Consider the following 225,269-nt stretch of genomic DNA (forward strand, 5'->3'; position numbering starts at 1 on the left):
GCTGCGCGCTGGTGTCCTGTTTCATCCGAGAGCCAGAGTTCGTCGGCCAGACCAAGGACCGCCTTGCCACTGTTGACGCGCAACGCATGGTGGACGCTGCCGTGCGCGACCACTTTGACAACTGGCTGGCGGCTGACACGAAATCCGCCGGCGCCATCCTGGATTTCCTGATCCTGCGCGCCGAAGAACGGATGCGCCGCAAGCAGGAAAAGGAAACCGCCCGCAAGACGGCGACCAAAAAACTGCGCCTGCCCGGCAAGCTAACCGATTGCACCAACAAGACCCGCGAAGGCACAGAGCTGTTCATCGTAGAGGGCGACTCGGCCGGCGGGTCCGGCAAGGGCGCGCGCGATCGCAAGACACAGGCGCTGCTGCCGCTGAAGGGCAAGATCCTGAACGTGCTGGGTGCGGCATCAGGCAAGCTGACCACCAACGCCGAAATTTCCGATCTGTGCGAAGCGCTGGGCGTCGGCATGGGCACGCGGTTCAATCTGGACGATCTGCGCTATGATAAGGTCATCATCATGACCGACGCCGACGTCGACGGCGCGCATATCGCATCCTTGCTGATGACGTTCTTCTTTACCCAGATGCGCCCGCTGATCGACAACGGCCACCTGTATCTGGCCTGCCCGCCGCTGTATCGCCTGACCCAAGGGGCGAAGCGCGTCTATGTCTCTGACGATGCAGAAAAAGACCGCGTGCTGGAAAAGGGCCTGGGCGGCAAAGGCAAGATCGACCTGCAACGCTTTAAGGGTCTGGGCGAAATGGACGCCGCCGACCTGAAATCCACCACCATGGACCCCGCCACCCGCAAACTGATCCGCGTCACCGTCGCCGACGAAGAACCGGGCGAGACCAGCGATCTGGTCGAGCGCCTGATGGGCAAAAAGCCCGAGTTGCGCTTTGCCTATATTCAGGAGAATGCGCGGTTTGTGGAGGAGTTGGATGTTTGAGGTATTTTAGTTTAAGAAGGCTCGTGCTTTGAGCAGATCACTCGCTAGCGATCTAGCATCTATATTCGTATTGGAAATCAATACGGGCCTACAATCATGTTTTCGATGCATCCGCCAGATCAATTACGAACTGACAGTTGCTACCAAACCGGATGCAGAGAGCCTTTTCTTCTGGACTCACACGCTATTGATGCACTCAGCGCAGATATCTTCAATTTTCTGGCCGACTGAATCGAAATATGAAAAAAGAGGAGCTGAATTACGATTACTAATAGACGAAGATTCGGCTAACGTCCTGAAAAACAGATCAATAAGAAATGATATCGTACATAAAGACGAACGACTTCATAAATGGTATGAAAAATCAGAATACGGTAATGTAGCTGACAAAAACATCGGTCCGCGAGCAGGGCTATCTGCATTTACAGGCTTTGATATGATCGAGTACTTTATAACCGATGAAACAGTTTTTTTATTTCGAGGTAGAGAGTATGATTTGCAGAAACTTGCTTATGCTCTCGACAAAATCAATAGAGCATTAAACCTTCCAAAAACCAAATAACTTAATTTGCAAATACCGTCACTTGGTCCTTAGTCATTGAGCTAAAGCAAACTGCTAACCCTACCTCTGCACACTCGCCAAATACGCCAGCAAATCGACAATCGGCAGGCTGGTCATAATTGGCTGGCCGGTCTCGGATTTCACGGCCACGTCCCACCCTTCAAAGAAATCGCCGTAGACGGGCATCGGTGATCCGTGGCTGGTCAGGGGGTCGCGGCCGTCGATGCGCATCACGATGCGGGTGATCGGCAAGGTCCCGCCAAAGCGGAACTGCATACGCGTCAGGTCGGGCGGGCGGATCAGGATCATGTTCGCCATCGGCCCGTCGCCCTGCGCCCCAGCCCCGTGGCAGGTGGCGCAGTGCTTGGTGAATAGCTTCTCTCCGACCTCGGCGTTTTGCGCGTGCAGCGGCAGGCCAAGGCAGATCAGCAGGGCGGCAAGGGTGTGGCGCATGGGATCACTCCAATTTCGGTTTGATCCCAGCGTGGTCCCCCTGCCCGCCTTTTGCGTTGATTTAGATCAAAATCAGTTCAGGCTTAGCCCGCTGACCGTGGCGGCGATGCTGGTTTTCGTGTCGTCGCTGTCACCCGACACGGCCAGCCCGATCAGTGCGCCCGGCGCGCCGCCGAAGGCGCGGGTGTAGTCGGCGGCAAGGTTCACGCTTTCGCTGAATGCACCGGTGCCGGCCTGGCGCAGCGGAATCGTCACGCCGGTGCCGGCGGTGCCATAGGGCGAGGGCAGCACCGATCCGATCGCATTGTTGCCGCCATAGGCGTATTGCAGCACGCGCACATCGCTGCGGCCAAGCAGCGCGCGGATATCGGCGTTTGCCAGCTCTGCCGCAACGGCCTGCGGAACAAAGACGAAGTAGACAGCGATATTGCGGTCATCCCCGCCTTTGCGGCTCAGGTCCGTGGCGGGCACGCTTTGCGTGACGTTCCACGACCAGCTGGCCGATGTCGCGCCCCAGTCCGCCTGCGGCGCGCGGCCCCATGCGATGCTGACGGTCCCGTTCGACGCCAGCGACAGGGACTGTCCAAAGCTGTAATCGTTAGAGCCGAACAGCGACAGGCGCTGCTCTTGCCAATTGGCAAAGCTGACGGGGCCAGCAGTGGCGGCTGATGCGGCAACGATCAGGGCAGCGGCGAGGGGCAGTTTCATGCAGGTATCCTTTAACTGATTTGGTCAAAAGATAGCCGAAGCCGCAGGCAAATCACCCCGTGACACCGTTTGTCACGCCATTGTCAGGCGCGCGCGGCGCTTTGCAACATCCCGCTCAGGGCTGCTGGATCAGTTCCAGATAGTTGGACAGGGCCAGCAGCTCTGCCGGGACCGGTACGGGATTGCCATCCTCTGCGGTCATCACCAGCGGGCCAAGGTCGCCATCGCCGAAACGCGGCATCGGGTCTGCACCGCCGTGGCTGCCCCGGTTGAAGCCGTCGATCTGGCTCATCACGCGGTCCTGCGGAAAGGTGCCGCCATTGCGGGCGCTGATCAGGGTCAGGTCAGGCGGCGTCACGGCAAGGCTGGCCGCCATTGCTGCATTGCCGCGCCCGTCGCGGCCGTGACAGGCAGAACATTGCGCCACAAAGGCAGCTTCGCCGTCGATGACCTGCTGCTCTGGAGCGCAGGCGGCCAAAGCCAGAATTCCTGTCAGGATGATGATACGCATGTGGGGGCCTCGTGCTGCTTGTGCGCGCCGTTGGTCCGGCGCATGTTGCCGCCAATCATGGGCGCTAAGGCCCGGTCTGGCAAGTGAGGGCGCGATGTCTGTGCAAGTGTGGATCATGTTGGCAACGGGCATCGGTATTCCCGTGCTGGCGGCAATGAACGGCGCATTGGGGCGCCATATCGGATCGCCCGCCGTCGCGGCCTGCGTGCTGTTTGCCGTGGCTTTCAGCATCGCGCTGGTGGCGGCGCTGGTCACGAACCCGGGCGCGGTGGCCAAGCTGCCGACAGCACCGAAGCAGTGGTTCATCGCGGGCAGCTTTGTCGCGTTCTATGTCTTGGCGATCACATGGATCGGCCCTGACATGGGGATCGGCAAGGCCGTATTCTATGTCCTGCTGGGCCAGCTGATCGCGGCGGCGGTCATTGACCATTTCGGCCTTTTCAACGCCCGCGTTGCGGCCATCACCTGGACCCGGCTGGCGGGTATCGCGCTGATGGCGGCGGGTGTCTACGTCGCCCAGCGCGCCTAGGCCGCGCCGTCCACAAGCCGTCCGTCCACAAGGCGCACTGCGCGGTCCATCCGGGCGGCAAGGTCCAGGTTATGCGTGGCAATCACCGCCGCCAGTCCCGTGCTGCGCACAAGTCCCATCAGCGCGTCGAACACCTTGTCAGAGGTTGCGGGATCAAGGTTGCCTGTCGGCTCGTCCGCCAGCAGCAGCACCGGATCATTGGCCAGCGCGCGGCAGAAGGCGACGCGCTGCTGCTCTCCGCCTGACAGCTCTGCCGGGCGATGGGCAGCGCGGTGGGCGACACCGACGGTTTCCAGCAGCATCATGGCGCGGTCGCGCGCATCCTGGTCGCGCACACCATTGGCCATCTGCGGCAAAGTGATGTTTTCCAGCGCCGAAAACTCCGGCAGCAGGTGGTGGAACTGATAGATAAAGCCGACATCATTGCGGCGGATCGCGGTGCGGCGGCGGTCGTTCAGATTGGTCATATCCTCGCCCCGGATCGCAACTGTGCCAGTGTCGGCCGTATCCAGCAGACCCGCGATATGCAGCAGCGTCGACTTGCCCGCGCCAGAGGGCGCGACAAGGGCCACGACCTCTCCGGCCTGCACGGACAATGTCGCGCCTTGCAGCACGCGCACTTCGTTCGGCTTGCCGTGATTGTAGCCCTTTTTCAGGTCAGTCAGGGTCAGGATCGGATTATTCATAGCGCAACGCCTCGACCGGGTTCATGCGGGCCGCACGGCGGGCCGGAAAGATGGTGACAATCCACGACAGACCCAGCGACAGCGCCACGGATGACAGCACATCGCCCAAGTTCAACTGCGCTGGCAGCGCATAGATGCCGCGGATTTCAGGATCCCAAACACCGCCGCCCGCAACATAGTTCACGAAGGAAAAGATCGGATCGATATAAAGTGCAAACAGGCACCCGAGGATCAGGCCAAGCACCGTGCCGACCGTCCCGATCCCTGCCCCGCAGATAAAGAAAATGCGCAAGACCGACCCTTCGGTCAGGCCCATGGTGCGCAGGATACCGATATCGCGGCCCTTGTTTTTGACCAGCATGATCAGGCCGGAAATGATGTTCATGGATGCAATCAACACAAGGATCGAAAGAAGGACGAACATTACGTTATCCTCGACCGTCAGGGCCCGCAGGAAAGCGCCTGCGCTATCACGCCATGACCACAGGTAGGCATAATCGCCAGCAGCGTTCAAGATCGCCGGCATGACGCTGTCAACAGCGTCCGGATCGGCGACCATGACTTCAATCTCGTCCGCGACGCCTTCGCGGTTGAAAAAGGTCTGCGCCTGATCCAGCGGCATGTAAACGCGAGTTTTATCAATATCATAGCGGCCAGCTGTAAAGATATAGACTACCGAATAGACATTCACACGCGGGCTGGTGCCCATCGCGGTACGCACGCCGTTGGGGGAAATCAGCTTGATCCGGTCGCCAACAGCAACGCCCAACTCGCGCGCAACGCCGGACCCGATGGCGATGCCGCTGGCGAAATCATCAAGGCTGCCGGTGGAATCCTCTGGTGTGACGATGCGCGGGACGGTGCGCAGGTCAGCCTCGGTGATGCCGTAAACTTCGACGCCGGCGTTTTGCGTGCCGCGGTTCGCCATGACTTGCTGGCGCACCAAGGGCGCGGCGCGGGTGACGCCGGGGACCTGCGAAATACGGTCCGTCAGCGCGGCATAGTCCGAAATGATCCGCGTGAACTGATCCGTGCCTGAAATCGGCGTTTGTTCATAGACGGTGACATGGGCGTTGGAGCCAAGGATGGTATCCACGAACTCTGCCCGGAAGCCGGAGCGGATCGCCAGCGTCGCAATCAGGGCGAAGACGGCCAGCGTGATGCCGATCAAGCTGATCCAGGTCATCGTCGACACGCCGCCCTCTGCCCGTTTGGCGCGGATGTAGCGCCAGGCAATGAGCCATTCGAAGCGCGCGAAAGGAGGGGTCTGGGCCATGGCAGGTTCCGGTTCTTGGGTCGGGCGGACCTTGACCGCAAATCAAGGGGCGCGTCAATGCAAGGGGGTGTGAGGTGGGCGCTTGTCGCTTGCGGGGCCTGATCTGGGAAGGGTTGAGGGGGCGCTGCCCCCCGTCGCGGTGCGACGTCCCCCGGAGTTTAACTGGCCAGATGAAGCCTAGCCGTGGTTGCCGCTGTTTTGCAGGTGGGCAATGGACTGGCCTGCGGCGGCGGCCTTGCCTTTGGCCGCCCAGATAAGGCCGCGGCGAATCATTTCATGGGGCGGGCCGCTGGCGATAACGTCGGCCTGGTGCCCCAGCGCGTTGTAGTAGACCCGGCCGAGGCCCCATTTGCGTGTCCATGCAACAGGCATATCTACCGCGCCGTTCGGGCTGTGGTACCATGTCACCACGTCCGTGCGGGTGATGGCGAGGACGTGGTTGGCGGGATCGGTGTGCAGGTAGTATTGCTCTGTCCTGATATCGAAATCCGGGATGCCATTGGTCAGGGGATCGTCTGCGGTCATCGTCACGCGGTGTTTGACGCCGTCGCCGCCGGGGTGGGCAACCCAGTTTGCGCCGGTGATGAATTGCCACAGCGGATTGCCGCGAAAGGCGTCGCACATGCCCCCGTGGCACCCGGCAAGACCGGTGCCGCGGGCGACAGCCTCTGACACGTTCGTTGCGGCCGCGCGGCTGAGGTCGGACATGGTCCAAACCGGCACGATCAGGTCGAGCCTTTGCAGCAATTCGGGATCATCGAAAGGTGCGAGGCTGTCCGTGAGGGTGACGTCTGCACCAGTCGCGGTCAGCATATCGCGAAAGAGGTGGGCGATGCGTTCAGGCTGATGGCCGTCCCAGCCGCCCCATGTGATCAAGGCTTTCATATGGCGCAACCTTTCAACGGCTAACCCCGGCGCACGCCGGACAGGCGCGGGGTTGTGGTGGCGGTTTGATGGGGACGCAGGGCGGGTTCCTGGCGCAAGGCTGATGCGCTGCGGCCCGGGCTTCGGCCCAGGCTGCGGCTGCGGTTACGCAAGGTGCCCATGACCATCGCCAGCACGATACGCAGCGCAGCCCAGCTAAGGATAAATCCTGTGCCTGCTGCAGCTACACCGGCCACAGAAAGAGGCACGGCTGGCGTGAAGTCGGACCATGTTGCGGCAAAGGTAGCGGGATCGCCAAGGCGCTGCGGCATGGTCATGCGCGCAAGGGGGGAGGCACCGCGCAGCGTAGCAAGATTATCGGTCAGCTCGGCATGGCGGCGAAAGGTGCGGCGCATATCCGCCTGTCGGTCCTGCAGGAACGGGGTGCCGGTCAGTTCCTCTAGCGCCTGGGTCCGGGTCAGGCCCGCGCGCATGGCAGAGTTTTCAAAATCCGCGACGACGATATTCAGCGCATCCACCTGCCCTGCCAGCCGCTGCAGGTATTGCTGCGAAAATTCGGGGTATTGCGATAGTGCGGCACCGCCTGCCAAACCGCCGATCAAGGCCAGGGCGCGGATCATGCGTTCACCGGGTGATCGAGCCATGCGATGACGCGGGCGGCATCCTCGTCCGGGGGAAAGACGGGGTAGTTTACATGCTGGATCAGGCCGTCCTGCAGGATCAGGGTGCAGCGTTTCAGCAGGGTCAGCCCATCTGCGGTAAAGCGCGGCAGATTAAGCGCCCCCATCAGCGCACCCTGTGCATCGGACAGCAGCGGATAGGGCAGATGCAACCGGTTTGCTGCCTCTTGCTGATCGGTCGTGTCCTGAGAGGACAGGCCAAAAAGGTGCTGCACGCCGCGTGCGCGCAGAGCGGCGGCATGATCGCGGTAGGCGCAGCTTTGCGGCGTGCAGCCGCGCGCACCGGGGATTGTGTCCCAATCTGCGGGCAGATCGCGGTCCGGCCGGCCTGTCATGGGATAAATGTAGACAACGCAGCGCCCCGCAAGTCGGGACAGATCCACAACCTGCCCGTCAGTGGCTGGCAGCGGGACAGACGGCATAGCAAGCCCCGGAAGATGGGCCGCGCCGCCGTCATCGCGCGGTGCGGGCAATTGCGTCCAGTCGACATGCGTAGGGGGTGTCGCGGTCGGGGGCATTGGAAGGGCCTGTCTGCTGCGTTCTGTTTTGCGCACACTGTGCCGCAAGTCGCGCTGCAGGTCTACCGGGTGATGAACCAGCGGCAGTAACGGGCAGGTGACACGCAAACGGCGGTGCAGGTTGTCCCGCACCGCCGTTCCGTCAGGCCTGACGTATCTGGGCCCGGTTAAAGGTCGGCGTAGATCGCGATCAGCTTGGCGACGGCATCGCCGGGGGACAGTTCCTGGCTTTCGCCAGTACGGCGGCTGGTTAGTTCGACCACGCCATCCTTGAGCCCCCGCGGGCCAACCGTGATACGCCATGGCAGGCCGATCATGTCCATCGTGCCGAACTTGGCCCCTGCCCGTTCGTCCCGGTCATCATACAGCGGATCAAGGCCAGCGGCGCGCAGGCTGTCGTAAAGGTCTTCGCAAGCCGCATCTGTCGCTGCGTCACCCTGGCGCAGGTTCACGATGCCGGCGTGGAAGGGGGTTACGCCTTCGGGCCAGATGATGCCTTTGTCGTCGTGGCTTGCCTCGATGATGGCACCCAGAAGGCGGGACACGCCGATGCCGTGCGATCCCATGTGGACCGCGACAGGCTTGCCGTCGGGGCCTTGCACGGTTGCGCCCATGGCGTCGGAATACTTGGTGCCAAAGTAGAAGATCTGGCCGACCTCGATCCCGCGTGCGGTGCGGCGGCGCTCTTCTGGCACTTGGGCAAACAAAGCCTCGTCGTGGGTTTCGTCGGTGCGGGCATAGCGCGACGTGAACTCTTCGAGCACGGCGGCGCAGGCGGCCTTGTCGTCGAAGTCGATCTGGCGATCGCCAAATGTCAGATCGGTAATCTCGCTGTCATAGAACACCTCTGATTTGCCGGTTTCCGCCAGCACGAGGAATTCGTGCGTATCGTCGCCGCCGATGGGGCCGGAATCGGCGCGCATCGGAATCGCCTGCAGGCCCATGCGTTCATAGGTGCGCAGATAGCTGACCAAGTGGCGGTTGTAGGCATGCAGCGCATCCTCTTGTGTCAGATCGAAGTTATAGCCGTCCTTCATCAGGAATTCGCGGCCACGCATCACGCCAAAGCGGGGACGCGTTTCATCGCGGAATTTCCACTGGATTTGATAGAGTGTCAGCGGCAGGTCCTTGTAGCTGCTGACATGAGAGCGAAAGATGTCGGTGACCAACTCTTCTGCTGTGGGGGTAAACAGCATCTCGCGGCCGCCGCGATCCTTGATCCGCAGCATTTCATCGCCGTAGGCGTCATAGCGGCCGCTTTCGCGCCACAGATCGGCGGACTGGATTGTCGGCATCAGCATGGCCAAATGGCCGGCCTTGGCTTGTTCCTCGTGAACGATCTGTTCGATGCGCTTGAGGATTTTGTATCCCATCGGCAGCCAGGAATAGATCCCGGCGCTGGCCTGCTTGATCAGGCCCGCCTGCAGCATCAAGCGGTGGCTGACAATCTGCGCCTCGCGCGGGGTTTCCTTGAGGACGGGGAGGAAGTAGCGCGACATACGCATGGGGTGTGTGACCTTATGACGAAAAGTGTTGCCGAACTGTCTAGTCGTCCCCCTGCCCGCCCGCAAGCATGGCTTGCACGGCTGTCGCTGCTGCGGCATTGAAAGAGAAGTGATCGAGAAGGAAATCCGATGCCGATGTCAACGCGCCAGCAAACTGTCTATTGGGGCATCGCAAGTGCGGTATTTCTGCTGGTGCTTTATGCGCTTGGCAATGTGATCATGCCTTTCGTGCTGGGCGGTGCAATCGCCTATATCCTTGATCCGGTGGCCGACCGTCTGGAACGGCTGGGCCTGTCACGCACGCTGGCCGTCGCGATCATCGCGCTTGTCGCGTTGCTGGTGTTTGTCCTGCTGATCCTGCTGGTGATCCCGACACTGGTGACACAGGCCACGCAACTGGTCGAAATGGCACCCCAATTGATCGATACGTTGCAAAGCTGGCTGACGACCCGCTTTCCCGAATTGCTGGTCGAAGGGTCCACAATCCGCACCCAGCTGGACAACATCGGCAATATGATTCAATCGCGCGGCGGTGAGGTGCTAAATACGCTTCTGTCATCGGCGATGGGGCTTGTGAACATGGTTGTGCTGCTGGTCGTGGTGCCTGTGGTTGCCATCTATTTGCTGGTTGACTGGGACAACATGACGGCGCGGATCGACGCGCTGCTGCCCCGCGATCACGTTAATACCGTGCGCGATCTGGCGCGCCAGATCGACCGCACGCTGGCCAGCTTCATCCGGGGGCAAGGCCTTGTCTGTCTGATCCTTGGCACATTTTACGCGGTTGCGCTGGCCCTTGTCGGTTTGAATTTCGGCCTCGTGGTGGGCGCGGTGGCCGGGGCGCTGACATTTATTCCCTATGTCGGGGCTATCGTTGGCGGCGGTCTGGCGCTGGGCCTTGCGTTGTTCCAGTTCTGGGGCGAATGGCCCTGGCTGATTGCTGTCTATGCGATCTTTCAATCCGGCCAGTTCGTCGAAGGCAACATCCTGACGCCAAAACTGGTCGGCAATTCGGTGGGCTTGCACCCGGTCTGGCTGCTGTTTGCCTTGTCGGTATTCGGCTCTCTTTTCGGTTTTGTCGGTTTGCTCGTTGCCGTGCCCGTTGCGGCTGTCATCGGTGTTCTGGCGCGGTTTGCGCTGGACCGTTATCGCGCCAGCCCCCTTTACCGCGGCACGCTGGGCGACTGACCGTGGCCATGCAACTGACCTTCGACTGGCCAACGGGTGTTGCGCTGGGGGCAGAGGATTTCTTTGTCACCGATGCCAATCGCGCCGCCTATACCATGATCGCCGCACCGGAAATCTGGCCTCAGGGCAAGCTGGTGCTGATCGGGCCAGAGGGCGCGGGCAAAAGCCATCTGGCCCGCGTGTTCGCAGCCCGCCACAGTGCCCAGATTGTCAGCGCCGCAGACCTGCCTGATGGTCTGAACCCCGCCTCGGCGGTCGTCGTCGAAGACATGGACCGCCTGCCCCGCAGGTCAGAAGAAGTGATGTTCCACCTGCACAACAACCTTGCAGCGCACCGTTTGCCGCTGCTTATGACCGCCCGCAGCCACCCTGCGCGCTGGCCCGTCACCCTGCCCGATCTGGCCAGCCGGATGCAGGCAACAACCCCCGCCACGATCACCGGCCCCGACGATGCGCTGTTGCAGGCGGTGTTGATGAAGCTTTTTGCCGACCGCCAGATTCTGCCATCACCCGAAGTGGCGACCTATCTGACGCCGCGGATTGAACGGTCATTTGCAAGTGCGCAACGTATCGTAGCGGCGCTGGATTCCGCCGCTTTGACACAAAAGCGGGCAATCACCGTTAAACTGGCCGCACAGGTTCTGGACAAGCAAGACGGCTTGCTGTGAACTCTGTCATACGCCTGCCATATCGGCGAGGCATAAGGCGCTATGATGAACGCTGATTTTTTAAATAGTGACCGCCCTGATCCGGTGACACTCGACCTTGACCTGACCACCGCAGACCGTTTTGTGAACCGGGAACTGTCGTGGATCGGCTTCAACATGCGTGTGCTGGAAGAAGCGGAAAACCCCCGCGTGCCCCTGTTGGAACGGCTGCGCTTTTTGTCGATTTCCGCCACCAATCTGGATGAATTCTATACCGTGCGCGTTGCCGGCCTGCGCGAGCTGGCCCATGCGGGCAACACCACGCCGGGCCTAGACGGGCTGACCCCAGCGGAACAGCTGCGCCTGATTGACGTGGCAGCGCGTCTTTTGATGGATCGCCAGCAGACGGTTTATCGGACTCTTGTGTCCGAAATGGCGCAAACCGGCATTCACATCCTGACCCGCGATGATCTGGGAACGGACGACATCACATTTTTGGGTGACTTTTTTCTGGAACAGGTCTTTCCCGTCCTGTCCCCCATGGCGATTGATCCCGCCCACCCTTTCCCGTTCCTGCCGAACGAAGGCTTTGCCCTTGCCCTGCAACTGGAACGCAGCAGCGACAAGCGGCTCTTGCGCGCCTTGCTGCCGGTCCCTGCGCAGATCAAACGCTTTGTGCGCCTGCCCGGCGATGATTTCCGCTTTATCCCGCTGGAAGAATTGCTGCTGCACTTCGTCGGCCGCCTTTACCCCGGCTATAAGGTACGCGGGCAATGCGCGTTCAAGGTGCTGCGCGATAGCGACCTGGAGCTGGAGGACGAAGCCGAGGATCTGGTGCGCGAGTTCGAGACCGCCTTGAAACGCCGCCGCCGCGGCGAAGTGGTGCGGCTAAAGATTTCCGACAATGCCCCCACCGCGCTGCGCGATCTGATCATGCACGAATTGCATGTCACCGAAGAAGAAGTCGTGAACGTCGACGGTCTGATCGGTATCAGCGATCTAAGCGAGCTTGTGCTAGACGAACGCCCTGACCTGCTGTGGCCCACCTTTAGCCCCCGCGTGCCCGAACGCGTGCAGGATCACGATGGCGATATGTTCGCTGCGATCCGGCAAAAGGACATGCTGCTGCACCACCCGTACGAAACATTCGATATGGTGGTGCGGTTCCTTGCGCAGGCTGCCCGCGATCCCGATGTCGTGGCCATCAAGCAGACGCTGTATCGCACATCGAAAAAGTCCCCCATCGTCGAGGCGCTTTGCGAAGCTGCCGAAGACGGCAAATCGGTTACGGCATTGGTAGAGCTGAAGGCCCGTTTTGACGAGGCTGCCAATATCCGCCAATCGCGGCGGCTGGAACGGTCCGGCGCGCATGTCGTCTATGGCTTCTTGAACTACAAAACCCACGCCAAGATCAGCACCGTTGTGCGCCGCGAAGGCGACAAACTGGTAACCTACACCCACTTTGGCACCGGCAATTACCATCCGATCACTGCGCGCATCTATACGGATGTGTCGCTATTCACCTGCGACGCAGCCCTAGGCCGGGATGCGACCAAGGTGTTCAATTACCTGTCCGGCTACGCCCAACCCGAAGGGCTGGAAAACCTTGCGATTTCTCCCATCTGCCTCAAGACAGAATTGATCCAGATGATCGAGGCAGAGGCCGATAACGCCCGGGCCGGCAAGCCTGCAGTTATCTGGGCCAAAATGAACAGCCTGATTGAAAAGGACGTGATCGACGCACTTTATGCCGCCAGTCAGGCGGGTGTGCGGATTGATCTGGTTGTGCGCGGCATCTGCGGTTTGCGCCCGAATGTGGCGGGCCTGTCGGAAAATATCCGCGTCAAATCCATCGTTGGTCGGTTTCTGGAACACAGCCGTATCGTTTGTTTCGGCGCAGGCCATGCTCTGCCCAGCAAAAAGGCGCGGGTCTTTATCAGCTCTGCCGACTGGATGAGCCGGAACCTGAACCGCCGGGTCGAAACGCTGGTTGAAATCACGAACAACACCGTCAAGGCGCAGATTGTCAGCCAGATTATGGCGGCCAATATGGCCGATGTGGCGCAAAGCTGGGTGATGCAGGCTGACGGCAGCTTTATCCGCGCGACCTGGCCGGATGGCGAATTTGCGTTCAACTGCCACCGGTTCTTTATGGAAAACCCGTCCCTGTCCGGCCGCGGCTCTGCCGGTGCGTCCGATGTGCCGCAGTTGACCCATACTGACGACTGATCACAGGTTGCGGGGCGTTGACTCTGCGGCGCAGCGCGTCACATGTTGGTCATCTGAATTGACCGGGACGATCATACGATGACGGACGATACCGCCACCGAAACTATCGACTGGGGCCCGTTTGGCCGTCCGCTGTTCGATGATGCGGCATCCCAGAACCTAAGCCGGGTTGGCGTGGTCGACGTGGGATCGAACTCTGTCCGTCTGGTGGTCTTTGACGGGGCCGCCCGTAGCCCCGCGTATTTCTATAACGAAAAGATCATGTGCGCCCTGGGGGCTGGCCTGTCCGACACTGGCCGCCTGAACCCCGAAGGCCGCGTCCGCGCCTTGTCTGCAATCCGCCGCTTTGCCGCTCTGGCGCAGGGCATGGGCATCGCCCCCCTGACCGCTGTTGCCACCGCCGCCGTCCGCGAAGCCAGCGACGGCCCTGATTTCCGCGCCGAGGTCGAACGTGAAACCGGCATCAAGCTGTGGGTCATCGACGGCGAGGAAGAAGCCCGCCTGTCCGCGCAAGGTGTCCTGCTGGGCTGGCCCGGCAGTTTCGGGACGGTCTGCGACATTGGCGGGTCCAGCATGGAACTGGCCGATCTGTCGGATGGTCGCGTGGGCCGGCGCGTGACATCGCCGCTGGGCCCGCTGAAACTGCGCGAGGTGAAGGGCGGCAAGAAAGCCCTGAAGGCGCATATCAAATCCGTCATCGCCGATCTGCATGAAAAGATGGATCATGAAACCGGCATGCGCCTATTTCTGGTTGGCGGATCGTGGCGTGCCATTGCCCGCGTTGATATGGAACGGCGCGGATATCCCCTGACTGTTCTGCACGAATACCGCATGACGGCCCGCCGGATCGGAGAGACGGCGCAGTATATCGCCGATGCAGACCTGCAAGACCTGCGCAGCCGCTGCGGAATTTCCGACAGCCGTATGTCGCTGGTCCCTCTTGCCGTGCTGGTCCTGAAGGAACTGGTGCGCGTGTTTAAACCCAAGGATGTCGCCGTATCGTCCTATGGCATCCGCGAGGGCATGCTTTACGAACAGATGCCCCGCGCCCTGCGCGAACGCGATCCCCTGATCGAAGCCTGCCGTTTTGCCGAGGCGAAAGACGCCCGCCTGCCCGGCTTTGGGCGGTTGCTGTATGATTTCGTCAAACCGCTATTCCCACGCGCCAACTGGCAACGTCAGCGCATCATCAAAGCTGCCTGCCTGCTGCACGATGTCAGCTGGCGCGCGCACCCCGACTACCGGGCCGAGATTACGTTCGACAATGCGACCCGCGCCAACCTTGGCGGGCTGAAACACAGCGAAAGGGTGCAGCTGGGCCTGGCGCTGATGAAGCGCTATTCCAGCAAAACGCCAGACGGCCGCTTTGCCCCGCTGTTTGCGATGCTGACGCCCGAACAAATGAAAGAGGCCGATATCCTTGGCCGCGCCCTGCGCTTTGGCGCGATGCTTTGGCTGGAAGGCGACACACCGCCAGGCACGATCAAGTGGAGCGCGAAGTCTAAGCACCTGACCCTGATGCTTGCCGCCGGGGCCCGCCCGCTTTACGGCGAGGTGGCAGAGGCACGGCTGACCGCGCTGGCACAGGCCCTCGACGCCACATTCGACGTCAAATTTAAAGGCTAAAGCTCGATTTCCTGCGGGGGGTCCGATGGCACGAACGTCGGGGCGTCCGGTGCCCGGCGGATGATGATATCACCGTTGGGCAGCAATTCAGGCGCGCTGTAATTCTTGATGTCGTCGATCATCGCCATGATATCGGCCAGCGCCGGACCCATCTGATCCGTCAGCGATTTCATCGCCGGACCCATTTGATCCGCGAACTCTTGCAGATCGCGCATCGCAGGTTCAGCCTCGCTCAGCAGACCACGCAGCAGCAGCTTTGCGCCTTCTTCCATCAGACTGCGACCGGGGCGCTGGTCTTCAACCGCGTCCAGCGTTTGGGTGGGCGCTTCGGTCGGCGGATCGGACATTTGCGCCATGGCTGCGACAGCACTCAGCGCAAGGACGGATGCAAGGATGAGCTTTTTCATCCCTATCAGGTAGGGCCGCTGCCACCGCTTGCCAAGGGGACCGGCAAATCCAGCGTCACGGGAAAGTGGTCCGATGCCAAAAGCAAGGCATTGCGCAATGCTTCATTCGCATAACAGGCCGGCGTGTCAAAAGGATGCCAGATGGTCCACTGCGGGCCGCGCGCGGCGACATCGGGGCTGACCATAATGTAATCCAGCAGAACCGACAAAAACGCCCCGTCATGTTCAAACCGGGCAGTGGCAGGCTGCGCTGCGATGCGACCCGACAGCGCCTGCCGTGCGTGAGGATCAAACAAGGGCACAGCGCCAACCTCGCCCAAAACCACTTCAACCCCGGAGCGCCCGAACAGTGCCTCAAATTCATCAAGGCCTGGACCATCATTGAAATCGCCCAGCACGACAACAGGCTGCCCTTTTTGCAAAAGCTGGTCCACCCGCGCGCGCAACCACAAACACTGCGCCAGCTGCTTGCGGCGGTTTTCAATGTTGATCCGCAGCATATGGGCCGCGTCGCCAGCGCCATGCGGAGCCTTGGATTTGGCATGAACTCCGATCAGGCAGATGGGTTTTGCGCCCTGCGGGGTCAGGATCACTTCAAGCGGCGGTTTTGACCAGCGGACAGGCTCTGGCCGGCCGTCGTGGTCCAGATCGACGGAAAAACTGCCATCGAATTGCGGTGCCTGTGGCGCAGCAAACGGCGTATGAACGGCGTCCATTTTGTGCGGATCATACATCAGCGCGATTTCTTGCTGCGTGTCGTTCACAAAACCTGTCAGCACCCGGTTTGTGCGCAGATCGAACCGTTTAGCGAATTTTTCCAAGGCGCGCTGCGTGCTGCGCCTGCGAGAGGTATCAGGCGCTTCGATCACCATGACCGCGTCGGCATCCATGGCTGCAAAAACCGCGCCAAGCGCCGCGATCTGGTCGCGCCGCGTGACGTTCCAGCGACCCGACCATTGTTCATCGTCCAGCAGATCGCCCGCGTCATTGAACAGGTTATTGAACCATTCGACGTTATACGTGGCCAGCCGCAGCGGGCCCGTCACTGCCGCAGATCCGCAATGTCTTCCCATGCGCGGTTGATCGCAACCAGCCGCTTTTCCGCCAGCTTGACCGCCTCTTCCGGCACGCCGCGCGCCAGCATCCGGTCGGGGTGGGTTTCGCGCACCTGCGCGCGCCAGGCGGCGCGGATGGTGTCCATGTCGGCATCCGGCGCAACCCCCAGAACGTCATATGGGTCACGGGCGGCATCAGGCACGAACTGCGCCCGGATGCGGGCAAACCGCCGTTCGTCAAAACCAAAGATATCGGCCACGCGCGACAGAAAGGCATCTTCGCCTGGATGATAGTTGCCGTCGGCAATGGCGATGTGAAACAGCCCTTCCATCAGATCGCACAGCGGGGCGTCGTTGTCGCCAAACATGCGCTTGATGCCCGCGGCATAGTCCTCGAACCCAGCGATATCGGTGCGGGCCATATTGAACAGGCGGGCGGCGTGCGCCTCTTCTTGTGGGGGAATGTGAAAGACTTCGCGAAAGGCGGCGACCTCGGACCGTGTCACGGTGCCATCTGCCTTTGCCATCTTTGCACCCAGCGCGATGACGGCAATGGTAAATGCGACAGAGCGGTCCGGCGGCGTGCGCAGGCGCTCGAACACGGCGAACAGGCTTTCACCTGCGCGCAGGGCGGCAATGGCATCGGCAATGCGGGTCCAGATCGACATGGAACTTAGTCTAAAGCATCTTTTGCAAAAGGATAAGGTCGATCCAGCGATCAAACTTGCGCCCGACCTGCGGCAGATGCGCCACCTGCACAAATCCTATGCGTTCGTGAAAGCGGACCGCGCCCGGATTATCGCCGCTGCACCCGGCCCACATGCTGTGCATCCCCTGCCCCGCGGCGTGATCACAAAGCGCCGCCAACAGGGCACGCCCGGTCCCCAGCCCGCGGGCGGCGGGGGCCAGATGGACCGTGTGTTCGACCGTATGGCGATAGCCGTCGCCGCCCCGAAACGCGCCATAGGTGGCAAATCCGGTGATGTCACCGCCTGCCGTGCTGACCCAGAACGGATGGAGTTTTTCAGCTTTTTCGGCCAGCAGCGCAGCAATACCTGCGGGGGTCTTTTCAATCGCCGTAAAGGTCGCTGTGGTATCGCGGATAACCGGGTTCCAGATGCCGCAGATCGCGGCTGCATCATTACCCGTGGCGGGCCGGATCATAGCGTCACAATTCCGCGGGGTGTTTGTAATGTTAGCGAAAAGCGGACCGGACCCGTGATGAACTGCACGCGGTGATCCACCAGTGGCAGCGTATTTTGTAGCATCTGCGCTTGCGGATGGTGCACCGTCCAATGCTGCAGGCGGCAGGCGCTGTCAGGCAGCCGGTCCACCGGGTGACGTGTACCCGCCGCCCAGCGGATCAATGTCGGCACGCCGCCGTCCAGCGGCAGGCTCCCATCGTCCGGCACGGTAATGTCCCACGCCAGATCGCCGCGAGTTAAAGGCACGGCCGGGCCTGGATCGACGGGCATTTTTGCATGCGCGGCCGACAAATCATCGGTGCGGCAAATCCAGTTGGCGGGGCGCATCGGTCCGGTGAAATCATCAAGCGCGAACCAGGTGGGCCGTCCGGTCGCTGCGGCGTCCGGATCCCGGGCGATAAGTTCCAGATAAATATCCCCCATGCCCAGCAGCATGTTATGGGTGCCGTAGCGTGGATGTTGGCCGCCCGCTTGCAGCGGCGCGCTGATCATATGCGACAGCAGATCGGCAGATGCGGCCAGATCGGTGCAGGCCAGTGCGATGTGGTCAAGGGTCAGCATGTTCGGCTCCGCCAATTGCCTTATTAGAAACACCGGCGCGGCGGATGATGCAAGAGGGGCCGCTCTCTGCGTTGCAAAGAGCGGTGCCTCCGGCGGGAGTTTATCTGGCCAGATGAAGTCTAGTCGCGGGTTGCGCGGATTAAGGTCAAGATATCGGCGGCGGCTTTCGGAATGTTGGTACCCGGGCCAAAAATGGCTTTGACGCCCGCATCGGTCAGGAACTTGTAGTCCTGCTGGGGAATCACACCGCCGCAGATTACAAGGATATCGCCTGCGCCTGCGTCTTCGAGGGCGCGGATCAGTTTGGGGGCAAGGGTTTTATGCCCCGCCGCCTGAGAGCTGATACCGATAACATGGACGTCGTTGTCGATTGCATCCTGTGCTGCCTCTTGCGGAGTCTGGAACAGGGGGCCCACATCGACGTCAAATCCGATGTCGGCAAAGGCGGTGGCGATGACCTTTGCCCCCCGGTCGTGCCCGTCCTGGCCCATTTTGACGACCAGCATGCGCGGGCGGCGGCCCTCTTGTGCGGCGAAGTCTTCGACGTCTTTCTGGATTGCGGCAAAGCCGGCATCGCCGTCATAAGCCGCGCCGTAAACACCGGCGAGTGTTTTAACCTCGGCCCGGTGGCGGCCAAAGACGTTTTCCATCGCGGTCGAGATTTCGCCGACGGTGGCGCGCTGGCGTGCCGCTTCAACGGCGGCTTCTAGCAGATTGCCGCCTTCGCGGGCACGGCGGGTCACTTCGGCAAGGGCCGCATCGCAGGCAGGCTGATCGCGACCATCGCGGGTTACCTTCAGGCGCGCGATCTGGCTGTCACGCACGCCTGCATTGTCGATGTCGCGAATGTCGATCGGGTCCTCTTTGTCCTTGCGGTATTTGTTGACGCCGACGATGACTTCGGTGCCGCGGTCAATATCGGCCTGACGCTTCGCTGCGGTTTCCTCGATCCGCAGTTTGGGCATGCCGGAGGCAACGGCTTTGGTCATGCCGCCCATTTCCTCTACTTCCTCCATCAGCGCCCAGGCGGCCTCGGCCAGATCGTGGGTCAGCTTTTCGACGTAGTAGCTGCCAGCCAGCGGGTCGACGACGTTGGTGACACCGGTTTCCTCTTGCAGGATCAGCTGCGTATTGCGGGCGATGCGGGCGGCGAAGTCGGACGGGAGGGCGATCGCCTCGTCCAGGGCATTGGTATGCAGGGATTGTGTGCCGCCGAGCACGGCGCTCATCGCCTCGTAGGCCGTGCGTACGACGTTGTTGTAGGGGTCCTGTTCCTGCAGGCTGACGCCGCTGGTCTGGCAGTGGGTCCGCAGCATCGACGACTTGGGGTCTTTGGGCTTGAATTCTTCCATGACGCGGGACCACAGCAGGCGGGCGGCGCGCAGCTTTGATGCCTCCATAAAAAAATTCATGCCGATGGCGAAAAAGAACGACAGACGGCCGGCAAAGCTGTCAACGTCCATCCCGGCTGCAATCGCGGCGCGCACATATTCGCGCCCGTCAGCCAGGGTATAGGCCAGCTCCTGCACTAGGTTCGCCCCGGCCTCTTGCATATGGTAGCCAGAGATCGAGATCGAATTGAATTTCGGCATCTCTTTCGCCGTATATTCAATGATATCCGAGATGATCCTCATGCTGGGTTCGGGCGGATAGACATAGGTGTTGCGCACCATGAATTCCTTGAGGATATCATTCTGGATGGTGCCTGACAGCACACGGCGGTCATGGCCCTGCTCTTCTCCGGTGACGATAAAGTTGGCCAGGATCGGGATCACCGCGCCGTTCATGGTCATCGACACGCTGACCTTGTCCAGCGGGATGCCGTCAAAGAGGATTTTCATATCCTCGACGGAATCGATGGCCACACCGGCCTTGCCAACGTCGCCTTCGACGCGGGGATGATCGCTGTCATAGCCGCGGTGCGTCGCCAGATCAAAGGCGACCGAAACCCCCTGCTGGCCGCCCGTAAGGGCTGCCTTGTAAAACGCGTTGGATTCTTCGGCTGTCGAAAACCCCGCGTATTGCCGGATCGTCCAGGGGCGCCCGGCATACATCGTGGCTTTGACGCCGCGCGTATAGGGGGCTGCGCCGGGGATGCCGCCCATGTGGGGCAGATCAGCGATATCATCCGCTGTATAAAGTGGCTGGACATCAATTCCTTCCAGCGTGTGCCAGGTCAGATCGTCAAGGCTGCGGCCACGCAGCTCTTTGGCTGCGATCTTTTCCCATGTAGATTTGTCAGTCATTGGTATCCCCCCAAATGATGTCGTGCGGGCCAGCGGTCGGACGAGGCCCTGCCCTGCGGCCGGCTGTTGTATCATTGATGGCAGCGGCGCGGGCAAAGGTCAAAAACTGCGGCACCGCGCTGCGCGATAACGTCAGATCACTTGCGCAGTGCAGGTCAATCATCGGGCACAGGCCACGCTGTTTGCCGGCGCTGCGCCAAAGCAGGCAATTTGGCGCATCGCAAATCTGCGCGTCGTTGCTATATGGTAGGGTATGATGAAAACTATTTTTACAATGGCTTGCCTTGCCACCCTGTGCGCCGCGCCCGGTCTGGCGCAAACAACGTCTGCGCCTGCCGATTCCGCCAGCGCCCCTGACCAAGATCCCGTTGCCGCGTGGAACGCGGATCGCACCGTGTTTGTCGATGCGGCGGGGCTGGATCTGGACGCTTTCAAATGGATCGCACGCCCTGTGCTGGTCTTTGCAGATTCGCCCAACGACCCGCAATTCGTGCAACAGATAGAGCTGCTAGAAGCCCGCGCGGAAGAGTTGGCCCTGCGGGATGTGGTGGTGATATTCGACACGGACCCCGCCGCCCGCAGCGAAACCCGCCTGCGGCTTAGGCCGCGCGGGTTTATGCTGGCCTTGATGGGCAAAGACGGGGTCGTGAAGGCGCGCAAACCGCGCCCCTGGGATGTGCGAGAATTGTCGCGATCCATCGACAAGATGCCAATGCGCCAGCAGGAAATGCAGGACCGGCGCGGCGTGAACCAGTAACACTGCACCGGCAAAGCAAAGCCTGTCATCGCCGGGCCCGTGCCGCCAGCTTCATCCACCACCACGCCAGTGCCATTAATGCGGTCAGGTTTACCACCAGCACCAAGGGCGGGCTGATCCCCGTGACGGCAAGGATACGGCCGACAAGATACAGCATTCCGTAGACCGCAAGCGCCCCGAAGACATAGGTTTTCATCGGATCAAGCGGCACACCGCAGGCGCGCACAATCCCCCAGAACACGATGACGGCGATCATCGGGGCCGTTACCGCACTGCGCGGCATTTCTGTCGCGTAACTGACGGTGCCAGAGGGGATCATCACCACCAGCGCGCCAAAGGCCACGAGCACTGCAGCAATGCAGGCCACAGCCCAGATCAGAACAAGAGGCGGCTTGCGGGTCATTCAAACTCCATAATGACATCGTCCACGGCAAGGCTGTCACCCGCGCTGGCATTGACCTTGGACACGACACCGCGCCGTTCCGCGCGCAGGATGTTTTCCATCTTCATGGCCTCGACCGTGCACAGGGTCTGCCCCTCTTGCACTTCGTCGCCTGGTGCCACGTCGATTTTGACGATCAGGCCGGGCATGGGGCAAAGCAGCAGCTTGGACGTATCGGCCGGCACCTTTTCCAGCATCAAGGCTGCCAGCTTTGCCTGTCGCGGGCTGCGCACATGTACTTTCAGGTCGGCACCCCGGTGACGCACGCGGTAACCGCCCGGAATACGGGCCGCCTTCAGTACCAGCGGCGTGCCATCGACAGACAACCGCACGAGCGGTTGCCCCGGCAGCCAGTCGCTTTCGACGCGCAGCGTCTGCACCCCGATGGTTACGTCAGCGCCGGCGCGGTCCGCCTTGACCACCGTGTCAAACGACTGGCCCTGCACCGCAACATTCCAGTCGGTTCCGACCATGCGTTCGTGGTTATCCATACGCCCCGTGATGCGCGTGCGGCGGATTTCACTGATGCGATGCATAGCCGTGACGGCCGCCGCGATACGCAACAAGGTATCGTCCCCCAGCGCCACACCGCCGAAGCCGTCGGGAAACTCTTCGGCAATGAATGCCGTTGTCATGTCGCCACTGGTAAACTTGGGGTGGTCCATCACCGCCGCCAGAAATGGAAGGTTATGCCCGATGCCTTCCAGTTCAAACCCGTCCAGCGCAAGGCGCATATGGTCGATCGCCTCGGGCCGGGTCGGGGCCCAGGTACAGAGCTTGGCAATCATCGGGTCGTAGAACATGCTGATCTCGCCGCCTTCGAATACGCCGGTGTCGTTGCGCACGGCATAGGTATCCGTCGCCTCCTCGACCGGGGGGCGATAGCGGGTCAGACGGCCAATGGAAGGCAGAAAGCCACGATAAGGATCCTCTGCATAAAGGCGCGATTCGATGGCCCAACCGTTAATTTTCAAATCGCTTTGCCCAAAGGCTAACTTTTCACCAGCGGCGACCCGGATCATCTGTTCGACCAGATCGATGCCGGTGATCAGTTCCGTGACCGGATGTTCCACCTGCAACCGCGTATTCATCTCAAGGAAATAGAAATTGCGATCCCCGTCCACGATGAACTCCACCGTGCCTGCACTGGTATAGCCGACCGCCTGCGCCAATGCGACGGATTGCGCCCCCATGGCGGCGCGCGTTTCTTCATCAAGGAACGGGCTTGGTGCCTCTTCGATGACCTTCTGGTTCCGGCGCTGGATACTGCATTCGCGTTCATGCAGATAAACCGCATTGCCGTGACCATCGGCCAGAACCTGAATTTCGATGTGCCGCGGCTGGGTCACAAACTTTTCGATAAAGATGCGGTCATCGCCAAAGCTGTTGGCCGCCTCGTTCTTGGATGACTGGAAACCTTCGCGGACTTCGTCTTCTTTCCAGGCGATGCGCATGCCCTTGCCACCGCCGCCAGCGCTGGCCTTGATCATCACCGGATAGCCGATTTCGCCGGCGATCCTGATCGCCTCTTCTGCATCGGCAATCAGGCCCATGTGACCCGGCACCGTGCTGACACCCGCCTCTTGCGCCAGCTTCTTGGACGTAATCTTGTCGCCCATCGCCTCGATCGCGCCGACGGGCGGCCCGATAAAGGCGACACCCGCTGCCTCCAGCGCCTGAGCGAACTTGGGATTTTCCGACAGAAAGCCATAGCCCGGATGCACGGCCTCTGCCCCGGTTTGCCTGATGGCGTCCATGATCTTGTCGATCACGATGTAGGACTGGTTGGCCGGGCTGGGGCCGATATGCACCGCCTCATCCGCCATTTTCACATGCAAGGCATTGCGGTCCGCATCGGAATAGACCGCGACAGTGGCGATCCCCATGCGGCGGGCGGTCTTGATGACGCGGCAAGCAATCTCGCCGCGGTTGGCGATCAGAATTTTCTTAAACATGCGGTTCAGTCCTCCAAACGCAAAACCGCCGCCGAGGCAGAAACCCCGACGGCGGAAATGATCGTCCTTTGCGCCGAAATGGCGCGAAAGAATTTAGCGGGTCGAGCGGCAGATGCCTGCGTCGTCGCACAGCAGGCCAGCAGCCACACCGGCAACAGCCGTTGCAGTCGGGTCAGTGCCCAGAACTTCTGCTGCAACAAGACCGCCGCCAGCGCCGATAACGCCGCGCTCCAGGTCAGTGTCGCCGATGCCGGAACCGGCACATGCGGACAGGCCCAGGGCTGCGATAGGGGCGAGGAGCCAGGATGCTTTGAACATAGTGTGTAGCCTTCAGTTAAGTTTTGAATAAGCGCAAAATCACGCGAGTCAGCGGGCGACTCAAGCCCGATTAGAGACAAAAGGCGCTTTGCCGCCGATTTGTTCCCATAAAAACGATTGCTATGCGATAGCAAACCGAAAAAGCCTGCCGCATCTCGGTGCATATCCGAATAATGATGCGGCAAAGCCATCATGCAAAGATCTCAGGAAAGCTGATGCGCGCACGCGCCACGTCGATGCGCAGCAGCGCATCATAGCTTTCGGGATCAAAGGGGTCATCAACGGCGACAACCTCGCGACCCAACAGCCAGCTTAACCGGCCAGCGTCCAGATTACCGCGGACAAAAGGCTCCTCACCGAAATGGTGCCACAGCGCTTCCATAAAACCCGCGTCTGCCCTCTTGTCGGGCGGCCGGCGGTCGGCATATCGCTCGCGCGCAATCAGCTTGGTTGCGCCGTCCTTGTGCCCGCGGCGGATGACGAATTGATAATCAGTGCCCGGCAGGCGACCCGGAAAACCGCGATGCTTTTCCATTACGCCGCCCCCCACATGGGGTTACTGGTTCGTCGTGACCGCCCCCGGGACAACGCGGGCCTGACCTTTTGATCCGCTGACAGCGACAACGGCCATAAGAGCCATGACGCAAAAAAGTTTAAATCCGTTCGACATTTGCCTGATCTACCTGACTGCCGCAGCCAGCGTTGATCGCCGGTCTGCCATTGTTTCAGGGGCGACTCTGTTGCGCCCCTCGAAACAGTCCTAGCAGGCCATGCGATCCGGCATAGTGTTTTATGCGCAAGATCACGCAACAGTGGCAGGAAAACACCGCTTAAGCGGCGATTAACGGCCATCGCATCCATTGGCATCAAAAATCCTCCCAGATGCAGGTTTGGTCCTTCAACCGAAACGGCTGAAAAAATTGGGTGATTGCAGGATCATAGGTCCCGAAATCGGATGGCGCGTCCGAAACGGACAACACGATTTCGGCCTCGCTCCAGCCATTGCTCTGCAGCGCAGGCACAATCACGCTGTCGCAGACAAATTGCAGATCTTCAATAATATCCGCAAATTCCAGATGTGCGCCTGCCGGGGCTATCGCCGGCACGACAAAGCGAAATCGCGCAATTCCCGCGGCTTCCTCTAGAATCACATCATACAGCGCAAACTCGGTGCCAGACGGCACCGCAATCTGCTGCGCCGTGACGGCCCCGCCCGAAAACAGCGCAGCTGTCAAAGCAACCGCAGGACAAAATCGCGCAAATTGCATCCCGGCAACACACGCCGCATTCATCTGGCCAGAAATACTCCGGGGGGCGGCCGCCACAGGCGGACGGGGGGCTGGCCCCCCTTCCCTGTTGCCGGATCTAAAGCGGAATGTTGTCATGCTTCTTCCACGGGTTCTGCAAAGACTTGCCGCGCAGGGATGCAAAGGCCCGGCACACCCGCTTGCGGGTGGAACGCGGCATGATCACCTCGTCGATGAACCCCTTGCTGGCCGCAACGAACGGATTGGCAAAGCGGTCCTCGTATTCCTTCGTCCGCTCTGCGATTTCTTCGACGCTTTTGCCGCGATGAATGATTTCGGTCGCGCCCTTCGCGCCCATCACCGCAATCTCTGCCGTGGGCCAAGCATAGTTGAAGTCGCCGCGCAAATGCTTTGACGCCATCACGTCATAGGCCCCGCCATAGGCTTTGCGGGTGATGACCGTAACCTTGGGCACCGTCGCCTCGCCATAGGCGAACAGCAGCTTGGCACCGTGCTTGATGACGCCGCCGTATTCCTGTGATGTGCCCGGCAGGAACCCCGGCACATCCACAAGCGTCAGGATCGGAATTTCGAAGGCATCGCAAAACCGCACGAACCGCGCAGCTTTGCGAGAGCTGTCAATATCCAGACATCCCGCCAGCACCATCGGCTGGTTGGCCACGACACCCACGGTGGACCCTTCGAGCCGGATGAAACCGGTCAGGATATTCTTGGCAAAATCCGGCTGAATTTCATAAAAATCGCCTTCATCCGCCAGTTTGTGGATCAGCTCTTTCATGTCATAGGGCGTGTTGGCGTTGTCCGGAATCAGCGTATCAAGGCTGTCTTCAATCCGGTTCACATCGTCAAAGAACGGCCGCGTCGGCACGGTCTTTCGATTGTTCAGCGGCAAAAAGTCGAACAGACGGCGGCATTCGGCAATCGCCTCTACGTCGTTTTCAAACGCGCCATCAGCGACAGAGGATTTTTTGGTATGCGTGCCTGCGCCGCCCAGTTCTTCTGCAGTGACGACCTCGTTCGTGACCGTTTTCACAACGTCGGGGCCGGTCACGAACATGTAGGACGTGTCGCGCACCATAAAGATAAAGTCGGTCATGGCTGGCGAATAGACCGCGCCGCCCGCACAGGGTCCCATGATCAGGCTGATCTGCGGTACAACGCCAGACGCCATCACGTTGCGCTGGAACACCTCGGCGTAGCCGGCAAGCGATGCCACACCTTCCTGAATACGCGCGCCGCCGGAATCATTGATCCCGATCACTGGCGCGCCGTTTTGCATCGCCATATCCATGATCTTGCAAATCTTCAGCGCATGGGTTTCCGACAGCGATCCGCCAAAAACGGTGAAGTCCTGAGAGAACACATAGACCATGCGGCCATTGATCGTGCCCCATCCTGTCACAACTCCGTCGCCCATCGGCGTGCTGTCCTGCATACCAAAATCGGTGGCCCGGTGCGTCACAAAGGCGTCGAATTCCTCGAAGCTGTCTGCGTCCAGCAGCAAATCGATCCGTTCACGCGCAGTGAGTTTGCCTTTGGCGTGTTGGGCCGCAATGCGTTTTTCGCCCCCGCCCAGTTGCGATTCCGCACGCCGCGCCGCCAGCGCGTCCAAGTGATCTTTCATGATATCCCCCCGCAGCCTTCGCCTTGCTTTGACGGGGATCATAGGTTCGCTGCACGCGCAGGTGAAGCCACAAAGCGCGATGAGGTGGCGGAGTTTGTCAAGAAATTTTCCTTTACCGACGTAGGGATGGCGCAGACCGATGGCGTGCAAGGCGTGTTAGCGCTATCCGCAGGCTGGCCTTTTGCGTTCGTTTTTGCACAGCGTGCTGCGCCGTGACGGTCAATGGACAACCTTTGCGTGAATAGTACCTTACCGCGATGCAAACGCCCCCGCACATCCGGTTCTTTGACAACCGCACCCCGCCGCATATTTCCACGCTGATCCTGCTGGCAGGTATTTCCGCCCTGAATATGTCGATCTTTTTGCCCTCTTTGACGCGGATGGCGGAATTTTTTCAAACGGACTATGCCACGATGCAACTGGCCGTTTCGGGATATCTGGCGGCAACGGCTGTGCTTCAGATATTCGTCGGGCCGCTGTCGGACCGGTTCGGGCGGCGCAAGCTGATGTTGGGATCACTGCTGGTCTATGTTGCCGCAACAGTTGGTGCGCTGGTGTCCACGTCCATCACGGCGTTTTTGTGCTTTCGCATCCTGCAAGCGGCTGTCGCCACGGGCATCGTGCTGTCGCGGGCCATCGTGCGCGATATTTATCCTGCGAATGTCAGCGCGTCCAAAATTGGCTATGTCACAATGGGCATGGCCGTCATTCCAATGATCGGGCCGACCATCGGCGGCGTGCTGGATCAGGCCTTTGGGTGGCAGTCGTCGTTTGTATTTCTGTCGCTCGCCGGAATCCTTGTGTTTGCGTTCTGCTATTTCGATCAGGGCGAAACCGTCCGCGCCGGCGGCACAAGCTTTGCCCAGCAATTGCGCAGCTACCCCGACCTTTTGACCGCACCGCGGTTCTGGGGCTATGCTTTGTGCAGCGCGTTCGGCTCCGGCTCTTTCTTTGCCTTCCTAGGAGGAGCGGCGTTTGTTGCAGACCATTTGTACGGTCTATCAGCAATGATGACAGGGGCCGCACTTGGGGCACCGGCGATCGGCTATGCCATCGGCAACTTTCTGACAGGCCGCTATGCAACCCGGTTCGGAATTGATGCCATGGCGGTATCCGGCTGCATCGTCAGCATCATCGGACTGGGTATATCCTTGCTGGTGTCGCTGGCCGGGTTCAACACCGCAGCGCTGTTCTTTGGCTTTTGTACGCTGCTTGGTCTGGGCAATGGTCTGATGCTACCCAATGCCACTGCTGGCCTGCTGTCAGTGCGCCCGCTTTTGGCAGGTACCGCATCGGGCCTTGGCGGTGCGTTGATGATCGGAGGCGGCGCAGCATTATCGCAATTTGCAGGCAGCTTGCTGAACGATACATCTGGCACCATCCCGCTGCAGGTTCTGATGCTGGTCAGCGCGATTTTGTCGCTGGTGTCGATCGGCGTTGTAATCTGGCGCACCCGGGTTCTGGCCGCTCGCCAGCCAGCCTAGCGGCGTGCCGCGCGCCAGCCTGCGGCGCGGGCCTCGCTTTGCGTACAAAACCACCGTTCGCCTTTTGCCACGTTGATTTGCGTCGCGCCGTAATGTTCCTGCCCCGGCATATGATAGATCATACCAGAGCCGCTGATGTTGCCCTTGATCACGCAGCCATCCGGCGCGGCACCTTGGCCTGACTGCGCGGCGCGATACTCTGCCGGGTTCTGCATGGCAACGCCCCAGACGCCCAAGCCTTCGGCGCGGGCGGCTTGTTCGAAGGGAACGTAATCCATGCTATATTGGCGATAGGCCGTCGCAAGGCCCGCTGCGACCATGTCCTGCCCCAGATCGCGGCCCGCCGCAGTGCATTTGGCCACAGTGCGCCCATAGCGGTCGGTATCGCGCGGCGCACAGGACACGGTGTCGTTGCCGATTAACACCTGCATCGCACGCGTGGCAGCCAGACCGCAGGCTGCAGATACTCCGCCCTTGTCCAGACAAGTCTGGCTCGCCTCTGGCGCATCAATGCCGTGCAGGCGGATGCGGGTCTGCCCGATTTGCAACGTGTCGCCATCAATCACCCGCGCCCGGCCAGAGATATCGGCGGCGGCGGCAGGCAATGCACAAAGTAGTAAACAAATGATTAATGATTCTCGCATAGCCCCAAGGTGGGTGCGAAAAGTGGCAGGGTAAAGGCAACTCGGGCTGCCTTTACCGTCAGTTTAATTCAAAATCAGCGCTGCTGTGCCTGCCAGTCCGGGTGGATCCAAGGCACCTCGTTCGCGCGGGCCAAGGGGTCCAGACCAAGGATATGGTCCGACGCCTTCTCTCCCACCATGATCGAGGGTGCGTTCAGGTTTCCATTGGTGATTCGTGGAAAGATCGAACTGTCGGCAACGCGCAGCCCCCGCACGCCGATGACCCGACATTCGGGGTCCACAACTGCCAAAGGATCATCCGCCGCCCCCATCCGGCAAGTGCCGCAGGGGTGATAGGCGCTTTCAGCATGTTCGCGGATGAATTCATCAAGGGCCTCGTCCGAGTCCACCGCCGCGCCGGGCTGGATTTCATGCCCCCTGAATGGCGCAAAGGCCTCTTGACCGAAAATCTCTCGGGTCAGGCGGATACAGGTGCGGAAATCCTCCCAATCCTGCGGATCGGACATATAGTTGAACCGGATTTCCGGCGCGATATCCGGATCCCCGCTTTTCAATGTCACTGCCCCCCGCGACGCGGACCGCATTGGCCCGACGTGCGCTTGAAAGCCATGCCCTTCTGCCGCGACCTTGCCGTCATAGCGGATCGCGATAGGCAGAAAATGGAACTGGATGTCAGGATATTCAACACCCGCTTTGGACCGCACGAATGCCGCGCTTTCAAAGTGGTTCGACGTGCCAAGCCCCCGCTTGCCAAACAGCCACTGCGCACCGATCAGTGCCTTCCAGAACAATTTCCAATAGGTGTACAGCGTCACCGGCTTGGTGGCTGCTTGCTGGATATAAAGCTCCAGATGATCCTGCAGGTTCTGCCCCACACCGGGGCGGTCAGCCACGACAGGAATGCCATGCTGTGCCAGATGGGCCGCATCGCCAATGCCGGACAACATTAGCAGCTTGGGCGAGTTGATGGCAGAAGCCGCGATGATCACCTCTTTGCTGGCCGTAATCACCTCTGTCACGCCGCGACGGCTGACTTCGACTCCGGTGGCACGGCCATCCTCGATAATCACGCGGCGGGCAAAGGCGCGGGTGACGCGGCAGTTACCCGTTTTCTGCGCAGGCCGCAGATAGGCGTTGGCGGCGGACCAGCGGCGCCCCAGATAGATGGTTGCATCGAAGGGGCCAAAGCCTTCTTGCTGCGCACCGTTGTAGTCGTCCGTAGCCTGATAGCCGGCTTGCTTGCCTGCCTCGACAAAGGCCTTGACCAGCGGATTGCGGCGCGGGCCGCGGGTGACATGCAGCGGGCCATCTTTGCCACGCCATGCCGGATCGCCGCCGTGCAGACCGGCGTGCCAGTGTTCCATCCGCTTGTAGTATGGCAGCACATCAGCATAGGACCAGCCCTGCGCACCCATCTCGGCCCAGTGGTCAAAGTCCTTGGCGTGGCCGCGCACATAGACCATGCCGTTGATCGAGGACGACCCGCCGATCACCTTGCCGCGCGGCGTCGCAAGCTTCCGGTTGCCCAGATGCGGTTCCGGCTCTGTCTGAAACCCCCAGTCGTAGGTTTTCATATTCATCGGATAGGACAGCGCGGCAGGCATCTGGATAAAGGGGCCAGCATCGGTGCCGCCGTGTTCGATCACCAGCACATCCTTGCCCGCCTTTGCAAGGCGGTAGGCGATCGCGCAGCCGGCGCTGCCCGCGCCAATGATGACATATTCAGCGTTCATTCGATGACCTCTCGCAACTGCAACTGTCCGAATTTTCGCGAAAATTCGGCGCGGGACACGGCAAGGCGGCGCATCAGAACGGGGCCTCGACCGGGTTCATCGCGACATAGATACCTTTGGTCTGGGTGTAGTTCATCACGGCTTCTTTCGAATTTTCGCGCCCCACGCCCGACAGCTTTGAGCCGCCAAAGGGCGCTTCGACCGGGGCAAGGTTATGGGTGTTGATATAGCAGGTCCCGGCCTCGAACCCGGCGGCCATGCGGTGCGCGCGGGTCAGATCGGCGGTAAAGACGCTGGCGGCCAGGCCGTAGGGCGTGGCGTTGGCGCGGCGCAGAACTTCTTCTTCGGTATCGAAGGTCAGGACCGACATCACGGGGCCAAAGATCTCGTCCGTGGCGATGGTCATCTCGTCCGTGACATCGGCAAAGACGGTGGGGTCCAGAAAAAACCCACCCCGGTCAGGGCGCGTGCCGCCACACACCAGCCGCGCACCTTCAGCGACGCCTTTGGCGATGAAACCTTCGACGATCTCGCGCTGACGGGCGCTGACCATGGGGCCAAAGTTGGTGGTTATGTCCTGCGGATCGCCCATGACAACAGCGCCGAGGCGTTCGGTCAGACGCGCAAGGAAGGCATCAACCATGCCGCGCTGCACGAAGACGCGGGTGCCGTTGGAACAGACCTGCCCGGTGGAATAGAAGTTCCCTAGGATCGCGCCAGACACGGCGTCATCCAGATTGGCGTCGTCAAACACGACCTGCGGCGACTTGCCCCCCAGTTCCATTGTGACATGCCGCAGGCCGGCAGCGGCGGCGGCATAAACCTTTTGCCCCGTGGCGACAGAGCCGGTCAGCGACACCTTGGCCACACGGGGGTCGGTGATCAGCGCAGAGCCGACAGCCCCCATACCCTGCACCACGTTGTAAACGCCCGCTGGCGCGCCGGCCTCGTGCAGGATTTCTGCAACCTTCAGCGCGCAAAGCGGCGTGGTTTCCGAAGGCTTAAAGATCATTGTATTGCCGCAGGCCAGCGCGGGGGCCCCTTTCCAGCTGGCGATTTGGGTGGGGTAATTCCATGCGCCGATGCCGACGCAGACGCCCAGCGGCTCGCGCCGGGTATAGACGAAATCGCCACCCGCAAGCGGGATATGCTCTCCTGTGATCGTGGCCGCCATGCCGCCGAAGTATTCAAAGGCATCCGCGCCCGATGTCGCATCGGCCACGGTGGTTTCCTGCAGCGGTTTGCCGGTGTCGAAGGTTTCGAGGACGGACAGATCGTGATTGCGTTCGCGCATGATATCGGCGGCGCGGCGCAGGATGCGGCCCCGCTCTGTTCCGGTCATCGCAGCCCAAGCGGCCTTTGCCTGCGTTGCGGCCTGCAAGGCGCGTTCAATGATGGCGGGGGTCGCGGCGTGGACGCGGGCGATAACCTCGCCCGTGTAAGGGTATATGACCTCAATCACCTCGCCTGCGGTATCTTCGACGTATTTACCACCGATAAAGTGGCTGGCGTTGGGCTGTGTAGGGTAAGACATGGATGCCTCCGGCGGGAGTTTAAGGGGCCAGATGAATGGGATCATCGGCGCGTGAAAGGGCGGTCAACGTGCGGTTCTGAGCGTGGTCAGCAGGTTCAGCACCTGCGCGGCGGCGTCTGTATCGGGCGCGGCCAGGGCGCGGCGGATGTAAATGCCATCAATGAGGGCCGCCAGAATATCCGCCACCTCGGCGGGGTCAGTGACCTGTCCGCGCAGGGCATGGGTCAGGTTGGAACGCAGGCGGCGCTGATACAGCGACAGCAAACGGCGCGCGGCGGGATTGGTCTGCGCCTGGACATAAAAGGCCATCCAGGCAGCCACGGTACCCGGATCAAAATGGGATTTGGCAAAGCTGGCGCGGATGATCGCTTCTGCCCTGTCAGGCGTGGATTTGTAGCCGCGCAGCACCTCTTGACGAAACTCGCGCAGCAGGTGTTGCATGGCAGCAAGGAAAATCTGGTCTTTGCCACCAAAGTAATGGTGTGCCAGTGCCGATGACATGCCGGCACGCTTTGCAATTTGGCTGACGCTGACATTCAGCGAGCCATGGATGCCGACCTCTGTGATTGTTGCTTTGATCAAAGCGTCGCGGCGTATAGGTTCCATCCCAATCTTGGGCATTGCAGTATTCCTTGTTGCAATATCTGTCTAAACCGTTTTTGATTGACTCATCAATCAATAAAAACCGCAACTGGTAAAACCGACTGGGAGATTACGATGACTTTCAAGACCACCCTATCCGTTCTGGCGCTGATCGCCGCGACACCTGCGCTGGCACAGGACGACTGCAGCAGCGTTACCTTTGCTGATGTGGGTTGGACCGACATCACTGCGACCACGGCGGCCACTTCGGTCGTGCTGGATGCGCTTGGGTATGACACCGAAACCAAGCTGCTGAGTGTGCCTGTTACCTATATTTCACTGGCAGCCGGCGACATCGATGTGTTCCTTGGCAACTGGATGCCTACGATGGAGGCTGACATTGCCCCCTACCGCGAGGACGGCACGGTCGACACCGTTCGCGCCAACCTTGAGGGTGCCAAATACACGCTGGCGGTGAACAAGGCCGCCGCTGACATGGGCATTAAGACATTTGCCGATATTGCCGCCAACCGTGACGCGCTGGACGGCGAAATCTATGGCATTGAGCCGGGCAATGACGGCAACCGCCTGATCCTGGACATGATCGCGGCAAATGCCTTTGACCTCGAAGGCTTTGAGGTTGTCGAATTGTCCGAACAGGGCATGCTGGCGCAGGTCGAACGGGCCGATAGCCGCGAGACTCCGATCGTGTTCCTGGGCTGGGAGCCGCATCCGATGAATGCCAAGTTCGATATGACCTATCTGGAAGGTGGCGATGACTGGTTCGGCCCCGATCTGGGCGGCGCGACGGTCTACACCAACACCTCTGCCGGTTATGTCGCAGCCTGCCCGAATGTAGGCAAGCTGCTAGAAAATCTGTCTTTTACGCTTCCGATGGAAAATGAGATCATGGGCGCGATCCTGAATGACAACGCCGATCCGGCAGATGCAGCCACGGCGTGGCTGTCTGCGAACCCGGACGCATGGACCGGCTGGTTGGACGGCGTCACCACGCTGGACGGCGGCGATGCTGTTGCAGCTGTAACGGCCAAACTGGAAGGCTAAGCCCCGCGGCTTAGTCATATATCGGCGCGGGCCACGGCGGCCCGCGCCACCCTGACCGAAGGCACCTGATGAACTGGCTGACTGATACAAAAATTCCTGTGGGCCTTTGGGCACGCGATATCTTTGACTGGATCAACCGCGCCTTTGGCGGCGTAATCGATACCTTTGCCGATGCCTTGAAGGACGGCTTTGACGGTATCGTCGACGGCTTGCTGGCTGTGCCGCCGCTTGTGATGGTCGCCATCTTTGTCGCGATTGCCTGGGGTATCCAGCGCCGCTGGCAGACGCCGCTGCTGGTGCTGTTGGGCTTTTTGTTCATTCTGAACCAAGGCTACTGGGAAGAGACAATCCAGTCCCTGACCCTTGTCATCATGGCCTGCACCGCTTGCATGGGAATTGGTGTGCCGATCGGGATCGCGGGGGCGCATAACCCGCGTTTTTACCGCGCCATCGTGCCGGTGCTGGACCTGATGCAGACCCTGCCGACCTTTGTTTACCTGATCCCGACTGTTGTGCTGTTCGGCATCGGCATCGTGCCGGGATTGATTGCCACCGTCATCTTTGTGCTGCCTGCGCCGATCCGCCTGACCTATCTTGGCATTTCGTCCACCCCCACCGCGTTGGTCGAAGCTGCGCAGGCCTTTGGCGCGACGAAACGGCAATTGCTGTGGAAGGTCGAACTGCCGTCGGCCCTGCCGCAGATTATGGCGGGCCTGAATCAGGCCATCATGTTGTCGCTGTCGATGGTCGTGATTGCAGGATTAGTCGGCGCGAATGGCCTTGGCGTGCCGGTCGTACGAGCGTTGAATACGGTCAATACCGCCCTTGGTTTTGAATCCGGTTTCGTCATCGTCATCGTCGCCATCATGCTGGACCGGACATTGCGGGTGCGTAAGAAATGAGTGCTGTAGAATTCGACAACGTCTCTATCGTGTTTGGCGACACGCCAGAAGTTGCGCTGCCCCTGATGGATCAGGGCATGACCCGCCCCGAGATCCGCAAAGCCTGCGATCAGGTGCTGGGCGTTCACAACTGTTCGCTGACCGTCGAAGACGGAGAGATCCTTGTTCTGATGGGCCTGTCAGGGTCCGGCAAATCGACGCTGCTGCGGGCGGTCAACGGGTTGAACCCGGTTGTGCGCGGGGATGTGCGCGTCAAGACGCGGCACGGGATGCAGTCGGTCACCGGCGCCGATGCCAAGACCCTGCGCGATCTACGCCTGCATGACATCGCGATGGTGTTTCAGCAGTTCGGCCTGCTGCCGTGGCGCAGCGTGCGCGACAACGTTGGCCTGGGGCTGGAACTGGGCGGGCAGACTGCAGCGCAGCGCCGTGCACGGGTGGACGAGGAACTAAAGTTGGTCGGTCTGGCGGATCGCGGCGATGCGCTGGTCGAGGAACTGTCAGGGGGTATGCAGCAGCGTGTCGGACTTGCCCGCGCTTTTGCCACGGACGCTGCAATCTTGCTGATGGACGAACCGTTCAGTGCGCTTGACCCGCTGATCCGCACCCGTCTGCAGGACGAGCTGCTGGACCTGCAAAAGCAGCGTGGCCGCACGATAATCTTTGTCAGCCATGATCTGGACGAAGCGTTCAAGATCGGCAATCGCATCGCGATCATGGAGGGCGGGCGCATTGTGCAGGTCGGCACCCCGCGCGAGATTTTCACAAATCCTGCCAATGGCTATGTTGCTGAATTTGTCGCCCACATGAACCCGCTGGGGGTTCTGACTGCGCGCGATGTGATGATCGAAGGGGTGTCTGGCGGCGATCAGGTCGCGGCTGAAACACCGGTCAAAGACATTATCGACAAGGTGCAATCGGGCGCGGCGCTGGACGTTGTGGAAGCTGGTCAGCCGATCGGACAGATCACACCATCGTCCTTGCTTACAAGGCTGGCGCAGCGCGGCTGACAAAAGGCCCGGACCCTGGGGCGACCAAGGTCCGGACGATGTGTTCGTTTCGAAATTAGCTTCCTGCGTAGGCGGCCATGACTTCGTCGCTGGCTTCGACGTTCGTGGTCACGGACTGGACGTCGTCGTCATCTTCCAGCGTTTCGACCAGACGCATCAGCTTGGTCAGCCCTTCCAGATCCAGTTCGGTCTGCATGTTTGGCAGCCAGATCAGTTTGGTGCTTTCGGCTTCGCCCAGCGCTGCTTCAAGCGCGGTTGAAACCTCGTTCAGGTCTGTCGGTGCGCAGTAAACGACGTGGTTTTCCTCGTCCGATTGCACATCCTCTGCGCCCGCTTCGATCGCGGCCATCATTACGGTGTCTTCGTCGCCGACAGCGGCGGGATAGACGATCTGGCCCTTGCGGTCGAACATGAAACCAACGCTGCCCGTCTCGCCCAGATTGCCGCCGTTCTTGGTAAAGGTTGAACGAACAGAGGACGCGGTGCGATTGCGGTTGTCGGTCATCGCCTCGACGATGACAGCGACGCCGTTCGGGCCGTAGCCTTCGTAACGGATTTCGTCATAGCTTTCAGCGTCGCCGCCGACAGCCTTATTGATCGCGCGCTCGATCACTTCCTTTGGGACAGAGGACTGCTTGGCCTCTTTTACCGCAAGCCGCAGGCGCGGGTTCTTGTCGGGATCGGGGTCGCCCATCTTGGCTGCGACGGTGATTTCCTTGCTCATCTTGGAGAACAGCTTGGCGCGCAGTTTGTCCTGACGCCCCTTGCGGTGCTGGATGTTCGCCCATTTGGAATGCCCGGCCATGGCGTGAACCCTCTTTTGGTCTGTCGGTGATTGCGGCTCGCTATAGCGCAGAGGACCCTGCCCCCGCAAGCCTGCGCCTTACAACGGGTAAAGCCAGGGGATTGCAGCAGAGCAGATGACCGCCAGCGACAGGTTCAGCGGCACGCCAATCCGCAAAAAATCGCTGAATTTGTAGCCGCCCGGGCCATAGACCAGCGTATTGGTCTGGTAACCGATAGGCGTCGAAAAACTGGCAGAGGCGGCCATCATCACGGCGATGACCAAAGGGCGGGCATCGACACCCAGCGCAGCGGCCAGACCAATTGCGATGGGTGTCATGACAACAGCCACGGCGTTGTTAGACACCAGCTCTGTCAGGATCATCGACAAGGTATAGACCGCAAAAACGACAACGAACGGAGGCAGCACAGCCATATAGGGGGCCAGCGAGCCTGCAATCGCCTCGACCGCGCCAGAGGCTTCGAGGGCCGCGCCAACGGCGAGCATGGCAAAGATCAGTGCAAGCAGATGGCCGTCAATCGACTCGAACGCTTCGTCCGCGTCGATGCAACCGGTGACCAGCACAATGACCGCCCCCAGAAACGACAGCTGCAGGATCGGCGCGACGTTGAATGCAGCCAGCACGACAACGGCCAGCATGACACCGATCGCAATCGGCGCATGGCTACGGCGATAGGCCCGTGCCGATGGTTTGGAGACATCTGCAAGGTTCATATCCGCCGCAAGGCGCTGGATATCCTCTGGCGCGCCTTCCAGCAGCAGGGTGTCGCCAACCTTGACGACCAGTTCGTCCAGCTGGCGGCCGATGTTGCGGTCACGGCGATGGACGGCCAGCGTATAAACGCCGTAGCGGCGGCGCAGTCGCAGCGCCCCCAGGGTGCGGCCGACCATGCGGCATTCCGGCGAAATCAGCACCTCGACCGTGGATGTTTCCACCGCCGACACCTGATCGACGCGGCGCAGTTCCTTGGTCGCCTGCAGCGACAAAAGCTCTGTCATCGCGGTGCGCAGAACGATACGGTCGCCGACTTCCAGCTTTACGCTTTCCAGATCGCGGCGCAGCGATGCGTCGCCGCGGATCACGTCGATCAGGCGCACGCCTTCACGTTTGAACAGCTGAACACTAAGAACCTCTCGGCCGATCAGGTTGCTGTCGGGGGGAATCACGGCTTCGGTGAAAAAGCGCATCTTGGACCGGTCCGACAACATGGTTGCCATGCTGGTGCGGTCCGGCAGCAGGCGGTTTCCGAACAGGATCAGATACCCCATGGTCCAGACTGCAATGACGATGCCAATGGGCGTGACTTCGAAAATGCCGAAAGGTTCCATCCCGGACTGGCGCGCCACACCGTCAACCACAAGGTTCGTGGATGTGCCGATCAGCGTCAGCGTTCCGCCTACGATAGAGCCATAAGACAGCGGAATGAGCAGCTTGGACGCCGAAACCTTCAGCGTCCGTGCCATCTGAACAAAGACAGGCAGCATTACCACAACCACTGGCGTGTTGTTCACAAAGGCAGAGGCGGAGATGACAAAGCCCATCACGCCGCCGACGGCCTGCCGTGCGTTCCGCTTGGCCGCGCGTTCGGCCATCTGCGTGACGTAATCAAGCGCCCCGGTGCGCACCAGGGCTCCCATGATGATGAACATCATGGCAATGGTCCAGGGGGCCGCGTTCGACAGCACCTTGACCGCTTCATCATAGGGCAAAATTCCGGTGAACAGCAGAAAAGCTGCCCCGATCATGGCCACAACTTCGGTCGGGAAGTTTTCACGCATGAAAAGGGTGAACATCACGGCAAGGACTGCAAGGGTCGCAATGGCCTGATGCTGATCCAGAAAGGCGAGATTAATCATGTTGGGCTTTCGTCAGATTGATCCACGCATTGTCGCCTTTTGCCACGCCTTGCGCAATGTCCCATCAGCACGCGGAACAGCTTGTTGCGCAAGGTCAAAGTCCGCAAAGCGTTCGGTCAGCAGATTAAAGAGCGGGGCCCGATTGTGACAGTGCACCGCCCTGCCGGACCATCACACAGGTCTTGGCTTTTCCGGTGGCATCATCGGTTTCGACGTATAAGCCAGACAGCGTTGCCTCGCCTTCGGCGGGGGTAAATCGAGCCTTGGGCATACCGGTGATAAAACGGCGCAGCGGCTCTGTCTTTTCCATGCCGATGACAGAGTTGTAGTCCCCGCACATGCCCGCGTCGGATTGGAACGCCGTCCCGCCCGGAAGCACCATCGCGTCGGCTGTAGGCACGTGGGTATGGGTGCCGACCACAACGCTGGCGCGGCCATCGCAATAATGACCGACAGCCATTTTTTCAGAGGTCGCCTCGCAGTGGATATCAACCAGTGTGGCCTGCACCTGCCCGCCCATGGGATATTGCCTTAGCACCGCATCCAGCGCGGAAAACGGGTCGTCAAAGGGGCGCTTCATAAACACCTGACCCAGCGCCTGCACGACCAGCACCTTGCGCCCGCGCGCGTCGGAAAACACCCGCGCGCCCGCACCGGGGGATGCTTTGGAAAAATTCAGCGGACGGATGATGCGCGGCTCTTTGTCGATAAAGGACAGCATATCCTTTTGATCGAAGGCGTGATCGCCCAACGTGACGACGTCTGCGCCCGCATCAAGGATTGCTTTGGCATGATCGGGCGACAGGCCCGCGCCATTTGTCGCGTTTTCGCCGTTGACCACAACGAAATCGAGCTTCCATTCCTTGCGCAGTCGCGGCAGGTGATCGGTGATGGCACTACGGCCGGCGCGTCCCATGACGTCGCCCAAGAACATAATTTTCATGCCCCCCTGTTAGGGGCTGGGGCAAAAATCTTCTAGAAGATTTTTCGGCTTCCGATTTTTCGACGAAAAATCGACCCCTACGGCACGGTCAAGACGCCGCCTTCTGTCACGATCAGATCCAGAGGCTGATCTGTCGGCTCCAGCGGCAAATCCGCTGTGTGCTGTGCGGCGAAGGCAAAACCGATTGCCAGAACGGGACCCTGCGCCCGCAGTGCCTGCAAGGTGCGGTCGTAAAACCCGCCGCCATAGCCCAGCCGACCTCCGCGCAGATCAAAAGCGACAAGCGGCACGATCAGGATTTGCGGGATCATCCAACCGCCCGCCGCTGGTACCGGCGCACCAAAGGTGCCGGGCACCGTGGCGCAATCCGGCGTCCAGGTGCGAAACTGCAGCGGCTGGTCCTTGGCTATGATGACCGGCACGCCGACGGTGCCGTAAGCTGCGGCCTCTGCCATGGCTGGCAGCGGGTCGATTTCTGTGCGCATCGGCAAATAGCCGGCTAGCGGTACGCCCCGGTGACCGGCCAGCACCTCTGACAAATACCCCGCCTGCGCGCCGCCCTGCGCATGTGCGCCTGCGCGGCGGGCCAGCGCCGCCTGCCGCGCGGCGGCCTTGTCCTGCATTACAGCAGCCATACGGCCGCCAGCCCGAGGAAGGCGAAAAATCCGACGATATCCGTCACCGTCGTCACAAAGGCACCGGACGCCAGCGCTGGGTCGACGCCGATGCGTTCCAGAACTATCGGCACACCCGTGCCGGCAAGCCCTGCCACGACAAGGTTGATCACCATCGCGCAGCCGATCACGGCACCCAGCATGGGCGAACCGAACCAGACGATACCGACAACCCCCATGACCACAGCAAACAGAATGCCGTTGATCAGACCAACCAGCACCTCGCGCCGGATAACGCGCCAAACGTTCGCTCCGGTCAGATCGCGCGTTGCCAGTGCACGCACGGCAACGGTCAGCGATTGCGTGCCTGCGTTGCCACCCATTGATGCCACAATCGGCATCAGCACCGCCAGCGCGACCAGCGATTGCAGGGTGCCTTCGAACAGGGAAATGACCATGGACGCCAGAATCGCGGTGAACAGGTTGACCGCCAGCCAGGGCGCGCGCTGCTTTGTCGTTTCGATCACGCGGTCGGACAGGCTGCCTTCGCCCACACCGGCCAGACGCAAAAGGTCTTCCTCTGCCTCTTCTTCCAGAAATGCCATGGCGTCGTCGATGGTGATGACACCGACAATCCGGTCGTCGTCGTCCACCACGGGGGCGGTGATCATGTGATAGTGATTGATGGCCTGCGCGACCTCTTCCACGTCCTGTTCGACGTGAAAGGTGCGAAAGGTATCCTCCATAATGTCCTGAAGCCGCGTTGCACGCGGATTGCTCAGCACCCGGCCCAGCGTGACATAGCCTGTCGCCTTTAGCCGGGGATCAACTAGGATGATGTGATAGAACTGGTCGGGCAGCACCACATCGGATCGCAGAAAGTCGATGGCATCCCCGACGGTCCAGTGATCGGGCGCGCGCACCAGTTCCACCTGCATGTGGCGACCGGCGGATTCCTCTGGGTAGGACAGCGACTGCTCCACCGCGACACGGTCGCCCGGTTCGAGGGCGTCCAGCACCGCCTCTTGCTGTTCTTCGTCCAGATATTCGACAAGGTCCACGACATCGTCACTGTCCAGATCGCGCACGGCGTCGGCCAGTTCGGTCGGGGAAAACGCAGCGATAATCTCTTCCCGGATCCGCTCGTCCAATTCGGACAGGATGTCACCATCCATCCCGCCCTTCCACAGGGTCAGCAAGTCGCGGCGCTGGCGCGCGTCGATCAGTTCGATCAGGTGGGCGATGTCGGCGGGGTGCAGCGGGTCAAGCAGCGCGTCAATATCTTCGACATTGCGCGCCTCGATCGCCTCAAGGACATCGGCGACCACACGGTCGTTGATGCCAAAGACCTCTTCGTCATCGTCTTCAAGGTCCGGGAGCGTATCAGATTCGGTCATGGCAGTCCCCCTTGTTGGCCTGCCCCGCAACATAGACAAGCTTTGCCGCGCCACAACAGTGATACTGCCGATTGTAGCCCCCCGCGGCGCGCTTTAGGATAGCCGCATGACAAAACATCTTCTTTTAGGACAGACCCTCGAGTTTGACGGCGATGCCCTTGCGGACTGGCAAGGCGCAACGCGTTACGACAGCGCCGGCGGCGTTGTGATCGCGGCCGGCAAGATCGTGGCAACCGGCAGCGGGGCTGCGCTGCGTGCCGCACACCCCGATGCCGCCGTGACCGATTATGGCGATGCGCTAATCAGCGCAGGCTTTGTCGATGCCCATATGCATTACCCCCAGACACCGATTATCGCCAGCTGGGGCAAGCAGCTGATTGACTGGCTTAACACCTATACCTTTCCGCAGGAAATGCGGCTGGCGGATGCCGGTTACGCACGGCAGGTTGCAGATACGACGCTTGATCTGGCGCTGGCGCACGGGACGACGACCCAGGTCAGTTTCTGCACGATCCATCCCACCAGCGTCGACGCCTGGTTCGCGGCAGCCGAAGCCCGCGGCATGGCCGTTGTGGGCGGCAAGACCTGCATGGACCGCAACGCACCGGACGGGCTACGCGACACAGCGCAAAGCGCCTATGACGACAGCAAAACCCTGCTGGACCGCTGGCACGGCAAGGGCCGCGCGACCTATGCGATCACCCCGCGGTTTTCGCCGACCTCTACCCCCGATCAGCTGGCGGCGCTGGGCGCGCTTTGGGCTGAACGACCCGAAGTGCTGATGCAGACGCATCTGTCGGAACAACTGCCGGAAATCGCGTGGGTCCGCGATCTGTTCCCGCAATCGCGCGACTATCTGGACACCTACGAGGCATTTGGCCTGCTGGGTCCGAATGGCCTTTATGGTCATGCGATCCATCTGGAACCGCGCGAAATCGACCGCCTGGCCGAGGTTGATGCCGCCGTCGTGCATTGCCCGACATCGAATACCTTTATCGGTTCTGGCCTGTTCGACATGGCGGGGCTTGCCGCACGCGGGCTGCGCATCGGGCTTGCGACGGATACGGGCGGCGGGTCCAACTTTTCAATGCTGCGCACCATGGCGGCGGCCTATGAAATTGGGCAGCTGCGCGGCACCCCGCTGCATCCGGCGCAGCTGATGTGGCTGGCAACCGAAGGATCGGCACGCAGCTTGCATATGGGCGGACAGATCGGTCATCTGGGCGAAGGGTCGGCTGCCGATATCACCGTGCTGGACCTGTCATCGACCCCCGCCATTGCCCAACGCGCAAACCAGGCAACCGACATCTGGGAGGCATTTTTTCCCACCATCATGATGGGCGACGATCGCGCCGTGCGCGACGTCTGGGTCGGCGGCGCGCGTGTGTCCGCCTAAGCGGCGCAGGGCATCAAAAGCACGATCACCCAAACATCGGCCCCGCGCCCGGCCAGATCCGCCGCGTGGCCGAACCCGTAGTTCGCATAGCGCGCATCCAGCAGGATCTTGGATTGCTGCGGATTGGACAGCCATGCACCCAGCGCAGCTTCTGCGGTGGGAAAGCCTTGGGAAATGACCTCTCCGGCGGTGCAGCCCGACACACCTGCCGCCTTGACCCGCGCGTTTGCCCGTGCGCCGATATCCAAGCCCATCATCAGTTTGTCGCCTTGCGCCAGATCCGCGGCATATTGCGCGGCAACAGCATCAAGCTTGCTGTTGGATGCCAGCAGGGTGCGGCCGGCATCGCTGCGCGCCTTGTTCAGCGCGGCATCGACAGAGGCGGACTTGGGCGCGGTCTGCCCCAAGGCAAGCACCGGTTGATCCGTCACAGGCGCGCCAGAGGCGCTAAGCGGGACGACCATCGGGATTGGCACCGGCACACAGGCCATCAGGGCAAGCGCTGCAGCAGCAAAGAGGGCAGACAGACGGATCGACATGAAGCGGCACCAACGGCTGGAAAAGGTCGCCCTATAGGGACAGCCCCGCGCGGGCCGTGTCAATCCATCAGGGCGCGGGCCAGCAGGTTCTGGCGCAGGATCAGGGCGGCGGTGTCCACGGTCAGCATCCGGCCCTCGCCCACAATCTGCCGCCCTTCGACGAACAGATCGCGCACGCGCGTCGGCCCTGCCAGCACAAGCGCGGCGGCGTCCCAGCTTCCGGCGCTTTCGATACCGGACACATCCCAGACTACCAGATCGGCGCGTTTGCCAACCGCGATCTGGCCCAAATCGTCCCGTCCCAGCACGGCAGCCCCGCCGCGCGTGGCAAGGCGTAGGGCTTCGCGCGCGCTCATCTTGTCGGCACCGTTTTGTACGCGTTGTAGCAGCATTGCCTGACGCGCCTCGCCGATCAGGTTGCCGCTGTCGTTGCTGGCCGACCCATCGACGCCAAGGCCCACATTCACCCCCGCATCCCGCATCGCCCGCACGGGCGCGATGCCGGACCCAAGGCGGCAGTTCGAACAAGGGCAGTGCGCGACGCCAGTGCCCGATCTGGCAAAAAGGTCGATTTCGCCGGCGTCCAGCTTGACACAATGGGCATGCCAGACGTCGGGGCCGGTCCAACCAAGGTCTTCTGCATATTGGCCGGGGCGGCAGCCGAAGCGTTCCAGCGAATAGGCCACATCTTCGTCATTTTCCGCCAGATGCGTATGCAGCATCACGCCTTTATCGCGCGCCAGCAGGGCGGCATCGCGCATAAGGCAAGTGCTGACAGAAAACGGCGAACAGGGTGCCACGCCGACGCGCACCATCGCCCCCGGGCGCGGGTCGTGGAAGGCGTCGATGACGCGGATACAGTCCTTCAAAATCGCGTCTTCGCGTTCGACAAGCGTATCCGGCGGCAGGCCGCCGTCGCTTTCCCCGATGCTCATCGCGCCGCGCGTGGGGTGAAAGCGCAGGCCGACCTGTGCCGCCGCCGCAATCGTGTCGTCCAACCGCGCGCCATTGGGATAAAGGTACAGATGATCCGACGACAGGGTGCAGCCCGACAGCGCAAGTTCAACTAAGCCCGCTTGGGCCGATATGAACATCTCCTCTGGTCCGAATTTGGCCCAGATCGGATAGAGAGTCCGCAGCCAGCCGAACAACAAGGCATCCTGCCCCCCTGGCACGGCGCGGGTCAGGGTTTGATACAGGTGGTGGTGGGTATTGATCAGGCCCGGGGTGATGACGCATCCTGCGGCACTGTGCACCGCGCCTGTCGTCGTCAGCCCCTGCCCCACCGCAGCAATCACGCCGTCCCGGATCAGGACGTCGGCGTCTGCAAGCTCTGTACTGTCATCGTCCATCATGACGACGACAGTGGCCCCGCGCAGAAGGGTTTCAGACATCCATCGCGTCCTGCAGGATCTGTAGTGCGACAGTATGTATATCGCGGTTTGCCGCAGCGATGATCTGGCCCCCGTGATGGGCCGCGCCGCCTTGCCAGTTCGACACAATACCGCCGGCGGCCTGAATGACGCAGATCGGCGCGTGCACGTCATAGGGCTTTAACCCCGCCTCGATCACCAGATCGACCTGTCCTGCCGCAAGCAGCGCATAGCCGTAGCAGTCCATACCATAGCGGGTCAGTCGCGTCTGGCTGGCCACAGCATGAAAGGCCCGGCCTTCAGCCTTGGTGCCGACCTCTGGAAAGGTGGTGAGGATGATAGCATCCTTCAGCGGACGGCTGGGGCGCGTCGCCAGCATATACGTGCCATGCGGGCCGCTCACTTCGGACTGGCCAAAGCCGCCGACAAAGCGTTCCTGAATAAATGGCTGGTCGATCAGGCCAAACAGTGGCCCGGTTGCGTCAGCCACCGAAATCAAGACACCCCAAGTGGGTGTGCCGCAAAGATAACCGCGCGTGCCATCAATGGGGTCCAGCACCCAAGTCAGCCCGCTGGTGCCGCTTTGTACGCCCAGCTCTTCCCCCAGAATACCGTCGTTTTGGGCGTTCGCGCGCGATGACGGCGCGCATCGCGACCTCTGCCGCGCGGTCAGCCGCGGTGACGGGATCAAACCCCCCATCGGCCTTGTTGTCGGCCATCAATTCTGGCGAACGAAACAGCCGCAGCGTTTCGGGCCGGGCCGCGTCAGCGATCAGATGGGCGACACGGATCAGGTCGGCTTTCGTTGCGTCATCCAAGGTAAGACATTCCCGAAATTATGATTATCCAGACGACACAGGCTAACCGGGCGTCAACCCGATTAGCCTAACTGACGTGTAGCACTTTGAAAACGCCCAACCGGGCAACGGGCGGCAGTTATGCTGCCGCTTCGCTTAGCACGCGGGCCAGATCGAACAGGCGGCGGCGCTGGTTTTCTGGGATGGCATAATAGGACCGCAGCAGATCCAGCGCCTCTTTGTCGGTCATGATGTCACCCGGCAGATCGCCTGCCTTTGGCGCGGCCTGCGCATCACCGTCCAGACCATCAAAGAAAAACGACACCGGCACGCCCAGCACACGGGCGATATCCCACAACCGAGAGGCACTGACGCGGTTCATCCCCGTCTCGTATTTCTGAATCTGTTGAAACTTGATGCCCACGGCTTCGGCCAGTTGTTGCTGGGTCGTGCCATTCATCCACCGCCGGTGGCGAATACGTTTACCAACATGGACATCTACATCATGCTTCATCGTAATTGATCCTGTTCAAACGGACACTTGCCCGATTACTCATCGTAAAAAAACAGCCCGAAAATAGCTCTTGCCGTTGCTGTCTGACTGCCTAATTCACCGCAACACAAACACGCAACGGTTGCATGTGATGTGCTTACCTAAAGGACAGGCAGGCCGTCGTGAACCTAACCTAAAGGCTAGAATTGACCTTGCGTGACCCTATCCGATTGCGCCCTTGACTTTTTTCGCGCGACAGTTGCGCCATGTCAGCAAGCCACCCGAGGAAAGGTCCGTCCGATGCGCGCATTTCAAGTCACCAGCTTTGATGAACCGCCCCGCGTTACCGAAATACCGCAGCCTGAGCCGGCTTTGGGGGAAGTTCTGCTGCGGATTACGGCCTGCGGCGTCAACTTTGCCGATACGCTGATGGTCAAAGGCAAATATCAGGATACCCCGCCCTTGCCCTTCACCCTCGGGATGGAGGTGTGCGGCGTCGTGATCGCCCATGGACCCGGCAGCGACCAGCCCACCATCGGCACGCGTGTTGCGGTCTTTGGCGGTCAGGGTGGGATGGCCGAATATGGCACTTTCCCCGCCGATAAGTGCCGCGCCTTGCCTGATACGATGGGCGACACCGTGGCTGCCGGTTTTCAGGTTGCCTATGGCACGTCGCATCTGGCGCTGACCCGCCGCGCGCATCTGCGCAAGGGACAGAACCTGTTGGTTTTGGGTGCCGCAGGAGGTGTCGGTCTGACAGCGGTGGAAATCGGCAAGGCACTTGGGGCCACCGTAATCGCCGTGGCGCGGGGCGCGGACAAGCTGGCAGTCGCGCAGGCCGCAGGCGCGGATCACCTTATCGATACGGACGCGGGCGATCTGAAAACCGCACTTAAGGCGCTGGCCAAGCAGATTGGCGGCATGGATGTCGTCTATGATCCCGTGGGCGGTGATTTATTCAAGGCCGCCCTGTCATCCTGCAATCCAGAGGCCCGCGTGATCGTCATCGGCTTCGCCAGCGGCGACGTGCCACAAATTCCGGCGAACATTCTGCTGGTCAAGAATATTGATGTCATCGGCTTTTACTGGGGCAACTACCAAAAGTTCGCCCCTACCGCCATGAACGACAGCCTTGCAGAGCTGATGGAGATGTTCGCCCAAGGCCGCCTGAAGCCGCATATCAGCGACACCCTGCCCCTGGACCGCGCAGCAGAAGGGCTGGACCTGCTGTCGCGACGCAAATCGACAGGCAAGGTTGTGATAGCGCCCTGACCATCGAACGGCATTAAGTGCCTGTTAATCATAAGCGAAAACAATGTATGACGCAGGCCAGCGAACCCGGCGGCAACACACTGTGTCAACCTGCCGCGACACGGCATCAGGTCTTGAAACGTGGGCCTGCTATGCCAATATGATACCCGAGCGCAGTACAAGTTGCGCAAGGCATTCAACAGGAGGTCTTGATGGCTGAATATCAAACGATCAGGACCGCGGGCACCGTCCGCGGCGCCGTAATCGACGAAGGGCTTCGCGCCCATATGAACAAGGTCTACGGCATCATGTCCGTAGGCATGCTGATCACGGCGGCTGCCGCCTGGGCCATTTCCGGCCTTGCGCTGTCGTCCGTGCCGACCGGCGCGCAGATTGGTGCCAACACCTATCTGACCGATCTGGGCGTGCTGCTGTACACCAGCCCACTGAAGTGGGTGATCATGTTCGCACCGCTGGCCATGGTTTTCGCCATGGGCGCGATGATTAACAAGCTGTCGGTTGCTGGCGCGCAGACGTTCTTTTACGCCTTCGCGGCGTTGATGGGTCTGTCGCTGTCATGGATCTTTGCGGTCTATACCGGCTTCTCGATCATTCAGGTCTTCCTGTTCACCGCTGTCGGCTTCGCCGGTCTGTCGCTGTATGGTTATACGACCAAGAAAGACATCAGCGGCTGGGGCAGCTTCCTGATCATGGGCGTTATCGGCCTGATCGTGGCGTCGATCGTGAACATCTTCCTTGGCTCCGGCGTCGTGCAACTGGCAATCTCTGCCATAGGCGTGCTGATCTTTGCAGGTCTGACCGCTTACGACACCCAGAAGATCAAGACTGACTACATCGCGCACGCCCAGCAGGGCGATGCAGAATGGTTGGGCAAGTCCGCCATCATGGGCGCGCTGAACCTCTATCTCGACTTCATCAACATGTTCATGTTCATGTTGCAGCTGTTCGGCAACCGCGAGTAATCGCCCAGGCCTGATACGATCAGGGGCCGGTCCGCAGGGACCGGCCCTTTTTCGTTGCGGGCGGCGCGTGTTCAGCGTTCAGTGCCGCGAACGCCGAACTGCAGGACGCCCACCATGATCGACACAGCCATCGCCCGAAAAGCCGACCTGATCGGCAGCGCCTTTATGGTGTTGGCCATGGCCCTGTTCGCGATCGAGGATGCCTTTATCAAGACCGCTGCCCTGACCATGCCCATCGGACAGGTGCTGATCCTGTTTGGACTGGGCGGGGCTTGCGTCTTTGCCGCGCTGCTGCGCTTGAACGGCATGGCACTGTTCGTGCCGGACGTTCTGTCCCGCCCCATGCGAATCCGCGCGGTGTTCGAAGTGACAGGCCGTCTGTTCTATGTCCTTGCCATCGCGATGATTCCCCTGTCGGCCGCCACGGTCATCTTGCAAGCGACGCCGCTGGTAGTTGTGGCGGGGGCTGCGATTGTTTTTGGCGAAACCGTCGGCTGGCGGCGCTGGACGGCAATCGTTGTCGGGCTGATCGGGGTAATCATCATTATCCAGCCGGGCACCGACAGCTTTTCAGTGCTATCGCTTCTGGCGATCATCGGCATGTTTGGATTTGCGGGCCGCGATCTGGCCAGCCGCGCGGCACCCGCCAGCATCGGCACGTTGCGGCTTGGGTTTTACGGCTTTTGCGCGGTCATTGTCGCAGGTGCCCTTTATACGCTGTGGCAGGGGGCAGGTCTGGTCCGCCCTGCCCCGCTTGCCACCTTGTCGCTGCTTGGCGCGGTAGCTGCCGGTGTGGCCGCCTATGCCAGCCTGATGAAGGCGATGCGCACCGGCGACGTATCTGCTGTGACGCCCTTCCGCTATACCCGCTTGCTGTTTGGCATCGGGATGGGGACGCTACTGTTCGGCGAACGCCTGACAGCGGCCACCTGGGCCGGGTCGGCGCTGATCGTGCTGTCAGGTCTGTTCATCATGTGGCGCGGCAAACAGGTCGCTGCATAAATCCGCCCCCCCAAACGCAAAAGGCCCCGCATATGCGAGGCCCAGCGTAGCAAAGGTAGCAGATCTTACTTGATCTTGCCTTCCTTGTACTCGACGTGCTTGCGCACGACGGGGTCGTACTTTTTGCAGACCATTTTTTCGGTCATGGTGCGGGCGTTCTTCTTGGTGACATAGAAGTGCCCGGTGCCCGCGCTGGAGTTCAGGCGGATCTTGATGGTGGTTGGCTTCGCCATGTGTCTTCTCCTGTTCGCGGCGCGGAATGCGTGCTGCGCATCAAATCTCTTGAGGATTGCCTTCTAACCGGCGCTGGCCCCGAGTCAACCACAAAAGGGGCTTTTGGTGACGGGGAAGCTGCGCAAGCGGCAATTGGCGCAAGGGCCGTGTATGTGCGGATGGCCTGTAAGCCGGATTTTGTCCCCCGCCTTGCGGCAGTTGGACGATCATTCATCTAAAATCGCCGTTACCGACGATCCTCTAGCTGCCAACCCGGGCCTTTTGGGTCAGGCGTCCCTGCCGGGATATCCATTGCTGGATCACACCGGCGCAAGGCCCCTATTTGGCATTGCTCCCGGTGGGGCTTGCCGTGCCGCTTCTGTTGCCAGTCGCGCGGTGGGCTCTTACCCCACCGTTTCACCGTGACCTTGGCGTCTGCAATGCCGCACGCATGGTGCGACCAAGGCTGTCTCTTCTCTGTGGCGCTTTCCCTAGGGTTGCCCCCGCCGGGTGTTACCCGGCACCGTTGCCGTCATGGAGTCCGGACTTTCCTCGGACATTGCTGCCCGCGACCGTCCAGCCATCCGCACGCTAGATCGCCTAAGCGGTGACGATGCCATCGTCAACGGGAAAGCGATGGGCCAGATCAGCGATCAGCGCCATGTCAGCAGCACACAGCGGCCCCGTTGCGCGGGGGCGAAAGCGCAGGCGAAACGCAGATAACAGCACATCGTCCGGCACATCGGCGGTATATCCAAAGCGCTGCATCAATGGGCGAAAACCTGCGGCATCAGGCGCATCCCCATGCGGCGCAGGCCAGATCGATAGGCCCAGCCGGGCAAGCCGCTGCCAGTCGAACCGCGCGCCGGGGTCAATCTTGCGCCCGGGTGCCATGTCGGAATGACCGATGATCCGCGCGGGCCGGATTGACCAGCGATCCATAATTCCGGCCAGCAGATCGCACAGCGCATCCATCTGCGCGGCAGCAAAGGGGCAGTTGCCGGGGTTTGCCAGCTCGATCCCGATGGACCGGCTGTTTACATCCGTCACCGCGCCCCAACGCCCTGCCCCGGCATGCCAGGCGCGCATATCTTCCGGCACAAGGCGGTGCACTGTGCCGCCTTCTTCGATCAGGTAATGTGCCGACACTTCGGTGTCAGGATTGCACAGGGTATCGCAGGCCGCAGCGGCGCTGGTCATCGCCGTATAGTGGATTACCACCATATCAGGCAGATGCCCGTCCCGCCGCGGCCCATAGTTTGGCGATATGCGATCTGTCTGGATCAGTTGCCAGCCTCGGCCAACAGGAACGGTGCCGGATCCCAGCCACAGGCAAAGCCGTCGCCGTCAGGGTCAAGTCCGCGCGGGTCCTTGTCAGGGCCGCCCCGTGCCAAGAAATCGCGCTGCGCAGCGTCGGGCGAATTATAGGTCGCGCAGTTACGCTGGAACTTGCCCTTGCTCGCAAAGATCGAGCGGGAATACCATTCCTGCCCTTTGCGATTCGGCGCACTTAGCGCATATTCGACAATGTTCGGTCCCGTATCGCTGGGGCGCTCTGGCAAGGCGCTTGGCATGACGACCTGACGCTGCGCGATTTGCTGCGCGCGGCGCTGGGCGTCGCTTTCGATGGTTTCGCGGCTGGACACAGCTGTAAAGGACTGCTCGTCCGACAGGCCGGGGTTACTGGCCAGCGCCGGCTGCGGGTTTGTCGGCGACGCCTCCAGCGGCACCTGTTGGGCCTGCGCTTGCGCCAGACCGACCGGCGCACCGCTGCCGATACCCAGCGCGGCAAGCTCTGTCGGGTTCACCGCTGTGGCCGGGCTGGCAAGCCCGCCGGACAACGGCGTGGCTGCCACCTGCGCTGGCGCATCAAACGTTGACGTCTGGCTTTGCGCCTGCGCCTGTGCCGCGACCCGCCCGCTGTCGGGAACCTGCGGAGAGCAGGCAGCAAGGGTCGCAGCGACACCAAAAAGTGCAAAAGAACGGATCACGGCAAAGGCCTTTTCAAGTCAAGGATCGCACTGATGTTACCACCAATGGTTCGGTTTCGCGACAAAACCTGCCGCACGTTCCAGTGAATACGCAACATTCAGCAGATCGCCCTCTTCCCATGGGCGGCCGATCAGTTGCAGACCAAGCGGCAGGCCGCTGGCATCCGTGCCGGTCGGCACAGCGATACCGGGCAAACCTGCAAGGTTGACGGTCACGGTAAAGACGTCGTTCAGATACATCTTGATCGGGTCCGCATCTGCCATTTCGCCTAGGCCAAATGCAGCCGACGGCGTTGCTGGCGTCAGAATTGCATCGACGCCTGCGGCAAAGACGTTGTCGAAGTCCTGCTTGATCAACGCGCGCACCTTGCGGGCGCGGTTATAATAGGCGTCGTAAAAGCCCGCAGACAGCACATAGGTGCCAACCATGACGCGGCGCTGCACCTCTGCGCCGAAGCCTTCGGCGCGGGTCTTTTCATACATTTCGGTAATACCGTCGCCCTTTTCCAACTTGGCGCGGTGACCAAAGCGGACACCGTCATAGCGGGCCAGGTTCGACGATGCCTCTGCCGGGGCGATGACATAATAGGCAGGCAGCGCGTATTTGGTGTGCGGCAGGGTAATGTCGCGAATTTCAGCGCCAGCGTCGCGCAGCATGGCGGTGCCGTCTTCCCACAGCTTCGCAATCTCGGCGGGCATGCCGTCCATACGGTATTCCTTGGGGATACCGATGACTTTGCCGCGAATGTCGCCGGTCAGGGCGGCTTCGAAATCAGGGACAGGGACGTTCGCGCTGGTGCTATCCTTGGGATCGAAGCCGGACATGGCACGCAGCATAATTGCCGAATCGCGCACAGTCTTGGTCATCGGGCCCGCTTGGTCCAGCGAGGATGCAAAGGCGACAACGCCCCAGCGGCTGACGCGGCCATAGGTCGGCTTGATCCCAGTAATGCCGGTAAAGGCAGCAGGCTGGCGGATCGATCCGCCGGTATCGGTGCCGGTCGCACCAAGGCAAAGATCAGCCGCGACAGCAGATGCAGACCCACCCGACGATCCGCCCGGTGTCAGTTTGCGATCGTCTACCTTCCAAGGATTTACCGCGTCGCCGTAAACCGAGGTTTCGTTCGACGAGCCCATGGCGAATTCGTCCATATTCAGCTTGCCCAACATGACCGCGCCAGCATCGAACAGCTGGCTGGTGACGGTGGATTCATATTCAGGCTTGAACCCCGCCAGAATGCCACTGGCGGCCTGACTTGGCACGCCTTTGGTGCAGAACAGGTCTTTGATACCTAGCGGGATACCGCACAAATCAGGCGTATCACCTGCCTTTAGGCGGGCATCTGCGGCTTCGGCTTGGCTTTTTGCAACTTCGGGCGTTTTGTGCACGAAAGCATTCAGCGCATCGGCGGCGTCGATGGCGGTCAGGCAGGCCTGTGTCAGCTCTGCACTGGTAATGTCGCCCTTGCGCAGGGCGTCGCGGGCATCGGCGATGGTCAGTTTAGTCAGATCGGTCATTATTCCACCACCTTCGGCACGGCAAAGAACCCTTCACGGGCATCGGGGGCATTGGCCAGCACGGCGGTCTGCTGATCACCGTCGGTGACGACGTCTTCACGGCGAAACAGGCGCTGCGGCGTGACGCTGGTCATCGGCTCGACACCGTCGACATCGACTTCGTTCAGTTGTTCGATAAAGCCAAGAATGGCGCTGAACTCTTGGGCCAGCGCTGGCAAGGCGTCATCCTCGACCTTGATCCGGGCGAGTTTCGCTACGCGGCGTGCGGTATCTGTATCAATGGCCATGCGGACTCCGAAACATCGTTGCAGGGTATGTTGGCCCCGCATTTACCCCGCCCCCGCGTCCGCTACAACCGCTTGCCGCAACGCCGTGTCACATGACAACTTGTCGCACGGGGCGCACCGTCCTAGGTTCAGCACCAGAACGTACCCCGGCACGGGGCCGCGCAATGACTTGAGGATACGATTATGGGACTTTGGAACTTTGTAAAGAATGCCGGCAAGAAACTGACCGGCAACGACGATGAGGCTCCTTCAGCTGAGGCGCTGAGCAAGGAAGTTTCCGATCTGGGTCTTGATGCCAAGGATGTGGACATTAAGGTTGACGGCGACAAGGTGACCGTGTCGTCCAAGGGCAAGGCCCTGACGCAGGAAGCAAAAGAAAAGCTGATCCTGGCTGTTGGCAATGTTGACGGCGTGGCCGCTGTCGAAGATGCCGTCGAAGCCGAGGACGCAGCAGAGCCCGTGTTTTATACCGTTAAAAAGGGCGACACCCTGTCCGCGATTGCGCAGAACACCATGGGCAAAGCCAGCGCCTACACCGCCATTTTCGAGGCCAACAAGCCGATGCTGACGCACCCCGACAAGATCTATCCGGGTCAGGTGCTGCGGATACCGCAAAACGCCTGATCCGATCAAGGTCGCAAACGGGCGATCATCAGGGGGCGGGCCATGCAGGCCTGCCCTTTTTGTTTTCCATCAGCTGTTATTGCCTGCCCATTGCAGCAATCACGCCAATCAACGGCGCAATACCGTCAGCGCCGGTCGGCAAAGAACGCTTTCAGCAGCGCCTCTGACGCGGTGGCGTGAATGTTGTCATAGACTTGCGGGGCATGGTGGCATTGCGGATGCGCAAAAATACGCGGCCCCTGAGCCACGCCGCCCGATTTGGGATCGGACGCGCCGTAATACAGCCGCGCAATACGGGCGTTGGAAATGGCGGCTGCGCACATCGGGCAAGGTTCCAGCGTGACGTAAAGGTCATAGCCTGTCAGCCTTTCCTGTCCCAAAGCCGCGCAGGCAGTGCGAATAGCCAGCATTTCCGCGTGCGCGGTCGGATCGAACAACTCTCTTGTGCGGTTGCCAGCCTGCGCCAGCACCCCGTCCGGTCCGGCGATCACGGCCCCGACCGGCACTTCACCGCGGTCGGCGGCGGCCCGCGCCTCTTCCAGGGCAATCTGCATGTAACTGCGAAATGTCATGACATCGTCATGCCCGCCCCTGCCCCGCTCTGGCAAGACCCCGCGAAAGGCGCTATGCGTCAAGGATGAGCAATACCCCCCCTGAAGGCGATCGAATCGCCAAAGTTTTGTCCCGCGCCGGCATCGCCTCGCGCCGGGATGCGGAACGCATGATTACCGAAGGTCGCGTGTCGGTGAATGGCAAGACCATCACCAGCCCCGCGCTGAACGTCACCGACCGGGACCGCATCGTCGTCGACGGCAAGCCCGTGGGTCAGCCAGAGGCGGCCCGCCTGTGGCTGTATCACAAGCCTGCCGGGCTGGTGACATCCGCCAGGGACGAAAAGGACCGTGCGACGGTCTTTGACAATTTGCCGGGTGATATGCCCCGCGTGATGTCCGTCGGACGGCTTGATATCAATTCCGAAGGGTTGCTGCTGTTGACCAATGATGGCGGGATCAAGCGGCGGCTGGAACTGCCCAGCACCGGTTGGCTGCGCCGTTACCGCGTGCGGATCAACGGATCGGTGTCAGAGGCGCGTCTGGACGAGTTGCGCAAGGGGATCACCGTCGACGGCGTCGATTACCAGCCAATGCTTGTCACCTTTGACCGTCAGCAGGGCGCAAACGCCTGGCTGACGATCAGTATCCGCGAAGGCAAGAACCGAGAGATCCGCCGCGCGATGGAAGCCGTCAACGCCACCGTCAACCGGCTGATCCGGGTCAGTTATGGCCCGTTCCAGCTGGGCAAGCTGGCAGAAGGTGCCGTGGAAGAAGTCAAAGGCCGCGTCCTGCGCGAACAGCTGGGCCTGGAAGCGCCCGAGCCGCAAAAAGCGCGTGTGCGCAAACCGCTGACCCGCGTGATGAAACCCGGCGCTGGCCCCGCAAAGGATGCACCCGCCAAAGGCGCAGCAGGCAGGCCCGGCGCGCCCCGCACGGGCGGTCCACGCCCTGCCGCGCCAAAGCGTGGATTGCGTAAAGACTGATATTTTGGGCGAAAACACCTCGCAAATCGGGGTGCGTCTGATTACCTATCGGCTGTAACTGACTGCGCGAGTGTTCCGCCATGGCCCGATTGATCCTGTTCCTGACGCTGGTTTGCGGCCTTGCGATTGTCGCGATGGCGGCCATCGCGGCCCTGCGCACGGCCTCTACACAAGAGGGTGCCGGAACGGCGCAGGGTTTGCCCGGTCCGGTGCGGATGATCGCCTTTGTCTTTCTGTTTGCCCTGACCACCGGGGTCAGCACCGGACTGTTGGGGGCAGACTAATGGCGAAACCTTACGGCGGTAAATTCAGCCCCGGCGCAAAGCCGGCGGGCCAGGTGCAGCAGCGGCCGACGGTTGATCCGGTCGGCGCACGGGCGAACCTGATGCTGGTGCCGCCGGTGATCTTGTTGTTCACATCCCTTGGCAGCGATCCGGCCGGGCTGGCAACGGGGATTGCGGGGGCCGCGTCCCTTGGCCTTGGCGCATGGCTTTTGCGTGGCGGCCTGCGGGCGACAGCGGCGTGGCAGGCCCGCAGCGTCGCCCGGCGCCCTGCCCTGCCGCGCAAGATTTTGGCGGCCCTTCTGACCGGACTTGGCGTCGCGCTTGCCACGGCGACGGGCAGCGATGGCCTTTTGGGCAGCGCTGTTTACGGCATCGTCGCGACCGCCGCGCATCTGGCTGCCTTTGGCATTGATCCGCTGCAGAATAAACGCCTGGCGGGCGTCGACAGTTTTCAGCAGGACCGCGTCGCCCGCGTTGTCGAAGAGGCAGAGGCGCATCTGTCGGCCATGATGGCACAGATCACGGCGCTGAATGATCGTCCGTTGCAGACCCGCGTCGCTGCCTTTCAATCCACCGCGCGCACCATGATTCGCACGGTCGAGGAAGACCCCCGCGATCTGACATCTGCCCGTAAGTTTCTGGGCGTCTATCTGCAGGGTGCCACGGATGCGACCAGCAAATACGCCGATCTGACCCGCCGCAAACCAACGACAGAGGCAAGAGAAGCCTATGTCGCGCTGCTGGATGATCTGGACCGAAACTTTAATGCCCGCACCGCGCGTTTGTTAGATGACGACCGCAGTGATATGGATATCGAAATCAAGGTGCTGCGCGACCGTCTGGCGCGCGAAGGCATCGCAGACAGACAGGACTGATAGATGGCTGACACGACCCGCGACCGCGCACAGGCAACCCTTGCCGATGTAGAAAAGATGACAGCCGTCGTATTACCCGAACCGCCCGCCGAAATGGTCACGCTGGATACCGCTGACAAACCCACGTCAGAGGCAATCACCCGCCGCATGAACGAAATCGATCTGACGGACACAAACTCTATCGTGACCTTTGGCACGGCCGCGCAAGCCGGATTGCAGCAGATTTCCCAGGATATGCTGTCGGGCGTGCGCAACAAGGATGTGGGCCCGGCGGGTGAAAGCCTGCGCAGCATTGTCAGCACGATCCGCGGTTTTTCCGTGGCCGAACTGGACCCGAACCGCAAGCAAGGCTGGTTTGACAAGCTGCTGGGCCGGGCGACGCCGCTGTCGAAATTCGTCGCCAAGTATGAAGACGTGCAAACCCAGATCGACAAGATCACCGACGATCTGCTGGGCCATGAAACCATGCTGATGAAGGATATCGAGTCCCTCGACCGGCTGTATACCAAGACGCTGGCGTTCTATGATGAACTCGGCCTTTATATCGTGGCCGGCGAGGCGCGTCTGGCCCGCATCGACGCCGAAGAAGTCCCCGCCAAAGAGGCGGCTGTCGCCGCTGCGCCTGAAGCAGACAGCGTCATGGAAGCGCAGCAATTGCGCGACCTGCGCTCTGCCCGGGATGATCTGGAACGCCGGGTGTATGATCTGAAGCTGACCCGCCAAGTGACGATGCAGTCGCTGCCGTCGATCCGGCTGGTGCAGGAAAACGACAAGAGCCTTGTGACCAAGATTAATTCGACTTTGCTGAACACCGTGCCCCTTTGGGAAACGCAGCTGGCGCAGGCGGTGACAATCCAACGCTCTGCCCAGGCGGCGGGCGCGGTGCGCGAGGCGAATGATCTGACGAATGACCTGCTCAAGGCCAACGCCAAGAATTTGCGCGATGCAAATACCGCGATCCGCACGGAAATTGAACGCGGCGTGTTTGATATCGAGGCCGTGAAGGCCGCGAACGCCGATCTGATCGCAACGATCGACGAAAGCCTGTCCATCGCCGACGAAGGCAAGCGCAAGCGCGCCGCGGCAGAGGCCGAACTGCAAAAAATGGAACAGGATCTTAAAACCACGCTGGCATCAGCCAAATCGCGCAATACGCCAGCGAAAGGCGCTTAAGGCATGGTAAAACGGGCGGCAGTGCGGATTGGCGTAACGGCAGCAGGGCTTGCCGCGCTGTCCGCCTGCGCACCGCCTGCGGATACGGCTGTTACGCCAGTGATCCCCCAGCAGGTCGCCCGCCCTATCGTGCGCGCACCGCAGCCCGCACCCCAGCCTGAAACAGCCGCGCCCGCCCCCAGCGCCGAAAGCGCCGCGCTTAAGGTCTATTACCAGCGGTTGCAGAACGATTTGATTGCCCAGGGTTTGCTGCGCAGCGACGGGGGCGGCACAGACACTCCCTTTACCGATACCATGCTGGCCCGCAATTTTGTGCGCATCGCGCTGTTTGACGAATATGTCGCTGACGGCGATTTCCTGCGCGCGCAGGCGACGGAATCGCGCCTGCGACGCTGGGATCAGCCGATCCGCATGTCGGTCGAATTCGGCCCCTCTGTCACTGCAGACCGGCGCAGCAAGGACCGCGCCAGCGTTGCGGCCTATGCCGCGCGGCTGTCGCGGGTTTCGGGTGTGCCGATCAGCATGACCGACGACAACGCCAACTATCACGTGCTGTTTCTGTCCGAAGATGACCGCGCCGGATATGAAACGCGCCTGCGCGAACTGGTGCCCGGTATTGGCGGCAGCAGCTTGCGCGCGATCATGAACCTGCCCCGCGATCAACTATGCATTGTTGTCGCTTTCTCCGAAGGCGGCTCTGCCAGCTATGCCAAGGCCGTTGCGGTGATCCGGGCCGAACACCCGACCCTGCTGACAACGTCCTGCATCCACGAGGAACTGTCTCAGGGCCTTGGCCTTGCCAACGACAGCCCGCAGGCGCGGCCTTCTATCTTTAACGACGACGAAGAATTCGGCCTGCTGACCCGTCACGACGAACTGCTGCTAAAGATGCTGTATGACAAACGGTTCAAGACAGGCATGTCCGTCGAAGAGGCTGCCCCGATTGCGCGGGTTATCGCAAAAGAATTGCTGGGCACGGACAGGGCCAGCTGACCAGACCGACCAACACAGGAGCCTGACATGGGTATTCTCGACTTCCTATCCGGCCAGTTCATCGACGTTATCGCATGGACCGACGACACCCGCGACACGATGGTCTGGCGCTTTGAACGCCACGGCCACGAGATCAAGTATGGTGCAAAGCTGACGGTGCGCGAAGGTCAAGCCGCTGTTTTTGTCCACGAAGGCCAGCTGGCTGACGTGTTCACCCCCGGCATGTATATGCTGGAAACCAACAACATGCCGATCATGACGTCCCTGCAGCATTGGGATCACGGCTTTCAAAGCCCGTTCAAATCGGAAATCTATTTCATCAATACGACCCGCTTTACCGATCTGAAGTGGGGCACCAAGAATCCGATCATGCTGCGCGATCCCGAATTCGGCCCGATCCGCCTGCGCGCCTATGGCACCTATGCGATCAAGGTCAGCGATCCGGCTGTCTTTATGCGCGAAATTGTCGGCACGGACGGCGAATTCACGGCCGACGAGATCAGCTATCAAATCCGCAATGTCATCGTGCAGGAATTCAGCCGTGCGCTGGCCGCGTCCGGTATCCCTGCGCTTGATATGGCCGCAAATACCAAAGACATGGGCGATCTGGTCGCCAAGGCGATTGACGCCACCATGACCGCCTACGGCATCACCATCCCAGAGCTTTATATCGAAAACATCAGCCTGCCAGAGGCTGTCGAAAACGCGCTGGACGCCCGCACCAGCCGCGGTATTGCCGGCAATCTGGACGAGCATATGAAATGGAAGGCGGCAGAGGCGATGACCCAGCCCGGAAGCGCGGCAGGTCAGGCGATGGGCATGGGCATGGGCGCGGGTCTGGGCATGCAAATGGGAAACATGGTGCAGTCCGGCCCTTGGGGCCAAGTCCCGCAGCAAACTGCCGCCGCCGCCCCGCCGCCTCCTCCACCTCCGGTAGAGCATGTTTGGCATATCGCCGTCGCCGGTCAGACGACCGGGCCATTTTCCAAGGCCGCGATGGGCCGCAAGGTGACCGAAGGCACGCTGGGCCGGGACTCGTTGGTCTGGACCCAAGGCCAGGACGGCTGGAAGCCTGCCTTGGACACGGAACTGGCACAGCTTTTCACCGTCATGCCGCCGCCGCCGCCCGCAGGTTGACGGCCCCCGGATCAAGGCAAGCCGGCCCGCCGCAGGGCCGGACGCATCCTTCCTAGACAATCTGCCGAGTGCCTGATGACCGCCGACACCCCCCTACCCGCGCCCGAAAACGATCACCGGTTTCCGTGCCACACCTGTGGGTCGGACCTGCGTTATGATCCGGCCAGCGCGCAACTGGTCTGCGATTACTGCGGCAATACCGAAACCATCGGCGGCGGTGCCAGCCCGTTTGGTAGCATTGTCGAACTCGATTTCCGCCAGGCCCTAGACAATGCCCTGCCCGGTGCCGAAATGGAAGAAACCCGCGTCCAGTCTTGCCCCAACTGCGGTGCGCAGTTCGAACTGGCGGGCGACACACACGCCGCCGAATGCCCGTTCTGCGCAACGCCCGTCGTTACCGATACCGGCACCCATCGCCATATCAAACCGCGCGGCCTGCTTCCCTTCGCGCTGGATCAGGCGCGCGCGCGTGATGCGATGACCGACTGGCTGGGCAGCCTGTGGTTCGCCCCCGGCGGTTTGACTGAATACGCCCGCAAGGGCCGCGCAATGGACGGCATCTATGTGCCCTACTGGACCTTTGATGCGCAGACCGCCAGCAACTACACCGGGCAGCGCGGCACCCATTATTACACCAGCCGCACCGTCACGCGGGACGGCAAACGCCACACCATCCGCGAAAGACACACCCGCTGGCGCAGCGCCGCTGGCCGTGTGCAGCGGTTCTTTGACGATGTGCTGGTGCTGGCCTCTACCAGTTTGCCCAAGCAATACACCGACGCGTTGGAACCCTGGGACCTGTCAGAGCTGGAACCCTATCAGCCGCAATACCTCGCCGGTTTCCGGGCCGAAGGCTATCAGGTTGCGCTGCAGGACGGCTTTGTTCAGGCCCGCGGTTACATGGACCGAATGATCCTGCGCGATGTCAAATTCGACATCGGCGGGGACGAACAAAGGGTGACAAATGTGCAGACCCAGGTGTCTGCCGTGACGTTCAAACATATCCTGCTGCCGGTCTGGATGGCGGCCTACAAATACAACGGCCAGACCTACCGCTTTGTGGTCAATGGCCGCACCGGACGCGTTCAGGGCGAACGGCCCTATTCAAAATGGAAGATCGCTTTTGCCGTTTTGCTCGGGCTGGTGTTTGCGCTAACGGTCGGTTATTTCTACGCGATGAACCAATAGGGGGAACCGTCCGATGATCATCTGCTGCGGCGAAGCGCTTATCGACATGCTGCCACGCGAAACGCCCGCGGGCGAAGCTGCCTTTGCCCCCTATGCCGGCGGTGCTGTGTTCAATACCGCAATCGCGCTGGGCCGTCTTGGCACTGGCGTGCAGTTTTTCTCTGGCCTGTCCTCTGACCTCTTCGGAGAGCAGCTGCGGTCGGTACTGGCCGACAGCAAGGTCGATAGCAGCCCTGCCCATATTTCGGACCGGCCAACAACGCTGGCCTTCGTGCGACTGCTGAACGGCCACGCCACCTATGCGTTTTACGATGAAAATACCGCAGGCCGGATGCTGACCGCTGCCGACCTGCCCGATATCACCGCCGATGCGCTGTTCTTTGGCGGCATTTCACTGGTCGTCGAACCTTGCGGCGAGGCGTACAAAGCCTTGATGCTGCGCGAGGCACCGACAAAGCTGACGATGATCGACCCCAATATCCGCCCCGGCTTCATCAAGGACGAAGCCGCCTATCGCGCCCGTCTGAACGCCATGCTGGCCGTTGCCGATATCGTCAAGATCTCGGACGAGGATCTGACCTGGCTGACGGGCAGCGATGACGGCGCAGCGCTGCTGGGCGATAGCGCAACGCAGGTCGTGCTAATGACCAAAGGGGCCGAGGGCGCGACGATCATCACCCGTCGCGGCCAGTTCGACGTGCCCGCCGTCAAGGCAACTGTCGTCGATACGGTCGGTGCAGGTGATACATTCAACGCAGGCTTTCTGGCCGGGCTTGACCAGGCGGGGCTGTTGTCCAAGGCTGGCGTCGCAAGTGCGACCGACGACCAACTGCAAGCGGCCGCCGCCCTTGGCGCAAAGACTGCGGCAATCACCGTCTCTCGCGCCGGGGCGAACCCGCCTTGGGCACACGAGCTTTAATATGCGCGCCCTGATCCAGCGGGTCAGTCAGGCCAATGTCGCCATTGACGGTGAAATTGTCGGCGCCATCGGTCCGGGCTTGCTGATCTTTATATGCGCCATGGTGGGCGATACCCCCGACGCACCAACCAAAATGGCTGCGAAAATTGCAAAGCTGCGCATCTTTAAGGATGACGCGGACAAGATGAACCTATCCTTGATGGACACGCACCGCACCGCACTGATCGTGTCGCAGTTCACACTGGCGGGCGACACCAGCCGCGGCAACCGCCCCGGCTTTTCCAGCGCCGCCCGCCCCGACGATGGCCGCGCTGCGTACGAAGCGTTCATCGCAGAGGTCGAAAAACTGGGGATCACCACACAAACCGGGCAGTTTGGGGCAGATATGGCCGTAAATCTGACCAATGACGGCCCAATTACCCTGTGGATCGATGTTTAGCAGGCATTGCCAGGCCACCCCGAAATTGGCAAGGTAAGCTGACCAATTTGCGAAGGTAGCGCCCATGCCCGTCATCACCACCATCGACGACCTGAAACAGATGCACCGCCGCCGGGCGCCAAAGATGTTCTTTGACTACTGCGAAAGCGGCAGCTGGACAGAACAGACCTTTCGCGAAAACACGTCAGACTTCGACAAGCTGCGCCTGCGGCAGCGCATCGCCGTTGATATGTCAAACCGCACCCTTGCCAGCACCATGATCGGGCGTGACGTGACCATGCCCGTCGCCCTCGCCCCTGTTGGGATGACCGGGATGCAATGCGCCGATGGCGAAATCAAAGCCGCCCGCGCTGCCCTGAAATTCGGCGTGCCCTATACACTCTCCACAATGTCGATCTGCTCGATCGAAGATGTCGCCAAGGCCACCAAGGCCCCCTTCTGGTTCCAGCTTTACGTCATGCGCGATGAAGAATTCGTTGATAACATCATCAACCGCGCTAAACACGCCGGTTGTGATGCGCTGGTTCTGACACTGGATCTGCAACTGCTTGGCCAGCGGCACAAGGACCTGAAAAACGGCCTGTCTGCCCCGCCGAAACTGACGCCTAAAACGATCCTGAACCTTGCGACCAAATGGTCCTGGGGGCTTGGGATGTTGCAAACGAAAAACCGCAGCTTTGGCAATATCGTCGGCCACGCAAAATCTGCGACCGATATGTCGTCCCTGTCGTCTTGGACTGCCGAACAATTCGAACCCAAGCTTGATTGGGGCATGATCGCGCGTCTCAAGGAAAAATGGGGCGGTAAGCTCATTCTTAAGGGTATCCTTGACGTCGAGGACGCGAAAAAAGCCGTCGCGGTCGGCTGCGATGCCATTGTCGTCTCCAACCACGGCGGCCGCCAACTCGACGGTGCGCTATCTGCAATCCGCATGCTGCCCGCCATCGCCGCAGCCGTCGGCACCCAAACCGAAGTGCTCATGGATAGCGGTATCCGCTCCGGTCAGGACATCCTTAAGGCCCGCGCGCTGGGGGCGCAGGGTGTCATGATCGGCCGCGCCTACATTTACGGCCTTGGCGCGATGGGCGAAGCCGGCGTGACAAAATCGCTCGAAATTCTGGCCCGCGAAATGGATCTGACCATGGCCCTTTGCGGCAAGCGCGACATCGCCGATGTCGACCGCGACGTTCTGCTGGTTCCAAAGGACTTCGAAGGCAACTGGGCCTAACTGAAGCCAGACAGAGCGCAGCGCGCCCCGCGTTCCCTTTCATCTGGCAAGATAAACTCCCGCCGGAGGCTCCCGCACGCCTGCGCTTTAAAATAAACCTGTGTAATTCATACATCCCGTGCAAAATCCGCCCCTGCCCCCTTTCAAAATACCCCAAGGACCGCTATAGGCGCGGCTTCATCGGACCGCACACCCTTGGAGGGCGGTCCCACTACATCTGGAGAATACCAATGGCTGACAAGATCCCTGATCTGCACGCCGAGGTCCGCGCGGGGACAGGCAAGGGGGCCGCCCGCACAGCCCGTCGTAACGGAATGGTTCCTGGCGTTGTTTATGGTGGCGGTGTTGACCCCGTTGCCGTGCAACTGGACTTCAACAAGCTGCTGACGCGCCTGCGTAAGGGCCGCTTCATGTCCACGCTGTTCAACCTGAAGGTTGAAGGCCACGACGACGTCCGCGTGATCTGCCGCGGCGTCCAGCGCCACGTTGTCAAGGACCTGCCGACGCACATCGACTTTATGCGCCTCAAGCGGACAAGCCGCGTCAACATCTTCATCCCCGTTGAGTTCATCAACGAGGAAGAGTGCAAGGCACTGAAATCCGGCGGCGGCACCCTGACAGTCGTGCGCAACGAAGTCGAAATGAACGTTCTGGCCGGTGACATCCCCGACCACCTGACGATCGATCTGGCTGGCCGCGCGATGGGTGACACCATCCACTTCAGCGATGTGCAGCTTCCCGAAGGCGCAAAGCCGGTCATTTCCGACCGTGACTTCGTCATCGCCAACATCGCAGCGCCAAAGACCATTGCCGCCGATGATGAAGATGACGTCGCAGCCGATGAAGTGCCCGCGACCGAAGTCGAGGGCGAATAAGACGACCGAACGGGGGCCCTGCGGGGCCCCTTTTCACATCTGGCCCCTTTTCCATGCGCTGCGCGCGGGTTAACGATGGGTCATGAAAATACTTGTAGGTCTTGGTAATCCCGGTGCCCAATATGCGGGCCACCGTCATAACATCGGGTTTATGGCGCTGGACAGGGTCGCGTCCGATCACGGCTTTGGCCCGTGGCGCGCGAAATTCAACGGCGATGTCTCCGAAGGCCGGCTTGGCGCGGACAAGGTGCTGCTGCTAAAGCCTGCGACATTCATGAACGAATCGGGCCGCGCCGTGCAGGCCGCCTGCGCCTTTCATAAGGTCGCGCCCGCCGATGTGATCGTCTTTCACGACGAACTAGACCTTGCGCCCGGCAAGGTGCGATTGAAAACCGGCGGCGGTCACGCGGGGCATAACGGTCTGCGGTCAATTCATGCGCACCTGGGGCCGGATTACGACCGTGTGCGCCTTGGCATCGGCCATCCAGGGCACAAGGACCGGGTTGCAGGCTATGTGCTGCATGATTTTGCCAAGGCGGATCAGGACTGGCTGGACGACGTTCTGCGCGGCATATCGGACGGCATCGGGCAGCTGATCGACGGACATGGCGACAGGTTCCTCAATGCCATTGCCCTGCGGGCTGCGCCTCCCCGATCATCGACGACGAAGCCCGCCAAGCCCCCCGCCCCTTCCCCGGCCAAACCCGCCGCTGCGGCTGCCCCGGAACCGGATACACGCAGCGCGCTGGAACGGCTGAAGGATCGGTTCAGATGACCACCGCCGGTGTCAGCGCTGCTTTTCTTGATCAGGCGACGCATTGCGCGAACATGCAGTCAGCTTTCATGGCGCGGCTTTGCACATTGCTGGCGGGACGAACCTGGCCCGAAGGCCGGATCAAAGACCGCGTCATGCTTTGGACAGGCGACATCGGTCCAAAAGGGCAAAGCGTCCCCCTGCGCCTGTGCGGGGCCTTGCATGCCCTGCGGCTGAATGGCGACGACCAGCTCGCTTTGGCCTATCCGCCCCACGACGTCAGCGATAATACCCTGTGGCAAGCGGTCAGCGCGGCGCTGGTCCAGCACGCGGATTTCATTGACAGCTTTATCGATAGCGCACCTCAAACCAATGAAGTGCGCCGCGCTGCAGGGATTATCGCGGCGATGCACTGGCTGCACATACGCTGCCCGCTCCCCTTTCGTCTGACCGAACTGGGGGCCAGCGGCGGATTAAATCTGATGTGCGACCACTTTGCGTTGTCGTTGCCGCAGACCCACCTTGGCCCCGCGGATGCCGTCCTGACCCTGTCGCCAACATGGACCGGCCCTGTCCCGCCGCGCGCGGCACCCGTCGTCATTGACCGCTATGGCGTTGACCTCAATCCACTGAACCCGCGGGACCCGGACAATGCCCTGCGCCTGCAAGCCTATCTGTGGGCGGACCAACCGCAGCGGCTGGATATGACCCGCGCCGCGATGAAGATCGCGGAAGCGCCGGTCGCGCGTGCCGACGCCATCGACGGGCTGATACCTCGCCTGCCCCATATCAGCGGCCAATTGCACCTGATTTACCACACAATTGCCTGGCAGTATTTTCCGACTGATCGCCAAACCCTTGGCCGCAGCCTGATCGAGGCGGCAGGCGCAAACGCGACCGACGACAGCCCATTGGCTTGGCTGGGGCTAGAGGCGGACGGCACCGACGCGCCTGGCGCGGCGCTGACCTTGCGCCTGTGGCCAAGGGATGTGACCGTGCAACTGGCACGCATGGATTTTCATGGCCGCTGGGTCGACTGGATTGCACCAGACTGACACCGCCCGCCATAACGTTAGGATACCTGATGGAAAAAGACCCTTCGTTCAACGTTTTGGGCAGCAGTCTTCAGACCTGCTCTACCGCGCCCATGACCGGATTTTTTCGCAACGGCGCGTGCGATACCTGCGCTGCCGATCAAGGAAGCCATACAGTCTGCGCGGTCATGACGGCAGAGTTTCTGGCCTACTCGAAATATGTTGGAAATGACCTGACCACACCGCGGCCAGAGTTCGGCTTTGCGGGCTTGAATCCGGGCGACGGGTGGTGTCTGTGCGCCAGCCGGTTCCTGCAGGCGCACGACGAAGGATGCGCACCGCAGGTGAACCTTTACGCCACCCACGTACGCGCATTGGAAATCGTGCCGATTGATGTGCTGCGGCGCTATGCGGTGTCATTGTGATCCGCGCAGTCGTCATTGCTTTGTTGCTTCCGACCTGCGCGCTTGCGCAGGATGAACCGCTTGTTCGCGCGGCGGATCAGGACCGACTGGATGCTTTTGACGCCACCGCCGGTGCGGCCCTGCTGCAGGCGCTGGCAGGTGGCCGCCTTGGCGATGTCGATCTGCTGCAAGAGGTGCTGTCCGGCATCGCGCTTGCGCCGCTTGCGACGAGCCTGCCCGGCGAATGGGCCTGCCGGACGTTAAAACTGGGTGGTGATAGCGGCGCGCTTGTCGCCTATGCGCCTTTTGACTGCACGATTACGGCGGACGGTGCGTCATTCGTCATTGAAAAGGCAAGTGGATCGCAGCGGTTGTCCGGTCGGATTTCACTGATTGACGGCCAGATGATCCTGACGGGCACCGGCTATGTCGCGGACACGCCGCCTGTGCCCTATGCCGATCTGCCTGCCGAAAATACCAGCGACGGCACCCTATGGCCTGTCGTCGGGATCGTCACCCAGCCAGAGCCGGACCGTATCCGCATCCTGATGCCCAAGCCGGTGCTGGAATCCGATCTGGATATTCTGGACCTGCGCCGTAAACCCGCGCCAGAGGCAGCAGAAGAGGTTGCCGCGTCCGAAGAGGAAGAGGTGGACGCCGCCCTGATGCCGGACGACGCCCCTGTGGAATAACCTGGAAAGGTCAGGTTTTCATGTCAAAGCCAAGGTGCTTGGCGACGGTAAAGATATCCTTGTCGCCGCGCCCACACATGTTCATCACCAGCAGGTGATCCTTTGGCAGGGTCGGTGCGATCTTCATCACATGGGCCAGCGCATGCGACGGTTCCAGCGCGGGAATGATGCCTTCGAGTGCGCAGGACAATTGGAACGCCTCCAGCGCCTCTACATCCGTGATAGAGACGTATTGCGCGCGGCCAATGTCGTGCAGCCAAGCGTGTTCCGGTCCGATGCCTGGATAATCCAGACCGGCCGAGATGCTGAACCCTTCAAGGATCTGGCCGTCATCGTCTTGCAGCAGATAGGTGCGGTTGCCATGCAGCACGCCCGGGCGGCCGCCGGTCAGGGATGCACAATGCTCCATCTTGGCATTCACGCCCTTGCCACCCGCCTCGACCCCGATGATGTTCACCGATTTATCGTCTAGGAAAGGGTAAAACAGGCCCATTGCGTTCGATCCGCCGCCGATAGCTGCAATTAGCGTGTCGGGCAGACGCCCTTCTGCCGCCTCCATCTGGTCGCGGACTTCTTTGCCAATGATCGACTGGAAATCGCGGACCATCGCCGGATAGGGGTGCGGGCCGGCCACAGTGCCGATGCAATAGAAGGTGTCGCGCACATTGGTCACCCAGTCACGCAGCGCATCGTTCATTGCATCTTTCAGCGTGCCACGGCCAGAGGTGACGGCCACAACCTCTGCCCCCAACAGGCGCATACGGAACACGTTCGGAGCCTGACGTTCAACATCATGCGCACCCATGTAGACAACGCATTTGAGGCCGAATTTTGCACAGACTGTCGCAGTGGCGACGCCGTGCTGGCCTGCCCCGGTTTCAGCGATGATGCGGGTCTTGCCCATGCGGCGTGCCAGAATGATCTGGCCCAGCACGTTGTTGATCTTGTGCGCACCGGTGTGGTTCAGCTCGTCGCGCTTCATATAGATTTTGGCACCGCCCAGATGGTCGGTCAGCCGTTCGGCAAAGTATAGCGGGCTGGGACGGCCAACATAGTGGGTCCACAGATCGTTCATTTCGGCCCAGAAGCTGTCGTCAGTCTTGGCCTTTTCGTATTCTTCCTCAAGGCTCAGGATCAGTGGCATCAGCGTTTCCGACACGAAACGCCCGCCGAAATCGCCAAAGCGACCCTTTTCGTCGGGCCCGTTCATGAAACTGTTAAAAAGATCTTCTGGCATGGCCCATCCCCCGTAAAATTGTTCAGCTAGCAGTAAACCCGTGCGCGCCAAGGGTAAAGCGGGCAGCACGCCGCAGGTTTACGCGCTGCGCACCGCCGCGCAGAAATCGCGGATCATGTCCGCATCCTTGACGCCCGGGCTGCTTTCGACGCCGGACGACACATCGACCTGCGGCGCGCCGGTCAGGCGTATCGCCTCTGCCACGTTGGACGGGCGCAAACCGCCTGCCAACATCCACGGCACGGACCAGCGCCGCCCCTGCAGCAAACGCCAGTCAAAAGTCAGGCCATTGCCGCCAGGCAGTACGGCTGTCTTTGGCGGCTTGGCATCGACCAGAATTTCCTCGCAAACGGCCATATAAGCGTCAAGCGTATCAAGGTCTTCGGCGTCAGCAATGCCGACAGCCTTCATCACGGGCACACCTGTTCGGGCGCGAATGTCGGCGACACGGTCGGGCGATTCGTGACCGTGCAACTGCAAAAGATCCACAGGCACACGCGCCAGCAGCGCATCCAGCGCATCATCTGCGGGGTCCACGGTCAGCGCGACCTTGCGCACGCCCAGCGGCACCGTCAGCGCCAGTTCGGCAGCAGCGTCCAGCGTCAGGTGGCGCGGAGATTTTTCAAAGAAAACCAGGCCGATGTCATCAGCGCCGCAGGCCACGGCAGCGGCAACGTCCTGCGCCGTGCGCAGGCCGCAAATCTTGATCCGGGTCTTCATAGTCTAGGCAGTGTGACGCTTGGGCGCATCAAGCAGCGCCAGCACGTCGTCGCCTTTTTTCGGGCTTGCACTGACAGAACGCAGCTGGGCGACTTCGGCGCGCAAACGCGCAATCTCTCGCGCACGGGCGCGGGCTTCGACGCGTTCGGGGTATTCGCGGATCCATTCCCACACCAGCCCCAGCAGCAGGCCAGCACCGACAGCCAGAAAAATGACGATGAACAGCGGCAACGTCACCTGAGGAGAGATACCGAACAAGTCAGCAAAGGCCGTCGGCATTGCCTGCAAGGTGGTCGCGTCACGATTGGCAAGGCCAACAAGGATCAAGACAACAGCCACAATGGCCCAAAAGACGTACTTCAGCGTTTTCATCCGGTCGCGATCCTTATTACTTTCTGATGCGGCGCGTTACGCGCCGTTCAGACGGTCGCGCAGCAGTTTGCCTGTCTTGAAGAATGGCACATGCTTCTCGTCGACTTCAACCGCTTCACCAGTGCGCGGGTTCCGCCCGGTGCGGCCATCACGTTTTTTCACTGAAAAAGCGCCGAAACCACGAAGTTCAACCCGGTCGCCTTGCACAAGCGCGCCAGTGATCTCTTCGAAAATCGTGGTTACGATCCGCTCGACATCCCGTTGAAACAGATGCGGGTTCTGTTCGGCGATCTTTTGGATCAGTTCAGAGCGAATCATATGTCACCTCGCAGGCACAAACAGCAAAAAATGGCAGACCTGCCATATGCTTGACCATAGACCGGATGCCCTCGTCAAGAAATAGCCCGCATACACGCAAAGGTGTAAATTATCTGGATTCGGCGGCGGGATTTAGCTGATCAGCGGCCGAATACCTGTCTGAGCCTGCCAAAAGGCGACGTAACGTCAGCAAAGCCGACCAGCCCTGATCACCGATTCGCCCCCGCCCTGAACGAAAAAAGGCCCCGCCGGTGATACCGGCGGGGCCTTTCGTATTCATTTCGTCAAGAGGCGATCCGGGTTTAGTTGTCGCCTTTCAGCGCTGCACCCAAGATATCGCCCAGCGAAGCACCGGAGTCAGAGGAACCATACTGATCGATGGCCTCTTTCTCTTCTGCGATTTCGCGTGCCTTGATCGACAGGCCCAGCTTGCGGGTCTTGGAGTCAACATTGGTGACGCGGACGTCGATCTTGTCGCCTACACCGAAACGCTCCGGGCGCTGCTCGGCACGGTCACGGGACAGGTCAGAACGACGGATGAAGGACTTCATACCTTCGTATTCGACCTCGATGCCGCCGTCTTCGATCTTGGTGACCTCAACGGTGATGATCGAACCGCGCTTCACGCCGCCAATGGCATCGGCAAACGGGTCAGCGTCCAGAGCCTTGATCGAGAGCGAGATACGCTCTTTCTCGACGTCGACTTCGGAAACCTTGGCTTTGACGATGTCACCCTTGCGGAAGTCACCGATGATGTCTTCGCCGCGGCCGTCCCAGGACAGGTCGGACAGGTGAACCATGCCGTCGATGTCGCCTTCAAGGCCAACGAACAGACCGAATTCGGTGATGTTCTTGACTTCGCCTTCAACTTCAGTGCCCTCGGGGTGGGTTTCTGCAAACACTTCCCATGGGTTACGCTGGGTCTGCTTGAGGCCGAGGGAAACGCGACGCTTGGCAGAGTCGATTTCCAGAACCATGACTTCGACTTCCTGAGAGGTCGACACGATCTTGCCGGGGTGCACGTTCTTCTTGGTCCAGGACATTTCGGACACGTGAACCAGACCTTCGACGCCCGGCTCCAGTTCTACGAATGCGCCATAGTCCGTGATGTTGGTCACGCGGCCAGTGTGGTTGGAATCAAGGGTGTACTTGGCTTCGACGGCATCCCACGGATCGGCCTGCAGCTGCTTCATGCCAAGGCTGATACGGTGAGTTTCTTTGTTGATCTTGATGACTTGCACCTTGATCGTCTCGCCGATGGACAGGATTTCGGACGGGTGGTTGACCCGGCGCCAAGCCATATCGGTGACGTGCAGCAGGCCGTCAACGCCGCCCAGATCAACGAACGCACCGTATTCGGTGATGTTCTTGACCACGCCGTCAACTTCCTGACCTTCGGTCAGGTTGCCGATGACTTCAGCACGCTGCTCTGCACGGGATTCTTCGAGGATCGCACGGCGCGACACAACGATGTTGCCCCGGCGACGGTCCATCTTCAGGATTTGGAAAGGCTGCTTCAGACCCATCAGCGGGCCGGCGTCGCGCACGGGGCGCACGTCAACCTGAGAGCCGGGCAAGAAGGCAACAGCGCCGCCGAGGTCGACGGTAAAGCCACCCTTCACGCGGCCAAAGATCGCGCCATCGACACGCTCTTCGTCAGCATAGGCTTTTTCCAGACGGTCCCACGCTTCTTCGCGGCGGGCCATTTCACGCGAAATGACGGCTTCGCCACGGGCGTTTTCCACCTGACGCAGGAACACTTCGACTTCGTCGCCAACCTTCAGGTTGGGTTCTTCGCCGGGTTCTGCAAATTCTTTCAGATCGATGCGGCCTTCCATCTTGTAGCCGACGTCGATGATGGCCTGACCGGCTTCGATCGCGATGACCTTGCCTTTGACGACCGAGCCCTCTGCGGGCGTATCAATTTCGAAGCTTTCGTTCAAAAGGGCTTCGAATTCTTCCATGCTTGTGTTGCTTGCCATGTGGCGCTGATTTCCTAATCTTGTGTTTTATACGGGCCGTGCGGTTGTCTCCGCCGGTCTTTGGATTGCGGTTTGGCCGGTGCGGCGAGTCGGACATAAAACAACAGGGCCGGTATGATACCGACCCTGCTCGAGTCTCATGCCCGCACCTGTCTCGATGCTTCGGCCCGGACTGTATACAGCGCAGGCCGTTTTATCGCAAGCCCCAGGGCCGGACAGGACGGATCAGTCCACCTTGGTAAACAGGATCGCCGGATCACGGCGCACTTTGGCCTGCCCCTGCAACCAGTCACCTTCCTGAGCGCGATAGCCCAGCGGCAAAATGCAGACGGATTTCAGGCCCTTGGCACGCAAGCCAAGGATGTCGTCGAACTTTGCCGGCTCGAAGCCTTCCATTGGGGTCGCGTCGATTTTTTGTTCTGCTGCGGCGACCATAGCCACGCCAAGCGCGATATAGGCCTGCCGGGCGGCATGCTGAAAGTTCACTTCGGAGCCCCGGCCAACGTAGTTACCCTTTAGGTTCTTGTAGTATTCCTTGATGTTGTCGCTCACGCCGCCGCGCGCTTCGCCGGTCTCATCACGGACCATGTCGATGCGTTCTGCGGTGTAATCATCCCAGGCCGCGAAGACGAGGACATGGCTGCCGTCGACCAGCTGCTGCTGGCCATATGCGGCCTCTGCTAGTCTGGCGCGGGTGTCTTTGTTCGTGACAACAAAAACTTCGAAGGGCTGCAGACCACTGGAAGTCGGCGCCAGACGCAGGGCGTCAAGGATCGCCTGCACTTTATCGTCGGGAACGGGTTTGCCTGCGTCCATTTTTTTGGTGGCATAGCGCCAGTTCAGATCATCAATCAGCATTGAGGCTCTCTTTCGTGATGTGGCGGCGTCCACATCGGACGACCTGTCCGCGGTCAGATAGGGCATTAAAGGCGCGTCCGCAGCATCCAGTCTTGCACAGGATCTGTGCGGCGCTGCAGGCGCCGTGCAGAAGCGGTGCGTTCCCCAGACGGAAGCACAGGGTCAGAGGTGGAAAGCGGGGGCCAGCCCCCGCGCCCCCGGGATATTTATAACCAGAAGAAGGGGACGCGCGGCTAGGCGCGTTTTGCGGTAACGATAGTGATGGCCTCCGCCAGCGCCTGAGCCGCGGTCATATCGGTGGTGTCGATCAGGATTGCATCGGCAGCGGCGATCAAGGGAGCCTCTGCCCGGTTTTGGTCGCGGTCGTCGCGGGCGCGCACTTCGGCGAGGATCGCGGCAAGATCGGTTTTCACACCCTTGGCGGTCAGTTCTGCAAAACGCCGGTCGGCGCGGGTTTGCGCGCTGGCGGTGACGAAAAGTTTCACATCCGCATCCGGGCAGATCACGGTGCCGATATCGCGCCCGTCAAGTACCGCACCGCCGTCCCGGCCGGCAAAGCTGCGCTGAAATTCCACAAGCGCGGTGCGCACATCGGCAATGGCCGCAACGCGGCTGGCGGCATCGGCCACGGCCTGCGTGCGCAGGGTGTTCGGGTTCAGGTCTGACGGATCAAGCGACCTTGCCGCCGCGATTGGCTCGGCCCCTGCCAGAACGGCAGCGCCGACGGCACGATAAAGTAGTCCCGTATCAAGATAGGCGAAACCGAAGTGAGACGAAAGCGCCTGCGCCAGCGTGCCCTTTCCGGCGGCGGCAGGACCGTCGATGGCAATGACGAAGCTCATGCCGCAGACCGGGAAATCTGCGCGCCAAGCCGGGTCATCAGCGGTTCAAAGATCGGGAAGGATGTGGTGATTGGGCTGCCATCGTCAACGCTGACCGGCTTATGCGCGGCCATTCCCATGACCATAAAGGCCATGGCGATCCGGTGATCAAGGCGGCTTTCGACGGTGGCACCGCCGGGCACATTGCCGGCGCCGCGGCCTGTGACCTGCCACCAGTCATCGCCTTCGGCGACTTCGATGCCAGCGGCGCGCAGGCCTTTGGCCATCGCATCGATACGGTCGCTTTCCTTGACGCGCAGTTCCCGCACGCCCTGCATATCGGTGACGCCCGTAGCAAAACAGGCCACGACGGATAGCACCGGGTATTCGTCGATCATGCTGGCAGCGCGGGCGGGCGGAACGCTGATCCCTTTCATATCAGGGGAATAGCGGGCGCGCAGGTCGGCGACAGGCTCGCCCCCCTCAATGCGTTCGTTTTCATAGGTCAGGTCGGCACCCATTTCGCGCAGGGTCGTGAACAGGCCAGCCCGGGTGGGGTTCAGACCGATCCCGGGGACCAGCACGTCAGAGCCTGGCACGATCAGCGCGGCGCAGACCGGGAAAGCCGCGCTGCTGGGATCGCGCGGCACGGCGATTTGCTGCGGCTGCAGTTCTGGCTGGCCTTGCAGGGTGATGACGCGGCCTTCGTCTGTGTCCTCGACGTCAATCTCGGCACCGAAGCCGGCGAGCATACGTTCCGTGTGATCGCGCGTGGCTTCTTTCTCGATGACGACCGTCTGGCCGGGGGCGTTCAGGCCGGCGAGCAACACGGCGGATTTCACCTGGGCTGATGGCACAGGCACAACGTAGCGCACCGGCACCGGATTTGCTGCGCCGACAAGGGTCATTGGCAAACGCCCGCCATCGCGGCCCACGGCGCGGGTGCCGAACAAGGCTAGCGGATCGGTGACGCGGCCCATGGGTCGGCTACACAGGGACGCGTCGCCCGTAAAGGTCGCGGTGATGCCGGTGGTTGCCATCGCGCCCATGATCAGACGCACGCCGGTGCCGGAGTTTCCGCAGTCGATGACGCCCGCAGGTTCGGCAAAGGCGCCAACGCCAACGCCCTGCACCGACCATTCGCCGCCGCCGTGATCTGTGACCGTCGCGCCAAAAGCGCGCATCGCCTTTGCCGTATCCAGCACGTCGTCGCCTTCCAGAAGGCCTGTGATCCGCGTTTCGCCGACGCACATCGCACCAAGGATCAGGGATCGGTGGGAAATCGACTTGTCCCCCGGCACTTCGGCAATGCCGGTCAGCGGCCCGCAAGCGCGAGAGGTCATCGGAACGGGGGTGCCATGGCCGGACATAAGGGACTTCCTTTGCAAATTCGGCCCCTGCTTAGCCCAGCAGCCGTGCCGGGTCGAGAGGCACAAGATCAATGAACACGCAGGTTACGGACCAGGCACACGGGCCCCGACAGGACCGACAGCGCCGGACTGCGTCAGGCCGGCTTGCGGAACGTCAGGTAGTGCGGATCGCGTCCTTCGCGCAGGGCCTTCTGTTCGTACCGCGTCGAAACCCAGTCGTCCCATGGCGTGTTCATACCGTCCGGCAGCGCCGTTTCCAGAACGAAACCGGCCTTTGGCACCTCTTCCAGTGTCTGGCGCACGTAGTCGGGAATATCGGTCGCCACGCGAAATTCCGCACCGGGTTTCATCGCGCGAAACAGCGGATCCAGATGCTCTGCCGTGACAAAGCGGCGGCGGTGGTGGCGGGCTTTGGGCCAGGGGTCGGGGTAGTTCAGGAACGCCTTGGCGATGCTGGCATCCGGCATCACGTCGAACAGGTCGCGCACATCGCCCGGATGCACCTTTAGGTTTTCCACGTCAGCCTTGCGGATCTTGCCCAGCAGCATCGCCACACCGTTAATAAACGGCTCGCAGCCGATCAGGCCAATCTCGGGATAGCGCTCTGCCATGGCGACCAGATGTTCGCCCCCGCCAAAGCCGATTTCCAGCCAGATATCCTTGCCGTCAAAGATCACCGCAGGGTCCAGTTTCACCCGGTCCGGGTTGATGTCCCAATCAATTGGCCCGGGCGACAACGCGTCCAAGTCGTTTTCAAGGTAATCCTTCTGGCTCGCACGGATGGTCTTGCCCCGGAAGCGGCCATAGAAATTGCGCCACGGGGCGCCCGATGGGTGTCTATCTTCAGTCATGGCCGCAGGCTTTAGCCGAGGCCGACCGAGCCCGCAACCGCTGTCGAGATGCAAAAGGGCGGACCACTGGCCCGCCCCTTTTCGCTGTCACATCGGTCAGCGTTTAGACGGCGCGTTTTAGTGCATCGGCAAGATCGGTGCGTTCCCAGCTGAAACCGCCGTCTGCCTCTGGCGCGCGGCCAAAGTGGCCATAGGCAGCGGTACGGGCATAGATCGGGCGGTTCAGGCCCAGATGGGTGCGGATGCCCTGCGGGGTCAGGTCAATGGTAGCGCGGATCGCTTTTTCAACAGCAGCCGGATCGACCTCGCCCGTGTCATGCAGATCGACATAGACCGACAAGGGTTGCGCGATGCCGATGGCATAGGACAGTTGCAGCGTGCACTTTTCGGCCATGCCGGATGCGACTACGTTCTTGGCCAGATAGCGCGCCACATAAGCGGCAGAGCGGTCAACCTTGGTTGGATCCTTGCCAGAGAACGCGCCGCCGCCATGCGGGGCCGCACCGCCGTAGGTATCCACGATGATCTTGCGTCCGGTCAGGCCAGCGTCGCCGTCGGGGCCGCCGATGACAAAGATGCCGGTCGGATTGACCCACCATTCGGTTTTGTCAGTAATCAGACCCTCTGGCAGCACTTCGTGGAAATACGGCTCGATGATCGCGCGAATATCGGCGCTGGTCTGGCTTTCGTCGGCATGCTGGGTGGATAGCACAATCGACGTGACCTCTACCGGTTTGCCATCGACATAGCGCATCGAGATCTGGCTTTTCGCATCCGGGCGCAGGGTCGGCTGTTCACCGGATTTACGCACTTCTGCAAGGCGGCGCAGCACGGCATGAGCGTATTGGATCGGGGCTGGCATCAGCTCTGGCGTCTCGCGCGTGGCAAAACCGAACATGATGCCTTGATCGCCCGCGCCTTCGGGCTTGTCGTCCGATGCATTGACGCCCTGCGCGATATGCGCCGACTGTTCGTGCAGCAGGTTCGTAATTTCGCAGGTGGCGTGGTGGAACTTGTCCTGCTCGTAGCCGATATCCTTGATCGCAGCGCGGGCAATATCGGGCACACCTGCCAGAAACGCCTGCGTCTTCTCTGCCGTGCTCAACCCGACCTCGCCGCCGATGACGACGCGGTTGGTGGTGGCAAAGGTTTCGCAGGCAACGCGGGCCTCTGGCTCTTCTGTCAGAAAGGCATCGAGGATGCTGTCGGAAATACGGTCGCAGACCTTGTCAGGGTGTCCCTCTGACACGGATTCAGAGGTGAAAATATAATCTTGGCGTGCCATGGGACGTGCTCCATTTAAAATTACCCCGCCCCGTCAGGAAGCCGTTGTGGCAGGTCATCCGCTTGGTTAAGCAGACTACCCCGCAGGGTCAACGCAAATCGCGCCGCCCCTTGCGGTGGTGCAAGGCCGCGGCGATCAGGCCCAACAACACGAATATTATGACCGGCACATCACCCCAACGCACGTAGGGCGTTGCGCTGCGCGCAGGCGGCAGCGGTGCATCGACATAGCCGGCGGTATCCAGCGGGATCATCGCCGTGATGCGACCATATGCATCAATCATCGCGCTGATCCCGGTATTGGCAGAGCGGACCATCGGCAGGCCCTGTTCGATCGCACGCAAGCGTGCCTGCATCAGATGCTGCGTCGGCCCTGCCCCTTTGCCGAACCACGCATCATTGGTAATCATCATCAACAGGCGCGGCCGCTCTGCCGTTGCGATTTCCTCGGCAAAAATGCCTTCGTAGCAGATCAGCGCCCGCGCGTGGCCGATCCCCGGCAGATCGATCAAAGGCTGCGGCACCGGTCCACTGGCAAAGCCGCCGCCTTCTGATGTGGCAAGGCCGTGGATGCCGAAACGTTTCATAACCTCGCCAAAGGGAACGTATTCGCCAAAGGGAACCAGATGGGCCTTGTCATAGGTCTGCACCACCTGCCCCATCCGGCCCAGCACGATCAGCGCGTTATAATAAAGCCCGCCTTGACTGCGATTGATGCCGGTGACCAGCGGCACGCCCATGGCGGCCTCTGATATCGCCTCCAGCTCTGGCTGGGCATAATCCATCAGGACAGGCACGGCGGTTTCGGGCCAGACGATCAGATCAGGGCGCGGATCGGCCTGGGTGTAGCTGATCATGCGGCGCAGAAAGGTCAGGTTGCGTTCCGGATCCCACTTTTCATCCTGCGGGGCATTGGGCTGCACGATGCGAATGCTGGGGGCGTCCGGATCGATCACCGTGGCAGGCGGCAGCAATAGCGGCATAGCAGCCAGTGCGATGACGACGGGCACAGCACCAAGCCACTGCTTGCGTGCCAGCCACACGAATCCCGCCGCTACGCCTAGCGTTAGCAGCGTCAACAGATGGGGTCCGCCATAAGAGGCCAGTTGCGCCCAAGGCGTCGGGATCAGCACATGACCGATCAGCGCCCAGGGAAAGCCGGTGAACAAATAGCTGCGCACTGCCTCGATCAGTGTCAGCGACAACACGAGTGCAATGAGCCGCCCCGGCGCGATCATACGGGCAAGGCATATGCCGACCACCCAGAACAGCGCCGCCCCCAACGCCATCAAGGTGACAGCCAGCGGCGCGGCCCAGCCCCATGTGCCCGCGTCGACCAAGAATGGATCGACCAGCCAGCGCAGCGTCAGGCCGAAATAGCCAAGCCCGATGAATAGCGCACCCCGCGCTGCCGCGCGTAACGTGGGGGCTGCGTTCAGCACGGCCAATACGGCCGCCCAGCCCGGCACGGCAACGAACCACCAGTCCAGCGGGGCCATCCCCAGCGCGACCACCAGACCAAGCGCAATCAAGGCAGCAATGCGCGGCCAGCGGCCAAGCTGCCACAACCGGTCTGTCACTGTGGTCACATCAGCCCCGCATCAATCCTGCGGCATGCGCACGCGCAGCCGCTTGATCCGGCGCGGGTCGGCGTCCAGCACTTCGAATTCCGGCCCGTCAGGGTGACGGATCACTTCGCCGCGCACCGGCACATGGCCGGACAGCATCATGACCAGACCGCCAAGGCTGTCGATTTCCTCTTCGTCGATGTCATCGTGATCGGTCAGGTTCATCCCGATTTCAGCCTCGAAATCCTCCAGCGCGGTCTTGGCCTGCGCGATATAGACGCCGGGGGCTTCCATGCTGAAGCTTTTCACCTCGTCCACGTCGTGTTCGTCCTCGATCGCGCCGACGACCTGTTCCAGCAGGTCCTCGATCGTGACAAGGCCGTCAGTGCCGCCATACTCGTCGATCACAAGCGCCATATGGGTGCGGTCGGCCTGCATCTTGGTCAGCAAAATGCCCAACGGCATGGACGGCGGCACGAACAGCAGCGGCCGCAGCAGATCGCGCAGATCAAAGGCGATGGCATCACCGTTAAAGCCGTATTTCAGCGCAAAATCCTTAAGGTTTACAAACCCCAGCGGCGTATCAAGTGTGCCGTCATAGACAGGCAAACGGGTCAGGCCGCTTTCGCGAAAGATAGCGACAAGGTCTTCCTTGGTCGTGGTGACGGATGTGGCGGTAATGTCGGCCTTGGGGATCGAGACATCTTCGACCCGCATCCGGCGCAGATTAAGCATCCCCGGCACGGTCAGGGTCTGTGCCGTAGACCTTGCGCCATCGGTGTCATCATCCTCGCCTTCGCCATTTGGCGAGAGGGCGTCAAACAGCCTGCTAAAGAAATTTCCGCGCTGTTCGTCGCCTTGTATATCGTCTGCCTGCTCGGGCTGCGCGCTTTGCGCTGCCTCCAAAGACCCGTCGTCGGTATCGCCCATCGTCTCCCTGCCTATCTGGTGCCTTGCGGCGTTATGCACGGTATGGATCATCTAGACCCATCTTGCCAAGTATTTGCGTCTCCAACCCTTCCATCAGGGTGGCATCCGCGTCGTCTTCGTGATCGAACCCCAGCAAATGCAGCGTGGCGTGTACGATCAAATGCGTCACATGATCGGCCATCGGCTTGCCGGCAGCCTGCGCTTCGGCTTCGCAGGTCTGATAGGCAATCGCAATATCGCCAAGCTCCGGATCAGCGGGATCGGGCGCAGCCGGCATTTCGCCGGCCAGATCCGCACCGCGTTCATCCGAAGGCCACGACAGTACGTTCGTCGGTGCCGGTTTGCCGCGAAAATCAGCGTTCAGCGCGGCGATGCGGTCATCGTCGCAACCCATCAGGCTGATGTCCCATGCCTGCGGGTCGTGGCCAAGTTCAGCCAGGGTGGCATTTGACGCGGCCAGTGCAAGGGATTCAAGGTTTATCGCATCCCAGCGCGAGTCTTCATTCAGGCAATCAATCGTCATGTATCGTGTCCCGTGACGGCAAGCTGGCCAGCGTCCCTGCCGGCCCAAAGCTGTCATCCAGCATTCCGCTCAGATCGTCACGCTCTATCTGCTGCACCATCGCGCGCAGTTGCCGCACCGCATCAAGCCGTTTGAGCACGGTATCCGCCCAAAGATTGGCGGTTTCCGCGTCCGTGCGGCGGATTTCGGCGTAGGCTTTTTGCGTATCCGCCGCCAGCTTGGCGATTTCGCCGTCCAGCTTTGCATTTTCCTTGCCCGGCTGGTCCAGCCAGGCACGCACCCGGCCCAGTGCCGACTGCGTCGCCTGGTCCAGTTCCGTCATCACGGTCGATCCGCCCGGCAGTGGCATTGCGGCAATCGCCCCCAACATCTGGCCCAGCTGTGTGCGCAGGGATTGGCGCAGTTCGGGCGCATCAGCACCGTCAAAAACGCGGCCTGCGGGCAATTCGCCTCGGCGGTACGCGACAAAGGTTTCCGCGACCGTGCGTGCCACCCGGTCTGCCGCCGCGCCGCGAAATCCCGTGACCAACATGATAAAGCCCTGTTCGGAATAGGCCCAAGGCCGGCCGCGCCGCCCGCCATGGGCACTTGAAATCACATTTTGTGATTGCAAGTTGGCCCATTCATCCGCGGTCAGCTGAAAGGCATAGTCATCCAGAAACCGCCCCGCATTGCGCTGGCGACTTTGGTTCACCGCCCCTGTCGTGCGATCAAAAATCGCAGCGACATCGGCATCCAGAATGACGGGCTGGCCGCGCAGGTGAAAGATCGCCTGCCGCACGCCAGCCACAAGGTCATGGCTCATCCGGTCTTTTCCGCGTCCGCCTCGTAGGCTTCGATGATCCGCGCGACCAGCGGGTGCCGCACCACATCCTTGGACGTGAAGTAGTTGAAGCTGATCTTGGGGATATTTTTCAACAAACGTTCTGCTTCCCACAGACCTGAATTCACACCGCGCGGCAGGTCAATCTGTGTGCGATCGCCCGTGATCGCCATGCGCGACCCTTCGCCCAATCGGGTCAGGAACATTTTCATCTGCATGGTTGTGGCGTTCTGCGCCTCGTCCAGAACGACGGCAGCATTGGCCAGCGTGCGTCCGCGCATAAAGGCAAGCGGCGCGATCTCGATCCGCTTTTCCTCGATCAGTTTGGCGACCTGCTTGGCCGGAAAAAAATCGTTCAACGCATCATACAGCGGCTGCATGTAAGGATCGACCTTGTCCTTCATGTCACCGGGCAAATAACCCAGCTTTTCCCCCGCCTCGACCGCAGGGCGCGACAGGATGATCCGGTCAACATTACCGCTGATAAAATGGTTCACCGCGACAGCAACCGCCAGATAGGTCTTGCCCGTGCCCGCAGGCCCGATACCAAAGCACAGCTCGTTTTCGAACAGCGCCCGCACATAGGCCTTTTGCGCCTCCGTCCGCGGTTCGACCAGCTTTTTGCGGGTCTTGATTTCCACCCGGTCGGCCAGCTCACCCTTGAACAGCTCTGGTTGGTCACCATTGGTGATGGACAGATCGGGGTGCATCCGCAATTCCCGGTCGATATCGCCAGGTTCCAGCGTTTTGCCGGATTCCAGCCGTTCGTACAAAGACTTGAGGATTTCCAGCGCATCCTTGCGCGGGCTTTCCCCGCCAATGACCTCCAGCCGGTTTCCGCGGCGCAGGATCTGCACGCCAAGCGCGCTTTCGATCGCTGTCAGATTGCGGTCAAACTGGCCGCACAGGTCGATCAGCAAGAAGTTGTCAGGAAATTCCAGAACGGATTCCGAAACGTCGGCAGCGGTGGGGGTCAGAACGCCAGAGGGCAATCGTATCTCCTGATACAAAGTGTCTGTAAATATCGTCGCAAGGCTGAACGCCGGCTGCAAGACATTGGTCGCACCGAAAGCGAAAAAAGGCCGCAGCGTCTGCTGCGGCCTTTGAAATGCTCATGATCGAAGCAAATTACAAGCTGTCCGGGATCGGGGAGCCTGCCTTGAACGGGCCAACGGCCGTGTTTGGCGGGGCAACGCCGGAACAGACCGGCAGACCATCGGGCGTCAGACGTTCTGACAAGTAGCCTTCGACGCCGTCGTCGATGATCCAGTGATCGCAGCCTTCTGGATCGACCCAGACGCCAGCGACCAGGGTGGACAGGTGGTGCGCGTTGACACCGCCGTCGATGGACTTGTCGTCGCCAATGCGGCGAACGCCTTCGCCACCTTCACATGCAGCAAGTACGCCGCCAACGGCTAGAAGCCCGATGAGTTTCACGATTTTCATATCAGGGTTCCCTATTAGCGGATGCAGTAGATTTCGACGCGGCGGTTTTCTTGCATCCCGGCAGCGGAGGTATTGTCGGCGCGCGGCTGACGTTCGCCAAGGCCACGGACGTCGACAACGCGGCCGCCAACGGACTGGGCCACGCCGGCAACGGCATTAGCGCGGTTGGCCGACAAACGCATGTTGTATTCGTCCGATGCACGGCTGTCCGTGTGACCGTAAATCATGAAGCCAAAGGCGTTTGCCGTCTGGAAAAAGTTCTGCAAGGTCGCGCGGCCAGCGGCGCTGATCGTATATTTATCAGTTGCGAACAGCTGATCGGTCGGCACCACACCGCAAATTTCAGACCGGTGGCACACCGCGCTGCCGTCACGGCGGCGGTGCGGCGACATGAAACCTTCGGCCCCGTCGTCCATGGCCCAATGCTCGCAGCCATCGGGATCGATCCAGATCGTCGGAACGTACTTTTCGGAACGGTTAACCTGCTGGGCAGATGCGCCCCCGGCGACAACGGTCAGCGCCAGAACGCCCGCAAGCGCGGCCTTTGCAAATTGGGTCGGGGTGGTTGCCACAGCGAATACCTCTTTATTGAAACATCTCAAACCCCCACGGGTATGAACGTCTATGTATAGCACACAATGCGCGGAGTTTTAGCCAGATTAGCGGGTATTGGAAGCGAAAATAACAACATATTGTGTCGCCACCGGCAACAGTCGGTTGCCGATCCGCGCATTTCTTAATAAATCGTTAACACCCGATGGTACAGGCAATTTTCAGCCGACGAGTTCGCCGCCCAAGGAATTCGTACCGGCTGTCGTGATTCTGACCTGGCGAACCTGCCCCAGCACGTTCGCCGGCGCTTCGGCATAGACCGCATGCAGATAGTCGGACTTGCCGATCATCTGGCCCGCAATCCGGCCCGGTTTTTCAAACAGCACGCCGACTGTCCGGCCGACCATCTCGTCTTGAATCTTGCGTTGCTGCTGCGTCAGCAGGGCCTGCAAACGGAAAAGCCGTTCCGTCATGACGTCATCAGGCATCTGCGGCTTTTCCGCCGCAGGCGTGCCCGGACGCGTCGAGTATTTGAACGAATAGGCCTGCCCGAATTCGACCTTGCGGATCAGGTCCAGCGTCGCTTCGAAATCCTCTTCCGTCTCGCCGGGGAATCCAACGATAAAGTCAGAAGAAAGCATGATATCGGGCCGGGCCGCGCGGATGCGGTCGACCAGTTTCAGATAACCTTCGGCCGTATGCTTGCGGTTCATCGCCTTCAGGATGCGGTCAGAGCCGGACTGCACAGGCAAATGCAGATAGGGCATCAGCTTTTCGCAGGTTCCATGGGCGTCGATCAGCGCATCGTCCATGTCGTTGGGGTGGCTAGTGGTAAAGCGGATCCGCTTGAGCCCATCAATGGCCGACAAATCCCAGATCAGACCGGCAAGGCCGGCGCCATGACCGTGATAGGCGTTCACATTCTGCCCCAGCAAGGTAATCTCTGCCACGCCGGCATCGACCAGTTCGCGCGCCTCGCGCATCACACGCTCTGCCGGGCGGCTGACCTCTGCGCCGCGGGTATAGGGAACCACACAAAAGGCGCAGAACTTGTCGCATCCTTCCTGCACCGTCAGGAACGCGGCGGGGGCGCGTTTCATCTTGGGGCGCGCCTGAAGCGTGTCAAATTTGTCGTCTTCGGGGAAATCGGTATCCAGCGCCTTGGCACCGATTTGAATCGCGCGGTCCATCGCGGGCAGGCGGTGATAACTTTGCGGACCTACAACCAGATCGACCATCGGCGCACGGCGCATGATCTCTTCGCCTTCGGCCTGGGCCACGCAGCCGGCGACACCGATTTTCAGATCAGGCTTTGCATCCTTCAGCGCCCGCATCCGGCCCAGTTCGGAATACACCTTTTCCGCAGCCTTTTCGCGGATATGGCAGGTATTAAGCAGGATCATATCCGCGTCTTCGGGCCGGTCGGTCGCAACATACCCCTCGCCGCCCAAGGCTTCTGTCATACGTTCGGAGTCGTAGACATTCATCTGGCAACCATAGGTCTTGACGAAAAGCTTGCGTGGCGCGGACATGGGCGGGACCTGACAACAAAGGGACGGCCCCTTCCCTAACGCCTGGGGCGCGGGCTTGCAATGCAGGGCAAATTCGCGGAACTTGCGCGCAACTTCCTGACCCGGCGTATACATGACATTTTCCAGCCTGACCGACTTTTTGCAGAACGGCCGTGCGGCGCTGGCCAAGGGGCCGATCGCAATCGTTCTGCTGGAGGACAGCGTCGAAGTTGACAGCACCCTGCGCCATCATTTGAAATCGGGCTTCCGGCAGGTCATCGCCATTGGCAAGGCCGATATTCCCGTCGCGCCGGACCTTGCAGCCCAGATCACGCGTGTCCACCACGACACTGCGATCGAAAGCACCCTGACCGATGCCGTCAACGGCGTGATAGAGGCCGCCCACGGGCAATGGATCTATTATGGATACAACACCGAATACCTGTTCTTTCCGTTTTGCGAAACGCGCACTGTGGGCGAAATGCTGGCCTTTTCGATGGAGGAACGCCGGTCCAGCCTTTTGACCTATGTTGTCGATCTTTATGCCCGCGATCTTGATGCCCATCCCACGGCCGTCAGCCTGCAAGATGCCCATCTGGACAAATCCGGTTATTACGCGCTGGCCCGCAAGGATAAGGCTGACGCTTTCCTTGACCGGCAACTGGATTTCTTTGGCGGTCTGCGCTGGCGGTTCGAAGAGCATATTCCGGCCCCACGCCGCCGCATCGACCGCATTTCTCTGTTTCGCGCCAAGCCGGGATTGCGACTTCGCAACGATCACACGTTTAATGACGCAGAATATAACACGTTTGCCTGCCCTTGGCACAACAGCCTGACTGCGTCGCTATGTTCCTTTCGCACGGCAAAGGCGCTACGCCGCAACCCGGGATCGTCAGCGCATATCAAGACCTTTCACTGGCATAATTCCGTGCCGTTCGAATGGCATTCGCAACAGCTGCTGGACCTTGGCCTAATGGAACCAGGCCAGTGGTTTTGATACCGCCGGATCAAGGCAATTCGCCCTGCAGCTAGCGTCCACCTTCAATCACATGAAGCAGCGCAGAGCCGCCGGACCGGTCGCGCATATAGGCCTGACTGGTCGTTGAATAAGGCCAGTCAGAAGACTGTTCCACCAGCCCTGCCTGCACCGGCGCGTCGTAGATCAGGCTGCGACATTCCGCCAGATCGGCCTGCGTTAAAATGCGCCGGTTCCAGACCCGCCGTTGCCAGATCGCCATCGTCGCCGTGTGATGCCCCTGAAGCGGCACATGCCGCGCAAAGGTAGAGCGAATGGATTGCCACCGGACCAGATAGTTGTCGTCCCCTGGCGGCAGGGTCCAGATCACATGCATCCGGTCAGGCAGCGCAACGCCGTCGCCAATTTCAAACGGATACCGGATCTGGCACATACGCGTCGACAGGCGCAGCAGTTCGATATGCCGCGTCAAAAAGTCTGATGTGGGGTCTGCCAAGCGAACCGTGAAGAAGTAAGTGCCCGTACCCGGAAGAACCCGGCGTCCTGAATTAACCATGCCCCACACTTGCCCCATCAAAGGTTAACGCACTGTTAACGCTTTGACGAATATTTCAGTTGCGGCGCAATCTGATTACGACATCGACAGCAACAATCTGGCCGCCGCTTGGGGCGGACGGCAGGCTGCGGATATCAAGAGCCTCGCGCGGGGCATCTGTCAGCTCGGCGGTGTCTTCCCAATAAAAATGAGGGTGATCGCACATATCGGTGTCGAAATAGCTTTTGGCACCATCGACTGTAATCTCTCGTAGCAGGCCGGCAGCGCAGAACGCACGCAACGTGTTGTATACAGTCGCAAGCGAAACCCGTTCGTCACACACAGCGGCCGCGGCAAACAGCCCTTCGGCCGTGGCATGGCGATCCATCCCGTCACCCATCAGCAGGGCGGCCAGCGTGACCCGTTGGCGGGTCGGACGCAGCATCGCACCTGCAAGCCACTGGCTTGCAGCTTCGGTTGTCTGCGGCGAAAGGTTGGCAAAATCACTCATGCCCACTTCATATGTGATGACTGGCCTGCGGATCAACGCCTTTCCGGCAGTTAGGCAAGGCTTGCCCTTGCAAAGGCGGCAATGCTAGACGTGGCGCGCAATTTACGCACCCTTACCCGGCGCCAGATGCGCCCGGACCGGACACGAAGGATCGACATGGCCGAGTATCCCACCCACTTCGACAAGGACGCCCTTTTGGCTTGCGCACGCGGCGAACTTTTTGGCCCTGGCAATGCCCAACTGCCTGCGCCGCCCATGCTGATGATGGACCGGATCACCGACATCTCTGGCGATGGCGGCGCGCATGGCAAAGGTCATGTTGTCGCGGAGTTCGACATCACGCCGGACCTTTGGTTCTTTGACTGCCATTTCCCCGGCAATCCCATCATGCCCGGCTGCCTTGGCCTTGACGGCTTGTGGCAGCTGACCGGTTTCAACCTGGGCTGGCGCGGCTGGCAGGGTCGCGGCTACGCCCTTGGCGTTGGCGAGGTGAAGCTGACCGGCATGGTCCGCCCCGACCGCAAACGCCTGACCTACAAGATCGACTTCACCAAGGCGATCCAGACTCGCCGCCTGACGATGGGCGTCGCTGACGGCATTGTCGAAGCGGATGGCGACGTCATCTATCAGGTGAAAGACATGAAAGTCGCGCTGAGCGAAAGCTGATCGCAAGCGCCCGTCAGGCGGACCGGGGTGCATAGCGCATCGGTCCGCCTGCGGCCAAATACCCCAGAATTTGCCCTTCGGCGCATTGCGGCACCGCTATATGGTTGCGGCAGTCCGGCACAGTGGCCTAAACATACCCCAACTATGAAGGAGTGCGCCATGCGTCGCGTCGTCATCACCGGTTTGGGCATCGTGTCCCCCATCGGTAATAATGCACAAGAAGTCACCGCTGCCCTGAAGGCAGGCACCAGCGGCATCGAAGCCTCGCCCGAAATGGCAGAGCGCGGTTTCCGCAGCCAGATCGCCGGCACGTTGAAAATCGACGTGGCCGACCACGTGGACAAACGGACTCTGCGCTTTATGGGGCCAGGTGCAGCTTATGCGCATATTGCCATGACGCAAGCGATTGCGGATGCGGGCCTAACAGAAGATCAGATCGTGAACCCGATGACCGGCGTGATCGCCGGATCGGGCGGCCCGTCCACATCGGCCATGTTCGCCGCGCATCAGTCCGTGCTGGCCACGAATGCCACAAAACGCATCGGGCCTTTCGCTGTGCCAAAGACGATGTCGTCCACCGTCAGCGCCAACTTGGCGACAGCGTTTAAGATCAAGGGCATGAATTTTTCTATCACCTCTGCCTGCTCGACATCCCTGCACTGCATCGGCATGGCCGCGCAGCAGGTCGCCCTTGGCACGCAGGACATCATGTTTGCCGGCGGCGGAGAGGAACTGGACTGGACCCTGTCCTGCCTGTTCGACGCCATGGGCGCAATGAGCAGCAAATATAACGACACGCCGACCAAGGCGTCCCGGGCGTTTGACGCGGGCCGCGACGGCTTTGTCATCGCCGGCGGCGGCGGTATGGTCGTGCTGGAAACGCTGGAAAGTGCACAGGCCCGCGGTGCAAAGATCTATGCCGAAGTTACCGGTTTTGCCGCGACGTCCGACGGGGCCGACATGGTCGCGCCGTCTGGCGAAGGCGGCGAGCGGGCGATGCGGATGGCCCTGAAAACGCTGCCCGAGGGCCGCAAGATCAGCTACATCAACGCTCATGGCACAAGCACCCCAGTGGGTGATGTCGGCGAAGTCGAGGCCGTGCGCCGCGTCTTTGGCCAAGGTAGCACGCCGCCGATTTCGTCGACCAAATCGATGACCGGCCACAGTCAGGGCGCCACCGGCGCACAAGAGGCGATCTATTGTCTGTTGATGTTGCAGGATGATTTCATCGCGCCATCAATCAACGTCGAAACGCTGGATCCGGCGCTTGATGCGTCTGAAATCGCAACGGTGCGCGTCGATAACGCAGGACTGGATACGATCATGACCAATTCATTCGGCTTTGGCGGCACCAACGGTTCCATGTTGCTGTCGCGCTTCAAGGGGGAATGAGCATGATCGAGTTGAAAGGCAAACGCGGCCTGATTATGGGCGTGGCCAACGAGCGGTCGATCGCTTGGGGCATCGCCAAGGCCATGGCCGAGGCCGGCGCGGAACTGGCGTTCACCTATCAGGGCGAAGCCTTTGGCAAGCGACTGGAGCCGCTGGCGGCCAGTGTCGGGTCGGATATCATGATCGACGTTGACGTGAATGATGACGCCAGCATGGATGCTGCATTTCAGACCTTGAAGGACAAGTGGGGCAGCATCGATTTTGTCGTGCATGCCATCGCCTATTCCGACAAAAACGAACTGGCTGGCCGTTTCATCAACACGACGCGGGCGAACTTTCAGAACTCGCTGACGATTTCGTGCTATTCGCTGATTGATGTCGCGAAACGCGCGTCAGAGCTGATGCCCCATGGCGGCACGATCCTGACGCTGACCTATCAGGGCAGTAACCGCGTGACGCCGTTCTATAACGTCATGGGCGTGGCCAAGGCCGCACTGGAATCTGCCGTGCGTTATCTGGCGAACGACCTGGGCCCGCAGGGCATCCGCGTGAACGCCATCAGCCCCGGCCCCATGAAAACGCTGGCCGGGTCGGCCATCGCCGGCGCGCGCCGCACGTTCAAGCACACAGAGCAGAACACGCCCGCCCGGTCCAATGCGACATTGGAAGCGGTGGGCGGTACGGCGGTATATCTGGCGTCTGATGTAGGTGCCTATACCAACGGCGAAATTGTTCGCGTCGATGGCGGCTTTCACGTTCTGGGCATGCCCCAACCGGATCATCTGTAGCGCAGGCCGATTTTTCGACGACAAATCGGCAGAAGGCAGGGGGCCACCCCCCCGTCCCTGCGGGACTCCCCCCGGGATATTTTCGACCAGAAGAAGGGGGACGCCCGTTCCGGGCCTGTCCTGCACGTTTTTTAAGTAGGGGCCGAGGTGTTCGGGAACGCCAATTGGCCGCGGGTATGGACCCGCGGCCTTTTTCGCAAGGGCGAGGCTCAGGCTGCCTTGATCTCGACCATCTCGATGTCGAAGTTCAGGTCCTTGCCAGCCAGCGGGTGGTTTGCATCCAGCGTAACTTCGGTTTCGGTCACGTCGGCAACGGTGACAGGCACAACCTGACCGTCAGGGGTCTGCATCTGCAGTTGGGTGCCCACCTCGAGCGGGATATCCGCGGGGATGTCGCCGCGGGGCACGGCCTGGCGGGCCTGATCATTGACCGGGCCGTAGGCCTGATCCGCGGAAATGTTCACAGTCTTGGTGTCACCGACGGTCATACCGGGGATCGCCACGTCCAGACCGGGGATGATCATGCCGGATCCTACTTCGAATTCCAGCGGATCACGTCCCGTCGAGCTGTCGAACACCGTGCCGTCGTTCAGCGTGCCGGTATAGTGGATGCGGACGGTGTCGCCCTGTTTTGCAGTCGTCATTTTGCGTCCTTTCAGTTCAAAATCCCGTGGACGCTAACGAATCGTGCCAAGGGATGCAAACCGCTTTGCCCCTGCCGCCGCGTCGTGCAAGTCTTTGCCAAGCGACAGGAGCCTTCCCATGACGATCACCACATGCATTTTCGACGCCTATGGCACATTGTTTGATGTCAACGCCGCCGCCCGCAGGGCTGCCCAAGAGCCGGGACAGGAAAGACTGGCCGCCGTATGGGAACAGCTGGCGCGTGACTGGCGGCAAAAACAGTTGGAATACAGCTGGTTACGTGCCGTCGCCGACCGGCACTGCGATTTCTGGCAGCTGACCCAGGACGGTCTTGACTGGGCGATGGAGGCCGCTGGCCTGGATGACCCGGCCCTGCGCACACGGCTTTTGGCGCTTTATTGGGAGCTGGAAGCTTATCCGGAGGTCCCCGCCATGCTGCGCACCCTGAAGGATCGCGGCATGACCACGGCGATTCTGTCGAACGGGCCGCCGGATATGTTGCGCGCGGCTATCACGCTGGCGGGATTGAACGATCTGCTTGATGACGCGCTGTCGGTCGAGGATGTCGGCGTCTTCAAGCCGCATCCTTCTGTCTACGACATGGTTGGCAACCGCTTTGGCTGCCGCCGCGATCAGGTGATGTTCGTATCCTCGAACGGATGGGACGCGGCCGCGGGCGCGGGCTATGGCTTTCATACGGTCTGGGCGAACCGGTTTGGTGCGCCGATGGACCGGCTTTATGCGCGGCCCGAACATGTTCTGCCCGATCTGTCCACTTTGCCGGAGTATGTCTGATGCCGCGTTTTACCGCGCCGGACGGCACCAGACTGCATTTCACCGACAGCGGCACAGGTTTGCCTGTACTTGCCCTGGCGGGGCTGACGCGCAACGGCACGGATTTCGACCACGTCGCGCCGCATCTGGATGTCCGGCTGATCCGGCTGGATTACCGGGGGCGAGGCCAGTCGGATTGGGCTGATCCCGCTACCTATACCGTCCCGGTCGAGGCAAAAGATGCGCTGGCCTTGCTTGATCATCTGGGGCTGGCGCAGGCGGCGATACTGGGCACATCCCGGGGCGGGCTGATTGCCATGATGCTGGCCGCCACCGCACCTGGCCGATTGCTTGGCATAGCACTGAACGACATCGGGCCGGAAATTAATCCCGCGGGACTGACCGTTATCGCCGGATATGTCGGAAAGAACCCCGCGCAGAAAACCTATGCCGAAGCCGCGGCCTTTCGGGACCGTGTCTGGACCACGTTTCAGAATGTTCCGATGGCGCGATGGCTGGCCGAAGTCGAGCAGCATTATGAACAGACCGAAACCGGTCTGGTCATCCGCTATGATCCGGCGCTGGCGCAGTCGCTGGGTGACGGTAAAACTGCAATGCCGGACCTGTGGCCCCTGTTTGATGCGACGGCATTCCTGCCCCTGGCCGCCATTCGCGGCGCCAACAGCGATCTGCTGACACCCGCGACCTGGATCGAAATGCAGCGCCGTCGTCCGGATGGCATCTTTGCCGAAGTGCCTGATCGCGGCCATGTGCCGTTTTTGGACGAAGTTCCTGCCCTGACCGCATTACAAACTTGGATAAGGTCCATGACATGAATTTCGATATGATTACCGCCGCTGCAGCGCGCCTTGATGGGCATGTCCGGCGCACGCCGCTGCTCTCCTCGCCCTTTCTGGATCAGATTGCGGGTCGCCGTGTGTTCGTCAAAGCGGAATGCTTGCAACATACTGGCAGCTTCAAGGCGCGGGGCGGTTGGGCAGCGGTGTCAGCCTTGACCGAAGCCCAGCGCAAGGCGGGTGTCATCGCCTATTCGTCGGGCAATCATGCGCAGGGCGTTGCCCGCGCCGCAGCCGCCCATGACAGCCCGTGCGTCATCGTCATGCCCGCCAATGCACCGGCGATCAAGATTGCCAATACGCGGGCCTTGGGCGCAGAGGTGGTCCTTTACGATCGCGCGGCCGACGATCGCGATGCCATTGGTTTGCGCCTGTCGGCAGAGCGCGGCCTGACATTGATCAAGCCTTTTGACGATGCACAGGTCATGGCTGGCCAGGGCACCGCCGGTCTGGAAATCGCAAGCCAGGCTGCCAAGATGGGCATCACTGAGGCGGAGGTTCTGATCTGTTGCGGCGGCGGCGGGCTGACTGCTGGCGTCGCCCTTGCATTGGAAAAACTAGCCCCCGGCCTGCGCGCCCGCCCCTGCGAGCCCGAAGGTTTCGACGATACGGCCCGCAGTCTTGCCAGCGGTGAAACTCAGCGCAATGCCGCGGCAGAAGGATCAATATGTGATGCGATCGTCACCCCGCAGCCGGGCGATCTGACGTTTCCGATCATGCAGCGCCTGTGCGGCCCCGGACTTGTTGTCAGTGACGACGATTGCCTGCGCGCCATGGCGCTTGCTTTTGCCCGGTTGCGTATTGTGATTGAACCGGGCGGAGCGGCAGCCTTGGCTGCGGCGCTGTTCCATGGTGACAGCTTGCAGGGCGACACGGTCATCGCCATCGCCACCGGCGGCAACGTCGACCCTGACACTTTTGCCCGCGCCATCGCGCTGGATGTCTGATAACGCAATGCGCGACCTGTCAGCGCACCGGCGACGACTAACAAGATGAGAGGCCCCCGCATGAGAGAAACCACCGTTACCCGCGGCGATATCGCCATTCATGTCCGCATTGACGGGCTGGACGATCCGGCCGCGCCAACCGTGGTCTTTGCCAATTCGCTTGGCACCTCGTTGCACCTGTGGGATCCGGTCATGGATCTGCTGCCGAAAGGCCTGCGCTATATCCGTTGGGACAAGCGCGGCCATGGCAAAAGCAGCGTGCCGGACGGCCCCTATACCATGGGTCAGCTGGTCGGCGACGCAGAGGCTGTGTGCGACGCGCTGGATGTGCGCGATTGCGTTTTTGTCGGCTTGTCCGTCGGCGGCATGATTGCACAGGGGCTTGCGGTCAAGCGCATGGACATCGTTCGCGCCATGGTGCTGTCGAATACCGCAGCCAAGATCGGCACCCCCGCCATCTGGGCGGACCGGATCGCGACCGTCCGCGCCAAGGGGCTTGAGGCGATGGCAGACGGTGTGATGCAGCGGTGGTTCGGGCCAGAGTTCTGCGCCAGCCCTGCCATGCAGCCTTGGCGGCAGATGCTCGTTGATACGCCGCTCCAAGGCTACCTTGGTGTCTGCGCCGCTATTTCGGGCACCGATTTCTTTACCCCGACCAGCGGTCTTCGCCTGCCGACGCTGGGCATTGCAGGCAGCGAGGATAAGGCGACACCCCCCGATCTGGTCAGGGAAACCGTGGATCTGATCCCCGGCAGCAGCTTTGCCCTGATCCGCCGCGCGGGGCATTTGCCTTGCGGTGAAAAGCCCGAAGACTACGCGCAGATTCTGACGGATTTCCTGACCCGCACCGGCACCCTGGCCTGACGCCTTACCCCTTTGGCGACTGACCAAATGTCTTGCGGCCTGCATCCCCGCAGGCCAGACTGACCGGACGTCATAGCAGGAGTCCATCATGCCGCAGATCAAAGCCGCTGTCAGTCATGCCCATGGCGAACCCCTGCAGATTCAGACCCTGACCCTACGCGCGCCTTTGATGGGTGAAGTTGAAGTCACCCTGAAGGCCTGCGCGATCTGCCATTCGGACATCCACTTTGCCGAAGGGGCTTGGGGCGGCAAGCTGCCCGCTGTTTACGGTCACGAGGCCGCGGGCCACGTGACGCGCTTGGGCGATGGTATTCGCGGTCTAGCCATCGGCGATGCGGTCGTCGTGACCCTGATCCGCGCCTGCGGCAACTGCGCCACCTGTAACAGCGGCAAGCCGGTGCTATGCCCGGCCCCCGCCCCGCATCCGGGTCCGCTTACCGCAGGTGACGGCACCCCAGTCGAAGCTGCGATGGACAGCGGGGCTTTTGCCGAAAGGGTCGTGGTCGATCAAAGCCAGGTCGTCCGGTTGCCCGACGATATGAACCTTGTCGCCGCGTCCTTGCTGGCCTGCGGTGTCATTACTGGCGTCGGTGCGGTCGTCAATGCCGCCGGCCTGCGTGCCGGACAGGACGTTGTGGTCATCGGCGCGGGCGGCGTCGGGTTAAATGCCATTCAAGGTGCACGCATTGCAGGGGCAAGGCGCATTGTCGCCGTTGACGTGACCGACGACAAACTTGCCATCGCCCGCGATTTCGGTGCCACTGACGGCGTCCTTGCCAGCGACGACAAGCCTTGGCGTGCCGCGAAAAAGGCGATGGGCAAGGGTGCTGACGTCGTTATCGTCACTGTCGGCGCAATTCCCGCCTATGACACCGCCGCGCAATATCTTGCGCCCGGCGGCAAGGTCATCATGGTTGGCATGCCCCATTCGGGTGCGACCAGCAGTTATGAACCTGTGCGGATGGCCGCCGCAGGTCAGTCCATGATCGGGTCCAAAATGGGTGATATCGTCATCGCGCGTGACATCCCCTGGTTAGTGGACCTGTATCAACAACGCCGCCTGAAACTGGACGAGCTAATCAGCCGCACCTGGCCACTGGACCAGATCAACGAGGCCATCGCCGATACCAAATCCGGCGCAGCGAAACGCAACGTCATTGTCTTTGACTGACACTTATCCCGTCCGACCGGACTGATTGCCACCCGGCCCCGGGCAGCGGCAAATTGCAATGCGATGCCAATTGGACGATGGTGCCGCGCAACACCCCGTCCCTTTGCAGGAATGCCGCCATGACATTTGACCGTAGCCTCAAGATTGCCCCTTCAATCCTGTCCGCAGACTTTGCCGATTTCGGCCGCGAAATCCGCGCGATCGAGGCACAGGGTGCCGATTGGGTCCACGTCGACGTGATGGACGGCCACTTTGTGCCGAACCTGACCTTTGGCCCCCCCGCCGTCAAAGCCTTTCGCCCGCACGTGAAAACCGTGATGGACGTGCATTTGATGATCTCTCCGGTGGATGCCTATATCGACGCCTATGCGGATGCCGGTGCCGATATCCTGACCGCGCACATAGAGGCAGGGCCCCATATCCACCGCACTTTGCAGGCCATTCGCGCCGCCGGCATGAAGGCTGGCGTTGCCCTGAACCCCGGCACCCCTGCAGATGCCGTCGCCGACCTGATGGACCTTGCCGACATGGTGCTGGTGATGACCGTGAACCCCGGTTTTGGCGGGCAAAAATTTATCGACATGACCGCCAAGATCCGCCGCGTGCGCGAGCTGATCGGCGACCGGGACATCCACATTCAGGTTGACGGCGGTGTCGATCCTGTCACCGCACCATTGGTCGTGGAGGCCGGTGCCGATGTGCTGGTCGCAGGTTCCGCAGTATTCCGTGGCGGATCGGTCGACAATGCGGATGTCTACGGCACCAATATGGCCGCGATCCGCAAATCCGTCACCGGCTAAGGGTCAGCCAGCGCGGCGCAGGCGCAGCGCGTTGGACACCACAAGCACACTGGACGCCGCCATCGCACCGGCGGCCAGCATCGGCGACAACATCATGCCGGTGAACGGATATAGCGCGCCAGCCGCAACCGGGATCAGCGCGACGTTATAGGCAAAAGCCCAGAACAGGTTCTGCCGTATATTGCGCAGGGTGGCCCGCGACAGGTTCAGTGCCGTGCCCACCCCTGCCAGATCGCCCGACATCAGCACCACATCCGCCGTTTCGATCGCCACATCAGTACCGGTGCCGACCGCAATACCAACGTCAGCGGCGGCCAAGGCAGGGGCATCGTTGATACCATCGCCCACAAAGACCAGCGTACCCCCTGTGCGGCGCAGATTGTCCAAAGCTGCGACTTTACCTTCGGGCCGCACTTCTGCCACGACAGTATCGATGCCAAGGCTAGCCCCGACAGCGTCTGCCACGCTTTGCGCATCGCCTGTGATCAGGGCCGTGCGCAAACCCCGCGCTTTTAGGGCGGCGATGGTTTTGGCGGCGTTCGGTTTGACCGGATCGGACAGGCCCAGCACCGCAACCGCGACACCGTCGATTGCGGCGAAAACGGGCGTCTGTGCTAAGGCCGCAATCTGATCCGCGGCGTTTTGCAAGGCGCTGATATCAATCCCTTCCTGCGCCATCAGACGCGGCGCGCCGACGATCACAACCGCCCCGTCCACCACACCCCGCACCCCCATGCCGGTCAGGGCCGTAACCTGCGCCGCATCGGGCACGGTCAGCCCCCGCGCCTTGGTGGCTTTGACGATGGCGCGGGCAAGGGGATGCTCTGACGCGGCCTCTACCGCTGCGATTTGTGCCAGAACACGGTCTTCGTCCCGTCCGGGGGTCACGGTCAAGGCAGTCAGGTCAGGCGCGCCAAGGGTCAGGGTTCCGGTTTTGTCAAAGGCAATCACCGTCGCATCCGACAGGCGCTGCAGGGCATCGCCTCGGCGGAACAGCACGCCCAGATCAGCCGCGCGGCCCGTGGCGACCATGACGCTGACCGGTGTGGCCAGCCCCATAGCGCAGGGACAGGCAATGATCAGAACCGATACGCCAGCGACCAGCGCATAGGTCAAGGCGGGGGCCGGCCCAAATAGCAACCAAGCCGCGACGGTCAGCATTGCGACCGCCAGAACCGCCGGCACAAACCAGCGCACGACACGGTCGGCCAGCGCCTGAATAGGCAACTTTGCCCCCTGCGCGTCCTGCACCAGCCGCACAATTCCGGCCAGAACCGTCTGCGCGCCCACGGCCTGCGCCCGCACCCGCAAGGCGGATTCGCCGTTCACGGTACCGCCTGTCACGCTGCGACCGGGCTTCTTTTCCACCGGTGCCGGCTCTCCGGTGATCATGCTTTCGTCGACCCAGCCGGAGCCGGTCAGGACGGTACCGTCGACAGGCAAGCGCTCTCCGGGCCGGACGATCACAATGTCACCGACCACGATCGCATCTGTGGCAATTTCCATCGCAGCGCCGTCGCGTTCGACCTGCGCGGACTGCGGGCGCAATCCGGCCAAGGCGCGGATCGCAGCGCCAGCGCGTCCACGTGCCCGCGATTCCAGCCAGCGGCCCATCAGGATCAAGGTGACAATGACGGCGGCAGCTTCGAAATAAACGGCTTGCGTGCCAGCTGGCAGTAGGCCGGGCGCGAACAGCGCCACCGTAGAATAAATCCAGGCCGCACCCGCGCCAAGGGCGACGAGCGCGTTCATTTCTGGCGCGCCGCGCAGTAAGGACGGGATACCGTGAACAAAGAACCGGCGTCCCGGACCGATGAGCACAAGGGTCACAAGCACAAACTGTATGACCCATGACGCGGTGCGCCCTATGCTGCCGTCAATGGCGGCGGCCATGCCGGGGATGACATGACTGCCCATTTCCATGATGAAAACCGGCAGGGTTAGCGCAGCGGCAATCGCGGTGTCCCGCGCCAGAGCATGCTGCTCTGCCGCGGTGCGATCTTCTTGCGGTGCAGCGGGTTCGGCGCTGGCAGTATAATTGGTATTACCGGTGACACGCTGCGCAAGTTCCTGCGCCGTGACCGCGCCAACCAGCGCCGTCACCGTGGCGCGGCGGGTGGCCAGATTGACCTGCGCGTCTAGCACGCCGGGGGCCTTGGCCAAGGTCCGTTCGACTGTACCCGCGCAGGACGCGCAGGTCATGCCGTCCACCTCGATCTGGATCTGTGCGGTGGCGGCGGGATAGCCCGCGCGGGTCAGGGCCTGCGTGACGTCCGTCAGCGATGCCCCGTCCAGCGACAGCCGCGCCTGTCCGGTGGCAAAATTGACCCGCGCATCCCGCATACCGGGCAGTTCGGACAACGCACGCTCTGCCCTGCCCGCGCAGGCGGCGCAGGACATGCCGGTTACATCAAAGGTAAGATCGGCCGGGGTGCCCATCACGACAGCTCCTTTCGGTGTACTTTCTATCAAGGACTGCAAAGCGCCGGCGTCAAGGGTTGCCTATGTCGCAAGGCAGCGCGATGCCTCGATCCGCAGCGGCGGGCCGTCGCGCATGGCGCGGCGCAACCGCCGCGAAATCGTGTCAATCAGCAACGTCAGCAGGGCCGAAACGACAAGCAGCGCCATGACCCGGTCCATGCGCAGGGTCTGCACATTGCTTTGGATGTAAAAGCCCAGCGTGCCAATTCCAAGGAGGCCCATGATGGCGCTGTCGCGCAGGATGATTTCCCACCGATACAGGCATAGGGCCCAAAATGCGGGGGACAGGCGCGGGAACAAATCCCAAGCCCACAGCGTCACACCGCGCGGCGCACCGATGCGCTGCGGCAGCCCCGCCGCCTGACGGCCCAGCAGGTGGGCGATGATCGCGCCGTTGTGCAGGCCAAGCGCCAGAATTGCGGGCAGCATCGACGGGCCCAGCACTTGCAACAGCACAAAGGCGAGCATGTAATCAGGGATCGACCGCAGCACAACCAGTACGCCATGGCCGATCACGGCACCCGCGCGGCCCACCACGCGGGGCACGATGGCCGGAAACGCCACAGCCGCAATCAGCGCCGCGGTCGCCAGCGCAATTTGCGACAAGATCAGCGTGTCGATACTGCCGGGCAAGGCCTGCTGGGCGAAGACCTTGTCCAACCAGCTGCCCCAGCCGCCTCCGGTGCGCAGCGGGCTTGGCACGATACCTGTCAGGAAGCGCATCAGCGCGCCCTGCCCCATCGGCGGCGTCGGCAATACGATCAGTGCCGCGGCAGAGGCCGCGAGCATCAGCGGCACCAGCCGCCAGATCACCCAAAAGCGTAGTGGCAGGATCAGCGCGAGGAACAGCGCCAGCACGGCCGCAGCCTGACCGTATTGCGCCTGCTTGAACGCAGTCTCAAGCTGAAAGCCCAAGGTCGGCAAGCCGATAAACCCCAGCACAGCAGACGAGCGCAGACCGCATTCCAAACGATAGAGCGTATAGGTCCGCATCTGCGGCAGCGCCTGCGGCAAACGGACCCACAGCAGCGCCGTCAGGCGCGGTAAACGGCGGCCAAGCGGCGCGCTGGCGGCGGCGTCTTCCAGGTATTCGGAAAAGACCTTGGCAAAGATGCCCGCATAGGGCAGCCCGATGGCCAGCACGCCGGTCAGGGGCGATAGCCCCGTCAGGCCCAGCAACAACAGTGCCCAGAACAGCTCGTGCACGGACCGCACCGCGATGCAAGTCAGGCGCACGGCGGCGCGGCTATAGAACGGGGCGAGCAGCAGGCCCAGAGCCGCCCCCAGCCCCACGCCGCAAAAGGCAAAGGCAACTGTCAGGCCGGTCGCCCGCAACAGGCCCGCGATATCGGAAAAGTCAGGATGCACGATCCCCTGCCCGATGGCGCGCAGCGTCATCCAAGGGTCAGGCCTCATCGCGCCAAGATCGGCAAACCAAAGCGCCACAAGGGTAAGCGCGGCAAAGCCCGCAAGCACATGACGCCGCCGCAAATTCATCGGTAAAGCTGTAGCAGATCGTCTGCGCTTAGATCGGACGCAGGCGCATCCACGGCCACCCGCCCCTGCCGCAGACCAATGATGCGCGTCGCAACCCGCAAGGCCTGATCCACGTCATGCAGCACCAGCACGCATGTTGAAAAGGCCCCCAGCAGATGATCCAGCAAGGCCGCGCCTTGTTCGGGGTCAAGCGCGGTGACCGGCTCGTCCGCTAGCACCAGCGCACCGCCGCGCAGCATGGCACGGGCCAGCGCGACTCGCTGCCTTTGCCCGCCCGATAGCTGGGACACGGCCCGCCGCCCCAGACCATCTAGGCCGACGATGTCCAGCACCTTTGCCACAGTCGCCCGTTCATCCGCACGCGGCCAGATCAGCGTGCGCAGGTTGCGGGCCGTGCCGTGATCATCCAGAACCCCCATCCACACGTTGTGAAAAACGGACAATGGCCCGATCAGCCCATGATCCTGTGGCACCAGCGCCAGCCGCACCTGTGCGCGGTCGTGAAGCGCGGTCAGCAGTGTGCTTTTGCCCGCGCCGCTGCGCCCCAAAATTGCGATGCGTTCACCTTTTGCAATCTGCAAAGACACATCGCGCAGCGCAAGCTGGCCACCCCACCCAAGGCTTTCGCCCGTCAGCGTGACCAGCGGCTGTGTCATCAGTCGATCAGGTCCAGCGCGCGGGCCGTATCCACGATGGGCTGATACAGCGCATCATCAGCCGCGATGAAAGCGCTACGCGGGAAGGATTCCAGCAGGGCCGGATCTTCCATGCCGATCAGGGCCGCCTGCACCTTGTCAGCAAAGCCGGCACCAAAGGTGGCATCCACGTCGCCGCGGATCGTCCAGTTGTAATCGGGATAAGGCGGCGTTTCCCAAATGATCGAGGTCGCAGCAGCCTCTGGCGTCATGTCAGCGACGGCGGTGTCATAGACGGAATAATTCAGCGCACCGATCTCGTAAGCGCCCGATGCCACCAAGCGCAGCGTCTGGCCGTGATCGCCGGAAAAGCCGACATTAGAAAAAAGCTCTTCGGGTGATTGGCCCGTTTCGGCACGGATGTAGAATTCGGGCATCAACCGGCCAGAGGTCGATGTTTCAGCGCCGAAGGTAAAGCTGCGTCCTGCCAGATCGGGGAACGCGGGGTCCAGCGTCAGGCCGGTGTCCTTATTGGCGATGAAATAGGTAACGAAAGTTTCGTCCTCTGCGCCTTGCGCAATCGCGTGGGAATTAGGCACAGCGATGCGCGCCTGCACACCGGACAAGCCGCCGAACCAGCCCAGTTGGATCTGGTCGTTGGCAAAGGCAGTCACAGCCGCGGCATAGCTTTTGACGGGCACATATTGCACGTCAACATCCAGCGTATCCGACAGATAATCCGCCACAGCCCCAAAGCGTTCAACCAGACGGGATTCGTCATCGTCGGGAATCGCCGAAAAATAAAGCGTTTGCGCCGCAAGCGGATGTGCGGACAAAACAAACAGTCCAAGCAGAATGTGTTTCATGGGCGGCTACCTTTCATGACAGTTACGCCCTCATAACGCGCTCTGCGATCCGGTGTCACGGGGCCTGCTCTTGGAATAGTGCAATCTTGCCGGGAATTTCAGGTTTTACCCCAGTTTGATGCGCAACCCGCTTGCCAAGCGCCCCCCGACCCCGCAAAACACGCCCGTGCGGTCCCGTAGCTCAACTGGATAGAGCAGCCGACTTCTAATCGGCAGGTTGAGGGTTCGATTCCTTCCGGGATCGCCATGTCAGACACCGCGCCTGCCATCGCGCAGGCAGGTCATACCGCCTGCACGACGGCTATTGCTGCCCATTACATTCCCGATCAAGCGCCGCTTGGTATGATCCGGACAAAAAAGGCGCGGCCTTTTGCAAGGCCGCGCCGGTTTGCGCAACGCAAACTGCCGATTACATGGCAGGCATGATTGTGATGTCGCGGATCATGCCATCGACGCCTTCGATCATGCCCGCTTCGGTTGCTGCACCGCTTTCCAGATCGACGGAATACAAGGTTGTGCCGTTCACCAGCCAGCCGGTGTTTTCCATGGCATCGGTCGTCTGGATGTCAAAAGCATAGTTCGCCTCTGGTGCCGCGATGCCCAGTTTGCCTATGGCACCCAGCGTGCCGTCGTTGGGCGATACCTGCTGGATCACCGCAACGATCGTGCTGTCGATATCGAACATCGCCGTGCTTTCCGGCTTGCCAAAGCTGTTGATATAGGCGGCCGCAACGATGGCAGGGGTTTCACCGACGTGCATGTCGCCTTCCTGCCAGTCAAGGCTGCCGTCGACGGTGACAGCGCCGGTGTCCACGTCAACGCGGTGGTTGGTCGTACCGGTCATGAAACGCAGCTTGTCTGCCATCGGGTTGAAGTCAACGATGACGGGCTGATCGGCTACCGGCAGCGCTGTATCCATCGTCGCCATTTCCACTGCTTCGCCTGTGGCCGGGTCAATGCTGACAATAACCATATCTGGGGTCACACCGACCAGCGTGTTGTTGGACGGGCGCAGATCAACACCCAGCAGGCTGTCAACGCCGGTCACATCCATCGTGCCGGACACGGCCAGCGTTTCGGTGTCGAACATCACCAGGGTCTTGTCGCCCACAAGGCCAATGGCCGGGGCGGCAAAAGCGGCCGACATGGACAGGGTCAGGGCCGTGGTCGAGAAAGCTGCAATACGAAACATGGGTTTTCCTTTGTCTGGGTCTGCAAAAGTACGGCGTCCATCGCCGTCCATAATCCGAAGACACGCGGCTTCTGAAATTGGATGCAGAAAAGTGCAGAAAAATTTGCATCCATCCGGCGCGCGGCTGTGTCTTCGTTTTGAAAGGCCGGTAAATTGATGCAATACATGACGAATACACACGGCATCGCCATGACCATCGGCGGGCGATGCGATGCCCTGATGCCTGTGCGAAAGGACCGCGCCTTGACGGAAACAGACACCTCTGCCCGGGCGGACCGGTTGCGGCGCGCCTTGCTTGACTGCGCGGCAGGGCAGCAACGGGGGATCGATGCGATCCTAGAAAGCGACGGCGGCCAGTTGCTGGGCACAGCGCACCGCATCCTTGGACGGCGTGACCTTGCCGAAGAAGCCTTGCAGGACGCCATGGTTCAGGTCTGGCGCAAGGCGGGACAGTTCGATGCGCAAACCGGGTCAGCACGCGGTTGGATTTATGCGATCCTGCGTAACCGCTGCCTGAATATCCTGCGCGATGGCAAACGCCTGACTGTACTGTCCCCGGCCGACCTTGCGGCGCTGCAGGAACACCGCCAACAGATCGTACCCACCCAAGGGTGGGAAATATTGGCCGGCACCAGCCGCCTGCGCGACTGCCTGCACGGTCTTGATGGCGCAAGCCGCCATGCCATCCTGCTGGCCCACGTCGCCGGATGCAGCCACGCCGAAATTTCGACCCGTCAGGATGTCCCTCTTGGCACGATCAAATCGCTGATCCGCCGGGGCCTGCAGGCATTGAAGGAGTGTTTGTCATGACCGACCGCGCACAAGAAATCACCGCCCTGGCAGATGAATATGTCCTGGGGTTGTTGTCCGAATCCGAGGATGTCTTGTTCGAAGCCCTGCTAGGCCATGATCCCGCACTTGCAAACCGTGTCGGTGCATTGCGCGACACAATGCTGCCTTTGGATCTGTCAGCACCGCAAGTTCCGCTCGCGCCGGACTTTGCGGCGCGTGTCCGCCGCGCCCTTCCGGCAGCGACAGGCGCGGCCCCGCGCAAGGCCGCAAATCTGACCTCTGCGCCGAAGGCATGGTTACCGGGTCTGATCGCGGCCTCTGTGGTCGGTGCGGCAATCGGGTTCGGCGGCGCAGCCTTGCGTCCAGCACCCCTGCCTACGGTTGTTGCCGTGCTGGTCGACGACAACGGCGTGCCGCAAGCCGTGATTGACGATTACGGGAACGACACTGCAAATGTCCGATTTGTCGCGGATATTACCGTTCCTCCGGATCGCAGCCTGCAGGTCTGGACCCTGCCCTCGGCTGAAATGGGGCCGACATCGCTCGGCACCCTGAACGCCGCCTCTGCCGCAGCCCTGCGGTTCGCCGATCTTCCAGATCCCGGTGCACAGCAACTATACGAGGTAACGCTGGAACCGCTTGGCGGATCACCCACCGGGCGCCCGACGGGTCCGATCATCGGCAAAGGCTTTGCCGCAAGCCAGACTTGAAGCCATCCGGGCCAGCGTGGTCCTACGCCGCACATTGCTCGCACAAGCGGGCTTACGATGGGAAAGCAGGCCCCCTGCAACACAAATTTGGCCTTTGACCTTGAACTTTTAAGTCAAGCAAAAGCTGGCAGCCTTGTGCACCAGCTGTGCCGGATGTAGCCCTCTGATTGCGCGGGCATGGTGTCACGCCGCTTGCAGCCCCCAAGATCAAGGCTTCCTATGTCCCATTCTGACGATACCAATGCGCCATCTTACCCGGCAACCGATCCCGCGACAGGGCCATTGGCAGGCCCGGCAACCGGCCCCGCCGCGCGCATGCTGGCTTGGATCGAGGTAAACCGCGGCGGTATCATTCTGGCGGTGACGGTCGCCCTCGCGTCTAGCTTTCTGGCGGAACACTACAACGCCCCCGCCATGCTGTTTGCCCTACTGATCGGCATGGCGTTCAACTTTATGACCGACACCCCCCGCACGTTGGAGGGGATCAGTTTCTGCTCTCGCACCCTGCTGCGGATCGGGGTGGCTTTGCTGGGTCTGCGGCTGACCTTTGCGGATGTGTCGCAGCTGGGCATCACGCCGATCGTCGGCGTGGTGGGCATGCTGGTGCTGACGCTGCTGGGCGGCGTCATCTTTGCGCGGCTTTTCGGGCGCACGACGGCGTTCGGCCTGCTGACCGGCGGGTCCGTCGCGATCTGCGGTGCATCCGCTGCCATGGCGATTGCGGCAGTCCTGCCCAAGAAGTACCTGAAAGAAGAGGATATCTTGCTGACCGTCGTCGGTGTGACCGCCATGTCGACCATCGCGATGATCGTCTATCCCATGCTGTTCACATGGCTTGGGCTTGCGGATGTCGAAAGCGGCTACATGATCGGCGCGACAATTCACGACGTCGCGCAGGTCGTCGGCGCGGGCTATTCGGTCAGCGACACGGCAGGCGATATCGCGACCTTTACCAAGCTGTTGCGGGTGGCGCTGCTGCCTGTCGTCCTGCTGGTCGTGGCGCTGGTATTCCGCAAGGATGCGGGCGGCACCGCGGGCCTGCCATGGTTCGTCGTCGCCTTCCTTGCGCTGATGATGGTGCGCAATTTCGTGCCCCTGCCGGAATCGCTGCTGAACTTCGTCAACGATGCATCCCGGTTCCTGCTGGTCGTCGCGATTTCGGCGCTTGGGGTCAAGACATCGCTGCAAAAGCTGTTCGCGCCGGGGGTCAAAGGCCTGGTGCTGATCGCGGTGGATACGGTGTTCCTGCTGCTGCAGGCCATCATCTTTGCCCATATCTTTTTGCTATAGGTGAAACGGCGATCAGCCCGGCCCGTGCTGATCGCCGTGATACAGGCCCTTAAGGCCGTCGCGGCATCGCTGCCTGCAGATCGTCCAAAGTGACGTTCAGCCGCGCCGCCACTTTCGCAAGGTCAGCATCACGGCCGCCCTCTGCCTGCAGCGCTGCTTCCAGATCGGCCAGATCAACGCCCAGCGCCTGTGCGACGCCTGCGAAATCGGGGCCACCCTGACCGCCCCCGGCAGGTCCACCGGCAGAGCCGATGCCCTGTTCCGATGTCGTTGCAAAGTTGTCCTGTGCGACGACACCCATCAAGCAGGTCGGCAGGTTCGGAAAGCTTTCGCCCGCATGATAATGGTAAACCTCTTCCGCGCTGCCCGGTGTCGCGCCGATATGGCCGCCGCACTGGTCCAGCCCAACCGGTTCACTGCCATCCGCCTCAAGCGAGCCGAACATCGCAAAGCCGTCAAAAGCATAGGCAAACTGCGCGGTCTGGTCCTGCGGGACATTCGCACAGCTGGCATCTACGCCATCGGTGTCAAAGACCGTATCGATATCCGTTGCCGTGGCGTGCCAGTGGTACCAACCACCCGGATCAACGTGACCGCCGCAGGTATCCAGCGCGGGCATATGACCCGTTTCCAGCACACTTGGCGCATCCGCAAAGATTGGCACACCGTCCAGCGCGATCCCGACTTTGGCAACCGTGCCAAGCGATGTCGGCTGATCTGCCAGAACAGGTGCGATCGGGATCAGGGTTGTAATCGACATTTCGCTGCGCTCGTCCAGCGATCCGGCGATGCATTCATGCTCTGCCTCCGGGCCTTCGACGCGGATGTCAAAGACGTTCACAACGCCGTCTTCGTCGTAAAAGGTATAGCCAAGACCCGACAACATTTTCAGATAATCGCCGTCGATGCGATAAAGGCCAGCGTCCTGTCCATCCCAGTTCCAGATACCGCCGACATCGTCCAACGTGGCAGGGCAGAACGGCCCAATGTTCAGATCATCGGGCACAAACTTAAGCGTATAAGACGCACACTGCGCCGCATCCCCGTTTTCAAGCGTGCAATCCACGATCTGCGCAGGCTGCTTAAGGGCGTTTTCGGCAATGCTGTCCACATCCGAATGGGCAAAGGCTACGGCGGGGGCCAGACACCCTGCCGCCATAAAAAGTGAAGTCGTCCATGCGCGCGTCATCCTGTGTCTCCTGTCAGGGTCTGCGTCTTAAACGCAGACCCCGTCAATTTTTGTCGCTATTACAGACAATATTTATGACTATGACTGATGCCGCCGGTCACTTTTGCTGTCTTGGGTCATTCTGCCGCGACCGGTGCATCGGCTTGCTGTTCATTCTGCAGCCGTTTGGACGCCATTCCCGGCTCTGACCCCCAAACGGCGATCCAGCGATAGAACACCGGCGTCAGGAACAGGGTAAAGACCGTTGCAAAGCCCAGCCCGCCCACGATAACCCAACCGACGGCGATACGCGCCTCTGCCCCGGCACCAGAGGTGAGGATGAGCGGCAGGCCGCCAAAGACTGTCGACACCATCGTCATCATCACGGGCCGGATGCGCAGGGCCAGCGCATCGCGGATGGCACTGTCGATATCCTGCCCCGCCTCGCGCAGTTGGTTGGCGAATTCAACGATCAGGATGCCGTTCTTGGCCATGACCCCGATCAACATCACAAGCCCGATCTGGCTGTAATAGTTCAGCGACCCGCCCGTCAGCTTGATCGCGAACAAAGCTGCCGCCAGACCGAAGGGCACGGTTAGCATGATGACAACGGCGCTGGCGATGCTTTCGAACTGTGCCGCCAGGACAAGGAACACAACCAGAAACGCCACGCCAAACACGGTATACATCGCCGATTGGCCGTCCGTCAGGGTCGCCGCCTCACCGGTAAAGATGATGCCCATATCGTCCGGCAGAACCTCCTGTGCGATTGTGGTCAGCTGCGCCATGGCGCTGCCCAGATCGACGCCTTCGGCAAGGTTGGCCTGCGCTGACACGGCCAGTGACCCACCTTGGCGGGTAATGCTGGACTGGCTGACCACCGGCACCAATGTTGCCGCAGAGGACAGCGGAACGAAGCTGCCGCCGGGCAATTGCAAAAAGATGCCCTCAATATCGCTTGGATCGTCGATCGGCACCCCGCCCGCGACGACATTGACGTCGGTTTCCGTATCATCCTGAAATACGGTGACGGCTACGCTGCCCTGAACGATTGTACTGACGGTTTGCGTAATCTCTGCCTCGGTCAGGCCAAAGACTTCGGCCATTTCGGGGTCAACGCGGACTTCGTATTGTGCCTGCACATCATCGCCCGACAACTGCGCATTCACGAAACTGTCGTTGCCGCCCATGGCCGCCACCAGGGCATCGGCCGCGTCGGTCATGTCGTCGACATTGTTGCCGGTAACCGCGAACGAAAGCCCCTGCCCCGCGCCGCGAATGTTCAAGCTGTTGGTCGAGCGGGCACTGACCTGCACACCAGGTACGCTGCTAAGCTTGGCATTAATTTCGGCAACCAGCTCTGCCTGCGACCAGTCACGATCCGCCCAGTCCGGCAGGCGGACGACGATAAAGGCACTGGTGCCACCGCCAACGCCGATGATGCTTTGCACCACGTCGATCTGGCCGCTTTCGCGATAGGGATTTAGGATCGCCTCGATCTGGGCGACCTGCGCGTCCAGATAGGCAACGGTCGTATCAGACGCGCCCCGCGCCTGAATCAGGAAAAAGCCCCGGTCTTCTTCGGGTGTGATGCTTGATGACAGGGTCTGCGACGCACCGGCCGCGATGATGGCAAAGCCCATAGCGACCGTCAGGACCAGAATGGGCGCGCGGATCGCCCGGTCCATGACCGCGTCAAACCAACGCGCCGCGCGGCCCTTCGGCTTCGGCTCTGATTCCGCCTTACCCGGCTTGCCGGGGTCCAGAAACGCGGACATGACCGGCGCAAGTGTCAGCGCCGTCAGCGACGACAGCGTCACGGAAAACGCAAGCACGAAGCCGAATTCACTGAACACGCCCCCGGCCTGTCCCGGAAGGAACGAAATCGGGATAAATACGGCGGCAAGTGTCGCCGTAGTCGAAATTACGGCAAAAAACACCTCATTCGTGCCCGCGGCGGCAGCGGCAAAGGGGCCTAGGCCCTCTTTGCGTTTGCGCACGATGTTTTCGATCACCACGATGGCGTCATCCACGACCATACCTGTCGCCAGCACAAGGGCCAGCAAGCTGATCGAGTTCACGGAAAAACCTGTGATCCAGATGGCTGCGATGGTGCCGACCAGTGACACAGGGATCGTCACCGCCGGAATGATCGTTGCGCGAGGAGAGCGAAGGAAGGCAAAGATCACCGCCACAACGATGACTGTGGCAAGGCCGATGGATTTGATCACCTCGTCAATCGAACCTTCAATGAAAACACCGTCATCGGATGCGATCAAAAGCTCCACCCCTTCCGGCAGGGTGCTGCGCAGATCGTCGACCGCCGCACGCACGGCCTGCGAAATTGTCAGGGTGTTGCCAACAGATTGCCGCGTAATATCAAGGCCGACCGCCGCCTGGCCGTTTACGCGGGTGGATACATCACTATCCTCTGGCACGACTTGCACGAAGGCCACGTCCGACACCCGGGTCGTGCTGTTAATGGCCACCTGATTGACGGTATCGACCGTCACCTCTGCGTTGCCGACCCGCAGAGCCAGGGTCTGTGCATCCGTTTCGACCGATCCAAGCGGTGTATCATCACGCAAGGATGCCAGCGCATCCGTCACGTCTTCGACGTCCAGCCCCCGGCTAAGCAAGGACCGCATATCAAGCGTGACGCGGAATTCATTCGAACGGTTGCCACGCACTGTGACTTCGGCGATGCCGTCGATGGTTGACAGGCGGTCATAGACCGCACCTTCGGCGATGGCTGTCAATTCGTCAAAGCTGGCATCCCCAAGCAGCGCCAGACGGATGATCGCATCCGCATTGCTGTCGCTTTTCGTCACGCTGGGATCGTCGTCGATATCGTCCGGCAATTGCCGCAACGTGGCTGACACGATCTCTCTGGCTTCGTTGGCAGCGACGTCGACGTCGGTGCCTTCCGACAGGTCAATTGTGATCCGGCTCGACCCAGTGGAGGAGCTGGATTCCATATAGGACAGCCCTTCGAGCGCGCTTAGCGCGTCTTCCAGGACTTGGGTGATTTCTTGATCCACGGTTGACGGCACTGCGCCTTCGTACTCGGTGCGTACGGACAGGACCGGCTGATCGACGTCAGGCATTTCGCGCACGTCAACGGACGACAGCGCCGCCAGACCTGCGATCAGGATCAGCAGATTCAGCACGATCCCAAGTAAAGGCCGCGCCACGAACAGGTCGGCAAAGCCTGACTTAATCAGGCCCTTTTTCATCGTCCCGCTCATGTCGGATCACCGGCCGGCGCGGTTTGCGCACTGGCATCAGCCCCGACACGTGCACCCCCTTCGGCCGGCGCGCCGCCTCTTGGTCCGCGCCTGACGGCATCCGGCGTCGTAATTGCCGCACCCTCGCGCAGCTTTTGCGCCCCTTCAGTGACGATAGCCGTTCCGGCGGGAATATCCGCATCGATCCAGACGATATTATCGCGGCGATACAGGATCGTCACAGGGACCTGTTCTGCCGACCCGTCCGCATCGACCCAAATGCTGGATCCCGTCCGGGACCAAGTGATCGCCGTCGACGCAATGGCTGGCAAGGGGTCGGTTTCCTGCATGATGCGCACGGCAAAGGTCATGCCGGGCCAAAGTTCCTTGCTTGCATTGTCGATCCGCGCCTTGACGGTCACGCTGCGGGTGACGTCATCCAGACGGCTGTCAAAGGACACGACCTCGCCTTCAAAATTGCGTCCCGTAAGGCTGGGCGTGCTGGCGAAAACGGTCTTTACGTCCTGCAGAACGCCAATCGCGCGTTCTGGCAATTCGAATTCCACCAGCAGGGCTTCGTCATCGTCGATCGTAACGACCACCTCATTGGCGGACAGCTGGTCACCGACTTCGACATCACTAAGCCCGAGCTTACCTGCGATGGGTGCGCGCAATGTGCGATCATCCAGCGCAACCTGCGCCAGACCGACATTTGCCTGTGCCAGCCGCTGGGCAATGCGTGCATCAGACAACGTCACGTCCGTCACTGTCGAATTGCCACTGGCGCGCAACCGGTCGTAACGTGCGACTGTCTCATTGGCCTGATCCAGCTGGGCCTGCGCAATTTCCAGATCAAGCGTCTGAGTGCGCGCATCCAGTTGCACCAGCACGTCACCTGCGGCCACCGTTTTGTTGGCACTCAGGTTCACTTGCGTCACTTCGCCGGCCGCGTCGGCGACGACATCCGCACTTCGCAGCGCTGTGGCAGTGCCAAGCGCGTTCAAAACGACTTCATATGGTTGCAATTCTAACGGCGTTGTCACCACGGTCGTTGTCCGGTTGCCGCCGCCGGGACGCCCACCGCCACCGGGGCCACCGCCCCCGGGACCTGCACCACCGGGCCCCCCAGCGGAACCCCCAGCGGCCGTCGGCCCGCCGGCGGCGTCGTCCGTTTGCGCCGGCGTGACATTCACCAAACTGGCAATTCGTTCAGGCATCCCGAAAGCCGCAGAATAGATCGCAAACAAAACTGCAACCGCAAGTATGACCGAAAGAATTCTGCGCACGCGCTGTGCCCCTTATGTCCAAAGATATATCCGGGCTTGAACGCACCGCGATGCATCTTCCGTCGCACATCGATGTAAAAAGGTAAGGCAACAGTGTTCACATGACTGTCAGGCAGGTCGTTGTGCAGGGTGCGCTGCCCAAAATTACTAAGCTGCGCTTACCTTTTAGGCATTCTGTCCTGCCCAAGTGGTGCCGCAGCAGCTGCAATGATATCTCTGGCATAGGTCAGGCGCGCCGGCATGCTGCCCCCGCGCCGCGCCACAAGCCAAAGCGGATGCCGCCGCCGCTGTGCCAACTGCACGATCTTTAGCAGATCCTTGCGGCCAAAGGCTTCGATGCCGCTGCGCGGCAGCAGGGTATAGCCGATACCCTGCGCGACCGGAGCCGGTATCTGACCGATCTGATTGACAAACCCCCGCATCCGCAACCGGTCGGCACCGGTATATTCGCCCGGAAAATTTAGATGCAGCAGATCGTCTGCATAGGCGCTTCCGTCAGGATGCCCGATCATCCCCCGCGCCTGCAAATCGGCAAAGGCAGGCGGCGCATCGGGCGCATCCGCCGGCAGCACGAGGCAAAGCTCTTCCTCGCCCAGATGGCTGGCGTGTAGGCGCGGGTGTCCGGGGTCGGCATCCAGAACGCCCAGATCAAACAGACCGTCAACCAATCCTGCCAGCACCTGCGCTTGCGGGGCTGCATGCAGGTTAATTGCTATATCAGGCGCATTTTTCATCCAAGGCAACAGCGCAGGATAAAGCAGCATGGCAAAACTGCCCGAACAGGCGATGCGAACCGTTCCGCTGTCGGGATCGTCAGCTGTGATGGCGCTACGCAATGCATCCTCTTGCGCCCGCCGCGATTGGCCCATGGCAAAAACCGCTTCCCCCGCCGGGGTCAGGTTGAAACTTTTGCCCTGACGGGTCATCAGGCTCTGGCCGATCTGATCCTCCAGCTTGCGCAAATGTTGCGACACGCCGGGCTGGGTCATATTCAATCGCATCGCCGTGCGCGTGAAATGACCGGTTTCGCAAAGCGTGGTAAAAGTTTCCAGCCAAGTCGCATTCAGCATGTCAAAACCAAATATTTCGTTATGATTTTTTAGACATATCATAATTTCCAATTACATGCACCCACCGCTATCTGAAGTTCATTCCACCCCAAAAGGAGACTTCAGATGTCCCAGACACCCCGCACCTTTTCCCATATCGGCCTGTCCGTTCCCGACCTTGACGCTGCCGTAAAATTCTATGCCGACGTGCTTGGCTTTTATGTTGTGATGCAACCCACCCTGGCCACCGAAGACGACAGCGCCATCGGTGTGATGTGCACCGATGTGTTCGGCCCGGGATGGGGATCGCTGCGCATCGCCCATCTTGCCACCGCCGATGGCACCGGCATCGAAATCTTTGAATTCCCTGGAAATTACGCACCCGATGAAAAGCTGGAACACAAGCGTCACGGTACCTTTCACTTTGCCGTCCAAGACCCCGATGTTGAAGGTCTGACCAATGCGATTGTCGCCGCGGGTGGTCGCCAGCGTATGCCGATCCGTGAATATTTTCCGGGCGAAAAACCTTACCGGATGGTCTATGTCGAAGATCCCTTTGGCATCGTTTTCGAAATCTACAGCCACAGCTATGAACTGACCTATTCCGCCGGCGCCTACGCATCGTGATGCAACACGGCGGCGCGCACAGCCCTGCGACATCCGGTTGCAGGGCGGTAGGCAAGCGCAACCATTCCGTGGTTGCAGCCGGCCAAGGGCGCAGCTAACCTTTGATCAAATCGCCGCCCCAAAGCGGGCGCGGCACATCACATATTATCCGTCGGGGGGCCCCTTGGGGCTGAGAGGTGCACGCACCGACCCGTCGAACCTGATCCGGGTCATACCGGCGTAGGGAACGGGTAGCGCGCACCAGCCAAAGGGGCGTATTCCCGTTTTTTGACGTCGGCATTTCCCAACTATTGGAAAGTTGCCGCCGTGAACACTGCTCTACCCATCACCTTGACGATTGCCGGATCCGACAGCGGTGGCGGCGCTGGCGTGCAGGCCGACATCAAGGCGATGTCTGCCAATGGTGCCTATGCTGCCAGCGTCATTACTGCGGTGACAGCCCAGAATACCCGTTCCGTCACCTGTGTGCATGAAATCCCCCCAAGCGTGGTTGCAGCGCAGATCGCGGCGGTGCTGTCCGATCTGGATGTGCGGGCGGTCAAACTGGGCATGTTGTTCTCTGCGCCGGTCATCGCGGCGGTTGCGGACGGGCTGACGCAGTTCAGCGGCCCGGTTGTCCTTGATCCGGTCATGATCGCCAAATCCGGCGACGCATTGCTGCAGGATGCCGCTGTCGCCGCCATGATCCGCAATCTGCTGCCGCGCGCTGCCCTGCTGACCCCCAACCTGCCAGAGGCCGCCCGCCTGCTGAACACCGCCCCCGCTGCGACCGCGGCAGAGGTCATCGCCCAAGGCAAGCAACTGCTGGACCTTGGCCCGCAAGCCGTTTTGATGAAAGGCGGCCACGCCGAAGGTGCGATCTGCACCGATATTCTGGTCGGTCCAGACGGTGTGATGGCGACGCTGAAGGCCCCCCGCATCGCCACCCGCAACACCCACGGCACCGGCTGCACCTATTCTGCCGCGATCACGGCGCAGCTGGCACGGGGGCTGGACCTGACCGCCGCCGTGACCGCTGCCCACGGTTATCTGCAAGGCGCGATCAAGGCGGCAGATCAGCTTAATGTCGGCGCAGGGCATGGTCCGGTGCATCACTTCCACGCGGTCTGGGCATGAGCGCCGGTTCCGTTACTGTCATCGGCGCGGGGGTCGCCGGGCTTTGCACGGCGCGTGCCTTGCTGGATCGCGGCGCACAGGTCACGATGATCGACAGACATGCGGCCCCCGGCCCCCACGCCTGTTCGTGGTGGGCGGGCGGCATGCTGGCCCCATTTTGCGAAAGCGAAAGCGCCGAGGAACCCGTGGTGCGCCTAGGCCAAGAGGCGGCGGACTGGTGGGCTCGCCATACTCCGTCGGTGCAGCGCAGCGGCTCGCTTGTCATCTCTCCTGCGCGGGACCGGGCGGAACTGGCCCGCTTTGCTAAGCGCACAACAGGGCACAGCACCGTGGACCAAAGCGCCATCGCCGCGCTGGAACCCGACCTTGCCGGTCGGTTCACCAGCGGGCTGTTTTTCGCACAAGAGGCGCACCTGCCCCCCCGCACCGCGCTGGCCGATCTGCGCGCTGGCCTTGTCGCCGATGGCTGCGCCTTTCAGATCGCCGACGCACAGCCCGAAGATTACGCGCAGCGCGGCCTGACCATCGACTGCCGCGGTTATGCCGCGCGGGATGCGATCACCGATCTGCGCGGCGTAAAGGGGGAAATGCTGATCCTGTCCTGCCCGGATGTGTCGCTGTCCCGCCCTATCCGTCTGCTGCATCCACGCGCGCCGCTGTACATCGTGCCGCGCGGGGATGGCATTTTCATGCTGGGGGCAACAATGATCGAAGGGCGCGCCGGACCGCACATCACAGCCCGCGCCCTGCTTCAACTGCTGTCCGCCGCATATGCCCTGCACCCCGCCTTTGCCGAGGCAGAGGTGATAGAGACAGGCGTCGACAGCCGCCCTGCCTTTGCTGACAACCTGCCGCGCATTCGCCGCAGCAGTAACCTGATCCGGCTGAACGGGCTGTTCCGCCACGGGTTCCTGCTTGCCCCCGCTGCCGCCCGCATGGTGGCGGCTCTAATATTCGACAACCAAACACCAGAGGTGATGGATGAGACTGCAGCTTAACGGCGCGCCGATCGAAGCGCAGGCCACAACCCTTGCTGACCTGCTGGATGCCTATGGCTTCACCAATGCAAAGGTGGCCACAGCGGTAAACGGCAAATTCGTCGCCGTCAGCGCGCGCCCTGACTATGCGCTGACAGACGGCGATCAGGTCGAAATCCTTGCGCCGATGCAAGGGGGCTGAGGGATGCGTGATTTCTATGGCACCGCCCTGCCCGGCGGTTTAATGCTGGGCACCGCGCAATATCCCTCGCCCGCGATCCTTGCCGACGCCTTTCGCCGCAGTGGGGCCGGTGTTGCCACTGTGTCCTTGCGCCGCGAAAGCGGGCAAGACCGTGCGGGTCAGGATTTTTGGCGGCTGATCAGTGATCTGGGCGTGCGCGTTCTGCCCAACACCGCAGGCTGCCACACGGTAAAAGAGGCGGTTACGACCGCCCACATGGCCCGCGAAGTGTTCGACACGCGCTGGATCAAGCTAGAGGTCATCGGCGACGCCGACACCCTGCAACCCGATGTCTATGGCCTTGTCGAAGCCGCGCGTATCCTGACCGCCGACGGCTTTCAGGTCTTTCCCTATACGACCGAAGATCTGGTCGTCGCGGACCGGCTGCTGGATGCAGGATGCGAGGTTCTGATGCCCTGGGGGGCACCTATCGGGTCGGGGCGTGGGCTGAATAATATCTTTGGCCTGCGGGCCATGCGCGCCCATTTTCCGGATGTGCCTCTGGTGATCGACGCAGGCCTTGGCCTGCCATCGCAAGCCGCACATGCGATGGAACTGGAGTTCGACGCCGTGCTGCTGAACACCGCCGTCGCTGCAGCCGGCGATCCCGCCGCGATGGCAGAAGCGTTTGCGCTGGCAATCCGCGCCGGACAACTCGCCGCGCAGTCAGACCCGATGGAGCCGCGCGACATGGCCGCACCCTCCACCCCCCTGCTTGGAAAGGCGTTCCTTGGATGAGCCTTGATCGTTTCTATCCTATCTTAGACAGCGCCGACTGGCTGGAACGTCTGGTCCCGCTGGGCATCAAGCTAGTGCAACTGCGGATGAAAGACGCAAGTGAAGCCGTGCTGCAGGGTCACATCCGCCGCGCCAAAACGCTCTGCGCCGCGCAGGGCTGCACGCTGGTCATCAACGATCACTGGCGCATCGCGATAGATGAAGGTTGCGACTGGCTGCACCTTGGTCAAGAGGATCTGGACACCGCTGACATACCCGCAATCCGCGCCGCTGGCCTGCGCCTTGGCGTCAGCACCCATGACCGCGCCGAACTGGCCCGCGCGCTGACTTTGGACCCCGACTACATCGCCCTTGGCCCGATCTATCCGACGATCCTGAAGCAGATGAAGTGGCACGCGCAAGGCGTGGACAAGCTGACCACATGGCGCAACCTGATCGGTCAAACGCCCCTGATCGCCATCGGCGGCATGACCGTTAACCGCGCGGCGGGGGCCTTTGCCGCTGGGGCAGACACGGTGTCCGCCGTGACGGATATCACCCTGAACCCGGACCCAGAGGCGCGGGTCCGCGCTTGGCTGGCGGCCACCCGGTGAGCCGCTATATCCGCCAGGAAATCCTGCCCCAGGTCGGCCCCGCAGGTCAGGCCGCCATCCGCGCAGCCCGTGTGCTTGTCATCGGTGCTGGCGGGCTGGCAGCGCCAGTGCTGCAATATCTGATTGGGGCTGGCATCGGTCATCTGACGCTCGTCGATCCGGACACCGTGTCCCTGTCCAACCTGCACCGGCAAACGCTGTTTCGTATGGATGACATCGGACGGCCCAAGGTGGACGCCGCCGCCGCGACACTGCGGCAATTGAATGACGACTGCTGGATCGAAACCGTGCAGGCCGCCCTTGATCCGGCAAATGCCGCTGTGCTGACTGCTGGCCACACCCTTATGCTGGACTGCGCCGATAGCTTTGCCGCCAGCTACATCCTGTCTGACGCCTGCCTTGTCGCCGGGGTACCGCTGATCAGCGCCTCGACCCTTAGATTTACCGGCTATGTCGGCGGGTTCTGCGCCGGTGCGCCGTCCCTGCGTGCCGTGTTCCCCGACCTGCCGGACCGCGCCGCCAGTTGCGCGACCGCAGGCGTGATGGGCCCCGTTGTCGGGCTGATCGGGGCGGCGCAGGCGCAGATGGCGCTGGCTGTGCTGATCGGACAGACCCCTTCGCCGCTTGGGCAGATGTTGCAGTTCGACATGACCAGTTTTCGCGCCAGCGGCTTTCGTTTTGACACAGCGCCAGAGCCCAGCGCCGATTTTCGCTTTATCGCCCCCGCGCAGATTGGCACCGCCGATTTGGTCATCGACCTGCGCGATACCCAAGAAGCATCATCCCCCGTCATTCCCACTGCCCTGCGCCTAACCAACGCGCAAATCGCAAATCAGTCTTTCCCTAATACGGGCCGCATCGTTTTCGCCTGCCGGTCCGGCCTGCGGGCTTGGCAGGCAGCCAGCACGGTGCGGGCCAAACGGGGCGGCGAAATCTCACTCATTGCATGCGGCGATACGCCGGACATTTGAAAGGTAAATACAATGAAACTCATAACGATTACGGCCGCAATCACCATGACGGCCCAGCCGCTTTTGGCTGCTGACGACATGACCGTTCTGCTGGACTGGTTTGTGAACCCCGACCACGGCCCGATCATCGTGGCGCAAGAAATGGGCTATTTCGCCGATCAAGATTTAAACGTCACCATCATCGCCCCGGCTGATCCGTCCGATCCGCCCAAAATGGTTGCAGCGGGCCAGGCCGATCTGGCGATTTCCTATCAGCCGCAACTGCACCTGCAAATCCACGAAGGTCTGCCGCTGCGCCGGGTCGGCACGCTAGTCGCGACCCCGCTGAATTGCCTTCTAGTGCTGGCGGACGGGCCGATCACATCCCCCGCCGACCTTGCGGGCAAAAAGGTCGGCTTTTCTGTCGGCGGCGTTGAAGAGGCGATGCTGGGCACCATCCTGACCCACAATGGCGTCGCCCCGGACGATGTCGAAATGGTCAACGTGAACTGGTCATTGTCACCGTCGCTGATGTCGGGCCAAGTGGACGCGGTCATCGGTGCCTTTCGCAATTTCGAGCTCACCCAGATGGAGATCGAAGGCGTCAAAGGTCACTGCTTTTTCGTCGAAGAAGAAGGGTTCCCATCCTATGACGAGCTGATCTATGTCGCCAACGCAGACACGATGGACAAGGACCGCATCGCCCGTTTCTTGGCCGCCACACAAAAGGCGACCCAATATATCGTCAACCACCCGCAGGACAGCTGGGAGGTCTTCGCCGCCACCTCGACAGAGCTTGACGACACCCTGAACGCCCGCGCCTGGACCAACACGATCCCGCGCTTTGCCCTGCGCCCCGCCGCCTTTGACGTCGGCCGCTATGCCGCGTTCGAGGCGTTTCTGGCCGAAGCTGGCCTTGTGCCTGACCAGACGCCTGTGTCCGGCATCGCGATTGACGTGACCGCGCCATGACGGCACCGGATTACGGGCAAACTTTTGCCCAGTGGCGCAGCGGCGCACAGGGGCCGTGGCGGGATTATACCCGCCACGCCTTTGTCGCGGGACTAAGCGACGGGACGCTGCCGCGCGCGGCGTTCCTGCACTATCTGACGCAGGACTACGTCTTTTTGGTGCACTTCGCCCGCGCCTGGTCGCTGGCCGTGGTCAAATCGGAAACGCTGGAGGAGATGCGCACCTGCGCCGCAACCGTTAATGCGCTGGTCAATCACGAAATGGCCCTGCATATCGGGGTTTGCGCGGCACATGGCATTGACGAAGCCACCCTTTTTGCAACGAAAGAGGCCGAAGCGAATCTTGCCTATACCCGCTACGTTCTGGACGCGGGCCTGCAGGGGGATTTTCTTGATCTGATGGCCGCGCTTGCCCCCTGCGTTATGGGATACGGCGAAATCGGCCTGCATCTGGCGCAGACGTGCAGCGCGGATACGCCCTACAAGGACTGGATCGATACCTATTCCGCGCCGGACTATCAGGCCGTTTGTAAAAGCGTTGGCGCGATGGTTGATCGTGCCGTAGCGCAGCGGATCGGCCCCTTGTCCGCCGCGCCGCGTGCTGCGCGGTTGCAGCAGCGTTTCACCATGGCGACAGAGTTAGAGGTCGGCTTTTGGCAGATGGGTCTGGACGCATGACACCGCCGCCGGGCGTCACGCTGGCGGGGAATTATGCCCTTGGTGGCCAACGGCTGTTTACTGCGGATCTGAAGCTGCGAGCGAGGGAATGGACCTGCCTGCTTGGGCGGTCCGGCACCGGCAAAACGACGATCCTGCGGTTGCTCCTCGGCCTGCCGACGGGCGGCCATTTCGCTGGGCAGATTGCGGCATCGGACGGTGCCAGTTTGCAAAACCGCGTCAGCTATATGGCGCAATCCGATCTGCTGCTACCTTGGCTGAATGTGCTGGATAACGTCTGCATCGGCGCCCGCCTGCGGGGCACGCCCCCCGACCGTGCCCGCGCGGCAGAGCTGCTGCGCCTTGTCGGTCTGTCAGGCGCCGCCCAGCAGATGCCGCGCCAACTGTCCGGCGGGATGCGCCAACGCGTCGCCCTTGCCCGCACCCTGTCCGAGGATCGGCCCGTTGTTCTGCTGGACGAGCCCTTTTCGGCCCTTGATGCAGGCACCCGCGCCGATATGCAGGACCTTGCGGCGCAGGCTCTTGCGGGCCGCACTGTCCTGCTGGTCACCCACGACCCGGCAGAGGCAGCGCGGCTGGCGCACCAGATCATCCTGTTGTCACCGCAAGGCACAACAGTCTGGCCGACCCCGCCGCAGTCCCCGCCCCGCGCCATTGATGCACCGGACACGATCACAAGCCAAAGCCGCCTGCTGGCGCATCTGCGCTGCGCCGCATGAGGGGGCGGGATATCTTGGCTGCGGTACTGCTTGCGCTGGCCCTGTGGCAAGCAGCGGTCACATTGACGGGCGCGCCGCATTTCATCCTTCCCTCGCCGCTGCGGGTGATGCAGGCCGCTTGGGCAAGCCGCGTCTTAATCACGCAAAACGCGTGGGTGACGGGGATCGAAGTGCTGCTGGGCCTGTTCATTGGCACGGGTTTGGGTGCTGCAACGGCGATCGGGCTGGCGCTGTCCAAACGGGCAGAGCGGCTGATGCTGCCGCTGCTGGTCTTCAGCCAAGCGGTGCCGGTCTTCGCCCTCGCCCCGCTTCTGACGCTGTGGTTTGGGTATGGCATGGGGTCCAAAATCGTGATCGCCGTGCTGATCATCTTCTTTCCCGTGACATCAGCCTTTCACGACGGGTTGCGCCGCGCCGCCCCCGGCTATCACGATCTGGCCGCGACAATGGGCGCAAGCCGCTGGCGGTTCATGCGCCATATCGCGGTCCCGCAGGCGCTGCCCGCGCTGGGATCGGGCCTGCGGCTCGCGGCCGTTTATGCGCCAATCGGCGCCGTCATCGGCGAATGGGTCGGAGCGTCGCGGGGCCTGGGGTATCTGATGTTGCTGGCCAATGGCCGGGCCAAGATCGATTTGATGTTCGCCGCCCTGATCGTGCTTGCCTGCCTGACAGTATTGCTTCATCTGGCCGCAGGACGGTTAGCTAACTTGCTAACGGGTTATGCCCAAGGCGATTAAAGTTGCTTTTGCAACGCCTTTCGGTCCACCTTTGACGCATGGCGTCGGTCCATCGGGATATGTTTGACATGCCTGACGCCTGGAATATCAAGCTGGGCCGCAGCTGTCGTCCAGGCGTTCAGGCACGCCGCATCCCCTGCGATCACTAGGCAAGGTTGCCCCCCCACCGACATGAGTGCGCATTGGGCCGCTCCGGGCCAGGACCGCGCCGCAACTTCGATCTGAAAAGGATAGGTCGGCTTTCCGGCCAGATTAACCTGTGTGCCAACGCGCCCCAGCAACCAAAGCCGTCCCTGAACGTCAAAGTACCCCGCATCGCCGGTGCGGTGCCAAACGGTGTCGCCTGTCCGCACCTTGTTTTCCGCATCATGCGCAGGGTCCAGATAGCCGCCGTTCACATGATCGCCCGCGACCTGAATTTCGCCCGCGACGATGCGCACTTGAATATCGCGGACGGGCAATCCGACCAGAAGGCCCTGCCCCGCTGTCATTGCCGCCGCATCCTGCACGCTAATCTGGGCGCTGGTCAGATGCGCAATCGGCTCTGCCTCGGTCGAGCCGTAGACGCAGGTGATGTCCAAGGCGGGCCCTTCAGCTTGCAATCGCCGCAGCAGGTCCGGAAAGACCGGGCCGCCGCCTGTAAAGACAGTGTGCAGTGACGGCGGTATCGCGCCGCCCGCCAGCGTGTCGCAAAGAGCAGGCGGTAGCAAGGCGCGGGTGACGCTGTGCTGCACCATCCAGGCGGTCAGCGCCGCGGGTTGCACCTGCGCCAGTTGCGACATTTTCCAGTTTGGCAGCACCGACGTGCGGCCGCTGGCGATGTTGATCAGGACAAAGACAGGAAAGGCGACAAGGTCGACCTCTGCCGCGCGGCTGTCCAGCATGGGCGCAATCGCCCTGTGCTGGGCAGTCAGAAAGCCATGGCTGCGCGGAATCGCCTTGGGCGCGCCACTGGTGCCAGAGGTGAAAGAAATCAGCGCCAGATCATCCGTATCCGGCGGGGGCAAATCCAGCGCAGGGCCAGGTGCAGCGACAGGGCGCAGATGCGGCAGACGCCAAAGCGCAGGCAAGGCAAAACGCAGCAGCCCGTAGGCACCCGCGCTGGCAAAGGCCGTGACGCCCGCGACCCGCACCGCATGGCGCAGACCCGCCAGACCCATTGCAGGCTCTGGCAAGACCACGGTCGCGCCCAGTGACCAGAGCGCCGCAAGGCTGGCGTAAAGGTCCGCATCCACGCGCATGGCCAGCAGCACGCGGTCGCCTTTGCCGATACCGCGCCCGTGCCACGCCCGCGCCAATCCTTGCGCGCGGGTCTGCAATTGCGCAAAGCTGATCCGCTGCCCCTGCCCGTCGATGATCGCGGTGCGCTCGGGGGTTCGCGCGACGGCAGCGGCGAAGTCAGCTAACAGATCAGCCATCGCGGATCAGCCCGAACAAGCCATAGCGGCGAAAGATCTGCGCCCCTTCGGACGCGCTACGCAAGGCCGACAGGTTGTCGTCATGGATCAACGCATGAATTGCGGTGTCATAGCCCAGCGCGGCGGCGGCCGTGTGAAAGGCATGGGCCAAATGCTGTCCCGCCCCCTTTTGCATGCTGGCATAGGTCTTGAGGATTGCGCTGCGCGGCGCAAACCCTTCGGCATAGTTTGGCGTGCCGAACAAGAACCCCGCCAGCGTGCCATCTGGGCGACGGGCAAAAAAGATCAGGTCGCGCTTCAGCATTGGCACCATGGGCATATACATCGCCAGAAAAGCATCCTGACTGATCGGTTTGTAGAACGCGTTGCGCGCAAATGCGGCGCTGGACAGCGCGTAGACCTGCGCAAACAGCGACTCTGGCGCGGTGCCGTCCCACGCCTGAATTGTGAAATCATCGCTGGGCGCAGGCGGCGTGGCTGCGGCAGTGGCCAGCGGCACCCGGGCCGAAAAGTAGCTGCTGATCTGCGTGAAGCCTGCGTCCGTGAACAGGGCGCGGGCAACGGGATCATCCTTCGGCTCTAGCAAAAAAGCCGGGCTTCCGTCGGTTTGCGTGACAAAGCGGTAGCTGTGCCAAGTGTCGCCGTCCATCGGGCCTATCACGCGGTGCAGGCCGGCATCCCAGACATGGGCAATCGCCTGATCCAACACCGCGCGGCCCGCCGCTGATGTTTTGCAGGCGAACCCGCCCAGCGTCGCCGCTGGTGCGCTGTCCCATGCTGGGCCGTCCAGATACACGGTGATCTTGGCACCGTCATTTTGAAATACACAAGGCGTCATGCGGCAAATCCAATCGCAGCAAGATAGGTTATCACCGGGACCGCAAGAGCCAGCAGCGTCACCTTTGTCACGCGGCTGGTCGCAAATGCTGCGGGGATAAGAAACGGTCCCCCCCCCGAAAGCAATAGGCTGCAGACCACGGCGAGCCACATCGAACCGTTCCAGTTAGACGCAGCAGGGTTCAGCCCAAAGGCCACCGCGTAGATCCCGCAAAGCCCCCCTGCTGCCAGCAACAGCAAACCGCTGCGCACCGATACGGGACGGGCCGCCAGCGCCAAGGCGCAAAGCGCTAAGGTCATGCCCATCGCAGTCAGCCCGTAAAAGGTTACTGCGTTCCATCCTGTTGCGTTGCCCAGCGTCAGCCAGCCGAAACTCACCAGCGCCAGTCCGGCGACAATATCCAGGTCGGGGTATTGGCCGCGGCAAGGTGCGGCGCTGCGGCTAAAGGCATGGGCGGCAAGGACAAGGATGGGGATGATTGCATTGTGCACCTCGACCGTGGCCAGTAACAGAAAAACCGTGGTGACATAAACGTGCGACGCGTGATGCGTCAGCCCGATGCGCGGCGCAATCAGGCGGAATGCCACAAGGGACGCCGCGAAAACCGCCGCCAGCCACAACAGATCGCCCAGCGGACTGGCCGCATGAACAGACAGGAATGTCAGCAAACCCAAGGGCAGGAACAGGTTGTCGAAACCGCGCCAGCTGGCGGCTTCAACCAATGTGCCGAAACCTGCGACCATTAGGGCAATGACGATAATATTGGGCGGCGGAAACGGCGACATCAGCATCAGGCAAAGCATCGCGATCAACAGGGTGATCGTGAAAAAGACGACGCTGCCTTCGACGCTTTTGCGCCCTTCTTCTATCTTGAAAAACCGCGTGCCATAGGTGCTGCCCGCCAGCGCCGCCGCAGCATCCGCCAGTGTCAGCACCGCCATCGGCAGCACATATAGGTAAGGCGTGTCCCCCGACAAAAACAGGCAAACGCCGACGGACACCGCCAGCAGCAGATCGCCATAGGACGTGCGCCCGACCCCGTGCAGCGTCTGCCCCAGCCGCGATCCGGGCCGCCGTAGCACCAGCATGACAACAAGCGTCACCGCGACCAGCACATAGACAGGCCAGCGATCCGGGAACAGCCACGGCAGGGTCAGGGCGTAAAGGCCGGTAGCGATATGAACCAGCTTGCGCTGCACCTCTGCCCCGATCTGCCAGATGCCCGCCAGCCGCCGCACCAAAGCCATCACCCCCAGCAGCACCGCGACAGAGCAAAGCGCCAGCCCGATTTGAAGTGGAGCCGTCAAGCCTTAACCTCTTCGACGATCAGGTCGGAGTAAAAGAATGCCTTGTCGATCGCTTTCAGGTGATCCTCAGTGCCTGTCAGCGTCGTGACACGGCCGGCGTATTGTGGCGGCATCCGGCGCGGTGCCATCATGTTCCAATAGACCAGCCGCGCGCCGGGGGCCGCGGCACTTAGGATGTCGCCATAAACCTGCGCAAAGGTGTCCGGCGACATGTATTCAAAAATGTCCGACAGATTGAACCCGTCGGCCTTTTCCCCGGTTGAAATAAAAACCTCCAGCGCGCCGGGGCGGATATCGAGGCGGTCGAGGCGCGATTTGATCACGTCGAAATATTCGGCCCGCCACGTCATCGGCAGGGCCGCGCCATGGGTGCCTTTCATGATCCAGTGCAAATAGGGGTTTTGCGCCGGATCACAGGTGACGGCTGCATGGTGAATGCGGCGGGCAACGTGCTGCGCCGGACTGCCGTCGACATGGTCAAAGAACGTCTTGTCCCGCCCCATGCGCCCCATGACAAAGCGCGAAAAGAAGGTGTTCAGCAGCAACCGCCACCGCCACGTGTTAAAGCGCTGATCCAGAAACGCACGGCGCGCGGCCAAAGGGCGGGATTCAAAGATGGCGTCGATGGTGCGCTTGCTATGAACCAACGGCAAAAGCCGGGTGCGAAAGATGCGGAAATAGCGTTCGAACTTGCCCACGCCGCCAGCGCCATAAAGCGCGACGTCATCGGCCTGTGCCTGCCAAAATGCCTGCGTGTCTTTGTCCAGTCCCGCCAGCGCCCGGTCCAGCAGGCCCGCGCGCTGTATGCTGGGGCGCGCGCCCATCAGTTCCAAAAACTCGGGGTGGGACAGGTTGCGAAACGCGCCGATCCGCAGATGCAGACAGGCGATTTGCGATGGTGACAGATCGACAACCACAACCTTGGCGGGGTCCAGCGTCAGCATTGCCAACGCGTTATCCCCGGCCGAACAGATCGACACCAACGTGCCGCCCGTGCAATCGCCAAGCGCCTGCGTCAGGACGTCTGCATCCTCCCACAACTGCGCATAGCGGATGTGGTCAAAGGCCGCCTTGCCCGCAATTTCAGAGGTCATTCAAACGCTCCACCATGCCAGTTGCCCCGTCGACGCAGATCAATTCCCCGTCGCTGATCCACTGTGTCGCGCCTTTCAGGCCCACAACGCAAGGGATCCCAAGTTCGCGGGCAACGATGGCCGAATGGGACAAAAGCGAGCCGCGTTCGACCACGATGGCGGCGGCGCCTGAAAAGACCGCGATCCAGCCCGGATCGGTATGGCGCGCAATCAAGATGTCGCCGGGGGTCAAGGTTTGCCTGCGCGGATCGTGGATCACCCGTGCCCGCGCCGTGACGCGGCCGGCAGAGCAACCTGTCGCACTGCGCTGCGTGGCGGGGTCTTTTGTCGTGCTTTCGGGTTGCCACACCGGCGCAATCGCAGGGCCGCGCAGCGTAATCCGCTCTGGCGGGTCGGGGCGCAGGGCGGATGCGGCATCCTCTGCCTTGCGCAGGGCGATCAGGGACTTCAGGTCCGGCGATAGACCGTATCCCTCGACCGCGCCCAGCGCCTCGTCCTTGGTCAGGTGAAAAATATCCCGCGGCGCGGCGATCAGGCCGCGGGCGGCAAATTCGCGCCCCAACGCAAGGAACACGCGGCGCGTCAGGCCAAAGATGCGCGTGCGTTCAAACCGCAGGTTTTCGCGGTCGCGGACCCGGGCTTTGGTCCAGCTGATAAGCCATTTGGCAAAGTTTCGTTTGATGGGATTTTTAGGGAACAGCGCGGTCCAGTCCGGCTCTGCCTGCTGCTGGCCAGCTGTCTGCCCCCGTGCGGCACTGGCGGCGATGGCCTGCAATAGACTGCTGGGATCATCCGTCAGCGGGATGCTTTCCAGCTTCAGCTCTTCGGTGCAGCGGTCGCCAAAACGGTCCAGATAGCTTTGAACCTGCTGCAATATTGCCGGGTGTCCGGCCAGCGCGTTCAATCCATTAGCGGCCAAAGCATCGGCCAGCCCCGCCTGCGCCACCATCTGCCCCATCTGCGCAATGCGCTGCGCAGGCTCGGCCGAGACGATATCCCCCTGCCCGATCATGACATCGTTGTGCAGGATTAGCCCCTGCAGCCCCAGCCATTTTTCCAACAAATTGCGCGAGGCCCCAAAGGCGATCATGCACAAAAAGTCATTCACCAGCGGCGCGTCCCAGCGGTCCAGCAGCGTGCTTTCAATCCGGCGGTATTCAGCGGCCAGCGCGGTTGGCCCTGCGGTTTGCGGATAGAATTCGCTATCCAGCGCCGCATTCAGGCGGTTATAAAATCGCGCCCGGGTGCGGGGAAGCCGGATCGCCTGCCAGATCAGACCGCCCGCAACCCGCACAAGCTTGAGGTATTCCACCATGCGCGCGGCACCTTTGGCGGGGGGCGGGCCGATGCTTTGCGTGACTTCATCCGGCATCGGGGTCGCGACGCCCATCATGGTTTCCATATAGGCGCGGTTTAGCGAAAACCCCGGCAGCAGGGCCAAGGCGCGGTACCAGTTCACAAGGTTATAATAGACACGGCCATCAACCCGCCCCAGCATATTGCCAAAGACGCCGGCATGCGCTGCAACCGTGGCATCAGGCACCCCCAACAGGCCAACAAAGGCGCGGTAGACGCGGGCATAGACATGCACGGCAAAGGAATAGGTCAGCGGGCTGACCATGCCAGGATAGCTTTCGACAATATTGGAATTGTCAAAGATCGTTAGCGCGTTGTCCACCTGCGGCGCGGGCAGCAGCGGTGTCGTGATCGGGCGCGATTGCAGGATATGCAGGCCAGCGGCGTCGATAGCCCATTCGATATCCTGCGGTCGACCAAAGGCCGCCTCTGCCCGGCGTGCTAGGTCCGCGACGGCCAGCGCCTGCGCTACGGTCAGCACTTGCGGCGCATCGGGCCCCTGCGCTGTATCCGTAACGGTCCAATCCTCGCCGTCGGCTTCGCCTGCCACCAGCTTTTCGCCCAAACCTGCGATGGCAGACATGACAACGACGCCCCGCCTGCCCGACACCGGATCGGCAGAAAAAGCGACGCCTGCGGATTGCGCGTCAATCATGCGTTGGACAATGACGGCGGGCCCTTCGGCCGCCCCCCCCCGATTTTAGCTGGCGATAGGTAGCAACGGTATCGCCAAAGCCCGATTGATAAACCTGTTGCGCGGCCTGCCAGACGTCAGCGGCGGCGACATTCAGCACCGTATCAAACTGCCCCGCGTGGCTATGCTCTGCCCCGTCTTCTGACTTGGCAGAACTGCGCACAGCAAAGGGGCCGGTCCCCAATGAGCGCAGGGCTGCGGTCAGTCCGGTGATAGGTTCAGAACCGGCGCAAGCGCTTGCCGGGATGACAAAAAATGTAGGCGGGTTGAAACCCAGCTTGGCCAGCTGCGCGAGGGACGCAGCCTTGCCGCCGACCTGTTGTGCGTCCTGCGCGGCCTCTTGGGCGATGATGCCAGACATTAAAGAACTCTTATCAAGACGGGCACGAAGCCTGCGATGGCATAGCAGGCGAAAACCCAAAGGCCCGCAACCGTATCCATGCGCTTTTCCGCGCGAAGTGTGGGGGATTTGGCATAGGTCCGCACGGTGCTAAGGCAGGCCGCAAAGCCTGCCCCGCCCAGTGCAAGCGTGATCCAGAATGCGCCCGTGACAGCACCAATGCCCAACAGCAGACCAAAGGAAACCGCAGTGCAAGCCGCCCAAATAATAGCCGCGCGGCGCGGCCCCCAAAGGCGCGAATAGGTCTCTACCCCCGGCAATTCGCTTTGCGGGGCCCACAGCTTGCGCCCGATTTCCAGCACGGAGCCATTGACGAAAGATAACGCCAGAAACAGCCAGATGCCCCGCGCAGCCCCGCCGCCGGGCATCCATTCCATGCCGGTCAGCAAAAGATCAATTAACGGCATGATGGCCATATGGCTGACCAGATACAGCAGCGGCCGCGCCTTCAGCAAGGCCGCAGCACCGAACTCTGCGGTCATCGCTGCCAGCCAGACCCACACCAGCGCCAGAAGCAAAAGCGCAGGGGGATGCCACAGCCAGACGGCCAGCGCCGTGACGGGCAGCGACGCAAGCCCAAGCACGATAATCTGGCGCAGCGACACCAACCCGCGCGGGATCGGGCGGTGCGGACGATAGCGGCGGTCATCCTCCAAATCCTTGTATTCATCGCAAACCCGCATCTGGAAAAACAGCATCATGGCGGCAACGAAGGCCGCCACAAAGGCCCCTGCCCCCGGCAGCGGGCGCCCTGCCATTTCAGCCGAGGCGCACAGACTTGCCGCTGAAAAGACCGTTAGCAGCGGCACCGTTTTGGCCAACGGGAAGCGTTCCTTTTGATAGGTCCAAAGCGCCGCAACCTTCATCGGTGCCGCGCCAATTGCTGATGCGCCCGCGTGAAATCACCCGCCGCAATCGCCGCCACGATCGAAATTTCACCGCACAGACACGTCGCCGCCGCGACCTCTGCCAATGCCGCGCCTTTGCCCGCGCCCTTAAGCCCCAGAATGTTCAACCCCGCCGATTGGCTGGGCAGCGATGTGCCGCCGCCGACCGACCCCACAAGGATGTTGGGCATGGTAACAGAGCAGAACAAGTCATCGCCCCGCGGCTCCATCCGCGTGATTCCAACGGCGCTTTCGGCCACGCAGGCGGCGTCTTGTCCGGTGGCCAGGTAAAGCGCGGCCAAACCGTTTGCGTAATGCGCCTGCGCGCCAAGCTGACCTGACAGATGTGATCCAAGGTTCGCAACCTGACCGTAATCCAGCATCGCCTTCACACTGGTGCCAAGCACGCCTTCGACCACTTTGGCCGGTAAAGTGACCGACGCGCTGACCTTGCGACCGCGCCCTGTGACAAGGCCTAAAAAGGATGCCTTTTTATCGCCGGAAAAGTTGCCTTCGATATACCACGCCTTTGTCTTGATCGGGCAGCGTGCAATGATGTCTTCGCACAGCGCGTTTGTCGAAATGGTCACCATGTTCTGCCCCGCCGCGTCGCCCGTGGTGTAGCGGCAGATCAGGAACACGATGTTGTTGTCCACCATCGGCTCGACCGAGGTCAACTTGCCATGGCGCGTTGTTGCCTCTGCCGCGGCCTTAAGCGCCGCGATGTCATTCACAACCCATTCCACGAACAGCCCTGCATTGACCAGATTGTCGAACACGAAAGCCGGGGTGCGGATCACGCCATCGTACAGCAGCGCGGTGCTGATGCCGCCGGATTTTGTCGCGGCATATGCCCCCCGCCCGTAAGATGCGACCAAGGCCGCCTCTGTCGTGGCCAGCGGGACGTTGTAATCGCCGCTGGCGTTCAGGCCATTGATGCGCAGCGGCCCGATGATGCCGACGGGGATTTTTACGGTGCCGATGAAGTTTTCGATATTGGCATCGAAAAGCGCGGGATCTGCCATGGTCAGCGGGTCGGCCAGCGCATCGCGGTCCTGCGTCGATGCTGTATCCAACAAACGATTCCAGTATTTTGCGACCGATGCCGCCGTGGCGCGCCGCACCGGACGCAGGGCAGCAAAGGCAGCGGCACTGGGCTGCATACGGGCTGCCAACGGCTCTGCCTGAAACGTTGCGCGGACCTTGCGCAGCATTTCGGTCACATGGGACGGGACAGTCATAGGCAGAACTCCGGCTTTACTTCGCGGGTGATAGCCTAAAAACATATCGGCAATACGGTAAATATGCGATCGGACCCGGACATGAGCGCCCATTTGAAACACCAATGGAGCTTTGGGCACAATTATCTGACCGGTATCACCTTTGGCAAATGGTGCAAGTTATTGGCGCAAAACCGGTTTCAAGTGTCCCCTGCCTATTTGCATCGCGCTGCCGCAATTACGCTGGCAAGTCTGTCCAATTCGGTCTGCGCCGGGGTCGAGGAATTGCGCTATGGTGCGACGATCCGCCAGGCTCCGCATCCCAAGGCACCGCTGTTTATCCTTGGCCATTGGCGCAGCGGCACGACCTTTTTGCATGAATTGCTGGCGCAGGACCACGCACAGTTTCAGTTTCCCAACACCTATCAGGTGGTAAACCCATACACCTTTCTGACGACAGAAGGTTTCACCACCCGCATGTTCCCCTGGCTGGTTCCGTCGAAGCGACCGATGGACAACATGGCGCTGGCCTTTTCATCCCCGCAAGAGGACGAATTCGCCCCGCTGCTGATGACGCTGTCCTCGCTTTACCTTGGCACGAGTTTTCCGCGCCGGATGGATCATTACGACCGCTACATGACGTTTCAGGATGCCAGCCCGCAGGAAACGGCAGCCTGGCAATCTGCCTTTGTCAGCTTTTGCAAAAAGCTATCGTTGCATGACACACGCAATCTGCTGGTCAAATCGCCGCCTCATACCGCCCGTATTCGGCTGATATTAAGCATGTTTCCGGACGCCCGTTTCATTCACATCCACCGCGACCCCTACCGCGTGTTTCAATCCCAGCGGCATTTCTTTGATACCGCCGGCTGGTACACCTATTTGCAAAAGCCGGATCTGGCCGCAATCGATGAAGGCATTTTGCGCCGCCACGAGGCGATGTACGATGCTTTTTATAAAGACCTGCCTTTGATCCCCGATAGTCAGTTTCACGAACTACGCTTCGACGCCCTAGAAGCCGATCCGGTCGGCGAAATAGCGAAAGTCTATAATGCGCTGTCACTTGAAGGTTTTACGGGATTTTCCCCTATTCTTGGTGACTATGTTGACCGGTTGAAAGGCTATCGGAAAAACAGCTTTGGCGCATTGGACGCCAGGACAAAAGCCATTGTCGCAGACCGCTGGGCGCGCAGCTTTGAACGCGGGGGCTATCCGATATGACGCGTGCACCCGGTCCAAAGGGCGGGCTTTTCCTTGGATCCCTGGGGGCATTCCGGGCGGACCCGCTTGCGTTCCTGGCGCGCGCGGCACAGGACCATGGCGATATCGTACGCTTGCGGTTTGGGCCGATTACAGCGCATCTGATTAATCACCCTGCGTTTGTGGACCATGTGTTGTCGCGCAATGTGGCGAACTATGACAAGGCCACCCGCAGCGCGGACCGGATTGCGGCAACCACGGGTCGCAGCCTGTTGTCCGCCGATCAGACTGCCTGGGCGCGGCATCGCCGATTGATTCAGCCGGCCTTTCAGCCCCGCGCCTTTGACGCCATCGATGTAATTCTTGATGCATTGATCGACCAGATGTTTGCCCGCTGGGATAAGGCGGGCAAGATAGATATCGTGGACGAAATGATGCAGCTGGTCATCGCTGCCGCGATCCGCATTCTGTTTTCGTCCAGCATTGATCCGCAGCGCATTAATGCCCCGTTAGAAATTCTGCTGGCCGATACCTGGCGGCGGATCGAGGCCCCTTTGGATGCTTCGCTCCTTTCCCCGCGCCTGCACCGCCCCGCATTCAGAAGGGCCGTCGCGCAAATTGATGAGGTCGTGATCGACCTGATCCGAACGCGCCGCGCCAGTACCCAGCGCCCCGACGATGTGCTGACCCGATTGCTGGATGCCCATGCCGCAGAAGGAGAGGCGCAATTAACGGACCAAGAGTTGCGGGACGCCGCCGTGACGCTGTTGCTTGCGGGTCATGAAACAACTGCAAATGCGTTGTCTTGGGCATTCATTCACGCGGGATCGCCATTTCGGGATACTGATCCCGCGCAGGTCTTCGCCGAGGCAATCAGGCTTTACCCATCGATCTGGATTATCGAACGTCATGCGATAGCGGCGGATAACATCGGCGGTTACGATATCCCAAGCGGCAGTTCGGTCATGATCTCTCCGTTTTTGCTGCACCGTCGGGCTGACTTCTGGCCAGATCCGATGCGGTTCGATCCCGCCCGCTTTGCCGGCGATGCACCACGCCCGCGTGATGCCTACCTGCCGTTCGGATTAGGACCACACCGCTGCATCGGTTTGCACCTGGCTCGCAAGATAGCAACGCATGTGATCAAGCGGGTTTTCGACCAGTACGACCTACAATCCCTGCCCGATCAGCCCACCCAAACCAATCCGGGCATTACACTGCGCCATGCGCAGCCCCATTACTTAAACGTCGCCCGCAGATAGTTGGCCTCTGCGTCCCCATAGTCACCTCCCAATATCCCCACCCGGCGCACCACGCTACAAACTACCCCAGTGATCGGTACAGACCGGCGGTATGCACCCAGATGCTAAGTCCGTTTTCAAAATTGAAGCTTCGGTCATTTTCAAACGCACCGAACCCTTCAATTTTCAACTAGTGTTGATCATCCGGCTGTAATTACGATCTTATCTACCGCCTTTAAGTTTGTTTACTTAACCTGTCAGCGTTTCCCGCTTAGTGAAAATCCCGACGCTTACTTTAAGTCAAAAGCGTATGCTGCCCTAAGCCACCCTTCGACTGCCTAACGGGGGTTGTTTTGGAACAAAGACTGCGATCGTCTGGACCAAATCCCGAACGTTTGTTGCAACAGAAGAACTTGCGGCAGTTGTTTCCTCAAAAGTTGCAGCATTGCGTTGCGTAACCAGATCAAGCTGCCCCAAAGATTGATCAATACCTTGTATAACAGCGGCTTGCTGCTCTGCTGATGTCGCAATCTCTGTGACGCGGGTTGACATTGCGATGATGCGCTCGGCAACGTCTTTCAATGCGATCCCTGTGCGTTGCACCAGATCAACACCCTGCGTGACCTGTGCACCGCTGTTTTCGATCAAGCCTCTGATTTCGCTTGCGGCCTGCGAAGAACGTTGAGCAAGCGCCCGCACTTCTGATGCCACCACCGCAAAGCCCCGACCTGAATCCCCCGCCCGCGCCGCTTCGACGCCGGCATTCAACGCAAGTAGATTGGTCTGGAAAGAAATATCTTCAATCACTTTGATAATAGAGGTGATCTGCTGCGACGATGCTTCAATCTTACCCATGGCCACAACCGCGTCACTGACCAAAGCAGCACTTTTTTCCGTTTCAACTTGCGTCTTGTTTGCTTCCCCGCTTGTGGTTTTCGCCAGCTTTGCCGTATCGCGTACGTTTTCATTCACCCGTGACATCTGTGCGGCGACGTCGGCAAGCATGGTTGCCTGGCTTTCCGTTCGCATCGCCAAATCCGCAGTCGCTTTTGAAATTTGGCTTGTTTCGACACTGATATCATCCGCACCTTGTAATACAGCCTCCATTGCGCGCCGCAGGGACATGACCGCATCATTGAAATCACGCCGCAGGTCATCATATTCGTCGGCGAACAGTTGATCTAATTGCTGATCCAGTCGTTTATCAGACAGGTTTTTAAGTCCAATTCGAAGCTGATCGACAACGAATGACACCCGCTCTGCTTGTGCGCGATCACGCTCTGCCTCGCTGGCCTGACGTTCGCGTTCGCGGGTATTGGCAATGTCTAATTGAGCCATCGCATCGCTTGATTTTTTGGCTTCCTGTTCAGCCTTCAGCACAGCGGCTTCTGCCCGCAAGCGCATTTCCTCGCTTGCCTTCTGTTCTGACTGGGCCTGCACAAGCGCCGTATCCGCCTCTGCCATCGCCGTTTCGATATCGTTTCTGTCCTTGGCGGATTGACGATCCAGCTGCGATCTAGTCGCTATGGCCCGAAGAAGGGCCGCCGTTTCCACAAGAACGGCAACACCGTGAAAAAGCGTCCGTTCGATATTCAGCATCGTTTCTGCTGACGGATAAATCAGTGATGGCACCAGCACGGACAAAAGCAGGTGGTGCACGACGATCGCAAGCGCCGCAAGAAGGGTGGCAGTCGCATTGTTGACCAGCATTGTGCAGGCCAGAATCGCAAAGAACATCATGTGGCTGTCCAGCTGCCACCCTTGTCCTGCCAAAGATGCCGTCAGCATGAATCCCTGCCCAACCAAAGCAAGGCAGATGCCGACCGCCGCATGCTTTTCATTCATTCGAAGCGCAACAGAGCCCATGACGGCGAAAAGGGCAGTCCCGATCAGCAGTGGCAAAACCGGGTTTCCAACAAATAGCCCGATCAATGCTGGCACGGGCGCAAAGCACCATCCACACACTGCGACGATGCGCATGGCACGCCTACGTTCCAATTGAATGTTTTCGAATAGGCTCGATTCAGTTGTCGCAGTCATAATGAAGCTCCACATAATTGGGCGATCGCCCGGCCATCCAGCACAACAAGCGCACCGACGGATTGCAGCCTTGAAATAAATTTAGGATCGTTGGACACGGCTAGGCTTGCCAGCGGCGCTGAAACCGGACCGATCAACTGGCCACCGCTGCTGCGGACAATGCGTTCGCGCGACATCGAATCATGGGCCGACAGGACCAAAACCGGTTCGCCCGCGACAGGCCGCGCTGAGGCGGCGGTCACCAGGCTGCCCGACATAACAACCATAAGGAAAAGAAGAATATTTATAAGTAATTGCAAGACAGTCACGACCCTAGCGATTGATAGCCAAGTTGTAGTCTGCAATCATTTCCAACGTCTTAAGCTTGTCCGTGATATACCTTGATCAATCGGGACGTGCTGGGGGCAATCCCGCAGCCCCCCCGTGCTGCAATAAACAACGGCAAATAAAAAGCGCGCAGAATCAAAGATCCTGCACGCGCAACAGCATATAAACGGGGGCATCAAACCCCGGATTAATAGACCTTAGTGTGTCCAGACGCCGCGACGGTTGGTGGCGAAGTTTTCACCGTAGCCGCCTGCGCGGACATTGGCTTGGCGCGTTTGCGGTTCGATCACGACGGCGTCGATTCCGTGGTCGCGGGCGTAATCGACAGCTTCTTGCTTGGTGTCAAACTGCAGGCGCACCTGACTTTGCGTATCGGTCGAACTGGTCCAACCCATCAACGGGTCAATCTCTCTTGCGCTGTCTTTTACGAAATCCAGAAACCAGACGCGCGTCTTGGCCGTGCCAGATGACATGGCGGTTTTTGCGGGGCGATAGATACGGGCCTGCATGGACTTTGCTCCTGTTGAACCGCCGCTGTTATCGGCAAAACCGGTGCCAAGAGCAAGAGGAACCCGCGGACACATCGCCGCGTTCATCTCAGACAATGATTTACAAAGGCTGAACCCATGAAAATGCTTCCATTTATCGCTGCGCTGAACGTTCTGCCCGTCGGCGCATTCGCCGCAGCACATGCGGAGATGACGCCGATGACGGCGACCATTGCCGGACCTGATGGCGCTGCCGGCACGGTCACTGTTACGCCAACAGAATCGGGCGCGGCATTGGTCCAGATTGACCTGTCCGGCCTGCCTGCTGGCGATCATGCAGTCCATGTGCATGAAACGGGCGATTGTTCCGCCGCCGATTTCAGCAGCGCTGGCGGCCATCTGGCGGACGGCCATGATCACGGCGTGATGGCAGCGAATGGCCCGCATCCGGGCGATATTCCCAACATCACCGTGGCCCCAGACGGCACAGCGAAAATGGAATTTTTCAACGCGATGCTGACGCCAGAGCTGATGAATGACGTGGACGGCTCTGCTTTTATCGTGCACGCCGGCACTGACGATTATGCCAGCCAGCCGGCTGGTGCCGCAGGCGACCGGATCGCCTGCGGTGTATTTGGCGAATAGCCTAGAACGCCCATTCACCTTTGCGCATCACCGGGACGATTTCGCCCGTCCGGGTGATGCCATCGATATCGACATCGCCAGACCCAATCATCCAGTCGACATGGATCAGCGACTGGTTCGCGCCCTTCTGTTTCAGCTCGTCCTCGCCCAATTCTGACCCGCCAGCGACCGTGTCCGCATAGGACTGGCCCAGCGCGATGTGGCAAGATGCGTTTTCGTCGAACAGCGTGTTGTAGAACAGGACGCCGGACTGAGAGATTGGCGAAGAATGCGGCACCAGTGCAACTTCGCCAATACGGCTAGCCCCATCATCAACACCCAAAAGGTCGCGGAAAACCGCCTCTCCTGCTGAAGCGGTCGCATCCACGATCTTGCCAGCCTCGAACCGGACCGAAATATCGCGGATCACGGTGCCTTGATAGGCCAGCGGTTTGGTCGCGGACACGGTGCCATCGACCTTGTAGGCGTGCGGGCAGGTAAAGACCTCTTCTGTCGGGATATTGGGCTGGCACGTGACACCGTTCAGTGCAGGGGATGCGCCGCCCTTCCAGATATGACCTTCGGCCAGACCAAGACGCAGGTCGGTTCCGGGGCCGGTGTATTGCAGCGCCTCGAAGTTCTGCGTGTTCAGCCATTTCACCCGCTTTTTCAGCTCTGCCGTATGGTCAGCCCAATTCTGCACCGGGTCAGCCCCGTCAAGGCGGGACGCGTCATAGATCGCGTCTAGCAATTTGGACTGCGCCGCTTCCACCGGAACATCAGGGAAGACGCGGGCAGCCCATGCGGCACCCGGAAAGGCGACGATGTTCCAGTTCACCTCAAACCCGACAATCGGGCTCATCGCGGGCTTGGCGGCAACGGATACAGCCTTGGACGCGCGGGCGACCTTGGCGGCATCTTGGTCTGCCAGCAGCATGGGATCGTCACCGGTGATCGCCATACGCGCAGCGCCGCCCTTATAGGCTTTGCCCAGACCTTCGTAGAACCAGTCGGCAGCCCGGTCAAAGCTGGCATCATCGGCATTTTCATACCGCGCCAGCGTAATTGCATCGTCGGTAAAGAACGGCAGCACCAGACCGGCACCGGCCTTATAGGCGTGCACAGCAATGCGCTGCACCAGCGGCAGGGCAGACATATTCGCAGTGATGATCAGGTCCTGCCCCTTTTGCAGGTTCACACCGGTGCGCACGGCAACTTCGGCCAGACGGTCCAGTTTTTCAGGGTCGAGGTGGGATGACATGATGTGTCCTTTTCAGATGTGCGTCATACCTACGCCCGCCATGCGTATCGTCAAGCAGCACCGCCTGCTGACGCATCCTGTCAGCAGCACCCCTTGAACCGGGACGGATCAAGGTCAAATATGCACCAACCCCAAAGGATGACGCATGGCCTACGCCCAGACCGACAAACGTGAACTTGCCGACGCGGCCTATCTGTCCAACCCTGCCCCCAATGTGCGGACACGGGAAAAGATGGAAGGCGGGCGCAAGTTCGTGCTCAACACCGAATTCGACGCTGCGGGCGATCAGCCGACCGCTATCGCCGAACTATCGGACGGCGTGAGAGGCGGCGAGCGGGATCAGGTGCTGCTTGGCGCGACGGGCACCGGCAAGACCTTTACCATGGCCAAGATTATCGAGGAAACGCAGCGCCCTGCCATCATCCTTGCACCGAACAAGACGCTGGCCGCCCAGCTTTACGGCGAATTTAAAGGCTTCTTTCCCGACAACGCCGTCGAGTACTTCGTCAGCTATTACGACTATTATCAACCCGAAGCCTATGTCGCGCGGTCCGATACCTATATCGAGAAGGAATCCCAGATCAACGAGCAGATCGACCGCATGCGCCACTCGGCCACGCGGGCGCTACTGGAGCGGGACGATGTGATCATCGTGGCGTCCGTGTCCTGCATCTATGGTATCGGCTCTGTCGAAACATACGGCGCGATGACGCAGGACATCCACGTCGGCAAATCCTATGACCAGCGCAAGATCATGGCCGATCTGATCGCACAGCAATACCGCCGCAACGACGCAGCCTTTCAGCGTGGCTGTTTCCGTGTGCGCGGCGATAGTCTGGAAATCTGGCCTGCCCACCTGGACGACCGCGCCTGGAAGCTGTCGTTCTTCGGCGAAGAGCTGGAGGCGATCACAGAATTCGACCCCCTGACCGGAGAGCGCACAGATACCTTCGACAAAATTCGCGTCTATGCTAACAGCCACTACGTCACGCCGAAGCCGACGATGCAGCAGGCTGTTATCGGCATCAAGAAAGAGCTGCGGATGCGGCTTGACCAGCTTGTTGCCGAAGGCAAACTGCTAGAGGCGCAGCGTCTGGAACAGCGCACCAACTTCGATCTGGAAATGCTGGAAGCCACCGGCGTGTGCAACGGGATCGAAAACTATTCCCGCTATCTGACCGGCCGCGCCCCCGGAGAGCCGCCCCCCACCCTGTTCGAATTCATCCCCGACAATGCTATTGTTTTCGCTGACGAATCCCACGTCAGCGTGCCGCAGATCGGTGCGATGTATAAGGGTGACTTCCGGCGCAAGATGACGCTGGCCGAACACGGATTTCGCCTGCCGTCCTGTATGGACAACCGCCCGCTGAAATTCGAGGAATGGGACGCCATGCGGCCCCAATCGGTCTTTGTCAGCGCCACGCCCGCGGCGTGGGAGCTGGAACAGACCGGCGGCGTCTTTACCGAACAGATCATCCGCCCCACCGGCCTGATCGACCCGCAGATCGAAATCCGCCCTGTCGACATGCAGGTCGACGACCTGCTGGACGAGGTGCGCAAGGTCAGTGCTGCCGGCTATCGCACGCTTGTCACCACCCTGACCAAACGCATGTCAGAAGATCTGACGGAATACATGCACGAACAGGGCATCCGCGTGCGCTACATGCACTCTGACATTGACACGATCGAACGGATCGAGATTTTGCGCGACCTGCGCCTTGGTGCTTTTGACGTGTTGATCGGCATCAACCTGCTGCGCGAGGGTCTGGATATTCCCGAATGCGGCCTTGTCGCCATTCTGGACGCGGACAAAGAAGGTTTCCTGCGCTCTGAAACATCGCTTGTGCAGACCATCGGCCGCGCCGCGCGGAACGCCGAAGGCCGCGTCATCATGTATGCCGACCGCATCACCGGATCCATGGACCGGGCAATGAAGGAAACCGAACGCCGCCGCACACGGCAGATGGCCTATAACACCGAACACGACATTACGCCGATGACGGTGAAAAAGAACGTCGAGGATATTCTTGCCGGCCTGTACAAGGGCGACGTGGACATGAACCGCGTCACCGCCAAGGTGGAACGCCAGGGGTCCAACATGAAGGCCGTATTGGACGGCCTGCGCACCGACATGCGCAAGGCGGCTGAAAATCTGGAGTTCGAAGAAGCCGCCCGCCTGCGCGATGAGTTGAAACGCCTGGAAGCCGTCGAGCTGGCGATTGCCGACGACCCGCTGGCACGCCAGCAGGCCGTGGACAAAGCGGTCGAGGAATCGGCCAAGGCATCGGGCCGATCAACCGGTGGCCGCGGCGGTATGCGCGGCGGTAAATCCCGCTATGGCGGCAAAAAGAAGTAACCTAGCGGCGGGGCGTATCGCTGCGCCCCGTCAGCGCCTTGAACAGCACGACCAGCAGCGCAGCGCCGACGATCCCGATGATCAGGATCGCGATCAGGCTTGCGCCGATTGCGGCCGTCACTCCCAGCAACGCCAGCACGAAAGGCAGCGCAATCGCGCCAAGGATCCCTGCAACGACATAGGCAGCGCGATGACCGCCCGTTACGGCAGATGCAATCAATCCGGCCACAAGGCCGATGATCACCAGAAAAGTCAGCGCACCCCAGCCGACAATTTCGAAAAACGTTTCCATGGCAATCTTCCTGTTTAGGTTGTCATAAAGCAGCATGAGCGATCATGCGCGGCGGCGCAACGGCAATGGATGCACCATGAAAAACGATGCGCCCGCCCTGCCATGCAAATTAGGTTTGCGGTTTATTTGACAGCAATGATCGCGCACCACTTGCGCAGATCAAAATTCAGGCCAATTAAAGCGCATCACACTCATGCAAGGACACCGGCCATGCGCCATTTGCTGATCTCTGCCGCCCTGACCGCCATTGCGCTGCCTGCGTTTGCGGATGATACCACTGGTACCGTCGTCGCCTATGACCGCGTGTCGAATGTCATCGTCCTGCAGGACCGGTCCATCTGGGAAATTCCAGCTGACTTCCCCCTGCCAGCGGACCTGGTCGCTGGCGACCGCATCCTGATCGACTATCAAAGCAATGGTGACAACGGCGTTGGCAAATACCTCAGCATCACCCGCGTCGAAGGCTAAAGCTGCACCATCGGGGTGCCCTGCTGCCAGTGCCCTTTGACCAGAAAGCCGCGGTTGCCGATTTGCGGGAACTGCGGCCGCCACTCCATAAACCGGTCATTTGTAACAACCCGCAGCTTTGCATTTACGGCATGTTCCAGCAAAACAGGGTCGGCAGGAACGCCTGCGTCAACGACGGTGACACGGTTTTCGGGCAGTCCCAGCATTTTTGCCATGGCGCGGTTGCCCATGTACTGCCCCTGCAGCTTGTATCCGACATTTGCGTCGAAATAGACATGCGGGCATTCCCCGCTTTGAACCAGTTTGGCAACAACGCGGGTCAGAACCATCTGTGACGGCTCGCCGTTCCAATGCATGACGTTGGATCCATCCACGATCAAGCTTGCCGGACGGGCCGGCGCGCGTGGCGCTGGCCGTGTCGACCGTCCCGGCCTGCCCCGCCCCCGTTTGCTTCGACCGCGCCTTCCCGCTGGCCGGTGCCGCATCAGCAACGACAGCCCGTCCCAAAGCGCACCCAGCACCAAAACGATCAGTGTCGCCAAGCCAAGAACGCGCAGCGCGTCAGGTGCCATTCCGGCCAGCGCCGCCAGCACAAACAGCGCGCCCAGCGCCCCTGCGACATTCAACATCACTCTCACCCTCGCCCCGTGCCCCGTGCCGCCTGCCGGGCGGCATCTGGCGACTACAACGCATTAAACCTGTGATTGTGGTATCTCTGCTTCGTAAAACCAAGGCAACCGTGTTCCGCCATTGCGTGACCCGCCAGCGGTAATACATGCAGCGGCCGTGTCGCGGACGGACCGCGATTGGTCGCGGTCCTTGCTGCAATTTTAACCATTTGGTCACATTCTCTTGCAAATGACCGGGCCTGATCACAAGACTGGGCTTGCCACCGCATTGCATCAGCTTACCGGAACCACGCCATGAACCAGCACGCCTTGTCGAACGACCCCGCCGCAATCATCTCTGCTGACAAGGCTCACGTCTGGCACCATCTGGTGCAGCACAAGCCATTTGAAACCACTGATCCGCGCATCATGGTCGAAGGCAAAGGCCTGCGCGTCTGGGACATTACCGGGCGCGAGCATCTGGACGCGGTATCCGGCGCGGTCTGGACCGTCAACGTTGGCTATGGCCGCAAACGCATCGCAGATGCGATGGCTGCCCAACTGACCAAGCTGAACTTTTACGCCGGTGCCGCTGGCAACATCCCTGCCGCCCAGTTTGCCGAAATGCTTACTGCAAAAATGCCGGGACTCGACCGGGTCTACTATGCCAACTCCGGTTCCGAGGCGAACGAAAAAGCCTTCAAGATGGTGCGCCAGATCGCGCACAAGCACCACGGCGGGCGTAAATACAAGATCCTTTACCGCGAGCGGGATTACCACGGCACCACGATCGCCAACCTGTCCGCGGGCGGCCAGGAAGAGCGTAACGCACACTACGGCCCCTTCACGCCCGGTTTCGTCATGGTACCGCATTGCCTTGAATACCGTCGCCAAGACGGGCTGACCGATGCCGATTATGGTCGCCGCGCCGCCGACGCAATCGAAGAGGTGATTCTGCGTGAAGGCCCCGACACCGTCGGCGCATTGTGTCTGGAACCGATCACCGCAGGTGGCGGCATCATCACACCGCCGCAGGGCTATTGGGACCGCGTTCAGGAAATCTGCAAGAAATACGACATCTTGCTGCATATCGACGAGGTGGTCTGCGGCCTTGGCCGGACTGGAACCTGGTTCGGCTATCAGCAATATGGTGTTCAGCCCGATATCGTGACAATGGCCAAAGGCGTCGCCTCCGGCTATGCGGCCATCTCTTGCTGCGTTACAACGGATGCGGTCTTCGAACAGTTCAAGGATGACACGGACCATTTGTCCTACTTCCGCGATATTTCGACCTTCGGCGGCTGCACTGCCGGCCCCACCGCCGCAATCGAAAACATGGCGATCATCGAAGAAGAGGGGCTTTTGGACAATTCCACCGATATGGGTTTGCACCTAAAAAACAACCTGCTGGCCTTAATGGACAAACACGCCGTCATTGGCGACGTCAGGGGCCAGGGGCTGTTTGCCGGGGCTGAACTTGTGACAGACCGCGGCACCAAGGCACCCGTGAACGAAAAGCAGATTGGTGCCATCGTTGCAGACTGCATGAGCCAGGGCGTCATCATCGGCGCGACCAACCGCTCCGTGCCTGGCTTCAACAACACCCTGCTGTTCGCCCCTGCCCTGATCGCAACAAAAGACGATATCAACGAAATTACCGGTGCCGTTGACAAGGCCCTGACCCGCGTACTGGGATAGGGGTTCGCCCTTCTTCTGGTTACAAATATCCCGGGTTTTAGGGCAGAGCCCTAAGCCGATTTTTCGCCGAAAAATCGGATCGCCCTCCAGATGTCAGGCCGTCGAATATGCTGTTTGACCTTGTCCCGGCGGCATCCGCCTTTCTGGCATGCGCCCTGCTGGGGGCCGCGATCATACGCGGGTATACGGGATTTGGCTTTTCCGCGATCTTCATTGCCTGCGCCAGCCTTGTCGCTAACCCTCTCCCTTTTATCCCGGTTGTATTCATGGTCGAAATTACCATGACGCTGCTTCAGGCGCGGGGATTGCGCGGGCATATTGATTGGCAGCGCGCCCGAGCTTTGCTGTCAGGTGCGGCCTTGGCCCTACCAGTTGCGATATGGGTGATGTTGCAGCTTCCTGCGCAAATCGTTCAGTTCCTGATCAGCGCGATCATTGCGGCCCTGTCTGCAATCATGCTTGGCGGCTGGGTGCTTCGGCAGCCCCTAAGGCGGCGGGGCCATGTGCTGACTGGTATGGTCGCCGGCTGCGCGAATGCGGCCGGCGTCGGCGGCTTGCCCGTCGCGGCCTGCCTTGGTGCGCAGCCGATCCCTGCCGCAACCTTCCGGGCGACCATGATTGTGTTCCTGACCGGCATTGACCTCATGACGCTGCCGCTTCTGGGACTGGGCGGGCAGATTACAGCTGATACCTTTGTCGCGGCCCTCATGGCGGTGCCTTTTGTTGCCGCGGGTATCCTGCTGGGCAATCGCCGCTTTGCCGCGGCGCCTCCCGCCACCTTTCGCCGCCTTGCCACTTGGTTGCTGCTGTCCCTCTCGGTGCTGGGGATGCTGCGCAGCCTGACCTAATTGCGACAGCTTCCGATCTGCGGCACCGGCCACCAATACGCGGCAAACACCCGATATATTAAAATTGATGCACTGGTCATCAAGCCTGTCATCATGAACAATAAGCAAACAAGCAGCCCCGAAACCGTTGGCGGGGCCACACCCAAATACGACCGCGCCGGGTGACAGCAATCGCAACGACAGGGGGCCGTTTGCACGTGAATTGCACTTCGACAACGCGCCTTGCATGCGCCGCCTGCGCACGAAAGGATCTGACATGACTGATCCCGTCTTGGACCTGTCCAAGCCCATTGGCACCGAAATCCGTAAAACCACCTGCTACATGTGCGCCTGCCGCTGCGGCATTGATGTGCATATGAAGGACGACCCTGACGGCAAAAAGCGCGCCGCATACATCGAAGGTAACCGCGACCACCCGCTGAACAAAGGCGTGCTCTGCGCGAAGGGTTCTGCGGGCATCATGCAGCACAATGCACCGTCCCGCCTGCGGGCACCGATGAAACGCACCGGTCCGCGCGGGTCGGGGACATACGAGGAAATCACCTGGGACGAGGCGCTGGACCTTGCGACGTCCTGGCTCAAACCGCTGCGCGAAACAGCACCGGAAAAGCTAGCGTTCTTTACCGGGCGCGATCAGTCGCAGAGCTTTACCTCGCTTTGGGCGCAGGGCTTTGGCACGCCAAATTACGCAGCACATGGTGGATTTTGCAGCGTAAACATGGCTGCGGCGGGCATCTATACGATGGGCGGCGCATTCTGGGAATTTGGCCAGCCGGATTGGGATCATACCAAGCTGTTTCTGCTGTTCGGTGTGGCCGAAGACCACGACAGCAACCCGATCAAGATGGGGATCGGCAAGCTGAAGGCGCGGGGCGCGCGCATCGTCGGCGTGAACCCGATCCGGACCGGTTATAACGCTGTCGCAGACGATTGGTTCGGCGTGACGCCGGGCAATGACGGGCTGCTGATCCTATCCCTGATCCACTGCCTGATGACCGCAGGCCAGATCGACACCGACTATCTGGCGCGCTTTACCAATGCCTCTGTCCTTGTGAACCAAGACCCCAAATCGCCAGACTATGGCCTGTTCATCCGCGACGACGAACTACGCCCGCAAGTGATCGATCGCCGCACCGGCAAGCTGGCCCCTTGGAACGGCATCGGCGTTGAACCTAGCCTGACTGGCACATGGCGCAACGCGGGTTTCACCCACCGCAGCGTGTTTCACCTGATGGCCGACCGTTATACCGACCCCGTCCACGCGCCCGAATGCGTGGCGGACCGCGTCGGCATCCCCGCGTCCCGCATCCGCCAACTGGCCGCCGATATGGCCGACGTCGCTTTTAACCAACCCGTCATTCTGGACCAGCCCTGGACCGATTTCCGCGGCAAAAAGCACGACCAAATGATTGGCCGCCCTGTCAGCGTCCATGCCATGCGCGGCATCAGCGCCCATTCGAACGGCTTTCAGACCTGCCGCGCGCTGCATACGCTGCAAATCATTCTCGGTGCTGTCGAAACCCCCGGCGGCATGCGCTTCAAACCGCCCTACCCCAAACCCGCGACGGCCCACCCCAAACCGCATTGCAAGGTTGTGCCAGGTCAGCCGCTGGACGGCCCGCACCTTGGCTACCCCCAAGGGCCGGAGGATTTGTGCCTGACCGCTGCCGGCGATCCGGCCCGCATCGACAAGGCCTTTACATGGGAAAACCCCATGTCGGCGCACGGCCTGATGCATATGGTCATCAGCAATGCTCACGCGGGCGATCCCTATAAGATCGACACATTGTTCATGTATATGGCAAATATGTCGTGGAATTCGTCGATGAACACGCGCGGCGTCATCGACATGCTGACCGACCAAACCGAAGACGGCGACTATGTCATCCCGCGTATCATCTATTCTGATGCCTATGCGTCTGAAATGGTGGCCTACGCCGATCTGATCCTGCCGGATACAACCTATCTTGAACGTCACGACTGCATTTCCCTGCTTGACCGCCCCATCTGCGAGGCGGACGCCGTCGCCGATGCAATCCGCTGGCCCGTCGTGGAACCGGACCGCGACGTGCGCGCCTTTCAATCCGTGCTTTGCGATCTGGGCGCGCGGCTGGACCTGCCCGGTTTCGTCAACGCCGACGGCAGCGCCAGATACGCCGACTATGCCGATTACATCACCCATCACCTGCGCCGCCCCGGCATCGGCCCGCTGGCAGGCTGGCGCGTGGGAAACACGGGCTTGCAGGACGGACGAGGAGAGCCGAACGACAACCAGCTGAACGAATATATCGCAAACGGCGGCTTCTGGACCAGCCATATCCCGGCAGAGGCAGCCTACTACAAACCCTTCAACCGCGCCTATCAGGATTGGGCGGTGACCATGGGCCTGTATGACGCGCCGCAACCCTATATCTTTCAGCTTTACGTCGAACCGATGCGCCGCTTTCAGCTCGCCGCCGAAGGGCATGGTTTGCGCCAGCCCCCCGACCACCTGCGCGGCCAGATCAAAGTCACCATGGACCCCCTGCCGATCTGGTATCCCCCGTTCGAGGATGGCCATATCGACCCCGCCGAATATGACGTGCACGCCCTGACCCAGCGGCCCATGGCGATGTATCACAGCTGGGGCGGCCAGAATGCGTGGCTTCGACAAATCCACGGGCATAACCCGCTTTATGTCCCGACAAAAATCTGGGCCAAACATGGCTTCAAGGATGGCGACTGGGCACGCGTTACTTCGGCCCACGGATCGATCACCGTGCCTGTCGCGCTGCAGGAATCCCTGAACGAAAACACAGTCTGGACGTGGAACGCCATCGGCAAACGCAAGGGCACATGGGCGCTGGACAAGAATGCGCCGGAGGCAACAAAAGGCTTCCTGCTGAACCACCTGATCCACGAGCTGCTGCCGCCCAAAGGCGATGGCTTGCGCTGGTCCAACTCCGACCCGGTTACCGGCCAGGCGGCTTGGTTCGACCTGCGCGTCAAGATCGAAAAATCCGGCGCGCCGCAGGAATCCCAACCGATCCTGCCCACCATCTCATCCCCCGTTCCGCAACCACCGCGCAGCCTGCGCTGGAAGGTCGGCAAATCATGACCGCGCCCTTACCTGCCCCGCCCCCCCTTCTTCTGGTCAGAAATATCCCGGGGGGAGTCCGCAGGACGGGGGGCTGGCCCCCCCGATTTTTCTGCGGAGAATCACCACTACGCAAAGGCTGCACCCTATGACAACCTTGCCCCCGCCCTCTGCCGTAAAGCTCGGCCTTGTGATCGATCTTGATACCTGCGTCGGTTGTCATGCCTGCGTCGTGTCCTGCAAGGCGTGGAACACACAAAGCGATCTGGGCGCACCGCTTTCGGATCAGGACCCTTACGGCGCGGACCCCGGCGGCACCTTCCTGAACCGCGTGCACAGCTTCGAAGTGACCCCGCAGGACCGCCCGACGCAGCAAGTCCACTTTCCCAAATCCTGCCTGCACTGCGAGGATGCGCCCTGCGTCACCGTCTGTCCCACAGGGGCCAGCTATAAGCGGCAGGCCGACGGCATTGTCTTGGTGAACGAAGACGCCTGCATCGGCTGCGGGCTCTGCGCCTGGGCCTGCCCATATGGCGCAAGGGAAATGGATCCGGCAGCGGGGGTGATGAAAAAATGTACGCTTTGCGTTGACCGCATCTATAACGAGGCCCTGCCAGAGGTCGACCGCACCCCTGCCTGCGTGCGCACCTGCCCTGCAGGCGCGCGGCATTTTGGCGATCTGGGCGATGCGGATTCGGACGTCAGCAAGCTAGTGGCCGAACGCGGCGGCTTTGATCTGATGCCAGAGATGGGAACCAAGCCTGTGAACAAATACCTGCCGCCGCGGCCCCGCGATGCCGACCAGATCGACATTCTGGCCCCCCTGCTGGCCCCCGTTGCCAGTGATGGCAAAGGGCTGATTGCCTGGCTGGACAAGGCGTTGTCAAAGCTGCCGGGGGGACATGCCTGATGCATCCGGCCCCTTCCGTCATTGTATTTACGACATTTTCCGGGCTGGGGTTCGGCCTGCTGTTCTGGCTTGGCCTTGGCCAACCCGCCCCCACCGGCTGGATCGCTTTTGCGTTTTTTGCGCTGGCCTATGCAATGGCCGTGGGCGGGCTGCTGGCTTCGACTTTTCATCTTGGCCACCCAGAGCGTGCCTACCTTGCCGTCACACAGTGGCGCACCAGTTGGCTGTCCCGCGAAGCGATCGCGGCGCTTGCGACGTTGCTGACGGGCGGGGTATTTGCCCTGCTGCGGATCCAGGATATTGCGGCCGCGCCCTTGGGGTGGCTGGTATCGCTGGGGTGCCTTGCCACCGTTTTCACCACCGCGATGATCTATACCCAATTACGTACCGTACCGCGCTGGCGGCACTGGACCACGCCTGCGCTGTTCGGGGCACTGTCACTGGCAGGGGGGGCCATTTTGGCCAATCGCAGCAGCGCCGCGCTGGTTCTATTGGCCTTGGCCGCTGTATTGCAACTGGCGGCATGGGTCATCGGGGATACGCGCCTGAACCAGTCAGGCACAACGATCGGTACGGCCACCGGGCTGGGCGGGACAGGCCGCGTCCGCGCATTCCTGCCACCGCATTCGGGGACAAACTATTTGCTACGGGAATTTGTCTATATCGTCGGCCGCCGCCATGCGCTGCAGCTGCGCGCCATCGGCTTGATCCTGGCCTTTGGCATCCCTATTCCGCTGATCGCGGCTGGTCTTGGTCATATCACAGCGCTGGTTGCCGTGCTGGCCCATATCGCAGGTGTCCTATGTCTGCGCTGGCTGTTCTTTGCACAGGCCGAACATGTGGTCGGCCTGTATTACGGCAAGCGCTAGCGGCAAGGTCGTCCGATTTTTCGGCGAAAAATCGGCTTGGGGCGCTGCCCCAAACCCCGGGATATTTTCGACCAGAAGAAGGATGGACTCTATGTCCGGATCCGAACTTCGGTCTTGGCATCAAAGAGATAGACGCGGCTTGGATCGATGGTAATGCCGACGCGGTCACCGACACGGGAACGATGGTCGCCGCGTTCCTCGATGACGATCCTTTCTGCGGTGTCGCCGAGCAGATAGACGTAGGACACGCCGCCAAGGCTTTCGGTCAGGTCGACCGTATGCGTATCGCCAGTTGGATCAACGACAAGGTGCTCTGCCCGCATGCCTACGGTCACGGGGCCGCTGTAGGATGTCACACCAAGATTGAATTCCGTCTTCATGCCCGGCACCTGAACCATGCCATTCGCAACATCGCCGGCCATGAAATTCATAGCAGGGCTGCCGATGAAGCCCGCAACAAATTTGTTATCCGGGTCTCGGTAGAGGTCCATTGGCGCGCCGACCTGTTCGATAACGCCCTTGCGGAGCACGACGATCTTGTCAGCCAGCGTCATCGCCTCGACCTGGTCGTGGGTGACGTAGATCATCGTCGCGCCGATTTCCTTGTGCAGGCGGGCAATTTCGACGCGCATCTCGACGCGCAGTTCGGCGTCAAGGTTCGAGAGCGGCTCATCGAACAGGAATACTTCGGGCCCGCGCACGATGGCGCGGCCGATGCTGACCCGCTGACGTTGACCACCCGAAAGGGCTGCCGGTTTGCGGTCAAGGTATTCGTCCAGCTTCAGGATGCGGGATGCTTCGGCCACTTTGGCGGCGATCTCTGCCTTGGGGTGGCCGTTCATTTTCAGGCCGAAGCCCATGTTATCCTTGACCGTCATATGCGGATAAAGCGCATAGGTCTGGAACACCATCGCCACGCCGCGGTCGGATGGATCTAGGCGCGTCACGTCCCGCGCGCCGATATTGATCTGGCCTGATGTCGTTTCCTCCAGCCCTGCAATCATACGCAGCAAGGTAGATTTACCGCAGCCGGACGGGCCGACAAAAACGCAAAATTCACCGTCCGCGACATCCAGATCGATGCCGTGGACGACCTGTACGTCGCCGTATTTCTTGACCGCATTCTTAAGCGTTACGCCTGACATGAATTATTCCCCAGCGAGTTTCAGTGTATGTGTCCCGTGATCGGGAAAGCTCCATTTCGCCGCATCTTGAGCGATGGCTTTGGCTGCAGTGCGGACTTCGGGGGCGAGTGTTTCAAGCCCTTTCAGATCCGTGCGCGCTGTCGTGCTGGTGACGGACACCGCCCCCAGCACACGGCCTGATGGCGTCAGGATCGGCATGGCAATACAAATGATCCCCGGTTCGTGCTCTTCGCGGTCAAAGGCATAGCCGCGGGCCCGGATCGCCTGCAGTTCCTGCCGCAGGGCAGCCGGCGTAGTCAGGGTTCCGGGCTGAAACCGGTGAAACGATTGCTGCGCAATGATATCATCCGCCTGTGCATCATCCGTAAAGGCCAACATCGCCTTGCCGACGCCCGTGCAATAGACCGGACCAACCTTGCCCGCCTGCGAAAACATTGCGACCGGGTGGGCCGCGTTGCGTTTATCAAGATAAAGCACCTGCGCATGATCCAGTTGCGCCAGGTGAACGGTTTCGCTGGTGGCCACGGACAACCGCAGCAAATGCGGGCTTGCGACCTGCACAAGGCTTGATTGCGCCCAGGCGGCATGGGCCAGCCGCACCAGGCGCGCGCCGGGGGCATAGGTCTGCCGGTCCTGATCATAGGACAACATGTTCTGGCTTACGAGAGTTTGTAGCAGGCGATAAAGAGTCGGCTTGGGAAAGGCGCTTTCGGACAGCACATCGGAAAACCGGACCGGGCGACCAAAACTGGCGACCTGATCCAATACCTCGAGTGCCTTGCCGACTGTGCCGTCGCCGCTGCTTGCCATAACTGTCCCTCTCCCTCACCCGGACGCTGCGTTGCCGCGCAACGGGTGTGTTGACAAGCCTAGGGGATTCGCGATTAAGTATCAATATCCAAAACCAAGTTTCAAATATTGAAACCATTGGACGCAAATTTAGGGAGGAAACCAAATGTTGCGCAAACCACTGACCGCCGGTCTGGCACTTTCGATCGCTCTGCTTGCCGGCACGTCCGCCATCGCCCAGCAGCGTGTGCTGACATTCAACACCGACACGTCCGATCCCGCCCCCAAAGCCGCCTTTGAGGCGCTGATTGCCGACTTCGAGGCTGAGTATCCCGAGATCGACGTGCAGGTGAACCTTTTCGACCATGAAGGTTACAAGACTGCGATTCGTAACTTTCTGACGGCCGACAGCCCTGACCTTGCCAACTGGTACGCCGGCAACCGCATGAAGCCTTTTGTTGACGCAGGCCAGTTCATGGATGTGTCTGATGTCTGGGCCGACAACGGCCTGAACGAACAGCTGGCCTCTGCCGCGTCGTCCATGACGATCGACGACAAGCAGTGGGGTGTGCCCTACACCTACTACCAGTGGGGCATGTATTATAATAAAGCCCTGTACGAGCAGGTCGGCGCAAAGGTCCCTGAAACCTATGACGAATTCGTCGAAAACTGCCAGTTGTTCAAGGACGCCGGTATCGACTGTCTGACTACCGGTACATCCGCCATGTGGCCCGCCGCCGGTATCTTTGACTACTTCAACCTGCGCACCAACGGCTATGATTTCCACATGCAGTTGACCAACGGTGAAATTCCGTGGACGGACGAGCGTGTGCGTGAAACCTTTGCGCAATGGAACCGTCTGGTCGAGCCGGGCTATATCACGCAGAACGCAGCGGCCATCGACTGGCAGGATGCGGCTGCCCTGATGAGCCAGGGCAAGGCTGCGAACTACGTCATGGGTAACTTTGCCGTGGCCACGTTCAAGGACGGCGGCATGACCGACGAGACATTGGGCTTCTTCCCGTTCCCGACGATCAACCCTGACGTTGCCCGCGCCGAAGACGCGCCAACCGACACAGTCCACATCCCCGCCGGTGCGAAAAACCCCGAAGACGCCAAGACCTTCCTTGCGTATCTGGCCCGCGCTGATGTGCAGACCAAGCTGAACGCCGCCCTGGGCCAGCTGCCCGTCAACAACGGTTCCACCGTGGACGAGGCTGACCCCTTCCTGTCCCAAGGCTTTGAGATGCTGTCCACCGCATCTGGCCTGGCGCAGTTCTTTGACCGTGACGCGCCTGCCGAAATGGCCGCATCGGGCATGGAAGGCTTTCAGGAATTCATGGCCTATCCCGGCAACTTGGAAGACATCCTGGCCCGTTTGGAAGCCGATCGTCAGCGTATCTACGCACAATAAAATCTGATGGCGGCCCCCCGTTTCGCGGGGCCGCCGTTCACCGCAGGGGGGAAGAGATCATGACCGCACTACCCGATGCCCACGGACCCAAGCGGTCCTGGTGGAAATCCAACCAGCAAAAGCTGACGCCCTGGCTGTTTCTGGCCCCGGGCATTTTCATGTTTGCGGTCTATGTCGTCTGGCCCATCTTTGCGTCGTTCCAGTTTTCATTCTACGATTGGGACGGCCTGTCCCCTAAGGAATGGGTTGGCTGGGGCAACTACCAAGAGCTTTGGGGTGATCGCAATTTCATCATCTCTTTGAAAAACAACATTATCTGGCTGGTGCTTTATATGCTGGCCGTGCCTGCGGGTCTGGGGATCGCGATTTTCCTGAACCAGACCGTGACCGGTATTCGCATCTACAAGTCGCTGTTCTTTTTCCCGTTCGTTATATCGCAGGTTGTCGTCGGTCTGATGTTCGCATGGTTTTATGCGCCCAACTTCGGTCTGTTCTTTCAATTGACCGAATGGCTGTTCGGCACCGGCACCGCCGTGCTGGCGAACCCTGAATACGCAACCTATGGCATCATCGTCGCCGGCCTTTGGCCCCAGATTGCTTATTGCATGATCCTCTATCTGACCGGCCTGAACAACGTCGCCCCCGACCAGATCGAGGCCGCCCGTCTGGACGGGGCCAAGGGTCTAAAGATGCTGTGGTATGTTGTGCTGCCGCAGCTGCGCCCTGCGACTTTCATCGCTGTTGTTGTTACCGTCATCGGCGCGCTGCGCAGCTTTGACCTTGTGTCGATCATGACCAACGGCGGCCCCTTTGGCCAAACCCGTGTGCTGTCGTTCTATATGTATGAAAAAGCACTGTCGGAATACGGCTACCGCATGGGATATGGCGCTGCCATCGCCGTTGTTCTGTTCCTGATCATGATGGTCTTCATCGCCGGCTTTGTCTGGAAGATGGTCCGCGACGAAAGAGGCCACTGATATGTTTCCACGTCCTATTGCCCAGCGGTCCCGCGCCGCCCAACTGACCTATCAGGCGCTGCTGCCTGTTGCGCTGATCCTTTGGTTACTGCCTTTGCTTGGTATCGCCATGACGTCGATCAAGCCGTCGTCCGATCTGGCCGCGGGCAACTATTTCGGCCTGCCAACGCATATCGCGTTCGAAAACTACTGGGCCGTGCTGTTTGATTTCGACTTGTGGAAATACATCCGCAATTCATTTGTCGTCACAATCCCGACCGTGATCGGGTCGGTGGCTTTGTCCTGCCTGACCGGTTTCGCCCTTGGCATTTACCGGTTCAAAGGCAACCTGCTAATCTTTTTCATGTTCGTGGCCGGCAACTTCGTGCCGTTCCAGATCCTGATGGTGCCGGTGCGCGACATGACGTTGAACCTTGGCATTTATAATACGCCGCAGGCACTGATCCTGTTTCACATTGCCTTTCAGACCGGGTTCTGCACCCTGTTCATGCGCAATTTCATCGCCGCCCTGCCAAGAGAGTTGATTGAAGCTGCGCGCGTCGAAGGCGTGGCGGAATGGCGGATTTTCTGGTTCATCGTTCTGCCGCTGATGAAGCCCGCGATTGCTGCGCTGTCAGTGCTGATCTTTACCTTTATCTGGAACGATTTCTTCTGGGCGACCGTACTGACCACAAGCGCCGAAACCCGCCCCGTCACCGCCGGCCTGTCATCGCTGAACGGCCAATGGGTCGCCGCCTGGCATCTGGTCTCTGCCGGATCCATCGTTGCCGCCCTGCCCCCTGTCGCCATGTTCTTTTTGATGCAAAAGCACTTCATCGCTGGCCTCACCCTCGGAGCCGTCAAGTAAATGACCCACTATCGTCTTGATGCCGGTCGCCAAACGATCGTTCTGGCCGCCCCTGCGACGGGCTTGCCGCATTGCACCTATTGGGGCGCGCGGCTGCCTAGCGGGGCCGACCTGCATGCGATTGCCGCTGCCGCCGAAATCGACCTGACCGGAGGCATGCTGGACGCAAATCCGCTGGTAACACTTTGCCCGCAAACTGCTGCGGCCTTTCCCGGTCAGCCGGGGTTGGAGGTTCGCAGCACAGACGGTGCGCCCCTGCGCCCTGTCTTTGCTCAGACTGCCACCAATCGGGCAGAGGCACTGTCACTGTCCTATGCAGATACGGCCTTGGGCTTGACTCTGACATTTACGTTCGTCGCCGATGCCCATACGGGTATCATCACAGCGCAAACCGCGCTGGACGCAGACCAGCCCGTCCTGTGTGACTGGCTGTCCGCACCGACCCTGCCTGCCCCGCAACTGGCGGACGAGATGATTGATTTTGCAGGCCGCTGGTGCGATGAATTCCAGCCTGTCCGCACGCCATGGGCCGCGGGCATCCGCGCCCGCGACAACCGCACGGGCCGCACCGGGCACGAGCATTTCCCCGCACTGATCCTGCCCGCCCGCGGCTGCACGAATACAGGCGGAGAGGCGCACGCCCTGCATTATGGCTGGTCCGGCGGCCACCGCATGCTGGCCGAGGAATTGCCGGACGGGCGCCGCCAGATCCAGTTCGGCCACGCCAGCGGCAGCGACCCCCTGCCTGGCACCCATTTCGAAAGCGCACCGCTTTATGTGGCCTATTCGGACACAGGCCTGAACGGCTGCGCTGTCAGCTTTCAGCGCCATCTGCGCGACCGGATCGTCACCTGGCCGAAACCGAACACACCCCGCCCCGTGCACTACAACTGCTGGGAAGCGATCTATTTCGACCACTCCTTGTCTGCGCTGACCGCCATCGCGGATCGCGCCGCCGCGCTCGGGGCAGAGCGTTTCGTGCTGGACGACGGCTGGTTCAAGGGCCGCAATGACGACACCACCAGCCTTGGCGACTGGACCATCGACGCCGCCAAATGGCCAGACGGGCTGACCCCGCTGATTAATCATGTCCACAGCCTCGGCATGACCTTTGGCCTGTGGTTTGAACCGGAAATGGTCAACGCTGACAGCGACATGGCCCGCAACCATCCCGATTGGGTCCTTGGCCCAATGGATCAGCCGCTTGGCCGGGGCCAATATGTGCTGGATATGGCAAACGCTGATCTGCGCGATAATCTGTTCGATCAGATCAGCGGCATTCTATTCGGCCATGACATCGAATATATCAAATGGGACCACAACCGCGTGCTGCCGCACAACGGGGCTGCACAGACACGCGGCACCCATGCCCTGCTGGACCGCCTGCGCACAGCCCATCCAGAGGTAGAGATTGAATCCTGCGCCTCTGGCGGCGGGCGCATCGACTTTGGCATTTTGCAGCATACCCAGCGCGTCTGGCTGTCTGACAGCAACGACGCCCTGACGCGGCTTCGGATGCAACACGATGCGGCCCTGTTCCTTCCGTCCTGCGTCACCGGCAGCCACGTTGGTCCGCGCCATTGCCACACGACAGGGCGCGTCCATTCCATCAGCTTTCGCGCTTGGGTCGCCGCCCAGCGCCACATGGGATTCGAAATGGACCCGCGAGAGCTGACACAGGACGAGGCCGCGACTCTCACGCGGGTCACAGCGTGGTATAAGGCCAACCGCGACTGGATGCGCAGCGCCGATATCTTGCGGTTGGATAGCGCCAATGCCGCCGTCATCGCCGAACAGCAGCAGGCTGCCGATGGCACGCGGTTTGTCGTATTTGCAGGCCAGGCCGGCACCAGCACACAGATCGCACCGCGCCCGTTGCGCCTGACGGGGCTTGATCCTAATGCGACCTATACGGTTGATATCGCGAACAAGGACGATCTTTCGACCCTGTCGCGGGGCACGCCCGCCCTTAAATCCGGCCCCTTGACCCTGACGGGCCGTACGTTGATGTCACAGGGCATTGCCCTACCCTATGCCGTCCCCGACAGCATTTGGATCATCGAAGGACATCGCCTATGACCGCGCAATTTCACGACCTGGAAAACGCCCACGTCTTTATCACCGGCGGCGGCGGCGGCATCGGTGCCGCGCTGACGGAATCCTTCTTAATGCAAAAGGCAAAGGTCAGCTTTGTCGGCCGATCTGACTACAGCGTTTTTGCAGACGAAATGGCGGAAAAGACCGGCATCAAGCCGCTCTTTCAGCAATGCGACGTGACCGACACCAAAGCGCTGCACGCCGCGATGGACGAAGCTGTCGCCAGGCAAGGTGCGCTGAACGTCCAGATCAACAACGCAGCCGCCGACACGCGCATGGACCCCGCCGACATCACTGTCGAAGATTGGGACAACCAGCTCGCCGTGAACCTGCGCCATTATTTCTTTGCCTGCCAGAAGGCAGGGGCGCTGATGACGAATGGCGGTTCAATCATTAACTTTTCCTCTGCCAGCTACCAGATCGCGGGCGAACAGCTCGCGCCCTATATGTCTTCTAATGCGGGCATCCTTGGTCTGACACGCTCGCTTGCTCGCGACTGGGGGCCAAAGGGTATTCGTGTAAACGCGATCTCTCCCGGTCTTGTGCTGACCAAAAAGCAGATCGAAGAGGTGCACACCGACGCGGACCTTGCCGAATTTCGCAAAAAACAGTGCATTCCCGAAAACCTTTATCCCGAAGACGTGCCGGGGACAGCTCTGTTCCTTGCCTCTGATCTGTCGCGCATGATGACCGGCCAATGCCTGTTCATCGATGGCGGCCTGGCGTTCACAGGATGACCGTCGCCGCCGCCACATGGATTGCCGCCGATTGGGGAACAACGCATCTGCGCGTCTGGGCCATGTCGGACAGTGGCACCGTGCTGGCGGCGGCCCAGTCCGCTGACGGCATGGGCAAATTGCCCCGTGACGGTTTTGCGCCGGCGCTGGATGCGCTGACCGCTGATTGGCCTGCCGTGCCCGTAATCGCCTGCGGCATGGTCGGATCCCGTCAAGGCTGGATAGAGGCACGCTATACCGCCGTCCCCTGCCCGGCGCTGTCCCCCAATCTGACGCTTGCAGGTCACCGTTGTCACATCATACCCGGCCTGAAACAAGCAAGCCCCGCTGACGTCATGCGCGGCGAAGAAACCCAAATCGCAGGTTTCTTGTCACTGAACCCGAATTGGGACGGCGTAATCTGCCTGCCAGGCACCCATACCAAATGGGTGCACGTCAGCGCTGATGAAGTTGTCAGTTTCCAGACCGTGATGACCGGCGATCTGTTTGCCGCCATCACCGGTCACACCGTGCTGCGCCATTCCTGCGGCGATGGATGGGATGACGCGGGCTTTTTGCAAGGCGTCGACGATGCCATTGCCCGCCCGGAAAAGCTGGCCGCCCGTCTGTTTTCATTGCGCGCCGAAGGTCTGTTGAACGATCTGCCTGACGCCGTTGCACGCGCGCGTCTGTCAGGGCTGCTAATCGGGGCCGAACTGGCTGCAACCAAACCATACTGGCTCGGGCAGCAAATTGCCGTCATCGGTGCCGGTGCGTTGGCGGGTCTTTACGTCACGGCCCTTGGGGCGCAGGCTGCCCCGGCAACTCAAGTCAACGCGGACCGCGCCACCTTGGCCGGGCTGACCGCCGCCTATCGCAGCTGGAAGGACCAGACATGACCCGCCCCATTATCGCCATTCTGCGCGGCGTCACTCCGGACGAGGCCGTCGCCGTCGCCCGCGCCTGCATCGACGCCGGCATCACCCGGATAGAGGTGCCATTGAATTCGCCCGACCCTTTTGACAGCATCCGCCGTATGGCCGATGCGCACGGGGATATCGCTGAAATCGGCGCGGGTACCGTACTGACGCCGGACGATGTAAACCGCGTGCGTGATGCTGGCGGGCAGCTGATCGTATCCCCCAATGCCGACCCCCGCGTGATCATGGCGACCAAGGCCGCAGGCATGGCCAGCTGGCCTGGTGTAATGACGCCGACCGAATGCTTTGCCGCACTCAAAGCCGGCGCTGACGGCCTCAAGATTTTTCCCGCCTCGCTGATCGGTCCCGCCGGGATCCAGGCAATGCGCGCTGTCCTGCCTGCAGGTTGCCCAGTCTATGCTGTCGGCGGTGCCGGTCCAAAGAACTTCGGTGACTGGATCAAGGCAGGTGCCGACGGCTTTGGAATTGGCACCGCGCTTTATACGCCGGGGCTGTCCGCTGGCGATGCCGCCGCCCGCGCCCGCGATATTGTCACTGCTTTTGACGCAGCCATCCAATGATCTTCGACGCCACCCCCTGCATCTTGGGCGAAGGCCCGCTTTGGCATCCAGAACGCGACCAGCTGTTCTGGTTCGACATCCTGTCCCGCCGGATGCACACCAAAGGGCAGCACTGGGATTTTCCCGGCCATGTCTCGGCTGCAGGCTGGGTCGACTACGACACCCTGCTCGTTGCCTCCGACATCGCGCTCAGCCGCTTCGACATCGCCTCCGGTGATACCGTCAAAATTATGGATCTGGAACACGATCTTGCAGGCAACCGGTCCAACGACTGCCGCGCCGACCCGCAGGGCGGCTTCTGGATCGGCACCATGGGAATGGGGGCAGAGGCAGGCCACGGCAGCATCTGGCGCTATTACCGCGGCACCCTGCGCAAGATCTATGCCGACCTTGCAATCAGCAATTCGATCTGCTTCGCCCCGGACGGCAAGACCGCGTTTTTCGCTGACACCCCGACCCAGAAAATCATGCGCGTCGCACTCGATGCCGCCGGCTGGCCTGTGGGCACACCGCAGGTCCATATTGACCTGACCGGCACGGATTATAACCCCGACGGCTCTGTTGTGGACGCAGCCGGCAACCTGTTCAATGCGCAATGGGGTGCGGGCCGCGTTGCCGTCTACGACCCCCAGGGCCACTTCATCGAGGCCTTTGAGCTGCCCGCGCGCCACACCTCCTGCCCGGCTTTCGGTGGCGCGGACCTGTCGACGCTCTTTGTCACTTCCGCCCGCCAGGACATCGACGCCCCGGACGACGCCCAGGGCGCGACCTTTGCGATTAAAACCCGTTACACCGGCCAAAGGGAACACCGCGTCATCCTGTAAAACGCGGCCCGTCCCATTCATCTGGCAAGATAAACTCAAAAGGCACTCCCATGACCCGCACGCTCGGCGTTTGCTACTATCCCGAACACTGGCCCGAATCCCAATGGGCCGATGACGCCGCCCGGATGAAGGCGACCGGCCTGACATGGGTGCGCATTGGCGAGTTCGCCTGGAGCCTGATGGAACCCACCCCCGGCACCTACGATTGGGACTGGCTTGACCGGGCGGTCAAGGTGTTGGGCGATGCTGGCCTCAAGGTCGTGATGGGCACTCCCACAGCCACCCCGCCGCGCTGGCTGGTGGACCAGATGCCCGACATGCTAGCCGTCGACGCACAGGGACGCAGACGCGGCTTTGGCTCGCGGCGTCATTACGATTTCAGCCACATGGGCTACCGGGAACAGTGCCGCCGCATTGCAACCGCAATGGGCGAACGTTATGGGCGCAACCCTTATGTTGCCGCGTGGCAGATCGATAACGAATACGACTGCCACGAAACGACACTGTCCTACTCTGACGCGGCAAAGCGGGGGTTTCAGGACTGGCTCGCGCAGAAATACCAAAGTACGGATGCGCTGAACCGTGCATGGGGTAACGTCTTCTGGTCCATGCAATACGACAGCTTTGACCAGATCGAACTGCCGAACCTGACGGTGACCGAACCCAACCCTGCGCATGTACTGGATTTCCGGCGCTACAGCTCTGATCAGCTGGTGGCCTTCAACCGTGTACAGGTCGATGCCCTGCGCCCGCTGACCGATACACCCCTGATCCACAATTACATGGGCCGCACTTTGACGTTCGATCACTTCAAGGTCGGTGCCGACCTCGATATCGCGTCTTGGGACAGTTACCCGATCGGCTTTCTGTCCGACCGGATCGAAGGCACTACGAAGGAAAAGCAGACCTTTCTGCGTCAGGGCCATCCGGACAATCAGGCCTTTCACCACGACCTCTACCGCGCCGTCGGCAAGGGGCGCATGTGGGTGATGGAACAGCAGCCCGGTCCGGTCAATTGGGCACCCTACAACCCCGCGCCCCTGCCCGGCATGGCGCGACTTTGGGCATGGGAGGCCTTTGCCCACGGGGCAGAGGCCGTCTGTTATTTCCGTTGGCGTCAGGCCCCCTTTGCGCAGGAACAAATGCACGCTGGCCTGCTGCGCCCCGATAGCGAACCCGCCCCCGCCCTGACAGAGGCCGCCCAAGTCGCTGCGGAAATTGCCGCTATGCCGGACCTGGATCAGGCGACAGGCAATGCTGCGCTCATTTTCGATTACGAAAGCGCATGGGCCTGGGATACCCAGCCGCAGGGTGCGGATTTCGATATGTTCCGCCTGGCCTTTGCCGCTTACCGCGCTTTGCGGCGGGCGGGCCTGTCGGTGGATATCCTGCCACCCGATACGGGCGATCTTTCGGCCTATAAATTGGTGCTTGCCCCAGGGATCATGACGATTTCGGACAACCTGCGCGCCGCCTTGGCGACCTATCACGGCATAGCCCTGATCGGGCCGCGCAGTGATCTGAAAACGCGCGACATGGCGATCCCCGTCCCCATGGGCCCGTCCCTGCCCGACACGGACGTCACCGTCACCCTGACCGAAAGCCTGCCACCCAGCGACAAGATCAAGCTGCAAGGCGGCGGCCGCTTCCGCCATTGGTTCGAACATCTGGACGGTACGGCCCCCGTGCATCTGTCCACGAAGTCGGGCCAACCGGCAATCATGGGCGGCGATCACCTGCGGTATCTGGCGGGCTGGCCGGATGATGCGACATTCGACGGCATCATCGGCGGGCTATGCGATGCCGCCGGTATCGCGACCCTGCGCCTGCCTAATGGCCTGCGCGTGCGCGACACGGCCACCACGCGATTCTTCTTCAACTACGGCCCCAAGCCTGTCACATGGAAAGACACAATCATCCCCGCCGCGGGGGTCCACTGGGAGGCACTTTGATGATCGCACATTTCGGCACATCCGCAGCAGGTCACGACATCGACAGCGTCACGCTGCATGCTGGCGATCTGTCCGTCACCCTGCTGACCTGGGGCTGTGTTGTGCAGGATGTGCGGCTCGCGGGCGTCGAATACTCCCTGACGCGCGGCTCTGACCTTCTGGCTGACTACGAGGGCGAGATGCGCTATTCTGGCTCTCTGATCGGGCCGGTGGTCAACCGGATCAGCACCGGCCGTGTCGAAATCGACGGCATGATGTACGAGCTGGAGCGGAACCTGAAAAACCGCATCCACCTGCATTCCGGCAGCCGCGCCACGCACCTGCGGCCCTGGAAACTGCACGAGGCATCGGCCGACCGCGCGGTGTTCAAGCTGCATCTGCCTGATGGCGACGGCGGCCTGCCCGGCGACCGGCATATCCGCGCTGTGTTCACCGTGATCGCCCCCGCCATCCTGACGATGGAAATCACGGGCACGACCGACCAGCCGACGCTGATGAACTTTGCGAACCATTCCTATTGGAACCTTGACGGCACACCGACTTGGGACGGCCACACCCTGCAAGTCGCTGCTGACCGCTATCTGCCAGCAACCGAGGATTTCTATCCAACCGGAGAGATTGCCGACGTGGACGGCACCCCGCTTGATTTCCGCACCCCGCGCAAGATCAACATCAAGAACCCGGAAATGGACAACAACATGTGCCTGTCCGACGGACAGGTGCCGCTGCGCGACGTGCTGTGGCTGACCGGACAGTCCGGCGTCAAGCTGACCATTGCGACCGACCAGCCCGGCATGCAGGTCTTTGACGGGCGCCACGCGATCCGCCCCGGCAAGCCGCAATACGAAGCGCTCGCGTTCGAGGCGCAAGGCTGGCCCGATGCCCCCACCCACGCGAATTTCCCGTCTATCCGCGTGGGCGAGCAGACGCCCTACCGCCAGTTCACAACCTATACCTTTACCAAACCGGACTAAGCCGCAGGCTTAGCTGCCGCGATAGGTCGAATAGCCGTAGGGCGACAGCAACAAAGGCACATGATAATGGGCCTGTGCGTCTGCAATGCCAAAGCGGATCGGCACGGTATCCAGAAACAGCGGCTCTGCCCCGTCCTGACCGGTCGCGCGCAGATAGTCACCCGCGTGGAACGTCAGCTCGTAAGTGCCGGCGGCGAACTGCCCTTTGGGCAGGATCGGCGTATCCGTGCGCCCGTCGGCGTTGGTCGTCATGCGCGCTATCTCTTGCGGACCTGTTTGTGTGATTTGCGACAGCACGATCAGTAACCCGCTTGCCGGCAAACCGCGTGCCGTATCAAGTACATGGGTCGTCAAATATCCCTGCGACATAGGCGCGCTCCTTCTCGTTTCACCCGTGAACAAGCGGCTTGCGCCGTCGCTTGTCAACCCGGTGCCCGCAGGGGTGCATCCGAAAACCCTTGGGCGGAACGTATTCACGCCAGACAATTTTTCGCGGAAAAATCTTTGCACCTCGCCTGCTGTGCAGAAAAGTGGAAAAATGCGTTTGACACCGCCGCCCCGTCCGCTTATCGGATGCGCCGTGGTGAGGCGCGGTAGCTCAGTTGGTTAGAGCGATCGACTCATAATCGATAGGTCGGGAGTTCAAGTCTCCCCCACGCCACCACCCAACTTTTCCCAATCAGATGTAGCTCAGCACAGCCACAGCGGATCGCTGACTGGCGTTAGCTGTTCGGTCAAACCCAATATTCCGATACCATCTTGCAACGCCCTGAACGCGGGTTCAGGGTCTGTGCGAATGACCGAGGGGCCTTTGATGACTTTGCTTGCGACACTTGCCGATATTCTTGGGCCCCAGGGTCTGCTGACCGACCCCGCAGATATGGCCCGCTGGACGCAGGACTGGACGGGCTATTACACATCGATCCCGCTGGCCGTCGCGCGCCCCGCGACAACGCAGCAGGTCAGTGCGGTGATGGCCGCTTGTCACGCGGCTGGTCAGGCCGTGGTGCCCGTGTCGGGCAATACCGGGCTGAACGGCGGTGCCTCGGCCATGGGGGCCATTGCCTTGTCGCTGGACCGCATGACGGCGATCCGCAGCGTCGATCCCGCCTCTCGCACGGCAGAGGTAGAGGCGGGCGTTATCATCTCACGCCTTCACGACGCGGCAGACGCCCATGATCTGATCTTTCCACTCACCTTTGGCGCGCGCGGGTCTGCAATGATCGGCGGTGCGCTTTCGACGAACGCGGGCGGGTCGAACGTGCTGCGCTATGGCAATACCCGTGATCTGGTGCTGGGCCTGACCGTCGTGCTGGCGGATGGGCGGATCATGGACCTGATGGGGCGGCTGCATAAGGACAACAGCGGCCTGAACCTGCGGCACCTGATGATCGGTGCGGAAGGCACGCTAGGCATCATCACGGCCGCCACGGTCAAGCTGTTCGCTAAGCCGCGCGCCTATGCCACGGCGATGGTCGCGGCCGCATCGCTGGATGCCGCCCTGACCCTGCTACACCGCATCCAAGCTGCCACAGGGGGCGCGGTCGAGGCGTTTGAATACATGCCTGCCAATTACATCGACACCCATCTGCGCATCACCCCCGGGGCCAAGGCGCCCTTTGCAGACCGCCACGACGTCAACATCATGATCGAAGTCGGCGCTACCGCACCCCGCGATGCGACCCCGCTAGACGACGGCTCTGTCCCCATCGTCACCCTGCTCGAAGAAACGCTGGCCGAGATGATGGAGGATGGCCTGATCCTGGACGCCGTGACCGCCCAATCCGAACAGCAGCGCAGCGACATGTGGGCGCGGCGCGAGGCAGCGTCAGAGGTGATCTTTGACCGCCGCCCCTTTGTGAATACCGATATCGCCGTCGCTTTGCCCGATGTGCAGACCTTTCTGACCGAAGCACGCAAGCGGCTTCTGATGCTGGATCCTGGCGCAGATGATCTGTCTGTCGTTCACCTAGGCGACGGCAATGTGCACTACACCGCCTATCCCAGCAAAGAGGACCCCGACCTAAGCGCCGCGATCCGCGAGATGGTGGATGACGTCGTGCAGGACTTGGGCGGATCATTCAGCGCCGAACACGGCGTTGGGCTGTCAAAGCTGGACAGCATGTCAAAGCGCAAGGATCCGGTGGCGCTGGATGTCATGCGCGCGATCAAGGACGCGCTGGACCCCAGCGGCATCCTGAACCCCGGCAAGGTAATCCCGCCAAAGCGCTAGGCTTTAGTCAAAGAACCCCGGCCCGGCGCGTTCCAGCAGCTTGGCCGCCATTTCGCGGCCCATCTGTGCGCCGTCGGCAACGGGGCCTGTCATATCGTCAGACAGCACGCGAGTGCCATCTTCGCGCAGGATCTCGCCGCGCAGGCGCAGATTGCCACCCTTAAGCTCTGCCAGGCCCGCGATCGGCGTTTCGCACGAACCATCCAGCGCCAGCAAAAGCGAGCGTTCCGCAGCAAGGCGGTGGCCGGTTTCGGCGTCGTGGATTGCCTCCAGCATTTGGGCGGCGCGGTTATCGCCCGTGCGCCGTTCGATCCCGATGGCACCCTGCGCAATCGCGGGTAGCATGTCGTCGGCGCTGATGCCGTGATGCGGGACGCCGTCCATTTTCAGACGGTTCAGACCCGCCATGGCCAGAAACGTCGCGGTGGCCACGCCATCATCAAGCTTTTTCAAACGGGTTTGCACGTTACCGCGGAATTCGACTACGTTCAGGTCGGGGCGCCGTGCCTTGACCTGTGCGCGGCGGCGCAAGGATGAAGATCCGACCGTCGCCCCCTGCGGCAAATCAGCCAGCGCTGTCGCATTGCGGGATACAAAGGCGTCGCGCACGTCCTCGCGCGGCAGATAGGTATCCAGCAGCAAACCGTCCGGCTGCAATGTCGGCATGTCTTTCATCGAATGCACCGCAATATCGATCTCGCCTGACAACAGCGCCTCTTCGATTTCGCGGGTAAACAGGCCCTTGCCACCAATTTCCTTAAGCGGGCGGTCAATGATCTGATCACCTGTCACCTTGATGATGACGATAGTGAACGCCTCGAACGGCAGGTCAAAGGCCTGCGCCAGACGCGCGCGCGTCTCGTTGGCTTGCGCCATCGCAAGAGGCGATCCTCTGGTTCCGATCTTGAACGCGGCAGCGGGTGTGGGCAAATTGAGCATCATGACACAACTGTTAGCCCTGCCAATCCGGGTTGACAACCGCCCTGCGCGTTGCGACGAAACCCGCAACACAAAGGACGTCCCATGCCTCAGCAAAAGACCATTCTGCGCGCCCTTGCGGGTGAAACACTGCCCACGCCGCCCATCTGGATGATGCGCCAGGCCGGACGCTACTTGCCGGAATACAAGGCGACCCGTGCGCAGGCCGGTGATTTCCTGTCGCTTTGTTACAACCCCGAACTTGCGGCAGAGGTGACGTTGCAGCCGATCCGCCGCTATGGCTTTGATGCGGCGATCCTGTTTGCCGACATCCTGCTGCTGCCCCAGGCGCTGGGGGCTGACCTGTGGTTCGTCACTGGCGAAGGGCCGCGTTTGTCCACGATCACCGATCAGGCCGGCTTGGATAAACTTGGCCCCGTGGACGAAATCGACGCGGTGCTGTCGCCGGTCTATGAAACCGTCAAGATCCTGTCGCGCGAACTGCCTGCGGATACCACGCTGATCGGTTTTGCCGGTGCCCCCTGGACGGTCGCGACCTATATGATCGCAGGCCAGGGCACCCCGGACCAAGGCCCGGCGCATGCGCTGAAAAACGAAAACCGCCCCGTATTCGAGGCGCTGCTGGCCAAGATCACCGCCGGCACGATCCATTATCTGTCACGTCAGATCGACGCAGGCGCTGAAGTCGTCAAGATTTTTGACAGCTGGGCCGGATCGCTGGAAGGCAAAGATTTCGTTAGATACGCCATTGAACCCGCACGCGAAATTACTGCCGCGCTTAAGGCAAAGTATCCGCATATCCCTGTCATCGCCTTTCCGCGCGGTGCCGGCCACCGGTACGAAGGACTGCACGCCGCCATCGGGGCCGATTGCATCGCACTTGATGACGGCGTCACGCCGAACTGGGCAGCTGGTCATGTCCAGATCGATGGCTGCGTGCAAGGCAATCTGGCATCACGGCACATGGTCACGGGCGGCAAGGACCTGATCCGGGAGACGCGCAAAGTCGTGCAAGCCTTTAGCAATGGGCCGCACATTTTTAACCTTGGTCACGGCATTACACCCGACGCCGATCCGGCGAATGTGCAGCTGATGATTGATACGGTGCGCGGCATCTAATGTACGCACCCCCGGCCTTTCAAGAAGACCGGATTAACGTTCTGCGCGCCGCTATCGGCGGCATCACCTTTGGCGCACTGGTCACGCAAACCGATGATGGTCCGGTGGCCACCCATGTGCCCATGATGCTGACCGGACCGCATAATGCAATGGTGCTGGAAACGCATGTCGCCCGCGGCAATCCGCACTGGCACCACGCCGGGCCGACGGTTGCGATCTTTCAAGGGCCGCACGCCTATATCCGGCCGGGGTTTTATCCGTCAAAGGCGGAAACGGGCAAGGTCGTCCCGACCTGGACCTATATCGCGGTGCACGCGCACGGGATGCTGACCGCCATTCAGGACGGTGACTGGCTGCACGCTCATGTCACCGCGATCAGCGACAAGATGGAAGCGGGCCGCCCTGCCCCATGGGCTGTCGACGATGCGCCTGCCAGCTATATCGCAAGCCTGCAGCGCGGCATCGTAGGGCTGCGTATGCCTGTCACGCGCCTGACGGGAGCGTGGAAAGTCAACCAGCACAAGTCCGAAGCCGACCGCGCAGGCACAGCGCGGGGCCTCGACAACAGCGGAGAGATGGGCCGCGCCCTTGCCCAGGTCATCAAACCAAAGGCTTAGCGCAACGTCAGCCCCTCGGTCGGGGGCAGCGGTACGGGCTGGGTCACATAGGCGGCTTTGCGCTTTTCATAAAACGCATTGCCACCCGCGGTGACGACGTAATTCATGTTGTCATAGGAAAACCGGTGGCCCGCCTGATGAAAAAATTTGGCGTCGCCAATCATCGGATGCCGTTCGCCCCGCATGACAGATATCGCCGCCTCCTGCACGGTGGGCAGACCGCTTGAAGTCATTGGACGGGTCATGACACCGGGGGCGAACTGGTTCTTTTGGCCAACGACGCCGCAGATGGTATCGGGGTAGGCGTCTGATTTTACACGGTTCATGACGACATTCCCGACCGCAACCAATCCATCACGGCTGGAACGGTGGGATTCAAAGAACATCGCACGCTGAAGACATTCCAGGTCGTCCGCATCCACCTGCACGAAGCTGCGCGAGGCGGTCTGTTCTTTCTTGCCGCCGATCATGCCGCATCCTGCAACCGACAGCCCCAATGCCATAAGACCTGCCAGCCGCAGTACCATACGTGATGTGTTCATCGTAATTCCCCGTCCCGATTTTTGCAGCACCTTACGTGCCGCAGCGCACCACGCTCAAGTCAGAGTGCATCGGCACGGCCCGCTCTGCAGGACGACAAGCGGACACCCGCCGATAGGCAAACCGGTATCAGACCCATTTGGCCATTGGTGGCAGGCTCATCAGTACGGCATTGGCGTCATGCCCTGTGGTCAGGCCGAATTTGGTGCCCCGGTCGTAGACAAGGTTATATTCCGCATAAAGGCCGCGGTGCACCAGCTGCGCATCCTTGTCGGCGTCGGTCCAATCTTGGGTGCGGCGCTTTTCCACCAGCGGCAGATAGGCTGGCAAAAAGGCCCGGCCGATATCTTGGGTCAGGGCAAAATCCGCATTCCAGTCGCCGGTGCAGTGATCGTCCATAAAAATGCCGCCGACGCCGCGCGCGCGGTTCCGGTGCGGGATATAGAAATATTCATCCGCCCATGCCTTCAGCCGGGGATAAAGGTCCGTGCCGTGCGGATCGAGGTGCGTCTGCTGCACCGCATGGAAGTGGGCCGTATCATCAGCGTATTCGATGCAGGGGTTCAGGTCCGATCCACCGCCAAACCACCAGGCGTGCGGCGTCCAGAACATGCGAGTGTTCATGTGCACGGCAGGTGCATGGGGATTTTGCATATGGGCCACCAGCGAAATACCAGATGCCCAAAAGCGCGGATCGCTGTCCATGCCCGGCACACCGCGCGCGGCCATCGCGCGCTGCGCCGCGTCCCCCAGAACACCGTGGACGGTCGAGGTATTCACCCCAACCTTTTCAAACACCCGCCCGCCGCGCATGACGGACATCAGGCCGCCCCCCGCCTCTGACCCGTCGTCTGCGGTGCGGCGGGTCTGTGTGCGTTCAAAGCGGCCCGCAGGCAGCGCTGCAGTGGACCCAGTGGTTTGCGTATCTTCCAGTTCTTCGAACGCGGCCACAATCTGATCGCGCAGGGTTTCGAACCATGCGCTTGCCTGCGCTTTTTGCGTATCCATCGTGTCGGTCATCTGGCCCTTGCCCTGCTGTTATTGCATATCATCTTAAAGGGACACTAAGGGTAAAGCCAAGCGCCAGCCCCCTGGCCCCCACAGACCGGAGCACCTTATGCGGTATCTTCTTTCCTTTGCCCCTATCGCCCTGCTGGCCGCTTGCGCCACGCCGCAACAGCAATGCCTGAACACAGTGTCAGAGCCGCTGCGTGTGAATGCATTTCTGATCGCGCAAACGCAGGCCAATCTGGATCGCGGCTTTGCCCTTGATGAACAACAGCGCGTCAGCCGCGGCTTTGATATGTGCCGCCAGCGTGACCGCGATGGCAACGTGTCGACCCATCTTTGCCCGACAACAAAGGTAAGAACGGTCAACGTGCCGCAGGCCATCAATATGGACGTCGAACGCGACACGCTGGACCAATTACTGGCGCGGCAGGCAATTCTTGAAAAGCAGGCAAGCGCCAAGGCAAATCAATGCCGCGCGCTATATCCCGAATAACGCCTAGTGCACCGCGATGGCGGCGGGATCCACCAGCGTGCGGCCGCCGTCAAGCGTCACGATCTGGCCGGTTACGAAACCGGCTGCATCGGATGCAAGGTACTGCACGGTATCCCCGACCTCTGCCGCATTCGCCAAACGGCCCATTGGCGTCGCCTCGATGATTGCTTCGCGGGCGTGTTCATGGTCGCGCATCCAGCCCAGCAGGTTGTTGGACAACACTGATCCAACCGATACGCCATTCACCCGGATTTTCTGAGGTGCAAGCGCAACGGCCATGGACCGCGTCATCTGATCCAGTGCCGCATTCGCGATGGAAAAGCCCATCAGCGCGGGGTGCGCCCGCTGTCCGGCGATGGAGGACAGGTTCACAATAGACCCGATCGGCCCATCCTCGCTGGGGGCCTTTTGTTTGACAAAGCGCCGCCCCACCGCCTGCGACAAACGCAGCGGCATCATCAGGTTCTGCTGCATCAGCTCCTCGACAGAGGTATCCTCGGCGTCAAGCGCCGCGGTCTCTGTCACTAGGCGCGCGGCGTTGACCAAAATATCAACCCTGTCAAAGGCATCTACTGTCGCCGAAATCAGGTTTGCCACACACAGCTTTTGCCGCAGATCGCCGGTAAACATGCGCACACGGTCGGCATCCGCTGACAGGTCGGCTATTTCGCGTTCCAGCGCGTCTTCGTTGATGTCTGCAAAGACAACATTGGCACCGGCACGCACAAAATGCCGCGCAATCGCCAGACCAATGCCGTTACCGGCACCGGTCACGATGGCCGTCCGGCCTTTGATAGAGAAAGACATGAAGCAGTCCTTTGGTCAGGATTTCAGCGGGCGGGTCGCATGAAAGAGCTTGAATGCGCCATCGCCCGGCAGTTCTTCGACATTGCGAAAATGTTCGCGCAGCGCAGCCTCGTAGGGCAGATGGCGGTTGGCGACCATCCACAATTTGCCATGACCGGCCAGCATACGGGCCGCAGCTGCAATAAAGCCCTGGCCCAGCGATGGTGTGCCCTTGGATCCGGTATGGAACGGAGGGTTCATCACGATGCCATCGAATTTCGTCGCAGGTTTGAACGACAGCGCATCGCCCCAGTGAAACACAGCGCGGGGGTCGGTCACGTTAAGGCGCGCGCAATCCAGCGACAGGGCTTCCGCTTCGATCATGTCGAGCGATTTGACGCCGTCCCGTTGCAAAACGGCCTGGCTAAGGAAGCCCCAGCCTGCGCCAAGGTCAGCCACCCGCGCCGGCAGTTTCGCAGGCAACGCGCCCGCCAGCAGGGCAGAGCCCTTGTCGATGGCCCCGTCAGAAAAGACGCCAGCGGTCGTGTAATAGCCGTGATCGCCAACTGCGGGCGGCGGAGCTGCCCAATCCGCCAGCTTGTCAGTGGCATCGAACCAGAACAGGCGGCCCTTGGCTTTGGGCAGGGATGGCAGGTCGCCCAGAACGGCGCGCACGTCCTTGAACAGGCTGTCGATGCCGTCGGTGCGCTGGCCGTCAACGATCACGACCTGCCCCAAGGCGCAGGCCTGCGCGATCATCGACCGCGCTAGCGCCTTAGACCGGGGTACAGTGACGATCATTGTCGGCGATGCGGCGGTGTCTTGGCTGACGGCATAGCCTGCTTGCGCAAAAGCATTGGCATCGGGGGCAAAGCCGTGGGCAATGCGAATATCGCGATCCGCCAACGGCGACAGGTCATAGTCGGCGGCGGGGCGCATAACCGTGACCGGGCCTTCGGGCAGGGTCAGCAGCGCGTCATCTAGGACGGTGAAAAGGCGGGATGTTGCGGCCATCAGGGGCGGAACAGCGCGGCGGCGCTATTCCTTCTCCATCGTGCATTGCAGCGGGTGCTGGTGACGTTGCGCATAATCCATGACCTGCGCCACCTTTGTTTCTGCAATTTCGTGGCTATAGACGCCGACGACCGCGACGCCCTTTTTATGAACGGTCAGCATGATGTCGAACGCCTGTGCGTGGGTCATGCCAAAGAAGCGTTCCAGCACCATGACGACAAATTCCATCGGCGTGAAATCGTCATTCAGGATCAGCACCTTGTATAGCGGAGGCTTCGCCGTCTTCGGCTTGGTTTTCAGAACGACGCCGATGTCGTTTTCGCCGTCATCGTCGTTATTGGCCGCCATGATGTCGTGTCGCGTCTGCATCGAGACTCCGGTCCTGCATCCATGTGAATAAGGCGTCTATATAGTCGGAAATGGCCGCAAGAAAACCCCCTGCAATCCGGCCGGACTGCAGGGGGTTAAACTGGCGCAAGTATCAGCTTTCGATCATGCGCCTGATTTTCGCAAGGGCGCGGTCTGCGCCTTCCTGATAGCCGATCGGTTCATAAAACCGGCCCTGATCGTCAAACAGCAACACAGAGGCGGAATGGTCCATGGTATAACCGCCATCGTCCAGCGGCACCTGACGCGCATAGATGCGAAATGCCGCCTCTGCCGCCTTCACCTGCTCGGGTGTGCCGGACACGCCGGTGACGCCCGGCACCCAAGACACGTAGTCGCGCAGGGTGTCCACCGTATCGCGTTCGGGATCGACGGTGACGAAATAGACATTCAGCGCCTGACCATCCGCGGCAAGCGCCTCTTGCCAAAGCGATACATCGCCCAAGGTTGTCGGGCACACCTCTGGGCAGTGGGTGAAGCCGAAAAAGACAGCCGTTGCGCCGCCTTTCAGGTTTTCGGCGGTAAAGGTTTCGCCCTCCGTTGTCGTCAACACATAATCGCCCTGCCCCAGCGTGTCAGTCAGGTTCAGCGGATCGCTGCCGTCGGGTGCAGCAAGCTGCAACCAGACGACAGCGGCAAAAGCCACAAGGACCGCAGCCCACAGCGCAATGCCTGCGCGTTTCATGTTGCGTGTCATCAAGACCCCTCCTTAATGCGCCATTTTGGCGGCTGTCGCACCGACTGGCAGAACGACATCAATCTGGCCGGCATTTTCGAACGTCAGTGTGACAGCGATGGCCTCGCCTTCGATCAGAGGGTAATTCAGATCCATGAACATCAGGTGATAGCCGCCCGGCTGCAGGGTCACGGTTTCACCGGCCGGGATCGGCAGACCCTCTGACAGCTCTCTCATTTTCATCACGTCGCCCTGCATTGCCATTTCGTGGATCTGCGTATCGCCGGAAATGGTGCTGGCCGCTGCAATCAGCGTGTCATCGACTGTTCCGGCATTGGTCACTGTCAGGAAACCGCCCGCGACAGGGGCATTGGGCAAGGTTGCACGGGTGAATGCGCCCGTGATCGTCAGATCACCAAGCGTATATGTCTCGCCATTTGCATGATCCATTGCGCTATGGTCTTGGGCGCTGTGCGTCATGGTGCCATCTGCCATTTGCGCCTGCGCGGCAGTGGCAGACATCATGGCGGCGAAAAGCCCGATTGTTGTCAGTTTCATCGTATATCTCCGGTCTTGCATGGCGCGTGCGGACACACCGCGACCCGCGCCAGCGCGATTGAATGAAAAATGCGCCGCGTTGGCGCAGCTCGTTCAGACCAAAGCAGGGGGCGCGCGCGACCGGACATGGGGATCGCCCCCTTGCGATCCGGCAATAAGGTCGGCTGACTGTGTCAGTTCGAACACCGTGGACAAACGGAATTCACGCGGGCTGGCGTGGCAGGATGGTGCATCCGGCAGCAAGTGACAGAACGGGCAATGATAGTGGCTTGTCGCAGGGCCATCGCCGCAAAGATCGTCACCTGTCGCACCAAAAGCGGCCAATGCCTGTATCGCAGCGGCCTGAGCCGGGTTCGGCACCATTTGCGCAGCGGATGTGACACTGGACACGGCGACGATCAGAATCGCAGTGAGGGTCAGCAAGGTGTGGCGCAGGTGGCGGATCATTGCCAACGCATACAAAACTGACACGCGATCCGTAAGGGGCCTTTACGTCGCAACAGGGCGCACCCACCGCATCTAGACATGGCCGCCCCAGCGCCCCACTACATCTGGAAATCGTGCAGAAACACCACAGTCAAAGCCTTTGAAAATTAGCTATTTTCGGCAGTGCGGTGCCTGTGTTAGCGTTAATCCAATAACAATGGTCACCGAAAAAATTCGGGGCTTTGAGGCAGATTCGTAAAAAGAGGCAGAGACGTGCAAAACCGTCCCCATACCCGCGCTTTGCGTGCTATTTCCGTGATGCTGTTCATTGCGCTGACACCGGTGGTCGCATTTGCTGCCCCCTACGCCGCCTACGTCATGGATGCCCGCACCGGAGAGCAGCTGTATTCGCAAAACGCCGATACCCGCCTGCACCCCGCATCCCTGACCAAGATGATGACCCTTTATATTGCGTTCCAGGCTATCCAGCGCGGGGAAATCACGCTTGATTCGCTTGTGACCGTGTCCAGTAACGCATCGTCAGAGCCGCCAAGCAAACTGGGCTTGAAAACAGGTCAGAAAATCAAGTTGCGCTATCTTTTGCGCGCGGCGGCTGTGAAATCGGCCAACGATGCTGCCACCGCCATCGGAGAAGCGATTTCCGGTTCCGAAGAAGCCTTTGCCGTTCGGATGAACCGCACGGCTGCCGCGATGGGCATGACCAATACCACGTTCAAGAACGCCCACGGTTTGACGCAGGACGGACACCTGTCGACTGCCCGCGATATGAGCGTTCTGGGGCGCCACGTCATTTATGACTTCCCGCAGTATTACAACCTGTTTTCGCGCCGCACGGCGGATGCGGGCATTGCCGAAGTTCGCCACACCAACCGCCGCTTTCTGGACAGCTATGAAGGTGCGGACGGCATCAAGACCGGCTTTACCAACGCCGCGGGCTTCAACCTTGTCGCCTCTGCGCAGCGCGGGCAGGAACGCATCATCACGACGGTTTTCGGCGGCACATCCACCGCGCAGCGCAACGCCAAGATTACCGAATTGATGGACATGGGCTTTAGCCGTGCCCCTTCGACCGCCACGCTGCAGCGGCCAGAGCCGCCCGCATCGGCCCCGGCAAGCGATCCGTTGCTGGTGTCGTCGAACGTCGGGCCGGCGACCAATGGCGGCGCAGGCAAGACCGTGCGCGTATCCGGCCGTGTCACCCGCAGCCTGCGTCCAGCCGCGCGGCCTTCGCAAGCGGTCAGCGCCCCGGTACAACTGGCGGTCAACACGGATCTGATCAATTCGGTCCTGGCAGAGGCTGTGCAGGTCGCTGCCGTCGCCCCTGCTGCCGTTGCACCAACGCCTGCCGCACCAGAAGTCGTCACCCGGATTTCGACCTCTGGCGGGCGCAACTGGGGTGTGAACGTTGGCCGCTACAATTCTCGTTACGAGGCAGAAAAGGTGCTTTTGCGCGTTGCTTTGAACGAAATGAGCACGCTTGAAGGCGCTGTACGCCGCGTCACGCAAAATTCGCGTGGCTTTGATGCAAACTTTATGGGTTTAACGCGGGAAGGTGCCGATTTGGCCTGCCGACGCTTGCAGGCACGTAGTCAATCGTGCTTCATGATCGGGTCAGAGGGTTAATATCCTCTATAGCGACAATCGGATGGCCGATTTGGACGATCGTTCGCCATCTGTGATGCCGACGCTGCCGGGAAACCGGCGGCGTCGTTTTCGTTTGGGATGAGCGGGAAAAGGCACTTGGTCCCTGCCCCGCGCAATCAGGCGGTGCCGCGCACCGGGCGGTCGTTGGTGATGTTGAACTTCATGCCATCCAAAAGCTCTTCCAGATCGGGGCGCGCAGCCGGCCCGTTCGAGATATCGACAAGCATCAGTGAACCATCGGGACGAATGGCAAAGGCACCGGGTTCGGCGAAAAGGTCTGTTGTTTCCGCCTCTGACAGCGGTTCGGATACATACAGCCCCAAGGCGCGCATCTGGTCGACAGTCAGGCCATAAGCCAGATCGAAGTTCCAGCCGAATTCGGCCTTGTCTGCAATCGCCTTCTCCTGCGTATCGGCTGAAACGACGATAACATCCATGACGTCTGTCCACTGCGGCAGGGCGGCATTCAGCTTGTTCAGGAACCGTTTGCAGCGCGGGCAATGACGACCGCGATAAACGAACAGCATGGTCCAACGCTCTTTCGGCGCGCCTATCGTTACGGTCGCATCCTGCCCCGCGATGGCAAAGGTCATCTGTGCGACGGGTGCGCCGACGTTCGGTTTGGCTGTAGTCATGTGCTGTCCTGCTTGATTTGGTTTAGGATTTGGCTTGCGGCACACTGGCGCAAACCCTGCCGTAACAGCAAGTCACAATGCCAGGATGACGCTTGTTAGACGGCACGCCCTTCAAAAGCGGCTGCCATGAGGGCGCGGGTATAGTCCGTCTGCGGTGCGTCAAAGATGTCGGCAGCACTGCCCGCCTCGACCACGTCGCCCTGCTTCATCACCATGACCTTGTGGGACATGGCGCGCACAACCTTCAGGTCGTGACTGATAAAGATATAGGCAAGCCCGTACCGCTGCTGTAAATCGCGCAGCAGATCAACGATCTGCACCTGCACCGTCATATCCAGCGCGCTGGTCGGCTCGTCCAGCACCACCAGTTTCGGACGTAGAATCATCGCGCGGGCGATGGCAATGCGTTGCCGCTGGCCGCCGGAAAATTCGTGCGGATAGCGATCCATCAGCACGGGATCAAGGCCGACCTCTGCCATGATCTCTGCCACCATCTCGCGGGGTTTGCGCGCGGGGTCGATGCGATGGATCGTCAGCCCTTCTGCGATGATCTGCTCGACCGTCATGCGCGGCGACAGGCTGCCAAAGGGGTCCTGAAACACGATCTGCATGTCCGACCGCAAGGGTCGCATTTGCCGCTGGTTGTGGCCCTGAATATCCTGCCCCTGAAATCCGATCCGTCCTTCCGACGCGATCAGACGCATGATCGCCAGTGCCATCGTCGTTTTGCCAGAGCCCGATTCGCCGACGATGCCTATCGTCTCCCCTGCCCGGACGGACAGGTTCGCGTCGTTCACGGCCTTAATATGCCCGACCGTGCGCTTCATCAGGCCGCGGCGGATTGGGAACCAGATTTTCAGATGATCCGTTTGAACGATAACGGGCGCGTCAGCAGCGACCGGGCCGGGTGTGCCGACGGATTCAGCAGCTAGCAACATCTGCGTATAGGGGTGCTGCGGCTTGGCAAAGATTTCCGCCGTCGGGCCGGTTTCGACGATGACGCCGTCCTTCATCACGCAGACGCGGTCGGCAATCTTGCGCACGATGGTCAGGTCATGGGTGATGAACAGCATCGACAGCCCTGTGTCACGCTTAAGCTCTGCCATAAGTTCCAGAATTTGGGCCTGGATCGTGACATCCAGCGCGGTCGTCGGCTCGTCCGCGATCAGCAGATGCGGGCCATTCGCCAAAGCCATTGCGATCATCACACGTTGACGTTGGCCACCGGACAGCTGGTGGGGATAGGATTCAAGCCGCTCCTCCGGCTCGCGGATGCCAACTTGGACCAGCAGTTCGATCACACGGGCGCGGACGGCGTCGCCGCGCAGACCTTGGTGCAACTCGATCGATTCGCCAAGCTGGCGCTGGATCGTGTGCAACGGGTTCAACGATGTCATCGGCTCTTGAAAGATGAAGCTGATGTCATTGCCGCGCACCCGCATCAGGTCGCGTTCCGCAGCGCCGACCATCTGGGTGCCGTCATAGGTGATGGACCCCGTGACCTGCGCCGAATCCCCCAGCAGTTGTACCGTGGACAAGGCGGTCACGGATTTGCCCGACCCGCTTTCCCCCACCAGCGCGACAGTTTCCCCCCGATGCACCTGAAACGATACCCCGCGCACGGCGTGGGTCGTATCGCCGTCCTGCCGGAAGGAAACGTTCAAGTCGCGGACATCAAGCAAGGCGGTCAAGAGAAGGTCTTTCTGGGGTCGAACGCATCACGCACCCCTTCGAAAATGAACACCAGCAGCGACAACATGATCGCAAAGGTGAAAAAGGCGGTGAAGCCCAGCCAGGGGGCCTGCAGGTTCTGTTTGGCCTGCAGCGTCAGCTCGCCCAATGACGGGGCAGAGGACGGAAGGCCGAAACCAAGGAAATCCAGCGTTGCCAGCGTGCTGATGCCGCCTGTGATCAGGAAAGGCAGCATTGTGACCGTGGCGACCATGGCGTTGGGCAGAATGTGCCGCATCATGATAGTTCGGTCACGCACACCCAAGGCCCGTGCTGCACGGACGTATTCAAAGTTACGCGCCCGCAGGAATTCCGCGCGGACAAGGCCCACAAGTGATGTCCAGCCGAACAACACGATCAGGAACACCAACAGCCAAAAACTTCGCCCCAAAATAGCGAACATGATGATGATAACGTAAAGCGACGGGATGCCGGTCCAAATTTCGATCACGCGCTGAAAGGTCAGATCGACCCAGCCGCCGAAATAGCCCTGCACCGCCCCCGCCACGATCCCGATCAGCGATGACGCTACGGTCACGATCAGGGTGAAAACGATCGACAGGCGGAAGCCATAAATGACCCGCGCGACCACATCACGCTTGGTGTCATCCGTGCCCAGCCAGTTGTTCCCGTCAGGGGCGGATGGCGCCACACCCGGCACATCAACGATGGTGTTGTAGCTATAGGGGATTAGCGGCCAAACCATCCAACCCTTTTGGTAGTCCGGATCGTCTATCGTGCCTGCGTCCGATGCCGCGATGGTGCCTTCTGGGTCGTCAAAGCACATATCCGCAAGGCCGCCCGTGGCGATCAGGCATTTCACCTCGACGTCGGTGTAGCCCGCTTCGGTCAGGAAATCGCCGCCAAAGTCCGCCTCTGAATAGAAGCTAAAGATCGGCATCCGCAATTCGCCGCGATAGTCGACCAGCAGCGGTTTGTCATTGGCGATGAATTCGGCCAGCAGCGACAGGCCAAACAGAATTGCAAAGATCCACAGCGACCAGACAGCCCGGCGGTTGCGCTTGAAATTACGCCACCGGCGTTGGTTCAGCGGCGACAGATACGGCGCACGCTTTTTAGCCGCGCCCATTAACGCCTGTTCATGCGGGTCGATATTGGTCATGTCAGCCCCTCGCCTCGAAATCGATGCGCGGATCGATAAACATATAGGTCAGATCAGTGATGATTCCGACGACAAGCCCCATCAACGAAAACGCAAACAGCGTGCCAAAAACAACAGGGTAATCGCGGGCCACGGCGGCCTCGTACCCTAGACGCCCCAGCCCATCGAGGCTGAACAGCGTTTCGATAATCAACGAGCCGCCAAAGAAGACCGAGATAAATAGCGCCGGAAAGCCAGAGATTACGATCAACATGGCGTTGCGAAAGACATGGCGATACAGAATTGTCCGCTCTCCCAATCCCTTGGCCTTGGCGGTCAGGACATACTGTTTTTTAATCTCGTCCAGAAAGCTGTTCTTGGTCAGCAGGGTCAGCGTTGCGAAACTGGCGATGGTCATCGATAGCACTGGCAGGGCGATATGCCAGAAATAATCGGCAATCTTGCCCAGCATCGACAGGTCGTCAAAATTGGTAGAGGTCAGCCCCCGCAACGGGAAAATGCGCCAGTAACTGCCGCCCGCAAACAGCACGATCAGTAGGATCGCGAACAAAAAGCCGGGGATCGCATAGCCGACGATGATCGCGCCGCTGGTCCAGGTGTCGAACTTCGATCCGTCGCGCACGGCTTTCCTAATCCCTAGCGGGATTGAAATTGCATAGGCGATCAGTGTCGTCCAAAGGCCCAGCGTGATCGATACGGGCATTTTTTCCATCACCAGATCGAACACCGAAATCGACCGGAAATAGCTTTCACCAAAGTCGAACCGGACATAGTTCCACATCATCGTCAGAAACCGTTCCAGCGGTGGTTTGTCAAAGCCGAATTCTCGCTCCAACTCCTCGATGAACCCAGGCGGCAGGCCGCGCGATCCAATATAGTCGCTGCCTCCACCTTCAACCAGCTCGCCTCCGCCACCGCCTGAGATGCCTTCGAACACATCCCCCCCGCCTTCCATCTGGGCGATAATCTGTTCGATCGGCCCGCCGGGGACGAATTGCGTCAGGGTAAAGTTCACCACCATGATCCCGACCAGGGTCGGAATCACCAGCAGCAAGCGGCGTAGGATATAGGCGCTCATGTCAGGTCAGCGCAGCGCGCCGGACGCTTTCAGCGCCTCGGCTTTGTCGGCGTTGAACCACCAGAAATCCGTCTCTCCAAGCGCGTAGGGCGGCAGGTTTTCAGGATGCTCGAACATGTCGTAATAGGCGACAGTGTAGACAGCCTTGAACCATTCCGGCACCCAAAATCCCTTGGCCCGCAGCACACGGTCAAGCGCGCGGGTTGCAGCGTGCATGTCATCGGCCGTCTGGGCCGCCACGACCGTGTCGATCAGGCTATCAACGGCCGGATCAGCCAGACCCATCAGGTTGCGGCTGCTATCCGCGGCGGTTTCAGATCCAAACCACTGCTTCAGTTCTGTTCCCGGCTCTAGCTGCATGGAAAAGCCATGCGTCACGATATCCCAATCGCCCGACCGCGTGCGTTCGGTTTCCTGCGCCGGATCAACGCGGTCCAGTTTTGCATTCACACCCAGCCGTTTCAGGTTTTCAACATAGGGGTTGATCACCCGGTCAAAGGCGGGGCTGCTTTCCAGAAAAGCCACATCCAGCGTTTTGCCATCCTTGCGGCGCATCCCGTCATCACCTGCAATCCACCCCGCGTCGTTCAGCAGGGCAGAGGCACGGCGCAGATTGCCGCGGTCCAACTGGCTGGCGCTGGATGTCGGGGCCATCGTGACCTCTTCTGTCAGGATGGCGGCATCCAGCAAACCTTGATCGACCAGCGGCTGCAGCACGGCCAGCTCGCCGTCGCTTGGTGTGCCTTTGGCTTCCATCTCTGTGTTAGCCCAAAAGGATTCAACACGGTCATACAGGCCGTAGAACAATGTCTCGTTCGACCATTCGAAATTGAACATCAGCCTGATGGCCTCGCGCACGGCTGGGTCCTGAAACTGGCTGCGCTTGAGGTTGAAAATAAAAGCCTGCGCCGTCGGCAGGCTGCCGTCGGGCAGTTCTGCCTTGATCACGCTGCCATGCTGGACGCCGGGGAAATCGTATCCTGTTGCCCAGCTTAGGGACGAGTTTTCCACGCGGAAGGTATATTCGCCCGCCTTGAACGCCTCGAACGCGGTATCGCCGTCGGCAAAATACTCGATACGAATGGTATCAAAGTTGTTGCGGCCCACATTGATCGGCAGGTCAGCGCCCCAGAAATTAGGGTTGCGGCCATAAGTCAGGCTGCGGCCATAATCAAAGTCCGCCAGCATATAGGGGCCCGTGCCCATGGGCGGTGTTTTCCACGTCTGGTCGATCCGGCGGCCATCGCGTTCCCACTCGGCCTTGGAAAAGGGCGGGAATGTCGCGGCAAGGCTGATACGGTCGCGTAGCGGTGCGTCATCGCCAAAGGTGAATTTGATACGGTAGGGGTCCGACACTTCGACCATTGTAATCTGACCGGCAAAAGCAGCACGGAATTCGGGCAGGCCCTGCTCCATAAAGGTGTCATAGCTGAATTTGATATCTTCAGCGGTCATCGGGCTGCCGTCGCTGAACGTCACGTCGTCGCGCAGGTTGAAAATGACGTAGGACAGGTCCTGCGGATACTCCATCGTTGTGCACAGATAGCAGTAAAGCGCGGTCGGATCGTCTGCCGTTGTGGTCACAATCGCCTCGAACGGGGCGGTGGACAGTGCTGCGGTATTGCCGCCACGGAAATAGGGGTTGTAGCCGTCAAAGGTGCCGGGTGCCCATTCCGCAATTTCCCCGCCTTTGGGGGCGTCTGGGTTCACATAATCCAGATGGGTAAAATCGGCGGGGTATTTCAGATCTCCGAAATAGGAATAACCGTGGCTTTCTACTACATCCTGCGCGCCTGCCTGCCCGGCCAGAAACAGACCGCCCAGCAGCAAAACAGACCCAGCCAACACATTTACGGGACGCGGCAAAGCAAGGGCGCGGGGGCGGCAAGGGGTCTGAGGCATCGAAGTCTCCGGTCAAGGGGCTGGTCTGCAAGGTAACGCTGCACAGCCAATCGGCACAAGTTGCGAAAATGTAATGTCTGCGTGAACCCGCTGCTTCGCAACAAAAAACCGCGCCCATGACAGGACGCGGTTCAAATCTTGCGCAACTTTTGCGGGCGATCAGCCTGTGATCGTCGCGAGGTATGCAATCAGGTTCGCGCGGTCTTCTGGCTTGGCCAGGCCCTTGAACGACATCTTGGTGCCGGGGGCATAGCCTGCGGGGTCCTGCAGGAAGTTGTAAAGGTTTTCCTCGCTCCATACGTCGGCAACCTGTTCCAGCGCACCGGAATAGGCATAACCGTCAACCGCATCCACAGCGCGGCCTACGACACCGTCCAGATGGGGGCCAACACCGTTGGCACCGTCCAGGGCGTGGCAGGACCGGCAGTTCCGGAACACGCCTTCGCCCGCGCCGGCATCAGCAGCTGCAAAGGCAACATCGAACGGCACTTCTTCTTCGGCGGGGGCTGCTTCACCAGCGGCACCGGATTCGGGGACTTCGATCAGATACGCTTGTTCGGCATGTTCACCGTCGTGGCTGCCTTCGCCGCCGACGTAGATAATATCAGCAGCCCAGCCACCCAGCAAAAACACCAGAAATGTGCCGCAAAGGCCGCCGACCACCTTGGTCATCGTCATTGTGTCGAACATGTCGCGTTCTACCCCGCTTTGATCAGTTGCGCTCTAGTATCCGTTTCCCCCCCCGATACGCAAGCTATAGTGGCGCGACGAAACGACGTGAATGTCGCAAATGCTGCCAATTTGTCTGGGGGGACACACTCATGCCCGCAAAAATCGCCTTTCAGGGCGAACTGGGTGCCTACGGCCACCAAGCCTGCGCCGAGGCGCGTCCTGATCACGATCCCCTGCCCTGCGGCACATTCGAGGATACAATCGAGGCTGTGCGCAAAGGCGATGCCGAACTAGGCATGATCGCGATCGAAAATTCGACCTATGGCCGCGTCGCTGATGTGCATTCCCTTTTGCCCGGCAGCGGCCTACACATCGTGGACGAGGCATTCGTGCGTGTGCACGTCAACCTGCTGGGCGTGCCCGGTGCCAAGGTTGCCGATGTCAAACAGGCGCATGGCCATGTTGTCGTACTGCCCCAGTGTTCCAGCTTTTTGCGTGAACATGGCATCAAGGGTGTCGTGAACGCCGATAATGCCCGCGCTGCCCGCGAAGTCGCTGAACGCGGCGACAAGACACAGGCCGCATTGGCGTCAGAGCTGGCTGCCGACATTTACGGCCTGCACGTTCTGGCCCGCCACATCGAGGATCACGCCCGCAACACGACACGGTTTGTGATCATGTCCCGCGAGCCTGATTTGCGCCGCCGCGGCCGCGGCCCGATGGTGACGTCCTTCGTGTTTCGCGTGCGCAACATCCCTGCCGCGCTTTACAAGGCGATGGGTGGATTTGCGACGAACGGCGTCAACATGACCAAGCTGGAAAGCTATATGGTCGGCGGCAACTTCACCGCGACCCAGTTTTACGCTGAAATCGAAGGTCATCCGGACGACCGCAATGTGCAACTTGCGCTAGAGGAACTGGATTACTTCACCGATCATATCAAGCTGATGGGTGTTTTTCCGGCCGCCCCGCGCCGGCACGAACGCAGCGATTAAACGCTGCGTTTTTCGCCATCGATACCAAAGGCAAACTCGCCAACGCGCTTTTTGAACCGCTTGGTCAAGTTCGACTTGGCCAGTTTCAGCGATTGCAGCAACAAACGTGCCGATAGCGATTTGGCCGATAATTCAATGGACACGGCAAGTCGCGTGCGATTGGGCGACAAGGCAACCAGTTCGACAGTCGTCTTGCCATCCAGCCCGTTGGACGCAACGTCAATGACCAGATCCGTCGGTGCCACCAGACGCGCGACCACAGCACGAAGACGGCGTTCCCGGCTGCGGAATGTAAACGCAACATCCCATGAAGACCCTTGTTTAACCGGGTGGCCCGGATCCATCCGCCGCACATCGGCCCCGCGGCGCATCATCTGACGTTCGAAACCGGCAAAGTCCGTCACCCGCGCGTAAACTTGGTCGATAGGGGCTTCGATATCCTCTCGGGTGCTGAATTTCATGAAAGTCGCCTTGTCCTGTCCTGACCGGTTCCCCGGTAAATTTCGCGCGCTAAGGATTTAGTCCAGTCTGTCTGCCAACCAGTTTTCCAACAGAAAATGCGCAATCGCACCTTTGCGGGCCGGGTTGATCTGCGGATGTTGTCCGGCAAAAACCTCTGCCATTTCTTCGCGGGTTACCCAGCGTGCATCCTCTATTTCCGCCGGATCAATCGTGATCTCGCGGCTTGTCGCCTCTCCGGCCATACCGCACATCAGCGATGCAGGAAACGGCCAGGGCTGGCTGGCCAGATACCGGACCGGACCGACGCACACGCCTGATTCCTCGAGCACCTCGCGGCGCACCGCAGCCTCCAGCGTCTCTCCCGGCTCGACGAAGCCGGCCAGCAGGGAATACATCCGCTCTGGCCAGCCGGGCGAGCGACCGACAAGGACAGAGTTGCCATGCGTGATCAACATGATGACCACAGGATCGGTGCGCGGAAAATGGTGACGTTCGCAGGTCTGGCAATTGCGCTGCCATCCGCCCATCGCCAGATCACTGGCGGTGCCGCAATTGGCGCAGAACCGATGGCTGGCGTGCCACATGAACATGGCCCGCGCAGTGGCGGAAAGTTCAGCCTCCAGCGGGGTCAGGCGGGTCATGACGCCGCGCAATTCGGCAAAGGCGGGACCGCCGGGCAGTGCAGGATGCACTTGCAGGCTGGCGTCCATAAAACTGTTCAGCGCCCCGGTGTCCGCATCGTCCTGCGGCGTCCACCCTGACAGATCAGCGGCAAAGACTGCTGCACCGTCCACGCGCCCCAGCATCAGCCAATCGGGCGCGGCATCGTCCAGAATAGGGTGATCGGGCGGCAGCATCACAAGACCCGCGTCATCCATCAGCGGCTTGCCCTGCCACAAAACGATCACGCGCGAATCGGCATGCCTAGCGCGGTCAGCGGCGGTTGCACGCCACTCTGCCGCACGATCAAGGCCGCCTCCGGCGAATGTCACGGTCTCTGCAATTTTCATGCATTTGCAATCGCATGGTGCGCCGCAATGCGCAATGTTTTCAATAAGGCGCAATTCCCCCTAAACCCTGCCCTACTGCACCAGCATTTCCGCCGCTGCGGGTTGCGCAGCGTCCAACGGCTCGCTATATGAGCGTTGAGAGGTTGGCGCGGGCGAGCGCCTCGCCAACCTGGTCAGGTCCGGAAGGAAGCAGCCATAACGAGCCCCGCTTGGGTCGTTGTCAGCCTCTCACCTCAGTTTTCCCCGCATTTGTCAGGGTCACACAGCTTTGCCCCACCCCAGCCCCAAGCAGTATTCCCGTTGAGCATTCATGCGCTTGATGATCTGGGCTGGTCGGCGTTCGAAACTGAACAATTGACGCCAGATGACGCAAACCTGCACCCGGCGCGCATCACCAGTGTGCACCGGCGCAATGTATCCGCGCTGACCGCCAGCGGCCCCCTAACCCTTGTTGCCGACCCCGGCGTGACAACCGCCAGCTTTGCCGTCGGTGACTGGGTCTTGTGCGATTTGGGCGGGGCACGTCTGGTCCGCCGCCTGGATCGCCGCAGCCTGCTGCAGCGCGGGGCAGAGTATAAATCAAGCCAGCGCCAGCTGATCGCCGCCAATCTGGACACGCTGTTCATCGTGACATCCTGCAACGCAGACTTCAACATCGCCCGGCTGGAACGTTATCTTGCCTTGGCGCATGACGCCGGAATTGCGCCCGCGATTCTGCTGACCAAAGCTGATCAAACGGACGAGGCTGCAGACTACATCGCGCAGGCGCAAGCCCTGGGCGATTTCCCCGTTCTTGCGATCAACGCAAAAGGCGCGGATGTCGCGGCTGCCCTCGCGCCATGGTGCGGGCCGGGGAAAACCGTCGCCTTGGTCGGATCTTCCGGCGTGGGCAAAACGACGTTGGCGAACGGTCTGACGGGGCGCGGCGATGAAACCCAGGATATCCGCGAAGACGACGCCCGCGGTCGCCACACCACAACAAAGCGGTCGATGCACGCCCTGCCCACAGGCGGCTGGCTGATTGATACCCCTGGCATGCGCGGCCTTGCGGTGGCCGACGTCACCTATGGCATCAATGCGACGTTTCCGGAAATCAGCGCCCTGACCGACAACTGCCACTTTCGCAATTGCAAACACGAAGGCGAGCCGGGCTGCGCGGTTCAGGCTGCCGTGGACGCAGGCCTTGTCGATGCGGACCGCGTCCGCCGCTATCGCAAACTGCGGGCCGAAGACGCGCAGGCTACCGAAACGACAGCCGCCGCCCATGCCCGCAAGCGCCGCACGGGCAAGCCTGCCAAATCTGCCAGCCGCCGCCGTTAGCGCGTCGCCCAAATTTGGCGGCGCCCTGCTTTCACAGCCTCTGGTCGCAAGGCCCGCAACCGCGCTAGCGCCCTCTGCGGTGCCTCGCCATGTAGCACCATCAGGCGCAACACGGCCATCTCTGCCCGGCCGCACTCCCCTGCATCCTGCAATAAAACGCGGCGGCCGGCTGCCAGCTGCGCCGTGATCCGGCTCTCCAACCCGATCCAGCGCACCGTCGTCGCCGCGTCCGGTAAACTTGCCCCAGGAAAAGGCAGCCCAACCCAGTCAGGCGGCGCATGGTTCAGGTCCGCGCCCAGACGATGGCCAGCGGCGTCCATTTCGCCATCCGTGGTCAGGGACACGACCAGGGACGGCTTCCATCGCAGAATCGTGCGGAAATCGGCGGCGTAATCACCGCCACTGCCCGGAACAGGACAGATCCCCAGCTTGCCACGCCCGACCGGCAGGCGGGCGATTGCAAAATCAGACATAACACCCGGCATTAGTGCCCAGCCCACCGATTTTTCGGCGAAAAATCGGAAGCTCCAAATTTTCGCGAAAATTTGGCTGCCACAAACATCTTAGGTATTGAACAAGAAGTGCAGAACGTCACCATCCTTGACGGTATAGGTCTTGCCTTCGGCCCGCATCTTGCCGGCTTCTTTCGCGGCCTGCTCACCGCCCAGGGTGACAAAATCATCATAGCCGATGGTTTCCGCACGAATGAAACCGCGCTCGAAATCCCCGTGGATCACACCAGCCGCTTTCGGCGCCGATGTGCCCGCATTGATCGTCCAGGCACGTGCTTCTTTCGGGCCGACAGTGAAATAGGTCTGCAACTGCAGCAGGGCATAGCCCGCGCGGATCAAGCGGTCGAGGCCGGCCTCCGCCAGTCCCATTTCGCTCAGGAACATCTCTGCCTCTTCCGCATCCAGCTGGCTGATCTCTTCTTCGATCCGGGCAGAGATCACGACGGCAGAGTTCCCCTCTGCCTCCGCCATGGCCCGCACACGCTCTGACTGGCTGTTGCCGGTGGCGCTAGCCTCTTCCTCGACGTTGCAGACGTAAAGCACTGGCTTCGTCGTCAAAAGCTGCAGCATCCGCCAGGCTTTCGCGTCTTCGGGGTCGACATCAACCGTGCGCGCAGGCTTACCGTCTTCCAGCACCTTTTGCGCAGCCTCCAGCAGACGGACCTGCTGGCCAGCTTCCTTGTCACCGCCGCGCACCTTGCGCTGCAGGTTCGCCAGGCGCTTCTCGATGCTTTCCAGGTCAGCCAGCATCAGCTCTGTCTCGATGACCTGCGCATCGTTGACCGGGTCAACGCGGCCTTCAACATGGGTGATGTCGTCGTCTTCAAAGCAGCGCAGAACGTGGGCGATAGCGTCGCATTCACGGATATTGGCCAGAAACTGGTTGCCCAGCCCCTCGCCTTTGGACGCGCCTTTGACCAATCCGGCGATATCGACAAAGGTCATTCGCGTCGGGATGATCTGCTTGGACCCGGCAATGCTGGCCAGCTTGTCCAAACGCGCGTCGGGAACAGCGACATCGCCGACGTTCGGTTCGATCGTGCAGAACGGAAAGTTAGCCGCCTGCGCCGCCGCCGTCCGCGTCAGCGCATTGAACAGCGTGGACTTGCCGACGTTCGGCAGACCAACGATCCCCATCTTGAAGCCCATGACGCATCTCCTGTTTTAAATCCCGCTGGGGCATAGCCCCGCAACCCGCTTCGCGCAAGCCACAGGCTTTGGGAATACACTGATCCGTGCTATCCTGCCGCAACATTCCACTACAGGAGAGCGTGCATGCAACCCGTCCCCTACCTTTTCTACAATGGCACCTGCGAAGAGGCATTCCTCTTCTACGCGTCTGTTTTCGGTAACGCGCCTGACTTCATGCGCGTCAAGGGATCGCCTATGGAAGAACATCTGCCGCCAGAGGCCGCGAATGCCATCATGCACGCAAGCCTGAAAATCGGCAGTGGCCAGATCTACGGCTCTGACGACTTGGATCCCGCGCCGGGCGCGGCAATGGCAGGCTGCAATGTGATGGTAGAGCTGCCTGACGTGAACACCGCCAGACAGCACTTTGACGCGCTATCCGCCGGAGGAGAGATTCGCATGCCCTTCGAGGCGCATTTCTGGACCCCCGGCTTTGGGGCCTTCACCGACCGGTACGGCATCCGCTGGATGATCGGCACCGAGGATGGCGCGACCTGAACGGTCAATCACGCCGGTTGCGCCCTTCCCAAATCAATATCCAAGCGAGGATGATAAACATCGGATGGGTCAGGCCGCCGCTGAACAGCAATGCGGGAATCCACACCAGAAAGGTGATGATCGCGATGATGGGCCGCCCTGCAAACAGGATCGACAATGGCGGCAACAGAAGAGCGAGTAAATAATTCATGCCTCCAATATGGGGGCGGGTCCGCGCATTTCAATTCCACCGAAAACAATTGGCCCCCATTGCATTTGCGCGCCCCATCCCCCAAAAACACGGCGACCCAAGAAGGATGCCGTCATGTCCCGTATCGACGCTAAATTTGCTGATCTGAAAGCACGCGGCCAGAAGGCGTTTGTCGCCTATGTCATGGCGGGCGATCCGACCTATGACACCAGCGTCGAAATCGTCAAAGGCCTGCCCGCCGCAGGCGTCGACATCATTGAACTCGGCCTGCCCTTTACCGACCCCATGGCCGACGGCACCACGATCCAGCTGGCCGGGCAACGCGCCCTGGCCGGGCATATGACCCTGGACAAAACGCTGAATATCGCCCGCGAGCTGCGCAAAACCGACGACACGACGCCAATCGTGCTGATGGGCTACTACAACCCGATCTACGCGCGCGGCGTACCCAAATTTCTAGAGCAAGCGGCAGAGGCCGGAATTGACGGGCTCATCATCGTCGACCTTCCGCCGGAAGAAGACGAAGAGCTTTGCCTGCCCGCCCAGGCCGCAGGCATCAACTTCATCCGCCTTGCAACCCCGACCACCGACGACAAACGCCTGCCGAAGGTGCTAACCAACACATCCGGCTTCCTTTACTACGTCTCTGTCACAGGCATCACGGGCACCGCGGCGGCACAAACAGCTGATGTCGCGCCCGAAGTCGCCCGCATTAAATCGCGCACCGACCTGCCCGTGATCGTCGGCTTCGGCATCCGCACGCCAGAGGCGGCAGAAGCCATCGCAAGCGTGGCCGACGGCGCTGTCGTCGGCTCTGCCATCGTGGAAAAGATCGGCGCAGGCGAACCTGTTGCGGACGTTCTTGCCTTCGTCAAATCACTTGCTGACGGATGCCACCGCGGCTAGGCGGTCCTCCCTTCTTCTGGTCAAAAATATCCCGGGGGAATCGGGCAAAGCCCGATGGGGGCAGCGCCCCCGATTGGCTGCTAAAAAATCAAAGCCCCGCGCGAACCTAGCGCGACAGCTTTGCTGCCTTTTTCAGTAACATATCGCGCTTGAGCTTGGTCAGCCGGTCGAAATACATCTTGCCCGCAAGATGATCGATCTGATGCTGCACGCTTGTCGCCCAAAGCCCGACGAAGTCGCGCGTCTCAATTTCGCCTGCCTCATTCAGAAAGCGGACCGTGACCGCCCGGGGACGTTTGATAACGGCGGAAACACCCGGCAAACAGGGGCTAGCCTCGTCATGCGCGCGAAGCTCGATACTGGCGTGCAAGACTTCCGGGTTCGCCATCCGCACCGCTTTGCCCCGCGCCGTGCTGGCATCGACAACGGCCAGACGCAGCGGGATGCCTAATTGCACAGCAGCCAGGCCCACACCCGGCATCGCCTCCATAACATCAACCATGTCGTGCCAGATCGCGCGGACCTCGTCGGTAATCTCGGGCACCTCCGCGGCAGGGGTACGCAGGGCGGCATGGGGCCAGGATACAACAGTCCGCATTACATAATCTCCGCATAATCGGTGCACAGGATGCCATCCAGGTGGTCGCGCTCGTGCTGAACGATCACAGCGTCTGTGCCCGCGAACGCCTCTTCACGGGCGGTGCCATCCAGATCCTGCCAGCGCAGCAGCAGATCACGCGGACGCGGCACGGCGACCGTCAGCATCGGGATCGACAGGCAGGATTCGTCATTTACAACCAGTGCCGCATTTGCCGTCACGATGTGCGGGTTCACAAACACACGCGGGGTCCGCGCGCCCGTTTTCCATGTCACGTCCATAACGAAAATCCGCTGCAGCACGCCAATCTGCGGTGCGGCAAGCCCCCGCCCCGGCGCGGCATACATGGCCGCGAACATCTCTTCACTCAAGTCCGCAAGGGCCGCATCAAACACCGTAACCTGTGCACAGACCGCGCGTAGCGCCGCGTCTGGCACGGTCAGAATGGGGCGTGTCACGCCCGGGCTCTTTCGCGCTTTAGCTTTTGCATCTTGCGCGTGATCATCTGCCGCTTCAGCGGTTTCAGATAATCGATGAACAACTTGCCATCCAGATGGTCAATCTCGTGTTGAACGCAGGTCGCCCAAAGCCCGTCGAACCGCTCGCTCTGCTCCGCGCCATCAAGGTCCATCCAGCGCACCTCGACCTCTGCCGGGCGTTCGACATCTGCATATTGCTCCGGGATCGATAGACAGCCTTCTTCATAGACGCTGTGGTTTTCGCTTTCCCAGGTAATCTCCGGGTTGATCAGCACCATGGGCCGCGCCGGATTGATGTCATCCTTGACGCAATCCATTACCATCACGCGCAGCATCACACCGACCTGCGGTGCCGCAAGGCCGATACCGGGGGCGTCGTACATCGTCTCTAGCATATCGGCCGCCAGCACCCGCAGGTCATCGTCGAACTGCGTGACAGCTTCGGTTACCTTTTTCAGGCGCGGGTCGGGGTGGATCAGAATGGGGCGTATTGTCATGCCATCGATCTAATCCCTGGGCCGCCAATTGCCAAGATGGCCCGCAATTTATCCCTTGGCACCCCAATTGCGCCTGCTAGGGTCGCCGCACACTCCCAAACAGGTATGCCGCCATGAACTTTGACACCCCCGTAAACCGTCGCAACACCCACTGCGTCAAATGGGACGCTATGGAATCCGTCTATGGCGTATCCCCCGATGACGGCATCGCGATGTGGGTGGCCGACATGGAATTTCGCGCACCGGACGTCATTCAGGACGCGCTTTCTGCGATGCACGACCACGGCGTTTACGGCTACTTTGGCAACCCGGAGCCCTATACCGATGCGATTCGCTGGTGGATGCAAACCCGCCACGGCTGGCAGGTGGACGCGGACGCGATAATGACGACCCATGGCCTTGTAAATGGCACCGCCCTGTGCGTCGACGCCTATACGCAACCCGGCGACGCCGTCGTGCTGTTCACCCCTGTCTACCACGCCTTCGCCCGTGTCATCACCGCAGCCGGGCGCGAAGTCCGCAGCTGCGAGTTAGTCAATAACGCGGGCCGGTACGAGATGGACTTTGATGCCTACGACGCCCAGATGACCGGGTCAGAGCGGATGGTCATCCTCTGCTCGCCGCACAATCCCGGTGGCCGTGTCTGGACAAAGTCCGAACTGGAAGCCGTCGCTGCCTTTGCCAAACGCCACGATCTGATCCTAGTCTCCGACGAAATCCACCACGACCTGCTGATGCCCGGCCAGACCCATATCCCCATGGCCAATATCGACGGGGTTAAAGATCGCCTTGTCATGATGACCGCCGCGACCAAGACGTTCAACATCGCAGGCAGCCATACAGGCAATGTCATCATCCCCGATGCTGACTTGCGCGCACCCTTTGCAGCCCGCATGGCCGCCCTTGGCATATCCGCCAACAGCTTTGGCCTGCACATGACCACCGCCGCCTATTCCCCTAAAGGGGCCGCTTGGGTGGACGAGCTATGCCTTTATCTTGATGCGAACCGCCGCCTGTTCGACGACGGCATTAACGCCATCCCCGGCGTCCATTCCATGCCGCTGGAAGCAACCTATTTGGCCTGGGTCGATTTCACAGGCACCGGAATGAACAGCGAAGAGGTGATCCGCCGCGTCCAACAAGACGCCCTGATCGCGCCCAATCACGGCGTCACCTTTGGCAAAGGCGGCGAGCATTTCCTGCGCTTTAACCTAGGTGCCCCGCGCGCGCAGATCGCCGATGCGGTGGCCCGCTTGCAAAGGGCTTTTGCCGACCTGCAATAGCTTTACAGGCGGGGCAAAAATCCTGCCGGCGCATTATCGGCGCGCACGAAATCGACAGGCGGGTTATCCGTGACGGCATGCAGCCATTTGAATTCAAAAATGCATTCGTCGCCTTCGACCCGGCTGCCGATAATCAACGCCTGATACAGGTGCCGCATCCCGTCATAGATATCGACACGCCCCCGCAGCAGATCACCGGCATCAGCGTCCAGCGCCATGCCATCGGACCAAAAGCGGCGGATGCGCATGATATCGTCGCCATCATGCACACACAGGCGGTTGCCGCGCGAAACTGACGCGCGGCGGGCGTCCTGCAATCCCTTAATTACGGCATCGGGCAAAAAATCGTTCATGGCAGCGCCTCCTTCGCGTTCATAGTAACGCGCAAGTATGACGAATGTTCAAACATCTTATCCGCCGCGCCGCGGCAAAGCAGGCGCAGAAACCGATCAGCCCGCCTTCACCTTCGGCCTTAAAACATGGGGTTTCGCAGCATCATAAAGCGCCGAGTCAGGAAATCCGTGTTGCGATCCCAGCACGGGCCCGACCATGATCAAGGCCGTACGCGTAATTTTTGCATCCCGCACCTTGGCGTGAATGTCACGAAGTGTACCGCGAAGAATCAGCTGGTCCGGCCAGGACGCGCGATAAATCACCGCGACCGGACAATCGGCACCATAAAAAGGCGTTAGGCGCCGTTCGATATCGCGCAGCGCCCGAATCCCCAGATGGATCGCCAGCGTTGTGCCGGTGGCCGCAAAATTTTCCAGCGTCTCACCGTCGGGCATACCGGTTGACTTCATGCTCATCCGCGTCAGCACGATCGACTGCCCCACCTCTGGCACGGTCAACTCCGTTCCCATGGCCGCCGCCGCCGCCGCATAGGCAGGCACGCCGGGAATGATCTGATAGTCGATCCCGTCCGCCTTCAGCCGCCGGATCTGTTCTGCAATCGCGCCATAAAGCGACGGATCGCCCGAATGCACCCGCGCCACATCCTGACCCGCCGCATGCGCCGCCAAGATTTCGCCGTGCGTGTCATCCAGCGTCATCGGGGCCGTATCCAGCACCCGCGCCCCGATGGGCGCAATCGCGACCACCTCTTCTGGCACCAACGATCCCGCGTACAAACACACCGGACAGGCTGCGATCAGCCGCGCCGCTTTCAGCGTCAACAGCTCCGGGTCACCCGGCCCCGCACCAATAAAATAAACCGTCATGCCCGTCCTCGCTTATTTCTAAATACGCTCGCCAAAGGCTCGAATTTTCGCCGAAAATTCGACTACCTCGCCAGATCGCCATCAATCTTGCGGGCATAGCCGCGCGGTGTGAACATACGCGGCCCCTCGCCCAGTTGTGCAAGGCGCGAGTTGCTCGACCCCACCAGCACGACCGTCAGCATGTCGACCTCGTCAACTTCCAGCGCGTCCAAGCGCCGATAGCGCACATGCTCCTCTGGCCGCCCAAGCGAGCTTGCCAGCATAACGGGCGTATCGCCGGGGCGATGCTGCAGCAAAATATCCCGCGCCTCTGCCAGCAAGGTGCGCCGCGTTTTACTGACCGGATTATAAAAGGCGACGACAAAATCGCCTTCGGCCGCTGCCGTCAGCCGCCGCAGGATATCATCCCGCGGCGTCAGCAGATCGGACAGGGAAATTGCGCAAAAATCATGCCCCAGCGGGGCCCCCGCCCGCGCCGCCGCGCCCTGCAAGGCACTGACACCGGGCGAGCAAACAACCTCTACCCGCCGGGCGGCATCGGACACACCCAGCGCCTCTGGCCCGCGATCAAGCAGTTCAAACACCAGCGCGCCCATGGCATAAATGCCGGCATCGCCCGAACACACCAGCGCGACGTTCTTGCCCTGCCCCGCCTGTTCCAGCGCATAGCGGCAGCGCGCCTCCTCCCCGCCCAGCGGGAAATCCGACCGCGCCTTGCCCACAGCCAGTGGCCCCAGCAAATCGATATACAGCCCATAGCCTACCAGTTCTTCGGCGTCGGCGACCAGACGCGACACCTCTGGCGTGCGCCAAGACGCCTGCCCCGGCCCGATCCCTACGACCGACAGCTTGCCGCGCGCACGGCCTTGCAGCGCTGTCAGCGGCGCATCCAGCGTAGCCACGGCGCAAGTTGCCATCGCCGCCTTGCGCTTTTCGACAACCAAACGCCCCTGCGCGCCGACCTGTGCTAAAGCTGCTGCTTCGGACACGCCGTGCGTGCCGACCTCGGCAAATACCACGTCTGACGGATGCGCCAACCGGGGCGTCTCTGCCTCAAGCCTATCCGCATCGAACAACCGAAGCGGCACGCCAAAGGCCTGCGCCAGTGCGATAATCGCGGGCTCGTCCGCCTTCAGTGAAATCGTATTGACGCAAGCAATCGCCTCCGGCGCGATCCCGGCTTCCGCCAAAGCCTCGCCCACCAAGGTCGCCAAATCCGTCTCTGGGCAATTGCGCGCGCACCCTACGCCCAATGCAAAGCGCTGCGGTGCAAACTGCAAGTGATGCGGACCAAGCTCCGCGACAGGCGCCGTGCCGCAAGTGATCGTCACGCCGTCCCCCGCCGGCAGATCCGCCAACCATTCCGCAGCAGCCGCCTCTGGCCCGGTCACCCGCGCGCCAGCGCCGGACAGCAGCAAGGCCATCGCGTCCTTCGCATCCCAAGGATTGACCAACCGCCACCCCAAAGGCGGCGCATCCAAGGCAATCCCGAGCGCTACATCGCCCGCTGTCGTAACCGCCGCAACCGCCCCCAGTGCATCCGCAATCCGCGCAGCCAACCGGTTGGCGCCGCGGTGCCCGCCCAGCAATGGCACCACAACACCGCCATCATCACTGACCGACACAACAGGAGGCTCGGTTGTCTTATCCGCAAGCAGCGGCGCCATGGCCCGGATCAAGATGCCGCTCGCGCAAACGCCGACCACAGGTACACCCGCCGCAAACAAGTCGCGGGCATGATCCAGCGCGTTGTCAAAAAAAGCATCCGCCACATCGACACGCCCCTTGCGCCCATGCACCAACGCGCCAAGCGTTGCCGCAACACGGTGCGCCGTCGCCTCGCCGGACCGCGACAGGGCCAATACGACAGGTTCTACAGCCATGGATCGGCCCCTTTTGTCAGTAAGATCATCGAAAAATAAGGTGCCGAATCCGGTGCCTGCGCAAGCGGGCATACGACCTGCTCGGCCAGGCTGGCCCGCTCGACATAAACCGCGTGGTCCGTCAGCCCAAGGTCATCGAACACGGCGCGGATCTTTGCCAGATGCCGGCCAACCTTCATGATGACAACGCTTTCGGCACCCGCAATCCGCTCCCGCAGCTCGGCCTCCGGCAGCGGGCCGGGCAGCACCGTCAAACGCTCGTTTCGCGCAACAAGCGGACGCGCAGCCACCGCAGCACAGGCCGCGATGGACGTCACGCCTGGAACAACTTCGACCCGGTAATCAGCCGACAACCGGGCAAACAAATACATAAACGATCCGTAAAAGAACGGATCCCCCTCGCATAGGCAAACCACGTCCCGCCCCGCATCCAGATGCTCTGCAATCGCCGCCGCGCCGGTATCATAGGCCGCCTGCGCCGGTGCGCGCTCCACGCTCATCGGGACGTCCATGACAATCTCGATCGCATCTGCCGGGATCAAATCCGCAGCGATCGACCGGGCGAAACTCGCACCGCCCGCCAGCGCCGGATAGGCCACGACAGCGGCATCCTCAATCAGCCGCGCCGCCCGCAGTGTCATCAGATCCGCCGCCCCCGGCCCCAGGCCAACACCATAAAGCACGCCGCTCATGCGCATTCACCTGGCCAAACAAACTCCCGCCGGAGGCTCCGCTCCCTCATCGCTTCACTAGGCTCCATTGGGTCACGGGCATCGCTGCCCGCCATCCCGTCAAGCGCCCGACCGGTTCAGCCCGGCACACCGACAGCCGCACCAGATCGCCGCCATGGCGGGCATGCAGCGCCATAAGGACGGCCTCTGACTCCAGCGTTACAGCATTGGCGACCAACCGCCCCAGTGGGCGCAGCGCGGACCATGCCGCGTCAAAGACCGCCTCGCTCAGGCCCCCGCCGATAAAGATTGCGTCAGGTGCGGTCAGACCATCCAGACAGTCCGGCGCACTGCCGTCCAGCAGTTCCAGCTTTGGCACGCCCAGTGCCAGCGCATTGGCGGCGGCCATGGCGCGGCGATCATCGCGCGGTTCGATCCCGATGGCACGGGCATAGCGTGCCGCCCGCATCCATTCGATCGCAACAGAACCGGAACCGCAGCCGATATCCCACAGCAGCGCCCCGCGCATCGGCATCAGCTTGGCCAGCGTCGCCGCACGAATTTCTTGCTTGGTCATCGTGCCGTCGGACTGGAACAGATCATCCGCAAGCCCCGGCACGCGTGGCAGCAGCGCAGCGTCCGGTGCTGCAATGCATTCGACCGCCAGCGTATTGAACGGCGGCACGACGTGGTCCCAGCTTTCGGCGACGCCATCGAAACGCGCCTCGTCCTTGCCGCCCATCGCCGCCAGAACGGTCATACGCGATTGCCCAAAGCCGCGCTCTGCCAGATAGGCTGCGATCTGATTGGGTGTCCCGGCCCCTGTCGTCAGAATCAGCAGGCGTGCATCGGGCTGGATAAAGGCCACCATCTGCGCCACGGGGCGCCCGTGAACGGTTAAGGTTTCGACATCCGCAAGGCTCCACCCCATGCGGGCCGAAGCCAGCTGAAATGCGCTGATCTGCGGATGATAGACAATTTCCGACGGATCAATCGCCCGCCCGATCCGCGCGCCAACGGAAAACCACAGCGGATCGCCAGTCACCAGGACGACGGCCCGGCGATGACGCAACCCTCGCAGGGTATCAATCATGGCATCGAACGGGGACGGCCAGGCAAGCCGCTCTGCGGTCACGCTACCGGACAGCGCGTGATGCCGCTCTCCGCCTAAGATGACCTCCGCCGCTTCCACGACAGCGCGGGTAGCGGGGGACAGCCCCTCCATCCCGTCTTCGCCAATGCCGACGATATGCAGCCAGGGTTGCGTCATGATCCACTCCGATATTTCGGCGAAAAATCGGCACTGCCGCCCGCCTTGCGATAATTTTGCGCCATTAGATCCGGTCTTCCGGCAAACCCGCAGCCAAGGCATTAACCGCCGCCGCCGCCAGCGCCGAACCGCCCCGGCGACCGCGCAGCGCGATAAAATCGCATCGACGCGGATGGGCGGCAAGTTCAGCTTTGGATTCAGCTGCGCCGACGAAACCCACAGGAAAGCCCAAAATGACCGCCGGCTTCGGTGCGCCTGCATCAAGCAGTTCCAGCAGGTGAAACAGTGCAGTCGGCGCATTGCCGATCGCGACGACCGCACCTTCAAGATGCGGGGCCCACAGCTCTACCGCGGCAGCAGAGCGGGTGTTTCCAATCGTCTGTGCACGGTCCGGCACGCTGCCGTCATTCAAGGTGACGATAACCTGGTTCTGCGCCGGCAAATAGCGGCGGATAATCCCCGCCCCCACCATTTCGCAGTCGCACAAGATGGGTGCCCCCGCCGCCAGCGCAGCATGGCCCGCTTTGACGGCCCCTGCGGAAAACGCCAGCCTGTCGGCGATTTCCACCATGCCGCAGGCATGGATCAGCCGTGTCATCACCGGATGCATGTCTTTCGCAAAGCGGTCCAGGCGCGCCTCTGACCGGACAGTCGCAAAGCTTTGCGCGTAGATCGCGGCGGGGTCTTTTTCGTAGGGTCTCATGCAGAGGAGGCCTTTGCGCGGGGAGAGGGGGCGGACCCTCCGGGGGGAGTTTATCTGGCCAGATGAAGTATCAGGCCTTGCGCGATTTGCGCGCGCTTTCCGGGCCGTGGGGATGCTGGGCGTGTGGATAGACCGGATGGGCATGGTCGTGGTCGCCGTGGTGATGGTGGTGCCCGTGGTCGTGGCCGTGGTCATGGCCATGATCGTGCCCGTGATCATGGCTGTGGTGGTGATCATGGTCGTGGTTATGGTGGTGGCTGTGAGGCAGACCATGGGCGTGGGCGTGCTGAGCCTCCAGCCGGCACAGGCCGGTGCAGAACGTGTCGCACAGCCTGCAGTCGGCCACGTTGGAGCCAGGCGCGTTGGCACCCTGCCCTTCTACATGGTGGTGATGGCTTTCCTGCACGGCGCCAACTTCGCTTTCAAAGCCGAGCACTTGGGTGCGGTATTTGCACATAACGCAGAGCGCGGGCGGTGTTGCGGCAAAGGCGGGATGCTGGCGGTCGGCGGCGCTTATTTCGCGCTGCTCGCCCCCGGCAAGAGCCAGCACCTGGTCGCGGTAGGCACAGAGGCCGCAATTGGGCGGCGGCGTAGCGCTGGCCTGTTCGGTGATCCGTTCGGCGAAAGTTTCCAGCACTTTGGGATGATCGCCCAGATAGGCGGCTTTTACGAATTGGATGCCGGGATGCTCTGCTGCAACCTGGTCGGTAAAGCCGTAGATACGGTCGATCAGGATGCCCGAAAACAGGAAATACGGAAACACAATGACCCGTTTGTAGGGCAGCATCGCAACGTGTTGCAGGCAGGGTTCCACAAGCGGGAAGGTCACGCCGGAATAGCCGACTTCGTGCCAGCCAAAGCCCATGCCTTCGGCCAGCATGCGGGCGATCTTGGCCACGTTGCCATTGGCATCCGGATCTGACGCGCCGCGGCCGATGACGACAAGGCAAGTCTGCGTCAGGGGCAGTGCGCCGTGTTCGGCATTGGCACTGTCCACAGCATCTTGGATGCGGCCGGCGGCGGCGGCGATCATCTTGGGATCGACCCCCAATTCGCGGCCATAGCTGATCTGTGTGCCATGCTGGGCGGCATAGGTATTAAGCACCGTGGGAATGTCGTTCTTGGCATGCATGGCGGCGAACAGCATGCCCGGCACGGCAAGGATCCGTTCGCACCCTGCGCCGCGCAACCGGTCCAGACCGTCGCGGATCACCGGGTTTGCAAATTCCAGATAGCCGTAATCGACCAGCCAATCGGATGGCAGAAATGCCGGCAGCTTTTCGGCCAGCGTCGCAAATTCGTCCACGGCGGACTGGCTGCGCGAGCCGTGGCCGCAAATCATGACGCCGGTTTTCATGCGGGCTGTTCCTCACGCTCTGGTTCGGATTTCTGCTTGGCCTTGCGGCCTTTCAGGGCGCCCAGCGCAATGGCGATTCCCGCTGCACCAAGGGCGATTCCCGCAACCCAGTGGTTATGCCCCGCCGCGTCGACCAGATGGCCGGGGTGGGCAGAGGCTGTCGTGGCCGTCAGGATCAGGATGGTCGTCAACAGGCGCATGGCGTATCTCCGGGCGTGGGTAGGCCGGGGCCGAGAGCTGGCTTTTGACGATGTGGCGTTCTGGTCCCCGTCAGGGTCGACCCGTCTGCCACCAACCGCTCTGGCCCCGTATCGGGCTTCGTCAGGTGCAGGGTATATGCGGGGCCGGCACATTTCGCAATGGAGTGCACCGCGCGAAATTATCGGTCCCTGTTCCGCAACCTGATCAGCTGACCAGCCGCAGGCTGGCGGGCCGGTGTGCCGCGGCTGTCTCTTGTGCGGATTGAATGGCGCTGGTCGGCATCGCCACGGTAAAGGTCGTGCCTGCGCCTGCCGCGCTTTGCACTGTCACCTCGCCGCCGTGGGCGATGGCAAGCGTTTTGCAAATCGCAAGGCCAAGACCTGCGCCGCCTTCGGATCGATTCTGCGTCGGTTCAAGCTGCTGGAATGCATTGAAAATCACATTATGCGATTCCTCGGGAATGCCGCAGCCGTTGTCCTGAACCTCGATATTGAAACCGGTCGCCGTCAGTCTTGCGCGCAAGGTAATATCGCTGGACCGCGCGAACTTGAATGCATTGCCGACAAGGTTCGACAGGATCTGCAAACAGCGGGCGCGGTCGGCAAAGGCCATGACCTCGTCGCAATCGACACTAATTGTGACGCCCTTTTCGGCGGCGATGGGCGCAAATTGCGTTTCCACCTCTTCAAGCAGTCCGCGGACGGGAAATGCCGTGCGGTCCAGTGCCGCCTCGCCCAGTTCCATGCTGGTGTAGTCCAAAATCTCGTTGATCATGCCAAGCAGGTGGTTCGCTGCGACAGTAATCTTGTGACCGTAAAGTTCGGCCTGATCGCCGATCCGGCTGTCCGTTTCGATTGCGTCGTGCCCCGCCTTTGCAGCATTTATATCCTTGAGCCGCCCCAGAATGCTGGCGTAGCCCAGCACGATAGTCAGCGGCGTGCGCAATTCGTGGCTCAGGATGCCCAGAAATTCCGACTTTGCGCGGCTTGCGCTTTCGGCGGCATTGCGTGCCTCGGTAAGTTCCTGGATGTTTTCCTGCCATGTGCGGTTTTCGATCACATAGCTGAAAAGCGCCCCCATTACGATAACGGTTGCAGTGCCGGTGATCGCAAGGGCAAGGACCTTGAACGCTTCTGGGTTGATGAAATCGCCGGTGATATCCAGCGGCGACACGCGGAACGCGGCCATGCCCGTAAAGTGCAAGGTAACGATCCCAAGCGTCAAAGCGATGGCCATCTGGTATTCGCCGGCGCTTTTGCTTTGGCGGCCAAGCGCCAAGGCCGCCGCACCAAAGGCAACGGCCAGAATGATTGACAGTGCAAGATAGGCCCGGTCCCAAAAAATGACGCCCTGCACGCGGTAGGCGATCATACCTGCGTAATGCATTGCGGCGATGGAAAGCCCCAGGATTGCGCCGCCCAGCACCGGGGCAAACCGAAACTTATTGATGGTAGAGATCATGACGCCCAGCGCACTGCCCAAGACCGCAATAGCAAAGGACACCAGAGTCAGCGCCAGATCAAAGCTGACCGGGACATTGGGGCGAAATCCCAGCATGGCGACGAAATGGGTGCACCAGATTGCAATGCCAGCGGTCAGTGCTGTCAGCAGATACCATGACACGGCCTGCCGCTGCGGCCGCTGACGGGCATGGCGATACAGGCGCGACGTGACCCAACTGCCAAAACCGCAGAGCAATGCGGACAGGGCGACCAGGCTGATGTCATGGAAGACTGTGATGCAGGTTATAATTGTCATCATGGGGCTGCTCTGCCTGAAATCATATTAAGTTCAACGCTTAAGGCGCTTTTTCATTTCCTCCCTAGCAACTGTGGCGAAGTTTGGGCCACCCGCGAACTTAACTTTCTGCGGCGGCTGTAGACGCTGGGTCACAAGGCATCCGCCTTATGCACCTGCCTAAAATACGGGCAATCGGTCAAAGATCGCGTCAGAATTCCCTAGGACCGCTGTATTATCGCATGGCGGCGCACAGGACCTGCGCGCCAGTCGGCGTTTCCTGCGCCCCCTGCCCGCCCTAGCTGTACCCTGACGCAAACAAAGGGAGCGATAGAAATGGGCCTGCTGGTAGACGGACAATGGCAAGACAAATGGTACGACACCAAGAAAAGCGGTGGCAGCTTTGAACGCGATGTTGCCAGCTTTCGCAACTGGATCACCGCGGATGGTAGCGCCGGGCCATCAGGCGATGCCGGCTTCAAGGCCGAAAGCGGGCGTTACCACCTGTATGTCAGCTATGCCTGCCCTTGGGCGCACCGGACGTTGGTATTTCGCATGCTCAAGGGGCTGACAGCGCATATCGATGTGTCGGTCGTGCATCCGCATATGTTGTCCGAAGGCTGGGCGCTGTCGGACGATTGGGACGGCGCGACGGGTGATCAATTGTTCGGGCATGATTACCTGCGGCAGGTTTATCTGAAGGACACACCTGACATGACCGGCCATGTGACCGTGCCTTTGCTGTGGGACAAGGTACAGGGGCGGATCGTGTCGAACGAATCGTCGGAAATCATCCGGATGTTCAATAGTGCCTTTGACGACCTGACCGGCAATACAGACGATTACTGGCCCAGCGCGTTGCGCGAAGCCATCGCGCCGATCAACGACCGGGTCTATGACTCAGTCAACAACGGCGTTTACAAGGCCGGCTTTGCCACCACGCAAGACGCATATGACGCAGCCGTGTATCCGCTGTTCGACAGCCTGGACTGGCTCGAAGGTATCCTTGCGCGCAACCGCTATCTGACGGGGGACCGCATAACAGAAGCAGACTGGCGGCTTTGGACAACCTTGGTGCGGTTCGACACCGTTTATCACACCCATTTCAAGTGCAACCGCGCCTTTATCCGCGACTATCCCAACCTGTGGGGCTTCACGCGCGAACTATATCAATGGCAGGCACCGGATGGTGCGATCGTGGATACTGTAAATATGGATCACATTGTGCAGCACTATCACTACAGCCACGAAACGGTGAACCCGCACCGCATCATTCCGATCAATCCCGAACCGGATTTCGAACTAGCGCACGGACGCGGCTGACTGCTCTCCGTAATGGGACGCGATGTCTGCCAGCTCTTCTGGCGGGACATCGCGGTTCAGCGTCAGACGCGCCGTCGCACAATGGTTAAAGATCGACCCATCCGAAAAAAAGCTGCTGTCCGTCACACACAGGACGTTGGCCCAAGGCTGGCGAAATGCGGCAACATCAGCGACAGTTAGCCCGTTGCCCTGTTCAAGCACCAGATCCAGAACTACGGCATCGAAGGTAAAATCCTCTAGCGCCTGCACCGCGGAATCGGCATCAAGGCACAGCCTGACGTCAGCGCCGTGGCGCTGCATATGCCGTTGCCAAACAACACCCAACGCCGGATTGCTTTGCACAATCAGGATACGCACTGGCGGTGAACCGCTATGATCGTTCCCAAATTTTACCATAAGTAAAAAATAGCGCAAAATTGGCAATCTGCATACACTCATTAGTTGTCGGGTTGGCAAAAGGCTGATTTTCGCCAGCGTCTGCTTGTGTCGTAAGCAAAAATCCGGTTGAAACAGGCGAAACCTGCCGTAAGGGACTGCGCCAAGATGACGACATGGATCACGATCTGCGACACTTGCAAACGCGACGGCTGGGATCTGACCGGTGCCACGCAGACAGATGGCGAAGCATTGGCCGCATTGATCGAGGATGCAGCCCGCGATTTGCCGGATGTGCGCACCCGCCGGGTGGCCTGTCTGATGGGGTGCAAGGCCGGCTGCAACGTCGCCGTACAAGCCCACGGCAAACTGTCCTATACCATCGGAAACTTTGAACCCGTGGCAGAGGCCGCAGAAGGCATCGTAACCTATGCCGCGCTGCATGCCGGATCGGCCAGCGGACAGGTGCCCTATCGCGACTGGCCGCAGGCGATCAAAGGTCACTTCGTTACCCGCCATCCGCCCCTGCCCGCCGCGGTATCCGACACGGACGCCGCATGACCGCGCCGCGCGATCATGGCGGCGGTCTGGATGCGGCCATCGCCACATATGGCGGCACTCGCACCGATTGGCTGGACCTGTCGACAGGCATCAACCCCGTGCCTTATCCGCTGCCGGACCTGCCGCCGCATGCATGGAATGCCCTGCCCGATAAGAACGCGCAAACCAGATTGATCGAACGCGCCCGCGCTTTCTGGAACGTGCCCACTGATGCTGCCGTTCTGCCGGTTCCCGGTGCCTCTGCCGCGATTGCCCAGCTGCCGCGCCTTGGCAAGGTGGGTCAGGTTTCCATCCCCGGGCCGACATATAACGAACATGGCGCAGCTTTTCGCGCGGCAGGTTGGACGCTGATGGATGACGCCCGCGACGCCTTTGTTGCGGTGCACCCGAACAATCCCGACGGGATCGTATGGCAGGCGGAACAGATCCATGCGGACCTTTGCATCATCGACGAAAGCTTTTGCGACGTCATGCCAGATGCGTCGCTGATCCAACTGTCCGCGCGGCCCGGCACCATTGTTCTGAAAAGCTTTGGCAAATTCTGGGGCCTTGCGGGTCTGCGCCTTGGCTTTGCCATAGGCGATCCGGCAATTATTGCTGATCTGGCAGAGGCGCTAGGCCCGTGGCCCGTATCCGGCCCCGCCCTGTCGATCGGGGCAGAGGCGTTGGCCGACCCGATGTGGGCGGACGAGACATGCGCCCGGCTGACCAAAGATGCCCAGCGCCTTGATGAGCTGCTCATCGCACAAGGTGCGATCGTGAAAGGCGGCACATCCCTGTTCCGCCTGTATCAGGTCGAAGACGCCGCTGCCGCACAGGCGCATCTGGCCAAAAGCCATATCTGGAGCCGGATTTTCCCCTACGCGAACGACTGGCTGCGCCTTGGCCTGCCTCCGCCGGACCGCTGGGATCAAATTGAAGGTGCCTTTTGACGCTGATCTTCGGCCTTTTGCTGGACGCCATGTTTGGCGAACCGCGCTGGCTATGGTCCCGCATTCCCCATCCTGCCGTCATGATGGGAGCCTGCGTCGCCTGGATTGACCGCCGCGCCAACAACGGTGCCAATCGCCGTGCCAAGGGTGTGATCGCCTTTGGCCTACTGGCGCTGGCCTTTGCCCTGCTGGGCTTTGTGCTGGCCGCTATTCCCGGGCGCGCCGTCGACATCATCGTACTGGCCATCCTGCTGGCGCAGCGCAGCTTGGTTGATCACGTCCACCTTGTGGCAACGGCCCTGCGCCAATCGCTTAGTGCTGGCCGCACCGCCGTTGCGCAGATCGTCGGCCGCCAGACCGCAACCCTGAACGAAGCCGCCGTCAGCCGCGCCGCGATTGAAAGCGCCGCCGAGAACTTCTCTGACGGTGTGATCGCGCCTGCCTTCTGGTTCGCCGTTGGCGGGTTGCCGGGTTTGCTGCTGTATAAAATCACCAATACCGCCGATTCCATGATCGGCTATCGCACCGAAAAATACGCTGAATTCGGCTGGGCCGCGGCGCGGTTCGACGATCTGCTGAACCTGATACCCGCGCGCCTATCCGCCCTGCTGATCTGGCTGACCGCCCCCAGTCGCCATGCCCTGCCCGCAATCATGGCAGAGGCGCCGCGCCACCGCTCTCCCAACGCAGGCTGGCCAGAGGCGGCGATGGCCCAAGTGCTGGGCGTCGCCCTCTCCGGCCCGCGCACCTATGACGGTGTGCGGCGCGATTATCCCTTCGTGAACGATGATGGCCACCATTTGATCGGCCCCGCCGACATCGAAAACGCCTGCACCGTGCTGTGGCGCACTTGGGCATTGGGGCTTTTCGCCGCCCTGATTGTGACCCTGTTCTAATCTGCAGATGCCTCTGGCAGGATAGGGTCACATCAAAAGGACCGATCCCATGCGCTTGACTGCCCTGCTCCTCACCCTCGCCGCGCCGCTGGCTGCACAGGACTGCGGCGCACCCCTGCCGGACTTCAAGGCGGGGGTCGTAGCCGAGGCAACCGCCATGGGCATCGCACCCGATGTGGCAAGGGCGTTCCTGTCCGACGCGCAAATCGACCCAGCTGTGTTAAAGGCGGACCGGGCGCAGGGGGTGTTCCAGCTTGATTTCGTGACCTTCTCTCGCCGGTTGATCAGCACAGCGCGGCTGGATGCAGGCAAAGCGATGGGGGATCGCCACGCCGACACCTTTGAGCAGATCGAGGCGCAATACGGCATACCGCGCGGCGTGCTGCTGGCGTTTTGGGCTTTCGAGACGGATTACGGCGCAATTCAGGGTGATTTTAACACACGCAACGCGCTGTTCACCCTTGCCCATGATTGCCGCCGGCCAGAGCTGTTCCGCCCCGAACTGCTGGTCGCGATGCAGCTATACGCACGCGGCGATTTCGATCTGGGTACGACGGGTGCCTGGGCCGGAGAGATCGGGCAAGTCCAGATGTTGCCCCGCGACATCATGGCCCACGCCGTCGACGGCGATGGTGACGGGCATATCGATCTGAAAGGCTCTGCCGCCGATGCCTTGATGTCAGGCGCAGCCTTACTGTCAGCGCTGGGTTGGCGTGCGGATGAGCCTGCACTGCAGGAAATCGTTGTGCCGGATGATCTGGACTGGTCACGTACGGGACTTAACCACCAGCTGCCAGCCGCGGATTGGGCCGCGCTTGGCGTGACGGGACGCGGCGCAGCACTGGCAAATCTGCCCGGCGCGGTACTGCTGCCCATGGGGCGCAATGGACCTGCCTTCATGGCCTACCCTAATTTCAGCGTCTATTTCGAATGGAACCAGTCGCTGACCTATGTGACGACGGCCGCCTATTTTGCGACCCGTTTGGCGGGGGCACAAATCTATGATGCGGGCAGCGCGGAGCCTGGTTTGGACGGGGCGCAGATGATGTCCCTGCAGGAAAAGCTGGCGGCACGGGGCTATGACGTGGGCGGAATAGACGGAATTCTGGGCGAGAAAACGCGCGAGGCTGTGCAGTTGGAGCAGGCGCGGCTGGGCCTGCCTGCGGATGCCTGGCCAACGGCTGCGCTGCTGGGACAGCTTTGATCGGGGGGCCAGCCCCCCGTCCCTGCGGGACTCCCCCCGGGATATTTTTGACCAGAAGAAGGGGACAAGCGTCGGCGGCAAGCCGTTAAGCGACCATGCTTTCGGCTTTTTTCAAATCGACAGAGACGAGTTGGCTGACGCCCTGTTCACCCATGGTGACGCCGAACAGGCGATCCATACGCGCCATCGTCACGGCATGGTGCGTGATAATCAAAAAGCGCGTGTCGGTGCGGCGGGTCATTTCGTCCAGCAAATCGCAAAACCGCGTCACGTTGGCATCGTCAAGTGGCGCGTCAACCTCGTCCAGCACACAGATTGGGGCGGGGTTCGCAAGGAAGACCGCAAAGATCAGTGCCATCGCCGTCAGGGTTTGTTCCCCGCCTGACAGCAGCGACAGGGTAGAGAGTTTCTTGCCCGGCGGCTGGCACATGATTTCAAGGCCGGCATCCAGGGGATCTTCGCTTTCGACAAGGACAAGGCGTGCCTCTCCGCCGCCGAACAGGCTGCGGAACAGAGTCGAGAAGTTGGCGTTGACCTGCTCGAAGGCGGTCAGAAGTCGTTCGCGGCCTTCCTTGTTCAAACCGGCGATGCCGGAGCGCAGGGCGTCGATCGCGCCTTCAAGGTCAGCCTTTTCCGCGACCAGCGTGTCGTGTTCGGTCATAACCTCTGCCGCGTCTTCTTCGGCGCGCAGGTTCACAGCACCCAGCGCGTCGCGCTGGCGGCGATAGTTCGCAATTTCCGCGTCGATCTTGTCCGCGCCGGCAAGGTCCGCGGTATCGATCCCAAGGCCGTCCCACAATTTTTGCGGGGTGGTGTCGCGGTCTTCGTTGATCCGCGCGACGGCTGCCGCAACGGCATCGCCGGCTGCATCGCCGCGGGCTTGCGCGCGGGCGCGGGCTTCGCGGGCGCTTGATGCGGCGCGTTCGGTTTCGCGTTCTGCCAATGTAACATCGCGCAGGCTGGCTTCGCCCAGTGCCAGCGCCTCGGCGGCGGCGGCGCGGCGGGTGTCTGCTTCTGCGATGCTGGCGGTCAGTTGATCGCGGGTTTCCGCAATCTGGGCGGGGACGCTGGCTGCGTCGTGCAGCTCGTCCTCTGACGCATCTTTGCGGGCCGCCAGTTCGTTGCTGCGCTGGGTTGCGTTATCAAGGCGCTGGCGCCAGCCCGACAACTCCTTGGTGATTTCCTGACTACGTTTCAGGCGGGCGTCACCGGTCCGGCGCAGATCGTCCGCACTTGCGCGGCGGGCAATCATGGTCATTCGTGCGGCTTCGACTGTCATGCGAATGTCGTCGACGCCGGCGCGGGCATCGTCCAGATCGTCAAGGTCCGCTTGCGCGGCCTCTGCGTCCAGCACCTGAGCGCGGGCGGTGGCGGCCTCTTCTGCGTGGCGGGCCACGGCCAGAGAGAGGGATTCCAGTTTGCCAGCAGCCAGATTGCGGTCCGCTTCGGCGCGGCTGGCGGCACGCTGCGCTTCGGCAACGCGCATGTCGGCGTCGCGGCGGGCCTGGCGTGCGGTCTGGTCGGCCTGCGTCAGGGCGGACAGGCGGGCGGTCAGGGTTTCATGCGTCAGAGCTGCCTCGTCGGCGGCGGCCTGTGCGATGTCCAGCTCGCTGCGCAGATCGGCAAGCCGGTTCAGCTGCTGCAGACGCAGCGCGGCGGCAGAGGGGGCATCGGCGGCGCCAGCGCGGTAGCCGTCCCAGCGCCACAAATCCCCCGCTTGCGACACAAGGCGTTGGCCCGGCAGCAAATCGGTCTGCAAACGGGGACCATCGGCGGGATCGATAACGCCGATCTGGCCGATCCGGCGGGCCAAAACGTCTGGTACATCGACGACTTCGGACAGAGGCCGCGCCCCGGCAGGCAATGGCTGCGCCCGCGCGTAACCGGGCAGTTCGACCCAGCCGGACGGGTCGGTCGCCAGCACGGCAGGTGCCTTCAGATCATCCGCAAGCGCCGCACCCAAGGCCGCCTCGAACCCGCGGGCAACGGTCAGCAGGTCCAGCACTTGCCCCCCTGCCGCGGCATCGCGTTCGACCAGCCGCGCCAGTGCGCCGACTTCGGCCTGCAGCGCCTTCGCCTCGCCCTCGGCGGATGACCGCTGCGCGCGGGCGTCGCTTTCTAGGCCTTGCGTCGCCGCGCGGGCCGCTTCGGTTTCGGCTAGCGTTTCTTCTGCATTGGCCGCCGTCGCTGTCGCGATCTCCTCGGCCAGCGTGGCTGCTTCAAAGGCTGCGTCTGCGCTGCTGCGTGCGGCCTCTGCCCCTGCCATGGCGCTGCGGGCACGGGCGGCTTCGGCTTCTGCGCGATCAGCCGTCTTGCGGTAGTCGTCTAGCAGGCGCTGCGCCGATTGGTGCCGCGCGGACAGGCGGGCGACGTCTTCGGTCAGCTGCCCCAGGTCCTGTTCGCGTGTTGCCAGCACCTCTGCCGCCTCTGATGCGGCATCTTGCGCGGCGGACAGGGCATCATCGTGGCCTGCGCCCGCCTTGGCGATTTCGGCTGCTTCCCAAGTCAGGCGCGCGATGGTGTCTTCGGCATCGGCGTTCAGGCTGTTTTCCCTTGCGATGTCATGTGCCAGCTGTTCAATCCGCCGCTTGAGCGTGGCGATTGTAGCTGCGGCCTGCGCATCCTGATCGGCCAGTTGGTCGCGCTGGACAGTCAAACGCTGCAGCACCGCGCTGGCGATAGCGTCCTCTTCGCGCAGGGGCGGCAGCGCTTCTTCAGCGTTTGTGCGCCTTGCGGTTGCCTCTTCTGCGGCGCGTTCCGCCTGCGCTGCAGCTAGGGCAGAGCTGCGCACCTCGGTCAAGGCGGCTTCCAGCGCGGCATTGGCGTCATGCCAGCGGCGATACAGCAGCATGTCTTCGGCCCGGCGCAGGGCGGTGCCGATTTCGCGGTAGCGGGCAGCCTGCCGCGCCTGCCGTGCCAGTGTGCCAAGTTGCGCGGCCAGCTGGCCAACGACGTCATCCACACGCAAAAGGTTTGCCTCTGCGCCTTTCAGCTTCAGCTCAGCCTCGTGACGGCGCTGATAGAGGCCAGAGATGCCTGCCGCCTCTTCCAATATGCGGCGGCGGGCGGTGGGTTTGGCGTTGATCAGCTCTGAAATCTGCCCCTGCCGCACCAAGGCGGGGGAATGTGCCCCGGTAGAAGCATCAGCGAACAGCATCTGCACATCGCGGGCGCGGACATCCTTGGTGCCGACCTTGTAGGCAGAGCCAGCATCGCGGGTGATGCGGCGGGTGATGTCCAGCGTGTCGCTGTCGTTGAACGCGGCGGGGGCAAGCCTTTCGCCGTTGTCGATAATTAGCGCGACTTCGGCAAAGTTGCGGGCGGGGCGCGTTGCCGTCCCGGCAAAAATCACGTCTTCCATCCCGCCGCCGCGCATGGCCGTGGGGCGGTTTTCGCCCATCACCCAGCGCAGTGCTTCCAGCAGGTTGGACTTGCCGCAGCCATTGGGGCCGACAACGCCGGTCAGGCCATCGGCGATCACCAGATCGGTGGGATCGACGAAGCTTTTGAAGCCGTTCAGGCGCAGGCGGGTGAAACGCATGGGCCAGGGCCCCTTGTTTGATTCCTTGAGGGGCGAGATTGATCGTCGAAACTGCGCCAAGTCAACCAAGCCGCCCCCGATCGGGCCCCGACGGCCAAAGTTATCCACAAGATGTTTATTGTGCGGTACCGCAAGTATCGCCGCTCATTGCCATATTATCGCCATCCCGCACCTGTCTAAATCGGCGCGAAATACAGCGACAAGGGTCCCCACGTTTTGGCATTTTTCGACTTTCTGCACGAGCTGGAGGATTACTCTCCTGACATGGTGACGCGGATGAACCGCCGTCACGCCCGGATCGTTGCACCGTTCGAGGAGGATCTGGTCGGCGCGCAGGTGCTGGATCTGGCCGCCCATGACGGGCGGTGGAGCTATGCCTTGGCCGAACACGCAGAACATGTCATTGGGGTCGAGGCGCGGACCGATCTGATCGACCGTTTTGCTCAATATCCTGCCGGACCGCAGCACGGGCGGGTGAAGCTGGTCTGCGACGATATTTATCGCGATCTGGACAAGCGGTTGATCCGGGACGAAACGTTTGATGCGGTCATGCTGTTCGGCATCTATTACCACATCATGGATCACTACGGTTTGTTGGCGCGGGTTACCCAGTTAGAGCCGGAACTAATCGTCATCGATTCGGAGTTCATGGTCGATCGCAATCCGATCATCCAGATGGTCAAGGAACGCACCGACAACCCGCTGAACGCCATTGCGCAGATCCCGGGGCAAAAGGTCACGATCAAGGGCATGCCGTCCGTTGGCGCGATGGAACGCATGGCCGATGTGCTGGGCTATAGCTGCACATGGGTCGACTGGGACGCCCTGCCCGAAGACCAGCGCGGTACGGTGCGCGATTATTTCCGCGACGGCGAAATGCGACGCAAAACCTGCTATTTGCGCCCGCTACCTGCACAGGACCTTGGTGAATTGCGGGGTTGACGCGGCCGCCGCGCCGGGCGCACAAAGAACCCTGCAAGGTTCCCCGCGACAAACGCAAAGCGTTGGGGATGAAACTGGGAATGTGGAAGGGGCCGATCCTGCAATCGGGAGGCCGCGTGCCACAGCCGCCCCCGCGACTGTAAGCGGCGAGCGTGACGTCATTGAGCCACTGGGCTGCCAAGCGATTGGCCCCCGGGAAGGCGACGCCACGTGTTTGACCCGCAAGCCAGGAGACCGGCCTTGCATGATGAAACCCCATCCCGTCGGGTGTGACGGGCTATAGGAGCGTAAAATGCATATCGAACCCGGCGTCGTCACTGGCGCGAAACTGGCTCTTGGCAGCGTGACTGCCGCTGGTGCGGCCACTGTGTCCGCAAAAATGGTCTGGGAAAATCTGGTGCAGCGCGGGGCCGCGTCCCTGATCGCCCGCAGCGCCATGGCGACCGCCGCGACCTTCGTCTTTTTTGAACTGCTGCCGCATCTGGCCGTCGGCCCGTCCGAAGTGCACCTGATCCTTGGCTCGACACTGCTGCTGATGCTGGGCACCGCACCTGCTGCTGTTGGCCTTGCCCTTGGCCTGCTGTTGCAAGGCCTTCTGATGTCGCCGACCGATCTGCCGCAATACGGCATGAACGTCACCACCCTGCTGGTGCCCCTGCTGGCGCTGCACATGGTCACGAAATCTGTCGTCGCCCGCGGCACGGCCTATGTCGATCTGACCTACACACAGGCGCTGAAGCTTTCGACCACCTACCAGGCCGGCGTTGTGGCTTGGGTCGCGTTCTGGGTTGTCTGGGGCGAAGGTGCGGGCGTGTCCACACTGACATCGCTGGCGTCCTTTGGGGCTGCGTACATGACCGTCGTGCTGATCGAACCGCTGGTTGACCTGGCTGTGCTGGCAATCGCCAAGCGCATGAAAGCACAGGGTTCCGGCCTTCTGGATACCCGCGTCTACGGCTAAGCCCGCATCGGCTGATTTGACACGCCGGGCCAAAGTCGCAGGACTTTGGCCCGCATCCCTTTGATATATCGAGTTTCCCAATGGCTGCGAAAATTCCCGCAACCGTCGTCACAGGCTTTCTGGGCGCCGGCAAAACAACCTTGATCCGCAATCTGCTGCAAAACGCCCAAGGCAAGCGCATCGCCCTGATCATCAATGAATTTGGCGATCTTGGTGTTGATGGCGACATCCTGAAAGGCTGTGACAGCGATGTCTGCGCCAAGGATGATATTGTCGAACTGTCGAACGGCTGCATTTGCTGCACCGTCGCCGACGATTTCATCCCCACGATGGAAGCCCTGCTGGCCCGTGATCCCAAGCCCGATCACATCGTCATCGAAACATCTGGCCTTGCCCTGCCCCAGCCGCTGGTGCGGGCTTTCAACTGGCCCGGCCTGTCAACCCGCGTGACCGTCGATGCAGTGGTCACCGTGGTTGACGGCGTTGCCGTGACCGAAGGCCGCTTTGCCCATAACGTCGCCGCCGTGGACGCCCAGCGCGCCGCCGATGACGGCCTTGACCATGAAACGCCGCTGTCGGAACTGTTCGAAGACCAGATCGCCTGCGCCGACATGATCGTCATCAACAAGACCGACCTGATGGACCCAAAGGCCGCCTCCGACCTGAGCGACCGGCTTAAGGCTGAATCCCGTCCTGGCGTGCAGGTGGTGCGCACTGCGATGGGCGAATTGCCTGTCGACGTGCTGTTGGGCCAGGGTATCGGTGCAGAGGATGATCTGGACGCCCGTCACGAAGTGCATCACCATCATCACCACGACGATCATGATGACCACCACGACGACGATGATGATCATGACCACCACGATCACGGACACGATGAATTCGAATCCTTTATCGTGGAACGCGGCGAAATCACCGATCCTGCCGCATTCGCCGCGCAGATTTCTGACGTGATCCGCGCCCATGACATCCTGCGCCTCAAGGGCTTCGGCTCTGTCACCGGTAAGCCAATGCGCCTGACCGTGCAGGCCGTTGGCCCCCGCGTCGATCACTACTTTGACCAAGCGCTTGGCGATGCGCCCCGCGGCACGCGACTTGTCGTCATTGGCGAAGCCGGCCTTGATCAGGACGCGATCCGCGCCGCGTTGCAGGCATGACGATCACGGTCGATCTGGCTGACCCCCGGTCGGCCGAGGGGCTGGCGCTACTTAACGCCAGCCACGCCTTCCTGATGTCGCGTTATGCGCCGGAACACAGCTTCGCGCTTAACCCCGACCAATTGGCAGAGCCGCACGTCAGCTTTTTCATTGCATTGCGCAATGACGAACCCGTCGGCTGCGCGGCCTTGTCCAACAAGGGTACCTATGGCGAAATCAAATCGATGTTCGTCCACCCCGATGCCCGCGGCAGCGGCACCGGTGCCGCCCTGATGCAAACGCTAGAAGAAGAAGCCCGCACCCAGGGCCTGACCCTGATGCAGCTGGAAACCGGCGATGATTTGCACGACGCCCACCGCCTGTATCAGCGGCACGGTTTCGCCGTCTGCGGCCCCTTTGGCGATTACGCCGAGGGGCCCCATTCCGTTTTTATGGGAAAGCGGTTGTGAGCCATCAATCCGGCAGGTTTTCCTTGCCGCGGATGGCCTTCCCTTTTGCTTCATCCGTGGCAAAATCGTCGGCAGGATCGCTGGGCTTGTCCAGATCGGTCTTGCCTGCGCTTTTCTTCATCCGCGCCAGCAACTCTGCCTTTGACGGGCGCGTGCCGAACGGCGTCTTGTCAGAACCATACTGGTTATGCTCCTGATGCTTCGGCCCTTTTTTCGCCATTTTCGGTGTTCCCGATTTTCCGTAGTCCATGGGACTGGCCCCTTTGCGTGGTTTGATAATCCCATGTGGCCTTTTGCAATGAAAGGTCAAGCGTGATGCACCTGCTTGCCGCCAGCGCCAATGCGATCCCCGACGGCACAGAGCCTGTCGATCCCGGCCAGACCCCTGCCGACGTGGTCTTTATCAGCGCCGCCGATACCGAACTTGCCGCCCTGTCAGAGGCGCGGGCCGCAATGGATGCGGCCCCTTCCTTACGGATGCTAAACTTGATGAACCTGACCCATCCGGTGTCAGTGGATATGCACCTTGATGCCTGCGCAACGCGGTCCCGCCTTGTGATTGCCCGCGTGCTGGGCGGCATGGGCTACTGGACCTACGGCGTCACCCAATACGCTGCCCGCCTGCGCGAAGCGGGCGTAAAGCTCGCCTTGCTGCCGGGTGACGACAAGGAAGATCTGGATCTGCGCGGGCTGTCCACCGTGACAGACGCAGATTATGACGCGCTTTGGTCTTACCTTGTTGAAGGCGGACCGCAGAACACGGTCAACTTTCTTGCCTGCGCCAAGGCGATCGTGGACGGCACCGACCGCCCCGCCGGTCCCAGCCCCTTGCTGCGCGCCGGCGTCTACTGGCCGGGTGCGGGCATTGCCGATCTGGCCACTGCGCAGGCTACGTGGCAGCCGGATGCACCTGTCGTGCCGATCGTGTTTTACCGCGCCCTCGTGCAGGGCGGCGGCCTTGCGCCGATCAACCGCCTTGTGCGGTCCCTGACCCGCACGGGCCTGAACCCGCTGCCCATCTTTGTGGCCTCGCTCAAGGATTCACTCTCTGCCGACACACTCCACCGGCTTTTCACGCAGGCCCCGCCTGCCGCGATCCTGAACGCCACCGCCTTTGCCGTCGGCAGCCCGCATGACGGCGACGACAGCCCGGCCAACCCACTGATTGCCAATGACGCCCCCGTCTTCCAGATCGTCCTGTCCGGCGGGTCAGAAGACGCCTGGCGCGCCTCTACCCAAGGCTTGACCGCCCGCGACATCGCCATGAACGTCGCCCTGCCAGAGGTCGACGGCCGCATCATGACCCGTGCTATCAGCTTCAAAGGGGCCGCCTATTTCGACGAGGCGACGGAATGCGCGATCACGACCTATCAGGCGATGGGCGACCGGATCGACTTTGTCACGCAGCTAATCGCGAACTGGACCCGCCTGCGCAGCACCGCCCCTGCAGACCGCAAGGTCGCGCTGATCCTCGCCAACTACCCGAACAAAGATGGCCGCCTCGCCAATGGCGTCGGCCTTGATACGCCGGCAGCAACAGTCCACACGCTGAACCTGCTGGCCGGCGCAGGTTACACGACCACGCCCCCGGCTGACGCGCAAACCCTGATGAACGCGATAATGGCCGGTCCCACCAACTGGTTGACCGACCGCGCGGATACGGACGGCGGCGAATGCCTCCCCCTCGACGTCTACAAACAACACTTTGAAACCCTCCCTTGGGACGTCAAAAACCAAATTACCACCCGATGGGGCGCGCCAGAGGATGACCCTTTCCTCTCTGTTTCTAAAATATCCCCGCCGGAGGCATCCGAGCCGGCAGCAGGCGCAGGTTTTAAGCTGTCGATCCACCGGTTCGGCAATGCCGTCGTCGCCCTGCAGCCCGCGCGGGGCTATAACATTGACCCGACCGAAACCTATCACGACCCCGATCTTGTGCCGCCGCACAACTATCTGGCCTTCTACTTCTGGCTGCGTCACCATTGGGGTGCCCACGCCATTGTGCACATGGGCAAACACGGCAACCTTGAATGGCTTCCGGGCAAGGCGCTGGCCCTGTCCCAAGACTGCTGGCCAGAGGTCACCCTAGGTCCCGTGCCGCACATTTACCCTTTCATCGTCAACGACCCCGGTGAAGGGACCCAGGCGAAACGCCGCACCAGCGCCGTCATCGTTGACCACCTGACCCCGCCCTTGACCCGTGCTGAAAGCTATGGCCCGATGCGCGACCTAGAGGCGCTGGTGGACGAGTATTACGAGGCCGCTGGCCTCGACCCGCGCCGTCTGACCTATCTGCGCGAACAAATCCTGTCGCTGTCGGATGCCACAGGCCTTGCCCAAGACGCCGGCCTGTCCGGTGATGCCGACAGCGATCTGGCCAAGCTCGACGCCTACCTATGCGAGCTGAAAGAGTCGCAAATCCGCGACGGGTTACACATCTTTGGCCAATCCCCGACAGGCCAGCAGGAGATCGACCTGACCATTGCCCTCGCCCGCGTCCCGCGCGGCGACGGTAAGGGCGCGAATGCCTCGCTCCTGCGTGCGCTGGCCCGCGACTTCGCGCTTAGCATCGATCCGCTGGACTGCGACCTGTCGGCCCCCGCCCCCGAAAAGCCCGCCGCCTTGGGTGACCTCAAAGGCTGGCGCAGCAACGGGGACACGGTGGAACGGCTTGAGCTGCTGAGCCAGCAAATCATCGGGGACGGCGGGCGGGGCGCTTTGGGCGTCAGCCCCATCGCGTCATCTGCTGTGCTTGATGAAATCGAAACCCGCATCCGCCCCGCCGTCGCCGCCTGCGGCCCCAGCGAAGGCGCAGGCTTGCTCCGCGCGCTCGATGGCCGCGCCATCCCACCCGGACCATCCGGCGCGCCGACCCGCGGCCGCCTGGATACCTTGCCCACGGGACGCAACTTTTACTCTGTCGACAGCCGCGCCGTGCCGACCCCGACCGCGTGGGCGCTGGGGTGGAAATCAGCGAACCTGCTGCTGGACACCCACCTGCAATCCGAAGGCGACTGGCCCAAATCTTTGCTGATCACCGCATGGGGCACCGCCAACATGCGCACAGGCGGCGATGACATCGCACAGGCGTTGGCGCTGATGGGCGTCAAGCCGACTTGGGACGCCGCCAATCGCCGCGTCACCGGCTTTACCGTTATCCCCGCCACCACACTTGGCCGTCCGCGCGTCGACGTCACCCTGCGCATCTCTGGCTTCTTCCGCGACGCTTTCCCCCAGCTGATCGCCCTCGTCGACAGTGCCGCCCGCGCGGTCCAAGCACTGGACGAGCCAGAGGACATCAACCCCGCCGCCGCCCGCGCCAAACGCGGCGAAGATACAGCCCGCGTCTTCGGCTCCAAACCCGGTGCTTATGGCGCGGGTCTGCAGGCGATGATCGACGAACGGCTTTGGTCGGACCGCGCCGATCTGGCGCAGGCTTACCTGACATGGGGCAGCTACGCCTACGGCGCAGACGGGGCAGGAACAGCGGCCCGCAAAGCCTTCGAAGCGCGGCTGTCGCAAACCGACGCCATCGTGCAAAACCAAGACAACCGTGAACACGATATTCTGGACAGCGACGACTACTATCAGTTCGAAGGCGGTGCAGCTGCCGCTGTGGCCACCCTGCAAGGCACGGATCGCCCGATCTATCACAATGACCATTCACGTCCGGAACGCCCGGTCATCCGGCGGCTAGAAGATGAAATCGGCCGCGTGGTCCGGTCCCGCGCCACGAACCCAAAATGGATCGCAGGCGTAAAACGCCACGGCTACAAAGGCGCGTTCGAAATTGCGGCAACGGTCGACTACCTTTTTGCTTTCGCGGCAACGACAGGCGCCGTGCGGAACCACCACTTCGATCTGGTCGAAGACGCCTTCCTTGCCGACGACGATACCCGCGAGTTTATCGCAGAGGTAAACCCGCCCGCCCTGCGCGAAATCGCCCAGCGCCTGCAAGAAGCCATAGACCGCAATCTGTGGACGCCCAAGTCAAACTCGGCCCGCGCCCGTATCGCAGGCCTGCTGGATTAGCCTGCGACCGACAACGCACCGATCAGCAAATAGGACAGCAGCAAAAAACCGGCAAAATAGTGCATGACATTTCCCTAAAATGGTCTGCCGCGGGTCATAGTCTGGCGTCACCCGCTTGGCATGGGGAATAACAGACCCAGCGGCCCCCTTATTGCCGCCAGCCTTGCCATCGGCTGCTTTGCTTGCACCGCCATCCTGCGCCGCCTACACATACACCTGCAAAAACGGAGTGCCGCCATGACCGACGATCCAGACCGCCACGCGATGAAAATGGCAAAGAAAAAGGCCGCCCGCGACAAGATCATGGCGACCAAGACCGACCAGAAGGGTCTGGTCATCGTCCACACCGGCAAGGGCAAAGGCAAATCCAGCGCCGCCTTCGGGATGATTTTCCGCTGTATCGCTCACGATATGCAATGCGCCGTCGTGCAGTTCATCAAAGGCGGCATGAGCACGGGCGAGCGCGACCTGATCTTGGCAAAGTTCACCGACATCTGCGCGTTCCACACCATGGGCGAAGGTTTTACCTGGGAAACCCAGGACAAATCCCGCGATACCGAAATGGCGCAGGCCGCTTGGGCCAAGGCCAAAGAGCTGATACGCGATCCAGCCAACACCATGGTCCTGCTGGATGAAATCAACATTGCGATCCGCTACGATTATGTTGATATCAACGACGTCGTCACATTCCTGCGCGATGAAAAGCCGCCCATGACCCATGTCGTCCTGACAGGCCGCAACGCCCACGACGACCTGATTGAACTGGCTGATCTTGTGACAGAAATGGAACTGGTCAAACATCCCTTCCGCGCCGGTATCAAGGCACAGATCGGCGTGGAATACTGACATGCCACTCATCCCCAAGAACCCGCACGCACAGAAAGCGGCATTGGTGTCTGCGGGCCCTACACCGCCGTGCTGCTGTCCGACAGCGGCGGGCTGACTCAATTCGGCGCATTCATCGAAACGCTTCCGCCCGGCTCTGCATCCTCCACGCTGCATTGGCATGCAAAAGAGGATGAAATGGTGCATATGCTGACCGGCACGGTGACCTTGGTCGAAGGCGACACGCAAATGCCAATGCATCCGGGCGATACAGCCTGTTTCAAGGCCGGGGTTCCTGTCGGCCACTGCCTGCGAAACGACGGTGACGCCCCGGCCAGCTACATGGTCATTGGCACGCGGTCGGGCCGTGATGACGTCACCTACCCGCTTACAGGCGATACGCTGTCAATCCTTGACGGTATTAAGACCTATCGCAACGCGGATGGCGCCGTGATCAATATCGCGCCATATCACGGCGCATAATCATGCCCCTTTGGCTCACGTAACCCCATGCAGATGACCCCCGACCACGCACAGGCCTTGCAGGACATCCTGACGTGGCGCCGTGACGTGCGCCATTTCCGCCCCGCCCCGGTCGCACCGGACCGCATCGGCAAACTGCGCGCCGCGATGGACCTTGCGCCCTCGGTCGGCAACGCGCGGCCATGGCGGGTGCTGCAGGTCGACACACCCGCCCTGCGGTCCGCCGTCATCGCCAATTTCGAAGCCGCCAACGCAAAGGCAGCCGCGCGCTATGCCGGCGCGCAAAGGGATGCCTACAACGCCCTCAAACTCGCAGGCCTGCGCGACGCGCCTGTCCATCTGGCAATCTTTACCGAACGCGATCCGGACGAAGGCCACGGCCTTGGCCGGCAAAGCATGCCGGACATGCTGGCGTTCTCGACCATTTGCGCCATTCACAGCCTCTGGCTTGCCGCCCGCGCCGACAATATCGGCGTTGGATGGGTGTCAATCCTCGACCCGGCCGCACTCCACACCACCCTTAATGCTCCGGCGAATTGGTCCTTTACGGCCTACCTGTGTCTTGGCATTGCCGCCAGCACCGACGACACACCGCTGCTGCACCGCACGGACTGGCAAGCGAACACCCCGACACAATGGCGCAGGGTCTGACCTTCTTCTGGTCTTAAATATCCCGGGGTCCGGGGCAGCGCCCCGGCCTTTTTTCCAATTTTTCGCCGAAAAATTGGCTAGCTCAACGACGCGCCCGGCGACAACACACGCGGGTCAAGCACACATTCGATCACCGCAACGGTCCCCGCCGCCCGGGCCTGCGCAAATGCATCTGCAAACTGCGCCTGATCGGTTACCTTAATGCCAAACCCGCCATAAGCTCGTGCAAGTGCGGCGAAATCGGGATTGGCAAGTGTCGTCCCCGAGACGCGACCCGGATAAGCACGCTCCTGATGCATCCGGATGTTGCCATAGCGGCCGTTGTTCATGACGATGACAATCGGGGCCGCACCGTGCTGCACAGCTGTTGAAAGCTCGTTGCACGTCATCTGAAAGCAACCATCACCCGCCAGACAGACAACCGTTTTCGCAGGATGCGCCAGCGCTGCGGCAATGGCGGCGGGAAATCCATAGCCCATCGAGCCAGAGGTCGGTGCCAACTGTGTGCCGTAGTGTTTATAGGTAAAATAACGGTGCAGCCACGCCGCGTAATTTCCGGCTCCGTTCGTCACGATGGCGTCCTGCGGCAGCGTATCCGACAACCAGCGGATCACCTGTTCCTGCTTCACGTCGCCGGGGCTTTCCACAGGATCCTGCCATATTTCATAGGCAGCCCTGGCGGCGCGCACTTCCCCGGGCCACCCCGACCAATCGGCTTGCCGCTGCATTGCTTCTGCCAGCCCTGCCACGGCGAAATCGCCGCGGCACACGACGCCCATATCCACGCCGTAAACGCGCCCGATCTCGTCCGGGTCAGCGTGGATATGTGTGATCGTCTTACCATGGCCTGCAGGGTTCACCAGCGTATAGCCTTGCGTTTCAATATCGCTGAACCGCGTGCCCAGCAGCAGCAACGCATCCGCATCCCGCACCCGCGCCGCAAGCGCCGGGTTCACGCCGACATTCAAATCCCCGGCAAAGCAAGTGTGCCGGTTATCCATGTAATCCTGCCGCCGGAACGACGTCGCAACCGGGATTTGCGCCGCAGTTGCAAAGGCGGCCAGCGCCTCTGCGGCCTCTTGCGACCAATGCGGCCCGCCCACGACCATAAGGGGCCGTTTGGCGCGTCGCAGCCGCGTCAGCAGGTCATCCCAAACACCCGCGTCTGGCGTCACATCTATTGTCAAACCGCCTGAAAAATTGGGCACATCTGCCGAAGCGCCCAGCATATTTTCCGGCAGTGCCAGCACCACCGGTCCGGGCCGTCCTGACGCAGCCAGACGAAACGCACGGGCAATGTATTCCGGCAGGCGGGCCGTATTATTGCACTGGAAAACGCCTTTGGCCAGCGTGCCGAACATGGCTTTATAATCGACCTCCTGAAAGGTCTCTCGATCTGTCTGGCTGTTGTCGATTTGGCCAACGAACAACACCATCGGCGTGCTGTCCTGCCGGGCCACGTGCACGCCCGCACTGGCGTTGCAGGCTCCTGGCCCGCGCGTGACAAAACAGACGCCGAGCCGTCCGGTCAGCTTGCCCTGCGCTTCTGCCATCATGGCAGCCCCGCCTTCATGGCGGCACACGACGTTCTGGATACCGCTGTCATAAAGCCCGTCCAGCGCGGCAAGAAAGCTTTCGCCCGGCACAGAAAACACGCGTTCAACGCCCAGTTTCACCAATTGATCGCTTAAAATCTTGCCGCCATGACGCATGTCATCTGCCCTTTGCCCCGTTTGGTCGCAGCATGTCGTGGCCAGATCGGTCCCGCAAGACGGATCGGCATTTGCGCCCTTTTGATTTTGCCGTCACATTGGCGCAATGAATACTGCCGATGACCGCACCCAGACCCGCACAGACCTGATGGACCCCGCCCGGGCGCAAGCCCTACAGGCGGCTTTGGGTGCAGAGCCTGCCATTGTGTCCGGTGATCCGCTGCCACCCTTTGCACATCATATTTATTTCTGGGACGCAGCACCGCCATCACGCCTTGGACGCGATGGTCATCCGGCAACGGGCAGCGGCTTTATCCCCGATTTGGGATTGCCGCGCCGGATGTGGGCAGCGGGGCGGCTGATGTTTCATCAGCCGCTGCTGGCAGGCGTTCGGGCAGAGCGGATCAGCCGCATCGAGGGCATTACCCGCAAGGACGGCCGTAGCGGCCCGCTGGCTTTTGTGCGGGTGCGGCACGATATCCGCCAGCGGCAGGCACTGGCGCTGACGGAATGGCAGGATCTGGTCTTTCGCCCGGATGGCATGGACCAATCGCCGGCACCTGCGGCCCGCACGGACGAGGTGATTGCTGAACCCTTTACGCCGGATACAACGCTGCTGTTTCGGTATTCGGCGCTGACTTTGAACGGTCACCGTATCCACTACGATGAGGCCTATGCCCGCGAGGTCGAAGGCTATGACGGTTTGGTCGTTCATGCCCCCCTGCTGGCGCATCTGCTGATGGGTTTGGCGCAGCGGCAGTTAGGCGAATTGCGTGAATTTGCCTATCGCGCGACAGCGCCCCTGATGCACCACGAGACCGCCGCATTGTGCTGGCGCGATGGCATTGCATGGGTACGAACCGCAGACGGGCGCCAATGTATGATCGCCGAAGCGCGGTGATATTCCCGGCGTTGAAGGGGGGCCAGCCCCCCGGGATATTTTTGACCAGAAGAAGCTAAAGGGACGCGGCGGGGTCGAAATCGGCAGGGATTGTATCCCGGTCGTCGATCAGCAGGTCTGCCATGACCTGCGCCATTTTGGGGGCCATGCCAAACCCGATCTTGAACCCCCCATTCGCGATGAAAGCGCCGGCGATGAAGGGGTGCCGCCCCAGCATCGGGGCGCGGCTGCGGCTGCGCGGGCGCACGCCGGCCCAGCGGGCGACCACCGGCGCATTTTGTAGAGCCGGCAGGGCCGCGCGGGCCTTGGCGATCAGCGCGTCAAGTTTGTCATCGGTGGCGGTGCCGTCAACGAAATCCCGCTCTGTCGTGGATCCGATGGCTACGGTGCCATCCAGATGCGGTACGATATGCAGCGTATCGACGAAAAGTTGCGGCAATTCGCTTGCATCATGGCGCAGCAGCGCGGCCTGCCCCTTGACCCCTGCCCCGACAAGACGGGTATGGCAGGCTGTCATCTGTTCCAATCCGGCGGCACCGGTGGCCCAGACAACCTTGCCCTGCGGATCGCCGCACCGCAGGATGGCCCCGCCTTGTGCCGTGATCGCAGCGGCAAGGGCGAGGGTCGCCTGACGCGGGTGGATCAGGGCGGTCAGCGTGTCATGGATCAAAAGGCCGGTCGGGCTTGGCGGTTCCCAAGCAGCATGGGTAGCAGGCACAACGCGCCAGTCTGCCTGCCCCTGCCACAGCTGCGCCGCGCCAATTGCGCGGCTTTGCGCCAGCGCGATTGCTGCTTCGTCCGCCAGCGGCTGCAGGCGGCCTGTGCGCGCGTAGCCGGTGGTGCGGCCTGACGCCACGGCCACCTTTGCCCAGAACGCTTGCGCCATCAGCAGACTGGACAGTTGAAAGGCTTTCTTGTCGTTCCACTGCTCCGGCACATGTGGCGCGAGCGCACCGACGATCCCGCCGGAGGCACCGGCCGCCACGCCGCCAGGGTCGATGACCTGCACCCTGGCCCCGCGCCGCACACAGGCCCAGGCGATTGACAGGCCTATCACACCGGCCCCCATTACCGTCACATCCGCCGTTGCCATTGCCCGCCCCGCACTTCACAAGTCGGGTATCCCATACGGCAAAGTATCATGACCGGCCAGAGCACTGACCCCCACCCCCTTGACTGGCGCAACACGGCGCATGGCACCGTTCCGGTGTCATTGCAGTTCGACGACCCATTTTATTCGCTACAAGGCGGGCTGGCGGAAACGCGTCACGTCTTCTTAGGCGGGAACGATCTGCCGGCGCGGTTTGCAAACGGATTTCATATTGCAGAGCTAGGGTTCGGCACAGGGCTAAATTTTTTGACAACGCTGCAGGCGTTTCGAGACAGCGGCACGCAGGGCCGTTTCCAATTCACAAGTTTCGAAGCCTACCCCCTGGATCCGGCGGCATTGCAGCGGGCCCTTGCGCCCTTTGTAAAAGACCTGCCGGTAGAGGTATTGCGCCGGGTGGGCGATATTACCGGGCCGGATTTCGATCTGCGCGTGGTAATTGGCGATGCGAACGTGACCCTGCCCGCCTGGGAGGGGCGCGCCGATGCGTGGTATCTGGATGGCTTTTCGCCAGCTAAGAACCCCGGGCTATGGACGCCGCAGATTATCGCCGCAGTGGCGGCCCATACCAGACCCGGCGGCAGTGCTGCGACCTATTCGGCGGCGGGGCATGTGCGGGCTTCGCTGACTGCGGCAGGCTTCGACGTGACCCGCGTGGCGGGTTTCGCCACCAAACGCCACATGACCATCGCGCGAAAGAGTTAAGCCATGCAGACCGCCAACACCAAACTGGGCATTGGCCTGATGGTCGCCACGACCTTTGTCTTTGCCGTGCAGGACGGGATCTCTCGGCATTTGGCGGCTGAATACAACGTGCTGATGATCGTCATGATAAGGTATTGGTTCTTTGCCGCCTTTGTCATCGCGATTGCGCGGCTAAAGGCCGGTTCGATCCGCCGCGCCGCGGCGACCCGCCAACCGGCCGTGCAGATCTTTCGCGGCCTGCTGCTGGCCGGAGAGATTTGCGTCATGGTCGCGGGATTTGTGGCGCTGGGGCTGGTGGAAAGCCATGCGATTTTTGCCTGCTATCCGCTGCTGATCGCTGCCCTGTCAGGCCCCGTGCTGGGCGAAGGTGTCGGCTGGCGGCGCTGGGCAGCGATTGGCATAGGATTTATCGGGGTTCTGATCATTCTGGAGCCGGGGATCACTGTATTTGCCCCTGCGGCGATCCTGCCGCTGGCTGCGGCGGTGATGTTCGCGCTTTATGGTTTGCTGACGCGCTATGTCGCTAGGCAGGATACCACGGCGACCAGCTTTTTCTGGACCGGCGTTAGCGGGGCTGCGGCCATGACCTGCGTCGGCATCTGGGATTGGCAACCGATGAGCGCGCCCGACTGGGGTTGGATGGCGGCCCTTTGCGTGACTGGTGTGACGGGTCACTGGCTGCTGATCCGCTGCTACGAGGTCGCGGAGGCCAGTGCCGTCCAGCCTTTTGCCTATCTGCAACTGGTGTTTGCCAGCACCATCGGACTGTTTGTGTTTGGCGAAACACTGCAAACACATGTGGCTGTCGGCGCATTGGTCGTCGTCGGCGCAGGCGTATTCACGCTGATCCGCAGCCGCAAAGTTGCAAAAGACGGTCTTGGACAGGCATAACAGGCCGAATGGCTCGCGTTTCTGCGACAGGCTTGCGGCTGTTGCGTTGATCACACATGCGATCTTTGTTAAGTTTTTGCGAAACAATACGAAACAAGGCGCTAATGTCACAGATAGACCCACTTACGGTATCCGTCGCCTCTGCCGATGCATTGCCTCCTCTGGCGATGCAGGTGACTGATCTGGGCCTTGGACTTGGCACGATTGATTACATCGCGGATACCATTACGCTGGATGACCGGGCCGCTGGCCTGTTCGAACTGCCGGCCAATATGCCTATACCGCGCAAGACGCTGCATGCGCAGATCCATCCCGATGACGTGCAAGATGTCGAATGTCTGGTCGAACAAATGCTAAGCCCGCAGCTGCCGAACTTTGTTGACGTGGTTCACCGGATCAAAACTGCCGATGACAGCGAACGCTGGGTCAGCGCGCGCAAGCGTGTGACCTTTGGACCGAAGGATGCTGCAGGCTACAGCGCCCCGGTGTCCGGCATCGTGGGGATCATGGATATGACCCCGCATAAAAAGGCTGAACGTCAGGTGCAGGATCTGATGCGGGAAACCAATCACCGGTTAAAGAACCTGCTGACCGTTGTGCAAAGCATTGCCCGCATGACAGCGCGGAGTTGCGATGTATCCGAATTCATGCCGCGCTTTGATGCGCGGCTGCGGGCACTGTCACACAATCAGGATCTGCTGGTATTACGCGGTCACGAAAGTCTGGTTCTGGGCGATCTGGTCAGAGAGCAATTGCGCCCCTTTTCCGGCGATGCCAATGCTGCCATCACGATCAGCGGCCCTGACCTGCCTTTGCGCTTTGCCGCAATCCAGCCGATCGGCCTTGCCCTGCATGAACTGGCGACTAATGCGGCCAAATACGGGGCGTTGTCGGTTCCTGATGGCACGCTGGCGATCAATTGGACCATCCAGAATGGCAAATTCACCCTGTCCTGGACCGAAAGCGGCGGCCCTGTCGTTGTACCGCCCCAACGCACCGGATTTGGCAGCACCGTTTTGCAGGCCATGACCCGCAGCGCCCTAGAGGCGGAGGTCACGCTGCGCTATGACCCCGAAGGCGTGCATTGGAGCGTTGTTTGCGATGCATCAATCATCAGGGAAAACACAGCGCACCAGTAATGCCGGCGGCGCAGCCCCCTGCCGGATCGTTCTGTCGTAACCCGATCAGGGCCGGACGATCGGGCGCAGGGTGACACGCGGGCTGTTCACCTCTGAGGGGGCGGTGGCTGTTGTCAGCGAGGTCTGAACAAGGTCTGCCGCACCGGTCGCCGCCGCATCGGCCGGACGCGCCACCGGACGCGGCAGTGCTCCAGATGGGTCCTGTTCGCTGTTTTCGCCGGTCACCGGCGCGGGCAGTTCCAAAGCACCATCAGCACGCGCAACGGGACGCACGATGTTTTTCTCACCGCGCAGCAGTTCGGTAAAGGCGATGGGCCCAGCTTGGCCTGTCAGGCGCGCCTGGTAGATCGGAATCGATTCCGTGACGCGCTGCACATAGTTGCGGGTTTCGCGAAAGGGGATCATTTCGATCCAATCGATGACATCGACGTCGCCGCTGCGCGGATCGCCCCGTTCTTCCATCCAGTCACGCGGACGGCCCGGCCCTGCGTTGTAGCCTGCCGCGATCTGCACGGGGCTATCACCAAAACGGTCGGTCAAATCCGCAAGATAGCGGCTGCCAAGTGTGGCGTTATAGCGCCAGTCGGTCGTCAGGCGGTTCTTGTCGTAAGGCAAATCCAGACTGCGAGCGACATCGCTGGCGGTACCCGGCATCAATTGCATCAGGCCCAAGGCCCCAACCGGACTGCCAGCGGCTTCGTTAAACTCGCTCTCTCGGCGGGCGATGGACAGGGCCAGCGCGGTGGATACGGGCAGGTCAGCCTCTGCCAGGCCATGCAGCGGGAAATACAGCGACGGGATCACCATGCCGCGCGCGGCGGCGGTCTTGCCAAGCAGCACTTCGAAATAGGTCTGATCCTGCGCTTCAAGCGCTGCGCCAAGGCGGGACAGATCATCGGCATCCAGTATTTTGCCAAGTTCGGCAAAGAACAGCACGGCCTTGCCACGCTCGTTGGCCTGAAGCAGGGCCATACCGGCCTGCACCAGTTCGTTCTGCATGACGGGCGCGTTCTGCCAGTCCCGCGCATCGCCCCGCCCCGTCAGAAACGGATCAAGCGGCACGCCCAGCTTTTCTGCAGCCAAAAGCCCATAAAAACTGGTCTGATGCTGCGCCGCGCGGGCATAGGCGATACGGGCCT

The 225,269-nt window shown here is 61.2% G+C and carries 228 protein-coding genes, 2 tRNA genes, 2 other RNA genes, 1 pseudogene and 3 riboswitches (2 of these 236 running past the window's edge); of the genes and pseudogenes, 107 read left to right on the forward strand and 126 right to left on the reverse strand.

Annotated elements, in window-relative coordinates; all coding sequences use genetic code 11:
- A protein-coding gene (locus SJY10_RS12870; RefSeq protein WP_386683215.1) for a type IIA DNA topoisomerase subunit B crosses the window boundary here: on the forward strand, positions 1 to 956 show its final stretch. Its footprint begins 1,000 nt before the window's first position; only the last 956 of its 1,956 coding nucleotides appear in the window; its start codon lies beyond the left edge, outside the window; the stop codon is at positions 954 to 956.
- A gap of 28 nt (positions 957 to 984) precedes the next feature.
- Complete coding sequence (locus SJY10_RS12875) at positions 985 to 1,518, forward strand: hypothetical protein (RefSeq protein WP_386683217.1); 534 nt, start codon at positions 985 to 987, stop codon at positions 1,516 to 1,518.
- A 60-nt stretch (positions 1,519 to 1,578) separates the two neighbouring features.
- Here SJY10_RS12875 and SJY10_RS12880 read toward each other — a convergent pair whose 3' ends face one another.
- The 3 genes from SJY10_RS12880 to SJY10_RS12890 form a co-directional block, all read right to left on the reverse strand.
- Positions 1,579 to 1,971, reverse strand: coding sequence for a c-type cytochrome (locus SJY10_RS12880; protein WP_386683219.1), 393 nt, complete (start codon positions 1,969 to 1,971; stop codon positions 1,579 to 1,581).
- A 72-nt stretch (positions 1,972 to 2,043) separates the two neighbouring features.
- Positions 2,044 to 2,679, reverse strand: a complete 636-nt coding sequence (locus SJY10_RS12885; RefSeq protein WP_386683221.1) for a DUF3047 domain-containing protein — start codon at positions 2,677 to 2,679, stop codon at positions 2,044 to 2,046.
- 115 nt (positions 2,680 to 2,794) lie between these two features.
- On the reverse strand, positions 2,795 to 3,190 hold the full coding sequence (locus SJY10_RS12890; protein WP_386683223.1) for a c-type cytochrome: 396 nt from the start codon (positions 3,188 to 3,190) through the stop codon (positions 2,795 to 2,797).
- Between the two features lie 94 nt (positions 3,191 to 3,284).
- On the opposite strand from SJY10_RS12890, the gene SJY10_RS12895 reads away from it, so the two are divergent.
- The gene (locus SJY10_RS12895; RefSeq protein WP_386683225.1) at positions 3,285 to 3,719 is read left to right on the forward strand and encodes a DMT family transporter; all 435 of its coding nucleotides are present in this window, start codon (positions 3,285 to 3,287) and stop codon (positions 3,717 to 3,719) included.
- Here the strand turns inward: SJY10_RS12895 and SJY10_RS12900 are convergent.
- The 6 genes from SJY10_RS12900 to proS form a co-directional block, all read right to left on the reverse strand.
- The gene (locus tag SJY10_RS12900; RefSeq protein WP_386683227.1) at positions 3,716 to 4,405 is read right to left on the reverse strand and encodes an ABC transporter ATP-binding protein; all 690 of its coding nucleotides are present in this window, start codon (positions 4,403 to 4,405) and stop codon (positions 3,716 to 3,718) included. The two genes, SJY10_RS12895 and SJY10_RS12900, sit on opposite strands and share 4 nt — an antisense overlap.
- Entirely contained in the window at positions 4,398 to 5,681 is a 1,284-nt protein-coding gene (locus tag SJY10_RS12905; RefSeq protein WP_386683229.1) for a lipoprotein-releasing ABC transporter permease subunit, read from the reverse strand. The genes SJY10_RS12900 and SJY10_RS12905 overlap by 8 nt, the downstream gene beginning before the upstream one ends.
- Positions 5,682 to 5,858: 177 nt before the next feature.
- Positions 5,859 to 6,566 carry a ThuA domain-containing protein gene (locus SJY10_RS12910; protein ID WP_386683231.1) on the reverse strand — a complete coding sequence of 236 codons (708 nt, stop codon included), beginning with the start codon at positions 6,564 to 6,566 and terminating at the stop codon, positions 5,859 to 5,861.
- Positions 6,567 to 6,586: 20 nt separating this feature from the next.
- Positions 6,587 to 7,186 (reverse strand): DUF2937 family protein, encoded by a 600-nt coding sequence (locus SJY10_RS12915; protein ID WP_386683233.1) that lies wholly within the window; start codon positions 7,184 to 7,186, stop codon positions 6,587 to 6,589.
- Positions 7,183 to 7,764 carry a peroxiredoxin gene (locus SJY10_RS12920; protein WP_386683235.1) on the reverse strand — a complete coding sequence of 194 codons (582 nt, stop codon included), beginning with the start codon at positions 7,762 to 7,764 and terminating at the stop codon, positions 7,183 to 7,185. Before SJY10_RS12920 ends, SJY10_RS12915 begins: the two co-directional genes overlap by 4 nt.
- A 167-nt stretch (positions 7,765 to 7,931) precedes the next feature.
- A complete protein-coding gene (proS, locus tag SJY10_RS12925; protein ID WP_386683237.1) occupies positions 7,932 to 9,269 on the reverse strand; it encodes a proline--tRNA ligase in 1,338 nt (445 codons plus the stop codon).
- Between the two features lie 129 nt (positions 9,270 to 9,398).
- Between proS and SJY10_RS12930 the strand changes: the two genes are divergently transcribed.
- The 4 genes from SJY10_RS12930 to SJY10_RS12945 all read left to right on the forward strand — a co-directional run bounded on the left by SJY10_RS12930 (position 9,399) and on the right by SJY10_RS12945 (position 14,959).
- Complete coding sequence (locus tag SJY10_RS12930) at positions 9,399 to 10,457, forward strand: AI-2E family transporter (RefSeq protein WP_386683239.1); 1,059 nt, start codon at positions 9,399 to 9,401, stop codon at positions 10,455 to 10,457.
- Between the two features lie 8 nt (positions 10,458 to 10,465).
- Entirely contained in the window at positions 10,466 to 11,125 is a 660-nt protein-coding gene (locus SJY10_RS12935; protein WP_386683241.1) for a chromosomal replication initiator DnaA, read from the forward strand.
- A gap of 42 nt (positions 11,126 to 11,167) precedes the next feature.
- Positions 11,168 to 13,333, forward strand: a complete 2,166-nt coding sequence (locus SJY10_RS12940) for an RNA degradosome polyphosphate kinase (RefSeq protein WP_386683243.1) — start codon at positions 11,168 to 11,170, stop codon at positions 13,331 to 13,333.
- Positions 13,334 to 13,411: 78 nt separating this feature from the next.
- Positions 13,412 to 14,959, forward strand: coding sequence for a Ppx/GppA family phosphatase (locus SJY10_RS12945; protein WP_386683245.1), 1,548 nt, complete (start codon positions 13,412 to 13,414; stop codon positions 14,957 to 14,959).
- On the opposite strand, the gene SJY10_RS12950 is transcribed toward SJY10_RS12945, so the two are convergent.
- The 6 genes from SJY10_RS12950 to scpA form a co-directional block, all read right to left on the reverse strand.
- A complete protein-coding gene (locus SJY10_RS12950; protein WP_386683247.1) occupies positions 14,956 to 15,366 on the reverse strand; it encodes a hypothetical protein in 411 nt (136 codons plus the stop codon). The two genes, SJY10_RS12945 and SJY10_RS12950, sit on opposite strands and share 4 nt — an antisense overlap.
- Before the next feature lie 5 nt (positions 15,367 to 15,371).
- Positions 15,372 to 16,400: an endonuclease/exonuclease/phosphatase family protein gene (locus tag SJY10_RS12955; protein ID WP_386684677.1), complete on the reverse strand. Its 1,029-nt coding sequence runs from the start codon at positions 16,398 to 16,400 to the stop codon at positions 15,372 to 15,374.
- Positions 16,401 to 16,408: 8 nt separating this feature from the next.
- Positions 16,409 to 17,089 (reverse strand): TerB family tellurite resistance protein, encoded by a 681-nt coding sequence (locus SJY10_RS12960; protein WP_386683249.1) that lies wholly within the window; start codon positions 17,087 to 17,089, stop codon positions 16,409 to 16,411.
- Between the two features lie 10 nt (positions 17,090 to 17,099).
- On the reverse strand, positions 17,100 to 17,585 hold the full coding sequence (locus tag SJY10_RS12965) for a GNAT family N-acetyltransferase (RefSeq protein WP_386683251.1): 486 nt from the start codon (positions 17,583 to 17,585) through the stop codon (positions 17,100 to 17,102).
- Positions 17,582 to 18,187, reverse strand: a complete 606-nt coding sequence (locus tag SJY10_RS12970) for a VOC family protein (RefSeq protein WP_386683254.1) — start codon at positions 18,185 to 18,187, stop codon at positions 17,582 to 17,584. Before SJY10_RS12970 ends, SJY10_RS12965 begins: the two co-directional genes overlap by 4 nt.
- A gap of 119 nt (positions 18,188 to 18,306) precedes the next feature.
- On the reverse strand, positions 18,307 to 20,433 hold the full coding sequence (scpA, locus tag SJY10_RS12975) for a methylmalonyl-CoA mutase (RefSeq protein ID WP_386683256.1): 2,127 nt from the start codon (positions 20,431 to 20,433) through the stop codon (positions 18,307 to 18,309).
- A gap of 253 nt (positions 20,434 to 20,686) precedes the next feature.
- Between scpA and SJY10_RS12980 the strand changes: the two genes are divergently transcribed.
- Entirely contained in the window at positions 20,687 to 21,190 is a 504-nt protein-coding gene (locus SJY10_RS12980; protein ID WP_386683258.1) for a DUF4174 domain-containing protein, read from the forward strand.
- Between the two features lie 25 nt (positions 21,191 to 21,215).
- Here the strand turns inward: SJY10_RS12980 and SJY10_RS12985 are convergent, their stop codons facing one another.
- The 6 genes from SJY10_RS12985 to SJY10_RS13010 all read right to left on the reverse strand — a co-directional run bounded on the left by SJY10_RS12985 (position 21,216) and on the right by SJY10_RS13010 (position 26,797).
- Entirely contained in the window at positions 21,216 to 21,593 is a 378-nt protein-coding gene (locus SJY10_RS12985) for a hypothetical protein (protein WP_386683261.1), read from the reverse strand.
- Positions 21,590 to 23,587: an acetyl-CoA carboxylase biotin carboxylase subunit gene (locus tag SJY10_RS12990; protein ID WP_386683264.1), complete on the reverse strand. Its 1,998-nt coding sequence runs from the start codon at positions 23,585 to 23,587 to the stop codon at positions 21,590 to 21,592. Before SJY10_RS12990 ends, SJY10_RS12985 begins: the two co-directional genes overlap by 4 nt.
- A gap of 93 nt (positions 23,588 to 23,680) precedes the next feature.
- Positions 23,681 to 23,905 carry a hypothetical protein gene (locus SJY10_RS12995; protein WP_386683266.1) on the reverse strand — a complete coding sequence of 75 codons (225 nt, stop codon included), beginning with the start codon at positions 23,903 to 23,905 and terminating at the stop codon, positions 23,681 to 23,683.
- 190 nt (positions 23,906 to 24,095) lie between these two features.
- Positions 24,096 to 24,440, reverse strand: a complete 345-nt coding sequence (locus SJY10_RS13000; RefSeq protein WP_386683269.1) for a hypothetical protein — start codon at positions 24,438 to 24,440, stop codon at positions 24,096 to 24,098.
- 331 nt (positions 24,441 to 24,771) lie between these two features.
- Positions 24,772 to 25,140, reverse strand: coding sequence for a DUF6497 family protein (locus tag SJY10_RS13005; RefSeq protein WP_386683272.1), 369 nt, complete (start codon positions 25,138 to 25,140; stop codon positions 24,772 to 24,774).
- Positions 25,141 to 25,270: 130 nt separating this feature from the next.
- Entirely contained in the window at positions 25,271 to 26,797 is a 1,527-nt protein-coding gene (locus SJY10_RS13010) for an acyl-CoA carboxylase subunit beta (protein ID WP_386683275.1), read from the reverse strand.
- A 257-nt stretch (positions 26,798 to 27,054) separates the two neighbouring features.
- On the opposite strand from SJY10_RS13010, the gene SJY10_RS13015 reads away from it, so the two are divergent.
- A complete protein-coding gene (locus SJY10_RS13015; protein WP_386683278.1) occupies positions 27,055 to 28,281 on the forward strand; it encodes a multidrug effflux MFS transporter in 1,227 nt (408 codons plus the stop codon).
- Here SJY10_RS13015 and SJY10_RS13020 read toward each other — a convergent pair.
- The 4 genes from SJY10_RS13020 to betI all read right to left on the reverse strand — a co-directional run bounded on the left by SJY10_RS13020 (position 28,278) and on the right by betI (position 32,813).
- Entirely contained in the window at positions 28,278 to 28,886 is a 609-nt protein-coding gene (locus tag SJY10_RS13020) for a thermonuclease family protein (RefSeq protein WP_386683281.1), read from the reverse strand. The genes SJY10_RS13015 and SJY10_RS13020 overlap by 4 nt on opposite strands.
- A 113-nt stretch (positions 28,887 to 28,999) precedes the next feature.
- The gene (gene betA / locus SJY10_RS13025) at positions 29,000 to 30,658 is read right to left on the reverse strand and encodes a choline dehydrogenase (protein WP_386683284.1); all 1,659 of its coding nucleotides are present in this window, start codon (positions 30,656 to 30,658) and stop codon (positions 29,000 to 29,002) included.
- A gap of 73 nt (positions 30,659 to 30,731) precedes the next feature.
- Positions 30,732 to 32,192, reverse strand: coding sequence for a betaine-aldehyde dehydrogenase (gene betB, locus SJY10_RS13030; RefSeq protein WP_386683287.1), 1,461 nt, complete (start codon positions 32,190 to 32,192; stop codon positions 30,732 to 30,734).
- Between the two features lie 63 nt (positions 32,193 to 32,255).
- Positions 32,256 to 32,813, reverse strand: coding sequence for a choline-responsive transcriptional repressor BetI (betI, locus tag SJY10_RS13035; RefSeq protein WP_386683290.1), 558 nt, complete (start codon positions 32,811 to 32,813; stop codon positions 32,256 to 32,258).
- Between the two features lie 96 nt (positions 32,814 to 32,909).
- Here betI and choX point away from each other — a divergent pair, with 96 nt between their 5' ends.
- The 3 genes from choX to choV all read left to right on the forward strand — a co-directional run bounded on the left by choX (position 32,910) and on the right by choV (position 35,751).
- Positions 32,910 to 33,839, forward strand: coding sequence for a choline ABC transporter substrate-binding protein (gene choX, locus SJY10_RS13040; RefSeq protein ID WP_386683293.1), 930 nt, complete (start codon positions 32,910 to 32,912; stop codon positions 33,837 to 33,839).
- 68 nt (positions 33,840 to 33,907) lie between these two features.
- A complete protein-coding gene (choW, locus tag SJY10_RS13045) occupies positions 33,908 to 34,741 on the forward strand; it encodes a choline ABC transporter permease subunit (RefSeq protein WP_386683296.1) in 834 nt (277 codons plus the stop codon).
- Positions 34,738 to 35,751 (forward strand): choline ABC transporter ATP-binding protein, encoded by a 1,014-nt coding sequence (choV, locus tag SJY10_RS13050; protein ID WP_386683299.1) that lies wholly within the window; start codon positions 34,738 to 34,740, stop codon positions 35,749 to 35,751. The genes choW and choV overlap by 4 nt, the downstream gene beginning before the upstream one ends.
- A gap of 55 nt (positions 35,752 to 35,806) precedes the next feature.
- Here choV and SJY10_RS13055 read toward each other — a convergent pair whose 3' ends face one another.
- From SJY10_RS13055 to mgtE, 5 genes are all read right to left on the reverse strand, one after another.
- Positions 35,807 to 36,556 carry a YebC/PmpR family DNA-binding transcriptional regulator gene (locus SJY10_RS13055; RefSeq protein WP_386683302.1) on the reverse strand — a complete coding sequence of 250 codons (750 nt, stop codon included), beginning with the start codon at positions 36,554 to 36,556 and terminating at the stop codon, positions 35,807 to 35,809.
- 78 nt (positions 36,557 to 36,634) lie between these two features.
- Positions 36,635 to 38,413: an SLC13 family permease gene (locus tag SJY10_RS13060; protein ID WP_386683304.1), complete on the reverse strand. Its 1,779-nt coding sequence runs from the start codon at positions 38,411 to 38,413 to the stop codon at positions 36,635 to 36,637.
- Between the two features lie 124 nt (positions 38,414 to 38,537).
- Positions 38,538 to 39,356 (reverse strand): TIGR00282 family metallophosphoesterase, encoded by an 819-nt coding sequence (locus SJY10_RS13065; RefSeq protein WP_386683306.1) that lies wholly within the window; start codon positions 39,354 to 39,356, stop codon positions 38,538 to 38,540.
- Positions 39,357 to 39,433: 77 nt separating this feature from the next.
- Entirely contained in the window at positions 39,434 to 39,991 is a 558-nt protein-coding gene (locus SJY10_RS13070) for a 5-formyltetrahydrofolate cyclo-ligase (protein ID WP_386683308.1), read from the reverse strand.
- Complete coding sequence (gene mgtE, locus SJY10_RS13075; RefSeq protein WP_386683310.1) at positions 39,979 to 41,367, reverse strand: magnesium transporter; 1,389 nt, start codon at positions 41,365 to 41,367, stop codon at positions 39,979 to 39,981. The genes SJY10_RS13070 and mgtE overlap by 13 nt, the downstream gene beginning before the upstream one ends.
- Positions 41,368 to 41,473: 106 nt before the next feature.
- On the opposite strand from mgtE, the gene guaD reads away from it, so the two are divergent.
- Positions 41,474 to 42,763 (forward strand): guanine deaminase, encoded by a 1,290-nt coding sequence (guaD, locus tag SJY10_RS13080; RefSeq protein ID WP_386683312.1) that lies wholly within the window; start codon positions 41,474 to 41,476, stop codon positions 42,761 to 42,763.
- Here guaD and SJY10_RS13085 read toward each other — a convergent pair.
- The 4 genes and pseudogenes from SJY10_RS13085 to SJY10_RS13100 form a co-directional block, all read right to left on the reverse strand.
- A complete protein-coding gene (locus SJY10_RS13085; RefSeq protein WP_386683314.1) occupies positions 42,760 to 43,302 on the reverse strand; it encodes a CAP domain-containing protein in 543 nt (180 codons plus the stop codon). The genes guaD and SJY10_RS13085 overlap by 4 nt on opposite strands.
- 59 nt (positions 43,303 to 43,361) lie before the next feature.
- Complete coding sequence (locus SJY10_RS13090; protein ID WP_386683316.1) at positions 43,362 to 44,696, reverse strand: 8-oxoguanine deaminase; 1,335 nt, start codon at positions 44,694 to 44,696, stop codon at positions 43,362 to 43,364.
- Positions 44,689 to 45,493: pseudogene (locus SJY10_RS13095) on the reverse strand (inositol monophosphatase family protein). Before SJY10_RS13095 ends, SJY10_RS13090 begins: the two are co-directional and overlap by 8 nt.
- Positions 45,494 to 45,611: 118 nt before the next feature.
- Positions 45,612 to 45,986, reverse strand: a complete 375-nt coding sequence (locus tag SJY10_RS13100) for a helix-turn-helix domain-containing protein (RefSeq protein ID WP_386683318.1) — start codon at positions 45,984 to 45,986, stop codon at positions 45,612 to 45,614.
- Between the two features lie 279 nt (positions 45,987 to 46,265).
- Between SJY10_RS13100 and SJY10_RS13105 the strand changes: the two genes are divergently transcribed.
- The 3 genes from SJY10_RS13105 (at position 46,266) to SJY10_RS13115 (ending at position 49,201) form a co-directional block, all read left to right on the forward strand.
- A complete protein-coding gene (locus SJY10_RS13105) occupies positions 46,266 to 47,237 on the forward strand; it encodes an NADPH:quinone oxidoreductase family protein (protein WP_386683319.1) in 972 nt (323 codons plus the stop codon).
- Between the two features lie 191 nt (positions 47,238 to 47,428).
- Positions 47,429 to 48,199: a Bax inhibitor-1/YccA family protein gene (locus tag SJY10_RS13110; protein ID WP_386683321.1), complete on the forward strand. Its 771-nt coding sequence runs from the start codon at positions 47,429 to 47,431 to the stop codon at positions 48,197 to 48,199.
- A gap of 114 nt (positions 48,200 to 48,313) precedes the next feature.
- Positions 48,314 to 49,201: a DMT family transporter gene (locus SJY10_RS13115; protein WP_386683323.1), complete on the forward strand. Its 888-nt coding sequence runs from the start codon at positions 48,314 to 48,316 to the stop codon at positions 49,199 to 49,201.
- Between the two features lie 65 nt (positions 49,202 to 49,266).
- Here the strand turns inward: SJY10_RS13115 and rpmG are convergent, their stop codons facing one another.
- The 6 genes from rpmG to gatC form a co-directional block, all read right to left on the reverse strand.
- Positions 49,267 to 49,434, reverse strand: a complete 168-nt coding sequence (gene rpmG, locus SJY10_RS13120) for a 50S ribosomal protein L33 (RefSeq protein WP_090187941.1) — start codon at positions 49,432 to 49,434, stop codon at positions 49,267 to 49,269.
- A 151-nt stretch (positions 49,435 to 49,585) separates the two neighbouring features.
- Positions 49,586 to 50,002, reverse strand: an RNA gene (gene rnpB / locus SJY10_RS13125) — RNase P RNA component class A.
- Positions 50,003 to 50,014: 12 nt separating this feature from the next.
- Positions 50,015 to 50,638 (reverse strand): N-acetylmuramoyl-L-alanine amidase, encoded by a 624-nt coding sequence (locus SJY10_RS13130; protein ID WP_386683326.1) that lies wholly within the window; start codon positions 50,636 to 50,638, stop codon positions 50,015 to 50,017.
- A gap of 59 nt (positions 50,639 to 50,697) precedes the next feature.
- Positions 50,698 to 51,405, reverse strand: a complete 708-nt coding sequence (locus tag SJY10_RS13135; protein WP_386683328.1) for a hypothetical protein — start codon at positions 51,403 to 51,405, stop codon at positions 50,698 to 50,700.
- A 36-nt stretch (positions 51,406 to 51,441) separates the two neighbouring features.
- Complete coding sequence (gatA, locus tag SJY10_RS13140; protein WP_386683330.1) at positions 51,442 to 52,923, reverse strand: Asp-tRNA(Asn)/Glu-tRNA(Gln) amidotransferase subunit GatA; 1,482 nt, start codon at positions 52,921 to 52,923, stop codon at positions 51,442 to 51,444.
- Positions 52,923 to 53,210, reverse strand: a complete 288-nt coding sequence (gene gatC / locus SJY10_RS13145; protein WP_386683332.1) for an Asp-tRNA(Asn)/Glu-tRNA(Gln) amidotransferase subunit GatC — start codon at positions 53,208 to 53,210, stop codon at positions 52,923 to 52,925. The genes gatA and gatC overlap by 1 nt, the downstream gene beginning before the upstream one ends.
- A 183-nt stretch (positions 53,211 to 53,393) precedes the next feature.
- Between gatC and lysM the strand changes: the two genes are divergently transcribed.
- Positions 53,394 to 53,834 carry a peptidoglycan-binding protein LysM gene (gene lysM / locus SJY10_RS13150; RefSeq protein ID WP_386683334.1) on the forward strand — a complete coding sequence of 147 codons (441 nt, stop codon included), beginning with the start codon at positions 53,394 to 53,396 and terminating at the stop codon, positions 53,832 to 53,834.
- Between the two features lie 125 nt (positions 53,835 to 53,959).
- Here the strand turns inward: lysM and SJY10_RS13155 are convergent, their stop codons facing one another.
- Positions 53,960 to 54,406: a nucleoside deaminase gene (locus tag SJY10_RS13155; RefSeq protein WP_386683336.1), complete on the reverse strand. Its 447-nt coding sequence runs from the start codon at positions 54,404 to 54,406 to the stop codon at positions 53,960 to 53,962.
- Positions 54,407 to 54,471: 65 nt separating this feature from the next.
- Between SJY10_RS13155 and SJY10_RS13160 the strand changes: the two genes are divergently transcribed.
- From SJY10_RS13160 to SJY10_RS13230, 15 genes are all read left to right on the forward strand, one after another.
- Positions 54,472 to 55,371 carry a pseudouridine synthase gene (locus tag SJY10_RS13160; RefSeq protein WP_386683338.1) on the forward strand — a complete coding sequence of 300 codons (900 nt, stop codon included), beginning with the start codon at positions 54,472 to 54,474 and terminating at the stop codon, positions 55,369 to 55,371.
- Between the two features lie 80 nt (positions 55,372 to 55,451).
- Positions 55,452 to 55,655, forward strand: coding sequence for a hypothetical protein (locus SJY10_RS13165; protein WP_386683340.1), 204 nt, complete (start codon positions 55,452 to 55,454; stop codon positions 55,653 to 55,655).
- Positions 55,655 to 56,530: a 5-bromo-4-chloroindolyl phosphate hydrolysis family protein gene (locus tag SJY10_RS13170; protein WP_386683342.1), complete on the forward strand. Its 876-nt coding sequence runs from the start codon at positions 55,655 to 55,657 to the stop codon at positions 56,528 to 56,530. The genes SJY10_RS13165 and SJY10_RS13170 overlap by 1 nt, the downstream gene beginning before the upstream one ends.
- Before the next feature lie 3 nt (positions 56,531 to 56,533).
- Positions 56,534 to 57,703 carry a toxic anion resistance protein gene (locus SJY10_RS13175; protein WP_386683344.1) on the forward strand — a complete coding sequence of 390 codons (1,170 nt, stop codon included), beginning with the start codon at positions 56,534 to 56,536 and terminating at the stop codon, positions 57,701 to 57,703.
- A 3-nt stretch (positions 57,704 to 57,706) separates the two neighbouring features.
- Positions 57,707 to 58,696: a DUF2927 domain-containing protein gene (locus SJY10_RS13180; RefSeq protein WP_386683346.1), complete on the forward strand. Its 990-nt coding sequence runs from the start codon at positions 57,707 to 57,709 to the stop codon at positions 58,694 to 58,696.
- A 27-nt stretch (positions 58,697 to 58,723) separates the two neighbouring features.
- A complete protein-coding gene (locus tag SJY10_RS13185) occupies positions 58,724 to 59,833 on the forward strand; it encodes an SPFH domain-containing protein (RefSeq protein WP_386683348.1) in 1,110 nt (369 codons plus the stop codon).
- Positions 59,834 to 59,908: 75 nt separating this feature from the next.
- Positions 59,909 to 61,021, forward strand: coding sequence for a primosomal protein N' (replication factor Y) - superfamily II helicase (locus SJY10_RS13190; RefSeq protein WP_386683350.1), 1,113 nt, complete (start codon positions 59,909 to 59,911; stop codon positions 61,019 to 61,021).
- Positions 61,022 to 61,034: 13 nt separating this feature from the next.
- Entirely contained in the window at positions 61,035 to 61,940 is a 906-nt protein-coding gene (locus SJY10_RS13195; protein ID WP_386683352.1) for a carbohydrate kinase, read from the forward strand.
- 1 nt (position 61,941) lies between these two features.
- Positions 61,942 to 62,379 (forward strand): D-aminoacyl-tRNA deacylase, encoded by a 438-nt coding sequence (dtd, locus tag SJY10_RS13200; RefSeq protein ID WP_386683354.1) that lies wholly within the window; start codon positions 61,942 to 61,944, stop codon positions 62,377 to 62,379.
- A gap of 64 nt (positions 62,380 to 62,443) precedes the next feature.
- On the forward strand, positions 62,444 to 63,607 hold the full coding sequence (locus SJY10_RS13205; protein ID WP_386683356.1) for an L-lactate dehydrogenase: 1,164 nt from the start codon (positions 62,444 to 62,446) through the stop codon (positions 63,605 to 63,607).
- 230 nt (positions 63,608 to 63,837) lie between these two features.
- Positions 63,838 to 64,482, forward strand: a complete 645-nt coding sequence (locus SJY10_RS13210) for a 50S ribosomal protein L25/general stress protein Ctc (RefSeq protein WP_386683358.1) — start codon at positions 63,838 to 63,840, stop codon at positions 64,480 to 64,482.
- A gap of 82 nt (positions 64,483 to 64,564) precedes the next feature.
- On the forward strand, positions 64,565 to 65,257 hold the full coding sequence (gene pth / locus SJY10_RS13215) for an aminoacyl-tRNA hydrolase (protein ID WP_386683360.1): 693 nt from the start codon (positions 64,565 to 64,567) through the stop codon (positions 65,255 to 65,257).
- Positions 65,254 to 66,291: a DUF2332 domain-containing protein gene (locus SJY10_RS13220; RefSeq protein ID WP_386683363.1), complete on the forward strand. Its 1,038-nt coding sequence runs from the start codon at positions 65,254 to 65,256 to the stop codon at positions 66,289 to 66,291. The genes pth and SJY10_RS13220 overlap by 4 nt, the downstream gene beginning before the upstream one ends.
- A gap of 29 nt (positions 66,292 to 66,320) precedes the next feature.
- Entirely contained in the window at positions 66,321 to 66,695 is a 375-nt protein-coding gene (locus SJY10_RS13225) for a DUF2237 family protein (RefSeq protein ID WP_386683366.1), read from the forward strand.
- Positions 66,692 to 67,366 (forward strand): DUF4893 domain-containing protein, encoded by a 675-nt coding sequence (locus SJY10_RS13230; RefSeq protein WP_386683369.1) that lies wholly within the window; start codon positions 66,692 to 66,694, stop codon positions 67,364 to 67,366. The genes SJY10_RS13225 and SJY10_RS13230 overlap by 4 nt, the downstream gene beginning before the upstream one ends.
- A 10-nt stretch (positions 67,367 to 67,376) precedes the next feature.
- Here the strand turns inward: SJY10_RS13230 and trpB are convergent, their stop codons facing one another.
- From trpB to miaB, 18 genes are all read right to left on the reverse strand, one after another.
- Positions 67,377 to 68,603, reverse strand: coding sequence for a tryptophan synthase subunit beta (gene trpB, locus SJY10_RS13235; protein ID WP_386683372.1), 1,227 nt, complete (start codon positions 68,601 to 68,603; stop codon positions 67,377 to 67,379).
- A 78-nt stretch (positions 68,604 to 68,681) separates the two neighbouring features.
- Complete coding sequence (locus tag SJY10_RS13240) at positions 68,682 to 69,323, reverse strand: phosphoribosylanthranilate isomerase (protein WP_386683375.1); 642 nt, start codon at positions 69,321 to 69,323, stop codon at positions 68,682 to 68,684.
- 3 nt (positions 69,324 to 69,326) lie between these two features.
- Positions 69,327 to 69,695 carry a lipopolysaccharide assembly protein LapA domain-containing protein gene (locus SJY10_RS13245; protein ID WP_386683377.1) on the reverse strand — a complete coding sequence of 123 codons (369 nt, stop codon included), beginning with the start codon at positions 69,693 to 69,695 and terminating at the stop codon, positions 69,327 to 69,329.
- Between the two features lie 36 nt (positions 69,696 to 69,731).
- Positions 69,732 to 70,013: an integration host factor subunit beta gene (gene ihfB, locus SJY10_RS13250; protein ID WP_090187877.1), complete on the reverse strand. Its 282-nt coding sequence runs from the start codon at positions 70,011 to 70,013 to the stop codon at positions 69,732 to 69,734.
- Between the two features lie 302 nt (positions 70,014 to 70,315).
- A complete protein-coding gene (rpsA, locus tag SJY10_RS13255) occupies positions 70,316 to 71,995 on the reverse strand; it encodes a 30S ribosomal protein S1 (RefSeq protein ID WP_386683381.1) in 1,680 nt (559 codons plus the stop codon).
- 225 nt (positions 71,996 to 72,220) lie between these two features.
- Positions 72,221 to 72,853, reverse strand: a complete 633-nt coding sequence (locus SJY10_RS13260; protein ID WP_386683384.1) for an NAD(P)H-dependent oxidoreductase — start codon at positions 72,851 to 72,853, stop codon at positions 72,221 to 72,223.
- A gap of 233 nt (positions 72,854 to 73,086) precedes the next feature.
- Complete coding sequence (locus tag SJY10_RS13265; protein WP_386683386.1) at positions 73,087 to 73,695, reverse strand: (d)CMP kinase; 609 nt, start codon at positions 73,693 to 73,695, stop codon at positions 73,087 to 73,089.
- Positions 73,692 to 75,044, reverse strand: a complete 1,353-nt coding sequence (gene aroA / locus SJY10_RS13270) for a 3-phosphoshikimate 1-carboxyvinyltransferase (RefSeq protein WP_386683388.1) — start codon at positions 75,042 to 75,044, stop codon at positions 73,692 to 73,694. The genes SJY10_RS13265 and aroA overlap by 4 nt, the downstream gene beginning before the upstream one ends.
- Positions 75,045 to 75,178: 134 nt before the next feature.
- Positions 75,179 to 75,895, reverse strand: a complete 717-nt coding sequence (locus tag SJY10_RS13275; protein WP_386683390.1) for a tRNA (guanine(46)-N(7))-methyltransferase TrmB — start codon at positions 75,893 to 75,895, stop codon at positions 75,179 to 75,181.
- A gap of 103 nt (positions 75,896 to 75,998) precedes the next feature.
- Positions 75,999 to 77,180, reverse strand: a complete 1,182-nt coding sequence (gene metK / locus SJY10_RS13280) for a methionine adenosyltransferase (RefSeq protein WP_386683392.1) — start codon at positions 77,178 to 77,180, stop codon at positions 75,999 to 76,001.
- Positions 77,181 to 77,186: 6 nt separating this feature from the next.
- Positions 77,187 to 77,236: riboswitch (SAM-SAH riboswitch) on the reverse strand.
- 32 nt (positions 77,237 to 77,268) lie between these two features.
- Positions 77,269 to 78,768 carry an apolipoprotein N-acyltransferase gene (lnt, locus tag SJY10_RS13285; RefSeq protein ID WP_386683394.1) on the reverse strand — a complete coding sequence of 500 codons (1,500 nt, stop codon included), beginning with the start codon at positions 78,766 to 78,768 and terminating at the stop codon, positions 77,269 to 77,271.
- 12 nt (positions 78,769 to 78,780) lie between these two features.
- The gene (locus SJY10_RS13290; protein WP_386683396.1) at positions 78,781 to 79,677 is read right to left on the reverse strand and encodes a transporter associated domain-containing protein; all 897 of its coding nucleotides are present in this window, start codon (positions 79,675 to 79,677) and stop codon (positions 78,781 to 78,783) included.
- A gap of 31 nt (positions 79,678 to 79,708) precedes the next feature.
- A complete protein-coding gene (gene ybeY / locus SJY10_RS13295) occupies positions 79,709 to 80,200 on the reverse strand; it encodes an rRNA maturation RNase YbeY (RefSeq protein ID WP_386683398.1) in 492 nt (163 codons plus the stop codon).
- On the reverse strand, positions 80,190 to 81,005 hold the full coding sequence (locus SJY10_RS13300; RefSeq protein WP_386683400.1) for an ORF6N domain-containing protein: 816 nt from the start codon (positions 81,003 to 81,005) through the stop codon (positions 80,190 to 80,192). Before SJY10_RS13300 ends, ybeY begins: the two co-directional genes overlap by 11 nt.
- Entirely contained in the window at positions 81,002 to 82,015 is a 1,014-nt protein-coding gene (locus tag SJY10_RS13305; protein ID WP_386683402.1) for a PhoH family protein, read from the reverse strand. Before SJY10_RS13305 ends, SJY10_RS13300 begins: the two co-directional genes overlap by 4 nt.
- Before the next feature lie 136 nt (positions 82,016 to 82,151).
- Positions 82,152 to 82,469: a hypothetical protein gene (locus SJY10_RS13310; RefSeq protein WP_386683404.1), complete on the reverse strand. Its 318-nt coding sequence runs from the start codon at positions 82,467 to 82,469 to the stop codon at positions 82,152 to 82,154.
- A 14-nt stretch (positions 82,470 to 82,483) separates the two neighbouring features.
- A complete protein-coding gene (locus tag SJY10_RS13315) occupies positions 82,484 to 83,041 on the reverse strand; it encodes an OmpA family protein (protein ID WP_386683406.1) in 558 nt (185 codons plus the stop codon).
- Positions 83,042 to 83,242: 201 nt separating this feature from the next.
- Complete coding sequence (gene miaB / locus SJY10_RS13320) at positions 83,243 to 84,553, reverse strand: tRNA (N6-isopentenyl adenosine(37)-C2)-methylthiotransferase MiaB (protein WP_386683408.1); 1,311 nt, start codon at positions 84,551 to 84,553, stop codon at positions 83,243 to 83,245.
- Between the two features lie 112 nt (positions 84,554 to 84,665).
- Between miaB and SJY10_RS13325 the strand changes: the two genes are divergently transcribed.
- The gene (locus SJY10_RS13325; protein ID WP_386683410.1) at positions 84,666 to 85,529 is read left to right on the forward strand and encodes a hypothetical protein; all 864 of its coding nucleotides are present in this window, start codon (positions 84,666 to 84,668) and stop codon (positions 85,527 to 85,529) included.
- 31 nt (positions 85,530 to 85,560) lie between these two features.
- Here the strand turns inward: SJY10_RS13325 and SJY10_RS13330 are convergent, their stop codons facing one another.
- Together SJY10_RS13330 and irrA are read right to left on the reverse strand one after the other, a co-directional pair.
- Positions 85,561 to 86,004 (reverse strand): transposase, encoded by a 444-nt coding sequence (locus SJY10_RS13330; protein WP_386683412.1) that lies wholly within the window; start codon positions 86,002 to 86,004, stop codon positions 85,561 to 85,563.
- Positions 86,005 to 86,119: 115 nt separating this feature from the next.
- Positions 86,120 to 86,554 carry an iron response transcriptional regulator IrrA gene (gene irrA, locus SJY10_RS13335; RefSeq protein ID WP_386683414.1) on the reverse strand — a complete coding sequence of 145 codons (435 nt, stop codon included), beginning with the start codon at positions 86,552 to 86,554 and terminating at the stop codon, positions 86,120 to 86,122.
- 156 nt (positions 86,555 to 86,710) lie between these two features.
- Between irrA and fabA the strand changes: the two genes are divergently transcribed.
- From fabA to SJY10_RS13350, 3 genes are all read left to right on the forward strand, one after another.
- The gene (gene fabA / locus SJY10_RS13340) at positions 86,711 to 87,220 is read left to right on the forward strand and encodes a bifunctional 3-hydroxydecanoyl-ACP dehydratase/trans-2-decenoyl-ACP isomerase (protein WP_386683416.1); all 510 of its coding nucleotides are present in this window, start codon (positions 86,711 to 86,713) and stop codon (positions 87,218 to 87,220) included.
- Positions 87,221 to 87,379: 159 nt separating this feature from the next.
- Positions 87,380 to 88,612, forward strand: coding sequence for a beta-ketoacyl-ACP synthase I (gene fabB, locus SJY10_RS13345; RefSeq protein ID WP_386683418.1), 1,233 nt, complete (start codon positions 87,380 to 87,382; stop codon positions 88,610 to 88,612).
- Positions 88,613 to 88,614: 2 nt separating this feature from the next.
- Positions 88,615 to 89,400, forward strand: a complete 786-nt coding sequence (locus SJY10_RS13350; RefSeq protein WP_386683420.1) for an enoyl-ACP reductase — start codon at positions 88,615 to 88,617, stop codon at positions 89,398 to 89,400.
- Positions 89,401 to 89,609: 209 nt separating this feature from the next.
- On the opposite strand, the gene SJY10_RS13355 is transcribed toward SJY10_RS13350, so the two are convergent.
- Positions 89,610 to 90,044, reverse strand: a complete 435-nt coding sequence (locus SJY10_RS13355) for a peptidylprolyl isomerase (protein ID WP_386683422.1) — start codon at positions 90,042 to 90,044, stop codon at positions 89,610 to 89,612.
- Positions 90,045 to 90,162: 118 nt separating this feature from the next.
- On the opposite strand from SJY10_RS13355, the gene SJY10_RS13360 reads away from it, so the two are divergent.
- The 6 genes from SJY10_RS13360 (at position 90,163) to rpe (ending at position 95,458) form a co-directional block, all read left to right on the forward strand.
- Positions 90,163 to 90,840, forward strand: a complete 678-nt coding sequence (locus tag SJY10_RS13360) for a haloacid dehalogenase type II (RefSeq protein WP_386683424.1) — start codon at positions 90,163 to 90,165, stop codon at positions 90,838 to 90,840.
- Positions 90,840 to 91,655, forward strand: a complete 816-nt coding sequence (locus SJY10_RS13365; RefSeq protein ID WP_386683426.1) for an alpha/beta fold hydrolase — start codon at positions 90,840 to 90,842, stop codon at positions 91,653 to 91,655. Before SJY10_RS13360 ends, SJY10_RS13365 begins: the two co-directional genes overlap by 1 nt.
- The gene (locus SJY10_RS13370) at positions 91,652 to 92,623 is read left to right on the forward strand and encodes a threonine/serine dehydratase (RefSeq protein WP_386683428.1); all 972 of its coding nucleotides are present in this window, start codon (positions 91,652 to 91,654) and stop codon (positions 92,621 to 92,623) included. Before SJY10_RS13365 ends, SJY10_RS13370 begins: the two co-directional genes overlap by 4 nt.
- Before the next feature lie 60 nt (positions 92,624 to 92,683).
- The gene (pcaD, locus tag SJY10_RS13375) at positions 92,684 to 93,487 is read left to right on the forward strand and encodes a 3-oxoadipate enol-lactonase (RefSeq protein ID WP_386683430.1); all 804 of its coding nucleotides are present in this window, start codon (positions 92,684 to 92,686) and stop codon (positions 93,485 to 93,487) included.
- Between the two features lie 88 nt (positions 93,488 to 93,575).
- The gene (locus SJY10_RS13380; protein WP_386683432.1) at positions 93,576 to 94,658 is read left to right on the forward strand and encodes a zinc-binding dehydrogenase; all 1,083 of its coding nucleotides are present in this window, start codon (positions 93,576 to 93,578) and stop codon (positions 94,656 to 94,658) included.
- A gap of 119 nt (positions 94,659 to 94,777) precedes the next feature.
- Positions 94,778 to 95,458, forward strand: coding sequence for a ribulose-phosphate 3-epimerase (gene rpe / locus SJY10_RS13385; protein WP_386683434.1), 681 nt, complete (start codon positions 94,778 to 94,780; stop codon positions 95,456 to 95,458).
- 3 nt (positions 95,459 to 95,461) lie between these two features.
- On the opposite strand, the gene SJY10_RS13390 is transcribed toward rpe, so the two are convergent.
- From SJY10_RS13390 to SJY10_RS13405, 4 genes are all read right to left on the reverse strand, one after another.
- Positions 95,462 to 97,897 (reverse strand): heavy metal translocating P-type ATPase, encoded by a 2,436-nt coding sequence (locus tag SJY10_RS13390; RefSeq protein WP_386684680.1) that lies wholly within the window; start codon positions 97,895 to 97,897, stop codon positions 95,462 to 95,464.
- A gap of 63 nt (positions 97,898 to 97,960) precedes the next feature.
- Positions 97,961 to 99,436, reverse strand: a complete 1,476-nt coding sequence (locus tag SJY10_RS13395) for a PhnE/PtxC family ABC transporter permease (RefSeq protein ID WP_386683436.1) — start codon at positions 99,434 to 99,436, stop codon at positions 97,961 to 97,963.
- The gene (locus SJY10_RS13400; RefSeq protein WP_386683438.1) at positions 99,433 to 100,092 is read right to left on the reverse strand and encodes an ATP-binding cassette domain-containing protein; all 660 of its coding nucleotides are present in this window, start codon (positions 100,090 to 100,092) and stop codon (positions 99,433 to 99,435) included. The genes SJY10_RS13395 and SJY10_RS13400 overlap by 4 nt, the downstream gene beginning before the upstream one ends.
- Entirely contained in the window at positions 100,092 to 100,937 is an 846-nt protein-coding gene (locus tag SJY10_RS13405; RefSeq protein ID WP_386683440.1) for a putative selenate ABC transporter substrate-binding protein, read from the reverse strand. Before SJY10_RS13405 ends, SJY10_RS13400 begins: the two co-directional genes overlap by 1 nt.
- Positions 100,938 to 101,107: 170 nt before the next feature.
- Here SJY10_RS13405 and SJY10_RS13410 point away from each other — a divergent pair.
- Positions 101,108 to 101,184: transfer RNA gene (locus SJY10_RS13410), tRNA-Arg, on the forward strand.
- A 162-nt stretch (positions 101,185 to 101,346) separates the two neighbouring features.
- On the opposite strand, the gene SJY10_RS13415 is transcribed toward SJY10_RS13410, so the two are convergent.
- Entirely contained in the window at positions 101,347 to 102,129 is a 783-nt protein-coding gene (locus SJY10_RS13415) for a DUF4394 domain-containing protein (protein ID WP_386683442.1), read from the reverse strand.
- A 165-nt stretch (positions 102,130 to 102,294) separates the two neighbouring features.
- Here SJY10_RS13415 and SJY10_RS13420 point away from each other — a divergent pair, with 165 nt between their 5' ends.
- The 3 genes from SJY10_RS13420 (at position 102,295) to SJY10_RS13430 (ending at position 104,921) form a co-directional block, all read left to right on the forward strand.
- A complete protein-coding gene (locus tag SJY10_RS13420) occupies positions 102,295 to 102,939 on the forward strand; it encodes a sigma-70 family RNA polymerase sigma factor (protein ID WP_386683444.1) in 645 nt (214 codons plus the stop codon).
- Positions 102,936 to 103,631 carry an anti-sigma factor domain-containing protein gene (locus SJY10_RS13425; protein WP_386683446.1) on the forward strand — a complete coding sequence of 232 codons (696 nt, stop codon included), beginning with the start codon at positions 102,936 to 102,938 and terminating at the stop codon, positions 103,629 to 103,631. Before SJY10_RS13420 ends, SJY10_RS13425 begins: the two co-directional genes overlap by 4 nt.
- A 219-nt stretch (positions 103,632 to 103,850) precedes the next feature.
- Positions 103,851 to 104,921, forward strand: a complete 1,071-nt coding sequence (locus SJY10_RS13430) for a YeiH family protein (protein WP_386683448.1) — start codon at positions 103,851 to 103,853, stop codon at positions 104,919 to 104,921.
- A gap of 49 nt (positions 104,922 to 104,970) precedes the next feature.
- Here the strand turns inward: SJY10_RS13430 and SJY10_RS13435 are convergent, their stop codons facing one another.
- From SJY10_RS13435 to SJY10_RS13450, 4 genes are all read right to left on the reverse strand, one after another.
- Complete coding sequence (locus SJY10_RS13435; RefSeq protein WP_386683450.1) at positions 104,971 to 106,110, reverse strand: YHYH protein; 1,140 nt, start codon at positions 106,108 to 106,110, stop codon at positions 104,971 to 104,973.
- 116 nt (positions 106,111 to 106,226) lie between these two features.
- Complete coding sequence (locus tag SJY10_RS13440; protein ID WP_386683452.1) at positions 106,227 to 109,337, reverse strand: efflux RND transporter permease subunit; 3,111 nt, start codon at positions 109,335 to 109,337, stop codon at positions 106,227 to 106,229.
- The gene (locus SJY10_RS13445) at positions 109,334 to 110,602 is read right to left on the reverse strand and encodes an efflux RND transporter periplasmic adaptor subunit (protein ID WP_386683454.1); all 1,269 of its coding nucleotides are present in this window, start codon (positions 110,600 to 110,602) and stop codon (positions 109,334 to 109,336) included. The genes SJY10_RS13440 and SJY10_RS13445 overlap by 4 nt, the downstream gene beginning before the upstream one ends.
- 158 nt (positions 110,603 to 110,760) lie before the next feature.
- A complete protein-coding gene (locus SJY10_RS13450; protein WP_386683456.1) occupies positions 110,761 to 111,672 on the reverse strand; it encodes a LysR family transcriptional regulator in 912 nt (303 codons plus the stop codon).
- 105 nt (positions 111,673 to 111,777) lie between these two features.
- Between SJY10_RS13450 and SJY10_RS13455 the strand changes: the two genes are divergently transcribed.
- From SJY10_RS13455 to SJY10_RS13505, 11 genes are all read left to right on the forward strand, one after another.
- Positions 111,778 to 112,278, forward strand: coding sequence for a lactoylglutathione lyase family protein (locus SJY10_RS13455; protein ID WP_386683458.1), 501 nt, complete (start codon positions 111,778 to 111,780; stop codon positions 112,276 to 112,278).
- Positions 112,279 to 112,420: 142 nt separating this feature from the next.
- A riboswitch (TPP riboswitch) is annotated at positions 112,421 to 112,521 on the forward strand.
- Between the two features lie 63 nt (positions 112,522 to 112,584).
- Positions 112,585 to 113,394: a bifunctional hydroxymethylpyrimidine kinase/phosphomethylpyrimidine kinase gene (thiD, locus tag SJY10_RS13460; protein ID WP_386683460.1), complete on the forward strand. Its 810-nt coding sequence runs from the start codon at positions 112,585 to 112,587 to the stop codon at positions 113,392 to 113,394.
- Entirely contained in the window at positions 113,391 to 114,392 is a 1,002-nt protein-coding gene (locus tag SJY10_RS13465; RefSeq protein ID WP_386683462.1) for an FAD-dependent oxidoreductase, read from the forward strand. The genes thiD and SJY10_RS13465 overlap by 4 nt, the downstream gene beginning before the upstream one ends.
- The gene (gene thiS, locus SJY10_RS13470) at positions 114,376 to 114,573 is read left to right on the forward strand and encodes a sulfur carrier protein ThiS (protein WP_386683464.1); all 198 of its coding nucleotides are present in this window, start codon (positions 114,376 to 114,378) and stop codon (positions 114,571 to 114,573) included. The genes SJY10_RS13465 and thiS overlap by 17 nt, the downstream gene beginning before the upstream one ends.
- Before the next feature lie 3 nt (positions 114,574 to 114,576).
- On the forward strand, positions 114,577 to 115,350 hold the full coding sequence (locus tag SJY10_RS13475; protein WP_386683466.1) for a thiazole synthase: 774 nt from the start codon (positions 114,577 to 114,579) through the stop codon (positions 115,348 to 115,350).
- A complete protein-coding gene (locus SJY10_RS13480) occupies positions 115,347 to 115,943 on the forward strand; it encodes a thiamine phosphate synthase (RefSeq protein WP_386683468.1) in 597 nt (198 codons plus the stop codon). Before SJY10_RS13475 ends, SJY10_RS13480 begins: the two co-directional genes overlap by 4 nt.
- Positions 115,940 to 116,914: a ThiF family adenylyltransferase gene (locus SJY10_RS13485; protein ID WP_386683470.1), complete on the forward strand. Its 975-nt coding sequence runs from the start codon at positions 115,940 to 115,942 to the stop codon at positions 116,912 to 116,914. Before SJY10_RS13480 ends, SJY10_RS13485 begins: the two co-directional genes overlap by 4 nt.
- 12 nt (positions 116,915 to 116,926) lie before the next feature.
- Positions 116,927 to 117,865 carry an ABC transporter substrate-binding protein gene (locus SJY10_RS13490; RefSeq protein ID WP_386683472.1) on the forward strand — a complete coding sequence of 313 codons (939 nt, stop codon included), beginning with the start codon at positions 116,927 to 116,929 and terminating at the stop codon, positions 117,863 to 117,865.
- On the forward strand, positions 117,862 to 118,542 hold the full coding sequence (tenA, locus tag SJY10_RS13495) for a thiaminase II (protein WP_386683474.1): 681 nt from the start codon (positions 117,862 to 117,864) through the stop codon (positions 118,540 to 118,542). Before SJY10_RS13490 ends, tenA begins: the two co-directional genes overlap by 4 nt.
- Positions 118,539 to 119,261 (forward strand): ABC transporter ATP-binding protein, encoded by a 723-nt coding sequence (locus tag SJY10_RS13500; protein WP_386683476.1) that lies wholly within the window; start codon positions 118,539 to 118,541, stop codon positions 119,259 to 119,261. The genes tenA and SJY10_RS13500 overlap by 4 nt, the downstream gene beginning before the upstream one ends.
- On the forward strand, positions 119,258 to 119,998 hold the full coding sequence (locus SJY10_RS13505) for an ABC transporter permease (protein WP_386683478.1): 741 nt from the start codon (positions 119,258 to 119,260) through the stop codon (positions 119,996 to 119,998). The genes SJY10_RS13500 and SJY10_RS13505 overlap by 4 nt, the downstream gene beginning before the upstream one ends.
- Here the strand turns inward: SJY10_RS13505 and SJY10_RS13510 are convergent.
- The 8 genes from SJY10_RS13510 to SJY10_RS13545 are packed head-to-tail and all read right to left on the reverse strand — an operon-like array spanning position 119,995 to position 129,233.
- Positions 119,995 to 121,416 (reverse strand): AMP-binding protein, encoded by a 1,422-nt coding sequence (locus tag SJY10_RS13510; RefSeq protein WP_386683480.1) that lies wholly within the window; start codon positions 121,414 to 121,416, stop codon positions 119,995 to 119,997. The genes SJY10_RS13505 and SJY10_RS13510 overlap by 4 nt on opposite strands.
- Positions 121,409 to 122,254 (reverse strand): hypothetical protein, encoded by an 846-nt coding sequence (locus SJY10_RS13515; RefSeq protein WP_386683482.1) that lies wholly within the window; start codon positions 122,252 to 122,254, stop codon positions 121,409 to 121,411. The genes SJY10_RS13510 and SJY10_RS13515 overlap by 8 nt, the downstream gene beginning before the upstream one ends.
- Positions 122,251 to 123,561 (reverse strand): hypothetical protein, encoded by a 1,311-nt coding sequence (locus tag SJY10_RS13520; RefSeq protein WP_386683484.1) that lies wholly within the window; start codon positions 123,559 to 123,561, stop codon positions 122,251 to 122,253. Before SJY10_RS13520 ends, SJY10_RS13515 begins: the two co-directional genes overlap by 4 nt.
- Positions 123,558 to 124,655 (reverse strand): DUF3419 family protein, encoded by a 1,098-nt coding sequence (locus SJY10_RS13525; protein WP_386683486.1) that lies wholly within the window; start codon positions 124,653 to 124,655, stop codon positions 123,558 to 123,560. Before SJY10_RS13525 ends, SJY10_RS13520 begins: the two co-directional genes overlap by 4 nt.
- Positions 124,645 to 126,666, reverse strand: coding sequence for a PEP-utilizing enzyme (locus tag SJY10_RS13530; RefSeq protein WP_386683488.1), 2,022 nt, complete (start codon positions 126,664 to 126,666; stop codon positions 124,645 to 124,647). The genes SJY10_RS13525 and SJY10_RS13530 overlap by 11 nt, the downstream gene beginning before the upstream one ends.
- Positions 126,659 to 127,066 (reverse strand): PEP/pyruvate-binding domain-containing protein, encoded by a 408-nt coding sequence (locus tag SJY10_RS13535; protein WP_386683490.1) that lies wholly within the window; start codon positions 127,064 to 127,066, stop codon positions 126,659 to 126,661. Before SJY10_RS13535 ends, SJY10_RS13530 begins: the two co-directional genes overlap by 8 nt.
- Positions 127,066 to 127,926 carry a UbiA family prenyltransferase gene (locus tag SJY10_RS13540; protein WP_386683492.1) on the reverse strand — a complete coding sequence of 287 codons (861 nt, stop codon included), beginning with the start codon at positions 127,924 to 127,926 and terminating at the stop codon, positions 127,066 to 127,068. Before SJY10_RS13540 ends, SJY10_RS13535 begins: the two co-directional genes overlap by 1 nt.
- A 41-nt stretch (positions 127,927 to 127,967) precedes the next feature.
- Positions 127,968 to 129,233 carry a hydroxymethylglutaryl-CoA reductase gene (locus SJY10_RS13545; protein WP_386683494.1) on the reverse strand — a complete coding sequence of 422 codons (1,266 nt, stop codon included), beginning with the start codon at positions 129,231 to 129,233 and terminating at the stop codon, positions 127,968 to 127,970.
- An 81-nt stretch (positions 129,234 to 129,314) separates the two neighbouring features.
- Here SJY10_RS13545 and SJY10_RS13550 point away from each other — a divergent pair, with 81 nt between their 5' ends.
- Positions 129,315 to 130,433 (forward strand): sulfotransferase family protein, encoded by a 1,119-nt coding sequence (locus SJY10_RS13550; protein ID WP_386683496.1) that lies wholly within the window; start codon positions 129,315 to 129,317, stop codon positions 130,431 to 130,433.
- A complete protein-coding gene (locus tag SJY10_RS13555; RefSeq protein ID WP_386683498.1) occupies positions 130,430 to 131,674 on the forward strand; it encodes a cytochrome P450 in 1,245 nt (414 codons plus the stop codon). The genes SJY10_RS13550 and SJY10_RS13555 overlap by 4 nt, the downstream gene beginning before the upstream one ends.
- A 297-nt stretch (positions 131,675 to 131,971) precedes the next feature.
- On the opposite strand, the gene SJY10_RS13560 is transcribed toward SJY10_RS13555, so the two are convergent.
- Positions 131,972 to 133,252, reverse strand: a complete 1,281-nt coding sequence (locus SJY10_RS13560) for a methyl-accepting chemotaxis protein (RefSeq protein WP_386683500.1) — start codon at positions 133,250 to 133,252, stop codon at positions 131,972 to 131,974.
- Between the two features lie 54 nt (positions 133,253 to 133,306).
- Between SJY10_RS13560 and SJY10_RS13565 the strand changes: the two genes are divergently transcribed.
- Positions 133,307 to 133,576 (forward strand): hypothetical protein, encoded by a 270-nt coding sequence (locus SJY10_RS13565; protein ID WP_386683502.1) that lies wholly within the window; start codon positions 133,307 to 133,309, stop codon positions 133,574 to 133,576.
- A 113-nt stretch (positions 133,577 to 133,689) separates the two neighbouring features.
- Here SJY10_RS13565 and SJY10_RS13570 read toward each other — a convergent pair whose 3' ends face one another.
- Together SJY10_RS13570 and SJY10_RS13575 are read right to left on the reverse strand one after the other, a co-directional pair.
- On the reverse strand, positions 133,690 to 133,992 hold the full coding sequence (locus SJY10_RS13570) for a hypothetical protein (protein WP_386683504.1): 303 nt from the start codon (positions 133,990 to 133,992) through the stop codon (positions 133,690 to 133,692).
- A 225-nt stretch (positions 133,993 to 134,217) separates the two neighbouring features.
- Entirely contained in the window at positions 134,218 to 134,529 is a 312-nt protein-coding gene (locus tag SJY10_RS13575) for an ETC complex I subunit (RefSeq protein WP_386683506.1), read from the reverse strand.
- A 117-nt stretch (positions 134,530 to 134,646) separates the two neighbouring features.
- Here SJY10_RS13575 and SJY10_RS13580 point away from each other — a divergent pair, with 117 nt between their 5' ends.
- Positions 134,647 to 135,153, forward strand: a complete 507-nt coding sequence (locus tag SJY10_RS13580) for a superoxide dismutase family protein (RefSeq protein ID WP_386683508.1) — start codon at positions 134,647 to 134,649, stop codon at positions 135,151 to 135,153.
- 1 nt (position 135,154) lies between these two features.
- On the opposite strand, the gene SJY10_RS13585 is transcribed toward SJY10_RS13580, so the two are convergent.
- Positions 135,155 to 136,393 carry an aminopeptidase gene (locus SJY10_RS13585; RefSeq protein WP_386683510.1) on the reverse strand — a complete coding sequence of 413 codons (1,239 nt, stop codon included), beginning with the start codon at positions 136,391 to 136,393 and terminating at the stop codon, positions 135,155 to 135,157.
- Positions 136,394 to 136,538: 145 nt separating this feature from the next.
- On the opposite strand from SJY10_RS13585, the gene uvrB reads away from it, so the two are divergent.
- Positions 136,539 to 138,749, forward strand: a complete 2,211-nt coding sequence (uvrB, locus tag SJY10_RS13590; protein WP_386683512.1) for an excinuclease ABC subunit UvrB — start codon at positions 136,539 to 136,541, stop codon at positions 138,747 to 138,749.
- A 1-nt stretch (position 138,750) separates the two neighbouring features.
- Here the strand turns inward: uvrB and SJY10_RS13595 are convergent, their stop codons facing one another.
- A complete protein-coding gene (locus SJY10_RS13595; protein WP_386683514.1) occupies positions 138,751 to 139,041 on the reverse strand; it encodes a GlsB/YeaQ/YmgE family stress response membrane protein in 291 nt (96 codons plus the stop codon).
- Between the two features lie 210 nt (positions 139,042 to 139,251).
- Between SJY10_RS13595 and SJY10_RS13600 the strand changes: the two genes are divergently transcribed.
- On the forward strand, positions 139,252 to 139,509 hold the full coding sequence (locus SJY10_RS13600) for a hypothetical protein (RefSeq protein ID WP_386683516.1): 258 nt from the start codon (positions 139,252 to 139,254) through the stop codon (positions 139,507 to 139,509).
- On the opposite strand, the gene SJY10_RS13605 is transcribed toward SJY10_RS13600, so the two are convergent.
- Positions 139,506 to 140,138: a hypothetical protein gene (locus SJY10_RS13605; protein WP_386683518.1), complete on the reverse strand. Its 633-nt coding sequence runs from the start codon at positions 140,136 to 140,138 to the stop codon at positions 139,506 to 139,508. The genes SJY10_RS13600 and SJY10_RS13605 overlap by 4 nt on opposite strands.
- 294 nt (positions 140,139 to 140,432) lie before the next feature.
- Between SJY10_RS13605 and SJY10_RS13610 the strand changes: the two genes are divergently transcribed.
- From SJY10_RS13610 to SJY10_RS13630, 5 genes are all read left to right on the forward strand, one after another.
- Positions 140,433 to 141,815, forward strand: a complete 1,383-nt coding sequence (locus SJY10_RS13610) for an aspartate aminotransferase family protein (protein ID WP_386683520.1) — start codon at positions 140,433 to 140,435, stop codon at positions 141,813 to 141,815.
- A gap of 107 nt (positions 141,816 to 141,922) precedes the next feature.
- On the forward strand, positions 141,923 to 142,663 hold the full coding sequence (locus tag SJY10_RS13615) for a sulfite exporter TauE/SafE family protein (protein WP_386683522.1): 741 nt from the start codon (positions 141,923 to 141,925) through the stop codon (positions 142,661 to 142,663).
- Between the two features lie 256 nt (positions 142,664 to 142,919).
- On the forward strand, positions 142,920 to 145,760 hold the full coding sequence (locus SJY10_RS13620; RefSeq protein ID WP_386683524.1) for a molybdopterin oxidoreductase family protein: 2,841 nt from the start codon (positions 142,920 to 142,922) through the stop codon (positions 145,758 to 145,760).
- 127 nt (positions 145,761 to 145,887) lie between these two features.
- A complete protein-coding gene (locus SJY10_RS13625; RefSeq protein ID WP_386683526.1) occupies positions 145,888 to 146,649 on the forward strand; it encodes a 4Fe-4S dicluster domain-containing protein in 762 nt (253 codons plus the stop codon).
- Positions 146,649 to 147,518, forward strand: a complete 870-nt coding sequence (locus tag SJY10_RS13630) for a dimethyl sulfoxide reductase anchor subunit family protein (protein WP_386683528.1) — start codon at positions 146,649 to 146,651, stop codon at positions 147,516 to 147,518. Before SJY10_RS13625 ends, SJY10_RS13630 begins: the two co-directional genes overlap by 1 nt.
- A gap of 89 nt (positions 147,519 to 147,607) precedes the next feature.
- Here the strand turns inward: SJY10_RS13630 and SJY10_RS13635 are convergent, their stop codons facing one another.
- Positions 147,608 to 148,663, reverse strand: coding sequence for an ABC transporter ATP-binding protein (locus SJY10_RS13635; protein ID WP_386683530.1), 1,056 nt, complete (start codon positions 148,661 to 148,663; stop codon positions 147,608 to 147,610).
- 3 nt (positions 148,664 to 148,666) lie between these two features.
- The gene (locus SJY10_RS13640) at positions 148,667 to 149,473 is read right to left on the reverse strand and encodes an IclR family transcriptional regulator (RefSeq protein ID WP_386683533.1); all 807 of its coding nucleotides are present in this window, start codon (positions 149,471 to 149,473) and stop codon (positions 148,667 to 148,669) included.
- A 145-nt stretch (positions 149,474 to 149,618) separates the two neighbouring features.
- Here SJY10_RS13640 and SJY10_RS13645 point away from each other — a divergent pair, with 145 nt between their 5' ends.
- The 10 genes from SJY10_RS13645 to SJY10_RS13690 are packed head-to-tail and all read left to right on the forward strand — an operon-like array spanning position 149,619 to position 160,754.
- A complete protein-coding gene (locus SJY10_RS13645) occupies positions 149,619 to 150,866 on the forward strand; it encodes an ABC transporter substrate-binding protein (protein WP_386683536.1) in 1,248 nt (415 codons plus the stop codon).
- A gap of 59 nt (positions 150,867 to 150,925) precedes the next feature.
- A complete protein-coding gene (locus SJY10_RS13650) occupies positions 150,926 to 151,843 on the forward strand; it encodes a carbohydrate ABC transporter permease (RefSeq protein WP_386683539.1) in 918 nt (305 codons plus the stop codon).
- Position 151,844: 1 nt separating this feature from the next.
- Positions 151,845 to 152,690, forward strand: coding sequence for a carbohydrate ABC transporter permease (locus tag SJY10_RS13655; protein WP_386683542.1), 846 nt, complete (start codon positions 151,845 to 151,847; stop codon positions 152,688 to 152,690).
- On the forward strand, positions 152,691 to 154,769 hold the full coding sequence (locus SJY10_RS13660) for an alpha-galactosidase (protein WP_386683544.1): 2,079 nt from the start codon (positions 152,691 to 152,693) through the stop codon (positions 154,767 to 154,769). It abuts the gene before it with no gap.
- On the forward strand, positions 154,766 to 155,524 hold the full coding sequence (locus tag SJY10_RS13665) for an SDR family NAD(P)-dependent oxidoreductase (protein ID WP_386683547.1): 759 nt from the start codon (positions 154,766 to 154,768) through the stop codon (positions 155,522 to 155,524). Before SJY10_RS13660 ends, SJY10_RS13665 begins: the two co-directional genes overlap by 4 nt.
- Positions 155,521 to 156,402, forward strand: coding sequence for a 2-dehydro-3-deoxygalactonokinase (locus SJY10_RS13670; protein ID WP_386683550.1), 882 nt, complete (start codon positions 155,521 to 155,523; stop codon positions 156,400 to 156,402). Before SJY10_RS13665 ends, SJY10_RS13670 begins: the two co-directional genes overlap by 4 nt.
- On the forward strand, positions 156,399 to 157,004 hold the full coding sequence (locus SJY10_RS13675) for a 2-dehydro-3-deoxy-6-phosphogalactonate aldolase (protein ID WP_386683553.1): 606 nt from the start codon (positions 156,399 to 156,401) through the stop codon (positions 157,002 to 157,004). Before SJY10_RS13670 ends, SJY10_RS13675 begins: the two co-directional genes overlap by 4 nt.
- Complete coding sequence (locus SJY10_RS13680) at positions 157,001 to 157,828, forward strand: SMP-30/gluconolactonase/LRE family protein (protein WP_386683555.1); 828 nt, start codon at positions 157,001 to 157,003, stop codon at positions 157,826 to 157,828. Before SJY10_RS13675 ends, SJY10_RS13680 begins: the two co-directional genes overlap by 4 nt.
- Before the next feature lie 50 nt (positions 157,829 to 157,878).
- Positions 157,879 to 159,780, forward strand: a complete 1,902-nt coding sequence (locus SJY10_RS13685) for a beta-galactosidase (RefSeq protein WP_386683558.1) — start codon at positions 157,879 to 157,881, stop codon at positions 159,778 to 159,780.
- Positions 159,780 to 160,754, forward strand: a complete 975-nt coding sequence (locus SJY10_RS13690) for an aldose epimerase family protein (RefSeq protein ID WP_386683561.1) — start codon at positions 159,780 to 159,782, stop codon at positions 160,752 to 160,754. The genes SJY10_RS13685 and SJY10_RS13690 overlap by 1 nt, the downstream gene beginning before the upstream one ends.
- A gap of 9 nt (positions 160,755 to 160,763) precedes the next feature.
- Here SJY10_RS13690 and uraH read toward each other — a convergent pair whose 3' ends face one another.
- Positions 160,764 to 161,123: a hydroxyisourate hydrolase gene (gene uraH / locus SJY10_RS13695; RefSeq protein ID WP_386683564.1), complete on the reverse strand. Its 360-nt coding sequence runs from the start codon at positions 161,121 to 161,123 to the stop codon at positions 160,764 to 160,766.
- Positions 161,124 to 161,341: 218 nt separating this feature from the next.
- Between uraH and SJY10_RS13700 the strand changes: the two genes are divergently transcribed.
- Positions 161,342 to 161,418, forward strand: a tRNA-Met gene (locus SJY10_RS13700).
- A gap of 150 nt (positions 161,419 to 161,568) precedes the next feature.
- The gene (locus SJY10_RS13705; RefSeq protein WP_386683567.1) at positions 161,569 to 162,987 is read left to right on the forward strand and encodes an FAD-binding oxidoreductase; all 1,419 of its coding nucleotides are present in this window, start codon (positions 161,569 to 161,571) and stop codon (positions 162,985 to 162,987) included.
- Positions 162,988 to 162,990: 3 nt separating this feature from the next.
- Here the strand turns inward: SJY10_RS13705 and hemC are convergent, their stop codons facing one another.
- On the reverse strand, positions 162,991 to 163,929 hold the full coding sequence (gene hemC, locus SJY10_RS13710; protein WP_386683570.1) for a hydroxymethylbilane synthase: 939 nt from the start codon (positions 163,927 to 163,929) through the stop codon (positions 162,991 to 162,993).
- Positions 163,930 to 164,010: 81 nt separating this feature from the next.
- Between hemC and hemE the strand changes: the two genes are divergently transcribed.
- On the forward strand, positions 164,011 to 165,045 hold the full coding sequence (hemE, locus tag SJY10_RS13715; protein WP_386683573.1) for a uroporphyrinogen decarboxylase: 1,035 nt from the start codon (positions 164,011 to 164,013) through the stop codon (positions 165,043 to 165,045).
- Complete coding sequence (locus SJY10_RS13720) at positions 165,045 to 165,662, forward strand: FMN-binding negative transcriptional regulator (protein WP_386683576.1); 618 nt, start codon at positions 165,045 to 165,047, stop codon at positions 165,660 to 165,662. Before hemE ends, SJY10_RS13720 begins: the two co-directional genes overlap by 1 nt.
- Here the strand turns inward: SJY10_RS13720 and SJY10_RS13725 are convergent.
- Both SJY10_RS13725 and hemF read right to left on the reverse strand, forming a co-directional pair.
- Positions 165,659 to 166,210, reverse strand: coding sequence for a cell wall hydrolase (locus SJY10_RS13725; RefSeq protein WP_386684683.1), 552 nt, complete (start codon positions 166,208 to 166,210; stop codon positions 165,659 to 165,661). The genes SJY10_RS13720 and SJY10_RS13725 overlap by 4 nt on opposite strands.
- A 121-nt stretch (positions 166,211 to 166,331) precedes the next feature.
- Positions 166,332 to 167,222, reverse strand: coding sequence for an oxygen-dependent coproporphyrinogen oxidase (gene hemF / locus SJY10_RS13730; protein ID WP_386683579.1), 891 nt, complete (start codon positions 167,220 to 167,222; stop codon positions 166,332 to 166,334).
- A gap of 97 nt (positions 167,223 to 167,319) precedes the next feature.
- Here hemF and SJY10_RS13735 point away from each other — a divergent pair, with 97 nt between their 5' ends.
- A complete protein-coding gene (locus tag SJY10_RS13735) occupies positions 167,320 to 167,706 on the forward strand; it encodes a hypothetical protein (RefSeq protein WP_386683581.1) in 387 nt (128 codons plus the stop codon).
- A 3-nt stretch (positions 167,707 to 167,709) separates the two neighbouring features.
- Here SJY10_RS13735 and SJY10_RS13740 read toward each other — a convergent pair whose 3' ends face one another.
- The 6 genes from SJY10_RS13740 to SJY10_RS13765 form a co-directional block, all read right to left on the reverse strand.
- Complete coding sequence (locus tag SJY10_RS13740; RefSeq protein ID WP_386683583.1) at positions 167,710 to 168,513, reverse strand: SDR family NAD(P)-dependent oxidoreductase; 804 nt, start codon at positions 168,511 to 168,513, stop codon at positions 167,710 to 167,712.
- 15 nt (positions 168,514 to 168,528) lie between these two features.
- Positions 168,529 to 169,506, reverse strand: coding sequence for a class I SAM-dependent methyltransferase (locus SJY10_RS13745; RefSeq protein WP_386683586.1), 978 nt, complete (start codon positions 169,504 to 169,506; stop codon positions 168,529 to 168,531).
- A 24-nt stretch (positions 169,507 to 169,530) separates the two neighbouring features.
- A complete protein-coding gene (clpS, locus tag SJY10_RS13750) occupies positions 169,531 to 169,875 on the reverse strand; it encodes an ATP-dependent Clp protease adapter ClpS (RefSeq protein WP_254248244.1) in 345 nt (114 codons plus the stop codon).
- Positions 169,876 to 169,987: 112 nt separating this feature from the next.
- A complete protein-coding gene (locus SJY10_RS13755) occupies positions 169,988 to 170,590 on the reverse strand; it encodes an SCO family protein (protein ID WP_386683590.1) in 603 nt (200 codons plus the stop codon).
- 12 nt (positions 170,591 to 170,602) lie between these two features.
- The gene (locus SJY10_RS13760; RefSeq protein ID WP_386683593.1) at positions 170,603 to 171,127 is read right to left on the reverse strand and encodes a copper chaperone PCu(A)C; all 525 of its coding nucleotides are present in this window, start codon (positions 171,125 to 171,127) and stop codon (positions 170,603 to 170,605) included.
- 93 nt (positions 171,128 to 171,220) lie between these two features.
- Complete coding sequence (locus SJY10_RS13765; protein WP_386683596.1) at positions 171,221 to 171,598, reverse strand: hypothetical protein; 378 nt, start codon at positions 171,596 to 171,598, stop codon at positions 171,221 to 171,223.
- A gap of 273 nt (positions 171,599 to 171,871) precedes the next feature.
- Between SJY10_RS13765 and SJY10_RS13770 the strand changes: the two genes are divergently transcribed.
- The gene (locus SJY10_RS13770) at positions 171,872 to 173,197 is read left to right on the forward strand and encodes a D-alanyl-D-alanine carboxypeptidase family protein (RefSeq protein ID WP_386684686.1); all 1,326 of its coding nucleotides are present in this window, start codon (positions 171,872 to 171,874) and stop codon (positions 173,195 to 173,197) included.
- Between the two features lie 137 nt (positions 173,198 to 173,334).
- Here SJY10_RS13770 and SJY10_RS13775 read toward each other — a convergent pair whose 3' ends face one another.
- The 6 genes from SJY10_RS13775 to SJY10_RS13800 form a co-directional block, all read right to left on the reverse strand.
- Entirely contained in the window at positions 173,335 to 173,853 is a 519-nt protein-coding gene (locus SJY10_RS13775; protein ID WP_386683599.1) for a redoxin domain-containing protein, read from the reverse strand.
- Positions 173,854 to 173,948: 95 nt separating this feature from the next.
- Positions 173,949 to 175,544 carry an ABC transporter ATP-binding protein gene (locus SJY10_RS13780; protein WP_386683602.1) on the reverse strand — a complete coding sequence of 532 codons (1,596 nt, stop codon included), beginning with the start codon at positions 175,542 to 175,544 and terminating at the stop codon, positions 173,949 to 173,951.
- Complete coding sequence (locus SJY10_RS13785; protein ID WP_386684689.1) at positions 175,541 to 176,674, reverse strand: ABC transporter permease; 1,134 nt, start codon at positions 176,672 to 176,674, stop codon at positions 175,541 to 175,543. The genes SJY10_RS13780 and SJY10_RS13785 overlap by 4 nt, the downstream gene beginning before the upstream one ends.
- A 34-nt stretch (positions 176,675 to 176,708) precedes the next feature.
- Positions 176,709 to 177,785, reverse strand: coding sequence for a microcin C ABC transporter permease YejB (locus tag SJY10_RS13790; RefSeq protein ID WP_386683605.1), 1,077 nt, complete (start codon positions 177,783 to 177,785; stop codon positions 176,709 to 176,711).
- A 6-nt stretch (positions 177,786 to 177,791) separates the two neighbouring features.
- Complete coding sequence (locus SJY10_RS13795) at positions 177,792 to 179,687, reverse strand: extracellular solute-binding protein (protein WP_386683607.1); 1,896 nt, start codon at positions 179,685 to 179,687, stop codon at positions 177,792 to 177,794.
- Between the two features lie 159 nt (positions 179,688 to 179,846).
- Complete coding sequence (locus SJY10_RS13800; protein WP_386683610.1) at positions 179,847 to 180,377, reverse strand: c-type cytochrome; 531 nt, start codon at positions 180,375 to 180,377, stop codon at positions 179,847 to 179,849.
- Positions 180,378 to 180,508: 131 nt separating this feature from the next.
- Between SJY10_RS13800 and SJY10_RS13805 the strand changes: the two genes are divergently transcribed.
- Positions 180,509 to 181,354 (forward strand): prephenate dehydratase, encoded by an 846-nt coding sequence (locus tag SJY10_RS13805; RefSeq protein WP_386683613.1) that lies wholly within the window; start codon positions 180,509 to 180,511, stop codon positions 181,352 to 181,354.
- Here SJY10_RS13805 and SJY10_RS13810 read toward each other — a convergent pair.
- Positions 181,351 to 181,815 (reverse strand): SRPBCC family protein, encoded by a 465-nt coding sequence (locus SJY10_RS13810; protein ID WP_386683615.1) that lies wholly within the window; start codon positions 181,813 to 181,815, stop codon positions 181,351 to 181,353. The two genes, SJY10_RS13805 and SJY10_RS13810, sit on opposite strands and share 4 nt — an antisense overlap.
- A gap of 57 nt (positions 181,816 to 181,872) precedes the next feature.
- Positions 181,873 to 182,826, reverse strand: a complete 954-nt coding sequence (gene nudC / locus SJY10_RS13815; protein ID WP_386683618.1) for an NAD(+) diphosphatase — start codon at positions 182,824 to 182,826, stop codon at positions 181,873 to 181,875.
- Between the two features lie 136 nt (positions 182,827 to 182,962).
- Here nudC and ffs point away from each other — a divergent pair.
- An RNA gene (ffs, locus tag SJY10_RS13820) (signal recognition particle sRNA small type) lies at positions 182,963 to 183,060 on the forward strand.
- 66 nt (positions 183,061 to 183,126) lie between these two features.
- Positions 183,127 to 184,146: a ribosome small subunit-dependent GTPase A gene (rsgA, locus tag SJY10_RS13825; protein WP_386683621.1), complete on the forward strand. Its 1,020-nt coding sequence runs from the start codon at positions 183,127 to 183,129 to the stop codon at positions 184,144 to 184,146.
- Here the strand turns inward: rsgA and SJY10_RS13830 are convergent.
- Together SJY10_RS13830 and ychF are read right to left on the reverse strand one after the other, a co-directional pair.
- The gene (locus SJY10_RS13830; protein ID WP_386683624.1) at positions 184,143 to 184,619 is read right to left on the reverse strand and encodes a protein phosphatase; all 477 of its coding nucleotides are present in this window, start codon (positions 184,617 to 184,619) and stop codon (positions 184,143 to 184,145) included. The two genes, rsgA and SJY10_RS13830, sit on opposite strands and share 4 nt — an antisense overlap.
- Positions 184,620 to 184,709: 90 nt before the next feature.
- Positions 184,710 to 185,807, reverse strand: coding sequence for a redox-regulated ATPase YchF (gene ychF, locus SJY10_RS13835; protein ID WP_386683627.1), 1,098 nt, complete (start codon positions 185,805 to 185,807; stop codon positions 184,710 to 184,712).
- Between the two features lie 126 nt (positions 185,808 to 185,933).
- Between ychF and SJY10_RS13840 the strand changes: the two genes are divergently transcribed.
- Entirely contained in the window at positions 185,934 to 186,347 is a 414-nt protein-coding gene (locus tag SJY10_RS13840) for a VOC family protein (RefSeq protein WP_386683630.1), read from the forward strand.
- Between the two features lie 4 nt (positions 186,348 to 186,351).
- On the opposite strand, the gene SJY10_RS13845 is transcribed toward SJY10_RS13840, so the two are convergent.
- A complete protein-coding gene (locus tag SJY10_RS13845) occupies positions 186,352 to 186,537 on the reverse strand; it encodes a hypothetical protein (RefSeq protein WP_386683633.1) in 186 nt (61 codons plus the stop codon).
- 114 nt (positions 186,538 to 186,651) lie between these two features.
- Here SJY10_RS13845 and trpA point away from each other — a divergent pair, with 114 nt between their 5' ends.
- On the forward strand, positions 186,652 to 187,443 hold the full coding sequence (gene trpA, locus SJY10_RS13850) for a tryptophan synthase subunit alpha (RefSeq protein ID WP_386683636.1): 792 nt from the start codon (positions 186,652 to 186,654) through the stop codon (positions 187,441 to 187,443).
- A gap of 106 nt (positions 187,444 to 187,549) precedes the next feature.
- Here the strand turns inward: trpA and def (SJY10_RS13855) are convergent, their stop codons facing one another.
- From def (SJY10_RS13855) to def (SJY10_RS13865), 3 genes are read right to left on the reverse strand one after another with little or no spacing between them, the layout of a single operon-like run.
- The gene (def, locus tag SJY10_RS13855) at positions 187,550 to 188,041 is read right to left on the reverse strand and encodes a peptide deformylase (RefSeq protein ID WP_386683638.1); all 492 of its coding nucleotides are present in this window, start codon (positions 188,039 to 188,041) and stop codon (positions 187,550 to 187,552) included.
- The gene (def, locus tag SJY10_RS13860; RefSeq protein ID WP_386683640.1) at positions 188,041 to 188,499 is read right to left on the reverse strand and encodes a peptide deformylase; all 459 of its coding nucleotides are present in this window, start codon (positions 188,497 to 188,499) and stop codon (positions 188,041 to 188,043) included. The genes def (SJY10_RS13855) and def (SJY10_RS13860) overlap by 1 nt, the downstream gene beginning before the upstream one ends.
- Entirely contained in the window at positions 188,496 to 189,017 is a 522-nt protein-coding gene (gene def, locus SJY10_RS13865) for a peptide deformylase (protein ID WP_386683641.1), read from the reverse strand. Before def (SJY10_RS13865) ends, def (SJY10_RS13860) begins: the two co-directional genes overlap by 4 nt.
- 113 nt (positions 189,018 to 189,130) lie before the next feature.
- Between def (SJY10_RS13865) and SJY10_RS13870 the strand changes: the two genes are divergently transcribed.
- The gene (locus SJY10_RS13870; RefSeq protein WP_386683643.1) at positions 189,131 to 190,300 is read left to right on the forward strand and encodes a MalY/PatB family protein; all 1,170 of its coding nucleotides are present in this window, start codon (positions 189,131 to 189,133) and stop codon (positions 190,298 to 190,300) included.
- Positions 190,301 to 190,302: 2 nt separating this feature from the next.
- Here SJY10_RS13870 and SJY10_RS13875 read toward each other — a convergent pair whose 3' ends face one another.
- The 9 genes from SJY10_RS13875 to SJY10_RS13915 form a co-directional block, all read right to left on the reverse strand.
- Positions 190,303 to 190,653, reverse strand: a complete 351-nt coding sequence (locus SJY10_RS13875; protein ID WP_386683645.1) for a hypothetical protein — start codon at positions 190,651 to 190,653, stop codon at positions 190,303 to 190,305.
- A 96-nt stretch (positions 190,654 to 190,749) separates the two neighbouring features.
- Positions 190,750 to 191,520, reverse strand: a complete 771-nt coding sequence (cobM, locus tag SJY10_RS13880; RefSeq protein WP_386683647.1) for a precorrin-4 C(11)-methyltransferase — start codon at positions 191,518 to 191,520, stop codon at positions 190,750 to 190,752.
- Positions 191,521 to 191,582: 62 nt separating this feature from the next.
- On the reverse strand, positions 191,583 to 193,403 hold the full coding sequence (cobJ, locus tag SJY10_RS13885; protein WP_386683649.1) for a precorrin-3B C(17)-methyltransferase: 1,821 nt from the start codon (positions 193,401 to 193,403) through the stop codon (positions 191,583 to 191,585).
- Positions 193,394 to 194,095: a precorrin-2 C(20)-methyltransferase gene (gene cobI / locus SJY10_RS13890; protein WP_386683651.1), complete on the reverse strand. Its 702-nt coding sequence runs from the start codon at positions 194,093 to 194,095 to the stop codon at positions 193,394 to 193,396. Before cobI ends, cobJ begins: the two co-directional genes overlap by 10 nt.
- Before the next feature lie 46 nt (positions 194,096 to 194,141).
- On the reverse strand, positions 194,142 to 195,344 hold the full coding sequence (cbiE, locus tag SJY10_RS13895; protein ID WP_386683653.1) for a precorrin-6y C5,15-methyltransferase (decarboxylating) subunit CbiE: 1,203 nt from the start codon (positions 195,342 to 195,344) through the stop codon (positions 194,142 to 194,144).
- Positions 195,345 to 195,408: 64 nt separating this feature from the next.
- Complete coding sequence (locus SJY10_RS13900; protein WP_386683655.1) at positions 195,409 to 196,047, reverse strand: precorrin-8X methylmutase; 639 nt, start codon at positions 196,045 to 196,047, stop codon at positions 195,409 to 195,411.
- A gap of 70 nt (positions 196,048 to 196,117) precedes the next feature.
- Positions 196,118 to 197,404, reverse strand: coding sequence for a sirohydrochlorin chelatase (locus SJY10_RS13905; RefSeq protein WP_386683657.1), 1,287 nt, complete (start codon positions 197,402 to 197,404; stop codon positions 196,118 to 196,120).
- The gene (locus SJY10_RS13910) at positions 197,401 to 197,604 is read right to left on the reverse strand and encodes a DUF6732 family protein (RefSeq protein WP_090190990.1); all 204 of its coding nucleotides are present in this window, start codon (positions 197,602 to 197,604) and stop codon (positions 197,401 to 197,403) included. The genes SJY10_RS13905 and SJY10_RS13910 overlap by 4 nt, the downstream gene beginning before the upstream one ends.
- A gap of 205 nt (positions 197,605 to 197,809) precedes the next feature.
- Complete coding sequence (locus tag SJY10_RS13915; protein ID WP_386683659.1) at positions 197,810 to 199,366, reverse strand: MHYT domain-containing protein; 1,557 nt, start codon at positions 199,364 to 199,366, stop codon at positions 197,810 to 197,812.
- Between the two features lie 312 nt (positions 199,367 to 199,678).
- On the opposite strand from SJY10_RS13915, the gene SJY10_RS13920 reads away from it, so the two are divergent.
- Positions 199,679 to 200,665: a glutathione S-transferase family protein gene (locus SJY10_RS13920; RefSeq protein WP_386683661.1), complete on the forward strand. Its 987-nt coding sequence runs from the start codon at positions 199,679 to 199,681 to the stop codon at positions 200,663 to 200,665.
- On the opposite strand, the gene SJY10_RS13925 is transcribed toward SJY10_RS13920, so the two are convergent.
- Complete coding sequence (locus tag SJY10_RS13925) at positions 200,645 to 201,022, reverse strand: response regulator (protein WP_386683663.1); 378 nt, start codon at positions 201,020 to 201,022, stop codon at positions 200,645 to 200,647. The genes SJY10_RS13920 and SJY10_RS13925 overlap by 21 nt on opposite strands.
- A 186-nt stretch (positions 201,023 to 201,208) precedes the next feature.
- Here SJY10_RS13925 and SJY10_RS13930 point away from each other — a divergent pair, with 186 nt between their 5' ends.
- The 4 genes from SJY10_RS13930 to SJY10_RS13945 are packed head-to-tail and all read left to right on the forward strand — an operon-like array spanning position 201,209 to position 204,633.
- Positions 201,209 to 201,601: a DUF1636 family protein gene (locus tag SJY10_RS13930; protein WP_386683665.1), complete on the forward strand. Its 393-nt coding sequence runs from the start codon at positions 201,209 to 201,211 to the stop codon at positions 201,599 to 201,601.
- Positions 201,598 to 202,533, forward strand: coding sequence for a threonine-phosphate decarboxylase (locus SJY10_RS13935; RefSeq protein WP_386683667.1), 936 nt, complete (start codon positions 201,598 to 201,600; stop codon positions 202,531 to 202,533). The genes SJY10_RS13930 and SJY10_RS13935 overlap by 4 nt, the downstream gene beginning before the upstream one ends.
- Entirely contained in the window at positions 202,530 to 203,429 is a 900-nt protein-coding gene (cbiB, locus tag SJY10_RS13940) for an adenosylcobinamide-phosphate synthase CbiB (RefSeq protein WP_386683668.1), read from the forward strand. The genes SJY10_RS13935 and cbiB overlap by 4 nt, the downstream gene beginning before the upstream one ends.
- Positions 203,430 to 203,478: 49 nt before the next feature.
- Positions 203,479 to 204,633 carry a lytic murein transglycosylase gene (locus tag SJY10_RS13945; protein WP_386683670.1) on the forward strand — a complete coding sequence of 385 codons (1,155 nt, stop codon included), beginning with the start codon at positions 203,479 to 203,481 and terminating at the stop codon, positions 204,631 to 204,633.
- 85 nt (positions 204,634 to 204,718) lie between these two features.
- Here SJY10_RS13945 and SJY10_RS13950 read toward each other — a convergent pair whose 3' ends face one another.
- The gene (locus SJY10_RS13950) at positions 204,719 to 208,174 is read right to left on the reverse strand and encodes a chromosome segregation SMC family protein (RefSeq protein WP_386683672.1); all 3,456 of its coding nucleotides are present in this window, start codon (positions 208,172 to 208,174) and stop codon (positions 204,719 to 204,721) included.
- 216 nt (positions 208,175 to 208,390) lie between these two features.
- Between SJY10_RS13950 and SJY10_RS13955 the strand changes: the two genes are divergently transcribed.
- The 4 genes from SJY10_RS13955 (at position 208,391) to SJY10_RS13970 (ending at position 211,683) form a co-directional block, all read left to right on the forward strand.
- Entirely contained in the window at positions 208,391 to 209,116 is a 726-nt protein-coding gene (locus tag SJY10_RS13955; RefSeq protein WP_386683674.1) for a class I SAM-dependent methyltransferase, read from the forward strand.
- 19 nt (positions 209,117 to 209,135) lie between these two features.
- Positions 209,136 to 209,374: riboswitch (cobalamin riboswitch) on the forward strand.
- 34 nt (positions 209,375 to 209,408) lie between these two features.
- Positions 209,409 to 210,077: an energy-coupling factor ABC transporter permease gene (locus tag SJY10_RS13960; RefSeq protein ID WP_386683676.1), complete on the forward strand. Its 669-nt coding sequence runs from the start codon at positions 209,409 to 209,411 to the stop codon at positions 210,075 to 210,077.
- Between the two features lie 80 nt (positions 210,078 to 210,157).
- Positions 210,158 to 211,234 (forward strand): cobalamin biosynthesis protein CobW, encoded by a 1,077-nt coding sequence (cobW, locus tag SJY10_RS13965; RefSeq protein ID WP_386683678.1) that lies wholly within the window; start codon positions 210,158 to 210,160, stop codon positions 211,232 to 211,234.
- A complete protein-coding gene (locus SJY10_RS13970; RefSeq protein ID WP_386683680.1) occupies positions 211,231 to 211,683 on the forward strand; it encodes a GNAT family N-acetyltransferase in 453 nt (150 codons plus the stop codon). Before cobW ends, SJY10_RS13970 begins: the two co-directional genes overlap by 4 nt.
- A gap of 4 nt (positions 211,684 to 211,687) precedes the next feature.
- On the opposite strand, the gene SJY10_RS13975 is transcribed toward SJY10_RS13970, so the two are convergent.
- On the reverse strand, positions 211,688 to 211,933 hold the full coding sequence (locus SJY10_RS13975) for a hypothetical protein (protein WP_386683682.1): 246 nt from the start codon (positions 211,931 to 211,933) through the stop codon (positions 211,688 to 211,690).
- A 65-nt stretch (positions 211,934 to 211,998) separates the two neighbouring features.
- Here SJY10_RS13975 and cobN point away from each other — a divergent pair, with 65 nt between their 5' ends.
- The 4 genes from cobN (at position 211,999) to bluB (ending at position 217,674) form a co-directional block, all read left to right on the forward strand.
- Positions 211,999 to 215,715 (forward strand): cobaltochelatase subunit CobN, encoded by a 3,717-nt coding sequence (gene cobN / locus SJY10_RS13980; RefSeq protein ID WP_386683684.1) that lies wholly within the window; start codon positions 211,999 to 212,001, stop codon positions 215,713 to 215,715.
- A 237-nt stretch (positions 215,716 to 215,952) separates the two neighbouring features.
- On the forward strand, positions 215,953 to 216,561 hold the full coding sequence (gene cobO / locus SJY10_RS13985; RefSeq protein ID WP_090191009.1) for a cob(I)yrinic acid a,c-diamide adenosyltransferase: 609 nt from the start codon (positions 215,953 to 215,955) through the stop codon (positions 216,559 to 216,561).
- Between the two features lie 69 nt (positions 216,562 to 216,630).
- Positions 216,631 to 217,023: a cupin domain-containing protein gene (locus SJY10_RS13990; protein WP_386683687.1), complete on the forward strand. Its 393-nt coding sequence runs from the start codon at positions 216,631 to 216,633 to the stop codon at positions 217,021 to 217,023.
- Between the two features lie 27 nt (positions 217,024 to 217,050).
- Positions 217,051 to 217,674: a 5,6-dimethylbenzimidazole synthase gene (gene bluB, locus SJY10_RS13995; RefSeq protein WP_386683689.1), complete on the forward strand. Its 624-nt coding sequence runs from the start codon at positions 217,051 to 217,053 to the stop codon at positions 217,672 to 217,674.
- 77 nt (positions 217,675 to 217,751) lie between these two features.
- Here the strand turns inward: bluB and SJY10_RS14000 are convergent, their stop codons facing one another.
- Positions 217,752 to 219,386 carry a thiamine pyrophosphate-dependent enzyme gene (locus tag SJY10_RS14000; RefSeq protein WP_386683691.1) on the reverse strand — a complete coding sequence of 545 codons (1,635 nt, stop codon included), beginning with the start codon at positions 219,384 to 219,386 and terminating at the stop codon, positions 217,752 to 217,754.
- 106 nt (positions 219,387 to 219,492) lie between these two features.
- On the opposite strand from SJY10_RS14000, the gene SJY10_RS14005 reads away from it, so the two are divergent.
- Positions 219,493 to 220,287, forward strand: a complete 795-nt coding sequence (locus tag SJY10_RS14005; protein WP_386683692.1) for a MaoC family dehydratase N-terminal domain-containing protein — start codon at positions 219,493 to 219,495, stop codon at positions 220,285 to 220,287.
- 55 nt (positions 220,288 to 220,342) lie between these two features.
- On the opposite strand, the gene SJY10_RS14010 is transcribed toward SJY10_RS14005, so the two are convergent.
- Positions 220,343 to 221,380: an NAD(P)/FAD-dependent oxidoreductase gene (locus SJY10_RS14010; RefSeq protein WP_386683694.1), complete on the reverse strand. Its 1,038-nt coding sequence runs from the start codon at positions 221,378 to 221,380 to the stop codon at positions 220,343 to 220,345.
- Between the two features lie 48 nt (positions 221,381 to 221,428).
- Between SJY10_RS14010 and mnmD the strand changes: the two genes are divergently transcribed.
- The 3 genes from mnmD to SJY10_RS14025 all read left to right on the forward strand — a co-directional run bounded on the left by mnmD (position 221,429) and on the right by SJY10_RS14025 (position 224,130).
- The gene (gene mnmD, locus SJY10_RS14015; protein ID WP_386683696.1) at positions 221,429 to 222,100 is read left to right on the forward strand and encodes a tRNA (5-methylaminomethyl-2-thiouridine)(34)-methyltransferase MnmD; all 672 of its coding nucleotides are present in this window, start codon (positions 221,429 to 221,431) and stop codon (positions 222,098 to 222,100) included.
- A 3-nt stretch (positions 222,101 to 222,103) separates the two neighbouring features.
- Positions 222,104 to 222,991: a DMT family transporter gene (locus tag SJY10_RS14020; RefSeq protein ID WP_386683698.1), complete on the forward strand. Its 888-nt coding sequence runs from the start codon at positions 222,104 to 222,106 to the stop codon at positions 222,989 to 222,991.
- A 104-nt stretch (positions 222,992 to 223,095) separates the two neighbouring features.
- The gene (locus tag SJY10_RS14025; protein WP_386683700.1) at positions 223,096 to 224,130 is read left to right on the forward strand and encodes a sensor histidine kinase; all 1,035 of its coding nucleotides are present in this window, start codon (positions 223,096 to 223,098) and stop codon (positions 224,128 to 224,130) included.
- A gap of 45 nt (positions 224,131 to 224,175) precedes the next feature.
- Here the strand turns inward: SJY10_RS14025 and SJY10_RS14030 are convergent, their stop codons facing one another.
- A protein-coding gene (locus SJY10_RS14030; protein ID WP_386683702.1) for a transglycosylase SLT domain-containing protein crosses the window boundary here: on the reverse strand, positions 224,176 to 225,269 show its 3' portion. The gene runs 1,093 nt beyond the window's last position; only the last 1,094 of its 2,187 coding nucleotides appear in the window; the start codon falls outside the window, past its right edge; its stop codon occupies positions 224,176 to 224,178.

It is taken from the genome of Loktanella sp. R86503 (genome assembly GCF_042466455.1).
In the GTDB taxonomy this organism is placed as follows: Bacteria; Pseudomonadota; Alphaproteobacteria; order Rhodobacterales; family Rhodobacteraceae; genus Loktanella.

Bases quoted from the DNA above. Each gene is read 5' to 3' on its own strand.
- SJY10_RS12880 (WP_386683219.1), bottom strand. From the start codon at position 1,971: ATGCGCCACACCCTTGCCGCCCTGCTGATCTGCCTTGGCCTGCCGCTG.
- SJY10_RS12885 (WP_386683221.1), bottom strand. From the start codon at position 2,679: ATGAAACTGCCCCTCGCCGCTGCCCTGATCGTTGCCGCATCAGCCGCC.
- SJY10_RS12890 (WP_386683223.1), bottom strand. From the start codon at position 3,190: ATGCGTATCATCATCCTGACAGGAATTCTGGCTTTGGCCGCCTGCGCT.
- SJY10_RS12895 (WP_386683225.1), top strand. From the start codon at position 3,285: ATGTCTGTGCAAGTGTGGATCATGTTGGCAACGGGCATCGGTATTCCC.
- SJY10_RS12900 (WP_386683227.1), bottom strand. From the start codon at position 4,405: ATGAATAATCCGATCCTGACCCTGACTGACCTGAAAAAGGGCTACAAT.
- SJY10_RS12905 (WP_386683229.1), bottom strand. From the start codon at position 5,681: ATGGCCCAGACCCCTCCTTTCGCGCGCTTCGAATGGCTCATTGCCTGG.
- SJY10_RS12910 (WP_386683231.1), bottom strand. From the start codon at position 6,566: ATGAAAGCCTTGATCACATGGGGCGGCTGGGACGGCCATCAGCCTGAA.
- SJY10_RS12915 (WP_386683233.1), bottom strand. From the start codon at position 7,186: ATGATCCGCGCCCTGGCCTTGATCGGCGGTTTGGCAGGCGGTGCCGCA.
- SJY10_RS12920 (WP_386683235.1), bottom strand. From the start codon at position 7,764: ATGCCCCCGACCGCGACACCCCCTACGCATGTCGACTGGACGCAATTG.
- proS (WP_386683237.1), bottom strand. From the start codon at position 9,269: ATGCGTATGTCGCGCTACTTCCTCCCCGTCCTCAAGGAAACCCCGCGC.
- SJY10_RS12930 (WP_386683239.1), top strand. From the start codon at position 9,399: ATGCCGATGTCAACGCGCCAGCAAACTGTCTATTGGGGCATCGCAAGT.
- SJY10_RS12935 (WP_386683241.1), top strand. From the start codon at position 10,466: ATGCAACTGACCTTCGACTGGCCAACGGGTGTTGCGCTGGGGGCAGAG.
- SJY10_RS12940 (WP_386683243.1), top strand. From the start codon at position 11,168: ATGATGAACGCTGATTTTTTAAATAGTGACCGCCCTGATCCGGTGACA.
- SJY10_RS12945 (WP_386683245.1), top strand. From the start codon at position 13,412: ATGACGGACGATACCGCCACCGAAACTATCGACTGGGGCCCGTTTGGC.
- SJY10_RS12950 (WP_386683247.1), bottom strand. From the start codon at position 15,366: ATGAAAAAGCTCATCCTTGCATCCGTCCTTGCGCTGAGTGCTGTCGCA.
- SJY10_RS12960 (WP_386683249.1), bottom strand. From the start codon at position 17,089: ATGTCGATCTGGACCCGCATTGCCGATGCCATTGCCGCCCTGCGCGCA.
- SJY10_RS12965 (WP_386683251.1), bottom strand. From the start codon at position 17,585: ATGATCCGGCCCGCCACGGGTAATGATGCAGCCGCGATCTGCGGCATC.
- SJY10_RS12970 (WP_386683254.1), bottom strand. From the start codon at position 18,187: ATGCTGACCCTTGACCACATCGCACTGGCCTGCACCGATCTGGCCGCA.
- scpA (WP_386683256.1), bottom strand. From the start codon at position 20,433: ATGACTGACAAATCTACATGGGAAAAGATCGCAGCCAAAGAGCTGCGT.
- SJY10_RS12980 (WP_386683258.1), top strand. From the start codon at position 20,687: ATGATGAAAACTATTTTTACAATGGCTTGCCTTGCCACCCTGTGCGCC.
- SJY10_RS12985 (WP_386683261.1), bottom strand. From the start codon at position 21,593: ATGACCCGCAAGCCGCCTCTTGTTCTGATCTGGGCTGTGGCCTGCATT.
- SJY10_RS12990 (WP_386683264.1), bottom strand. From the start codon at position 23,587: ATGTTTAAGAAAATTCTGATCGCCAACCGCGGCGAGATTGCTTGCCGC.
- SJY10_RS12995 (WP_386683266.1), bottom strand. From the start codon at position 23,905: ATGTTCAAAGCATCCTGGCTCCTCGCCCCTATCGCAGCCCTGGGCCTG.
- SJY10_RS13000 (WP_386683269.1), bottom strand. From the start codon at position 24,440: ATGGAAAAGCATCGCGGTTTTCCGGGTCGCCTGCCGGGCACTGATTAT.
- SJY10_RS13010 (WP_386683275.1), bottom strand. From the start codon at position 26,797: ATGAAAGATCACTTGGACGCGCTGGCGGCGCGGCGTGCGGAATCGCAA.
- SJY10_RS13015 (WP_386683278.1), top strand. From the start codon at position 27,055: ATGCAAACGCCCCCGCACATCCGGTTCTTTGACAACCGCACCCCGCCG.
- betA (WP_386683284.1), bottom strand. From the start codon at position 30,658: ATGAACGCTGAATATGTCATCATTGGCGCGGGCAGCGCCGGCTGCGCG.
- betB (WP_386683287.1), bottom strand. From the start codon at position 32,192: ATGTCTTACCCTACACAGCCCAACGCCAGCCACTTTATCGGTGGTAAA.
- betI (WP_386683290.1), bottom strand. From the start codon at position 32,813: ATGCCCAAGATTGGGATGGAACCTATACGCCGCGACGCTTTGATCAAA.
- choX (WP_386683293.1), top strand. From the start codon at position 32,910: ATGACTTTCAAGACCACCCTATCCGTTCTGGCGCTGATCGCCGCGACA.
- choW (WP_386683296.1), top strand. From the start codon at position 33,908: ATGAACTGGCTGACTGATACAAAAATTCCTGTGGGCCTTTGGGCACGC.
- choV (WP_386683299.1), top strand. From the start codon at position 34,738: ATGAGTGCTGTAGAATTCGACAACGTCTCTATCGTGTTTGGCGACACG.
- SJY10_RS13055 (WP_386683302.1), bottom strand. From the start codon at position 36,556: ATGGCCGGGCATTCCAAATGGGCGAACATCCAGCACCGCAAGGGGCGT.
- SJY10_RS13060 (WP_386683304.1), bottom strand. From the start codon at position 38,413: ATGATTAATCTCGCCTTTCTGGATCAGCATCAGGCCATTGCGACCCTT.
- SJY10_RS13065 (WP_386683306.1), bottom strand. From the start codon at position 39,356: ATGAAAATTATGTTCTTGGGCGACGTCATGGGACGCGCCGGCCGTAGT.
- SJY10_RS13070 (WP_386683308.1), bottom strand. From the start codon at position 39,991: ATGGCTGCTGTAATGCAGGACAAGGCCGCCGCGCGGCAGGCGGCGCTG.
- mgtE (WP_386683310.1), bottom strand. From the start codon at position 41,367: ATGACCGAATCTGATACGCTCCCGGACCTTGAAGACGATGACGAAGAG.
- guaD (WP_386683312.1), top strand. From the start codon at position 41,474: ATGACAAAACATCTTCTTTTAGGACAGACCCTCGAGTTTGACGGCGAT.
- SJY10_RS13085 (WP_386683314.1), bottom strand. From the start codon at position 43,302: ATGTCGATCCGTCTGTCTGCCCTCTTTGCTGCTGCAGCGCTTGCCCTG.
- SJY10_RS13090 (WP_386683316.1), bottom strand. From the start codon at position 44,696: ATGTCTGAAACCCTTCTGCGCGGGGCCACTGTCGTCGTCATGATGGAC.
- SJY10_RS13100 (WP_386683318.1), bottom strand. From the start codon at position 45,986: ATGAAGCATGATGTAGATGTCCATGTTGGTAAACGTATTCGCCACCGG.
- SJY10_RS13105 (WP_386683319.1), top strand. From the start codon at position 46,266: ATGCGCGCATTTCAAGTCACCAGCTTTGATGAACCGCCCCGCGTTACC.
- SJY10_RS13110 (WP_386683321.1), top strand. From the start codon at position 47,429: ATGGCTGAATATCAAACGATCAGGACCGCGGGCACCGTCCGCGGCGCC.
- SJY10_RS13115 (WP_386683323.1), top strand. From the start codon at position 48,314: ATGATCGACACAGCCATCGCCCGAAAAGCCGACCTGATCGGCAGCGCC.
- rpmG (WP_090187941.1), bottom strand. From the start codon at position 49,434: ATGGCGAAGCCAACCACCATCAAGATCCGCCTGAACTCCAGCGCGGGC.
- SJY10_RS13130 (WP_386683326.1), bottom strand. From the start codon at position 50,638: ATGGTGGTAATCCACTATACGGCGATGACCAGCGCCGCTGCGGCCTGC.
- gatA (WP_386683330.1), bottom strand. From the start codon at position 52,923: ATGACCGATCTGACTAAACTGACCATCGCCGATGCCCGCGACGCCCTG.
- gatC (WP_386683332.1), bottom strand. From the start codon at position 53,210: ATGGCCATTGATACAGATACCGCACGCCGCGTAGCGAAACTCGCCCGG.
- lysM (WP_386683334.1), top strand. From the start codon at position 53,394: ATGGGACTTTGGAACTTTGTAAAGAATGCCGGCAAGAAACTGACCGGC.
- SJY10_RS13155 (WP_386683336.1), bottom strand. From the start codon at position 54,406: ATGACATTTCGCAGTTACATGCAGATTGCCCTGGAAGAGGCGCGGGCC.
- SJY10_RS13160 (WP_386683338.1), top strand. From the start codon at position 54,472: ATGAGCAATACCCCCCCTGAAGGCGATCGAATCGCCAAAGTTTTGTCC.
- SJY10_RS13165 (WP_386683340.1), top strand. From the start codon at position 55,452: ATGGCCCGATTGATCCTGTTCCTGACGCTGGTTTGCGGCCTTGCGATT.
- SJY10_RS13170 (WP_386683342.1), top strand. From the start codon at position 55,655: ATGGCGAAACCTTACGGCGGTAAATTCAGCCCCGGCGCAAAGCCGGCG.
- SJY10_RS13175 (WP_386683344.1), top strand. From the start codon at position 56,534: ATGGCTGACACGACCCGCGACCGCGCACAGGCAACCCTTGCCGATGTA.
- SJY10_RS13180 (WP_386683346.1), top strand. From the start codon at position 57,707: ATGGTAAAACGGGCGGCAGTGCGGATTGGCGTAACGGCAGCAGGGCTT.
- SJY10_RS13185 (WP_386683348.1), top strand. From the start codon at position 58,724: ATGGGTATTCTCGACTTCCTATCCGGCCAGTTCATCGACGTTATCGCA.
- SJY10_RS13190 (WP_386683350.1), top strand. From the start codon at position 59,909: ATGACCGCCGACACCCCCCTACCCGCGCCCGAAAACGATCACCGGTTT.
- SJY10_RS13195 (WP_386683352.1), top strand. From the start codon at position 61,035: ATGATCATCTGCTGCGGCGAAGCGCTTATCGACATGCTGCCACGCGAA.
- dtd (WP_386683354.1), top strand. From the start codon at position 61,942: ATGCGCGCCCTGATCCAGCGGGTCAGTCAGGCCAATGTCGCCATTGAC.
- SJY10_RS13205 (WP_386683356.1), top strand. From the start codon at position 62,444: ATGCCCGTCATCACCACCATCGACGACCTGAAACAGATGCACCGCCGC.
- SJY10_RS13210 (WP_386683358.1), top strand. From the start codon at position 63,838: ATGGCTGACAAGATCCCTGATCTGCACGCCGAGGTCCGCGCGGGGACA.
- pth (WP_386683360.1), top strand. From the start codon at position 64,565: ATGAAAATACTTGTAGGTCTTGGTAATCCCGGTGCCCAATATGCGGGC.
- SJY10_RS13220 (WP_386683363.1), top strand. From the start codon at position 65,254: ATGACCACCGCCGGTGTCAGCGCTGCTTTTCTTGATCAGGCGACGCAT.
- SJY10_RS13225 (WP_386683366.1), top strand. From the start codon at position 66,321: ATGGAAAAAGACCCTTCGTTCAACGTTTTGGGCAGCAGTCTTCAGACC.
- trpB (WP_386683372.1), bottom strand. From the start codon at position 68,603: ATGCCAGAAGATCTTTTTAACAGTTTCATGAACGGGCCCGACGAAAAG.
- SJY10_RS13240 (WP_386683375.1), bottom strand. From the start codon at position 69,323: ATGAAGACCCGGATCAAGATTTGCGGCCTGCGCACGGCGCAGGACGTT.
- SJY10_RS13245 (WP_386683377.1), bottom strand. From the start codon at position 69,695: ATGAAAACGCTGAAGTACGTCTTTTGGGCCATTGTGGCTGTTGTCTTG.
- ihfB (WP_090187877.1), bottom strand. From the start codon at position 70,013: ATGATTCGCTCTGAACTGATCCAAAAGATCGCCGAACAGAACCCGCAT.
- rpsA (WP_386683381.1), bottom strand. From the start codon at position 71,995: ATGGCAAGCAACACAAGCATGGAAGAATTCGAAGCCCTTTTGAACGAA.
- SJY10_RS13260 (WP_386683384.1), bottom strand. From the start codon at position 72,853: ATGCTGATTGATGATCTGAACTGGCGCTATGCCACCAAAAAAATGGAC.
- SJY10_RS13265 (WP_386683386.1), bottom strand. From the start codon at position 73,695: ATGAGCTTCGTCATTGCCATCGACGGTCCTGCCGCCGCCGGAAAGGGC.
- aroA (WP_386683388.1), bottom strand. From the start codon at position 75,044: ATGTCCGGCCATGGCACCCCCGTTCCGATGACCTCTCGCGCTTGCGGG.
- SJY10_RS13275 (WP_386683390.1), bottom strand. From the start codon at position 75,895: ATGACTGAAGATAGACACCCATCGGGCGCCCCGTGGCGCAATTTCTAT.
- metK (WP_386683392.1), bottom strand. From the start codon at position 77,180: ATGGCACGCCAAGATTATATTTTCACCTCTGAATCCGTGTCAGAGGGA.
- SJY10_RS13290 (WP_386683396.1), bottom strand. From the start codon at position 79,677: ATGGGCGATACCGACGACGGGTCTTTGGAGGCAGCGCAAAGCGCGCAG.
- ybeY (WP_386683398.1), bottom strand. From the start codon at position 80,200: ATGACGATTGATTGCCTGAATGAAGACTCGCGCTGGGATGCGATAAAC.
- SJY10_RS13300 (WP_386683400.1), bottom strand. From the start codon at position 81,005: ATGAGCCATGACCTTGTGGCTGGCGTGCGGCAGGCGATCTTTCACCTG.
- SJY10_RS13310 (WP_386683404.1), bottom strand. From the start codon at position 82,469: ATGAAAATCGTGAAACTCATCGGGCTTCTAGCCGTTGGCGGCGTACTT.
- miaB (WP_386683408.1), bottom strand. From the start codon at position 84,553: ATGTCCGCGCCACGCAAGCTTTTCGTCAAGACCTATGGTTGCCAGATG.
- SJY10_RS13325 (WP_386683410.1), top strand. From the start codon at position 84,666: ATGACATTTTCCAGCCTGACCGACTTTTTGCAGAACGGCCGTGCGGCG.
- irrA (WP_386683414.1), bottom strand. From the start codon at position 86,554: ATGAGTGATTTTGCCAACCTTTCGCCGCAGACAACCGAAGCTGCAAGC.
- fabA (WP_386683416.1), top strand. From the start codon at position 86,711: ATGGCCGAGTATCCCACCCACTTCGACAAGGACGCCCTTTTGGCTTGC.
- fabB (WP_386683418.1), top strand. From the start codon at position 87,380: ATGCGTCGCGTCGTCATCACCGGTTTGGGCATCGTGTCCCCCATCGGT.
- SJY10_RS13350 (WP_386683420.1), top strand. From the start codon at position 88,615: ATGATCGAGTTGAAAGGCAAACGCGGCCTGATTATGGGCGTGGCCAAC.
- SJY10_RS13355 (WP_386683422.1), bottom strand. From the start codon at position 90,044: ATGACGACTGCAAAACAGGGCGACACCGTCCGCATCCACTATACCGGC.
- SJY10_RS13360 (WP_386683424.1), top strand. From the start codon at position 90,163: ATGACGATCACCACATGCATTTTCGACGCCTATGGCACATTGTTTGAT.
- SJY10_RS13365 (WP_386683426.1), top strand. From the start codon at position 90,840: ATGCCGCGTTTTACCGCGCCGGACGGCACCAGACTGCATTTCACCGAC.
- SJY10_RS13370 (WP_386683428.1), top strand. From the start codon at position 91,652: ATGAATTTCGATATGATTACCGCCGCTGCAGCGCGCCTTGATGGGCAT.
- pcaD (WP_386683430.1), top strand. From the start codon at position 92,684: ATGAGAGAAACCACCGTTACCCGCGGCGATATCGCCATTCATGTCCGC.
- SJY10_RS13380 (WP_386683432.1), top strand. From the start codon at position 93,576: ATGCCGCAGATCAAAGCCGCTGTCAGTCATGCCCATGGCGAACCCCTG.
- rpe (WP_386683434.1), top strand. From the start codon at position 94,778: ATGACATTTGACCGTAGCCTCAAGATTGCCCCTTCAATCCTGTCCGCA.
- SJY10_RS13390 (WP_386684680.1), bottom strand. From the start codon at position 97,897: ATGGGCACCCCGGCCGATCTTACCTTTGATGTAACCGGCATGTCCTGC.
- SJY10_RS13395 (WP_386683436.1), bottom strand. From the start codon at position 99,436: ATGAATTTGCGGCGGCGTCATGTGCTTGCGGGCTTTGCCGCGCTTACC.
- SJY10_RS13400 (WP_386683438.1), bottom strand. From the start codon at position 100,092: ATGACACAGCCGCTGGTCACGCTGACGGGCGAAAGCCTTGGGTGGGGT.
- SJY10_RS13405 (WP_386683440.1), bottom strand. From the start codon at position 100,937: ATGAAACACATTCTGCTTGGACTGTTTGTTTTGTCCGCACATCCGCTT.
- SJY10_RS13415 (WP_386683442.1), bottom strand. From the start codon at position 102,129: ATGTTTCGTATTGCAGCTTTCTCGACCACGGCCCTGACCCTGTCCATG.
- SJY10_RS13420 (WP_386683444.1), top strand. From the start codon at position 102,295: ATGACGAATACACACGGCATCGCCATGACCATCGGCGGGCGATGCGAT.
- SJY10_RS13425 (WP_386683446.1), top strand. From the start codon at position 102,936: ATGACCGACCGCGCACAAGAAATCACCGCCCTGGCAGATGAATATGTC.
- SJY10_RS13430 (WP_386683448.1), top strand. From the start codon at position 103,851: ATGTCCCATTCTGACGATACCAATGCGCCATCTTACCCGGCAACCGAT.
- SJY10_RS13435 (WP_386683450.1), bottom strand. From the start codon at position 106,110: ATGACGCGCGCATGGACGACTTCACTTTTTATGGCGGCAGGGTGTCTG.
- SJY10_RS13440 (WP_386683452.1), bottom strand. From the start codon at position 109,337: ATGAGCGGGACGATGAAAAAGGGCCTGATTAAGTCAGGCTTTGCCGAC.
- SJY10_RS13450 (WP_386683456.1), bottom strand. From the start codon at position 111,672: ATGCTGAATGCGACTTGGCTGGAAACTTTTACCACGCTTTGCGAAACC.
- SJY10_RS13455 (WP_386683458.1), top strand. From the start codon at position 111,778: ATGTCCCAGACACCCCGCACCTTTTCCCATATCGGCCTGTCCGTTCCC.
- SJY10_RS13465 (WP_386683462.1), top strand. From the start codon at position 113,391: ATGAGCGCCGGTTCCGTTACTGTCATCGGCGCGGGGGTCGCCGGGCTT.
- thiS (WP_386683464.1), top strand. From the start codon at position 114,376: ATGAGACTGCAGCTTAACGGCGCGCCGATCGAAGCGCAGGCCACAACC.
- SJY10_RS13475 (WP_386683466.1), top strand. From the start codon at position 114,577: ATGCGTGATTTCTATGGCACCGCCCTGCCCGGCGGTTTAATGCTGGGC.
- SJY10_RS13480 (WP_386683468.1), top strand. From the start codon at position 115,347: ATGAGCCTTGATCGTTTCTATCCTATCTTAGACAGCGCCGACTGGCTG.
- SJY10_RS13490 (WP_386683472.1), top strand. From the start codon at position 116,927: ATGAAACTCATAACGATTACGGCCGCAATCACCATGACGGCCCAGCCG.
- tenA (WP_386683474.1), top strand. From the start codon at position 117,862: ATGACGGCACCGGATTACGGGCAAACTTTTGCCCAGTGGCGCAGCGGC.
- SJY10_RS13500 (WP_386683476.1), top strand. From the start codon at position 118,539: ATGACACCGCCGCCGGGCGTCACGCTGGCGGGGAATTATGCCCTTGGT.
- SJY10_RS13505 (WP_386683478.1), top strand. From the start codon at position 119,258: ATGAGGGGGCGGGATATCTTGGCTGCGGTACTGCTTGCGCTGGCCCTG.
- SJY10_RS13510 (WP_386683480.1), bottom strand. From the start codon at position 121,416: ATGGCTGATCTGTTAGCTGACTTCGCCGCTGCCGTCGCGCGAACCCCC.
- SJY10_RS13515 (WP_386683482.1), bottom strand. From the start codon at position 122,254: ATGACGCCTTGTGTATTTCAAAATGACGGTGCCAAGATCACCGTGTAT.
- SJY10_RS13525 (WP_386683486.1), bottom strand. From the start codon at position 124,655: ATGACCTCTGAAATTGCGGGCAAGGCGGCCTTTGACCACATCCGCTAT.
- SJY10_RS13530 (WP_386683488.1), bottom strand. From the start codon at position 126,666: ATGATTGACGCGCAATCCGCAGGCGTCGCTTTTTCTGCCGATCCGGTG.
- SJY10_RS13535 (WP_386683490.1), bottom strand. From the start codon at position 127,066: ATGTCTGGCATCATCGCCCAAGAGGCCGCGCAGGACGCACAACAGGTC.
- SJY10_RS13545 (WP_386683494.1), bottom strand. From the start codon at position 129,233: ATGACTGTCCCGTCCCATGTGACCGAAATGCTGCGCAAGGTCCGCGCA.
- SJY10_RS13550 (WP_386683496.1), top strand. From the start codon at position 129,315: ATGAGCGCCCATTTGAAACACCAATGGAGCTTTGGGCACAATTATCTG.
- SJY10_RS13555 (WP_386683498.1), top strand. From the start codon at position 130,430: ATGACGCGTGCACCCGGTCCAAAGGGCGGGCTTTTCCTTGGATCCCTG.
- SJY10_RS13560 (WP_386683500.1), bottom strand. From the start codon at position 133,252: ATGCTGAATATCGAACGGACGCTTTTTCACGGTGTTGCCGTTCTTGTG.
- SJY10_RS13575 (WP_386683506.1), bottom strand. From the start codon at position 134,529: ATGCAGGCCCGTATCTATCGCCCCGCAAAAACCGCCATGTCATCTGGC.
- SJY10_RS13580 (WP_386683508.1), top strand. From the start codon at position 134,647: ATGAAAATGCTTCCATTTATCGCTGCGCTGAACGTTCTGCCCGTCGGC.
- SJY10_RS13585 (WP_386683510.1), bottom strand. From the start codon at position 136,393: ATGTCATCCCACCTCGACCCTGAAAAACTGGACCGTCTGGCCGAAGTT.
- uvrB (WP_386683512.1), top strand. From the start codon at position 136,539: ATGGCCTACGCCCAGACCGACAAACGTGAACTTGCCGACGCGGCCTAT.
- SJY10_RS13595 (WP_386683514.1), bottom strand. From the start codon at position 139,041: ATGGAAACGTTTTTCGAAATTGTCGGCTGGGGTGCGCTGACTTTTCTG.
- SJY10_RS13600 (WP_386683516.1), top strand. From the start codon at position 139,252: ATGCGCCATTTGCTGATCTCTGCCGCCCTGACCGCCATTGCGCTGCCT.
- SJY10_RS13605 (WP_386683518.1), bottom strand. From the start codon at position 140,138: ATGTTGAATGTCGCAGGGGCGCTGGGCGCGCTGTTTGTGCTGGCGGCG.
- SJY10_RS13610 (WP_386683520.1), top strand. From the start codon at position 140,433: ATGAACCAGCACGCCTTGTCGAACGACCCCGCCGCAATCATCTCTGCT.
- SJY10_RS13615 (WP_386683522.1), top strand. From the start codon at position 141,923: ATGCTGTTTGACCTTGTCCCGGCGGCATCCGCCTTTCTGGCATGCGCC.
- SJY10_RS13620 (WP_386683524.1), top strand. From the start codon at position 142,920: ATGACTGATCCCGTCTTGGACCTGTCCAAGCCCATTGGCACCGAAATC.
- SJY10_RS13625 (WP_386683526.1), top strand. From the start codon at position 145,888: ATGACAACCTTGCCCCCGCCCTCTGCCGTAAAGCTCGGCCTTGTGATC.
- SJY10_RS13630 (WP_386683528.1), top strand. From the start codon at position 146,649: ATGCATCCGGCCCCTTCCGTCATTGTATTTACGACATTTTCCGGGCTG.
- SJY10_RS13635 (WP_386683530.1), bottom strand. From the start codon at position 148,663: ATGTCAGGCGTAACGCTTAAGAATGCGGTCAAGAAATACGGCGACGTA.
- SJY10_RS13640 (WP_386683533.1), bottom strand. From the start codon at position 149,473: ATGGCAAGCAGCGGCGACGGCACAGTCGGCAAGGCACTCGAGGTATTG.
- SJY10_RS13645 (WP_386683536.1), top strand. From the start codon at position 149,619: ATGTTGCGCAAACCACTGACCGCCGGTCTGGCACTTTCGATCGCTCTG.
- SJY10_RS13650 (WP_386683539.1), top strand. From the start codon at position 150,926: ATGACCGCACTACCCGATGCCCACGGACCCAAGCGGTCCTGGTGGAAA.
- SJY10_RS13655 (WP_386683542.1), top strand. From the start codon at position 151,845: ATGTTTCCACGTCCTATTGCCCAGCGGTCCCGCGCCGCCCAACTGACC.
- SJY10_RS13660 (WP_386683544.1), top strand. From the start codon at position 152,691: ATGACCCACTATCGTCTTGATGCCGGTCGCCAAACGATCGTTCTGGCC.
- SJY10_RS13665 (WP_386683547.1), top strand. From the start codon at position 154,766: ATGACCGCGCAATTTCACGACCTGGAAAACGCCCACGTCTTTATCACC.
- SJY10_RS13670 (WP_386683550.1), top strand. From the start codon at position 155,521: ATGACCGTCGCCGCCGCCACATGGATTGCCGCCGATTGGGGAACAACG.
- SJY10_RS13675 (WP_386683553.1), top strand. From the start codon at position 156,399: ATGACCCGCCCCATTATCGCCATTCTGCGCGGCGTCACTCCGGACGAG.
- SJY10_RS13680 (WP_386683555.1), top strand. From the start codon at position 157,001: ATGATCTTCGACGCCACCCCCTGCATCTTGGGCGAAGGCCCGCTTTGG.
- SJY10_RS13685 (WP_386683558.1), top strand. From the start codon at position 157,879: ATGACCCGCACGCTCGGCGTTTGCTACTATCCCGAACACTGGCCCGAA.
- SJY10_RS13690 (WP_386683561.1), top strand. From the start codon at position 159,780: ATGATCGCACATTTCGGCACATCCGCAGCAGGTCACGACATCGACAGC.
- uraH (WP_386683564.1), bottom strand. From the start codon at position 161,123: ATGTCGCAGGGATATTTGACGACCCATGTACTTGATACGGCACGCGGT.
- SJY10_RS13705 (WP_386683567.1), top strand. From the start codon at position 161,569: ATGACTTTGCTTGCGACACTTGCCGATATTCTTGGGCCCCAGGGTCTG.
- hemC (WP_386683570.1), bottom strand. From the start codon at position 163,929: ATGATGCTCAATTTGCCCACACCCGCTGCCGCGTTCAAGATCGGAACC.
- hemE (WP_386683573.1), top strand. From the start codon at position 164,011: ATGCCTCAGCAAAAGACCATTCTGCGCGCCCTTGCGGGTGAAACACTG.
- SJY10_RS13720 (WP_386683576.1), top strand. From the start codon at position 165,045: ATGTACGCACCCCCGGCCTTTCAAGAAGACCGGATTAACGTTCTGCGC.
- hemF (WP_386683579.1), bottom strand. From the start codon at position 167,222: ATGACCGACACGATGGATACGCAAAAAGCGCAGGCAAGCGCATGGTTC.
- SJY10_RS13735 (WP_386683581.1), top strand. From the start codon at position 167,320: ATGCGGTATCTTCTTTCCTTTGCCCCTATCGCCCTGCTGGCCGCTTGC.
- SJY10_RS13740 (WP_386683583.1), bottom strand. From the start codon at position 168,513: ATGTCTTTCTCTATCAAAGGCCGGACGGCCATCGTGACCGGTGCCGGT.
- SJY10_RS13745 (WP_386683586.1), bottom strand. From the start codon at position 169,506: ATGGCCGCAACATCCCGCCTTTTCACCGTCCTAGATGACGCGCTGCTG.
- clpS (WP_254248244.1), bottom strand. From the start codon at position 169,875: ATGCAGACGCGACACGACATCATGGCGGCCAATAACGACGATGACGGC.
- SJY10_RS13755 (WP_386683590.1), bottom strand. From the start codon at position 170,590: ATGACACGCAACATGAAACGCGCAGGCATTGCGCTGTGGGCTGCGGTC.
- SJY10_RS13760 (WP_386683593.1), bottom strand. From the start codon at position 171,127: ATGAAACTGACAACAATCGGGCTTTTCGCCGCCATGATGTCTGCCACT.
- SJY10_RS13770 (WP_386684686.1), top strand. From the start codon at position 171,872: ATGCTGTTCATTGCGCTGACACCGGTGGTCGCATTTGCTGCCCCCTAC.
- SJY10_RS13775 (WP_386683599.1), bottom strand. From the start codon at position 173,853: ATGACTACAGCCAAACCGAACGTCGGCGCACCCGTCGCACAGATGACC.
- SJY10_RS13785 (WP_386684689.1), bottom strand. From the start codon at position 176,674: ATGGGCGCGGCTAAAAAGCGTGCGCCGTATCTGTCGCCGCTGAACCAA.
- SJY10_RS13790 (WP_386683605.1), bottom strand. From the start codon at position 177,785: ATGAGCGCCTATATCCTACGCCGCTTGCTGCTGGTGATTCCGACCCTG.
- SJY10_RS13795 (WP_386683607.1), bottom strand. From the start codon at position 179,687: ATGCCTCAGACCCCTTGCCGCCCCCGCGCCCTTGCTTTGCCGCGTCCC.
- SJY10_RS13800 (WP_386683610.1), bottom strand. From the start codon at position 180,377: ATGTTCGACACAATGACGATGACCAAGGTGGTCGGCGGCCTTTGCGGC.
- SJY10_RS13805 (WP_386683613.1), top strand. From the start codon at position 180,509: ATGCCCGCAAAAATCGCCTTTCAGGGCGAACTGGGTGCCTACGGCCAC.
- SJY10_RS13810 (WP_386683615.1), bottom strand. From the start codon at position 181,815: ATGAAATTCAGCACCCGAGAGGATATCGAAGCCCCTATCGACCAAGTT.
- nudC (WP_386683618.1), bottom strand. From the start codon at position 182,826: ATGAAAATTGCAGAGACCGTGACATTCGCCGGAGGCGGCCTTGATCGT.
- SJY10_RS13830 (WP_386683624.1), bottom strand. From the start codon at position 184,619: ATGTCTGATTTTGCAATCGCCCGCCTGCCGGTCGGGCGTGGCAAGCTG.
- ychF (WP_386683627.1), bottom strand. From the start codon at position 185,807: ATGGGCTTCAAGATGGGGATCGTTGGTCTGCCGAACGTCGGCAAGTCC.
- SJY10_RS13840 (WP_386683630.1), top strand. From the start codon at position 185,934: ATGCAACCCGTCCCCTACCTTTTCTACAATGGCACCTGCGAAGAGGCA.
- SJY10_RS13845 (WP_386683633.1), bottom strand. From the start codon at position 186,537: ATGAATTATTTACTCGCTCTTCTGTTGCCGCCATTGTCGATCCTGTTT.
- trpA (WP_386683636.1), top strand. From the start codon at position 186,652: ATGTCCCGTATCGACGCTAAATTTGCTGATCTGAAAGCACGCGGCCAG.
- def (WP_386683638.1), bottom strand. From the start codon at position 188,041: ATGCGGACTGTTGTATCCTGGCCCCATGCCGCCCTGCGTACCCCTGCC.
- def (WP_386683641.1), bottom strand. From the start codon at position 189,017: ATGACAATACGCCCCATTCTGATCCACCCCGACCCGCGCCTGAAAAAG.
- SJY10_RS13870 (WP_386683643.1), top strand. From the start codon at position 189,131: ATGAACTTTGACACCCCCGTAAACCGTCGCAACACCCACTGCGTCAAA.
- SJY10_RS13875 (WP_386683645.1), bottom strand. From the start codon at position 190,653: ATGAACGATTTTTTGCCCGATGCCGTAATTAAGGGATTGCAGGACGCC.
- cobM (WP_386683647.1), bottom strand. From the start codon at position 191,520: ATGACGGTTTATTTTATTGGTGCGGGGCCGGGTGACCCGGAGCTGTTG.
- cobJ (WP_386683649.1), bottom strand. From the start codon at position 193,403: ATGGCTGTAGAACCTGTCGTATTGGCCCTGTCGCGGTCCGGCGAGGCG.
- cobI (WP_386683651.1), bottom strand. From the start codon at position 194,095: ATGAGCGGCGTGCTTTATGGTGTTGGCCTGGGGCCGGGGGCGGCGGAT.
- cbiE (WP_386683653.1), bottom strand. From the start codon at position 195,344: ATGACGCAACCCTGGCTGCATATCGTCGGCATTGGCGAAGACGGGATG.
- SJY10_RS13900 (WP_386683655.1), bottom strand. From the start codon at position 196,047: ATGAGACCCTACGAAAAAGACCCCGCCGCGATCTACGCGCAAAGCTTT.
- SJY10_RS13905 (WP_386683657.1), bottom strand. From the start codon at position 197,404: ATGAAAACCGGCGTCATGATTTGCGGCCACGGCTCGCGCAGCCAGTCC.
- SJY10_RS13910 (WP_090190990.1), bottom strand. From the start codon at position 197,604: ATGCGCCTGTTGACGACCATCCTGATCCTGACGGCCACGACAGCCTCT.
- SJY10_RS13915 (WP_386683659.1), bottom strand. From the start codon at position 199,366: ATGATGACAATTATAACCTGCATCACAGTCTTCCATGACATCAGCCTG.
- SJY10_RS13920 (WP_386683661.1), top strand. From the start codon at position 199,679: ATGGGCCTGCTGGTAGACGGACAATGGCAAGACAAATGGTACGACACC.
- SJY10_RS13930 (WP_386683665.1), top strand. From the start codon at position 201,209: ATGACGACATGGATCACGATCTGCGACACTTGCAAACGCGACGGCTGG.
- SJY10_RS13935 (WP_386683667.1), top strand. From the start codon at position 201,598: ATGACCGCGCCGCGCGATCATGGCGGCGGTCTGGATGCGGCCATCGCC.
- SJY10_RS13945 (WP_386683670.1), top strand. From the start codon at position 203,479: ATGCGCTTGACTGCCCTGCTCCTCACCCTCGCCGCGCCGCTGGCTGCA.
- SJY10_RS13950 (WP_386683672.1), bottom strand. From the start codon at position 208,174: ATGCGTTTCACCCGCCTGCGCCTGAACGGCTTCAAAAGCTTCGTCGAT.
- SJY10_RS13960 (WP_386683676.1), top strand. From the start codon at position 209,409: ATGCATATCGAACCCGGCGTCGTCACTGGCGCGAAACTGGCTCTTGGC.
- cobW (WP_386683678.1), top strand. From the start codon at position 210,158: ATGGCTGCGAAAATTCCCGCAACCGTCGTCACAGGCTTTCTGGGCGCC.
- SJY10_RS13970 (WP_386683680.1), top strand. From the start codon at position 211,231: ATGACGATCACGGTCGATCTGGCTGACCCCCGGTCGGCCGAGGGGCTG.
- SJY10_RS13975 (WP_386683682.1), bottom strand. From the start codon at position 211,933: ATGGACTACGGAAAATCGGGAACACCGAAAATGGCGAAAAAAGGGCCG.
- cobN (WP_386683684.1), top strand. From the start codon at position 211,999: ATGCACCTGCTTGCCGCCAGCGCCAATGCGATCCCCGACGGCACAGAG.
- cobO (WP_090191009.1), top strand. From the start codon at position 215,953: ATGACCGACGATCCAGACCGCCACGCGATGAAAATGGCAAAGAAAAAG.
- bluB (WP_386683689.1), top strand. From the start codon at position 217,051: ATGCAGATGACCCCCGACCACGCACAGGCCTTGCAGGACATCCTGACG.
- SJY10_RS14000 (WP_386683691.1), bottom strand. From the start codon at position 219,386: ATGCGTCATGGCGGCAAGATTTTAAGCGATCAATTGGTGAAACTGGGC.
- SJY10_RS14005 (WP_386683692.1), top strand. From the start codon at position 219,493: ATGAATACTGCCGATGACCGCACCCAGACCCGCACAGACCTGATGGAC.
- SJY10_RS14010 (WP_386683694.1), bottom strand. From the start codon at position 221,380: ATGGCAACGGCGGATGTGACGGTAATGGGGGCCGGTGTGATAGGCCTG.
- mnmD (WP_386683696.1), top strand. From the start codon at position 221,429: ATGACCGGCCAGAGCACTGACCCCCACCCCCTTGACTGGCGCAACACG.
- SJY10_RS14020 (WP_386683698.1), top strand. From the start codon at position 222,104: ATGCAGACCGCCAACACCAAACTGGGCATTGGCCTGATGGTCGCCACG.
- SJY10_RS14025 (WP_386683700.1), top strand. From the start codon at position 223,096: ATGTCACAGATAGACCCACTTACGGTATCCGTCGCCTCTGCCGATGCA.